The 230,686-nt window shown below is 70.3% G+C and carries 188 protein-coding genes and 12 pseudogenes (2 of these 200 only partly in view); 114 read left to right on the top strand and 86 right to left on the bottom strand.

Annotation, left to right across the window (positions count from 1 at the left end):
* On the top strand, positions 1-1,374 hold the 3' portion of the coding sequence (locus tag GFH48_RS06855) for a helix-turn-helix transcriptional regulator (RefSeq protein ID WP_322746981.1). Its footprint begins 1,311 nt before the window's first position; only the last 1,374 of its 2,685 coding nucleotides appear in the window; its start codon lies off the left edge, out of view; its stop codon occupies positions 1,372-1,374.
* 488 nt (positions 1,375-1,862) lie between these two features.
* Here GFH48_RS06855 and GFH48_RS06850 read toward each other — a convergent pair whose 3' ends face one another.
* On the bottom strand, positions 1,863-2,444 hold the full coding sequence (locus GFH48_RS06850) for a TetR/AcrR family transcriptional regulator (protein ID WP_153287396.1): 582 nt from the start codon (positions 2,442-2,444) through the stop codon (positions 1,863-1,865).
* 118 nt (positions 2,445-2,562) lie between these two features.
* On the bottom strand, positions 2,563-3,012 hold the full coding sequence (locus tag GFH48_RS06845) for a lipocalin-like domain-containing protein (protein ID WP_153287395.1): 450 nt from the start codon (positions 3,010-3,012) through the stop codon (positions 2,563-2,565).
* 217 nt (positions 3,013-3,229) lie between these two features.
* Here GFH48_RS06845 and GFH48_RS06840 point away from each other — a divergent pair, with 217 nt between their 5' ends.
* The 3 genes from GFH48_RS06840 to GFH48_RS06830 all read left to right on the top strand — a co-directional run bounded on the left by GFH48_RS06840 (position 3,230) and on the right by GFH48_RS06830 (position 6,951).
* Positions 3,230-3,859 carry an isochorismatase family cysteine hydrolase gene (locus tag GFH48_RS06840; protein ID WP_153287394.1) on the top strand — a complete coding sequence of 210 codons (630 nt, stop codon included), beginning with the start codon at positions 3,230-3,232 and terminating at the stop codon, positions 3,857-3,859.
* 1 nt (position 3,860) lies between these two features.
* Positions 3,861-5,438, top strand: coding sequence for an aldehyde dehydrogenase (NADP(+)) (locus GFH48_RS06835; RefSeq protein WP_153287393.1), 1,578 nt, complete (start codon positions 3,861-3,863; stop codon positions 5,436-5,438).
* A gap of 853 nt (positions 5,439-6,291) precedes the next feature.
* Positions 6,292-6,951: a hypothetical protein gene (locus GFH48_RS06830; protein WP_228120423.1), complete on the top strand. Its 660-nt coding sequence runs from the start codon at positions 6,292-6,294 to the stop codon at positions 6,949-6,951.
* Positions 6,952-7,198: 247 nt separating this feature from the next.
* Here the strand turns inward: GFH48_RS06830 and GFH48_RS06820 are convergent, their stop codons facing one another.
* The gene (locus tag GFH48_RS06820; protein WP_153287392.1) at positions 7,199-8,404 is read right to left on the bottom strand and encodes an MFS transporter; all 1,206 of its coding nucleotides are present in this window, start codon (positions 8,402-8,404) and stop codon (positions 7,199-7,201) included.
* Between the two features lie 106 nt (positions 8,405-8,510).
* Between GFH48_RS06820 and GFH48_RS06815 the strand changes: the two genes are divergently transcribed.
* Positions 8,511-9,083: a CGNR zinc finger domain-containing protein gene (locus tag GFH48_RS06815; RefSeq protein WP_153292757.1), complete on the top strand. Its 573-nt coding sequence runs from the start codon at positions 8,511-8,513 to the stop codon at positions 9,081-9,083.
* Between the two features lie 383 nt (positions 9,084-9,466).
* Here GFH48_RS06815 and helR read toward each other — a convergent pair whose 3' ends face one another.
* On the bottom strand, positions 9,467-11,620 hold the full coding sequence (helR, locus tag GFH48_RS06810) for an RNA polymerase recycling motor ATPase HelR (RefSeq protein WP_153287391.1): 2,154 nt from the start codon (positions 11,618-11,620) through the stop codon (positions 9,467-9,469).
* A gap of 975 nt (positions 11,621-12,595) precedes the next feature.
* On the opposite strand from helR, the gene GFH48_RS06805 reads away from it, so the two are divergent.
* A complete protein-coding gene (locus tag GFH48_RS06805; RefSeq protein ID WP_228120422.1) occupies positions 12,596-13,285 on the top strand; it encodes a hypothetical protein in 690 nt (229 codons plus the stop codon).
* A 137-nt stretch (positions 13,286-13,422) separates the two neighbouring features.
* Positions 13,423-13,929, top strand: coding sequence for a hypothetical protein (locus GFH48_RS06800; RefSeq protein ID WP_153287389.1), 507 nt, complete (start codon positions 13,423-13,425; stop codon positions 13,927-13,929).
* 12 nt (positions 13,930-13,941) lie between these two features.
* Here GFH48_RS06800 and GFH48_RS06795 read toward each other — a convergent pair whose 3' ends face one another.
* Positions 13,942-14,502 (bottom strand): NAD(P)H-dependent oxidoreductase, encoded by a 561-nt coding sequence (locus GFH48_RS06795; RefSeq protein WP_153287388.1) that lies wholly within the window; start codon positions 14,500-14,502, stop codon positions 13,942-13,944.
* 88 nt (positions 14,503-14,590) lie between these two features.
* Here GFH48_RS06795 and GFH48_RS06790 point away from each other — a divergent pair, with 88 nt between their 5' ends.
* Both GFH48_RS06790 and GFH48_RS06785 read left to right on the top strand, forming a co-directional pair.
* Positions 14,591-15,553: a GlxA family transcriptional regulator gene (locus GFH48_RS06790; RefSeq protein WP_153287387.1), complete on the top strand. Its 963-nt coding sequence runs from the start codon at positions 14,591-14,593 to the stop codon at positions 15,551-15,553.
* A gap of 517 nt (positions 15,554-16,070) precedes the next feature.
* Positions 16,071-16,913, top strand: a complete 843-nt coding sequence (locus GFH48_RS06785) for a phosphotriesterase family protein (RefSeq protein WP_265590170.1) — start codon at positions 16,071-16,073, stop codon at positions 16,911-16,913.
* 56 nt (positions 16,914-16,969) lie between these two features.
* On the opposite strand, the gene GFH48_RS39685 is transcribed toward GFH48_RS06785, so the two are convergent.
* On the bottom strand, positions 16,970-17,101 hold the full coding sequence (locus GFH48_RS39685; RefSeq protein WP_265590169.1) for a hypothetical protein: 132 nt from the start codon (positions 17,099-17,101) through the stop codon (positions 16,970-16,972).
* On the opposite strand from GFH48_RS39685, the gene GFH48_RS39680 reads away from it, so the two are divergent.
* The gene (locus GFH48_RS39680) at positions 17,100-17,222 is read left to right on the top strand and encodes a hypothetical protein (protein ID WP_265590168.1); all 123 of its coding nucleotides are present in this window, start codon (positions 17,100-17,102) and stop codon (positions 17,220-17,222) included. The two genes, GFH48_RS39685 and GFH48_RS39680, sit on opposite strands and share 2 nt — an antisense overlap.
* A gap of 24 nt (positions 17,223-17,246) precedes the next feature.
* Here GFH48_RS39680 and GFH48_RS06780 read toward each other — a convergent pair whose 3' ends face one another.
* Together GFH48_RS06780 and GFH48_RS06775 are read right to left on the bottom strand one after the other, a co-directional pair.
* Positions 17,247-19,334 carry an ATP-binding SpoIIE family protein phosphatase gene (locus GFH48_RS06780; RefSeq protein WP_194280518.1) on the bottom strand — a complete coding sequence of 696 codons (2,088 nt, stop codon included), beginning with the start codon at positions 19,332-19,334 and terminating at the stop codon, positions 17,247-17,249.
* A gap of 365 nt (positions 19,335-19,699) precedes the next feature.
* A complete protein-coding gene (locus GFH48_RS06775) occupies positions 19,700-20,275 on the bottom strand; it encodes a GNAT family N-acetyltransferase (protein WP_153287385.1) in 576 nt (191 codons plus the stop codon).
* A gap of 150 nt (positions 20,276-20,425) precedes the next feature.
* Between GFH48_RS06775 and GFH48_RS39895 the strand changes: the two genes are divergently transcribed.
* The 14 genes from GFH48_RS39895 (at position 20,426) to GFH48_RS06710 (ending at position 36,095) form a co-directional block, all read left to right on the top strand.
* Positions 20,426-20,800: a hypothetical protein gene (locus tag GFH48_RS39895; RefSeq protein ID WP_322746980.1), complete on the top strand. Its 375-nt coding sequence runs from the start codon at positions 20,426-20,428 to the stop codon at positions 20,798-20,800.
* Positions 20,787-21,653: a M48 family metallopeptidase gene (locus GFH48_RS06770; RefSeq protein ID WP_322746979.1), complete on the top strand. Its 867-nt coding sequence runs from the start codon at positions 20,787-20,789 to the stop codon at positions 21,651-21,653. Before GFH48_RS39895 ends, GFH48_RS06770 begins: the two co-directional genes overlap by 14 nt.
* Positions 21,654-22,564: 911 nt before the next feature.
* Positions 22,565-24,733 carry a glycoside hydrolase family 27 protein gene (locus GFH48_RS06765; protein ID WP_407698614.1) on the top strand — a complete coding sequence of 723 codons (2,169 nt, stop codon included), beginning with the start codon at positions 22,565-22,567 and terminating at the stop codon, positions 24,731-24,733.
* A gap of 35 nt (positions 24,734-24,768) precedes the next feature.
* Positions 24,769-26,052 (top strand): ABC transporter substrate-binding protein, encoded by a 1,284-nt coding sequence (locus GFH48_RS06760; protein ID WP_153287384.1) that lies wholly within the window; start codon positions 24,769-24,771, stop codon positions 26,050-26,052.
* Between the two features lies 1 nt (position 26,053).
* A complete protein-coding gene (locus GFH48_RS06755) occupies positions 26,054-26,992 on the top strand; it encodes a carbohydrate ABC transporter permease (protein WP_153287383.1) in 939 nt (312 codons plus the stop codon).
* Positions 26,992-27,849: a carbohydrate ABC transporter permease gene (locus GFH48_RS06750; RefSeq protein WP_153287382.1), complete on the top strand. Its 858-nt coding sequence runs from the start codon at positions 26,992-26,994 to the stop codon at positions 27,847-27,849. Before GFH48_RS06755 ends, GFH48_RS06750 begins: the two co-directional genes overlap by 1 nt.
* Positions 27,846-29,951: an alpha-galactosidase gene (locus GFH48_RS06745; RefSeq protein ID WP_153287381.1), complete on the top strand. Its 2,106-nt coding sequence runs from the start codon at positions 27,846-27,848 to the stop codon at positions 29,949-29,951. The genes GFH48_RS06750 and GFH48_RS06745 overlap by 4 nt, the downstream gene beginning before the upstream one ends.
* 65 nt (positions 29,952-30,016) lie before the next feature.
* Positions 30,017-30,790 carry an SDR family NAD(P)-dependent oxidoreductase gene (locus GFH48_RS06740; RefSeq protein WP_153287380.1) on the top strand — a complete coding sequence of 258 codons (774 nt, stop codon included), beginning with the start codon at positions 30,017-30,019 and terminating at the stop codon, positions 30,788-30,790.
* Between the two features lie 31 nt (positions 30,791-30,821).
* Entirely contained in the window at positions 30,822-31,559 is a 738-nt protein-coding gene (locus GFH48_RS06735) for a FadR/GntR family transcriptional regulator (RefSeq protein ID WP_153287379.1), read from the top strand.
* Positions 31,556-32,701: a galactonate dehydratase gene (dgoD, locus tag GFH48_RS06730; RefSeq protein WP_153287378.1), complete on the top strand. Its 1,146-nt coding sequence runs from the start codon at positions 31,556-31,558 to the stop codon at positions 32,699-32,701. Before GFH48_RS06735 ends, dgoD begins: the two co-directional genes overlap by 4 nt.
* A 2-nt stretch (positions 32,702-32,703) precedes the next feature.
* A complete protein-coding gene (locus GFH48_RS06725; protein WP_153287377.1) occupies positions 32,704-33,516 on the top strand; it encodes a hypothetical protein in 813 nt (270 codons plus the stop codon).
* Positions 33,517-33,547: 31 nt separating this feature from the next.
* On the top strand, positions 33,548-34,180 hold the full coding sequence (locus GFH48_RS06720; protein WP_153287376.1) for a bifunctional 4-hydroxy-2-oxoglutarate aldolase/2-dehydro-3-deoxy-phosphogluconate aldolase: 633 nt from the start codon (positions 33,548-33,550) through the stop codon (positions 34,178-34,180).
* The gene (locus GFH48_RS06715; protein WP_153287375.1) at positions 34,177-35,076 is read left to right on the top strand and encodes an SMP-30/gluconolactonase/LRE family protein; all 900 of its coding nucleotides are present in this window, start codon (positions 34,177-34,179) and stop codon (positions 35,074-35,076) included. The genes GFH48_RS06720 and GFH48_RS06715 overlap by 4 nt, the downstream gene beginning before the upstream one ends.
* A gap of 50 nt (positions 35,077-35,126) precedes the next feature.
* The gene (locus GFH48_RS06710; RefSeq protein WP_407698613.1) at positions 35,127-36,095 is read left to right on the top strand and encodes a sugar kinase; all 969 of its coding nucleotides are present in this window, start codon (positions 35,127-35,129) and stop codon (positions 36,093-36,095) included.
* A gap of 92 nt (positions 36,096-36,187) precedes the next feature.
* Here the strand turns inward: GFH48_RS06710 and GFH48_RS06705 are convergent, their stop codons facing one another.
* The 3 genes from GFH48_RS06705 to GFH48_RS06695 form a co-directional block, all read right to left on the bottom strand.
* Positions 36,188-37,243: an MBL fold metallo-hydrolase gene (locus tag GFH48_RS06705; protein ID WP_153287373.1), complete on the bottom strand. Its 1,056-nt coding sequence runs from the start codon at positions 37,241-37,243 to the stop codon at positions 36,188-36,190.
* Positions 37,244-37,485: 242 nt separating this feature from the next.
* A complete protein-coding gene (locus GFH48_RS06700; protein WP_153287372.1) occupies positions 37,486-38,040 on the bottom strand; it encodes a carbonic anhydrase in 555 nt (184 codons plus the stop codon).
* A gap of 109 nt (positions 38,041-38,149) precedes the next feature.
* A complete protein-coding gene (locus GFH48_RS06695; protein ID WP_153287371.1) occupies positions 38,150-38,665 on the bottom strand; it encodes a carbonic anhydrase in 516 nt (171 codons plus the stop codon).
* A gap of 99 nt (positions 38,666-38,764) precedes the next feature.
* Here GFH48_RS06695 and GFH48_RS06690 point away from each other — a divergent pair, with 99 nt between their 5' ends.
* The 13 genes from GFH48_RS06690 (at position 38,765) to GFH48_RS06630 (ending at position 56,082) form a co-directional block, all read left to right on the top strand.
* Positions 38,765-39,187: a winged helix-turn-helix transcriptional regulator gene (locus GFH48_RS06690; protein WP_153287370.1), complete on the top strand. Its 423-nt coding sequence runs from the start codon at positions 38,765-38,767 to the stop codon at positions 39,185-39,187.
* A gap of 143 nt (positions 39,188-39,330) precedes the next feature.
* Positions 39,331-40,035: a DUF2470 domain-containing protein gene (locus GFH48_RS06685; RefSeq protein ID WP_153287369.1), complete on the top strand. Its 705-nt coding sequence runs from the start codon at positions 39,331-39,333 to the stop codon at positions 40,033-40,035.
* A gap of 87 nt (positions 40,036-40,122) precedes the next feature.
* Complete coding sequence (locus tag GFH48_RS06680) at positions 40,123-40,557, top strand: VOC family protein (protein ID WP_153287368.1); 435 nt, start codon at positions 40,123-40,125, stop codon at positions 40,555-40,557.
* Between the two features lie 173 nt (positions 40,558-40,730).
* On the top strand, positions 40,731-42,182 hold the full coding sequence (locus GFH48_RS06675) for a WGR domain-containing protein (RefSeq protein ID WP_153287367.1): 1,452 nt from the start codon (positions 40,731-40,733) through the stop codon (positions 42,180-42,182).
* Positions 42,183-42,246: 64 nt separating this feature from the next.
* Positions 42,247-42,522, top strand: a complete 276-nt coding sequence (locus GFH48_RS06670; protein ID WP_153287366.1) for a hypothetical protein — start codon at positions 42,247-42,249, stop codon at positions 42,520-42,522.
* A gap of 365 nt (positions 42,523-42,887) precedes the next feature.
* Positions 42,888-43,469 carry a TMEM165/GDT1 family protein gene (locus GFH48_RS06665; protein ID WP_153287365.1) on the top strand — a complete coding sequence of 194 codons (582 nt, stop codon included), beginning with the start codon at positions 42,888-42,890 and terminating at the stop codon, positions 43,467-43,469.
* 523 nt (positions 43,470-43,992) lie between these two features.
* Positions 43,993-45,000 (top strand): LacI family DNA-binding transcriptional regulator, encoded by a 1,008-nt coding sequence (locus GFH48_RS06660; protein WP_153287364.1) that lies wholly within the window; start codon positions 43,993-43,995, stop codon positions 44,998-45,000.
* Positions 45,001-45,275: 275 nt separating this feature from the next.
* Positions 45,276-46,610 carry an ABC transporter substrate-binding protein gene (locus GFH48_RS06655; protein WP_153287363.1) on the top strand — a complete coding sequence of 445 codons (1,335 nt, stop codon included), beginning with the start codon at positions 45,276-45,278 and terminating at the stop codon, positions 46,608-46,610.
* Between the two features lie 7 nt (positions 46,611-46,617).
* Positions 46,618-47,565, top strand: coding sequence for a carbohydrate ABC transporter permease (locus GFH48_RS06650; protein WP_153287362.1), 948 nt, complete (start codon positions 46,618-46,620; stop codon positions 47,563-47,565).
* A 47-nt stretch (positions 47,566-47,612) separates the two neighbouring features.
* The gene (locus GFH48_RS06645) at positions 47,613-48,419 is read left to right on the top strand and encodes a carbohydrate ABC transporter permease (protein WP_194280830.1); all 807 of its coding nucleotides are present in this window, start codon (positions 47,613-47,615) and stop codon (positions 48,417-48,419) included.
* Positions 48,420-48,479: 60 nt separating this feature from the next.
* Positions 48,480-51,218 carry a glycoside hydrolase family 38 N-terminal domain-containing protein gene (locus GFH48_RS06640; RefSeq protein ID WP_153287360.1) on the top strand — a complete coding sequence of 913 codons (2,739 nt, stop codon included), beginning with the start codon at positions 48,480-48,482 and terminating at the stop codon, positions 51,216-51,218.
* A 108-nt stretch (positions 51,219-51,326) separates the two neighbouring features.
* The gene (locus GFH48_RS06635) at positions 51,327-54,308 is read left to right on the top strand and encodes a glycoside hydrolase family 2 TIM barrel-domain containing protein (RefSeq protein ID WP_153287359.1); all 2,982 of its coding nucleotides are present in this window, start codon (positions 51,327-51,329) and stop codon (positions 54,306-54,308) included.
* A gap of 367 nt (positions 54,309-54,675) precedes the next feature.
* A complete protein-coding gene (locus GFH48_RS06630) occupies positions 54,676-56,082 on the top strand; it encodes an FG-GAP-like repeat-containing protein (protein WP_153287358.1) in 1,407 nt (468 codons plus the stop codon).
* 133 nt (positions 56,083-56,215) lie between these two features.
* Here GFH48_RS06630 and GFH48_RS06625 read toward each other — a convergent pair whose 3' ends face one another.
* Together GFH48_RS06625 and GFH48_RS06620 are read right to left on the bottom strand one after the other, a co-directional pair.
* Positions 56,216-56,389, bottom strand: a complete 174-nt coding sequence (locus GFH48_RS06625) for a hypothetical protein (RefSeq protein WP_153287357.1) — start codon at positions 56,387-56,389, stop codon at positions 56,216-56,218.
* Between the two features lie 170 nt (positions 56,390-56,559).
* Complete coding sequence (locus GFH48_RS06620; RefSeq protein ID WP_153287356.1) at positions 56,560-57,717, bottom strand: alpha/beta hydrolase; 1,158 nt, start codon at positions 57,715-57,717, stop codon at positions 56,560-56,562.
* A gap of 452 nt (positions 57,718-58,169) precedes the next feature.
* On the opposite strand from GFH48_RS06620, the gene GFH48_RS06615 reads away from it, so the two are divergent.
* The 5 genes from GFH48_RS06615 (at position 58,170) to GFH48_RS06595 (ending at position 66,587) form a co-directional block, all read left to right on the top strand.
* Positions 58,170-58,856, top strand: coding sequence for a FadR/GntR family transcriptional regulator (locus tag GFH48_RS06615; protein WP_153287355.1), 687 nt, complete (start codon positions 58,170-58,172; stop codon positions 58,854-58,856).
* On the top strand, positions 58,853-60,235 hold the full coding sequence (locus GFH48_RS06610) for a hypothetical protein (RefSeq protein ID WP_153287354.1): 1,383 nt from the start codon (positions 58,853-58,855) through the stop codon (positions 60,233-60,235). The genes GFH48_RS06615 and GFH48_RS06610 overlap by 4 nt, the downstream gene beginning before the upstream one ends.
* The gene (locus GFH48_RS06605; RefSeq protein WP_153287353.1) at positions 60,232-62,067 is read left to right on the top strand and encodes a GMC family oxidoreductase; all 1,836 of its coding nucleotides are present in this window, start codon (positions 60,232-60,234) and stop codon (positions 62,065-62,067) included. The genes GFH48_RS06610 and GFH48_RS06605 overlap by 4 nt, the downstream gene beginning before the upstream one ends.
* A gap of 204 nt (positions 62,068-62,271) precedes the next feature.
* Positions 62,272-64,629 carry a GH92 family glycosyl hydrolase gene (locus GFH48_RS06600; RefSeq protein ID WP_153287352.1) on the top strand — a complete coding sequence of 786 codons (2,358 nt, stop codon included), beginning with the start codon at positions 62,272-62,274 and terminating at the stop codon, positions 64,627-64,629.
* Positions 64,630-64,955: 326 nt separating this feature from the next.
* Positions 64,956-66,587, top strand: coding sequence for a CehA/McbA family metallohydrolase (locus GFH48_RS06595; RefSeq protein WP_194280516.1), 1,632 nt, complete (start codon positions 64,956-64,958; stop codon positions 66,585-66,587).
* Positions 66,588-66,772: 185 nt separating this feature from the next.
* Here the strand turns inward: GFH48_RS06595 and GFH48_RS06590 are convergent, their stop codons facing one another.
* Positions 66,773-67,930: a DUF3103 family protein gene (locus tag GFH48_RS06590; protein ID WP_153287351.1), complete on the bottom strand. Its 1,158-nt coding sequence runs from the start codon at positions 67,928-67,930 to the stop codon at positions 66,773-66,775.
* A gap of 561 nt (positions 67,931-68,491) precedes the next feature.
* Here GFH48_RS06590 and GFH48_RS06585 point away from each other — a divergent pair.
* From GFH48_RS06585 to GFH48_RS06570, 4 genes are all read left to right on the top strand, one after another.
* Complete coding sequence (locus GFH48_RS06585) at positions 68,492-70,411, top strand: glycoside hydrolase family 5 protein (protein ID WP_153287350.1); 1,920 nt, start codon at positions 68,492-68,494, stop codon at positions 70,409-70,411.
* A 234-nt stretch (positions 70,412-70,645) separates the two neighbouring features.
* Entirely contained in the window at positions 70,646-71,197 is a 552-nt protein-coding gene (locus GFH48_RS06580; protein WP_153292754.1) for a YciI family protein, read from the top strand.
* Between the two features lie 453 nt (positions 71,198-71,650).
* On the top strand, positions 71,651-72,181 hold the full coding sequence (locus GFH48_RS06575) for a hypothetical protein (RefSeq protein ID WP_153287349.1): 531 nt from the start codon (positions 71,651-71,653) through the stop codon (positions 72,179-72,181).
* Between the two features lie 364 nt (positions 72,182-72,545).
* Positions 72,546-73,334: a hypothetical protein gene (locus tag GFH48_RS06570; protein ID WP_153287348.1), complete on the top strand. Its 789-nt coding sequence runs from the start codon at positions 72,546-72,548 to the stop codon at positions 73,332-73,334.
* 275 nt (positions 73,335-73,609) lie between these two features.
* Here GFH48_RS06570 and GFH48_RS06565 read toward each other — a convergent pair whose 3' ends face one another.
* Positions 73,610-74,281: a type 1 periplasmic-binding domain-containing protein gene (locus GFH48_RS06565; protein WP_153287347.1), complete on the bottom strand. Its 672-nt coding sequence runs from the start codon at positions 74,279-74,281 to the stop codon at positions 73,610-73,612.
* A 173-nt stretch (positions 74,282-74,454) separates the two neighbouring features.
* On the opposite strand from GFH48_RS06565, the gene GFH48_RS06560 reads away from it, so the two are divergent.
* From GFH48_RS06560 to GFH48_RS06550, 3 genes are all read left to right on the top strand, one after another.
* Entirely contained in the window at positions 74,455-75,663 is a 1,209-nt protein-coding gene (locus tag GFH48_RS06560; RefSeq protein ID WP_153287346.1) for a HupE/UreJ family protein, read from the top strand.
* Between the two features lie 127 nt (positions 75,664-75,790).
* On the top strand, positions 75,791-77,770 hold the full coding sequence (locus tag GFH48_RS06555) for a purple acid phosphatase family protein (protein ID WP_153287345.1): 1,980 nt from the start codon (positions 75,791-75,793) through the stop codon (positions 77,768-77,770).
* A gap of 38 nt (positions 77,771-77,808) precedes the next feature.
* Positions 77,809-78,924, top strand: a complete 1,116-nt coding sequence (locus GFH48_RS06550; RefSeq protein WP_322746978.1) for a WxL protein peptidoglycan domain-containing protein — start codon at positions 77,809-77,811, stop codon at positions 78,922-78,924.
* Between the two features lie 113 nt (positions 78,925-79,037).
* Here the strand turns inward: GFH48_RS06550 and GFH48_RS06545 are convergent, their stop codons facing one another.
* A complete protein-coding gene (locus GFH48_RS06545; RefSeq protein ID WP_153287344.1) occupies positions 79,038-80,279 on the bottom strand; it encodes a glycoside hydrolase family 3 N-terminal domain-containing protein in 1,242 nt (413 codons plus the stop codon).
* Between the two features lie 661 nt (positions 80,280-80,940).
* Between GFH48_RS06545 and GFH48_RS06540 the strand changes: the two genes are divergently transcribed.
* Together GFH48_RS06540 and GFH48_RS06535 are read left to right on the top strand one after the other, a co-directional pair.
* The gene (locus GFH48_RS06540; protein WP_153287343.1) at positions 80,941-81,426 is read left to right on the top strand and encodes a hypothetical protein; all 486 of its coding nucleotides are present in this window, start codon (positions 80,941-80,943) and stop codon (positions 81,424-81,426) included.
* A gap of 537 nt (positions 81,427-81,963) precedes the next feature.
* Complete coding sequence (locus GFH48_RS06535; protein ID WP_153287342.1) at positions 81,964-82,749, top strand: polysaccharide lyase family 7 protein; 786 nt, start codon at positions 81,964-81,966, stop codon at positions 82,747-82,749.
* A 267-nt stretch (positions 82,750-83,016) separates the two neighbouring features.
* Here GFH48_RS06535 and GFH48_RS06530 read toward each other — a convergent pair whose 3' ends face one another.
* Positions 83,017-85,170, bottom strand: coding sequence for a SpoIIE family protein phosphatase (locus tag GFH48_RS06530; RefSeq protein ID WP_153287341.1), 2,154 nt, complete (start codon positions 85,168-85,170; stop codon positions 83,017-83,019).
* 513 nt (positions 85,171-85,683) lie between these two features.
* On the opposite strand from GFH48_RS06530, the gene GFH48_RS06525 reads away from it, so the two are divergent.
* On the top strand, positions 85,684-86,958 hold the full coding sequence (locus GFH48_RS06525; RefSeq protein ID WP_228120415.1) for an MFS transporter: 1,275 nt from the start codon (positions 85,684-85,686) through the stop codon (positions 86,956-86,958).
* 175 nt (positions 86,959-87,133) lie between these two features.
* A pseudogene (locus GFH48_RS06520) lies at positions 87,134-87,476 on the top strand (IS5/IS1182 family transposase); the annotation flags it as partial.
* A gap of 153 nt (positions 87,477-87,629) precedes the next feature.
* Here the strand turns inward: GFH48_RS06520 and GFH48_RS06515 are convergent.
* The 8 genes from GFH48_RS06515 to GFH48_RS06485 all read right to left on the bottom strand — a co-directional run bounded on the left by GFH48_RS06515 (position 87,630) and on the right by GFH48_RS06485 (position 95,988).
* Positions 87,630-88,379: an SDR family oxidoreductase gene (locus tag GFH48_RS06515; protein ID WP_153287339.1), complete on the bottom strand. Its 750-nt coding sequence runs from the start codon at positions 88,377-88,379 to the stop codon at positions 87,630-87,632.
* 174 nt (positions 88,380-88,553) lie between these two features.
* On the bottom strand, positions 88,554-89,639 hold the full coding sequence (locus GFH48_RS38480; protein ID WP_194280515.1) for a sigma-70 family RNA polymerase sigma factor: 1,086 nt from the start codon (positions 89,637-89,639) through the stop codon (positions 88,554-88,556).
* Between the two features lie 59 nt (positions 89,640-89,698).
* A complete protein-coding gene (locus GFH48_RS38475) occupies positions 89,699-90,916 on the bottom strand; it encodes an ABC transporter permease (protein WP_194280514.1) in 1,218 nt (405 codons plus the stop codon).
* Positions 90,917-91,138: 222 nt separating this feature from the next.
* A complete protein-coding gene (locus GFH48_RS06505) occupies positions 91,139-92,308 on the bottom strand; it encodes a lysylphosphatidylglycerol synthase transmembrane domain-containing protein (protein WP_153287338.1) in 1,170 nt (389 codons plus the stop codon).
* Positions 92,305-92,883, bottom strand: coding sequence for a hypothetical protein (locus GFH48_RS06500; protein WP_153287337.1), 579 nt, complete (start codon positions 92,881-92,883; stop codon positions 92,305-92,307). The genes GFH48_RS06505 and GFH48_RS06500 overlap by 4 nt, the downstream gene beginning before the upstream one ends.
* Positions 92,884-92,964: 81 nt before the next feature.
* Entirely contained in the window at positions 92,965-93,801 is an 837-nt protein-coding gene (locus tag GFH48_RS06495) for a phosphatase PAP2 family protein (protein WP_153287336.1), read from the bottom strand.
* Positions 93,802-93,810: 9 nt separating this feature from the next.
* Positions 93,811-94,806, bottom strand: coding sequence for a patatin-like phospholipase family protein (locus tag GFH48_RS06490; RefSeq protein WP_194280513.1), 996 nt, complete (start codon positions 94,804-94,806; stop codon positions 93,811-93,813).
* A 579-nt stretch (positions 94,807-95,385) separates the two neighbouring features.
* Positions 95,386-95,988 (bottom strand): TetR/AcrR family transcriptional regulator, encoded by a 603-nt coding sequence (locus GFH48_RS06485; protein WP_153287334.1) that lies wholly within the window; start codon positions 95,986-95,988, stop codon positions 95,386-95,388.
* A gap of 561 nt (positions 95,989-96,549) precedes the next feature.
* Here GFH48_RS06485 and GFH48_RS06480 point away from each other — a divergent pair.
* Together GFH48_RS06480 and GFH48_RS06475 are read left to right on the top strand one after the other, a co-directional pair.
* Positions 96,550-97,212: a nitroreductase gene (locus GFH48_RS06480; RefSeq protein WP_153287333.1), complete on the top strand. Its 663-nt coding sequence runs from the start codon at positions 96,550-96,552 to the stop codon at positions 97,210-97,212.
* A 723-nt stretch (positions 97,213-97,935) separates the two neighbouring features.
* A complete protein-coding gene (locus GFH48_RS06475) occupies positions 97,936-100,392 on the top strand; it encodes a SpoIIE family protein phosphatase (protein ID WP_153287332.1) in 2,457 nt (818 codons plus the stop codon).
* Between the two features lie 691 nt (positions 100,393-101,083).
* Here GFH48_RS06475 and GFH48_RS06470 read toward each other — a convergent pair.
* From GFH48_RS06470 to GFH48_RS06450, 5 genes are all read right to left on the bottom strand, one after another.
* The gene (locus GFH48_RS06470; RefSeq protein ID WP_407698700.1) at positions 101,084-101,587 is read right to left on the bottom strand and encodes a YfbM family protein; all 504 of its coding nucleotides are present in this window, start codon (positions 101,585-101,587) and stop codon (positions 101,084-101,086) included.
* A 557-nt stretch (positions 101,588-102,144) separates the two neighbouring features.
* On the bottom strand, positions 102,145-103,719 hold the full coding sequence (locus tag GFH48_RS06465) for a hypothetical protein (RefSeq protein ID WP_153287330.1): 1,575 nt from the start codon (positions 103,717-103,719) through the stop codon (positions 102,145-102,147).
* A 312-nt stretch (positions 103,720-104,031) separates the two neighbouring features.
* The gene (locus GFH48_RS06460; RefSeq protein WP_153287329.1) at positions 104,032-104,577 is read right to left on the bottom strand and encodes an MOSC domain-containing protein; all 546 of its coding nucleotides are present in this window, start codon (positions 104,575-104,577) and stop codon (positions 104,032-104,034) included.
* Between the two features lie 527 nt (positions 104,578-105,104).
* Positions 105,105-105,590, bottom strand: coding sequence for a P-loop NTPase family protein (locus tag GFH48_RS06455; protein WP_153287328.1), 486 nt, complete (start codon positions 105,588-105,590; stop codon positions 105,105-105,107).
* Between the two features lie 13 nt (positions 105,591-105,603).
* Positions 105,604-106,374: an ATP-dependent DNA ligase gene (locus tag GFH48_RS06450; protein ID WP_228121281.1), complete on the bottom strand. Its 771-nt coding sequence runs from the start codon at positions 106,372-106,374 to the stop codon at positions 105,604-105,606.
* Between the two features lie 426 nt (positions 106,375-106,800).
* Between GFH48_RS06450 and GFH48_RS06445 the strand changes: the two genes are divergently transcribed.
* From GFH48_RS06445 to GFH48_RS06435, 3 genes are all read left to right on the top strand, one after another.
* Complete coding sequence (locus tag GFH48_RS06445; protein ID WP_153287326.1) at positions 106,801-107,067, top strand: hypothetical protein; 267 nt, start codon at positions 106,801-106,803, stop codon at positions 107,065-107,067.
* A gap of 337 nt (positions 107,068-107,404) precedes the next feature.
* Positions 107,405-107,737: a hypothetical protein gene (locus tag GFH48_RS06440; protein WP_153287325.1), complete on the top strand. Its 333-nt coding sequence runs from the start codon at positions 107,405-107,407 to the stop codon at positions 107,735-107,737.
* A 186-nt stretch (positions 107,738-107,923) separates the two neighbouring features.
* On the top strand, positions 107,924-109,027 hold the full coding sequence (locus GFH48_RS06435; RefSeq protein WP_153287324.1) for a hypothetical protein: 1,104 nt from the start codon (positions 107,924-107,926) through the stop codon (positions 109,025-109,027).
* Between the two features lie 208 nt (positions 109,028-109,235).
* Here the strand turns inward: GFH48_RS06435 and GFH48_RS06430 are convergent, their stop codons facing one another.
* Together GFH48_RS06430 and GFH48_RS06425 are read right to left on the bottom strand one after the other, a co-directional pair.
* Complete coding sequence (locus GFH48_RS06430; protein ID WP_153287323.1) at positions 109,236-110,102, bottom strand: hypothetical protein; 867 nt, start codon at positions 110,100-110,102, stop codon at positions 109,236-109,238.
* Between the two features lie 9 nt (positions 110,103-110,111).
* A complete protein-coding gene (locus GFH48_RS06425; RefSeq protein ID WP_153287322.1) occupies positions 110,112-110,645 on the bottom strand; it encodes a SigE family RNA polymerase sigma factor in 534 nt (177 codons plus the stop codon).
* Between the two features lie 322 nt (positions 110,646-110,967).
* Between GFH48_RS06425 and GFH48_RS06420 the strand changes: the two are divergent.
* The 7 genes and pseudogenes from GFH48_RS06420 to GFH48_RS06395 all read left to right on the top strand — a co-directional run.
* A pseudogene (locus GFH48_RS06420) lies at positions 110,968-111,692 on the top strand (IS110 family transposase); the annotation flags it as partial.
* A gap of 226 nt (positions 111,693-111,918) precedes the next feature.
* A complete protein-coding gene (locus tag GFH48_RS06415) occupies positions 111,919-112,443 on the top strand; it encodes an FG-GAP repeat protein (RefSeq protein WP_153287321.1) in 525 nt (174 codons plus the stop codon).
* Positions 112,343-112,609: a hypothetical protein gene (locus GFH48_RS38470; protein WP_194280923.1), complete on the top strand. Its 267-nt coding sequence runs from the start codon at positions 112,343-112,345 to the stop codon at positions 112,607-112,609. Before GFH48_RS06415 ends, GFH48_RS38470 begins: the two co-directional genes overlap by 101 nt.
* A gap of 191 nt (positions 112,610-112,800) precedes the next feature.
* Positions 112,801-113,220 (top strand): hypothetical protein, encoded by a 420-nt coding sequence (locus tag GFH48_RS06410; protein ID WP_228120413.1) that lies wholly within the window; start codon positions 112,801-112,803, stop codon positions 113,218-113,220.
* A 6-nt stretch (positions 113,221-113,226) separates the two neighbouring features.
* Complete coding sequence (locus tag GFH48_RS06405) at positions 113,227-113,799, top strand: hypothetical protein (RefSeq protein ID WP_153287320.1); 573 nt, start codon at positions 113,227-113,229, stop codon at positions 113,797-113,799.
* On the top strand, positions 113,793-114,242 hold the full coding sequence (locus tag GFH48_RS06400) for a GIY-YIG nuclease family protein (RefSeq protein WP_228120411.1): 450 nt from the start codon (positions 113,793-113,795) through the stop codon (positions 114,240-114,242). The genes GFH48_RS06405 and GFH48_RS06400 overlap by 7 nt, the downstream gene beginning before the upstream one ends.
* Positions 114,243-115,004: 762 nt before the next feature.
* Positions 115,005-115,577, top strand: coding sequence for a hypothetical protein (locus GFH48_RS06395; protein WP_153287319.1), 573 nt, complete (start codon positions 115,005-115,007; stop codon positions 115,575-115,577).
* Between the two features lie 8 nt (positions 115,578-115,585).
* Here GFH48_RS06395 and GFH48_RS06390 read toward each other — a convergent pair whose 3' ends face one another.
* Positions 115,586-115,915, bottom strand: a complete 330-nt coding sequence (locus tag GFH48_RS06390) for a hypothetical protein (protein WP_153287318.1) — start codon at positions 115,913-115,915, stop codon at positions 115,586-115,588.
* A 1,979-nt stretch (positions 115,916-117,894) separates the two neighbouring features.
* Positions 117,895-118,888, bottom strand: a pseudogene (locus GFH48_RS06380) (NAD(P)H-dependent glycerol-3-phosphate dehydrogenase).
* Between the two features lie 271 nt (positions 118,889-119,159).
* Between GFH48_RS06380 and GFH48_RS06375 the strand changes: the two are divergent.
* Positions 119,160-119,696: a 2'-5' RNA ligase family protein gene (locus GFH48_RS06375; RefSeq protein ID WP_153287316.1), complete on the top strand. Its 537-nt coding sequence runs from the start codon at positions 119,160-119,162 to the stop codon at positions 119,694-119,696.
* Between the two features lie 189 nt (positions 119,697-119,885).
* Positions 119,886-120,970, top strand: a protein-coding gene (locus GFH48_RS40280) for an IS630 family transposase (RefSeq protein ID WP_456114882.1) whose coding sequence is annotated in 2 segments (ribosomal slippage) — positions 119,886-120,411 and positions 120,411-120,970 — 1,086 coding nt in all. Because the reading frame shifts where the segments join, the coding sequence is not laid out codon by codon here.
* A 20-nt stretch (positions 120,971-120,990) separates the two neighbouring features.
* Here GFH48_RS40280 and GFH48_RS06360 read toward each other — a convergent pair.
* Positions 120,991-121,545, bottom strand: a complete 555-nt coding sequence (locus GFH48_RS06360; protein WP_153287313.1) for an SMI1/KNR4 family protein — start codon at positions 121,543-121,545, stop codon at positions 120,991-120,993.
* A gap of 142 nt (positions 121,546-121,687) precedes the next feature.
* Here GFH48_RS06360 and GFH48_RS06355 point away from each other — a divergent pair, with 142 nt between their 5' ends.
* The 4 genes from GFH48_RS06355 to GFH48_RS39015 all read left to right on the top strand — a co-directional run bounded on the left by GFH48_RS06355 (position 121,688) and on the right by GFH48_RS39015 (position 125,835).
* Positions 121,688-121,993: an RRQRL motif-containing zinc-binding protein gene (locus GFH48_RS06355; protein ID WP_194280829.1), complete on the top strand. Its 306-nt coding sequence runs from the start codon at positions 121,688-121,690 to the stop codon at positions 121,991-121,993.
* Positions 121,994-122,144: 151 nt separating this feature from the next.
* Positions 122,145-123,257 carry a tyrosine-type recombinase/integrase gene (locus GFH48_RS06350; protein WP_228120405.1) on the top strand — a complete coding sequence of 371 codons (1,113 nt, stop codon included), beginning with the start codon at positions 122,145-122,147 and terminating at the stop codon, positions 123,255-123,257.
* On the top strand, positions 123,254-123,577 hold the full coding sequence (locus tag GFH48_RS06345) for a helix-turn-helix domain-containing protein (RefSeq protein WP_153287311.1): 324 nt from the start codon (positions 123,254-123,256) through the stop codon (positions 123,575-123,577). The genes GFH48_RS06350 and GFH48_RS06345 overlap by 4 nt, the downstream gene beginning before the upstream one ends.
* Before the next feature lie 1,181 nt (positions 123,578-124,758).
* The gene (locus GFH48_RS39015; protein ID WP_228120403.1) at positions 124,759-125,835 is read left to right on the top strand and encodes a hypothetical protein; all 1,077 of its coding nucleotides are present in this window, start codon (positions 124,759-124,761) and stop codon (positions 125,833-125,835) included.
* Between the two features lie 29 nt (positions 125,836-125,864).
* Here the strand turns inward: GFH48_RS39015 and murJ are convergent, their stop codons facing one another.
* The 4 genes from murJ to GFH48_RS06320 form a co-directional block, all read right to left on the bottom strand.
* Positions 125,865-127,547 carry a murein biosynthesis integral membrane protein MurJ gene (murJ, locus tag GFH48_RS06335; RefSeq protein WP_153287309.1) on the bottom strand — a complete coding sequence of 561 codons (1,683 nt, stop codon included), beginning with the start codon at positions 127,545-127,547 and terminating at the stop codon, positions 125,865-125,867.
* Positions 127,548-127,899: 352 nt separating this feature from the next.
* Entirely contained in the window at positions 127,900-128,331 is a 432-nt protein-coding gene (locus tag GFH48_RS06330) for a DUF5958 family protein (RefSeq protein WP_153287308.1), read from the bottom strand.
* 155 nt (positions 128,332-128,486) lie between these two features.
* On the bottom strand, positions 128,487-128,669 hold the full coding sequence (locus GFH48_RS06325) for a hypothetical protein (RefSeq protein WP_153287307.1): 183 nt from the start codon (positions 128,667-128,669) through the stop codon (positions 128,487-128,489).
* Positions 128,670-128,832: 163 nt separating this feature from the next.
* Positions 128,833-129,672 carry an IS5 family transposase gene (locus tag GFH48_RS06320; protein ID WP_153287306.1) on the bottom strand — a complete coding sequence of 280 codons (840 nt, stop codon included), beginning with the start codon at positions 129,670-129,672 and terminating at the stop codon, positions 128,833-128,835.
* A gap of 395 nt (positions 129,673-130,067) precedes the next feature.
* Here GFH48_RS06320 and GFH48_RS39010 point away from each other — a divergent pair, with 395 nt between their 5' ends.
* On the top strand, positions 130,068-130,835 hold the full coding sequence (locus GFH48_RS39010; RefSeq protein ID WP_228120402.1) for a pentapeptide repeat-containing protein: 768 nt from the start codon (positions 130,068-130,070) through the stop codon (positions 130,833-130,835).
* 24 nt (positions 130,836-130,859) lie between these two features.
* Here the strand turns inward: GFH48_RS39010 and GFH48_RS40065 are convergent.
* The 4 genes and pseudogenes from GFH48_RS40065 to GFH48_RS06290 form a co-directional block, all read right to left on the bottom strand.
* Positions 130,860-130,961 (bottom strand): annotated as a pseudogene (locus GFH48_RS40065) (transposase); the annotation flags it as partial.
* Between the two features lie 60 nt (positions 130,962-131,021).
* Positions 131,022-131,654 (bottom strand): FG-GAP repeat domain-containing protein, encoded by a 633-nt coding sequence (locus GFH48_RS06305; protein ID WP_153287305.1) that lies wholly within the window; start codon positions 131,652-131,654, stop codon positions 131,022-131,024.
* A gap of 184 nt (positions 131,655-131,838) precedes the next feature.
* Positions 131,839-132,426 (bottom strand): annotated as a pseudogene (locus GFH48_RS39890) (IS630 family transposase); the annotation flags it as partial.
* A gap of 494 nt (positions 132,427-132,920) precedes the next feature.
* Positions 132,921-133,487, bottom strand: coding sequence for a hypothetical protein (locus GFH48_RS06290; protein WP_153287304.1), 567 nt, complete (start codon positions 133,485-133,487; stop codon positions 132,921-132,923).
* 662 nt (positions 133,488-134,149) lie between these two features.
* Between GFH48_RS06290 and GFH48_RS39005 the strand changes: the two are divergent.
* Positions 134,150-134,359, top strand: a pseudogene (locus GFH48_RS39005) (site-specific integrase); the annotation flags it as partial.
* Positions 134,360-134,418: 59 nt separating this feature from the next.
* Here the strand turns inward: GFH48_RS39005 and GFH48_RS06280 are convergent.
* From GFH48_RS06280 to GFH48_RS06270, 3 genes and pseudogenes are all read right to left on the bottom strand, one after another.
* Positions 134,419-134,556: pseudogene (locus GFH48_RS06280) on the bottom strand (GlsB/YeaQ/YmgE family stress response membrane protein); the annotation flags it as partial.
* 16 nt (positions 134,557-134,572) lie between these two features.
* A complete protein-coding gene (locus tag GFH48_RS06275) occupies positions 134,573-134,893 on the bottom strand; it encodes a hypothetical protein (protein WP_194280511.1) in 321 nt (106 codons plus the stop codon).
* Positions 134,894-135,258: 365 nt separating this feature from the next.
* On the bottom strand, positions 135,259-135,627 hold the full coding sequence (locus GFH48_RS06270) for a PASTA domain-containing protein (protein WP_153287302.1): 369 nt from the start codon (positions 135,625-135,627) through the stop codon (positions 135,259-135,261).
* 67 nt (positions 135,628-135,694) lie between these two features.
* Here GFH48_RS06270 and GFH48_RS06265 point away from each other — a divergent pair, with 67 nt between their 5' ends.
* The gene (locus GFH48_RS06265; protein WP_153287301.1) at positions 135,695-135,955 is read left to right on the top strand and encodes a hypothetical protein; all 261 of its coding nucleotides are present in this window, start codon (positions 135,695-135,697) and stop codon (positions 135,953-135,955) included.
* A gap of 212 nt (positions 135,956-136,167) precedes the next feature.
* Here GFH48_RS06265 and GFH48_RS06260 read toward each other — a convergent pair whose 3' ends face one another.
* The 3 genes from GFH48_RS06260 to GFH48_RS06250 all read right to left on the bottom strand — a co-directional run bounded on the left by GFH48_RS06260 (position 136,168) and on the right by GFH48_RS06250 (position 139,844).
* A complete protein-coding gene (locus GFH48_RS06260; RefSeq protein WP_153287300.1) occupies positions 136,168-137,937 on the bottom strand; it encodes an LCP family protein in 1,770 nt (589 codons plus the stop codon).
* A gap of 435 nt (positions 137,938-138,372) precedes the next feature.
* Complete coding sequence (locus GFH48_RS06255) at positions 138,373-139,233, bottom strand: hypothetical protein (protein ID WP_153287299.1); 861 nt, start codon at positions 139,231-139,233, stop codon at positions 138,373-138,375.
* Positions 139,234-139,313: 80 nt separating this feature from the next.
* A complete protein-coding gene (locus GFH48_RS06250; RefSeq protein WP_153287298.1) occupies positions 139,314-139,844 on the bottom strand; it encodes a SigE family RNA polymerase sigma factor in 531 nt (176 codons plus the stop codon).
* Positions 139,845-140,339: 495 nt separating this feature from the next.
* Between GFH48_RS06250 and GFH48_RS06245 the strand changes: the two genes are divergently transcribed.
* Positions 140,340-141,107, top strand: coding sequence for a hypothetical protein (locus GFH48_RS06245; protein ID WP_153287297.1), 768 nt, complete (start codon positions 140,340-140,342; stop codon positions 141,105-141,107).
* A gap of 834 nt (positions 141,108-141,941) precedes the next feature.
* Here the strand turns inward: GFH48_RS06245 and GFH48_RS06240 are convergent.
* The gene (locus GFH48_RS06240; RefSeq protein ID WP_153287296.1) at positions 141,942-142,859 is read right to left on the bottom strand and encodes an NmrA/HSCARG family protein; all 918 of its coding nucleotides are present in this window, start codon (positions 142,857-142,859) and stop codon (positions 141,942-141,944) included.
* A 99-nt stretch (positions 142,860-142,958) separates the two neighbouring features.
* Here GFH48_RS06240 and GFH48_RS06235 point away from each other — a divergent pair, with 99 nt between their 5' ends.
* Entirely contained in the window at positions 142,959-143,519 is a 561-nt protein-coding gene (locus GFH48_RS06235; protein ID WP_153287295.1) for a TetR/AcrR family transcriptional regulator, read from the top strand.
* Between the two features lie 158 nt (positions 143,520-143,677).
* Here GFH48_RS06235 and GFH48_RS06230 read toward each other — a convergent pair whose 3' ends face one another.
* Entirely contained in the window at positions 143,678-144,640 is a 963-nt protein-coding gene (locus tag GFH48_RS06230) for a zinc-dependent alcohol dehydrogenase family protein (protein WP_153287294.1), read from the bottom strand.
* A gap of 160 nt (positions 144,641-144,800) precedes the next feature.
* Here GFH48_RS06230 and GFH48_RS06225 point away from each other — a divergent pair.
* The 3 genes and pseudogenes from GFH48_RS06225 to GFH48_RS06215 all read left to right on the top strand — a co-directional run bounded on the left by GFH48_RS06225 (position 144,801) and on the right by GFH48_RS06215 (position 147,215).
* Positions 144,801-145,444 (top strand): annotated as a pseudogene (locus GFH48_RS06225) (TetR/AcrR family transcriptional regulator).
* A 196-nt stretch (positions 145,445-145,640) separates the two neighbouring features.
* Positions 145,641-146,168, top strand: a complete 528-nt coding sequence (locus tag GFH48_RS06220; RefSeq protein ID WP_153287293.1) for a hypothetical protein — start codon at positions 145,641-145,643, stop codon at positions 146,166-146,168.
* Positions 146,169-146,645: 477 nt separating this feature from the next.
* Entirely contained in the window at positions 146,646-147,215 is a 570-nt protein-coding gene (locus GFH48_RS06215; protein ID WP_153287292.1) for a suppressor of fused domain protein, read from the top strand.
* A gap of 27 nt (positions 147,216-147,242) precedes the next feature.
* On the opposite strand, the gene GFH48_RS06210 is transcribed toward GFH48_RS06215, so the two are convergent.
* Positions 147,243-148,841 carry an ISL3 family transposase gene (locus GFH48_RS06210; protein WP_153287291.1) on the bottom strand — a complete coding sequence of 533 codons (1,599 nt, stop codon included), beginning with the start codon at positions 148,839-148,841 and terminating at the stop codon, positions 147,243-147,245.
* An 84-nt stretch (positions 148,842-148,925) separates the two neighbouring features.
* Entirely contained in the window at positions 148,926-149,249 is a 324-nt protein-coding gene (locus GFH48_RS06205) for a DUF4240 domain-containing protein (protein WP_153292749.1), read from the bottom strand.
* Between the two features lie 825 nt (positions 149,250-150,074).
* Between GFH48_RS06205 and GFH48_RS06200 the strand changes: the two genes are divergently transcribed.
* Both GFH48_RS06200 and GFH48_RS06195 read left to right on the top strand, forming a co-directional pair.
* Positions 150,075-150,479, top strand: a complete 405-nt coding sequence (locus GFH48_RS06200) for a hypothetical protein (RefSeq protein WP_153287290.1) — start codon at positions 150,075-150,077, stop codon at positions 150,477-150,479.
* Between the two features lie 36 nt (positions 150,480-150,515).
* Positions 150,516-150,902 (top strand): annotated as a pseudogene (locus GFH48_RS06195) (helix-turn-helix domain-containing protein); the annotation flags it as partial.
* A gap of 18 nt (positions 150,903-150,920) precedes the next feature.
* Here GFH48_RS06195 and GFH48_RS06190 read toward each other — a convergent pair.
* Positions 150,921-152,156: an IS110 family RNA-guided transposase gene (locus GFH48_RS06190; RefSeq protein WP_153287289.1), complete on the bottom strand. Its 1,236-nt coding sequence runs from the start codon at positions 152,154-152,156 to the stop codon at positions 150,921-150,923.
* A 54-nt stretch (positions 152,157-152,210) separates the two neighbouring features.
* Positions 152,211-153,214, bottom strand: a pseudogene (locus tag GFH48_RS40275) (IS630 family transposase); the annotation flags it as partial.
* Positions 153,215-153,284: 70 nt separating this feature from the next.
* On the opposite strand from GFH48_RS40275, the gene GFH48_RS06175 reads away from it, so the two are divergent.
* The 4 genes and pseudogenes from GFH48_RS06175 (at position 153,285) to GFH48_RS06155 (ending at position 157,412) form a co-directional block, all read left to right on the top strand.
* Positions 153,285-154,495 (top strand): IS3 family transposase gene (locus GFH48_RS06175; protein WP_153287286.1). Its coding sequence is split into 2 segments (ribosomal slippage): positions 153,285-153,576 and positions 153,576-154,495, totalling 1,212 coding nucleotides; the frame shifts between segments, so codons are not numbered across the junction.
* 559 nt (positions 154,496-155,054) lie between these two features.
* A pseudogene (locus GFH48_RS06165) lies at positions 155,055-155,450 on the top strand (transposase); the annotation flags it as partial.
* 843 nt (positions 155,451-156,293) lie between these two features.
* The gene (locus GFH48_RS06160; protein ID WP_228120398.1) at positions 156,294-156,746 is read left to right on the top strand and encodes a hypothetical protein; all 453 of its coding nucleotides are present in this window, start codon (positions 156,294-156,296) and stop codon (positions 156,744-156,746) included.
* Positions 156,743-157,412: pseudogene (locus tag GFH48_RS06155) on the top strand (nucleotidyl transferase AbiEii/AbiGii toxin family protein). The gene GFH48_RS06160 and the pseudogene GFH48_RS06155 overlap by 4 nt, the downstream one beginning before the upstream one ends.
* A gap of 574 nt (positions 157,413-157,986) precedes the next feature.
* Here GFH48_RS06155 and GFH48_RS06150 read toward each other — a convergent pair.
* A complete protein-coding gene (locus GFH48_RS06150; protein ID WP_153287284.1) occupies positions 157,987-158,436 on the bottom strand; it encodes a hypothetical protein in 450 nt (149 codons plus the stop codon).
* Positions 158,437-158,499: 63 nt separating this feature from the next.
* The gene (locus tag GFH48_RS06145; RefSeq protein WP_194280510.1) at positions 158,500-160,515 is read right to left on the bottom strand and encodes an ATP-binding protein; all 2,016 of its coding nucleotides are present in this window, start codon (positions 160,513-160,515) and stop codon (positions 158,500-158,502) included.
* A gap of 546 nt (positions 160,516-161,061) precedes the next feature.
* On the opposite strand from GFH48_RS06145, the gene GFH48_RS06140 reads away from it, so the two are divergent.
* A complete protein-coding gene (locus tag GFH48_RS06140; protein ID WP_153287282.1) occupies positions 161,062-161,349 on the top strand; it encodes a hypothetical protein in 288 nt (95 codons plus the stop codon).
* A gap of 9 nt (positions 161,350-161,358) precedes the next feature.
* A complete protein-coding gene (locus GFH48_RS06135) occupies positions 161,359-161,748 on the top strand; it encodes a hypothetical protein (RefSeq protein ID WP_153287281.1) in 390 nt (129 codons plus the stop codon).
* An 872-nt stretch (positions 161,749-162,620) separates the two neighbouring features.
* Here GFH48_RS06135 and GFH48_RS06130 read toward each other — a convergent pair.
* Positions 162,621-163,145 carry a hypothetical protein gene (locus GFH48_RS06130; RefSeq protein ID WP_153287280.1) on the bottom strand — a complete coding sequence of 175 codons (525 nt, stop codon included), beginning with the start codon at positions 163,143-163,145 and terminating at the stop codon, positions 162,621-162,623.
* A 445-nt stretch (positions 163,146-163,590) separates the two neighbouring features.
* On the opposite strand from GFH48_RS06130, the gene GFH48_RS06125 reads away from it, so the two are divergent.
* Positions 163,591-164,439 carry an enoyl-CoA hydratase/isomerase family protein gene (locus GFH48_RS06125; RefSeq protein WP_153287279.1) on the top strand — a complete coding sequence of 283 codons (849 nt, stop codon included), beginning with the start codon at positions 163,591-163,593 and terminating at the stop codon, positions 164,437-164,439.
* Between the two features lie 184 nt (positions 164,440-164,623).
* On the top strand, positions 164,624-165,571 hold the full coding sequence (locus GFH48_RS06120) for an MIP/aquaporin family protein (protein WP_153287278.1): 948 nt from the start codon (positions 164,624-164,626) through the stop codon (positions 165,569-165,571).
* A gap of 106 nt (positions 165,572-165,677) precedes the next feature.
* Here GFH48_RS06120 and GFH48_RS06115 read toward each other — a convergent pair whose 3' ends face one another.
* Positions 165,678-166,247: a universal stress protein gene (locus tag GFH48_RS06115; protein ID WP_153287277.1), complete on the bottom strand. Its 570-nt coding sequence runs from the start codon at positions 166,245-166,247 to the stop codon at positions 165,678-165,680.
* A 321-nt stretch (positions 166,248-166,568) separates the two neighbouring features.
* Here GFH48_RS06115 and GFH48_RS06110 point away from each other — a divergent pair, with 321 nt between their 5' ends.
* Both GFH48_RS06110 and lysA read left to right on the top strand, forming a co-directional pair.
* Positions 166,569-167,027 (top strand): SAV_915 family protein, encoded by a 459-nt coding sequence (locus GFH48_RS06110; protein ID WP_153287276.1) that lies wholly within the window; start codon positions 166,569-166,571, stop codon positions 167,025-167,027.
* A gap of 13 nt (positions 167,028-167,040) precedes the next feature.
* Positions 167,041-168,375 (top strand): diaminopimelate decarboxylase, encoded by a 1,335-nt coding sequence (gene lysA, locus GFH48_RS06105; protein ID WP_153287275.1) that lies wholly within the window; start codon positions 167,041-167,043, stop codon positions 168,373-168,375.
* A gap of 173 nt (positions 168,376-168,548) precedes the next feature.
* Here the strand turns inward: lysA and GFH48_RS06100 are convergent, their stop codons facing one another.
* From GFH48_RS06100 to GFH48_RS06090, 3 genes are all read right to left on the bottom strand, one after another.
* Entirely contained in the window at positions 168,549-168,713 is a 165-nt protein-coding gene (locus tag GFH48_RS06100) for a hypothetical protein (RefSeq protein WP_153287274.1), read from the bottom strand.
* 626 nt (positions 168,714-169,339) lie between these two features.
* Positions 169,340-170,104 carry an SDR family NAD(P)-dependent oxidoreductase gene (locus tag GFH48_RS06095; protein WP_194280509.1) on the bottom strand — a complete coding sequence of 255 codons (765 nt, stop codon included), beginning with the start codon at positions 170,102-170,104 and terminating at the stop codon, positions 169,340-169,342.
* 316 nt (positions 170,105-170,420) lie between these two features.
* Positions 170,421-171,254: an IclR family transcriptional regulator gene (locus tag GFH48_RS06090; protein ID WP_153287273.1), complete on the bottom strand. Its 834-nt coding sequence runs from the start codon at positions 171,252-171,254 to the stop codon at positions 170,421-170,423.
* 175 nt (positions 171,255-171,429) lie between these two features.
* Here GFH48_RS06090 and GFH48_RS06085 point away from each other — a divergent pair, with 175 nt between their 5' ends.
* Entirely contained in the window at positions 171,430-172,620 is a 1,191-nt protein-coding gene (locus GFH48_RS06085) for an MFS transporter (protein ID WP_153287272.1), read from the top strand.
* Between the two features lie 259 nt (positions 172,621-172,879).
* Here the strand turns inward: GFH48_RS06085 and GFH48_RS06080 are convergent, their stop codons facing one another.
* The 5 genes from GFH48_RS06080 to GFH48_RS06060 all read right to left on the bottom strand — a co-directional run bounded on the left by GFH48_RS06080 (position 172,880) and on the right by GFH48_RS06060 (position 177,482).
* Entirely contained in the window at positions 172,880-173,554 is a 675-nt protein-coding gene (locus GFH48_RS06080; protein WP_153287271.1) for a response regulator, read from the bottom strand.
* The gene (locus GFH48_RS06075) at positions 173,551-174,843 is read right to left on the bottom strand and encodes a sensor histidine kinase (protein WP_228120396.1); all 1,293 of its coding nucleotides are present in this window, start codon (positions 174,841-174,843) and stop codon (positions 173,551-173,553) included. Before GFH48_RS06075 ends, GFH48_RS06080 begins: the two co-directional genes overlap by 4 nt.
* A gap of 90 nt (positions 174,844-174,933) precedes the next feature.
* Positions 174,934-175,782, bottom strand: coding sequence for an ABC transporter permease (locus GFH48_RS06070; RefSeq protein ID WP_153287270.1), 849 nt, complete (start codon positions 175,780-175,782; stop codon positions 174,934-174,936).
* Positions 175,779-176,723, bottom strand: coding sequence for an ABC transporter ATP-binding protein (locus GFH48_RS06065; protein ID WP_153287269.1), 945 nt, complete (start codon positions 176,721-176,723; stop codon positions 175,779-175,781). The genes GFH48_RS06070 and GFH48_RS06065 overlap by 4 nt, the downstream gene beginning before the upstream one ends.
* Before the next feature lie 285 nt (positions 176,724-177,008).
* The gene (locus GFH48_RS06060; RefSeq protein ID WP_153287268.1) at positions 177,009-177,482 is read right to left on the bottom strand and encodes a carboxymuconolactone decarboxylase family protein; all 474 of its coding nucleotides are present in this window, start codon (positions 177,480-177,482) and stop codon (positions 177,009-177,011) included.
* Positions 177,483-177,718: 236 nt separating this feature from the next.
* Here GFH48_RS06060 and GFH48_RS06055 point away from each other — a divergent pair, with 236 nt between their 5' ends.
* The 3 genes from GFH48_RS06055 to GFH48_RS06045 all read left to right on the top strand — a co-directional run bounded on the left by GFH48_RS06055 (position 177,719) and on the right by GFH48_RS06045 (position 180,358).
* Entirely contained in the window at positions 177,719-178,444 is a 726-nt protein-coding gene (locus GFH48_RS06055) for a DUF3159 domain-containing protein (protein ID WP_228120394.1), read from the top strand.
* 36 nt (positions 178,445-178,480) lie between these two features.
* On the top strand, positions 178,481-178,906 hold the full coding sequence (locus GFH48_RS06050) for a hypothetical protein (protein WP_153287267.1): 426 nt from the start codon (positions 178,481-178,483) through the stop codon (positions 178,904-178,906).
* Between the two features lie 243 nt (positions 178,907-179,149).
* Positions 179,150-180,358 carry a carbohydrate-binding protein gene (locus GFH48_RS06045; protein ID WP_194280508.1) on the top strand — a complete coding sequence of 403 codons (1,209 nt, stop codon included), beginning with the start codon at positions 179,150-179,152 and terminating at the stop codon, positions 180,356-180,358.
* Positions 180,359-180,511: 153 nt separating this feature from the next.
* Here the strand turns inward: GFH48_RS06045 and GFH48_RS06040 are convergent, their stop codons facing one another.
* Positions 180,512-181,726, bottom strand: coding sequence for an alpha/beta hydrolase family protein (locus tag GFH48_RS06040; protein WP_153287266.1), 1,215 nt, complete (start codon positions 181,724-181,726; stop codon positions 180,512-180,514).
* 301 nt (positions 181,727-182,027) lie between these two features.
* On the opposite strand from GFH48_RS06040, the gene GFH48_RS06035 reads away from it, so the two are divergent.
* On the top strand, positions 182,028-184,121 hold the full coding sequence (locus GFH48_RS06035; RefSeq protein WP_153287265.1) for an FUSC family protein: 2,094 nt from the start codon (positions 182,028-182,030) through the stop codon (positions 184,119-184,121).
* A 322-nt stretch (positions 184,122-184,443) separates the two neighbouring features.
* Here GFH48_RS06035 and GFH48_RS06030 read toward each other — a convergent pair whose 3' ends face one another.
* Both GFH48_RS06030 and GFH48_RS06025 read right to left on the bottom strand, forming a co-directional pair.
* Positions 184,444-186,342 (bottom strand): N-acetylmuramoyl-L-alanine amidase, encoded by a 1,899-nt coding sequence (locus tag GFH48_RS06030; protein WP_153287264.1) that lies wholly within the window; start codon positions 186,340-186,342, stop codon positions 184,444-184,446.
* A gap of 476 nt (positions 186,343-186,818) precedes the next feature.
* Positions 186,819-188,387, bottom strand: a complete 1,569-nt coding sequence (locus GFH48_RS06025) for a M1 family metallopeptidase (RefSeq protein WP_228120392.1) — start codon at positions 188,385-188,387, stop codon at positions 186,819-186,821.
* An 827-nt stretch (positions 188,388-189,214) separates the two neighbouring features.
* Here GFH48_RS06025 and GFH48_RS06020 point away from each other — a divergent pair.
* On the top strand, positions 189,215-191,938 hold the full coding sequence (locus GFH48_RS06020; RefSeq protein WP_153287263.1) for a SpoIIE family protein phosphatase/ATP-binding protein: 2,724 nt from the start codon (positions 189,215-189,217) through the stop codon (positions 191,936-191,938).
* Here the strand turns inward: GFH48_RS06020 and GFH48_RS06015 are convergent.
* Positions 191,935-193,050, bottom strand: a complete 1,116-nt coding sequence (locus GFH48_RS06015; protein ID WP_153287262.1) for a PP2C family protein-serine/threonine phosphatase — start codon at positions 193,048-193,050, stop codon at positions 191,935-191,937. The genes GFH48_RS06020 and GFH48_RS06015 overlap by 4 nt on opposite strands.
* A 632-nt stretch (positions 193,051-193,682) precedes the next feature.
* On the opposite strand from GFH48_RS06015, the gene GFH48_RS06010 reads away from it, so the two are divergent.
* Positions 193,683-196,166, top strand: coding sequence for a SpoIIE family protein phosphatase (locus GFH48_RS06010; RefSeq protein WP_153287261.1), 2,484 nt, complete (start codon positions 193,683-193,685; stop codon positions 196,164-196,166).
* Between the two features lie 56 nt (positions 196,167-196,222).
* Here the strand turns inward: GFH48_RS06010 and GFH48_RS06005 are convergent, their stop codons facing one another.
* Positions 196,223-196,957, bottom strand: a complete 735-nt coding sequence (locus GFH48_RS06005) for a DUF1345 domain-containing protein (RefSeq protein WP_153287260.1) — start codon at positions 196,955-196,957, stop codon at positions 196,223-196,225.
* Positions 196,958-197,232: 275 nt separating this feature from the next.
* Here GFH48_RS06005 and GFH48_RS06000 point away from each other — a divergent pair, with 275 nt between their 5' ends.
* A complete protein-coding gene (locus tag GFH48_RS06000; protein WP_228120390.1) occupies positions 197,233-198,612 on the top strand; it encodes an alpha/beta hydrolase family protein in 1,380 nt (459 codons plus the stop codon).
* A gap of 382 nt (positions 198,613-198,994) precedes the next feature.
* Here GFH48_RS06000 and GFH48_RS05995 read toward each other — a convergent pair whose 3' ends face one another.
* From GFH48_RS05995 to GFH48_RS05985, 3 genes are all read right to left on the bottom strand, one after another.
* Entirely contained in the window at positions 198,995-199,828 is an 834-nt protein-coding gene (locus GFH48_RS05995; protein WP_153287258.1) for a PIG-L family deacetylase, read from the bottom strand.
* Between the two features lie 332 nt (positions 199,829-200,160).
* Positions 200,161-200,469: a hypothetical protein gene (locus GFH48_RS05990; RefSeq protein ID WP_153287257.1), complete on the bottom strand. Its 309-nt coding sequence runs from the start codon at positions 200,467-200,469 to the stop codon at positions 200,161-200,163.
* Positions 200,470-200,948: 479 nt separating this feature from the next.
* Complete coding sequence (locus tag GFH48_RS05985) at positions 200,949-201,188, bottom strand: hypothetical protein (protein ID WP_407698612.1); 240 nt, start codon at positions 201,186-201,188, stop codon at positions 200,949-200,951.
* Positions 201,189-201,204: 16 nt separating this feature from the next.
* Between GFH48_RS05985 and GFH48_RS05980 the strand changes: the two genes are divergently transcribed.
* The 4 genes from GFH48_RS05980 to GFH48_RS05965 all read left to right on the top strand — a co-directional run bounded on the left by GFH48_RS05980 (position 201,205) and on the right by GFH48_RS05965 (position 204,812).
* Complete coding sequence (locus tag GFH48_RS05980) at positions 201,205-201,432, top strand: hypothetical protein (RefSeq protein WP_153287256.1); 228 nt, start codon at positions 201,205-201,207, stop codon at positions 201,430-201,432.
* A gap of 139 nt (positions 201,433-201,571) precedes the next feature.
* Complete coding sequence (locus GFH48_RS05975) at positions 201,572-202,198, top strand: CGNR zinc finger domain-containing protein (protein WP_153287255.1); 627 nt, start codon at positions 201,572-201,574, stop codon at positions 202,196-202,198.
* Between the two features lie 936 nt (positions 202,199-203,134).
* A complete protein-coding gene (locus tag GFH48_RS05970) occupies positions 203,135-203,683 on the top strand; it encodes a carboxymuconolactone decarboxylase family protein (RefSeq protein ID WP_153287254.1) in 549 nt (182 codons plus the stop codon).
* A gap of 241 nt (positions 203,684-203,924) precedes the next feature.
* Positions 203,925-204,812 carry an MBL fold metallo-hydrolase gene (locus GFH48_RS05965; RefSeq protein WP_153287253.1) on the top strand — a complete coding sequence of 296 codons (888 nt, stop codon included), beginning with the start codon at positions 203,925-203,927 and terminating at the stop codon, positions 204,810-204,812.
* 696 nt (positions 204,813-205,508) lie between these two features.
* Here the strand turns inward: GFH48_RS05965 and GFH48_RS05960 are convergent.
* Positions 205,509-206,012, bottom strand: a complete 504-nt coding sequence (locus GFH48_RS05960) for a transcriptional regulator (RefSeq protein ID WP_228120388.1) — start codon at positions 206,010-206,012, stop codon at positions 205,509-205,511.
* 235 nt (positions 206,013-206,247) lie between these two features.
* On the opposite strand from GFH48_RS05960, the gene GFH48_RS05955 reads away from it, so the two are divergent.
* The 4 genes from GFH48_RS05955 (at position 206,248) to GFH48_RS05940 (ending at position 209,067) form a co-directional block, all read left to right on the top strand.
* A complete protein-coding gene (locus GFH48_RS05955) occupies positions 206,248-206,541 on the top strand; it encodes a helix-turn-helix domain-containing protein (RefSeq protein ID WP_194280507.1) in 294 nt (97 codons plus the stop codon).
* The gene (locus GFH48_RS05950) at positions 206,538-207,149 is read left to right on the top strand and encodes an RNA polymerase sigma factor (RefSeq protein WP_228120387.1); all 612 of its coding nucleotides are present in this window, start codon (positions 206,538-206,540) and stop codon (positions 207,147-207,149) included. The genes GFH48_RS05955 and GFH48_RS05950 overlap by 4 nt, the downstream gene beginning before the upstream one ends.
* Positions 207,146-208,159 (top strand): BN159_2729 family protein, encoded by a 1,014-nt coding sequence (locus GFH48_RS05945; protein WP_153287251.1) that lies wholly within the window; start codon positions 207,146-207,148, stop codon positions 208,157-208,159. The genes GFH48_RS05950 and GFH48_RS05945 overlap by 4 nt, the downstream gene beginning before the upstream one ends.
* A gap of 650 nt (positions 208,160-208,809) precedes the next feature.
* Positions 208,810-209,067, top strand: a complete 258-nt coding sequence (locus GFH48_RS05940; protein ID WP_153287250.1) for a hypothetical protein — start codon at positions 208,810-208,812, stop codon at positions 209,065-209,067.
* Positions 209,068-209,182: 115 nt separating this feature from the next.
* On the opposite strand, the gene GFH48_RS05935 is transcribed toward GFH48_RS05940, so the two are convergent.
* On the bottom strand, positions 209,183-209,611 hold the full coding sequence (locus GFH48_RS05935) for a hypothetical protein (protein WP_153287249.1): 429 nt from the start codon (positions 209,609-209,611) through the stop codon (positions 209,183-209,185).
* A 1,088-nt stretch (positions 209,612-210,699) separates the two neighbouring features.
* Here GFH48_RS05935 and GFH48_RS05930 point away from each other — a divergent pair.
* From GFH48_RS05930 to GFH48_RS05905, 6 genes are all read left to right on the top strand, one after another.
* Positions 210,700-210,912 (top strand): hypothetical protein, encoded by a 213-nt coding sequence (locus GFH48_RS05930; RefSeq protein ID WP_153287248.1) that lies wholly within the window; start codon positions 210,700-210,702, stop codon positions 210,910-210,912.
* Between the two features lie 183 nt (positions 210,913-211,095).
* A complete protein-coding gene (locus GFH48_RS05925; protein ID WP_228120385.1) occupies positions 211,096-213,012 on the top strand; it encodes an inorganic phosphate transporter in 1,917 nt (638 codons plus the stop codon).
* A gap of 32 nt (positions 213,013-213,044) precedes the next feature.
* Positions 213,045-213,725 carry a hypothetical protein gene (locus GFH48_RS05920; RefSeq protein ID WP_153287247.1) on the top strand — a complete coding sequence of 227 codons (681 nt, stop codon included), beginning with the start codon at positions 213,045-213,047 and terminating at the stop codon, positions 213,723-213,725.
* A gap of 118 nt (positions 213,726-213,843) precedes the next feature.
* Positions 213,844-214,101: a helix-turn-helix domain-containing protein gene (locus GFH48_RS40060; RefSeq protein ID WP_194280506.1), complete on the top strand. Its 258-nt coding sequence runs from the start codon at positions 213,844-213,846 to the stop codon at positions 214,099-214,101.
* A gap of 119 nt (positions 214,102-214,220) precedes the next feature.
* The gene (locus GFH48_RS05910; protein ID WP_194280505.1) at positions 214,221-214,868 is read left to right on the top strand and encodes an IS3 family transposase; all 648 of its coding nucleotides are present in this window, start codon (positions 214,221-214,223) and stop codon (positions 214,866-214,868) included.
* A 93-nt stretch (positions 214,869-214,961) separates the two neighbouring features.
* The gene (locus tag GFH48_RS05905; RefSeq protein ID WP_194280504.1) at positions 214,962-215,111 is read left to right on the top strand and encodes a hypothetical protein; all 150 of its coding nucleotides are present in this window, start codon (positions 214,962-214,964) and stop codon (positions 215,109-215,111) included.
* Positions 215,112-215,297: 186 nt separating this feature from the next.
* Here GFH48_RS05905 and GFH48_RS05900 read toward each other — a convergent pair whose 3' ends face one another.
* Positions 215,298-215,678 (bottom strand): helix-turn-helix domain-containing protein, encoded by a 381-nt coding sequence (locus GFH48_RS05900; RefSeq protein ID WP_228120380.1) that lies wholly within the window; start codon positions 215,676-215,678, stop codon positions 215,298-215,300.
* A gap of 393 nt (positions 215,679-216,071) precedes the next feature.
* Positions 216,072-217,472: a dihydrolipoyl dehydrogenase gene (gene lpdA, locus GFH48_RS05895; RefSeq protein ID WP_153287243.1), complete on the bottom strand. Its 1,401-nt coding sequence runs from the start codon at positions 217,470-217,472 to the stop codon at positions 216,072-216,074.
* 300 nt (positions 217,473-217,772) lie between these two features.
* Here lpdA and GFH48_RS05890 point away from each other — a divergent pair, with 300 nt between their 5' ends.
* Positions 217,773-218,465: a PASTA domain-containing protein gene (locus GFH48_RS05890; protein WP_153287242.1), complete on the top strand. Its 693-nt coding sequence runs from the start codon at positions 217,773-217,775 to the stop codon at positions 218,463-218,465.
* A 90-nt stretch (positions 218,466-218,555) separates the two neighbouring features.
* Here GFH48_RS05890 and GFH48_RS05885 read toward each other — a convergent pair whose 3' ends face one another.
* The 7 genes from GFH48_RS05885 to GFH48_RS05855 all read right to left on the bottom strand — a co-directional run.
* Complete coding sequence (locus tag GFH48_RS05885) at positions 218,556-219,902, bottom strand: protein phosphatase 2C domain-containing protein (RefSeq protein ID WP_153287241.1); 1,347 nt, start codon at positions 219,900-219,902, stop codon at positions 218,556-218,558.
* Positions 219,899-221,380, bottom strand: coding sequence for a serine/threonine-protein kinase (locus GFH48_RS05880; RefSeq protein ID WP_153287240.1), 1,482 nt, complete (start codon positions 221,378-221,380; stop codon positions 219,899-219,901). The genes GFH48_RS05885 and GFH48_RS05880 overlap by 4 nt, the downstream gene beginning before the upstream one ends.
* A gap of 3 nt (positions 221,381-221,383) precedes the next feature.
* A complete protein-coding gene (locus GFH48_RS05875; RefSeq protein ID WP_153287239.1) occupies positions 221,384-223,171 on the bottom strand; it encodes a hypothetical protein in 1,788 nt (595 codons plus the stop codon).
* On the bottom strand, positions 223,171-226,656 hold the full coding sequence (locus GFH48_RS05870) for a hypothetical protein (protein WP_153287238.1): 3,486 nt from the start codon (positions 226,654-226,656) through the stop codon (positions 223,171-223,173). The genes GFH48_RS05875 and GFH48_RS05870 overlap by 1 nt, the downstream gene beginning before the upstream one ends.
* 1 nt (position 226,657) lies before the next feature.
* Positions 226,658-229,306 (bottom strand): P-loop NTPase family protein, encoded by a 2,649-nt coding sequence (locus GFH48_RS05865; protein ID WP_153287237.1) that lies wholly within the window; start codon positions 229,304-229,306, stop codon positions 226,658-226,660.
* Positions 229,307-229,454: 148 nt separating this feature from the next.
* On the bottom strand, positions 229,455-230,030 hold the full coding sequence (locus tag GFH48_RS05860; RefSeq protein WP_153287236.1) for a hypothetical protein: 576 nt from the start codon (positions 230,028-230,030) through the stop codon (positions 229,455-229,457).
* On the bottom strand, positions 230,027-230,686 hold the end of the coding sequence (locus GFH48_RS05855) for a coiled-coil domain-containing protein (protein WP_194280503.1). The gene runs 1,380 nt beyond the window's last position; 660 of the gene's 2,040 nt are visible here — the last part of the coding sequence; the start codon falls outside the window, past its right edge; its stop codon occupies positions 230,027-230,029. The genes GFH48_RS05860 and GFH48_RS05855 overlap by 4 nt, the downstream gene beginning before the upstream one ends.

Here is a 230,686-nt window from a genome sequence, read left to right as displayed (position 1 = left end):
CTGCTGTGGAGCAACGCCCCGCTCACCGAGGCACTCGCGGTCAACGACGCCACCCTGGCCGGGATCACCGCCCCCGCGGACCGCCGCAAACTGGAGATCAACGAGGGCTTCATGCGGATCGCCGCCGGCGGCCCGGTTCGGGGGCTGGCCCTCCTGGAGGACCTGGAGACCGACGTGGGCGACGCCGCCGACGTCAACGTCTGGCTGCGAGGCGCCTGGATGAAGCCGTTCGGCCTGGCGCTGGTGGGCCGCACCGGCGAGGCCGCGGCCTGGGCGGAACGCGCCCACGCGGGACACCGGCGGGTCGACGAGCACGCCCTGGTGTCGCATCCCGCCGTTCAGCGCATCCCGCTCGTCCTCGCCCTCGGTGAAGCCGGCCGCCTGGCCGAAGCCCTCCGGGAGGGGGAGCGCGCCTACGCCGAACTGGTGGCCGCCGATTCCGTGGTGCGGGTCTGGATGGCGGTGTTCCTCGGCCGCGTCGAGTGGCTGGCCGGGCATCCCGTCACCGCCCGCGGCTGGTGGGCCGAGGCCGCCGCCCTGGCCCGCGGGATCGACCACGTCATGGCGCTGCGCCCGGTGCTCGGCGGGCTCGCCGCCTGCGCCGCCGTACTGGGGGACCTGGAGGCGGCCGAGACCACGCTCGCGGAGTACCGCGGCCTGCCACCACTGGCACCGGGCCTGCTGTCCGCCGGCGAGGAACACCTGGGCGAGGCATGGCTGCTGGCGACCCGCGGACACCTGGGGGAGGCACGGGCCCTGCTGACCGCCGCCGCGGGCACCGCCCGCGGCACCGGTCATCTCACCGGGGAGGCGCTGCTGCTGACCGACGTGGCCCGTCTCGGCGGAGCCAAGGACGCGGCGGACAGGCTGGCCGAACTCGCCCACAGGTGCGACGGGGCGCTCGCCCCGGCCCGGGCCCGGCTGGCGGCGGCGCTCGCCGACGACGACCCGGGCCGGCTCCTCCAGGCCGCGGACGCGTGCCAGGCGGTCGGCGCGGACCTGCTCGCCGCCGAGGCGGCCACGGCCGCCTCGGCCGCCTGGCGCCGGGCTCACGCGTCCCGCCGTGCCTCGGCGGTCGCCCACCGGGCCGGCGCGGCCCTGGCCCGCTGCGAGGGCGCCCGCACACCGCTGCTGACCATCGGCCAGGCCACGGAGCCGCTCACCGCCCGCGAACACGAGATCGCGCTGCTCGCCTCGGCCGGCAACGCCAGCAAGGACATCGCCGAGATCCTGGCCCTGTCGGTGCGCACCGTCGACAACCACCTCCAGCGCGCCTACGCCAAACTCGGCGTCACCACCCGACGCGAACTGGCCCGGACCTTCAGGACGGTGCCCCCGGGAGCGTCCCCGCATCACGCGCGCCGTCCGTCGTAGCCCACGCATCCACCGGGCCGGGCGACGGTGCGGCCGCCGGGCCGTGGCCACCCCTTCCCGTCGGGCGGCCGGCGCGGGTACGGCACCTCGTCGCGTCGCCGGATCGCCCGGGTGCGCCGGATGCCCCCCGGGTACGCCCTGTGCGCGCGAGATCCTCCGTACGAGCGAGATCCTCAGCCGGGCGACCCACCGCACCGGACACCGCCCGCCGATCCGGCGCGAGGGGGTGGACACGGCGATGGTCGTTGCCCTTCCCCGGCGGCGCGGGCCCGATCTGCCCGCGGGGGACCGGACGGGCGGCGACGGGCGACCGGGACGACAGGTGCCCGGGACGACGGGCGACCGGCGCGACAGGCGACCGGGACAACGGGCGACCGGGACAACGGGCGACCGGGACAACGGGCGACCGGTACGACAGGCGGCGGTCCTCGCGACAGGCGCCGGTCCTGCACGAACGGTGCCGGTCCTCCGGGGCCGGACGCGCGCGGTCAGGACGGTACGGGCGCGCCCTTGAGCCGTGCGGCGACCGTCCGCAGCAGCTGATCGGAGAGCTCGGGATCGGCGACCGCCCGCGACATCAGCAGCGCGCCGACCATCGCACTCAGCGTGAGCATGGCGTCCGCCCGCGCCTCGTCGGAGTCCTCGCCGTCCTCCGTCCCGCTGATGAGCTCCAGATAGCTGCGCACCTGCTTCTCGTACGCCTCCTTCATCTCGGCCTCGCCGCGGCCCGCCGCGGCACCGAGCGTCACCACCGCGCAGCCCGTCCCCGGGGCGTCGCGGTGGCGGGCGCTGAGGTAGGAGTCGATCAGTCCGGTACGGGGCTCTTCGCGGTTGCGGCGAGCGGCCCGCGCCATCTTGGTCTCCCCGTCGACCAGGGCGAGGGCGGCGGCCTGACGCATCAGGTCCTCACGCGAAGAGAAGTGCTTGTAGAACCCGCCGTGGGTCAGACCGGCCTCGTTCATCAGCTCGGCGACCCCCGGGCGGGTCAGCCCCTCCTCGCGGATGCGGCGGGCGGCGATCTTCAGGACCCGGTCACGCGACTCCGCCTTGGCTGCCTGGGAGTGACCCATTGCACGACCTCCCGGTCTACGACGGCAAGCTGCACCGATCAATTGTGGATGACGGACATCATATCCCCTGCGCGGACCGGCCTGCCGGGCCGCCGGGCCGGCCGCGGCCGGGCGAGGGTCACCGCGCGCGCTCCCAGACGAGGACGCCCGTGCGGCGGGCGCCCCAGATCAGGGCGGGCTCGGGCAGCGAGAGCGTGAGTCGGTCGCCGTCCCGGCCGGCGACCCTGGCCAGGGTGGTGCCCACCCAGTTGGGGAACAGGCTCAGCTCGACGTGGTGGAGCACGAGGTCGTCCTCGGGAATCTCGTAGGTCCCGGCATAGGCCAGGTAGCCGCCGGCCGCCGCGGTCAGCTCCTCGGGCAGTCCCTGCTCCAGGCGCCCGTGCCGGAAAAGGGGCCGCCGCGGACGCATGATCTGGGCCGACATGTGACCGCCGGGTGTGTAGGTGATGAGGCCCTGGGGCCGCGGGCCGAAGGGCTCGACGACCTCGCCGTCCTCCACGGCGGTGGCCCGGTACGACACCAGGCGCCAGGCGCCGACGAGGTCCTTGCGCAGTTCATCGGGGTTCATGGGGCTCCCAACCGGTTCTCGGTTCCCGACGGTCCCCGCCGCCCTCGTACGGGGTGGCGGGGAGGTCCGGTGCGGTGAAATGTGGATGATGGACATCATACAGACCGTCTCTGGTGCGGGGTAGCTCACCTTGACATTCAGGATGACGCTGGCCATCCTGAATGAGGATGATGCAAGTCATCCAGACTAGAGTGGGACACACCGAGAAGGGCGCACCATGACGGACATCTACGACCCCACCCGCACCGCGGTTCTGCTGGTCGACCCCTACAACGACTTCCTGTCGGAGGGCGGCAAGATCTGGCCCGCCGTCCAGCAGGTGGCCACCGACGTCGGTCTGCTGGACAACCTGCGCGCCGTCATCGCCGCCGGCCGCCGGGCGGAGCTGCGGATCGCCTTCGTCCCCCACCGCCGCTGGCAGGAGGGCGACTACGAGGGCTGGGACCACCCCAACCCCACCCAGCGACTCGTGGGGGAGCGCCACAGCTTCGCCCGGGGCACCTGGGGCGGCGAGTTCCACCCGGATCTCCAGCCCGCCGACGGTGACGTGATCGCGCAGGAGCACTGGGCGCAGAGCGGTTTCGCCAACACCGACCTGGACTTCCAGCTCAAGCAGCACGGCGTCACCCATGTGATCCTCGTCGGCCTGCTCGCCAACACGTGCATCGAGTCCACCGGCCGGTACGCGATGGAGCTCGGCTACCACGTGACCCTCGTCCGCGACGCCACCGCCGCGTTCAAGCCCGAGATGATGCACGCCGCCCACGAACTCAACGGACCCACCTACGCCCACAGCATCACCACCGCCGCGGAACTCCTGCGGACACTGGAGAACGGAGACCACTGAGATGACACTGACCGGACACCTGCTGATCGGTTCGTCGGACGTCCCGGCATCCGCCGGCACGATGAAGGCACTCGACCCCACGACGGGGCAGTACGTCGGACCGGAGTTCGCGTTCGGCGGCCCGGCCGAGGTCGACCGTGCCGCGCGCCTGGCCGACGAGGCCTTCGACAGCTACAACCGCACCGGACCGAAGGAACGCGCCGCGTTCCTCGACCTGATCGCGGACCGGCTGGACGGGGTCGACCGGGAACTGGCCGAGCGGGCGGCCCTGGAGACCGGCCTGCCCGTGGCGCAACTCCAGGGCGAGACGGCGAAGGCCGCGTCCCAGTTCCGGCAGTTCGCCGACGTGGTGCGCGCGGGCCGCTTCCGCGACGCCGCCGTCGACCCGGCCCAGCCCGAGCGGCAGCCGCGGCCGCGGATGGACCACCGGCTGCAGAAGATCGCCATCGGCCCGGTCGCCGTCTTCGGCGCGAGCAACTTCCCCATCTCGTACTCCGTCGCCGGCGGCGACACCGCCTCCGCGCTGGCGGCGGGCGCCCCGGTCGTCCTCAAGGCCCACAACGCGCACCCGGGTGCCTCGGAGCTCCAGGCGCGCGCCATCCGCGCCGCGGTCATCGACTCGGGGCTGCACGAGGGCGTGTTCTCCATGGTGCGGGGCGCGGGCAACGAGATCGGTGAGGCGCTGGTGGACCACCCGCTGATCAAAGCGGTGACCTTCACCGGCTCCGAGCGCGGTGGCATGGCGCTGTACCGGCGGGCTCAGTCGCGTCCGGACCCGATCCCGGTCTTCGCCGAGATGACCAGCGTCAACCCCACCTTCGTGCTGCCGGCGGCGCTCGCGGCGCGCGGCGCCGAGACCGGCGACGGGTTCGCCGAACGCATGCTCGTCAACGTCGGCCAGGCCTGCCTGAAACCCGCCGTCCTCCTCGCCGTCGACGGACCGGGCTACGCCGAGATGCGCGAGGCGGCCGCGGCACGGGTGAACGCCATGGGCGCGCGCACCATGCTGACCCCGGGCATCCACGACGCCTACGACCAGGGCGTGCGGCGACTGGGCGAGTCGGGTGCCGAGACCCTCACCGAGGGCCTGGAGCCCCAGGGTCCCTGGGAGGGGCGCTCGCGACTGCTGGAGGTCGACGGGGAGCGGTTCCTGGCGGATCCCGGCCTGGCCGAGGAGGTCTTCGGACCGGCGGCGCTGCTGGTGCGTCTGACCGACATGGCCCAACTCCTCGCGGTGGCCCGGACCTTCCGCGGCCAGTTGTCGGCGACGATGCACCTCGACGAGGCCGACCACGGTGACGCGGCACGACTGCTGCCGATCCTGGAACGGCGTACCGGCCGGATCGTGGTGAACGCGTTCGCCCACCCGCAGGAGGTCGGACACGCGACCATCCACGGTGGCCCCTTCCCGGCCACCACCGACAGCCGCTTCACCTCGGTCGGTATGACGTCCATCGACCGTTTCCTGAGGCCCGTCACCTATCAGGGCTTCCCCGACGCGCTGCTGCCGGACGCGCTGGCCGCGGACAACCCCCTGGGCCTGTGGCGCCTGGTCGACGGCCACCTCACCCAGGACTGACGCCCCCTGCCGTGCCGGTTGCTCCGCGGGCGACCGGCCGCAATGGGGCGCCACTCGACGACGGCGTCCGGGTCACGGGGACGTGGGCGCCCCGCCGCGTGCCCTTGCCTCCGGCGGCGGTTCCGCGGCCGGCGCCGCCCGCCCGGCGAGGACCGCGCCCGCCGAGGGCCGGCTCTCGCTCTCGCGCGCGGATCGCCTCGACGGCCACCCGGGCGGTGTCCACCGGCGGTTCCGCGTCCCCGTGCGATCCGTACGCCGACAGCGGCACGCGTACGTGGCGACTCCCCCGGTCACTGGTTCCGGCCCGGGGTCGGCGACGTGCTCCGGGTCCTGCCGTGAGGCCCTCGGTGCGGCGGGCGGCGGGCGGGGCCAGGTGCCGTGCGGATCCGGCACGTGGCCCCGCCCGCCGATCCGTCCCGTCCCGTCCCGTGCCGTCGACCCGGTCCCCGGCGCCGGGGTGAGCGACCTGGCGGTGTCCGACCCCGGCGGGCGCGCCCGACCTGGAGGTGTCCGACCCCGGCCGGTATGCCCGACCCGGAGGGGCCCGTGGTCCCCCAGAAGCCGTTGTCCTCCCCGTTCCGGGGTCCGGAGTGGTCGGTACGGACCCCCGGGCCGGTCCGAAGTGGGGCAGGACAGCGGCTTCTTCGCCGACGCGGCGCCCCCGCACGGGTCATGGGCCGCATTTCGCGTATGTCCGGCGCCTTCTGGGCACGCCGGACCGCTGTTCCGTACGCCAATCGGATTTCTGATGTCGAATCTACCGCGTGTCGAATACGGCAGATAAAGGGATTATCGGTAATTTCAACCACAGATCGGCTGCTTGGCCGACGTCTCAGAGATAGGGAAGAGTGACATGACCACGCGCAACATTGCCGTGACTGCCGCCGTTGCGGCCGCTACGGCCCTCGTCGCCACGGGCGTCACCTACGCCTCGGCCACTGCAGCCCCCACGGCTACGCCCACCGTCAACCAGATCGCCCCCTCGGGCGGCGACAACGGGCAGTCGAAGGGCACGGAAGGGAACAACCAGTCGAAGGGCAACGAAGGAGGAGGCGGCGGCGACCGTGGTGGCCGTCGTCACTACGAGGGCCGGATCGACTTCAACGAGCGTTCCTACTCCGCCCGCTCCTGGGGCTGCATCACCGTCGTGAGCGGTCTCGGCTCCAGGAGCTTCAACGTCCGTAACGACAGCCACCGGACCGTCGAGGTCTTCCGTGGCGCGACCTGCGACAACGGTTCGCCGATCGCCACGGTCGGCCCGTGGAGCTCCAGCAACGGTGTCGTGCCCTTCCGCGTCCACGGTGGCGTGAAGGTCAAGGACGGCGTCGTGGGCAGCTTCCGCGTCGTCGAGGACCACCACTTCGGCGGTGGCGACCGTGACCGCGGCGACGACCGCGGTGGCAACGGCGGCGGCGGCCGCGGCGGCGACCGCGGTGGCAACGGCGGCGGCGACCGCGGTGGCGACGATGGCGGCGACCGCGGTGGTGACGGCGGCGGCGACTACCGCGACTAGTCCTCTCGGACGGCGTCCGCACCGCATGGAGAACCCGGCCCGCTGCAATCGGGCCGGGTTCTCCGGCGTCTCCACCCGGGCGCCGGTGACCGCCGGAGGACGCATCGGGGATCGGTGGCGACGCGCGGCGTTGAGGACGGCCACACAGGAGAAGTCTCCGCCGATACGGGCCTGGGGTGCGGCGGCGAGATACGGGGTCGCGATCTCCGGATTCCTGACCGGTTCGGGAACCGCGCGCCCGTACGCGTCAGTGGGCCGGCCCGCTCGGCAACCCGGCTGCCCGCGAACGAAGTTCGCCGTGGGTGCGGGGGAGCGCGGCGGCCCGGACCAGGGCGGGTTGCAGTGCCGCGAGCAACAGGCACGCGAGCGCCATCACGCCCCACAGGCCCGCCGGCCCGGCGTGTTCGAGCAGTTGCGTCCCCACCAAGGGGGCGGCGACACCCGCGATGCCCCAACTGGTGCCGTAGACCGCCAGGTAGCGCCCCTTTCCGCCGGGCGGCGCCAGGCCCGCCACCACCGCGTGGGCGCGGCCGACGAGGAGCAGGTCACCCACGCTCCACACCACGGTCGAGGCCAGATGGGCGAGCAGGCCGTGGGCGAATCCGTACCCGGCGAGGCCCACCGCCAGCAGCAGGTGGCCGACGGCGAAGGCGACGGGCGCGGAGAGGGTGGACAGCCGCCTCCACCGCGTCAGCGGTTGCCCCGCGGCGATGGTGAGTGCGGAGGCGGTGAACAACAGGCCCGCGTCGGCGGGGCTCAGCCCTTCGTGGTCCAGGGCGAGCGGGAGCGTGAGCATGATCTGGAGGTAGACCGCGGCGAACAGCGTCCCGGCCGCGAGCATGCGGAGCAACGCGCGATCGCGCCACGGGGCGACGGAGGGCGCACGGGCGGCGGTCACCGTCGCGACGCGGCGGTCCGCGGGGAGGCACAGGCGCACGATGAGGGCACAGAGCAGACATGTGAAGGCGTCGACGACGAACAGTTGGCGCAGGTCCCAGCGGCCCAGGCCCGCTGCCAGAAGTCCCGCGCCCATGCCCGCCGCGGCCAGTGCCGCGTTCAGCAGGCCGTAGGCGCGGACCTGCTCGTCCGGCGCCACGACGTCGGCGATCATCGCCTGGCTCGGTGGTTCGTAGATCTCGAAGACGAGGCCCAGCAGCACGGCCCAGCAGGCGGCCGCCGCCAGGCTGCCGGCCGTGGCAAGTCCCAGTTGCGCCACCGCGCACCCGGTCAGGCCCAGCACGATCGTGCGGCGTCGGCCGATCCGGTCGGCCAGTCGCCCGCCGGCCAGCCGGGACGGGATCGTGGCGACACCGAAGGCGGCGCTCACCCACCCGGCGACGGCGGCGCCGGCCCCGAACCTCGTCGTGATGAGCACGGTGAGGAAGGACAGGGAGAACGCCCCCAGCCGGTTCACCGCGCGCGCCACGACCAGCAGTCGCACCGTTCGCGGCAACCGCGTTCCGCCCCGCACCAGATCCCACCCCGCCGCCGTAACCGACGAATCGACTATCGTCGGTGATGACATGGACGCTAGAAGGGAAGGAGTGACCAGTCAAGTGATGTTCGATGGTCACGTGGCGACGCTGCTGGATGTGGCCGTCTCACTCGTGAACGTTCTGACCGACGGCGCCCGCCAGGGCCGTCCCTACACCGCCCCGCAGGGCGACCGGCTCCCGCGGGCCGTCCACGACGCGCTACCGCCCGCTTCCGACCGCGTCGCGGTCGAGCCGGAGCACGCGATCCACCTCGCACGGACGGCCCGGCGGATGCGAGCGGTGTTCGACGCCGTCGACAGCGGCCGCACCGACCGGGCGGCCGAACTCGTGAACGGCCTGCTGCGCACCACCGGGGCCCGCCCCCAACTCGACCGCGTCGACGGCGAGCCCTGGCAGGTTCACTTCCACGGCGCGGACGACAGCCTCTCCGTGGGGTGGAGCGCCGGATGCGCCACCGCCCTCGCCCTCGCCCTCGGCAGCGACCTCGCCGGACGTCTCGGGGTCTGCACGGCACCGCGGTGTGACCGCGTCTACGTCGACAACTCCCGTAACGCCGTACGCCACTTCTGCTCGGACGCGTGCCGCGGCCGCGTCAAGGCGGCGGCCTTCCGCTCCCGGAAGGCCGCGCGGGGCTGAGACCTCCAGAAGGCGGGGCCGGGTCCGTCAGGGAGTCCAGGCCGGACGGCGTACCCCGGCAGCGCGTCGGCGTACGCCGCCTTCCCGCGAGGCCTCTACCGGCGCGGGGACCGGCTGAACGATCCTCAAGTCCTGGCACCGTCACGGCTGTCCAAGGACTGCCTCGTCAGGGCCGCCGCCCTGCCCGACGGTCCCCTCCGCCAAGTGGCCACCCTCTACGAGGGACTTGAGATGCCCGGTCTCCTGTCGCTCGTCGACGGCGAAGGAGCGGTGTTCCTGCTCCGTTCGGCGATCTTCAACTTCTGTGCCAGGGAACCGGGTTGGCCGTGCACTCGAAGGGGCGGGCCGTCCACCTGCCCGGCCGCGCCCTGTCCGGGGCGCCGTCAGGAGCCGGTGAGGACGACGAGTTGCCGGGTCGCCCGGGTCATCGCGACATAGCGGTCCACCGCTCCTCCCACCCCCTCGCCGAACGCCGCCGGGTCGACCAGCACCACCAGGTCGAACTCGAGTCCCTTCGCCAGCTCCGGAGTCAGCGACCGGACGCGGGGTGTCGCCCGGAACGCGGGATCGCCGATGACGCAGGCGATGCCCTCGGCATGCGCGTCGAGCCAGGCGCCGAGGACCGAGTCCAGATCCTCGACCGGTCCGTGCACGACGGGCAGGCCACTGCTGCGGACGGACGTCGGCACGTTGGCGTCCGGGAGCACGGCGCGCACGACCGGCTCGGCTTCCGCCATGACCTCCTCCGGCGTCCGGTAGTTGACGCCCAGGGTGGCCACGTCGATCCGGTCGAACCCGACCCGTTCGAGCCGTTCCCGCCACGACTCGGTGAACCCGCGTCTGGCCTGGGCCCGGTCCCCGACGATCGTGAAGCTCCGGGACGGGCAGCGGAGCAGCAGCATCCGCCACTCCGCGTCGGTCAGTTCCTGAGCCTCGTCCACGACGATGTGCGCGAACGGGCCCGCGAGGGGGTCCGGTTCGGTGCCGGGCGGTGCGGTCTCGTCGATCAGGGTGTCCTGGAGGTCGCGTCCGTGCAGCATCCCCAACGCGCCCTCGCTCTCGTCGATCACGACGTTCTGCAGCAGGCTGTCGATGACGTCGGCCCTGCGCGCGCGTTCGGCGGCGACGGACGCCTCGTGGCGGCGCTCGCGCAGGGACGCCTCCGGGTCGCCGAGCCGCTGCCGCGCCGCGTCCAGGAGCGGCAGGTCGGACACGGTCCAGTCCTGGGCGGGCGCGCGCCGCAGCTTCCGTACGTCCTCGGGGCCGAGCCAGGGAGCGCACATCCGGAGATAGGCGGGTACCGACCACAGGTCACCGACGACATCGGCCGCTTCGAGCAGCGGCCACGCGCGGTCGAGCGCCCCCACCAGCTCCTCGTCGTGCAGCAGAGCCCTCCGGAGCAGTCCGGTCGGGACCTCGGCGTCGTGCCTGTCCGTCAGGATCGTCAGCAGTTCCTCCCGGATCAGGTCCCGCGCCTCGTTGTGCGGAGTGCCGGGGCCCGGTGCCTCGAAGGCCTCGGCCCAGTCGTCGGCGCTCAGCCGGACGTCGGACCAGGGGGTGGTCACCGTCATCCCGTGGGCGGGCGGCGTCTCGTAGAACGCGACGGCCGTCTCGATCGCCTTCACCATGTCCGCCGACGACTTCAGCAGCGCCGCCTCCGGGTCCGCCTCGGCCTTCGCCCCGGCACCCTCGGCGACGAGGTCGCGCAGCGTGCAGGTCCGCACGCCCTCCTCTCCGAGGCTGGGGAGGACGTCGGCGACGTAGGCCAGGTAGGGCTGGTGCGGACCGACGAACAGCACCCCGCCGCGACGGTGACCGAGGCGGGGGTCGGAGTGGAGGAGGTAGGCGGAACGGTGCAGGGCGACGACGGTCTTCCCCGTACCGGGACCGCCGTCCACGACGAGGGCGCCCCGGGAACCCGCCCGGATGATGGCGTCCTGGTCGGCCTGGATGGTGGCGAGCACGTCCCGCATCCGGGGCGACCGGTCGCTGCCCAGGCCGGCGATGAAGGCGGACTGGTCGTCGAGGGCGGCATGCCGTTCGAGCCCGTCCGCGGTGAACACCTCGTCCCAGTAGTCGCTGATCCGCTCACGGGTCCAGCGGTACCTGCGGCGGCTCGCCAGTCCCATCGGACGGGCGTGGGTCGCCGCGAAGAACGGCTCGGCCGCGGGGGAGCGCCAGTCCACCAGCAGACGACGGCCCGCGTCGTCGGTGAGACCGAGCCGTCCGATGTACAGACGTTCTGCGTCGTCCGCGCCGACGACGTGTCCGAGGCACAGGTCCAGACCGAAACGGCGCAGCGCGCGCAGACGGCCGGTCAGCCGGTGGATCTCCATGTCCCGTTCCATCGCCTCCCGGCCGATACCTCCGGGTGCCCTGCGCTGGGCGTCGAGCCGGTCGGACAGATCGGAGATCGTCCGATCGAGGCTCTCCGCGAGGGCCGCGAAGTGCCGCTCGTCGTCGGCGATCAGCGCCGGGTCGGCCTTGAGGGAGAGGTGGTCGGGAAGGTCGAACGCGCTGGTGGCCGGGGAAGCCATCGCCGTCAGCTCCGATCCGAGGTCGCGCCCGCGGAGTCCGACGGCGCGCACACCCGCGCTTTGGCCGCTACGACGGCGAGCGCCCGCGGCCGTGACCCGCGTGCGCCTCGCGCCGCCGGTCCGGCACCCTCATGAGGCCCATAATCTGACGAAAAACCATGCACCTGATGAATCTCCCATTTCCGCAGCTTCCGGCTTCGGTCGGCGATTCTGCGTCATGAAGGGAACCTTGCCGCAAGCCCCCCGGTGCGCTATATCTTGAGAGTGGCAAGGGACGAGGATTCTCCCTTGCCTTTTCGTTTGTCGCGTACGGGCGGGCCCCTCACGAGAGGGTGACGTGCCACGTCGTACGGCGGTCTCGGCGGCCCCCGGCGGCGGCGAGGAAAAGTGTCCGGGCGGCGGGAGCCCCGCGTCCCGGGCCGCCGTCACCACCACCGCACCGCCACCTCGCGTACCACCGCACCGCCACCTCGCCTCCCGGTGTGGCACTCCGTCATCTCGTCGCTTCCCGTGGTGCCGCGTCACCTGTTCCGTTTCCCGTGGCGCCCCGTCACCTCCGCCGCATCCGGTGGCACCCGTCGCCTCTCCCGGTTGGCGTGGCGCCCCGTCAGCTCCCCTTTCGTGGGCGCCGCCGTCCCCCGCCGAAGGCCGTGAGGCGGGTGACCGGGACCCGGCCCGCCGGTTCGTGGCGTGTCGGCAAGGCCGGGTCGGGGGGTGTCCGAGGGGGGCCGAAGGGCCTCGGCCCGGTCCGATGCGGCGTCAAGTGCGTCCGTTCGAGGCGGCCTTGGATGTTCGGTGAGTCCGCTCTGAGCTGCGGAAACGGGGGTCGTACCCCCAATTGGCCGCCTTCTGCTGCGTCTCCGGCGTGCCTGATATTACATATAAAGAGATTATCGGTTCATTCAGCCACATATTGGCTGTTTGGTCGACGACTCAGAGATAGGGATGAGCCTCATGATCACGCGCAAAATTGCCATGACTGCCGGCGCAGCGGCCGCCGCGGCCCTCGTCGCCACGGGCGTCACGTACGCCTCGGCCCCCGAGGTCCCCTCGGCCGCCGCGGCCACCCCCACCGTCAACCAGGCCGCTCCCACGGGCGGTGACAGCGGGCAGGCGAAGGGCAACGGAGCCGCCGCGGGTGGCGGGGCCAACGGAGCTGTCGCCGGCAACGGCGGCGACAACGGCGGCCGTGGCGGCGACAACGGCGGCCGCGACGGTGGCGGCAACGGTGGCGACAACGGCGGCCGCGGCGGCGACAACGGCGGCCGCGGTGGCGACGACGGTGGCCGTGGCGGCGACGACGGTGGCCGCGACGGTGGCGGTCGCGGCGGCGACGACGACGGTGGCCGCGACGGTGGCGGTCGCGGTGGCCGCGGCTACGAAGGGCGGATCGACTTCAACGAGCGGTCCTACTCCGCCCAGAGCTGGGGCTGCATCACCGTGGTGAGCGGCCTCGGTTCGCGCAGCTTCAACGTCCGCAACGACAGCCGCCGGACCGTCGAGGTCTTCCGCGGCGCGACCTGCGACAACGGTTCGCCCGTCGCCACGGTCGGCCCGTGGAGCACCACCAACGGCGTCGTGTCCCACTACGTCCACGGTGGCGTGAAGGTCCGCGACGGCGTCGTGGGGAGCTTCCGGGTCGTCCGGGACCGCCACGGCTGGTAAACAGCACCACCCGCACATCACGGAGGACCCGGCCCGCTGCAATAGTGCCGGGTCCTCCGGCATGGCCGGTGCGAACACCGACCGCCGCCCCGGGCCCGGCCGTTGAGGCGGCGGACACGCTCGTGGATGCTGGCGGGATGGACGAGGCGAGCACATTCATGCGGGGACAGCTCCGGGCACTGCGACCCCCTGTGCGCGCCGATGTCCTGCGCGTCCTGGACCGCGTGGTCCGCGATCTGCCCGCCCGCTGGCGGCGTCGCAGGGGAGTGCCCCGGCTCATGGTGTTCCTCGACGGCCCGGCGACCGTACGCGTGGAGACGATCACCTTCGGGGAACTGTCCCGGCACGGATACCTCGACGAGTTCAGCCGCTGGGCCGCCACCGTCCCCGCGGCACGGGCCGAGGACCACGGGTGTGCCGCCCTGGTGTACGGGGACCGCATCCACGCGAGGATCAACCGGATCGGGCCCATCGGCTCGGCCTGGCACCTGCCGGACACCCGCGTCCACGTCCGCGTCGCGCACCGGGATCTGCGCGTGAGCCCCACCTTCTCGCTCCCCTTCGAGGTCGAGGGCCGGCTGATCCCGCGGCTCGTGTTCCCCGCGTGGGTGGGCGACACCCTCGCCCACGCACGGCGGATGTGACCGGACCGGAGGTCATGCGGCGGCGTCCTGGCAGGGGACGGGCCCGGTGATGAGCAGCCTTCGGTACCGCTCGGTGTGCGCGGCCAGTTCGGCGTCGCCGACGCCGCGCGCGTCGTGGAGGACGAGCGGCCGGGCGAAGGCCATGCCCATGCGGTGAGCGGTCTGCTCCAGCGGCCGCAGGAGTTCGGCCATGGTGAAGCGGTGGAACGCGCCGGGCCGGTAGGCGTCCGCGACCCCGCCGGTCGACGTGACGACCAGGAGCGTCCTGCCGGTGAGCAGCCCTCCGGTGTCGTAGGCGAAGCCGCGGGTCATGACCTCGTCCAGCCACTGCTTGAGGAAGCCGGGCACGGAGTACCAGTGCAAGGGGAACTGCAGCACGATCACCTCGTTCTCGCTGACCAGACGCTGTTCGGCGGGGATGTCGAGGCGCCGGTCGGGAGACGCGGCGTACAGGTCGTGCAGCGTGACGTGGGTCAGGCCGCGGGCGGCGCCGGCCATGACCCGGTTGATCCGCGACCGGGCGAGGTCGGGGTGGCCGAGCAGGACGAGGGTGCGGGGGGACGGGTCGGTCATGGTGTTCTCTCTCGGTTCGGTGCTTCGTCGGGTTGTCGCGCCGGGGCGCTTAGCCTGGGGTGGGATCGTCGTGGAGAGGCTGGAGCCGATGCCGCAGCAGGACGCGAAGCGCCGGGTCGCGATCTTGGCCTTCGAGGGCGTCACGTTGATCGACGTGGCGGGCCCCGCGGACGTCTTCAGCCATGCGGGCCGGTACGGGCCGGGCTACGAGGTGAGCGTGGTGTCGCCGGACGGCACGGACGTACGGACCTCGACCGGGCTGACGCTGCACGCCGAGGCCGCCGCCGCGGACGTCGGTCCCGCGCACACCGTGCTGGTGCCCGGGGCGTACGGGATGGTGGACCACCCCTTCGACGCCGGCCTGGTGGAAGCGGTCCGGCGGCTGACGGCCGGGGCGGAGCGGATCGCGTCGGTGTGCACGGGGGCGTTCCTGCTGGCCGAGGTGGGGCTGCTCGACGGACGCAGGGCCACGACGCACTGGCGGCAGGCGAAGGAGTTCGCACGCCGTTACGAGCGGGTCGCGGTGGAGCCGGACGCGCTCTATGTGCGCGACGGCGCCATCCTGACCTCGGCGGGAGTCAGCTCCGGCATCGACCTGGCCCTCGCGCTGGTGGAGGACGACCACGGTCCGCGGGTGGCACACGACGTGGCCGAGGCCATGGTGGTGTTCATGCGGCGCCCCGGCGGGCTGTCGCAGTTCTCGGCACCGTCGCGTCACCACGTCGCCCGCGACCACCCCCTGCGCGCGCTGCTGGACGCGATCGCGGCCGATCCGGGTCGCGACCACAGCGTCCCGGCCATGGCCGCCATGGCGTCGGTCAGTGTCCGGCAGCTGACGCGTCTGTTCCATGACGAGATCGGGACGACCCCGGCCCGCTACGTCGAGATGGTCCGCCTGGAGACCGCCCAGGCGCATCTCCAGGCCGGCCACACCGTCGCGGTGGCGGCGGCCCGGAGCGGGTTCGGCAGCGCCGAGACCCTCCGCCGCGTGTTCACCAGCCGCCTCGGCATTTCCCCCGCCGCCTACCGCGATCACCTCGGCGTCCCCTGACCGGCGTCCGGGCCACCCACCGGCAGCCCGCCGGCCTGCGGGTTCCCGCCGCCCCCCGACCGCGGGCAGGAATCCCTCGACGAGGTTCCCGGCGACGTACGGCATGACGTGTCTTCCTGGCTCACTGCCCCTGGCTCCCTGTCCCGATCCGCGTCGTCCGTGTGATCCGGCGGCACGTCCGAGCCTGCCCGCCGCACGCCTCCCGGTGAACGGATCTTTCTGCCGGGAGCTCCACACATTCGGCCGGGGACAGCTCTTGGGACCCGGTTCCCACCTGTGGGAGTCCAACACTCCGGGTGGAAAGGAATGTGCCGCTCACACATGGCCTGCCTTTCCGAATGCGCTTGGTTTTCCGGTGTCGTGTCACACGTATGTCCTCGTGACGTGGACATCGAATTGTTCTCGTACGGTGCACACGGAATGTCGCGGCCAGGACCGGAACACACCATCAGGAATCGAGAGAAGCGCAGTGACGGCGAACGTAGAGACAGTCCGAGGTCCGGTTCCCGCGGAGGACATGGGAACGGTCTTGATGCACGAGCACGTCTTCGTCGCCACGGAGGAGGTCCGGCAGAGTCTTCCGCAGACGTGGGACGAGGACCGACGGGTGGCGGACGCGATCGAGGGGCTGCGGACGCCGGCGGCCACGGGCGTGGACACGATCGTCGACCCCACGGTGATCGGGCTGGGGCGGAACATCGCCCGGGTGGCCCGTGTCAATGCCGAGGTCGACATCGATATCGTCGCGGCGACCGGGATCTGCACATTCAGGGACGTTCCCTGTTCCTTCCAGTACGTCGGTCCGGGAACCCTTCTCGGCGGTGCCGATCCCATGGCCGACCCCTTCGTCAGGGAAATCACCGAGGGCATCGCGGGTACGGAGATCAAGGCAGCGTTCCTGAAGTGCGCGATCGAGGACGAACTGACACCCGGTGTGGAGCGGGTGATGACGGCGGTCGCCGAAGCGCACAAACGCACGGGCGCGCCCATCACGGTCCACACCAGCGCTCCGCACCGTACGGGCCTCGTGGCACAGGAGGTGTTCCGGCGTGAGGGGGTCGACCTGGGAGCCGTGGTGATCGGGCACAGCGGGGACACCTCGGACCTGGACTACCCGCACGCACTGATCGACAACGGTTCGTACGTGGGCATGGACCGGTTCGGGCTGGACGTGCTGCTGCCGAACGACGAGCGGGTCGCCACGGTCGCCGGGCTCGCGCAGGAGGGCTTCGCGGACCGGATGGTGCTGGCGCACGACGCGTCGTGCCACATCGACTGGTTCCCGCCGGGTGCGCGCGAACAGCTCGCGCCGAACAGGCGCCACACGTACATCCACGAGGCGGTTCTTCCTGCCCTGTGACAGGCCGGGGTGACGGAGAGTCAGATCGCCACCATGCTCGTCGACAACCCGCGCCGCTACTTCACCCCGAGGCGCGCGAACTGACCGCGCTCGCGGCCGAGCAGCTCCTGGACCGTGCGGGTGGTGCGCGCGGAGTGGTCCATACGTCCCGCCGCCAGGCCGGGCGTCCACGAGAACACCGTACGCATGCGGCCGGCCTCCGGGGCCGAGACGCTCGGCCCCGACCACCTGGAGCGAAGGACCGAACTCCTCGTCGCGCTCGGGCTCTGCCGGGCCCTGGGCGCGTCCGGTCTCCGGCGCCCCACGTGAAGCCGGGGCGTCGCCCCGGGGTCGTCAGGCGGCCGGCAGCGACTGTTCGGCCCAGATGGTCTTGCCGCCGTCCTCGTACCGGGTGCCCCAGTGCCGGGTCATGGAAGCGACCAGGAACAGTCCCCGTCCGCCCTCGTCCTGCAATCGGGCGTGGCGCAGGTGCGGCGCGGTGTCGGCGTCGTCGCTGACCTCCACCGTCAGTGTGCGGTCGAGGATGAGACGCAGCCGGATGGCTCCCTCCGCGTGCCGGACCACATTGGTGGCGAGCTCGCTGACGACCAGGTCGGTGACGAACACGTGGTCCTCCAGGCCCCATTGCGCCAGCCTGTCGCGTGTCGCCCGCCGGGCCTCGCGGACCGAGACCGGCTCGGGCGGGAAGGTCCAGGTCGCCACGTGGTCCGGTGCCAGGCACCGGGTCCGGGCCACCAGCAGCGCGGCCCCGTCCTCCGGGGCCCTCCCGCGCAGCACCTTGCACGCGGCCGTGTCGCAGATCTCCGTGGGGTCCGCCGAGGCGTCGGCCACCACCTCGCGCAGCTGGTTGGCCCGCTCGTCCGCCTCGGCCGGATAGCGGTCCGCGCTGCCGTCCGAGTAGAGGGACAGCAGGCTGCCGGCCGACAGTTCGGTGGTGTGGAGCTCGTAGGGCACACCACGGCCCAGCGGCGCGCCGCGCGGTACGTCGAGTCCGCTGACCACGCCCTGGGGGCTGGTGACCAGGGGACTTTCATGGCCCGCCGAGGCCGCCGCGCACCGGCGGGAGATCGGGTCGTACGTGAGATACACGCACGAGGCGGTGAACGGGGGCCGCGCGTGCTGCAGGGCCAGCGGGTCGGAGTCCTGCTCGCGGGCGAGCCGCTGGGCCACGTCGTCGAGATGGACCAGCAACTCGTCGGGCGGCAGGTCCATGGCGGCCAGGGTGGAGACCGCGGTGCGCAGGCGCCCCATCACGACGGAGGCCAGCAGATCCTCGCCGGGCACGAATCCGATGACCAGGCCGATCCGGCAGCTGGAGAGGCGCAGGACGTCGAACCAGTGCGCGCCGTAACGTCCCGGCATGTAGCAGTGGGACGACTCCACCGCCGCCGTCAGGGGCGCGGTCCGCGGGAGCAGACTGCGCTGAAGGGTGGTCGCGACCGTGTGTTCACGGGTGAAGCGGCGGGCGTTGTCGACGCAGAGGGCGGTGCGGGCGGCGAGCTGTGTCGCCATCGACAGGTCCTCCTCGTCGAAGGGTTCGGGATGGGAACCGGCCCGGTAGAAGCTGGCCAGGCCGAGCACGAGCCCGTGCACCGTCAACGGGGTCACGATGAGCGAGTGGACGCCGGCCCGGCGGATGAACTCCGCGCGCAGCCGGTCGTTGGCCAGCCACTGGCGGGCCGAGACGACCGATGCGACCAGCCGCGGCCGGAGGTCGGCCAGTGCCTGGGTGTACGGCGTGGGGACCGCGAAGTGGCTGGTGCCGCCGATCGGGTAGGCGCCGTACTGCCCTTCGCGGGCCTTGAATCCGGCGCGTCTCATGGGCGGTTGGTCGGTGACCGGGCCGACGGGCGCGTCGCCCGCGAACACCGACTCCAGCAGATCGACGGCGGTCGCGTCCGCGAAGGAGGGGACCGCGATCTCGGTGAGTTCCTGCGCGGTGCGCACCGCGTCCAGGGAGGAACCGATCCTGGCGCGGGCGACGCTCAGGAGATCCAGTTCCTCCTGCCGCCGGACCTGGTCCGTGACGTCGTGGATCATGGAGGCGGCTCCGATGGGCCGGCCGCGCTCCTGCAGCGGATATCCGGTGACGGCGTAGTCGTGCCGGTTCCCCGGATCGGCCGGCGGGTACGTCGACACCGGGCGGTCGAACACCGGGCAGGCTCCGGCCATCACCTCGCGGATGATCGGCGACAGGGGGAGATGGGAGTCAAGGTCCGGGAGGCCGGCCCCGATCACCCGGCTCGCGGGCAGACCCCGCATGGCCAGCACGGCCGGATTGGCCCGGAGGACACGAAGGTCCGTGTCGTAGACCTCCAGCCCGGCCCTGGCCTGCTCGAACAAGGCCTTCTCGAAGCCTTCCGCTCCGTTCGACGCGGTGATGCCGGCATCCGCGTGGTCGTGTCGTTGTCCACGAGGCATGATCAACCCCATCTCTCACCGACAAGCCCAGTAAACCCATGTCTGCACCCGCGCCGCCACCGAGAGCGCCGCCCCGCGCGCGGCGGCGCTCTGAGGACGGCACCGCGCGGCGTCGCCGCCAGGACATGCCGGACCAGGCCATGGCCGTGTCGCGGCCGGGCCCCGGGGGAGAGCGATCAGCGTCCGTGGACGCGTACGAGCGGGTACCGGACGCGGGTCGTGCCGATGACGGCCGCCCTCAGGCCCGTACCGAACCGCGGCGGCGCGATGACGGTCGGGTGCGATCACGGTCGGGTGCGATCACGGCCAGGCGTCATCACGGTCCGGCGTCATCACAGTCCGGCCGGGAAGGCCGGCGGCGCGGGCTACGACGCCGGGCCGGAACGGGGGGTGGCGTCAGGAGTGTCACCGAGGTCAGGAGTGTCACCGAGGTCGTGAGGGTCATGAGGGTCATGAAGGTCACGGAGACTGCGGAGATATGTCAGACCGGGGTGGCCGGAGAGCCGGGTCTCGCCCACGACGGCGAATCCCGAGTGGGCCAGTACGGCCTGTGACGCCGCGTTGTCGAGGGTGGTCGCGGCCCGCAGGACGCTCAGCCCGTAGCCGCGGGCGGCAACTCCGCACAGCTCCCGCACGGCGCGGGTGGCCAGTCCCCGGCCCGCGGCGCGTTCCGCGATCCGGTACCCGAGATCGGCGCCCCCGTCCGCCACATCCACGAGATTGACCCGCCCCAGCACCTCGCCTCCGGCGCCGACCAGCACGTGGAAGAAACAGTCACCGGTCTCCTGCTCGGCGAGCAGGGCACGGTGCCGCTCGTCGAACCGGGTGAAGTAGTCATCGCCCCGATCGGGGATCGACGCGGCGAAGTAGGCCCGGTTCTCGAGCTCGAAGGCGAGCAGCGCGGGCGCGTGGTCCGGACGGAGCAACTGCATCTCGGGCATGGACAGGAATGGTAGACACACCGGCCGCAGTCCGGCCTGGAACCTTCCGTTCGGATCACGGAGGGCCTTCGTGCGAGGAAAGACCTTTACGTGAACGGGGTCGCGTGATCGGCTTCGACACTCATGGAGGGACGGCCCCGGTGAGGGGTCGTGGCGGAGGGGGAGAGCGCGATCGTGCGCACCGTCGAGGAGAAGTCGCAGGCGTGCCCGGAGTGCGGAGCCGTGATCCGCGCGGACAGCAGGTTCGTCGTCTGGTGCGGCGCCTGCGAGTGGAACGTGGATCCGGAAGGGCCGGAGCGGGACCGGGAGCGGGAGCGGGACAGGTTGGACCGGGCGCGTCGTGCCCTGGCGCGACGGCACGGCGAGAGGCTGCTGACGGAGGTGACGGAGGTGACGGAGGTGACGGCCGGCGGCAGCCCGCGGGCCCGGCGCGACCCGGCCTCACTGCTCGCCTTCGTGATCGCCCTCGCCGTCCACGGTGTCACCCTGGGCCTGGCCCTCGGCGGGACCGGTGCTGCTCCGTGAGGACGCGCCCGAGTTGTACGCGCTGGTCGACGAGGTCGCGGCGGTCGTGGGCACCCGCGGGGTCGACCAGGTCGTGGTCGACGCGTGCGTCAACGCGAGCGTCCTGGCACACGGTGTGCGCGGACGGAGACTGCTGACACTGGGTCTGCCTCTGTGGGAGATCCTCACGCCGCAGCAGCGGGTCGCCCTGCTGGGCCACGAACTCGCGCACTACAGCAACGGCGACACCCGCCATGGCCTGGTGGTGTCGACGGCGTACCGCTCACTGACCACCTGGCACTACTACTTCGTTCCGATCCCCCGTCCGTCCGCCGTCGAAATGGTCACCAACCTGCTCTACGTCGTGCCGCGTCTGCTTCTCCACGGCATGCTGACGGTGCTCGACCATCTGACACTGCGGGCCGCCCAACGAGCCGAGTACCTGGCCGACCGCGGGGCCGCCCGTGCCGCGTCCACGGAGGCGGCCGTGGGACTGATGGACCGGATCCTGGTGACCGAGTCGGCCGAGGTCACCCTGCGCCGCGAGGCCAACCGGGCCTCCCTCACCGGACCGCACGGCGCCCGAGCGGCCGAGGGCGGGGCGGAGGAGATCTGGGAGCGGCTCAGGGCCTACATGGCGTCGATCCCCGAGGACGAGTACGAGCGGCAGCGGCGCGTCGGCGCCCGGCGCGGGCACAGCGTCGACGCGACGCACCCGCCGACCCACCTCAGGCGTACGTGTCTCCTGGCCGGTCCGTCCGCACCGGCCGCGGTGGTGACGGGCGAGGACAGGGAACGGCGGATCGCCGCCGAACTCGCGGGAGCACGCGCCACGGTGGCCCGCCGCATCGTCCGCGACGGCTTCCGCGCCTGAGGGCTGTCCCGTGCTCCCCGGCGGCCGCGGCGAGAGCCACGGCCCCTCGCCGCGCTGCCGGGCCGACCGGACACACCCGGTACGAGGAGGGTTCGCCGCTTCGCGACATGCCGCGTCCGACGTCGCGCGCTGATCCACCGGGGTCACGGGACAGCCCTCGGGCGATCTCGTCCGGACCGTGAAGAGCCGCCCACCAGGCCGGCCCGCGAGGCCCACCGTCCGCCCGTACGAGTCGCTGTCGGTCCGGAAGACCAGCGGCACCCGATACCCGTGACCGAACCGGCGGATGCCGAACCGTGCGGTGCGCGGGTCCCGCTCCTCGCCGACGACGGGCGCGGCCGGGACCGGCCCGTGCGGCGCCGCCTCGCCGTACCGTTTTGCCACCACAACTCCAGTTCGGGCGAACGGAGCCGGAAGTGCTCCGCCGGGCCGCGCACGGCGTCGGCGCTCCGGCCGCCGGAGGTCACCCCGGCCGGAAACAGTGCCCCGCTGACCCGTCTCGACCGCCGCGGAGGTCGCCCGAGGTCGCCGAGGTCGCGGGCAGGGCCGCGCCGCTACCCGATCCCGCGAGCGGGGTGGGCTCCGCCGGGAGGACGGTACCCCGGCCGGGCGGGGAGGGCTGATGCGACGTGGACCTTGGCTCCGATCAGGGATGTCGAACGAACGAGGCGCGTGACTCGGTGCACGAGGACAACGTCGCCGACGCCCGTGGCGACGCTGCCGAACCCTGCCCCGGCGTCCGCGCCCTGTCAAGGTTTCGGGCAGATGACGATCACGGTTTCTATTAAATTAGGAATTAATATTGACAAGGTTTCGGCCTCACGCCAAAGTCGTCGCCGTGACGCCGGGGCCCACGGTCCGGTGCGGCCCGCGTCACGCCCCTACTGCTTCCCAACCCACGGGAGTGGCACGTGACTTCGCAAGCACCCGCACCGAGGCCCGGACTCCGGCGCCTCACCCGCCGTAGTGTCGCCACCGCCGCCATGGTGGTCGCCGCGGCGACCACGGCACCCACCGCCTCCGCCTCGACCTCCGCGTCCGCCCCGCAGGACCACGGTGCGGACCACGGCGCGTCCGCCTCGTACGACAGTGGACTCGCCCCGACCCCCTACATGGGCTGGAACACCTACTACGGCCTGGGCGCGCCCACCGAGAAGGAGGTCCGCTCCGTCGCCGACAAGCTGGTCAGCAGCGGTCTGCGGGACAGCGGTTACGACATCGTCTGGCTCGACGGCGGCTGGCAGGCCGACAATCCGCGTGACGCGCGGGGCCGGTTGGTCGCCAACCCCGAGCGATTCCCCTCCGGCATCCCCGCCCTCGTCTCGTACCTGCACCAGCGGGGCCTGCGCGCGGGCATCTACACCGACGCCGGCACGTACGACGGCGGGAAGAGCTGCGGCCTGGGCAGCCGAGGCCACTACGACGACGACGCACGGCAGTTCGCCGGGTGGAAGATCGACGCCATCAAGGTCGACTTCCTCTGCGGCATCGGCGCGAAGCTCGATCCGGGCCCCGCGTACAAGGAACTCAGCGACGCGGTCGCGAAGTCCGGCCGCCCGATGCTGCTGAACCTGTGCAACCCGCTCACCGACGACTGGGGCCTGCCGCACACCCCCGAGCAGGACGCCCACAACACCTTCGCCTACGCCCCGGCCATCGCCGACTCCTGGCGCACCGGCACGGACATCGCCTGGGGCACACCGACCCCGGGGGAGTGGCCCAACATCCTGCGCAACATGGACGCCAACGCCTGGCACCCCGAGGCACAGGGCCCCGGTCACTGGAACGACCCCGACTACCTCATCCCCATGCGCCCGATGTCCGACGGCACACCGGAGCTGACCGAGGAGGAGTCCACCAGCCAGTTCGTGATGTGGGCCGAGATGGCCTCCCCGCTGGTCCTCGGCTCCGACCCCCGCACCCTGAACTCCTCGATGCTGGCCACCCTCCGCAACCCGGAGATCATCGGTGTCGACCAGGACCGCCTGGGCGTCCAGGGCGTGCGGGTCGCCTCCGACGACACCGGCGACGTGTACAGCAAGGTCCTCTCGGGCCGCGGACAGCGGGCGGTCGTCCTGCTCAACCGCTCCGACGAGCCGGCCCAGCGCACCGTACGCTTCGCCGACACCGCCCTCGGCGGTCCCGTCGCCGTGCGCGATCTGCGCGCCCGCGCCGACCGCGGCGTCCACACCGACTCGTACACGGTCGAAGTGCCCGCCCACGGAACCGCGTTCCTCAAGCTCACCGGCGCGGACGCGCTGCCCGGCACCGGCCTGGGGGAGCGGACCACCTCCGACCCCGCGGTCGCGCGCTCCGGCGACACCGTGCACACCTTCCTGCGCGGGCCCCACGGCACGCTGGTCCAGCACACGGACACCGGAAGCGGCACGCCGCGCACCCGGGACCTCGGCGGACCGGTGAAGGGCGGCATCCTCGGCCAGCCCGCGGTGCACGCCTCCGCCGACGGCCGTATCGACGTCTTCGTGCGCGGCGCCGACTCCCGTGCCTACCGGCGCGTCTACGCGGGCGGCCACTGGGGCGACTGGCAGGGCCTGGGCGGACGACTCGTGGACGCGCCGTCGGTGGCGTTCACCGATCCCGGGCACTGGACGCTCGTCGCCCGTGACGGCGAAGGCCGGATCGTGCAGCGGGGCCCGTCCACCGGCTGGACCTCGCTCGGCACCCCCGACGACCGGGTGACGTACGGCAGGCCGTCCGCGGCGGTCGACTCCACCGGCCGGGTGCACGTCGCCGTACGGACCGCGTCGGACGACATCTGGACCCTCTCCCGGGACACCTCGGGCCAGTGGTCGCAGTGGAGCGCGCTCGGCGGCACGGTCAGCGGCAGCCCCACCCTCGTCACCGTCGGCGACCAGGTGCTCCTGTACGCGCGGGCCGGTGACTACACCCTCTGGCAGCAGCGGTACGAGGCGGGCTCCTGGCAGGGCTGGTCGAAGCGGCAGGAGTTCCCCAGCGCCGCGTTCGACGGAGCGCTCGGAGCCGCCGCCGGTGCGAACGGATCGGTCGACGCGGTCTACCGCGGAGTCGACGGCACCGTGCACCGCACCGCGTTCAAGTAGATCATCCAACCGTCCTGACCTGGCAGGAGCCTTCCATGACCCACTCACAGACCAGCCGCCGACGCTTCATCGCCGGAGCCGGCGCGGCCGGAACCGCGGCATTGCTCAGCGGTTGCGTGACCTCCACCTCGTCCTCGTCCAAGACCTCCTCCAAGGGCCCGGTCTCCCTGCAGTCGAACCTCTCCGCGCCGCAGGCCAAGGCCGCGATGCAGGACCTGGTCGCCGCCTACAAGAAGAAGGGCGCCGTCGACCTCAACACGGTCGCCGCCGAGACGTTCCGGACCCAGCTGCCGACGTACCTCACCTCCGCCAACCCGCCGGACGTCTACACCTGGTACCCCGGCTCGGTCGCGGACGCCTACGCCCGCAAGAACCTCCTGCTCGGACTCGACGAGGTCTGGACCTCGCCCGACCTGCAGCGCTACTCCAAGGCCCTGCACACGCTGTGCACCTCAAGCAGCGGCAAGAAGGTCTTCGTGCCGACCACCTACTACTGGTGGGGCATGTTCTACCGCAAGTCCAACTTCGCGAAGTGGGGCGTGACTCCGCCCACCGACTGGGACGGCTTCCTCGACCTGTGCGACAAGCTCAAGTCCAAGGGCGTCGCACCGATCGGTCTCGGCGCGGGCGGCAACACCGCCTGGGTCGCCTCCGCCTGGTTCGACTACCTCGACATCCGTATCAACGGCGCCCAGTACCACCGCGAACTCCTCGCCGGCAAGCACCGCTTCGACGACCCCGAGGTCCACAAGGTCTTCGACCGCTGGAAGGAGGTCCTTCCGTTCTTCGACCCCAGCGGCACCGCCGTCGCCTTCCAGGACGCCACCACCGCCCTGCTCAACGGCCGTTCGGCAATGATGCTGATCGGCACGTTCTTCGCCGACGCGGCACCGAAGGACGCCCTGGACGACATCGACTTCTTCCGCTTCCCCGTCATCGACCCCAAGGTCCCGCTCGCCGAAGAGGCGCCCACCGACGGATACTTCGCCAGCGCACGCTCCGGCCACCGCGACCAGGTCTTCGACCTGCTGCGGTTCCTGGCCGGCGCCGAGGCCCAGGAGATCTACCTCAAGGGCTCCTCGGGCACCGCGCTTCCGTGCCACCCCGACGCCAAGGACACCGGCACCCCGCTGGTGGTCAAGGGCCGCAAGCACGTCGCGGAGGCCGCCGAGATCACCCAGTTCTTCAACCGAGACTCCAGCGACGCCCTCCAGCCCACCGCGGACGCCGCCCTGACCAAGTTCATCGCCAAGCCCAAGGAGATCAACAGCATCCTGACGGACTGGCAGCGCGACGCCCAGAAGATCTGGGGAGCGTGACGTGGCCGTCCTCACCACGGCCGCCCGCAAGACGACCCCGGTCCCGACGCCGCCCCGCGGCCGAAGGGCCGGGGGCCCGCGACGCACCCCTCCGCTGGTCCTGGCGTTCGTCCTCGTCCCGCTGCTCGCCGAGGCCGTCTGGGTCTTCTGGCCGGCGCTCCAGGGCTTCTACCTGGCGCTCACCAGCTGGGACGGGGTCTCCGCCCCACGCTTCGTCGGCCTCGCCAACTTCCGGGAGATGCTGCACGACGACATCTTCCGCACCGCCGCCCTCGACACCGTGCTGTGGCTGGTCCTGTTCGGCGGACTGTCCGCGCTGCTCGGCCTCGCCACCGCCCTGCTGCTCCAGCAGGAACGCCGCGGCGTCGGCTTCTACCGCGCGGCCCTGTTCCTGCCGGTGGTGTTCTCCCTGGTCGCCACCGCCCTCGTCTGGCAGGCGATCTACCAGCCCGACGGCGTCCTCAACCAACTCCTCCAGGCGGTCGGCCTCGGCAGCCTGCGACACGCCTGGCTCGCCGACCAGGACACCGCCCTGTACGCCGTCATCGTGCCCGCCCTGTGGCGCCAGATCGGCTACGTCATGGTGCTGTACCTGGCCGGCCTCAAGGGCATCGACCCCGCCCTGTACGAAGCCGCCAAGGTCGACGGCGCCGGACGCTGGCAGTCGTTCCGCCATGTGACGCTGCCCCAGCTGCGCGGTGTCAACGCGGTCGTCCTGTCCGTCATCGTCATCGACTCGCTGCGCTCCTTCGACGTGGTGTGGTCCCTCACCCGCGGCGGCCCCTACCACTCCTCGGAACTCCTGAGCACCTACATGTACTCCACCGCCTTCCAGTCCCTGCGGCTCGGCTACGGCTCGGCCCTGGCCGTCGTCATCTTCCTGCTGGCCTTCGGGGTCATCGCCTCCTACCTCGTACGCGCCTTCCGGGAGGCGGACTGATGACGACTCGGCAGACCTCCGCCGCCGCCCTGCGCCGACGCCGCCTGTCCACGGCCGGATTCCACGCCGGCGCCGGCGCCCTGTCCCTGTTGTGGCTGCTGCCGATCGCCCTGGTACTCGTCACCAGCCTGCGGTCCTTCGACGACATCGCCGCGCACGGGCTGGGCAGTTGGCCCCGGTCCTTCACCCTCGGCAACTTCCGGCAGGCCTGGGTCGACGGCGGCCAGCAGCGCGCCCTCGTCAACAGCCTGCTCGTGACGGTCCCCTGCGTCCTGGTGACCCTCGCACTGGCCGCGATGGCCGCGTTCGGGCTCAGCCGCTACGAGATGCCCCTGCGCCGCACGCTGCTCCTGCTCATGCTCGGCGGCAACCTGCTGCCCCCGCAGATCCTGCTGATCCCGGTCTCCAAACTCAGCGAACTCATGGGCGTGTACGACACCCTGCCCGCGCTGATCGGCGTGCAGATCGGCTTCGGCGTCGGCTTTTACGTCTTCGTGCTGCACGGCTTCATGCGGTCCATCCCCGTCGAGATCCAGCAGGCGGCGGTCGTCGACGGCGCCGGGCCCTGGCAGATCTTCTGGCGGATCATCCTGCCCCTCACCCGGCCCGCCCTCGCCGCGCTCAGCGCCCTGTCCTTCACCTGGATCTTCAACGACCTGCTGTGGGCGATCACCGTCCTGCGCACCGACACCAAGATGCCCATCACCGCGGCCCTCATCGGACTTCAGGGACAGTACGTGTCCATGTGGAACGTGATCGCGGCCGGCTCCGTCATCGCCGCCGCCCCGACGGTGGCCGTGTTCCTCCGTTTCCAGCGCCACTTCGTGGCCGGACTCAACCTCGGAGCAGTGAAGTGACGCCGTACGACCGCTGGACCCTGCGCACCGAGAACACCAGCTACACCGTGCGGCTCTCGCCGGACGGCCCCTGGGCCGAACTGGACGCGTGGGGCCCGCACGGGGCCGAGGACGGACCCTCGGCCCTCGACTGGTCGCACCGCACCCACTTCATCACCCCCGCCGACGCGGCCCCCGCCGAGTACCTGCCGCACGGGCAGCGGCCGTTCACCGGTGCCGACCTGATCGCCGGCCGCCCCGGACGGGAACGCGGCGTCCGGTGGGAGTTCACCGGAGCACAGGAGGGCCCCGGCACGCTCCGGCTCACCTTCACCGACGACCTCATCGGCCTGCGCACCACCCTCTGCTACGCCGTCGTACCGGGCACCGACGTCCTGCACCGCTGGACCGAACTCACCTGCACCGGCACGGAGGAGCTGCGCCTGGAGCGTTTCGACTCCGGCGCCGTCAACGTACCGGTCACCTCCGGCGCCCGGCTCACGTACCTCACCGGACAGTGGTCGCAGGAGTTCCAGCACACCCGACTCGCCCTCACCCGGGGCACCTTCACCATGGGCAGCACCCAGGGCACCCCCGGACACGCCTACGCGCCCTGGCTCGCCGTCCAGGACCTCGCCGCGGACGACGCGCCCGCCTACGGCCTCGCCCTGGAATGGGCCGGCAACTGGCACATCACCGCGGAGGCCGAACCCGGCGGCGCCGTCCGGATCCGCGCCGGACGCGTACCGCACGAGGGCGCCGTCCTCCTCGCCCCCGGCGCCACACTCACCACGCCCCGCCTCGCCTGCGCGTTCAGCGCGGACGGACTCGACGGCCTCTCCCGCGTCTGGCACCGCTACGAGCGCCACCTCACCGGAGAGCGGCTGCACCGTCCCCGCAAGGTCCTCTACAACTCCTGGGAGGCGACCGGCTTCGATGTCGACGCGGCCGGACAGCTCGAACTCGCCAAGTCCGCGGCCGACATGGGCGTGGAGCTGTTCGTCGTGGACGACGGCTGGTTCACCGGCCGCGCGGACGACACCGCGGGCCTCGGCGACTGGTACCCCGATCCGGCCGCCTTCCCGGACGGCTTCGACCGGTTCGTCGAGGACGTCCGCGCGCTCGGCATGGACTTCGGCCTGTGGATCGAACCCGAGGCGGTCAGCCCCGGCAGCAGGCTGCTGGCCGAACACCCGGACTGGGCCTACCGGATCGACGGCCGTCCCTCCCGACTGGTGCGCAACCAACTGCTGTTGGACCTCGGCCGCGAGGACGTGCAGGACTTCGTCCTCGCCACCCTGGACCGACTGCTCACCGAGCACCGGATCGACTACCTCAAGTGGGACATGAACCGGCCGCCCACCGAACGCGGCCGGCCCGGCCCCGTCCCCGCCGAACGCCTCGACCTCGACGCCGCACACGTCCACGGATACCTGCGCGTCCTCGACCACCTGCGCACCGCCCACCCCCATGTGACGGTCGAGGGCTGCGCGGGCGGCGGCGGCCGCGTCGACCACACCACCCTCGCCCGCACCGACGTCGTCTGGCCCAGCGACAACACCGCGCCCCTGGACCGGCTCGCCATCCAGTACGGCTTCCTGCACGCCCACGCCCCGCACGTGATGAGCTCCTGGGTCACCGACGCCCCCGGAATCTTCGACCCCCGCCCGCGCAGCCTCGCCTTCCGCTTCGTCACCGCGATGTGCGGCGTCCTCGGCATCGGCGCCGACCTGCGCACCTGGTCCCCGCGGCAACGCACCGAGGCCGCCGGGTGGATCGCCCGCTACAAGGACGTACGCGACGTGATCCACCACGGCGAGGCCCGCCTCCTCGGCAGCCCGGACGACGCCACCTGCGGAGTCCAGTACGACGGCGCGGACGGCCGGACCGTCGTCGCCGCCCTGAACACCGGACGCCTGGACGGCGCCCCCCTGGTACCGGGCCGCCCCGCCCGACTGCGCCCGCGCGGCCTCGATCCGGACGCCCGCTACCGCGACGAGGTCTCCGGCACGACCTACGGCGGCGCGCACCTCCTGCACTACGGGCTGCCGTTCGCCTGGTCCGCCGATCACGACGCCGAACTGGTCGTGCTGAGCCGCCATCCGGCCCGGCGACCGGCGTAGGTTCGACCCACCCCGCCCCATGGGCACGCATCCCGTGCCCGATCCCGAAGGAGCCGTAACCCACGATGGACCAGCCCGCACGAGGCGGCGGTGCCCGCTTCACCGGCCGCACGGCCGTGGTCACCGGGGCCGCCTCCGGCATCGGAGCCGCCACCGCCGCCCGCCTCGCCCAGGAGGGAGCCGCCGTCGTGCTCGCCGACATCGACGAGGAGCGGGGCCGCGCCGAGGCGGAACGGATCACCGAAGAGGGCGGCCGGGCCCGCTTCGTACGCACGGACGTCGCCGACGAGGACGACTGGCGCCGCGTCGTCGACGCCGCCCACTCCTTCGGACCGGTCGACCTCCTGGTCAGCAACGCCTACACCGTCGACGTCCGGCCCGCGCACGAACTCTCCCTCGCCTCCTGGCGCCGCCAGCTCGACGTCAACCTCACCGCCGGCTTCCTCGGGGTCCGCGCCGTCCTGCCCGACCTGCGCGACCGCGGCGGCGCGGTCGTCCTCACCTCGTCCGTCCACGCCCACAAGGGCATCCCCGGACATCCCGCCTACGCCGCGTCCAAGGGCGCTCTGCTCTCCCTGTGCGGACAACTCGCCGTCGAGTACGGGCCCGAGGTCCGGGTCAACGCCGTCCTGCCGGGACCGATCCTCACGGCCGCCTGGGACCGCGTGCCGCCCGAGGAGCGTGAACGCAGCGTCGCCGAGACGGCGGCCCGCCGCTTCGGCACCCCCGCGGAAGTGGCCGCGGCCATCGCGTTCCTCGGCTCCGACGAGGCCTCGTACATCACCGGGTCGCACCTGCTCGTCGACGGCGGCTGGAGCGTCCTGAAGGCCTCCGCATGACCGAGCCCCGACCACCGAAAGGCTGTACGACATGACGCCTTACGCCCGCCGCGGCGTGCACGGTCAGACCGTGGAGTTCCTCGCCCGCCGCATCCTCGGGGGCGAGATCCCCGAGGGGGCCACGCTCGACCTCGTGGCGCTGCAGCGTGAGCTGGACGTCAGCCTCACCGCGCTGCGCGAGTCCCTCAAGGTCCTCGCCGCGAAAGGCATGGTCGACGCCCGCCAGAAACGCGGCACGTTCGTGCGCTCCCGCTCCGACTGGAACCTCCTCGACGCCGACGTGCTGCGCTGGCAGATCCAGGGCGCCGGCTCCGCCGAGGCCGACCTCGGCCTGCTGCGCAACCTCGCCGAGGTACGCGCCATCGTCGAACCGGCCGCGGTCCGGCTGGCCGCCGAGCGCCGTACCGACGCCGACCTCGCCGCCCTGGAGGACGCCCTGACGGCGATGGGGGAGGACGGCACCGGCGCCGCCCACGCCGTCGAGTCCGACCTCGCCTTCCACCGCGCCCTGCTCGCCGCGACCCACAACGAACTCCTGGAACGCATGGAGGTGGTGATCGAGTCGGGCCTCGCCCACCGCGACAGCATCGTGCACAGCGCCCCGCACAGCGAGGACCCCGTACCCGCCCACCGCGCCGTCCTGGACGCCGTACGCGACCGGGACCCGCGGGCCGCCGAGGCGGCCATGCGCGCCCTGCTCGACCAGGCCGGCCGCGACCTGGACCGGATCGGCGAACCCGAAGACCCGAAAGGCACCGGTGGCCGGTGAAGATCACACGCGTCGAAACCTTCCTCGTACCGCCGCGCTGGCTGTTCTGCCGCGTGGAGACCGACGAGGGCGTGACCGGCTGGGGCGAACCCGTCGTCGAGGGCCGCGCCGAACTGGTGAGGACCGCCGTCGACGTCCTCGCCGAATACCTCCTCGGCCAGGACCCGCTCCGTATCCAGGACCACTGGCAGGTCCTCACCAAGGGCGGCTTCTACCGGGGCGGCCCGGTCCTGTCCAGCGCCGTCGCCGGACTCGACCAGGCACTGTGGGACATCGCGGGCAAGACCTACGGCGCCCCCGTGCACGCCCTGCTCGGCGGCCCCGTGCGCGACCGGGTCCGGGTCTACGCCTGGGTCGGCGGCGACGAACCCGCCGAACTCACCGACCAGATCGGCGAGCAGGTGGAGGCCGGATTCACCGCCGTGAAGATGAACGGCGCCGGACGGGTCGGGCCGGCCGCCACCATGGCCGAGACCGCGGCGGTCGTCGCCCGCGTGGCCGCGGCCCGCGACGTCCTCGGACCCGACCGGGACGTCGCCGTCGACTTCCACGGCCGCTTCACCGCCGCCAACGCCCGCCGCGTCCTGAACGAACTCGCCCCCCTGCACCCCCTGTTCGTCGAGGAACCGGTCCTCCCCGAGCAGAACCACCTGCTCGCCGGGCTCGTCGGCGCCAGCCCGGTACCGCTGGCCACCGGCGAACGCCTCTACTCCCGCGCCGAGTTCCTCGCGCCGCTCACCGCCGGCATCGCCGTCGCCCAGCCCGACCTCTCCCACGCCGGAGGCATCTCCGAGGTCCACCGCATCGCCTCCCTCGCCGAGACCTACGGCGCCCACCTCGCCCCGCACTGCCCCCTCGGCCCGATCGCCCTCGCCGCCAGCCTCCAAGTCGCGTTCGCCACACCGAACTTCCTCATCCAGGAACAGAGCAGGGGCATCCACTACAACAAGGACGCCGACCTGCTCTCCTACGTCGTCGACCCCGAGCCCTTCCGGTTCGTCGACGGGCACGCGTCACGCGGCACCGCGCCGGGCCTCGGCGTCAGCGTCGACGAGGCCGCCGTACGCGCCGCCGACCGTGCCGGGCACGCCTGGCGCAACCCCGTGTGGCGGCACCCCGACGGCTCCTTCGCGGAGTGGTGAGCATGCCGCTGGACATCGTCACCGACCCGCTCCACGGCGGCCGTTGGACCTCCCTCGCGACCCCCGGCCGCGAGTGGCTCTGGCACCGCCCCGACCCCGCGCGCCAACAGACCGTTCCCGGATCGGCGTTCGTCGACGCGGGCGGCCTGGAGGAATGTGTCCCCACCGTCCGCGGGACCCCGGACCACGGAGACGTCTGGTCCCGGCCCTGGACCCGGGAGGGTGCCGTCGAGGCCGTACGCGGTGCGGACTTCACCCTCCGCCGTACGATCCGGGCCACGGCCGACGGGGCCGAGGCCGACTACGTCCTCACCGCCGAGCCGGGATTCCGCTTCGTCTGGGCCGCGCACGCCCTGCTCGACCTGTCGGCCGCCGCCACCCTCCACCTGCCGGAAGGGGCGCCCACCCGGTTGTTCCCGGAGGCCGCCGCGCTCGTCGACTGCCCCTGGCCGGCCGGCGCACCCTGGATCACCGGCGCGTGGCCGTCCCCGTGCGGAGTCCCCCTGCACCGGCTCGGCCCCGACGACGGCACCGCCGTCGGGGCCGTCGTCGACGCCCGGCGGGCCTGCGTCCACGACGGCCCCGACCGCCTCGGCCTGGCCCTGCACGCCGAGGAGCAGCCGGTGTCGGTCGCCCTGTGGCGCAACCTCGGCGGCTTCCCCCAGCACGCCCCCTACCGCAGCATCGGCGTCGAACCGATGCTCGGCCGTGTCTTCGACCTCGCCGAGGCAGGACCCGACGACGCCGCCCGCGTCCCCGGCTCCGGCGAGGTGCGCTGGCGCCTCACCCTCAGCACCGTCTGCCGCTGCCCCTGAACACCGCTGTCCAGAAGGAGAGTTCCCTGCCGTGGATCTGCAAGCCGCCCTGGCCGCCCGTCGACTGCTCGCCATCGTCCGCGGAGGCGACGCGGACGCCGCGCTGCGCACGGTACTGGCCCTCGCCGAGGAGGGCGTCGGCCTCATAGAGGTGTCCCTGAGCGGAGCGGACGCCCTCACCGTCATCGAGCGGGCCCGGCACGCGCTCGGGCCCGACGCGCTCCTGGGCGCCGGGACGGTCCTGACCGCCGACGACGCCCGCGCCGCACACCGTGCGGGAGCCGGCTTCGTGGTGACACCCGGACTCGGCGACGGCGTCGGCGCGGCCCGGGACCTGGGCCTGCCGGTCCTCGCCGGGGTGCTGACCCCCACCGACGTCATCGCCGCCCGCGCGCTCGGCGCCGAGGCCCTGAAACTCTTCCCCGCCGCGCCCTTCGGCGGCGCCGACTACCTCAGGGCACTGCGCGGCCCCTTCCCCGACGCGCCGTTCGTCCCCGTCGGCGGGATCGACGAGGCCGCCGCCCACGCCTGTCTCACCGCCGGGGCCACGGCCGTCGGTGTCGGCTCGCCCCTGGTCGGCGACGCCGCGGACGGAGGCAGCCTCGCCGCGCTCCGCGACCGGGCCCGCGCCTTCCGCGTCGTGGCGGAGGAGGCCGGACGATGAACACCCCCGCGCTCGTCACCCGCCCCGACCGCCTGGAACTCGGCGAGGGCATCCGCTGGACGGGCGAGGAGGTCGTCCTCGTCGACCTCCTCGCCGGTCGCCTCCTCAGGGCGCCGAAGGACCCGGCCGGCCCCCTGGAGCCTCTGGCCCGACTCCCGTTCCCCGTAGGCGCGGTGGCCCCGGTGGCCGGGCACCCCGGCACCTGGATCGCCGCCGCGGACACCGGCGTCTGCCTGCTGGCGCCCGGCGGCGCGACCACCTGGCTGGCCCGGCCCGAGGACGGCGCGGCGGTCCGCACGCGCATGAACGACGCGGTCGCCGACCCCTCCGGCCGCTTCTGGGCGGGCAGCATGGGCTACGACGCCGACGAGAACGCCGGTTCGCTCTACCGGGTCGACCACGACGGCACCGTGGTCCGGGTCCTGGAGGGCATCACCATCGCGAACGGCCCCGCCTTCACCGCCGACGGCACGGTCATGTACCTCGCGGACAGCGCCAGGGGAGTGATCCGGCGCCACCCGGTCGACCCGGACACCGGCGTCCTCGGGACGGCCGAGGTCTTCGCCACGGTGGACGACGGCAGCCCCGACGGCATGACCGTCGACGCCGAGGGAGCCCTGTGGGTTGCCGTGTGGGGGACCGGTACCGTGCGCCGTCACCTCGCGGACGGCACGCCCGACCGCGTCCTGCGACTGCCCGCGAGCCAACCCGCCGGGGTGTGCCTGGAGCACGACGTCCTGCACGTCACCACCGCCCGGGTCGGGCTCACCGATCCGCGTCCCGAGGACGGCGCGGTCTTCTCCGTCCGTGTGGACGTGCCCGGCCCGCCGACGCCCGCGTTCCGCCTCCACGACGCCGCGCTCCCGCCGGTGTTGCCGGCCGGGGGACCCGCGTGACCGCGCCGTGGCGTCCCGCCCCCGGCCCCGTCGTGTGCGTCGGGGAGACCATGGCGGCCCTGGCTCCGGACCCGGTCGGTCCGCTGGAGGACGCCGAGCACCTGCGCCTGACGGTGGCGGGAGCCGAGTCCAACGTCGCGATGTACCTGGCCGACCACGGCATACCGGTGGCCTGGCTCTCCGCCCTGGGCGACGACGCGCCCGGCCGGCGCGTCCGGGCCTGCGTCGCCGCCGCGGGCGTCGACGTCACGCATGTCCGCACCGACCCCGACCGCCCCACCGGTCTGCTCCTCAAGTCCCCTCACCCGGACGGAACCCGCGTCCACTACTACCGTTCCGGGTCAGCGGCCTCCGCCCTCGGCCCCGGTCTGCTGGACACCCCACCCGTACGCGCAGCGTCCCTCCTGCACGTCAGCGGGATCACCCCGGCGCTGTCCCCGTCCTGCCGGGAACTGGTGAGCCGCGCGCTGGGCACCGCGCCCGCCGAACGGCCGTACGCCGTCAGCTTCGACGTCAACCACCGCCCCGCCCTGTGGCGCGACGACACGGCGGCCACCGTCCTGCGGGACCTGGCCGACCGTGCGGACGTCGTCTTCGTCGGTCTGGACGAGGCCCAGAACCTGTGGGGCGCCGACCTCACGGCCGACGGCGTACGGGAGTTGCTGCCGCGTCCGCGGATCGTCGTCGTCAAGGACGGCGCCGAATCCGCCACCGCCGCGGTCCTGGAAGGAGACGTCGTCGTGGTGCCGGCGCTGCGCACGCGGGTGGTCGAACCCGTCGGCGCGGGTGACGCCTTCGCCGCGGGATTCCTGGCCGGTCTGCTCCGCGGGGAGACCCTGGCGCGCGCCCTGCGCCTCGGCCACATCACGGCCGTCTCCGCCCTCGGGGTGACGGGCGACCACGGCTCGCTGCCCGACGCCGGGTCCGTACGCCGGCTCCTCGCGTTGTCCGCCGAGGAGTGGGCGCGGGTGGCGCGCGAGGAGGGATCGTCCGCCGGGGAGGAATCGTCCGGCCGGTGAGGGGAAGTGAGGGCTTCCCCGGGCCACAGGCGCGCTTGCGCCAAGGGGCGTCGAGGCGCGGTGTGACGGTGTCGGGGTGACGTGCGACGGCGTCAGGCGGCGACGAGATGGTGCGTGGTGCCGCTGCTGCTGGGAACCCACGCCGCCGGCAGGGCCGCGGCGAGGGTGTGCTGCGCGCGCCAGCCGGTGCAGTGCCCTGGAGCCAGCAGCTTCGGGGCCAGCGCGGTGAGCGCGGCGACCGTGGGGCCGATGACGGGTTCGAAGGCGGGCCCGCTCAGGTGAAGACCGCCGAGCAGGGCGTGCACCGTGGCGACGCCGGTGAGCCGTCGCGCGTGGCGCACGATGTTGACGGCACCGGCGTGTCCGCACCCGGTGAGCACGACCAGTCCCTGTCCCCTGAGGTGCACCACCAGCGCCTGGTCGTCGATGACGAGGGGGTCGTGACGCCAGTGCTCGTCCCGCCACGCCTGGTGGGAGACGGGCATGCCGTGCTCGAAACCGGTGGTGCGGTCGACCTCACCGGTGATCAGCACGCTCCCGTCGACGAGCAGGGAGGGGTGGCGCCGCTCGATGACCTCGAACCCCTCGGCGTCGAGGGCCGTCTTGCTGAGGGTGGGCATCTCGAAGACGTTCTGCGGCGTCATGACACGGCGCGGGGTCCACACGGCGGGGTGCACGACCATCGGCATCCGGCCGCTGCCCAGCTCGGCCGCCAGACCGCTCAGGCCACCGGCGTGGTCGAAGTGGCCGTGGCTCAGGACGACGCCCTGCAGAGCGGTCAGATCGACGCCGAGGCGCCTCGCGTTGTCCACCATCCCGTCGGGTGAGAGACCCGCGTCGAACAGCAGGGTCGTGTCACGTTCCGCGCGCCGAACGGTCACCAGGGCGGAGAAGCCGTGCTCGGCCAGCAGACCGACGGACGTCCGGCCGGACACGAACTGTCCGGCGGGAACGGTCGCGGGCCCGAAACCGGCTCTGCCCGTCCGGCTGTCACCGACCAGCAGCGCGTCGTAGGTGTTGTCCATCAGGACCGTGATCCTGATCTCGTCGACGGGAGCGAGGGCGATCGGGTCGGTCGCGGTGCCGGGCGCGGGACGCGGGGCGGTGCGCGCGGCATCGGGCACGGAGGCGTGAGTGGAATCGCACATGGCTGTCCGATCGTGGGTTCCGCGGCGTACGGTTTTTTCGCACCGCGCGCGGAGCGAAGGCTGACCAGGCGTCAGACACAGTCTCAGGTAATTCGGTTGACCGGACAGTCAGTGCGTCAGCCGGCCGAACCGGCCGAACCGGCCGAACCGGCCGAACCGACCGACCGGCCGAACCGACCAGCCGACCGAACCAGCCGACTCCCGGATTGCTGGTCGGGCCAAGCAGCCAACCGGGCGGTCCATCAGTCCGGCAGTCGGTCGGCCGGGACCGGTGTGGGCGGGACGGCGATCTCGACGGTTCCGGTGGAGACGTCGTAGACGAGCCCGGACACCAGGAAGTCGGGCCTGCGGATCTCCTGCCGGATGAGGTCGGTGTCCACCCGGACCGAACCGTACGGGTCGCTCACCGACTTGGCGGCGAGTTCGCTCTCCGGGATCTCGAAGTACTCGGCGAGGAGTTCGGGAAAGGAGGCCAGGTCGGTCATGCCGCAGTCGGTGTGATGCAGCAGGACGAGGTTCCAGTCGCCGCTCACCTTGCCGTCCGGGTTCGCCGCGCCGACCTTGCCGAGCATGTTCATGGTGCGCAGGGTCGCGGGGGTGATACGGCCGCCCACGTTGCGGATCACCGCCGCTTCGCCCAGTCCGAGTCCGAGAATCCGCGTGGGATCCACCCGGGGGTCGACGCAGCCGACGACCATCATGTTGCCCGTGGGGTTGATGGTGAGACCCGGTCGCGTGCGGAACTCCGCCGCGACGAAGTCCCCGTTGCGCCGGACCAGTTCGTCCGTGTCGGTCATGACAGCTCCTGTCGGCATGTGGCGTGCAAAGAGGGGTGAGCGGTGGCGCCGGCGCCTGCCCGCCCCTGTGATGTCGAGCGGGCGGCCGCGGTCCGGCGTTCCGCCCGGACTACGGCTCGACGACGGTCTCGACGCGGCCGGTCTCCACGTCGTAGACAAGGCCGGAGACCCGTACGCCTTCGAGCCGGGACTCCGCTCGCAGGGCGGCGACGTCGTGGGCGACGGCCGCGCGCGCGTCGCCGACCGCCTGGGCGGGCAGGCCGGCCGCGTCGGTCCCGAAGTAGTCGGCGAGCAGCTCCGGCTGGTCCGCCAGCAGGCCGATCCCGCACTGGGTGTGGTGCAGCACGACGAGCTCCCAGCCGGGGCCGAGGTCCGCCCCGGCGGCCTGGGTCACCTTGCGGAGCATGACCAGCTCCATCAGTGTGCGCGGGGTGACCCGGCCGCCCACGTTGCGGATGGCGGCGATCTCCCCCTGCTCCGCGCCGAGGACGGCCGCGGGGTCCACACGCGGGTCCACACAGCCGATGACGATGGTCTTGAGGGCGGGCATCATCCGCAGGCCCTCGGTGAAGCCGTTCTTCGCGAACTCGGCGTTACGGTCGGTAAGGGTTTCGACGACACCCATGATGCGCACCTGTTCCTAGTCAGTACATTTTCTGGACTCAGTCAGGTGTACTGTAGCAACGTGAGTCCAGAATCGATACCAAGTCCCCGGGAATGTTCGATGAGCGACGCGCTGGAGGTGCTCGGCGACCGTTACTCGCTGCCGGTGCTGCGCGAACTGCTCTACGGTTTCCACCGCTTCTCCGACCTGGCCCGACTCACCGGCGCGCCGCGGACCCTGCTGACCGGCCGGCTGCGCAGGCTGGAGGAGGCCGGAGTCATCGTGCGGCGCCAGTACTCGGAGCGCCCCGTGCGCCACGAGTACCACCTGACGGAAGCGGGCGCGGACCTGATTCCCGTGATCCTCACGCTCAAGGAATGGGGGGAGCGGCACACGGGTCATGCCGAACCCAAGGCCGTTTTCCGGCACACCTGCGGAGCGGTGCTGCATCCGGTGACCACCTGCGGTGAGTGTCATGAGGAGATCCGGCCGGGCGGGTTCGAGGTCGCCGGGGGCACGCATCCTCCGGTGATGCGTGGATAGGCCCCTTGGAGGCTGGGTGGCAGGGGCTCCGGAGTCGAGGGTGTGCGCGGATGTCCCCCTTCGCGTTGCGGTGAATTAGGTTGCCTTACCTAAGTAACTGACTCGGACCTCTTCAGCCTCTTCAGTCACCTTGGAGAACTCGCATGCGTTTCCACAGCGCCCGCGTCACGCGGCCGACCCCCGCCGAACGTGTGCAGTCGATCCTGTACGCGGCCCAGTCCATGACCGTGGTGAGCGACGGGAGCCACACCGAGGTGAACCGTCTCGACGGCGCCGGCGCGTTGGGCCGCCTCCACCTCCACGCTCCGGCGGAAGGCGGTCCCGCCGAGCCCGGCGCGCGCGTCCCGGTCCGGCTCGAGTTCACCGACATCGCGCCCACGGCCGTACGCGACCGGTTGCGTGCCCGTGTCACCCTCACCGGGCTGCTCGCGGCTCCCTACGGCGACGAGTCGTCCCGAAGTGCCTGCATGGAGTTCGGGCAGGCGGTCATCGAGGACGGCGGGGGCCGACGGTTCGTCACGTTGGACGAACTCCAGGCCGTCGGCCCTGACCCGATGGCCACGAGCGAGGCGGGCATGCTGACTCACCTCGTGGACAGCCACGAGGAACTCGTCCCGCTGCTCCTGCGGCTCGTGCGGCCACAGCCGGTGCGGGGCGTGATCCGTGCGGTTCCCCTGGCCGTGGACCGTTACGGCGTGACCCTGCGCCTGGAGTACCCCACCACGCACCGCGACGTCCGGCTGCCGTTCGCCACGCCTGTCGACGACATCGACCAGGCCGGCCCCCGGATCCGTGGCCTCCTGGCCACGGCCCGACGCGCCTCCCACCCCAGCCGCCTCTTCGCCTGACCGGGGGCCGGCGGGGGCCGTTCTCCCGGCAACCCGCCGATCCCCGCCGGGACATGGGCGTCGTAGCCGCCTTGGTAGGGTGCGCCGATGTCAACGATCAGGCAGGTCCAAGTCACCTTCGACTGCGCGGAACCCGAGCGTCTCGCCCGCTTCTGGTGCGAGGTGCTGGGATACGTCGCACCACCGCCGCCGGAGGAATTCGCCACGTGGGACGACTTCAACCGCTCCCAGTCTCCCGAGGACCGAGACTCGTGGTTCGCCTGCAGTGATCCCTCAGGTGTGGGCCCGCGCCTGTACTTTCAGCGCGTGCCCGAGGGCAAGGTCGTCAAGAACCGGGTGCATCTCGACGTGAGGGCCGGCACCGGGCTGGTGGGCGAGGAGCGCCTGGCCACGCTCGAGGCCGAATGCGTACGACTGGTCCAGCTCGGCGCGGCACGTGTGCGGGTACTGCTGGCCGATGGGGACAACGAGTCGTGCATCGTGATGCAGGACATCGAGGGCAACGAGTTCTGTCTCGACTGAGTGTCCCGCGGGACGGCGGGGTCGCCCATCGGGCGATGCCGGACATCCCGGCGTGCGCGCGCCCGTGAGCCACCCCGCCGGTTCCCCGGCACTCATGTCAGTGGTGCCCTCTACGGTTCGGGAAGTGGGACCGGCGGGACAGGCCGTGGGTCCGTCCTGGGGAGGGGTCTGCCATGGCTGCCGGGTCCGCGGTGCCGACGACGTATCTGGAGCTTTCACAGGACAGCGACGGTGCGCACAAGTTCTACGAAGTGGGCGTCGACGGCCCGGTGGTGACCGTGCGGTACGGGCGGATCGGTGGCGCGGGGCAGACCCAGACGACGTCGTTCGCCACGCCGGAGAAGGCGCGGTCCGCCGCCGCGAAGAAGGTCGGGGAGAAGGTCCGCAAGGGTTATGCCCCGGCCGTCGCCGGGCAGCGCGCCCCGCGCGCGGTGACCCGGCGTCAGGTCGCCTCGGCGCCGTCCACCGCACGCGCGGTGGCCCCCGTGCTGTGGCGGTTCCGCACCGGCTCCTCGGCGTTCGGCATTCATGTCGACGACGACCGCTGCTGGGTCGGCAACCAGGCGGGCGACGTCTACACCCTGGACCACGAAGGCGGCGTCCTCGCCCACTTCAGCCTGCCGGACGGCGTGAAGTGCCTGGTGGCCGACGACTTCTGGATCTACGCGGGCTGCGACGACGGCAGCGTCTACGACCTGTCCTCGAAGGTGCCGTTCGCGGCGTACGACGTCGCGGCGGACGTGGACATCTTCTGGCTGGACATCCACGAGGGCGTACTGAACGTCTCGGACCGCGGCGGCCGGCTCACCGTCATCGATCACGAGGACGAGCATCAGTGGGCCCGACGCAGCCAGGGCGAACACGCCTGGATGGTCCGTGCCGACGACCGGGCCGTGTACCACGGTCACCAGCGGGGCGTCACCGCCTACGCACCGGACGGCGGCGGCGAGTTGTGGCACACGACCACACGCGGCGGCGTCCTGTTCGGCTGGCAGGAGCACGACGCCGTGTACGCGGGAACCGCGCACCGTGTGGTCCAGCGGCTGTCGAAGGAGACGGGCACGATCGAGGCCACCTACACCTGCGACAACGCGGTCTACTCGTGCGCGACCTCGCCGGGCGGACGGTTCGTCTTCGCCGGTGACGCGTCGTCGTCCGTCTACTGCTTCGACCGGGACGGGACCCGCCTGTGGAAGCTCGGCACCGGCGGTGGCTCGGCGCTGTCGATGCAGTACCGCGACGAGCGCCTGTACCTGGTGACCACGGACGGCTCGCTGGTCTGCCTGGACGCGAGCGAGGCGGCGGTCGCCGCGGCACAGCGGGGGACGGTGCCGGTGGCGCGGGACGTCAAGCTCGCCGCGGCCCTGCCGGCCCGCGCTCCGGTCACGGCCGTGGACGCGGTGACCACCGTGGCGCGAGCCCCGGGCGGGGCGATCGTCGTCGAGTGTGTACGGACGAACGGCCGGCTGCGCGTACAGGTGGTGTCCGAGGGCTACGACACGTCCTGGAACGTCCAGTTCCCGCGGACCATACGGCAGCCCGGCGCGCGCTACGTCGTGGACGCCCTGCACCCGGCGGCCGGCGGCTTCTACCGTGTCCGCGGCGACATCCGGCGACTGCTGTGACCGGGGCCCGTCGAGCGCCTCGCGCGACCCGGCGTTGTCAGTGGTGACTGGAATCCTGGGACGTATGGACAGGGACGAGGAGTTGCTGCGCGGCCGGGTCTACGGCGCGGACCACGACGATCCCCGGCGGGGTCCACAGCCGGGACATGTCTACGGCGAGCTGGTCGGCGGTCCGCTGGACGGCCTGCTGCTCGACATCACCGGCTGGACACCGGACGAGACCGGCACCGGCGTCGCCCTCGAGACGGAACTGGGGCGGTTCGGTGCCGGCGGCCGGGCGATGTACGACCCGCGCCCGGGCGGCGGGGCCTGCTGGGACTGGTCGGGTGACACCCCCTGACCGCGATCGCGGTCCTCCCCGGGCCGAGAGGTGTCCCCGACCGCGCGGGCACGCCCCCGGGTGAGTAGGACGGGCCGCGGCCGGGGCGGCCCGCGAGCGGGGCGGGCCGCGAGGATCGCCTGTTAGGGTGAAGGGCAGCGAAGGGGAGTAGTCCCGAGAACCGCTGGTCGACACACTGGGCACCCGAGGGAGCCCCGGCCACCGGGCCACCGCACACAGTGCGGGGCGGACGAGACCTTCGGCCAGGCATGACCGGACCCGCATTTCCGTGCGGGTCGCCCCGTCGTGCCGGGCCGAGTGGTTCCTCCCGTCGCCCCGTGGGTGCCGTACGAGCCGTCGGCCCGGCCCCAGCAGAAAGCAAGGGAATGACCTTCGACCCCCTGGCGCTCATCACCGCCTTCGGGCTGATCTTCCTCGCAGAGCTCCCCGACAAGACCATGTTCGCCTCACTGGCCATGGGCACCCGGATGCGGCCCCTGTACGTGTGGTTCGGCACCTCCACCGCCTTCATCGTGCACGTGGCCATCGCCGTCGGCGCAGGCAGCCTGCTCGGCATGCTTCCCGGCATGGCCGTCAAGCTCGTCTCCGCCGCCTTGTTCGCGTTCGGCGCCTTCGTCCTGCTGCGCGGGGGAGACGACGAGGACGAGGACGGCGGCCCGAAGACCGTGACCGGCTTCTGGCCCGTCTACACCACGGCCTTCATGGCCGTCTTCATCAGCGAATGGGGCGACCTCACCCAGATCACCACGGCCAACCTCGCCGCCACCAACGGCTGGCTGCCCACCGCCATCGGCTCGGCCCTGGCCCTGATGTCGGTCTCCGCGCTCGCCCTGCTGGTGGGCCGTTTCATCGCCCAGCGCGTTCCCCTGAAGAACGTCCAGCGCGTCGGCGCCCTGTGCATGGGCGGACTCGCCGTCTGGACCCTGGTCGAAGCCTTCACCGGCTGAGACACCCGCGCCGTCACGGGACACCGGCCGTGGTCCGGTCGGCCGGTCGTCCGTCGCGGTGGTGCGGAAGGGGGTGCCGCCGGAACTCGGTCCGGGCTTCACCACCCGACCGGCCTCGCGACCGGTCCCACCCGGCCGACCGGACCCGGCCGACCGGCCCCGACCGGTCGGCGGCGACCTCACGGAGGCCGGTCGACGCCGACGGCGACCCGGCCCCCACCTCTGACCGGGAAAGGGGCCGGCGGGGAGCGGCGGCGGACGCCGGGACACGCGCGCCGTCGGAGAGCGGCGGAATTCCCTCCGCGCCCGGACGGCCCGTTCCCCGGGACGTCGGTGGGCTCCCGCACCGCCGCCGCCGTACGGGCCCGCGATCCCGGTGGGCGGAACGCGGAGACCCGCCCGGACCTGGCGATACCGTGGTCGTCGGCCGCGAGGAGACCTGACGTCGCGCTTTCGTGCCGGGCACAGGCATACTCGGGGCCCTGCGGGCGCATCGGCGCCCGCTGGCAGCAGGAGGTGGGCGATGGTGTCGTCGTCGGTGTCGGGGGAACCCCGAAAAGTCACGATCCATGACGTCGCCCGGTCCGCCGGGGTGTCCCGGCAGACCGTGTCGAGGGCACTGAACGACAAGGACGAGATCGACGGCTCCACCAAACAGCGCGTCCTCGACGCCGCCCGCGCGCTCGGATACCGGCCGTCCCGGTTCGCCCGCGGTCTGGTCCGCCAGGACACCACCACCATCGGGCTGGTCATACCCGACCTGCTGAACCCCTTCTTCACGGAGGTCGCGGCGGCCGCGCTGGAGGCGGCCCGGGCGCGCGGCTGGCACGTGGTCGTGTACGACACCGCGGACCGGGCCGAAGAGGAACGCGGCACCCTCCAGGTGATCAGCTCGCAGGTGGACGCGGTCGTCGGATACTTCAGCTGCCCCGAGGACGAACTCCAGCTGTTCACCCGTGGCATGCCGGTCGTGCTCATCGGCCGTGAACACCACACCGCGCGGTTCAGCTCGATCCGGATCGACGGTGAGGAGGGCGTCCACGCGGCGGTCGCGCACCTGGTGGCCGCGGGGCACACGCGGATCGGCATGCTCGACCACCACGGTCGCGTCGACCCCAGCATCCGGCGCGAATGGTTCACGACCGCCGCGGTGTCGCACGGGATCGACGCCGACGTGGTGGTCGGCGCGGACCAGTCGGCCGACGGCGGCGGAGCGGCGCTCAGGGCCCTGCTCTACGCCCATCCCGACGTCACCGCGGTCTTCACCTTCAACGACATCATCGCGATCGGCGTCCTGCGCGAGGCGCGTCGGCTCGGCAGGAGCGTCCCGCAGGATCTGGCCGTGATCGGCTTCGACGGCCTGCAGTTGGGCGCGCTCGTCGAGCCCCCGCTCGCCAGCGTCGCCCTGGACACGCGCAAGCTCGGCGCACTCGCCATCGAGCAGGTCGCACGGCTGCTGACCGGCGCGGACCCGCTCGCGGAGGACGATCTCGTCGTCCGTGCCGAGCTGCGGCTGGCCGGGTCCGCGTAACCTGCCGGACTCGTGCACGACTCGAAAGTCTTGACACTCGAACGCGCCGGAGCGCACACTTCCGATCACTTCACCACGTTCCCGTGAGCGCTCCCGTGAACGTTCACGGGAACGCTCACGGGAAGTGCTCCAAGGTTGCTGAGTTCCACCACGGCGCCCGGCGTCCGAGCCGAGACACCGTGATGTCCCGCCATTCCAACCAGAAGGCTTCACGCCTGAGGTGTCAACGTCGACCCGCCTAGCGCCGTCGCTAGTCGTTCTCTGGAACGGAAGATATGAGCAACACAGTCACGCGTATCAGCCTCGCCGCCGTCGCTGCGGCAGCCAGCGTCGCCGTACTCGCCGGGTGCTCGTCGCCCGCTCCGTCGAGTGACGCGTCCGCGTCCTCCTGCGAGCCGGCGAAGGGCAAGGTCACCCTCCAGTACTGGAACACCGTTCCGGGCATGGACAAGGTCGTCGCCCTGTGGAACAAGAAGAACCCTGACATCCAGGTTCAGATGAAGAACATCTCCAACGACCAGTACGGCACCATCGGCAACGCCCTCAAGGCGGGCAAGGCGCCGGAGCTCGCCCAGGTCGGTTACGACGAACTGCCCTTCCTGCGCACCCAGAACGCCTTCGTGGACGCCTCGGCCTGTTCGGCGGCCACCGCGGCCAAGTCGAAGTTCGTGCCGTGGACCTGGTCCCAGTCCAGCTTCGGCGGAACCGGCGTCTTCGCCTTCCCGCAGGACACCGGCCCGATGGCGCTCTACGTGCGCAGCGACATCTTCAAGAAGCACGGTCTGGACATCCCCAAGACCTGGGACGACTACGCGGCGGACGCGCGGAAGCTGCACAAGGACGACCCCGGACTCAGCATCACGTTCTTCGACCCGAACAACGCCGAGGCGTTCAACGGGCTGCTCTGGCAGAACAGCGCCGAGATGTACAAGTACTCCGGCGACAAGTGGCACGTCTCGGTCGCGTCCGACCAGAGCAAGCAGGTCGCCGACTACTGGCAGAAGATGATCGACGCCAAGCTCGTGCGCACCGACCTGGCCCACGGTTCGACCCAGATGTACACCGCGTACCAGAAGAACCAGATCGCCAGCTACGTCGGCGCCGCCTGGGGCTACAGCATGTTCCGCGACAACCTGCCCGACCAGGCCGGCAAGTGGTCCATCGTCCCGATGCCGACCTGGGGTTCGAGCGCCGCGTCCGGTGACTGGGGCGGTTCCACCGTCGCGTTCATGAAGGGCAACAAGCACCTGTACGAGTCGGTCAAGTTCAACTCCTGGCTGAACACCGACCCGGAGGCGCTCGCGCTGGAGAACAAGCTGGGCGGCCTCTACCCGGCGGCGACCGCCGGTTCGGAGCTTCCCGCGCTCTCGCAGGGTGTTCCGTACTACAACAACGAGAAGATCTTCGACGTCTTCGCGGACTCGTCCAAGAACATCGACACCAACTTCTCCTGGGGCCCCACCCAGAAGACGGTGAACCTGTCGCTTCAGGACGCGATGGCCAAGGCGACGGCGGGCAGCGGCACGCTCAGTGACGCGCTCTCGGCGGCCCAGGCGACCGCGCTGAAGTCGATGAAGGACCAGGCGATCCCGGCGACCGCGGGCAAGTGACCACGGCATGACTGACATCGCACCGCGCGCGACCCGCGTCGTGACGTCCACGGGGGGCCGCCGCCGTCACCGCGGCGGCGGCCCCCGGGCCGGCACCATCGTCGCGTTCGTGACCCCGTTCTTCCTCCCGTTCGTCCTCTTCTACCTGGTCCCCGTCGGCTACGCGATCTGGCAGAGCTTCCTCGTCGTGCGCCGTACCGGAGGCCAGTACGGCACGTCGTACACGACCTTCGGAGGCTTCGAGCAGTACACGAAGGTGTTCCAGAACGACGAGTTCTGGTCCAGCATCGGACGCATCGGACTGTTCGGGGTCGTCCAGGTCCCGGTCATGCTGTTCGTCGCGCTGGTCATGGCGCTGCTGCTCGACACCCCGTTGCTGAAGCTCAAGGCGTTCTTCCGCATCACGGCGTTCATGCCGTACGCCGTGCCCGGTGTCATCGCGGCGATCATGTGGTCCTACCTGTACTCGCCGCAGATCAGCCCCCTGGTCGACGGGCTGAAGAGCGTCGGGCTCCACCCCGACTTCCTCGGTCCTGGCGCCGTGCTGTGGTCGGCGGCGAACGTCTCCACCTGGCTGTGGACCGGCTACAACATGCTGATCATGTTCTCGGCGCTGCAGTCGATCCCGCAGGAGCTGTACGAAGCCGCCAAGCTCGACGGCGCGAGCAACTGGACGATCGCGTGGCAGATCAAGGTCCCGATCATCGCCCCTTCGATCATCCTCACCACGGTGTTCTCGATCATCGGCACCCTGCAGCTCTACGCGGAGCCGGCCGTGCTGCGGCAGATCTCCTCGAACATCTCCAGCACGTACACACCGAACATGCTCGCGTATGCGGTGGCCTCCGGAAACAACTACCAGCAGGCAGCAGCGATCTCCGTGGTCATCGCCGTCATCACCTTCGTCCTGAGCTTCGGTTTCATGCGACTGACCTCGAAGAAGGCCGGACTGTGAGCAACCAGAACCTGATCCGCGAAAGCCGCGCCAGCCGCACCGCCGTCATGGCGCTGATGCTCCTCCTGGCGATCTACTTCCTGCTGCCGGTCTACTTCCTCATCGTCGCGGCGACGAAGCCGCAGAGCGACCTCGCCTCCACCAACGGTCTCGCGTTCTCGCACTTCGACCTGTTCAGCAACCTGAGCACGCTGTTCAGCCGCAGCGACGGCATCTTCCTGAAGTGGGCGCTGAACAGCGTGATCTACGCGGTGCTGGGGGCCGCCGTCGGAACCCTGATCTCCGCGCTGTGCGGCTACGCGCTCGCCAAGTTCACGTTCCGGGGCCGCGAGTTCCTGTTCTCCGTCATCCTCGGCGGCGTCCTCGTACCCACCACCGCGCTCGCGCTCCCGCTCTTCCTGCTGTTCTCCGCGACCGGGATCGTCAACACGTACTTCGCGGTCTTCCTGCCCAGCATCGTCAGCCCGTTCGGCGTCTACCTCGCCCGCATCTTCGCCTCCGCCGCCGTACCCGAGGAGATCCTCGAATCGGCGCGGCTGGACGGGGCCGGTGAGTTCCGCACCTTCTTCTCGGTGGCGATCAGGCTGATGGCGCCCTCGCTGGTGACCATCTTCCTGTTCCAGTTCGTCGCGATCTGGAACAACTTCTTCCTCCCGATGGTGATGCTGCAGAAGGAGTCGCTCTTCCCGATCACACTCGGCCTCTTCGAGTGGAACGGCCAGACCGCCCGCGCCCCTCTCCTGCAGGAATCCGTGATCACCGGCTCACTGGTCTCGATCGTGCCCGTGATCATCCTCTTCCTCCTCCTCCAGCGGTTCTGGCGCACCGGACTCGCCTCCGGCGCCCTCAAGTAACCGCACCCCCCACTCGACTCCCCCCTCCGCGTCACCCGCAAAGAGAAGGTCGCTCGCGCTATGCAGAACTCCGCCGACTCTGCCGTTTTCGTGCCCCATTTCCACTGGGACCGGGAATGGTACGAGCCTTTCCAGGTGTTCCGGCACCGTCTCGTCACCGCGGTCGACACCGTGCTGGAGACGGCCGAGGCGAACCCGGACTTCCGGTTCACCGTCGACGGCCAGATGGCCGCGATCGAGGACTACCTGGAGATGCGCCCGGAGAACCGCGACCGTGTCGTGGCCCTGGTCACGAACGGGCAGCTCGCCATCGGACCGTGGCTCATCCTGCTCGACGAGTTCCTCTGCTCCGGCGAGACCATCGTGCGCAACCTGCAGATGGGCTGGGCGGCCGCGGCGGACCTCGGCGGCTCGATGCCCATCGGCTATCTGCCCGACATGTTCGGCCACGTCGCGCAGATGCCGCAGATCCTGGCCCGCGCCGGGATCGAGCACGCGGCGCTGTGGCGCGGTGTCCCCGGCTCCGTCGACGGCCACGCCTTCCGCTGGCGCGCGCCCGACGGCTCCGAGGTACGCACCGAGTTCCTCTTCGACGGCTACGACAACGGCCTCGACGTCCTCCTGGTGCCCGACCAGATCGGGCGCGCCCTCGGCGAGTACGCGGAGATGACGGCCGGGCGATGGGGCAACGACCCGCTGCTCGCGATGGCCGGCACCGACCACAACGCGCCCGACCCGCAGCTCGCGGCCTGGCTGCGGCGCGCGTCGAGCGACGAGCGCGCCATCACCATCGCGACGCTCGACGAGTACATCCGCGAGCACGTACGCGACGAGGTCTCCGCCGTCGTCACCGGCGAGCTGCGCAGCCACGTGCGCGGCAACATCCTCCCCGGCGTGCTCTCCGTGCGGCTCGCGCTCAAGCAGCGGATGGCCGTCGCCGAACGCACCGTCGACCACGCCGAGCGGATGAACGCCCTCTGGTCCCGGCGCGACGACTCGCCCTTCCTGGCACTCGCCTGGCACAAGATCATCGAGTCGTCCGCCCACGACTCGGTCGTCGGCTCCGGCACCGACGAGACCTCCGACCAGGTCGAGGCACGTCTCGCCGAGGCCGCGCAGACCGCCCGGGCGGTCCGGGACGCCGCCCTCGCCGAGCCCGCCGCCCGGGTGCCGAGCGACGGCTACCTGGTCGCCAACCCGCTGCCCTTCCCCCGTACGGCCCTGGCCGAAGTGGATGTCGTCGCCCCGCCCGAGGGAACCGTTCTCGTCGCGACCGCCGACGACGGCTCCGCCCACCCCGTGCAGCTCGTCTCCCAGGCCCCGACCGTGCTCGCCGACGAGCGCATGGGCGCCTCGCAGCTCGAACGCGTGCTGCGCCGCATCCACCGTCGCGAGCTCTTCGGCCGTCTCATCGACCACTACGAACTCACGCCGGGGTCGCTGGTCTTCCACCTCGCCGAAGTACCGAGCAGCGGACCGTTCGACCTGCTGATCCTGCGCCGCGAGGTCGCCGCCGCGGCCGCCGCGCATCCGGGGGAGTGGCGGGTGCTGACGCTGGAGGAGGCCCGCGCGACCGCTCTGGTGCCCGTGGACGTCCCCGCCTCCGGGCTCACGAGTTTCCGGGTCGCGCCGAGCGACAGCGCCGCCGCGCGCCCGGTGGCGTTCACACCCGCGACGGCGACCACCCGCACGCTGGCCAACGGACTGGTCGAGGTCACCGTCGCCGCCGACGGCACCCTGGACGTGACCGGCGCCGACGGCACCGTGCTGTACGGAGTCGGCCGCCTCGTCGACGGCGGTGACCGCGGCGACAGCTACAACTACGCCCCTCCGGCACGGGACGTCCTCGTGTCGGAGCCGTCCGAGGTCACCACCGAACTCCTGGAGGACGGCCCACTGCGCTCCCGGATCCGGGTCACCCGGGTCTACGAGTGGCCCGCGGCGCTCTCCTCCGAGCGGGACGTACGCGACACCCGCACCGTGCCGACCCCCGTGGAGACGCTCGTGGAGGTGCGCGCGGGAGAGCCGTTCGTGCGCGTCTCGACGTCGTTCCTGAACCAGTCCGCCGACCACCGGCTGCGCTTCCATGTGCCGCTGCCCGAGCGGGCGGCCCGGTCCGCGTCCGCCGGACAGTTCGCCGTCACCGAGCGCGGGCTCACCGCCGAGGGCGGCTGGGGCGAGTACCCGATCCCGACGTTCCCCGCGAGCGGGTTCGTGTCGGCCGGCGCCGCCAACGTCCTGCTCGACCACGCCACCGAGTACGAACTCGTGGGCGACGGCTCCGAACTCGCCATCACGCTGCTGCGCGCGATCGGCTCGATCAGCGTCAACATCCATCCCCTGCGCGACGAACCCGCGGCGAGCGAGATCCCCGCACCGGGCGCGCAGGATCTCGGTGTGCGCGTCGAGAACCGATTCGCCGTCGTGCCTTCGGCGACCGGATGGCAGGGCGCGAACGCGGTCGCCCTCGCCGAGGACTTCCGCAACGACGTGCTGGTCACCCGCGGAACCGCACCCGCGAACGGCCAACTCCCGCCCGCCGCCAACGGTGTTCGGGTCGAGGGCGCGGACGTCCTCGTGTCGGGCGTCCGCCGTGTCACCGACGCCGACCGCGGCGCCGGCACGGAGGTGCGGCTGGTGGCCATGAACGACACGGGGACGGCCGTCCGCGTGACCGGCGCGTTCACCGAAGCCACCACGGTCGACCTGCTGGGCCGTCCACTGTCCACCACGCAGGCCGCGGACGGACTCGAACTCGCCCTCGGCCCGTGGGAGATCCGCACGGTCGTGGTCCGGTAGCGCGCGGAGCCCGCGTGCGAAGAGGGCGGCCGAGCCCCTATCGGCCGAGCCGGCCCACGCAGCCGGCGTTCGGATCCCCATCTGTCAGCAAGAAAGAGTTGTGACCTCGTGCCCTCCCAGAACTCCGCATACGTTTCGGACACCGCCCCCGGGCGTGGCGCGCTGCGTGCGGCGCGCTCGTGGCTGCACTCCGACGCCCCCAGCCGCTCGCTGGACGGGCACTGGCGGTTCCGGCTGTCGCCGACGGTGCCGGCGGCGGCGGACTTCGCGGCCGAAGGCTTCGACGACGGCGACTGGGACAGCATCCCGGTCCCGTCCCACTGGGTGCTCCAGGGCGACGGAGCCTACGGCCGGCCGATCTACACGAACGTGCAGTACCCGTTCCCGATCGACCCGCCCCACGTCCCGGACGAGAACCCCACGGGTGACTACCGCCGCCACTTCGACATGCCCGCCGACTGGTCGGGCGCCGAGCGCGTCGTGCTGCGCTTCGACGGCGTGGAGTCGCTCTTCCGGCTGTGGGTCAACGGCGAGGAGATAGGCGGCGCGAGCGGCAGCCGGCTCGCCCACGAATTCGACGTCACGTCGGCCGTGCGCCCGGGCGACAACGTCGTCGCCGTGCGTGTGCACCAGTGGTCCGCGGCCAGCTATCTCGAGGACCAGGACCAGTGGTGGCTGCCGGGCATCTTCCGCGACGTCACCTTGATCGCACGGCCGGCCGGCGGCATCGAGGACGTCTGGCTGCGGGCCGGGTACGAGGACGGGCAGGGCCGGATCGAGGCGGAGATCACCGCCGACGCGGCGGCGTTCCCGGTCACCCTCCGCGTCCCCGAACTCGGCGTCGAGCGCGTCTGGGCCGCGCCGGACGACGTGGTCCCGTTCGACGTCGGCGCGGTGGACCCCTGGTCGGCCGAGCGGCCCCGCCTGTACGACGTCACCGTGTCGAGCGCCGCGGAGAGCATCGCCCTGCGGGTGGGGTTCCGGACCGTCGAGATCCGCGGCGACCGGTTCCTGGTCAACGGCCGGCGCGTGGTCTTCCACGGGATGAACCGCCACGAGACCCACCCCGAGCGCGGCCGGGTCTTCGACGAGGAGCACGCCCGCGAGGACCTGGCCCGTATGAAGCGGTTCAACGTGAACGCGATCCGCACGAGCCACTACCCCCCGCATCCCCGGCTGCTCGACCTCGCCGACGAACTCGGCTTCTGGGTCGTCCTCGAATGCGACCTGGAGACGCACGGCTTCGACAAGGTCGGCTGGACCGGCAATCCGAGCGACGACCCGGCATGGCGCGAGGCCTACCTCGACCGTATGCGGCGCACCCTCGAACGGGACAAGAACCACCCCAGCGTCGTGATGTGGTCCCTCGGCAACGAAGCGGGCACCGGCGGCAACCTCGCCGCGATGGCGGCATGGGTGCACGCCCGTGACACCGGGCGACCCGTGCACTACGAGGGCGACCACACCGGCGAGTACACCGACGTCTACTCGCGGATGTACGCGTCGGTACCGGAGACCGAGCGGATCGGAAGCGACGGGTCACGTTCGCCGCTGATGAACTGCACTCCCGCGCAGAGCGCCCGGCAGCGCACCAAGCCGTTCCTGCTCTGCGAGTACGCCCACGCGATGGGCAACGGGCCCGGAGCGCTCGACCAGTACGAGGCACTGGTGCACGAGTACCCCCGGTTGCACGGCGGCTTCGTCTGGGAATGGCGCGACCACGGCATCCTGACGACCACGCCGGACGGGACGCCCTACTACGCGTACGGCGGCGACTTCGGTGAAACCGTGCACGACGGCAACTTCGTGATGGACGGCATGCTGCTCAGCGACGACGTCCCGACCCCGAGCCTGCACGAGTACAAGGCGGTCGCGCAGCCGGTCCGCCTCACCTTCGACAGCGGAGCCGGCGAGGTCGCCGTCACCAGCCTGCGGCACTCGGCCGACACGTCCGACCTGCGCTTTCGCTGGCGTGTCGAGCACGACGGGAGACTGGTGGACTCCGGGGACCTGGAGGTCCCGGTCGTCGCGGCGGGAGAGTCGGGACGTGTGCCGCTTCCACCGGTCGCGGTGGCGCACGACGCGGAGACATGGTTGACCGTCGACGCCGTCCTGGCGGCCGACACCGCCTGGGCGAGCGCCGGGCATGTGATCGCCACCGCCCAGCAGGACCGTTCGGCCCGTCGTCCCTCGCCGGGCGTCCGGTCCCGTACCGACTGGCGGGACACCGACGGAACACTGACCCTGGGCATCGCCGAATTCGTCGAGGGTTCCCTCGTACGGCTCGCCGGCCGGCCTGTGACCGGCCCGCGCCTGGAACTGTTCCGTGCCCCGACCGACAACGACGAGTCCGCGTCCGAAGAGGTCGAGGAGAGCGACGCCGCCGTCGCCGGAGTCTCCCAGGCCACCCTCTGGCGTGAGGACGGCCTCGACCGGCTGACCGTGCGGCGGATGTCCGTGGAGCGCACCGCCGACGCCCTGCGCACGCTCTCCAAGGTGTCCGCGGCGAACTCCGGATCGTGGGTGACGGTGGAGACCGTCTGGTCGATCGAGGGCGGCGAACTCGAACTGCGGGTGGAGATCGAGCCCTCGCGCGGCTGGCGGACGGTGTGGCCACGGATCGGGATCCGCTTCGACCTGCCCGACGGCACGGCCCCCGTCGACGCCGCCGAGTGGTTCGGCCTCGGACCGCTGGAGTCCTACCCCGACAGTCTGCGCGCGGCACGCACCGGGCGGTTCTCCTCCACCCTCCGCGACCTCTCCGTCGACTACGCGCGCCCCCAGGAGACCGGACACCGCTCCCAGGTGCGACAACTGACGCTGACGAGCGCCGGTGCCGAGGTGCTGCGCCTCTCGGCCGTGCCGGACACGCGCGGGCGCCGCCCCGGGTTCACCCTCGGCCGCCACACTCCGCAGCAGATCGCGCGAGCCGCACACCCCTTCGAACTGCCGGACTCGACGACGAGTCACCTGATCGTCGACGCGGCCCAGCACGGACTCGGCTCGCGCGCGTGCGGACCGGACGTGTGGCCCGAGTTCGCGCTGCGCCCCGAATCCCGCACGATCAGGCTGCGCCTCTCGGCGGGCTGACCAGGGGCGCCGGGCGAGCGCGGGGTGCGGAGCGGGGGCATCGCCGTCCTCTGCGGCTGCCGTGCCGTGCGCTGCCGTGCCGTGCGCTGCCGCGCCGTGCGCTGCCGCGCTCCGGCGGCAGCGGAAGGGCTGGCCGGGGTGGAGGCGAGCGTGTCCCACCGCCGGCCGCTCCGGCGTCGGTGTCGCTGTCGGCATCGGCATCGGCATCGGCATCGGCATCGGCGGTACGGTGGCCAGACCTCCGGTCGTGCCTGGTGAACCCGGGGTGAAGGGAAGGCGTACAACCCTTCACGCCCCGTGCGGGTCAAGGTGGTTGCCGAGCGCGCGCGAAGCGCGGCCCACCGCTGTCCAGCCCAAGGGGTTCACCTTGTCCTCTCGAAGATTCCAACGGTCCGCCGCGGCCGTGGCCGCCGCCGTCGTCGTCGCCGTGACCGGGGCGACCCCCGCGCTGTCCTACGGCGCAGAAGCCCCCGCGGGTGCCTCCGCCGCCGGTGCCGCGGGCTCCGTACGGGCCGACTTCGACGGTGACGGATACACCGATTTCGCGATCGGTGCCCCGGGCGGCACCGTGAACGGCAAGTCCGGAGCCGGGTACTTCTCCGTCGTCTACGGCATGGCCGACGGCCCCAGAGGCGTCAAGCGCCAGGTGATCAGCCAGGACCGCTACGGGATACCCGGCACGTCCGAGACGGGTGACCACTTCGGCGGCGACCTCACGGCGGCCGACCTGGACGGCGACGGCTTCACCGATCTCGTCGTCGGAGCCCCGGGCGAGGACATCGGCAGCGTGCGGGACGCCGGGCGGCACACCGTCCTGTGGGGAAGCGTGGGCGGGCTCATCGACGCCTCCGTCATCGGCGAGGGGCGGTCGGAGACCCGGGCCGGTGACTTCGACGGGGACGGACACCTCGATCTGGCGACGGCCGACCGAATGCGCTACGGGCCGTTCAGCCGGACCGGCGCGGCCGCTCGCAGCGGTCCGCTCGTCGACCTGGACGTCCGGCTCTACGCGATGGAAGCGGGCGACGTGGACGGCGACGGCAGGACGGACCTCGTCGTCAGCAGCGGTTCGTGGGACTCGGACGGCGGGACGGTTCCGCCGCCGCATCTGCAACTGTTCAGGGGCACCGCGAAGGGGCTGGTGGCGGGACCGTTCATCGCCCACCCCGACACCGTCTCCGCGGACAGCGTCGCTCTCGGCGACGTCAACGGCGACGGCCGCCAGGATGTCGTCTTCGGCCGCAGCACGGCGGCGGGCGGCGGCCTCGTGGGTGTGGTGCGGGGCACGGCGAGCGGACTCGCGTCGCGGGCCACGCTGATCGGCCAGAACACCGCCGGCGTCCCCGGGACGGGGGAGAGCGGCGACGGTTTCGGCAGCGGTGTCTCAGTGGGCGACGTCAACGGTGACGGGTTCGCGGACGTCGTCGCGGGCATCCCCGGCGAAGACCTCGCGGGCCGGACCGACGGGGGCACCTTCGCCGTCCTCAAGGGGAGCGCGGCGGGACTCACCGGGGCCGGCGCCCAGGTCTTCAGCCAGAACACGGCCGGGGTGCCCGGTACCGTCGAGAACGGCGACCGGTTCGGCAGCCGCACCACCGTCGTCGGCCGGTACGTCGCCGTCTCGGCGCCGCGGGAGAACAGCGGGTCCGGAGCGGTGTGGGTCTTCCCCACCGACACGTCGGGCGTCACCGCGACGGGCTCGGTGAGTTTCGGTCCGGGCACACTCGCCGCCCCGGTGCCCGGCGCGCTCCTCGGCTCGGCCTTCCACCACTGACGGACGCGACGAGACCTCCGGCAGTCACCCGCAACCGGCAGGAGCCTGTCCCGGGAGAAGATCCCCCCTCCCGGGAAGGGGGAGTTCCCTCGGCCCGGGACGAGGGAACGGCGGCCTGATCGCTCCGCGCCGATCAGGCCGCCTTCGTCACGTCCTCACGGGAGAGCACCGACCACAGGGAGAGCAGCCGCCGGTACTCCTCGGCGCGTGCGGTGCCGGCCGGCTCGGTCATCAGGTGCCGGATGCGGTCGTTGACCTCGTCGAGGGCGTGCGGCACCAGGCCGTCAGGCCCGGGGGAGTGCGACATGCCCACACCGTACGGGCGGGGTCTGACATCGATGCCGACACCCAGGGTCCGCTGGCCGTGGCTCGGGGCCCGACTGACGCCCTGCCGGGCTGTCCTCCGGTCGTTCCGTCCGGCCGCCGGGACCTGTTCGACCGGGACGCGTGTCCTCTCCCCGGACTACGCGGGTTCGGTCACTTGCCCGTGCCGGTGCCGCCAGGCCCGTACAGCGCGTCGTGCAGCGCAGCGGTGGCCTGGGCGACGGCCTCCTTGGCGGCCCGCGTGTCCGCCAGCGCGTTGAGCATCATGAAGTCGTGGGTGACACCTGCGTGGTGGGACGAGGTGACCGGAACCCCTGCCGAACGCAACTTGGCCGCGTACGCGTCGGCCGCGTCGAGCAGCACGTCGGAGTCGGTGATCACCAGGGCGGGCGGCAGGCCGCGCAGCTGGTCGACGGTGGCCCGCAGGGGTGAGGCCAGCGGGTTGCTCCGATCCGCCGCGCGCGGCGCGTAGGCGTCCCAGAACCACTTCATGGCCGGCCGGCTGAGCCAGCAGTTCTCGGCGAAGCGGTGGTAGGAGGCCGTGTCGAAGTCGGCGTCCGTGACGGGGTAGAGCATGACCTGCTGCCGGAAGTGCGGGCCGCCGCGCTGTTTGGCCATCAGCGTGACGGCCGCGGTCATGTCGCCGCCCACCGAGTCGCCGGCGACCGCCAGCCGGCCGCTGTCGACGCCGATCTCCCGGCCGTGGGCGGCCACCCACTGGGCGACCGTGTAGGCCTGCTCGACCGGTACCGGGAACTGGGCCTCGGGGGAGGGGGTGTAGTCGACGAAGACGACGGCGGCATGGGCACCGTCGGCCAGCTGCCGGACCAGACGTTCGTGGGTCGCGAAGTTGCCGAGGACCCATCCGCCACCATGGATGTAGACGATGCCGGGCAGGTCGCCCTCGACCCCGTTCGGCCGGACGACGTGAACGGACACGGGGCCGGTCGGGCCACCGGGCACGGTCCGTTCGGAGACCTGCGCGGGCAGCATGTCCACGGGCCCCGCCTGCAACTTGTTCAGCACCTCCCGGGCGGCGTTGTACGACATCTCGTACAGGGGCGGCCCGCCCGCCGCCGCGAGCCCGTCGAGGAAGTCCTGGTCGATCGTTTCGAGCTTCACCGGCGGTGTGCCACAGGCGACGTACTTCGCCTTCGCCGCGTCGCCCACGGCGGCCGTCAGCGACGTGCTCCGGTCGGCGGCGCGGTCGCCGCCGCAGGCGCTGAGGGCGGCACCGGCGGTGGCCAGGAGCGCGGCCAGGAGGCGGTAGCGGGTCCTGCGGGATATCGGCCGTCGTCGCGAGGCTGTCATGTGTGTGCGTTCCCAACGTGATCGTAGGTTCCCCCGGGCCAGCCTGTTCGCATCGCGGGTCACCGACCAGCCGGGTTAGGCCGCCGGAGTGTCCCGTGGCGATGGGCGCGGCGGACGCCTCAGCCGGGCGGGCCGGCCCCGGCGTCGCCCGGCCCGCCCCGACAGCCCGCGAGCGGAGGCGACCGGGCGACGCGCTCGCCCCGGGCACCGGCACGAAGGAGCGCGCGGTGCCGCGTGACGCACCGGTCCCGACCGGCCCGGACCTCACCCCCGTCGCGCTTTCCACCGGCGGGCGGACCCCGCCAACTCCACCGCACAGGAGCACACCTGACCTGATACTCCAGGGGAGGAGGTCAACGGCAGCGGTTCGGACGGGGGTTGACCCGAAGCGTCCACCACTGGTTCAGTGGCTGAGCCACTCAACGATTCGGGAACTCATCGGAGGAGGAACCGTGGAGGCGCTGCCCCGCGAGACCATCGTGGACGTCCTGGAGGGTCGCCTGCGCACGGACATACTCGACGGCCGTCATCCGGCCGGGAGTTACCTGCCACCGGAGCGCCAACTCGCCGACGGCTACGGAGTCACCCGCACCACCCTCAAGCACGCCTTCGGACGACTCGTCCAGGCCGGCCTGCTCGAAACGCGCCACGGTGTCGGGACCCGGGTACGGGACTACGCCCGGCTGGGCGGAGCGGATCTGCTGCCCATGCTGGTCCGGCACGACGCGAAGTGGGTCCGCGAGATCTTCGAAGTCCGGCGCAGCGTCGGCGCGTTGATCGCCGAGCGGGCCGCCGTGCGCGCCACTCGCGCCCAGCGGGCCGAACTTCGCGCGCTCCTGGAGGCCGTACGGGAGTGCGAGGGCGCCGACGCGGTGCAGCTCGCCGACCTCGAAGTCCACCGGGCTCTCGCCAGGGCGACCGGAAACCGCGTCTACGTCCTGCTGACGAACACGCTGTTCAACGCCTACCTGCCCATCCGTTCCCTGCTCAGGGCCCCCTTCACCGACGCCGCCGCGGCCCACGAACGGCTCTCCCCCGTCGTGGAGGCGGTACTGGCCGCGGACGCCCCGCGGGCCCACGCGGCGGCCGACGCCTACCTCGGGGACACCGAGCGCATCATGCTGGACGACCTCGCATGAGGGGCACCGTGTTCACCGAGACGATGCTCGGCACGGTCCGGCTCGACGACGACACCCGGGACCGCCGCATCCGCCTCGACCTGCGCGCCGAGACCGAAGAGGTGTTGCGCCCGCACCGCACGACCCGGGCGCGCCTGACCGGCCGGGTGCGGATCGCCGGGATCGCCGACGCGCCGTGCGAGGAGGGCGAGCTGGAGATCTCACCGCTCGCCCGGCGGCGCATCCGCTACCGGCTCACGTTCACCTCCGGCGGCCGCACCCTCGTGCTCGACGGCTGGAAGTCCGTCACGGCACGCCGCCCGGTCGCGTCGATGACCGTCCTGCCGGTCACGCTGTACGAAGGCGGCACACGGGTCGGCGAAGGCGTCCTGCGGTTCCCCCTCGCGACCGGACTGGCGCCGTTCCTCCTCAGTTTCCGCTTTCCCCGCCGCGAGGACCACGCCGAGCACTTCGCGCCGCGCTGGGACGGCACTCCGGGTCGCACCGAGGTCTGGTACACCACGCTGACCGACCCGGCGACCGGCACCGGCGTATGGCTGCACCACGAGGTGACCGCGCCCGCCGACGGCTCCGAGGCGTTCGCCCACGGCTGGGTCGCGGCGTTCCCCCGCGAGGGAGAGGTGCGACACGCCCGCTTCGGACCGGTTCCCTGGACCCGGCCGGCGAACGGGTTCGACGCCGACCAGGTCATCGCCGCCCCCGGACAACTGGCGGGCAGCGCCGACGACTTCCAATGGAAGATCAGTGAACGCCCGCAGGGAGAGAGTCTGTTCACCTTCCCGCGCTGGTCGTGGCGCCGGCCGCTGCTCCCCGCCGCCCAGATGCTGCCGGCCGCGCGGGCCACGTACGACGGCGTGTTCTCGTACGGGCAGGACGCCTTGACCCTGCGCGGCGCACCCGGCGCCTCGGCCCGTATCTACGGGCACGGCAACGCACACCGGTGGACCTGGCTCCACGCGGATCTGGGCGGCGGCGACGTCCTGGAGATCGTCGCGGCCGTGTCCACCAGGCCCGGTCTGCGACGGCTTCCTCCGCTGGTCTTCCTGCGTCTGCGCCGTGGGGACCGGACCTGGCCGCGGCGGGCGGAGCGGTCCGCGGTCGGCTGGCTCGGCCTCGGACGGTTCCGCGCCGTATTCGGGCTGCCACGCTGGACGGTGGCGGGCCGCACCCTGCTGCGCCGCATCCGCGTCGAGGTCGAACAGCCCCCCGGACGGACCCTCACCCTGGAGTACCGCGACCCGGACGGCGCCCGCGCGGTGTGCCGCAACAGCGAGTCCGCCGACGCCCGCGTCGTGCTGGAACGCTGGTGGGGCCGCTGGCGCCCGGAGGAGACCTGGGTACTGGACGGCACCGCGCACGCGGAGGCGGGCGAGCGATGACCGCCGAGGGACTCGTCGCCGCGCTCCTCGCCGACGACGGCCGGCAGGACTGGCCGGCCCGTGTGCCGCGCCGCCTCGACACGCTGCTCGCCGCACTGCCCCGGCCGGCCAGGGCCGGGGTGCACACCGCCGTCGCGGCCCTGGAGGCGTACACCCTGCTGCGCACCGGCAGGCGGCTGGCCGTCCTCGGCACCGACGAACGCGAGAGCGTGTTGCGTTCGCTCGCCGCGCACCCGCGTCTGGTGCCCCTCCTCGACGTCCTCAAGGTGCCGGTGTTGCTGGCGGCCGGCACCGAACGCACGCCGGCCCCGCAGGCACCCGTGCCCCCGCCCGAGGATCCGCCCCTCGACTGCACTCCGGCGCACGCGTGGCCCGCCCGCTCCACCGCCGACGTGGTGGTGATCGGCTCAGGGGCGGGCGGCGCCATGGCCGCGCGGACGTTCGCCCGCGCCGGGATGAGCGTCGTCGTCCTTGAGGAGGGTGAGCACCACTCGACGGCATCCTTCGGACGCCGGGCGCCGCTCGACCGCTTCGCGGAGCTGTACCGGGACGGCGGGGCCACCGCGGCACTGGGCAACCCGCCCCTGCTGCTGCCGGTCGGCCGCGCGGTCGGCGGCACCACCGTGGTCAACTCCGGTACCTGCTACCGGACTCCGCAGCATGTGCTGACGCGGTGGAGCGGTGCGTACGGATTCGGTCTCGCGGACGGCCTCGGAGCGCGTCTCCACGAGGTCGAGCGCACCCTCCGCGTCGCCACCCAACCCCTCGACGTACTCGGGAACAACGGCCTGCTGGCGCTCTCCGGCGCGGAGCGGCTCGGCTGGCGGGCCGCTCCGCTGCGGCGCAACGCCCCCGGCTGCAAGGGGTCGTGCCAATGCGTGGTCGGCTGTCCCACCGGTGCCAAGCAGAGCGTGCAGCTGTCCGTGCTGCCCGCCGCGTGCGCCGCCGGAGCCCGTATCGTCACGGGCGCCCGGGTCCGCCGCATCCTCCTCGACCCCGACGGGCCGGGAGCCCCGCGCGCGGCAGGCGTACGGGCGCGACGCCCGGACGGCAGCGAACTGGAGATCCTCACCCCACTCGTCGTGACAGCGGCCGGCGCGCTGGAGACACCGCCTCTGCTGCGCCGCTCCGGGCTCGGCGGGCACCCGAGGCTCGGCCGCAACCTCAGCGTCCACCCGGCCACCAGCGTGGCGGGACGCTTCGCCGAGCCGGTCACCGCCTGGCGGGGTGTACTGCAGAGTGCCGGAATCGAGGAGCTGCACGACCGGGGCGTCCTCATCGAGGCGACCGCGAGCCCGCCGGGCATGGGAAGTTTCGTCCTCCCCGGTCTCGGACGCGAGCTGCGGCGCGAACTGGAGGACGCGGAGCGCCTCGCGACCCTCGGTGCCATGATCGCGGACCGTCCCTCCGGGCGGGTCCAGGGCCGGAACCGTACCCTCGTCCGCTACGACCTGGACCCCCGTGACGGGGCACGGCTGATGACGGCCGTACGCGCCATGGGCCGGGTACTGTTCGCGGCCGGCGCCGAGGAGGTCCTCACCGGCGTCCCCGCCGCCCCGCGCGCCCGCTCACTGGACGAACTCGACGAACTGCTCACCCGGGTGACCGCGCGGAATCTGCACCTCTCGGCGTTCCATCCGACCGGCACGGCCGCCGCGGGCGGTGACCCGCAGCGCGCTCCCGTCGACCCCGAGGGCCGACTCCGAGGCGCCCGGGGGGTCCTCGTCGTGGACGGCTCGGTGCTGCCCGGCTGCCCCGAGGTCAATCCCCAACTGACCATCATGGCAGTGGCCCTGGCGATGTCGGAGACCTGGCTGGAGGGAGAGGGCTGACCGCTGCCGCACCATGACCGGTCGACGCGGTGCGTGGACGACGGAACCGGCGGGCGACGGCCCCGGGGGAGACCTCGCCCGAACGCGTGGCAGACGAACCGCCCGCCGGAGCCACGCACTTGACGTTTACGTGTACACGACGAAGAATGATCGCGCTCCATGCTGTGACAACGTTGTCCAGGCTTTGAGGAGGCGTTCCCGCCCATGAGATGGACCCAACGGCTGCGCGGTGCGGGGATGGCGGTGGCGACCGCCATGCTCCTCGGCAGCTCCCTGGCGGTTCCGGCGGCGCGGGCGGCTGCCCCGCCGGGCTCCGCGCTCACCGATCTGGTCAATCCGTTCATCGGAACGGAGAACGAGGGCAACACCTACCCGGGCGCCGCCGTGCCCTTCGGCATGGTGCAGTTCTCGCCGGACACCGGCCACAACACCGGCTACGACCATTCCCAGAACCACATCCGGGGCTTCTCCCTCGTCCACCTCTCGGGCGTCGGCTGCGGTCTGGGCGGCGACCTGCCCGTGCTGCCGACCACGGGGGACGTCACCGAGACGGACTACGCCCAGTACGAGGCGGAGTTCAGCCATGACAACGAGCAGGCCGGCCCCGGCTCCTACCGGGTCGGTTTGAAGACGGGCATCGAGGCCGAGCTCACCGCGACCGCCCGGACCGGTGTGCAGCGCTACACCTTCCCGGCCACGGACAAGGCCAACGTCCTGCTCAACGCGGGGCAGTCGCTGCACAGGACGGTCTCCACCAAGGTCGAGATCCTCGACAACCGCACGGTGCGCACCGCCATCACCGGCAGCGGCTTCTGCCAGGACACCAAGCCGTACACCGTCTACACGGTCACGCGCTTCGACCGTCCGTTCATCACCTCGGGCACCTGGAACGGCGACACCGTCACCGAGGGTTCGAAGGAGTCCGTGAGCACGGGACGGGGTGGCGCCTTCGTCCGCTTCGACACGACCAAGGACCGGACCGTCGAGGCGACGACCGCCCTCTCGTACGTGGACGCCCGCGGCGCCGCCCTCAACCTCCGCTCCGAAGGCGGCCGTTCGTTCGACTCCGTCCGGCGCGCGGCACACCGTGCCTGGGAGGACCGGCTCGGCGCCGTACGCGCCCAGGGCGGCGGCGACACCCTGCGCCGCACGTTCTACTCGTCGCTCTACCGGTCCTTCCTCGCACCCAACATCGGCAGTGACGCGGACGGCCGGTACACCGGCTGGGACCAGCGGATCCACCGCGCACAGGGGTTCACCTACTACCAGAACTGGTCCCTGTGGGACACCTATCGGACCCAGTCGCAGCTCCTCGCCCTGCTCGCGCCGCGTGAGGCCCGGGACATGGCGATCTCCGTCATCAAGATCGACGAGGACAGCGGCTGGCTGCCCAAGTGGGGTTACGGCACGGTCGAGACGAACATCATGACGGGCGACCCCGTCACCCCGTTCCTGACCAACGCCTACCAACAGGGCCTGCTCAAGGGGCCCGAGGGATACGCCGAGCGGGCCTACCGCGCGCTGAAGAAGAACGCCGACGGGGTACCGCCCGCCGACTCGCCCGCGGTGGGACGTGAGGCCGGCAAGGAGTACATCGCGAACGGCTTCGCGCCCTACGTCAAGGACCGCCCGCACGCGAAGCCCGGTGACTCGGACTACGACCACGGAGCCTCCGCGACCCTGGAGTACGCGCTCTCCGACGCCATGCTCGGCGCGATGGCACGGGATCTGGGCCATGAGGCCGACGCGGCGCGCTACACGGCCCGGTCCCAGAACTACCGCAAGCTCTACGACAGTTCGACCGGCTTCTTCCGCGCGAGGGACGCCTCCGGGGCCTTCGCGGGACCGGCGGACCCGGCCCTGAGCGAGGGCTTCCACGAGGGTACGGCCTGGCAGTACCAGTGGCTCGTGCCGCAGGACCTGCCCGGCATGGTCGACCTGATCGGCGGGACACAGGCGGCCAACGACCGTCTCGACTCGTTCTTCGCGTACGACCGGTTGCTGAAGGACCCGGCGAAGACCGCCCGCGAGGTGTGGGTCAACGGCCCGTACGCCTATTACAACGCGGACAAGTACAACCCGCAGAACGAGCCCGACCTCATCGCTCCGTACACCTATCTGTCGACCGGGCAGCCCTGGAAGACGACCGACGTGGTGCACGCCGCGCTGACGCTGTTCACGGACGCGCCGACCGGCATGACCGGCAACGACGACCTCGGCACGATGTCCGCGTGGAACGTGCTCTCGTCCATCGGGATCTTCCCGGTGCAGCCCGGCTACGACACCTGGGGCCTGTCGACACCCGTCTTCGAGCGGGTCGACCTGAAGCTCGACCGGCGCTACTACCCGCGCGGCGCCCTGACCGTCAGCGCGCCGGGCAGCTCGGACCACGACCGCTACATCCGGTCGGCACGGGTGGACGGTTCCTCCTACGGCCGTACGTATCTGACGACCGAGTCGCTGCGGCACGCGCGGTCGCTCTCCTTCACGGTCGGCGCCGAACCGTCCGCGTGGGGGACATCGGCCGACGCGGCCCCGCCCGCTCTGCGGCCCGCGGGGTGAGCCGGTACACGGCTCACGCCTGACGGACGGTCGCGGCATCCTCCCACGCGCTGCTCGACGGACGCGCGGGGCGGGTGCCGCGGCCGTGTCCCCCGGACCGGGAAGGGGTCCCGGCCGTGACGGGGGCGTCGGGCCGGATGCGTGCTCCGTCTGCCGCGCTGTCCCCGGACACGTTCTCCGCCATTGGTCCTGACCTGCGGCAACGCGGAGGAGTACGCCATGGGCAGTTGCCGACCGGGCCATCCGGGACTCATGCGTCGTTCACCGGGGCGTATGAGAGTCCAGGACATCCCATGTACCCACCACGAAGACATTGCTGAGGACACATGTGCCTTGACGGACACTGCGAGAGCCACGTGAACATCTTCGAGCCCGAGGCGGGAGGCGAAGGCGAGGCGAGTGGCGCGCTGGGCCGTCGTCGGCTGCTGGCCGCGGGTGTCGCGGGCGCCGCGGCCCTCACGCTCGCCCCGGTCTCGTTCGCGGAGGCGGCCGACGGCACGACCGCGGGCGCGCCGCCGCAGACCGGTGAGGAGACCCGTGTCATCACCGGTCTGTTGCCCACCGGTGTCGCCGACTTCGTGTACCTCCCGGTCGAGGTCCCGCGCGGCGTGCAGAAGATCGCCGTGTCGTACTCCTACGACAAGCCGGGCGTCCCGTCCGGCACGCCCGGAAACTCCTGTGACATCGGTGTCTTCGACGAGCGTGGCATCGAGCTGGGCGGCCGCGGCTTCCGCGGCTGGTCCGGCGGCTTCCGCACCTCTTTCGAGATCAGCAACAGCGAGGCGACCCCGGGTTACCTCCCCGGCCCCGTCGGCCGCGGCACCTGGCACATCGTCCTCGGCCCGTACCAGGTCGCGCCCCAGGGTCTGAACTACCGCGTCCAGGTGACCCTGACCTACGGCGAGCCCGGCCCGGCCGCCGTCAGGAACTTCCCGCCGCGGCGCGCCAAGGGCCGTGGTCGCGCCTGGTACCGGGGCGACTGCCACCTGCACACCGTGCACTCCGACGGAAAGCGCCAGCCCGCCGAGGTGGCCGCCGGCGCGCGCGCCGCGGGGCTCGACTTCATGGTCTCCACCGACCACAACACCTCGTCCTCGCACGGTGTCTGGGGCGAGTACGCCGACTCCGAACTGCTCATCGTCACCGGCGAGGAGGTCACCACCCGCAACGGCCACTGGCTGGCGCTCGGTGTGGAGCCCGGCGAGTGGATCGACTGGCGTTACCGCAACCGTGACGACGCGTTCCCGCGCTTCGCCCGCCAGGTGCGCCGCAGCGGCGGCATCGTGGTGCCCGCCCACATGTACTGCGCGTATGTCGCGAGCCAGTGGAAGTTCGGCTTCGAGGACACGGACGCCACCGAGGTGTGGACCGGCCCGTGGACGTACGACGACGAGCACGCCATCAGCACCTGGGACCAGAAGATCGGTGAGGCGGTCCGCGGCGGTGGACGCTGGGTCCCGGCGATGGGCAACAGCGACGCGCACAGCGCGCCGCAGGTCATCGGTATGCCGCACAACGTGGTCCTGGCCGACGACCTGGCCACCGACGCGATCATGGACGGTATCCGTGCCGGTCGCAGCTACATCGCGGAGACCTCCGCGGTGGAACTGACCTTCACCGCCTCCGGTGAGGCGAAGCAGGCCGGCATCGGCGAGACCCTCAAGGCGTCCGCCGACGCGCCCGTGGACATCCGACTCGACGTGAAGGGCGTGCCCAACGGCACGGTTCGTTTCATCACCGACGAGGGTCAGATGCACCAGGAGTCGGTGGGCGCCTCCGGCGAGGGCACCGTCACCTGGCGGACGACCACGTCGCTCGCCGCCTACGTCCGCGCCGAGGTCCGCCACCCCATGGCGGACGGCACGCCCGGTCAGGGCAACACCATGGGCGCCGCGCTCATGTTCGGCCCGATGGCCGCCCTCACCAACCCCGTCTTCCTGAAGAAGACCGGCCGGTGATCCCCGCCGCGGTCCGCCGTCCGCCCACCGCGGGCTGAGGGACGGCGTATCACGGCCGAGCCGTGCCCGGGGCGTCCCCCGGGCACGGCTCCTTGCCTTCGTGGCCGACTGCGGCCCGGCCGGGCCCCACCACACCGCATGTCGTGCGGGGGAGCGTGGTGGGGTGACCGGGAGAGCGTGCCGGCTCAGAACTCCTGGACGAAGTACGGCTCCACGGTCATCCAGCCGTTGGCGCGCGCGCCGTAGCGGGTGCCGTTGTCGCTCTGGGCGAGGGTGTACCAGGAGTCGACGTAGTCGGGGTCGTCGGTCCACCAGTCGTTCGGGATGGCGTCCAGCACCGCGTTCACCAAGGGGATGTAGGTGCCTTGGTCCGTGATGGTCAGCAGGGCCGTGGCGATGGCCTTGGCGAGGTCGCGGTAGTTGGTGCTGCCGTCCTCCTCCATCATGACGGCGTCGGCCAGGTTGTACTTGTAGTTGGACCAGTTGACGAGGATCTGGTTGGGCCGGTACACGGTGCCGTCGTTGTCGAGGTACGGCATGTCGACGGGGTCGACCCGTACCTGGCCGTCGTGTCCGAAGCCGGTGACGAGCGTGTAGATCTCGGCGTCGCCCTTCACCCAGGGTTCCTCGTCGTCCGAGAGCTCCACCGCGGTGATACGGCTGGTCCAGAAGCCCCCGCCGGCCGCCTGCGCCCGCTTGGACGCGTCCGCCTGCGGTTTCGCCGCCGAGGCACCGGAGGCGAGGCCGTACCGGCGGAACTGTTCGTCGAGGACGTCCAGACCGGCGGCCAGTGCCTTGGAGCCGTCGATGTCGACGACGTACACGGGGTGGGCCGGGGTGTGCCGGGCGTCGAGGGTGTGCGCCCGGCCGCGGCTGTCGTAGGCGACCACGGTGGTGGCGTCGTCGTCGGAGGTGGCCGGGGCGACCCACGGCGCGGTGCCGGAGGTCAGCGCGCCGCGCATGCTGTCGGACCCGAGGCGCAGCCGCAGCAGCGGGCCGACCTTCGCGTCGAGTCCCTTGGCGGTGGCGATGCGCCGGTCGGCCGCGGCCAGGGTGGCCTTGAGGCCGCCGCCCGCCCGTCCCGCGAGGGCGGTGACGGGAACCTCGTCGGAGGTCAGGGCGGCGTGCCGGACGCGGGTGCGCCAGGCGGAGTCGGTGAGGGAGCGGGCGATCGCGCGGGCGGCCTGGTCCTGTGTCGCGTCGACCGAGGCGGCGGTGGTGGTGGGAGCGGGGGTGGCCGCGGTCGCCTGCAGAGCGCCGGCGGTCTGGCCGGCGGACAGGGCCAGCAGGGATCCCACGAGGGCGGCGACGGTGCCGCGACGACGGGATTGACGGGGTCTCACTGGGGCGATCCTCCAGATGGCGGGGGACGGGTGGTCGCTGTCAGCGGAGCAGAGGGAGCTGATGGAGCGTGCGAAGCCGGTGAAGCAGGAAAAAAAGGGGGAGAAGCGGGTGTCTATGCGAGTAGATACCCGGCGGTAATGATGACGTGCGCATGCCTAGCCGGGCAAGGGTTGCGGAGGGCTCCGTCACATGAACAACCAGCGGACGTGGATGGGGTGTTCGTACTCGCGGGAGCCCGAACTCCGTCCCGGTGGATGACTTGTGGCGCTTTCGGATGCCGTCGCCGATCTCCCGCGAGGGCGGACGCCCACCCGTGGGTCACTTCCTTCCGCGCCCGCCGTCACGGGTGGTCCGAACCGCCCTCCGCGGCATCGTCCTCCCGCTAGGCTCAGCCCGTTCCTGCGATCGGCCTGAAGAGTGAAGTCCCGTCGTGGCAAACGGCGTTGGGGTTGTCGCTCCCGGTCCAGGAGCGCGCTGCCGCGACTCCCGCCCCCAAGGTGAGGTCCGGCGCGCCCGCACGCCCCCACCGTCCGTGCACCGACTCCACTCGCGGAGGCCCCATGACGACGCGCAGACTTGGCAAGTACCTGACATTCGCGGCCACGGCCCTCCTCCTGCTGGCCACGGCGCCCGGTGCCGTCGCCGCCACCGCGGAGCCTCCGGGCGGACCGACGGTCCCCGCCGCCGCGCCCGCGGCCGAGACATGGCAACCCCCCTTGTCCACCCGCGGGCGGTACATCGTCGACGCGGCGGGCAACCGCTTCCGGCTCAAGTCGGCCAACTGGGACGGCGCGCAGGGCTCCTGGACCGGCAGCGGCAGCACCGCCGACCCGGCCGCCCACCACGCCGGCCAGAACTCGTACGGCATCCCCCTGGGGCTGGACCGTGTCCCGCTGACCCAGCTTCTCGGCGACTTCCACCGGCTCGGCATCAACAGCATCCGGCTGCCCTTCTCCAACGAGATGATCCATGGGACGGCGCCCGTGCCGGACGCCGCCGTCACGGCCAACCCGCAACTGCGCGGCAGGACACCCCTCCAGGTCTACGACGCCGTCGTCGCCGCCCTCACCCGGGACGGGTTCGCCGTCATCCTGAACAACCACACGAACACCTCCCGCTGGTGCTGCGGCATCGACGGCAACGAACGGTGGAACAGCGGCCAGTCCACCCAGCAGTGGGCGGACGACTGGGTCTTCATGGCCCGCCGTTACGCCGGCGACCCCGGCGTGGTGGGCGCCGACCTCTACAACGAGGTACGCCGCGACGTGCTGGACGATCCCAACTGGGGTCAGGGCGACGCCCACGACTGGTACGCGGCGGCCCAACTCGCCGCGGACCGCATCCTGACCGAGGCCGATCCCGACCTCCTCATCGTCATCGAGGGGATCAACTGGACCGGCCTGCCGGTCGACGGACTGCCGCACGGCCGCCCCACCCTCACCCCGGCGCGCACGCTCTCGCACACCCTCGTCGCCGCTCACAAGCTCGTGTACTCCGCCCACTTCTACGGATACACCGGCCCCCACCACAGCGGCGCCACCGGGATCGGCGAGACCCATGACGCCCGCTACCAGGACCTCACCCGGGACCAGCTCTACCAAACCCTCGACGACGAGGCGCTGTTCGTCGCGGAGGAGGGGAACCAGCACTTCACCGCACCCGTCTGGATCAGCGAGTTCGGCATCGGAGCGGGTGAGACGGGCACCGCCGCTCGTACCTGGTTCGGCAACATCACCGACTACTTCGCCGACCATGACGTGGACTTCGCCTACTGGCCGCTCGTCGGCTGGGAGGGACACGACGACTGGTCCCTGCTGCGTTACGACACCGCCGGCAACCGGTACGGCATCCTCGACCAGGCCGACTGGCGAGGCACCGCCTGGAACCGGCTCATGACCTCCCCGACGCGCACCGGACCCGTCGCCGCGGTCCCCGGCTGGCGCATGCTCGCCACCGACCACGGCGACTACGTCCAGTCCCTCCGGGTGCGCGCCCGCGGTGACTGGGACCCGGGTGCCTACAAGGCCGCCTGCCCCGACGGCCAGCGGCTGATCGGGCTCGGCCACAGCGGCGGCCGCGGACTGTGCACCGATGCCACCGCCGGCGACCTGCGCGCGGGGGGCGACGCCCAGACGGTCGTCACCGACGAGCGCCATGTACCCGCCGGCGGCGACTGGGCCTCCGGCTACACCAAGTTCCAGTGTCCCGGCGGGAACTACCTCATCGGCTACAGCCGGCGCGGCGGCCGGACCTCGGCGGCCCTGTGCGTGCCCGCCCGCGACTCGCTGGGCGGCACCGGGCGGACGGTGTGGTTCGACCGCTCCGACAACCGGCCCGCCAACGCAGCCGGCGGGGACTTCGCCTACGGCGACTACAAGGGCCAGTGCGCCGACGACGAGTACGCGGCCGGGATCGCCTTCACCACGCGGCTGGGCGCCAACCCGGGCCCCGCCGCCCTGCTCTGCCGCACCCTGAACTGACCCACCCACCCGACAGCGCCGCACCGGCGCACCTGTGCGTGTCGCGTCGCCGGACGCCCGCACAGGTGCGCCGTGCGGAGGCCCTTCAACGCCGTGTCAGGGGGCGGAGGGGCGGCGCCTTCACGTCGGTGTCCCGGGCCGAGGGGCGCAGGCGGGGGATCGGCGCCGGAGCGTACGGCCGGCGTCGCCGAATCCCGTTGAGATGCGGCCGTGAAGCGGGAAGAGTCCATGGACATGGAGTTTCTCTGCTATCACCAGGACCGCCCCGGTTCGCTCGCGTTGCGCGGCCGGCTGCTGGAAGAGCACTGGTCCTACATGGACCGCTACGCGAAGGAGATGATCGCCCGCGGACCGACCTTCGCAGGCGACGACGACACACCCACGGGCAGTGTGCACATCGTCGATCTGCCGGATCCCGCCGCCGCCCGTGCGTTCGCCTTCGACGAGCCCGGCTACCAGGCCGGTGTGTACCGGGACGTGCTGCTGCGCCGGTGGCGCAACACGCTGGGGCGCACCATGTGGGACTTCCCCGGTGGCCGTACCGGTGGCAAGAGGTACCTGGTGCTCGGCCTCGGCGCGGAGGAGGCCGCCGATCTCGCGGTGCCGCCCGGCCGGGAGGAGCTGATCGCGTACGGGCCGCTGCTGTCCGACGACGGCACCGCCTGGCTGGGTACGGCCGCGCTGGTCCGAGCGCCGGACGCGGACGCGGCGCGCGCGGTGCTGACGGCGGACCGCTACTCCCGCGTCGAGGTCCATGACTGGCAGTTCGGCGGCCGGCCGTCATAACCGGCGGCGCACCCCGCCGTCGGTCCTGGGTAGCCCGGTCGGGTGAAGGACCGGCGGCGGAGCGGGCCGCCGCCGGACCCGTGGCACGGCGCCCGTCGGTCCGGCGGCAGGGGAACCCCGGTCTCCTTTCCGGGGTGGTGTGCCGGATGCCCCGACACCGCAGGTGGTGACGGCACGGCACGGCGTGTCGGTCGAGGACGGCGGACGGCCCGTCGCGACGGGCGATTCAAGGCACCGCCGGTCAGCGACGTGAGCCCACAACTGCCCTTATCGCAGGCCGAGTTGGGAACGCGTCAGGAGCACCCCCGGTATCGCGCGCCGGGCCGCGTGCGTCCATTCGGGTGTCTGTCGTCAGACTTCCGCGTGTCCGATATTGCAGATAAAGGGATTATCGGTACGTTCTCTCACAGATCGGCCGGTGCGGCCGACGTCTCAGAGATAGGGAAAAGCGACATGACCACGCGCAACATTGCGGTGACTGCCACCGTTGCGGCCGCTGCGGCCCTCGTCGCCACGGGCGTCACCTACGCCTCGGCCGCCGCGGCTCCTGAGGCCGCCCCCGCCGTTCAGCAGGTTGCTCCCATGGGTGGCGACAGCGGCCAGTCGAAGGGTAACGAAGGAGGAGGAGGCGGCGGCGACCGTGGTGGCCGTCGTCACTACGAGGGCCGGATCGACTTCAACGAGCGCTCGTACTCCGCTCACTCCTGGGGCTGCATCACCGTGGTCAGCGGTCTTGGTTCCCGGAGCTTCAACGTGCGCAACGACAGCCACAAGACCGTCGAGGTCTTCCGTGGCGCCACCTGTGACAACGGTTCGCCCATTGCCACGGTCGGCCCGTGGAGCACCAGCAATGGCGTCATGCCCTTCCGTGTCCACGGTGGCGTGAAGGTCAAGGACGGCGTCGTGGGCAGCTTCCGCGTCGTCGAGGACCACCACCGCGGCGGTGGCGACCGCGGTGGCGACGGTGGCGGCTACCGCGACTAGTCCTCACGGGAGCGTCCGCACCACATGGAGACTCCGGCCCGCTGCAATCGGGCCGGAGTCTCCGGCATGTGGTGGGGCTTCCGGGTCGGGCCCCGGTGCGGAGGCCTGAACCGGCGGGGAGCCCCGGGCCCGGTAACACCCGTTACGCCATACTAAGTGTTCTTCGGCCGTTCCGCGTGTCGCTCCGCCCGAACGCGGGCATCCGGACTCTCAGGGCCTTCGCCGGTCTCGACCGCATCCTCATTCGTCAGCGTGGAATCGCCGAAGAGGATGATTATTTAGCAGACCATATGCGCGTCGAAGTCTCGGGTCACGATCCGGTGCTATCACTGTCGACCCAGTGTCCATCAATCGTGAGAGTGCTATGAAACTGATCTCCAAGGTATTCAGGCAGCCGAAGAGCTCGGCCGACGAAGTGATGCTGCGGCTCCTCGAGGAAAGCGCGGAGGACGCGGGGTACTGGGCCGGCCGCATGCCGCGGGAAGCCGCCGGGCTGGTGCGGAAAGTGCGGATGTACACCCTGGCCTCGGCGGGGCTCAGCCTCACGGCGGGACTGCTGGTCTGGCCCGCGATCGCCGAATCCTCGCAGTTCGGCGCACAGGTGGTCGTCTCCGCGCTGTCGGGATTCGCCGCACTGGTGATCGTCGCTCCCCACGCCAGCGGCCTGAGCGACCGCGCCGACGAAGCCATCAAACTGTGCAGCGCCTACAGCGCCGTCTACGGCGATCTCCTGGCCGCGAAGGGCCGTCTCGATTCGGGATCCACGGCCGACTTCTCCCACGCGGCGGAAATCTTCCGGCGGTTCCAGCACATCCAGGAGCGTAAGGACGCCCTCGGGCTCCCGGCCGGGAACGGGCGATTGGCGGGCACGATCGCCCGGGTCAAGGGGACCGGGCGACCGGAACGGATCATCGCCGGCACGGTGCGGAGGGCCGAACTCCCGTTCATGCCGTACGCCCTGGAGAACAGGTCGGCGGGGGACCGGGAGGGCAGGGTGATTCCCGCCGCGATCGAGGGCGCGCCGGCGGGCGGGCGGACGGACGCTCCGGCGCCGCCCGAGCCCGACGCGTCGACACCCAATCCCAACATCCCCTCCCCGCCTCAGGTCCGCAGCCGCGGAGCGGCACTGGTGGCGAGCCTGCACAGGAGATGACTCGTGGTGTGAGACCGCTTCCACCCCCGCGGTGACCCCGCGCCGTCCTCGACCTTCCGGCGTACGGGAACCATCGCCGCGCCGCATGTCCGACCGCGTACCGAACCGCTCGCGAAGGCCCCCGTTCCCGGAACGGGGGCCTTGGTCATGGAACCACCGGTTGCCCCGCGCGGCCGCCGGGCGCAGGCGCCGGTCCGGACGTGGGGCGGGGCCGTCCGCGCCCCACGCGAAGAGCCCGGCCACCGGCACGCCGGGGCAGGCTCGTGGGCCGGCCGCTACGACCGGTCGAGCCAGAGCACGATCCCCGTCAGGTCGTGGAGCACCGCCGCCACACCCGCCCTGACGGCGGCCGAGCAGCGCCGCTCCGTGAACGAACCCGCGTCGTAGGTCGACGACATGCCGAGGCCCTCGCCCCGGAAGGACGCCCCCGACCAGTCGACGGCGGTCACGTTCGCGGTGGGCTCGGCCAACTCCGCGCCCACGACGAGGAACTGCTGCGCGAGATGGTTCGGGGTGACCATCGCGAGGGGGTCGATCAGATCGTTGCCCGCGCTGATCACGAGGTCCGGTCGCATGGCGAGGGCCCTGGTGGCGCTGGGGACGAGGTCGGAGGGACCCGAGGCGGTGATGGTGCGCAGCGAGACGTGTTCGGCTCGGGCCCAGGACCTGACCGCGGTGACGAGAGTCCGAGTGGGACGGTCGTGACCGGAAGTGAGCAGGACGACCCGGTAGTCCTTCGGCGGGTGGACGCCGTTCCAGGAACCGGGCCGTGGCGTGGTGGTCGCCTCGGGCTGGGGCCGTCGGGCGGCGTCGACGAATCCGGCGCCCAGGGCACCCACGGCGGTGGGCCTGGGGTGCGGACGTGACCAGTCGTCGCCGGCACCGCATCCGGTGACCAGCGCGGCGACCGCGGCCAGTGCGGCCAGGGCGCTGAGCGGGGGGCGCAAGGTGATCGTCCTTCGGGTGGTGGCGGGCGGTACACCCCCATCCTGCTGTGCCGGCGCGTGGGTTCCCGCCCTCGAAGGCCCCTTCCGCACGCTTGTTCTTGTGGGGTTCGCCGATGTGGCGGCGCGAGTTCACCGATGACATGGACGGTGCACGGGCAACCCGAAGGAGCACCATGTCACGACTGTTCCGCCGCGCCCTCCTCGCCCTCGCCGCAGCGGTGATCACCCTTCTGTGCGTCGGCGGCCCGGCCGCGGCGCACGGATTCAGCTCGACCGTGTACGTCCATGTCACCGAAGGGGACGGAGGCCGCCTGCGGACGGCCGTGGACGTCGAGTACGACCTCTTCGTCGTGTCCGCCGCCGACTCCGGGCACGACGATCCGCTGTTCCGTTCAGGCACCGCCGCGTTCGACGCGGGCGACTCCGCCCGGCAGGCCGAGGCGCTCGACGCCCACGCGGGCTCGGCCGTGAAGTACGTGACCGACCGGTTCTCGGTCACCTCGGGTGGGACGGCCTGCCGGGCCACGCGCACGGGTGACTTCACGATCGGCCGCCGTGAGGACGTGCCCTACGCGGGACTGGTGCTCGACTGGTCCTGCCCGGCGGAGGGCGACGACCACGTCGTACGCAGCGCACTGTTCCCGGACGGCGAGCACTACGTCCGCGACGCGAAGACGATCGTCACCTACGAGGTCGGCGACCGTTCGGGCAGCGCGGCGCTCGACGGGGAGCATCCCTCCTTCTCGATCTCGCAGTCGTGGTACGAGCGGTTCTGGGAGTTCTTCCGCCTGGGCGCGGAGCACCTGTTGACCGGCATCGACCACATCCTGTTCCTGCTGGCGCTGATCGCCGGTTCGCGGCGCCCCCGCGAAGTCGTCCTCGCCGCCACGAGTTTCACCCTGGCGCACTCGGTGACGTTCCTGCTCGCCGCCCTCGGAGTGGTGGACGTGCCTCCGGCGGTGGTGGAGCCGGTGATCGCCCTGTCCATCGCGGTGGTCGCGGGCTGGTACCTGTGGCGCGTGTGGCGGCGTGGTGTCGAAGCGGCCGACCTCGGGACAGCGGGGGAGGGCCACTTCGGCCTGGACCGCGCGGGCTGGACCCGGTTGGGTGTCGTGTTCTGCTTCGGTCTGGTGCACGGGCTGGGATTCGCGGGCGCGCTGGGCATCCACGACGCGTGGTCGTGGACGCTGCTGTGGTCGCTGCTGGTGTTCAACGTGGGTATCGAGGCCGTGCAGTTGGCCATCATCGGCCTGGCGTTCCCGGTGCTCGTCCTGATCCGCCGTCAGGCGCCGTGGGCCGGCCTGTGGACCACCGGGACGATCTCCGCGGGTGTCGCGGCGATGGGCCTGGTGTGGTTCGTGCAACGTGTGTCCGCTGTGTGAGACCAGCCCAGACATCCTGCGCTGTTCAGACAACCCGGAGATCGCATTTAACTTTTCTTTACCCGGGACCGCGAGCTTGACGATCTCCACACCATGCACATCTCCGGTGCACAGAAGGAACACAGCAATGAGATCGAACCACTCCGCGCGGACCTCCGAGCCCGCGCAGCGCCGGGTGGCCCGAGGGGCCGCCGCGGCATTCCTGGGTCTGACCGTGGCCCTCGGCTCCGGCCTGGCGGCAGCCCCGGCCGAGGCCGCCGGCACCGACGCGGTCACCGGCATCGTGCTGGGCGTCGGCGCCAACGAGTCGCAGCGCACGGTCACCTGGTACACCTCCGCCGACACCGCGCAGAAGGTCCAGATGGTCCCGACCGCGCAGCTCGCCGGTGGCGAGTTCCCGGCGAACGCGGCGACCTTCGACGCGACCGGCGCCGCGAACATCGCGACGAGCGGTGGCTTCAACCGGCACGCGACGATCACCGGCCTCAAGGAGAACACCGCCTACTCCTACCGGGTCGGCACCGAGGGAAACTGGTCCTCGGCGTACTCCTTCAAGACGCAGGACTTCGAAGGCAACTACGACTTCCTGTTCTACGGCGACCCCCAGATCGGCTCGTCCGGCGACCTCGCCAAGGACCAGGCCGGCTGGCAGGACACCCTGGACGTCTCGCTGGCCGCCAACCCGAACGCCGAACTGCTGGTGTCCGGCGGCGACCAGGTCGAGACGGCGAACACCGAGTCCAACTGGAACTCGTTCCTCGCTCCCGACAAGCTGCGCCAGTACCCGTGGGCCGCCACCATCGGCAACCATGACGTCGGCGGCAAGGCGTACGAGCAGCACTTCACCACGCCGAACACCGACCGCTCGGGGTCGTACTACTCCAACGGCAACCCGACGTCGAACACTTCGGGCGGTGACTACTGGTACATCTACAAGGATGTGCTGTTCATCGACCTCAACAGCAACAGCTACAACCCCGCCACGGGCGGCGGCGGCGACGCGGCGCACATCAACTACGTCTCCGACGTCATCAACAAGCACGGCTCCGAGGCCAAGTGGAAGGTGCTCGTCTACCACCACTCGATCTACTCGCCGGCGTCCCACGCCAAGGACGGCGACAACAAGACGCGTCGTACGGACTTCCCGACCACCTTCTCCAAGCTCGGCGTCGACCTGGTGCTCCAGGGTCACGACCACAGCTACTCCCGCAGCTACCTGATCAAGAACGGTGAGAAGGCGAACCCGGCCGAGCAGCCCGGTGCCGCCGACGTGTACCCCGGCCCCGGTGGCGTCCTCTACGTGACGGCCAACTCCGCCTCGGGCTCGAAGTACTACGACATCACCGCTCCGGACAACAGCGGCACCAGCGGCGCGGGCAACGGACCCGACCCGCTGAACCCGAAGAGCTACTGGTACAACTCGGTCCAGAACCAGGAGCACGTCCGCAGCTACGTCAAGGTCCAGGTGCGCAACGACAAGCTCGTCGTCGAGAACCTGCGCAGCGGCACGTGCGCGGCCCCGAACTCCGAGGTCGAGCACGGCCTGTCGTGCAGCAACACCACCGCCGATCAGCCGGTCGGCTCGACGGTCGACAAGGTCACCGTGCACCCGTTCCACGGAGACAAGCAGGACCTCCAGGTCAACGTGCCCAACCCGGCCCCGGGCGAGTTCGGCTGGACGATCGACGGGTACAACGGTCTGGTCGACCTCGGCACCGCCAAGGAGCAGGACGGCGACCACTTCACGGCGACCGGCAAGATCAACCCGCTTCTCGTCTCCGACAGCCGCCGTTCGCTCGCGCCCTGGTCCATCTCGGCCAACGTGAGCGAATTCCGGGACGCCGACAAGACGTTCTCAGGCTCCAACCTCGGCTGGACGCCGTTCGTCCTCGACGGCGGCGCGGGTGCCAAGGCCGGTGACCCGGTGGTCTCCGGCTACGACGACCACGGCCAGGGTCTGGCCCTCTCACGTCCGCTCGGTTCCGCCGAGCAGGGCCACCCGCGCGGCGAGGCCCGCCTCGGCGCCGACCTGGATCTGAAGATCCCGGACAGCGTCGAGAAGGGCGGCTACCGCGCCACCCTGACGATCACCGCGCTCAGCAGCTGATCCGACCCGTTCCACCGGGCGGGGTGGACACCTCACGGGTGTCCACCCCGCCCCCCTTCCAGGAGATCCCCGACATGCACCCGCCCGTATCGCGCCGTACGACCACGGTCACGGCACTCGTCCGCGCCGTCACCCTGACCCTGCTCATGGCCTGCGCGCTCGTCGGCCTGCGGGCCGACCCCGCCGCGGCGGCCGACGGCGACGTCACCTGGACGGTCAGGACGGCCGCGAACGGGTACGGCGACGACCGCTCCAGCTTCAGCTACGCGGTCAACCCCGGTGGCCGGATCAAGGACGCCATGGTCGTCGCCAACCACGGCAAGAAGCCACTCACCCTCGCCGTCTACGCCGCCGACGGGTTCACCACCGGCACGGGCCAACTCGACCTGGTGACCAAGGACAAGAAGTCGGTCGCCGTCGGCAGCTGGGTCCGGGCCGACCACGCCACCGTGGTGGTCCGCCCCGGCCGGTCCGCCGAAGTACCGTTCCAGATCGCCGTTCCCGGCAACGCCTCTCCCGGTGACTACGTGGGCGGCGTCCTCACCTCGCTGCGGCAGTCGGACGACGCGCAGGGCATCAACGTGGACCGGCGTCTCGGCATCCGGGTCAAGCTCCGCGTCAGCGGCGAACTGAAGCCCCGTCTCGCGGTCGAGGACCTGCGCGTGGACTACACCGGGACGGCCAACCCGTTCGGCACCGGCGACGCCACCGTCACGTACACGATCCACAACACCGGCAACGCCATTCTGTCGGCCCGTCAGACCGTCTTCACCACAGGGCCCTTCGGATGGTGGCGGACCGACGCGGGCACGGTCCCCGCGCCCCCGGAACTGCTGCCGGGCGAACACTGGAAGGTCAAGGTGCCCGTGCACGGGGTGACGCCGGGCATCCGGATGACGGCGACCGTGAACCTTGTCCCGCTGCTCACCGACGCCTCGGGCTCCACCACCTCGCTCAAGCCGGTCCTGGTCACGGCCGGCACCTGGACGGTTCCCTGGTCGCTGCTGCTGCTCGTCGTGCTGCTGGTCACCGCGGCGGTCGGCGGCGTCCTCCTCGTGCGCCGCGGCCGGGCGCGGCGCACGCTGCGCGAGGACGCCCGCGTCCGCGACGCCGTCGCACAGGCACTGAACTCGAAGAAGCGAGAGGTCGGGTGAACGCGTCCAGGTCCGCCCCCCCGTATCGGTCGGGGAGCGGACCTGGACGTTTCGTCATCTGCCGGGCCCGTGGCGGTGGCCGGGACGGTCACCGCGATCAGCCGGTCAACCGGTCAACCGCAGGTCAGCAGACCCACCTTCTGCTTGGCGGCCAGGACGCGATGAACGCTCTGGTCCACCTGGGCGCGGAAGGCCGCGCTCTGCGCCATCCGGGCCGTGACGGCCTTGGTCATGGCCGGAACCTGGTTCGGTTCGCCGGCCAGGACCAGATCTCCGCCCGCGGACAGGAAGTTCAGGGCGCGGTCGGCCGGTGCCACGGTCTTCACCGCCACCGCGTTCCCGAGGTCGTCCGAGACGACAACGCCCTGGAAGCCCATCGTCTTGCGCAACAGCCCCTGGATCACTGTGGAGGAGAACACGGCCCGATGTTTCGGGTCGATCTTGTTGTACGTGGCCAGAGAGATCATGACGAACGGGGCGCCCGCCTTGATGCCCGAGCTGAACGGGGTGAGGCTCGAACTCTTGGTCGTCGTCACCGTGTCCACCACATTGGCCGTGGTGTCGGTGTTGCCGCGAACGTTGCCGAGTCCCGGGAAGTGCTTCAGCGTGGCCAGCACGTTGGACTGGGCGAACCCCGCGGCGAACGCGTTGCTGTGGGGTGTCACCGCCGCGGCCGTGTGACCGTACTCGCGGTCGTACCGGCCGATCGGCGCGTTGTTCTTGCCGAGGCTCAGCGGGACGACGTCGGCGACGGGCGCGAGGTTCAGGTTCACACCGGCGGCCTTGAGCTGCTTCGCCCAAGTGGCGGCCTCGGCGCGAAGCTTCGAGGTCGACCAGCTTCCCTGCACCAGTCCGCTCGGGATGGTCGAGAACCCGGGGCCGGACAGCACCTGTACCTGGCCGCCTTCCTGGTCCGTGGACACCAGCAGGCCCACCCGGTGCTTCGACACCGTGTCGGCCTTCGCCTGGAGGCTGTCGACCAGGGTCTTGGTCGCCTTCGTACCGGCCTTGCTGCGCCCGGCGAGGAAGACCGACCCGACGTGGTACTGCCGCAGAACCTGGATCCGCTTCTGGTCGGGGGTCGAAGCGGTGATGCTGCCCATGAACAACTGGCCGACCCGCTGTGGCCCGGTCATCGCCGAGTAGACCTGGTCGACGCAACTCGCGGCCTGGCCGGCGGCTGACGCGTCCGGCGCGTGCGACGCGGCCGAAGGGTGCGAGGGATACGTCGCGCCCAGGCTCGCCGTCGCCAGTGACAGCGCCAGCAGCGGGATGGGCCACAGGAGCTTCCTGCCCCTCGAAGGGCGGGACGGCGCTCGCCGTGATCTATGGGTCGGCGCCTGCTGCGATGTCATGCGGAGCCCCTTCCGGTATGCCGGACCGCGGACACGGGCGCGCCAGTGCCCGGCCGTCGACGGCGGTCACGCGGCCGGCACGACTGAACCAGCACCACCAAACGTACATCGATCCGATCGCGTTCGCCTCTGCGGTGGTGTATCGGGCGGGTGAGGTGCGAGGACGTCCTGAGGAACCGGCCGGTGCGGAGCCCGATATGAGTGGTTTTGGTCAAGTCGGCCGGGAGGAAACGGAATTGAGTCCGTGCCCGACTCGATCGTGGGCGGCTGCCGTGATCGAGGTGGCCACGGTGGCTGTCACGGCCGTGATGACCCTGGTGACCGGGGTGGCTGTGACGGCCGCGGTGACCGTCATGGCCATGGCGGCCGTGGTGGTATCGGCGCCCGTGCCGGGTGTTCCGGGTCCCGTGGGTTTCGATGTTCCGTCTTGCCCGACTCGCCGCTCTCGGCCGTGCGAACGCGGGGCCACAACTGGGCGCGTGAGCAAGAGTTTTGGCTGAGCGTCAGATCGTCGTCCCGGTGGGGTGACCGGGGTGTGTGCGTCCGAACGGGTGCCTGCCGCGAGACTCCTGCGTGTCCGATATTCCGGATAAAGGGATTATCGGTACGTTCTCTCGCAGATCGGCTGCTTGGCCGACGTCTCAGAGATTGGGAAAGTGACATGACCACGCGCAACATTGCCGTGACTGCCGCTGTCGCGGCTGCTACGGCCCTCGTCGCCACGGGCGTCACGTACGCCTCGGCCGCCTCGGCTCCTGAGGCCGCCCCCATCGTCAAGCAGGTTGCTCCCATGGGTGGCGACAGCGGGCAGTCGAAGGGCAACGAAGGAGGCGACCGCGACCGCGGCGGCCGGGACCACTACGAGGGTCACATCGACTTCAACGAGCGTACCTACTCCGCCCAGAGCTGGGGCTGCATCACCGTCGTCAGCGGCCTCGGCTCGCGCAGCTTCAACGTCCGCAACGACAGCCACAAGACCGTCGAGGTCTTCCGCGGCGCGACCTGCGACAACGGTTCGCCCGTCGCGACGGTCGGCCCGTGGAGCTCCAGCAACGGTGTCATGCCGTTCCGTGTCCACGGTGGCGTGAAGGTCAAGAACGGCGTCGTGGGCAGCTTCCGCGTCGTCGAGGACCACCACCGCTGGTAGGGGCGACGTCGCCGCACCGTCCGCACCGCATGGAGAACCCGGCCCGCTGCAATCGGGCCGGGTTCTCCGGCTGCGGGCCTGCTGCGGACGTGGGTGAAGCGTCGAAGTGGCCACCGATGTGCTCAAGCGCCGAAGCGCCCGCCGCGGTACCGCAGTGCCGAAGCGCCCGCCGCGGTACCGCAGTGCCGAAGCGTCGAAGCGTCGAAGGGTCTGCCGGAGTTCGGGGTCGATGCCGCGTTCGAGCGGTTCGCCGTCCGGACTCCGCGTGAACCGGCCGTGGCCCGTCCTCCCCGGGGAGGACGGGCCACGCTGCGTCACCCCGGACCTACCGCCGGCGTCCCCGGCGTCCTGCCGGCGGGGTCCCATGGCGGCCGGACGCCACGCGGAGCGTGAACTGTTCCTGATTCAGGGGCCGTTGACGCCCGGGTCGGACCGTGTTACTCAAGGGTGACGCCCTATTGGACTAGACCTAGTTCGATCGGTCCGTCGTGCATCGGTCCACCCCTTCACCGCTTCGATCGCCGAAGGACCCCCCACATGATCCGTTCCAAGCTTCTCGCGACAACCGCCGCCGCGGGCATGGCCGGCATGCTCGCCCTGCTGGGCACCGGCAACGCCACGGCCGGAGTCCTCGCGGACCCGTCCGTGGCACCGGGCGGCAATTTCGACCTGTCCGTGTGGCAGCTCCAGGAGCCGGTGGGTTCGCCCGGTTCACCCACCACGATCCCGTCGTCCCGGCTCCAGGGGGCGAACGGCTTCCAGGACTCGTACTTCTACACGGACACCCGTGACGGCGCCATGACGTTCTGGGCGCCGGAGAAGGGCGTCACCACGCCGAACTCCGACTACGCCCGCTCCGAGCTGCGGGAGATGAACCGCGGCGGCAGTGCGGCGAACTGGTCGCTGAGCGGTACCCACCGGATGAGCGCGACCCTGCGCGTGGTGTCGGTGACCCAGAACGTCTGCGTCGGGCAGATCCACCTCGGCACCGGCGGCAGTTCGACCAAGCCGCTGCTGGAGCTGTACTACCGCGCGAACGGGGACATCGTCCTCGGCACGGAGAACTCGCCGTCCGGCGGCCAGACGGCACACCCGGTCGGGCATGTGCCGATCGGCAAGACGTGGAGCTACACGATCGGCGTCTCCGGCGGTCACACCATAGACCTGACGGTCAACGGCACCACCACGCACTACACCATTCCGTCGTCCTTCGACCCGTACAAGCAGTACTTCAAGGCCGGCTCGTACAACCAGTCGTCCTCGGACAGCACCACGAAGGGCGCGCGTGTCGCCTTCTACGGGCTGACCGTCTCCCACGCCTGAGCCGTCCGGGACGCACGCCGAAAGGCCGGGCGCGCCCGGTTCACGATGACGCTCGGCCGGGATGCCCGGCCGAGCGTCCTCTGTGTGCGGCGGTGTGCGCAGCCGTCACGCCCCGGCCCTGCCCGCCGAGAGGTCGCCCGACGCGCCCAGGGTCCGCCGCGAGGCGTACGACCCACCCCGCGGGGGCGCTGGTCCTGACGGTGGTCCGGGACTTCGGGGACTCCAGGGGCGGGGGAGGCGCCGGCTCGGACCCGCCGGTGCCGGGGGTCAGTCCGGTCGCGGACTGATGAGGAGCAGGGCGATGTCGTCGTTCTGCCGCGAGGGCTGCTGGGCGTGATGGACGAGCGTGTCGGCCAGGGCGTCCATGGTGTGGTGTCGGGCTTCCGAGAGCCGGACGGCGAGTTGTGCGGTCGTCTCGTCGATGTCTGCTCCTGGTGCTTCGACCAGTCCGTCGGTGTAGAGGGCGAGCACGGCGCCGGGCGGGAGCTGGATCTCGGTGGTCGGGTAGTCGGAGGTGGAGTCGATGCCGAGGAGGAGACCGGGTGACAGGCTCAGCACCTCGGTCAGTCCGTCGGGGTGGCGCAGGAGCGGCGGCGGGTGGCCGGCGGTGGCCATCCGGACGCGGTGGTGTGTCAGGTCGAGGTGGGCGTAGAGGCAGCTGGTGAAGAGCCCGGGGTCGAGGTCGGTGAGGAGGCGGTTGACGCGGGCGAGGACGTCCCCGGGGGGTGCGCCGGCGGCGGCGTGGACGGCGGTGCGGACCTGGCCCATGAGTGCGGCCGCGTCGGCGTTGTGGCCTTGGACGTCGCCGATCGTCGCGGCGACGGTGGTGGGGCCGAGGCGGATGAGGTCGTAGAAGTCGCCGCCGATGTCGATGCCGCGCGTGGAGGGCAGATAGCGGGCGGCCACGTCGAGCCCGGCGATGTCGGGCAGGGCCCGCGGCAGGAGGGCGGTCTGCAGACGGTGGACGAGGTGATGCTCGTCGTCGTAGACGCCGGCGCGGTCCAGGGCCTGCGCGAGCAGCCCGGCGGTGGAGGTGAGGATGGCGCGCTCCTCGGGCGGGAAGGGGTGGGGCCGGTCGTAGGAGAGCGTCCAGCAGCCGACCGGACGGCCGGAGGCGATCAGGGGCAGAAAGGCCCAGGCCGCCTTGTCCGTGAGCCGGAATGTCTCCGGGTAGGCCCGCCGCATCTCGTCGCGGGAGCCGAAGAAGCTCGGCACGCCCGCGGTCAGGGCCAGCGCGGGCGGGGTCGGTGGTACCGGCGCGGAGGAGGTCGGCGGGCCCGAGAGGGGGGCTCCGTCGACGCGGTCGATGGCCTCGGCGGCGTAGCCGCGATGGCCGATGACCCGCAGCCGGTCGTTCGCCGCGACGAAGAGGACCAGGCCCTGGGCGTTGAAGGCGTCCAGGAGCTGGTCCGCGGCCTGGTCGACCACGTCCTGCACGCCGACGGCTTCGGTGAGGGCGGCGGCCAGGTGCAGCAGATGGTAGAGACCGGCGGTCCGGCCCGGTGTGACGGACGCGGACGGGTGCGGCTCCGGGAACTCGCTGCCGTGGGGCGAGGGGGCCGGGGTGATGCGGATGCTGAGACCGGAGGCGTCCGGGTAGAGATGGAAGGACAGCTGCCGGTCCGGTGGGCACAGGGCGGTGAACGACGTCGGCCGGCCGCTGACCACCGCGGCACGGTAGCGGTCCTCGAAGACCAGTTTGTCGAGCCAGGGCAGTGCGTCGCACGGTCTGGCTCCCAGCAGGGCGGAACGTTCCGCCCCGACAAGGCAGGCGGCGGCGGTGGTGAGGTAGGCGATGTGTCCCGTCATGTTCAGTCCGCAGCAGCCGTCGGGGAGCCGCTCGGTGAAATCGGCCGCGGCCTGGGCCTCGGCCGCTCCGGTGGTACGGGTGGAGGACCCGGGCAGCATCCGTGGCTCAGGGCCGGGCAGGACCGGGTGCCCGCGGTCGGACGCCTGTTGCAGGAGAAGACCGAGGCGGTCGCTCCAGGTCTGGACCGCGTCGCGTTCCCGCAGGGCCAGCCGCGGGGGATGGGAGCCGGGCCACAGGAGCACCAGCCCGCCCCACGTGGTCGTGCCGGTGGCGATGGGAGCGGCGACCACCGCGAAGGGGTAGGGGAGCACGAGCGCGGCCCTCGGGTATCGGAGGGCCATCTCCTCCTGGCCGCCGATCCACACCAGGCGGCGTTCGCGGACGGCGTCCGAGACGGGGATCGGGTGGTCAAGACCCACCCGCGCCCAAGGGGCGATGATCTCTCGCGAGATCCCGCTCATCACCGACAGTCGCAGCTCGGTCTCGTTCGCGGTCAGCAGGTACACATGGCCGATGGAGGCTCCGGTCTCCAGAACGATCTGGGAGAGATAGGGGTCCAGCAGCTCCAGGCCGGATCCGGCCGCTGGGGGTATATCGCCGGAATTGTGCACATCCCCATCTTCCCTCAGAAGGATTCGGTGTCTCGGCCCGTCCACTGAGCGGCCCCGCCCCGCCCCCGCCCCGCCCCGTTCTCGGACGGGCGGGAGGCCGGCTCCAGGGCGTGAACGGCCCCGATGGCCGCGGGGCGGGCCGGGGCGGGGCCGGGCGGGCCGGGGCGGGGTCGCGCGCCGGCTTAGCGGTGGTCCGCCGGTCGGCGGCGCCGGGCGGAGACGATCCCGGACGGGCGCGGTGCGGTGCGGTGCGGTGCCGGACGGAAACGATCCCGCGCCGGTGTGCGGCGCCGGTGTGCCCGCGCGAGCCGACGTGACGTAGGTCATGGGATGACCCGTCCGATCTTGGAATGTGCGGGTGCCCGCCGCTGTTTCCGCGTTGAGGGCCCTGCCCTGTGCCGAGGGGGTGGCGGGCAATGGTGCCCGCCGGGTGACGGGAGCTGGACATGATCCAGGCCCTTTCTGCTGCTCCCCGGTTCCTGGATCGCTGTCTTCGAAGGGTTCTTCTTCGTCATGCCACTTGCCCTGCTGGCCCTGGCTGTCGTCGCGTTCGGTATCGGTACGACCGAGTTCGCCACGATGGGGCTGCTGCCCCAGATCGCCGACGGCGTCGGTGTGTCGGTGCCGCACGCCGGCAACCTCGTGTCGGCCTACGCGCTCGGTGTCGTCGTGGGTGCGCCCGTACTGACGGGCATCGGTGCGCGCGTCCCCCACAAGCGGCTGCTGCTGCTCCTGTCCGGCCTGTTCGTGGTCGGCAACCTCGCGTCCGCGTTCGCCCCCGGCTTCGGTCTTCTGTTCGCCGCGCGCTTTCTGGCGGGTCTGCCGCACGGCGCGCTCTTCGGCGTGGGCGCTGTCGTGGCCTCACGGCTGGTGGCGCCCGAACGGGCCGCGCGCGCGGTGTCGAAGATGTTCCTCGGTCTCACCGTCGCGAACATCGTCGGTGTCCCGGCCGGCACCGCCCTCGGACAGCAGTTCGGCTGGCGGTCCGCCTACGGCGCCGTCGCCGTCATCGGCCTCGTCGCGCTCGCGTCGCTGGCCAAGTTCGTTCCCCATCAGCCGCGCGGCCGGCAGGCGGGCATCGGGCACGAACTGCGGGCGATGGGCAACAGGCAGGTCGCGATCGGGCTGGCCACGGCGGTGGTCGGGTTCGGCGGATTCTTCGCCGTCTACAGCTATCTGGTGCCCATGCTGACGAACCTGACGGGCATCTCCAACTCCTCGACCACTCTGGTCCTCGCGCTCTACGGCGTCGGCATGACGCTGGGCACGCTGGTCGCGGGTCCCCTCACGGACCGCGCCCTGCGTCCCACGCTGTACGCGGGACTCGCGCTGCTCGCCGCGGCACTGGTGACGTTCTACTTCACCGTCCACAGCACCGTGCCCGCCCTGCTGACGATCACCTTCATCGGCGCGGTGGGATCCCTCATCACCACACCCGTCCAGATGCTGCTCATGGCCAAGGCGAAGGACGCTCCCACCATGGCCGCGGCCTCCAACCACTCCGCCTTCAACCTGGCCAACGCGGGCGGCGCCTGGCTCGGCGGCCTGGCCATCTCGGCGGGCTGGGGGTGGGCCTCGCCCAGTCTGGTCGGCGCGGCTCTCGCGGTGGCGGGCCTCGGCCTGGCGTTCACCGGCGGCTTCATGGACCGGGGCAGCCCCCGCTCCGTGGTGATCACCTCGTCCGGCGGGGAAGCGCCGAAGACCGCCGGACAGGGCGCGGCGGCCCGGGGCGGGGGCGAGCCTTCTCGCTCCCCGCAGCCGGCGGAGGCCCCAGGAGACCTGGACTAAGGGTGGGCCAAGAGCCGTCCCGCTGATCCCCGGCGGGCGCACGACGACGGCCACGGCACCTCGCCGCGTCGTCGGGGTCGGGGTCGCCCGAGCACACCCGGTACGAGGACGCCCCTCCGCCTCTGCTGTGCCCCGTCGAGCATCACCCCGGACACCGGGCGCAAATGGCCCTCCGAGGCTGTCCGTGCCCCGCATCGGAGTCGGCCGGCCCCGCACCCGACCAATTCCTGGCCGACAAGGCCTACACGTCCATCGCAAACCGCCGCTACCTGCGACAACGCGAAACATCGCACACCATCCCCGAACGGCTCGACCAGCGCAGACACCGCCATGCCCGCGGTTCTCACGGAGGCCGACCCGCCGGGTTCGACCGCGAGGGCTACAAGAAACGCAACACCGTCGAGCGTGCCATCAACCGCCTGAAAGGCTTCCGCACCGTCGCCACACGCTACGAGAAACGGGCCTACACCTACCTCGGCACCGTCACCCCCGCCCTCATCATCTGGCTTCGCACATGATCCGAGAAACAGAGTCGCTCCCGGCGGACGACTTGATCGCGTAGATCAGCCGGGGCAGCTGGCAGAGCCCTCCTTGACGGGTCGAAATCGAGCGGGCGCGGTTTGCGCCAGGGTCCGGGCCCGCTCGTGAGGTGGCGACTGGTTCGACCGCTCTCAGTGTCGTGTGCCGGTGGTCTTTTGCTCGCTCAGCCAGTCGGTGAAGTTCTGGGTGCCGCGGGGTCCCGCGCTGGTCGGCAGCAGGCCACCGCTGTTCATCCCGCCGGGGAGGTACAAGGGCAGGACGGGGCGTCTGCGTACGCCTCCTGCGGCGATCCGGCGCCGGGCCATGTCGACCAGCGACTCCACCCGGGGGCCGGCGATCTCGGGTGCCATGCCGTGCGGTGTCGTGACGACGAGGTCGGCGAGGGCTTCGGCCACCTCCCGGACGGCGACGGGCTGGACGCGCCCCATGGGCACCGTTGCGATCGGTCCGGGCAGGGTGTCCAGCATTTGCTCCGCGAATTCGTGGAACTGCGTGGCCCGCAGCACGGTCCACGGCACCGTTCCGCTGCGGACGATCTCCTCTTGGCGGAGTTTCCCCGCGTAATACGGGTTCTTGACCCTGTCGATCCCCACGATCGACAGCGTCACGAGATGGCGCACACCCGCCCGCTCCGCCGCGCCGATGAGATGCCGGCCCGCCCTGTCGAAGAAGTCCACGGCGACGGACTTGCGCATCGTTGTCACGTTGCTGACGTCGACGACCGCCTCGGCACCGGCCAGTGCCGCATCCAGTCCGGACCCGCTGAGCAGGTCGACACCCTGCCTGCGGGACAACACCACCGGCGCGTGCCCGCGATTCCGTAGCACTTCCACGACGTACTGTCCGGCGGTTCCCGTACCGCCGGCCACTGCGATCTTCATGACTGCTCCTGTCCCAGGTAAGCGCTGTTCAAGTACACGACAGCGCAGCCCTGTTGAATGTGACGTGACCGCTCGTGAGCGCGCTCACTACGTACCTTGTCGGAGAAGCGCCGCTGCCGGTGGTTCCTTCTTTTCCGTGCGCGCGGCCGTGGCGCTTGGGCCGATCAAGCTTGGTTATTCCGGCCTTCGTTGAGTCCGCAATACCGGGGAGGCATTGGCCAGGTCACGGGGTGCGTCCTTTCGGCCGGTGGCCTGCGTGGCAGCCGGGGCATCGCACATGTGATCACCTTGCGACGTCTGTCCGGCAGGCGTCGCGGTGCAGGGTGTCGTGTTTAGGGCTGACCCGCAGATGCGGCTGACTTGCGGCATCGCGGCTTCGGCCGGCCTGCGGAGGATGGACATGCGGGGTTCGACCGTGGCCCGCGGCGCCTCCAGAAGCTGATCGCTGTCGCCGTGCTCTGGCACCTGGTATGCGGTCCTGCACCCCCCGCTCCCGGTGGTTCGCTTGCCGCGGCTGGATCGTGGCGAAGCTTGGTGCTGTCCACTGCTTGGACCGGTTGCACCGTAGGGACTTTCGTCGGCAGGGAACTGCGCTGCGCGCGCGACGTCCTCACTGCCGGAGGGCGAGCTGATCTGTTCCACGAACAGTTCTTCGAGGTCGTTGACGTCTCCCGTGTGGGCGGCTTCAACGAACGCCGTCAAGAACGGCTGGTGGTTCGTGGCCGCGGCAGTGGATTCTTTTTCCCTGGCCAGGTTCTTGCGGGCCCGACTGACCAGTTGGCGTGCCCCGGCTGGCGACCAGCCGAGGATCGAGGCGATCTGCTCGTATGGGTAGTCGAACGCCTCCCGGAGCACGTACGCCGCGCGCTGGGCCGGTGTGAGTTTGTCCATGAGTATCAGTACGGCTGCTTCGACGGCTTCGTGGTGGACCGACGCTAGCGCGGGGTCGCTCAGGTTGTCCGCCTGGTCCAGCAGCCACAGACCGGCGGAAGCCTCCCGGCGGGCCTTGGCGGATTGCCGTACGTTGATCGCGAGTCTTGTGGCCATCGTGGTGAGGAAGGCCTGCGAGTTCTTTACCGTGGACCGGTCGTGGTTCTGCCAACGAATCCAGGCCTCCTGGAGGACGTCATCCGCTTCACCTGCGCTGCCGAGTATCCGGAGGGCGACCCCGTGCATCTGGCCACGTGCCTCGTAAAATGCCGCTTCCGCTTCACCCAGGGCTTCACAGTGCGCCGCGGACTTCGACGGCATGGTGCTCATTCCTTGCTCTTCGCTGTAGTCACTTGCTGACGCGGTCTCACGCGTGAACGGGCGTCTGTTTAGCCGTGTGCTGCGTGCTGGGCGTGCGAGTGCGGACGGCCGAGCGGAGAAGGCGACAGCGCTGTCGCGGATTCGTCCACGGCCGAGGGGGCTTCTTTCGTGCCGTCGGCACTGGCAAGCGCTTCCGCGCGCGACTCGTTCGCGACGGCGGGGGTGCGGCGGCGGCCGAGAGCGATGGCTGCCAGCCCTAGCAGACTCCACAGAATGAGGACAGCGATGTGGCCTGCCGATCCGTTGCCGTCGAAGTAGGCCGTGCTGCGCAGGAGGTTCGCGCCGGCGCCAGGCGGCAGCCACTGGCCGATGTCGTTGACTGCTTTGGGGAGCAACTCGGGTGCGGAGGTGCTGCCGGAGAACGGGTTTCCTACGAAGACCATGAGTGCGGCGCTGATCCCCAGCCCTGCGGAACCGACCAGAGTGATCAGGCCAACGGCGGTTGCGCTGATGGCAAACATCATCAGTGCCAGGGATCCCCAGGTGGCCACATGCTCGTGGGGCAGGGCCCCGAGGACGCCTTGGGCAACGAAGTAGGCGGCCAGGCTCACTGCCACGCATGCGATGGCGAGGTCGGCGATCCGACGGTACACAGGCATCCGCGCACCGGACATTGCGATGAACGCTGCGAGAAGGATGCTGCACATGGTGAGGGGGAGGAGCGCCGAGTTGAAGACCACGCCCCGTGGGTCGTCGGCAGAGGTGGGTACGACGTCCACCGTCCGGACACGGGCCTTGGGGGCTGGGGTGGCCAGGTTTTTGCCGGGAGTGGACCGGTGGGACGTGCCAGCGGCTGGCGTGGGCGATGTGCCTGCGTGGGAGCCGAGTTGCTGGCCGGCTGTGGTGAGTATCTGAGCCACGGTCGCACTTGCGGCACTGGCCTCCAGCACTGTGACGTTGCGCGCGGTGATGGCGAAGGCACCGTAGATCTCCCGGTTTTTGATCGCGGAACGTGCGGATGCCTGGTCGGGGTAGAGGTGGAAGTCGAATCCGCCCGGCCTGCTGTGTGTCAGGCCTTCGATCGCGTTCTGGCTGGCCGTGCTCGTACCGACGATGCCTACCGGCAGGTCGCGCGGTTCGATGCGTGATGCGGGCCATGCGTACGCCATCACGGCCAGCGAGATAACCAGCGGCAAGGCCACTGTGACGATGACAGTCCGGCGCAAGGAGAGCCGTCCCCTCGACAAGGATTTCATGATCTTACTCCACAAAATACGAACGATCATTTTATTTCAGTTCCAGTCTGCTGTCGCCGCGCACGCGGGTCAAGCCGAATATTCGTTTTCTTTACATCAGGGCCGGATCCGTGCTCACCACCGTGTGGGCGGCCGGTGCCTTGGCTGCGGTCGAGGTTGCTGTACGGCAGTGATGCGACCGCTGGGACACCGGACGTGACATGCCTCGTGAGGTCCGGCGATGCCTCCCCGAGGCCGGCTGTGGCGCCGCGGCTATGTCTTGCAGGTATCTGTGGCGGGTTCGGCTGTTGCACCCGGGCTTGCCGGCGGGGTTTCGTCTCGGGCTCCGGACCCTTGTGTGGACAGGGGGTGAGCTGGCCGCCGGCGCTGCTGAACGAGCAGGGCCCATCCGGCCATGCTGACCAGTCCAGGGGTGATCATCCGATAGAGGAGGTTCGCGGCCGCGGCGGCGCTGACTGGCATCCCACCGTGGTGCAGCGTGAGAACCAGAGCCGCGTCGAGAACGCCGATCCCTGCGGGCAGCAGCGGAATCGCTGACGCGGCAGTGATCCCTGCGACGTACGCGAAGAGTGCCGTGCTCAGGTCAGGCGGTGCTCCGACGGCATGGCACACCGCGAGCAGGCACAGGAAATCGCCACCCCAGTTGAAAAGGGCCAGGCCGAGGCCATGTATCCAAAACCGGGCCGAAGGAGCTATGGCGGCCAGCTCGTTGAGCAACCGGTCGGCCGACGTCTGCACGGCTGCGCTGCGGCGCGATCGGTGGAGCAGCCGCAGGAGGGCACGCGCAGGCCGCCGCAGCACCACGGGGTGGTGGACCAAGGCGAGCGCGGCGCTCGTGAGTATGCAGATCGCCCCTATCTGGATGGCGATGGAGAGGAGCTGAGAGCTGTCGCCGCTGAGGATGTGACCGGTGCCGGCCAGCAGGGCGAGCGCGATTGTGCTCAGCACACCGGTCGCGGCGTGCACGAAACCGATCTGGGGGACGCTTGCGCCCCAGGAACGCATGCGGCGTGTGCGGTAGGTGAGCGAGAGCAGGCTTCCGCCGGGCAGGGTCGCGCCCACCGCGTTACCGGCGAACACGGTGGCGACGGCCGAACCGAGCCCAACGCGTAGGCCGCCGACTTTGAGTGTGTACCGCTGCAGGCGGGCGAACATCATCATGGAAACTGTTTCACTGGCGATGGCCACCAGAAGCCACGTCATCTGGGCATGGACCAGCGAATCCGCCGCCCGGCGCGCATAGGGTGCGGCCACCACCAACTCGGCGCTCACCACCGCCACGAGGCTGCCTGCGATCACCGCACGGCGCCGCCGCAAAGGCGGCAGGTGCACGAAGCCGCTGACCCGGTGAGCCCGCTCAGACCGGCCCATCGCGTCCGGATCAGGTGCGGGGCCCGCCTCAACTTCGTAGGGCGTACTCATGGCTGGGACGGCCAGTGAGGCAGGACGGAGAATGAACCTTCCAGGTGGAGCTGGCAGCGCGTGCGCTCCGCGACGGCCAGATCCCACAGGCGTCCCAAGAAGTGGACGTCAAGGTCGGCGGCTGCGGCACGTCCTCGTTCCGAGCCCACAGAGACGAGGAATGGGTTGGCGATGCTGAGGCGCGCCAGGGGCGTGACGTCGGTGATGCCGTTGAGCGTGAGGACGGCAAGGGGCAACCGGGGGGCCCTGCTGTGAGCAATGCGGTGGCGGACCAGCCGAAGTTCCCCCGCGGATCCGGCGAGCTGGCTCCCAGGCTCTGTCCGTCGTGACCAGGAGCGGCGTCTTTCGATGCTCTCCGCTATCTGAAACCGCACCAGCCCCTCGACCGGTTTTCTGCCGTCGCGGCTGATGAGGAAGGATTCCACCAGGCGCAAGGGCAGTCGCACGGATGCCTGGCCGCGACGCCGAGTGCACAACCAGCTGTCGGCCTCTTCGCCGACGCTGTCCGGCGACTGTTGGCCGGTGCACAGGTGCTTGCCGTCGCCCGGAGGCGGGGGGAGGGGAAGAGAGGTCATGGTGGACTACCTAGGGGGAGCTTGGGCGGGGACGTGGACGGTCTGCTCAGGTTGAAGATTCGACAGTGGTCCCGGCGATCGTCAGCCGGGACGTGGCCGGGCCGCCTTCTTTGAAGCGACGGCATGTCGTGAAGCGACGGCATGTCGGCCGATCCCGCGGGCGAGGCCGGTGAGGCTGCCGAACAGCATGGTGAGGAGGACTCCGGCCAGGGCATCGGCAAGAAAGTGGTTGCCGGTCGCAACGACGACCAGGGTGGTCAGCACGGGGTAGGCGAGGCCGAGGCCCCCCACGCTCCAGTGGCGGGCGTGCCGGAAGAGGAGCCACCCAGACCACAGCGCCCATCCGACGTGGAGTGAGGGCATGGCGGCATACTCGTTGATAAGCCCCCCCAGTCCCTGCGGCGCGCTGGTCTGCCCGCTCCACCACCCCCACTGCTCGACATCCGCGACGGTGTCGTGGATGCCTGCGTGGGGAAGCAGGCGAGGCGGCGTGGTCGGGAAGCGCCAATACCCGATGAGTGCGGTCAGTGTCATGCCGGCCAGCCAGGTGCGTGCACTTCGGTAGTGCCCGGGATGCGCCCGGTACAGCCAGACCAGGACAACCGGCGTGACGATGTAGTGCAGGGTGGCGTAGAAGTACGCTGCGAGCACGGCCAGGACCGGAAGGCGATCCAGCAGCTCGTTGAGTGACTGCTCCGGAGCCAGGTGCACGACGTTCTCCCAGCGCTGGATGCTCTGCCCGTTGCGGTCCGCACGCGCATCCCAACCCCGCTGCAGCCCACGACTGGTCTCGTAGACGCCGTACACCATTCCCACCAGCAGCAATTCCGCCCACCACCGCGGCAGCGCGCGGCGTGCGATCGATGGCATTGAGGGGCGAGGAAGCAGACGTCGCACAGAAGCAGGCAGGATCACCATCGGGCATCCTCACGCCATGGCCGCGGCGTGCTGCGCGAGCCAGTTCCAGGTGAGCGAGTGGCCGACCTGTATCAGGCGGCGGGTGTCCCGGAAATCGATGAGACTGCCCACAGGGGTAACGGGGGACGGCAGCCGTACAACTGTCCCGCGGACTGTCGCGACGTCGCGCCGCTCGCGCTCATCCAGGATGTGGCCCACGGCGCGGCAGGCGGCGAGGAGAACAGCATGAGTGTGGCGGTCCGTCGGCTGCGTGATCGCTGCGGGTAGAACATAGATGGTGCTCGCGCCGAGTGCTTCCGCCTGGCGCACGGGCGTGTCCGCCGACACGCCGCCGTCGATGAGGCGGTGCTTCCCGATTCGTACCGGAGGGTAGAGGCCGGGGAAGGCGGCTGAGGCGAGCAGTGCCGAAACCGCGTCGCCCTGAGAGAGAACGACCGCAGCGCCGGTCTTTATATCCGTCGCCACGACGTGCACCGGTATGACGCCGCTCTCGAGCCGCTTGACGCCCATCCGATGCCGAAGAAACTGCCGCAGTCCCGCGTTCGAGACCGCCGCCTCCTCCCGGCCCACCAAGGCTTTGACCAGGGTCGGGACGAAAATCGGCGCGACGTGCCGGCGCTTGATGCCCAGCCACAGAGCTTCCATTCGGTCGGTTCCCTGGATGCTCGGATCGGCGGCGAACGCGACGCTGTTGAGCGCGCCTGCTGAGGACCCCACGACAAGGTCGGGTGTGATTCCCGCTTGCGTCAGCGCCCGCAACGCACCGACCTGCGACGCACACAGACTGCCACCGCCCTGCAGCACGAACGCCACGGTGTCGCGCGGTATGGACTCAGCCGGCACAGGCGAATGCGGGGTCCGGTCCACGCGGGCAGCCTGTGACGGAGCGATCGCCGATCTATCGGTGTGGAGGGTATCCATGTCGCCCCCTTCCTTCCGGGAACAATCGTTCTTTTTCGCGGTTTCATCCTGAAGCATGAGTAAGGCATACGTCAAGACGAACATTCGTTTTCCTATAGTGGCGGGCCGCGTCATGCCTGTGGGCACACCTGATCGCCTTGGAGCGCGTCGGTGGCGGCCTGTGCCTGGCGGTCATGCGGCAAGCGGGTGCAGAGCGCCGGCAGGTTCGACGGTGATGGGGCGGGGCCGGACAGGCAGCGGCCAGTTCGTTCTGTGCGCGGAAGGCTGAAGTCGGGACGGCGGCCAGGCTGCTCGATGCTTCCTCGCCTCGGCCGTCGGCATTACGCGGTCGCCGAAGGCGCGGGACGCCCGCGACTGGCGTGGCTGACTGTGTACCGACTGTCCGTCGCGTCGAGCGGGGGCGATGCATGATGCTGTCGTCGAGCGGAAAGGCATCCCGCCGAAGGATGACCCACGGTCTCCCCGACAGATGGAGGGGCCAGGCGAGGCGTGGCCGGCAGGGCGTGGAAAGAGCAGTCGTGGACGGCTACCTCGCCCGCGCCTATCGCGAGTGGCTTCACGCGGACTGACTGCTCGACGCGGGCACTGCACTCATCGACACGGTCGACCTGAAACGCTCCGGTCGGGAAGCTTCACGGGGCGGGCGTGCCGAGCGCCGCCGGTTCAGGCTGTCGCCGGATCCGGCCAGAGGGCGCGCAAGGCGTCCGGAACACCTTCCAAGGCATTGGAGTCGCCCATGGCCAGCTGAAGGATGTAGCCAGGCAGCATGCACATCAGGGTGGCGGCTACGGCTTCCGGCGGCGCTGTGGCCGTGAGACTGCCGCTTTGCTGGTGCTCCCGCACGACATCGGTCAGGGCGGAGCGCATCTGCGTCATCAAGTCATCGAACTGCGCAGCCAGAGAGGGGTTCCGTAGCGATTCGGACCATGCCAGCACGGACAGGCCGGCGATGTTCTGCTCTTCGGTCTTCGTCTTCACGATGTCGAGGACGGCGGCGATGAGGTCCCCGATCGAACTGCCGGGACGATTCCTGGCCACGCTGCTGACCATTGCGAGGACGTCGCGCATGTTCTCCTCGACGATCGCCGTGATCATCTCGTTCTTGCTGGCGAAGTGCCGGTAGACCGCGCCGGCCGAGAGGCCCGACTCTGCGAAAAGATCCTGCATGGATGTCGAATGGAATCCGTCGTGCAGGAAGCAGCGCCGGGCCGCGTCCAGGATCTGCGCACGCCGGGCGTCCATGTACTCCTGCGAGACCTTGGGCATAGATCCATCCTTGGTATAAAAAAACGAACCCTCATGTTATCTTAGCGTGCGGAAGGTGCTCCAGCCGGTTCCCATGGTTCGCAGCACACACAACGCTGACATCCGGCACCCTGAGGTGACCACGCATGGTGTTCCGCGTCGCGCGAGGCCGCGAGGTAAACCCTGAGACTCTGCGCCGCGCGCCCGATTTTCCGTCTCCGAGAGGAGCCAGCTCGTGAGCCGTCATGGAAACAATCCCCATGAGGCCGGGCAACGGCACTGCCGAATCCGATCACAACCAATGACCTCGCAACCCAGGCCAAATGGACGACACACAATTCGAGCTTGGCACCGAAGCCGAACGATGCCACCGGGAGTCAGGCCTACTGCATGACCTGCGTGCCGACGAGCGCGACGTGTCGAGCGCGTGCGGGGTCGGCACATTCGGCAGAACCTCTCAGGCATTCTGCTTCTCGTGGCGCCCGGTGTTGGCGGCACCGTCGCGCGGAAAGAAGCGGTGGTCTACGGCATTTCACGGTCCTTCACGGTCGATGAAATGAGAGCAGTTGGAGGCGGAAAGCCTTGGACGTCTACGAGGCAGTCACGAGCCGCAAGGCAACGCGCGCATTCACCGACCGGCACGTGCCCAGAGAAATGCTGGAACGCGTGCTGCTGGCCGCGGCTTGGGCGCCGTCCGGATCGAATCTCCAACCCTGGCACCTCTACGTACTGACCGGCAGGCCGCTGGCCGACCTCAAGAAGCGCGCCGGCGAACGTGTGGCCTCGGGCGAACCCTGGGACGAACCGGAGTACGAGCAATACCCGCCGACGCTGGGGTCCCCCTACCGCGAGCGCCGATCCGCTTTCGGCGAGCAGCGCTACGGCGCACTGGGCATCCCCCGCGAGGACCTCGAAGCACGACAGAGAGCTGCGTCCGCCAACTGGCAGTGCTTCGGCGCGCCCGTCGCCCTGTTCTGCTACATCGACCGAGACATGGGCCGGCCCCAGTGGTCCGACCTCGGTATGTATCTGCAGACCGTCATGCTGCTGCTCCGCGCTGAAGGACTGCACAGCTGTGCCCAGATGGCATGGGCGAAATGCCGTAGGACTGTTGCTTCCGTTCTCTCGCCCCCAGACGAACTCGTCCTCTTCTGTGGGATGTCGGTCGGCTACGAGGACGTCACGACACACTCCCCGCGTACGGGCCGTGCACCGCTCGCGGAGACGGTGACGTACGTCGGTTGAGGGGCGAGCGGGCGGCGCTGTTCCTCAGGTCCGGCGGGGCAGATCTGGGAGTGCCGACTGGCGAAGGATGGTCGGCGGGTGCCCCGAGAATCAAACGACTTGCGTAATGGGCGACAGATATTCTCGGCCTCGTCCGTTGATGCCGTCAGCGCCGGTCGTTGGCCTGCCTTCGTGCTGCCGTCCGGGAAGTCCTCGCCCACGGCCGGCGAGACCACACCTGGTCAGGAAGGTCGCTGGAGGCCGCCGCTAGCCCGCGGAAGCCGTCACGCCTATGACAAGGGCGAAGTTCCTGGCGCCCATGTCTTGAGGAAGCTCGCCCCGGAGCTCTTCGTCACCGGAACGGAACTCAAAATTCCATGTTCGCGCGGATCACGTACCTCGCGTGACTGCGCATACTGCGCACCACGCCTCGCAACAATGGTTGTCCATAGAACCAGTTGCGAGGGCTGCAGCAGCACGTGCGACGGATACACCCTGCTCTTTACCGTTGAACGAAGCCGCGTGAACGAGGCCAGTGACCTGAGATCTCCTGCACAACGCCCTCAGGCGCGGCGCACTGTCACAAATTGAGGCCCTATCAGGTCAGAAGATGTGTATCAATCGCATTTCCGTGATCCCGGCAGACGGCGAAAGCTAACTCCACCCAGCAGCACCCCGACCGCAGGGGCGCCCACTTCTGCCTACCTCCACAGCCAGCACAGAAACACAGCATGGAGTGAGTATATGGACACATGTGAGATAACAGATTCCGCAGCCGCGATGCTGGACGAAAACGGAACCGTCGTCGGATGGACTCAGGCCGCCGAAAACCTCGTCGGATACTCCCCACAGGACATCGTCGGCCGCTCCGCTGCACTTGTTGTACAACCTTCCCAAGAGGCACCCAACATGACGGCCTACGTCGAGCGTTGCCGTGACCGGGAAGGATGCACGGACACGGCAGAGGTGCGTAACCGAGACGGCCGGATTCTCAACATCAGCCGCCGGATTTCGATGCTGCGAGGGGACGATGGATCAGTCCGATGGCTCGTGTCCCTCACCGACATTGGCAGACTCACCAAAGACGTCCGGAGCGGACCAATACGAGACTCACTCCTCGCCCGAGCGTCCATCGGAATCGTAGTACGAGACCGGGACCTTCGTTGCAGGTGGGTGAACGACACAATGGAGCACCTCGACGGCATCTCCCGCGAGCGACGACTCGGGCGCGGTCCCATCGACGCGCAGCCCGGATTTGAAGCCGAAGTGGTCGAGGCCCTGATGCAGGAGGTGCTGCAGAGCGACACCACCAGAGTCCACGAGTACCGGGCATGGCTGCCCGCGAGCCCCCGCCGCGAGCGAGTGCTCGCAGTCTCGTTCTTCTGCCTCAAAAACGCTGACGGCCAGCCATCGGGACTGTGCACGATCAGCGTTGACGTTTCGGAGAGCCGGCAGGCGCGCGAGCGCCTCGCCATCTTGAGCGAGGCCAGCACCCGACTGGGCAGCACCCTGGATGTCATGCAGACCAGCCAGGAACTGGCCGACCTCGCCGTGCCCCTGCTTGCGGACTACGTTGCCGTGGACCTGGAGCAATCTGTTCCGTTCGGCGAGGGTCCGCCGGTCCGGGTCGGCTGGAGGGGTGGGCCCCTGCCTCAATTGCGACGTGCCGGCATAGCCTCGGTCCGCCGGGGGGTCCCCGAATCCCCCTGGTTGAGGGGGGACGCGGTCCCCCTGACAGGCGCCTCGCCGTTTGCCCATCTTCTGCGCACGGGAAAAGCCCACCTCGAGCCTCACCTTGATCCCGCGCCGGGTGGATGGATCGACGACGAGCCGGCCCGGGCGCAGAAGATCCACCAATACGGCATGCATTCTTTGATGGCCGTTCCCATCTGCGCGCGAGACACCCTGCTGGGCATGGCGCTGTTCGTCCGCACGAAGGACCCGGTTCCTTTTCAAGAGAGTGACTTGCTTCTGGCCGAGGAACTCGTCAGCCGCGCGGCGCTCTCGCTGGACAACGCCCGCCAGTACGCCCGCCAGCACACCGCGGCCCTCGCACTGCAGCGAAAGCTTCTTCCCCGCGCACTGTGGGGCGGCTTGGCAGTCGAAACCGCCTCACGCTACCTGCCTGCCGACATGGAACACGGAGTGGGAGGCGACTGGTTTGACGTGATCCCGCTGTCCGGTGCCCGCGTCGCCCTGGTCGTCGGCGACGTGGTCGGACACGGAATCAACGCCGCGGCAAGCATGGGCCGACTACGCACCGCCGTACGCACCCTCGCCGACATGGAACTGCCCCCCGCCGAGTTGCTCGCTCACCTCGACGACACCGTCCAGCGACTGGCCAACGAAGACACCGACACAGCGGACCAGACCCCCATCGAAGGCGCTACCTGCCTGTACACCGTCTACGACCCCGTCACCCGCCGGTGCACGATGGCAGCAGCAGGACACCCTCCGCCTGCGACCGTCGACCCGCACGGGCGAGTTACCTTTCCCGACCTTCCTCCCGGAGCCCCGCTGGGTGTCGGATTGGGAGATCCCTTCGAGTCCATCGACATGGAACTGGCCGATGGAAGTCTGCTCGCCCTCTACACCGACGGCCTGGTCGAGACACGAGACCAAGACATCGAGGAAGGCATGCGTCGGCTCGGCGCCGTCCTGGCGCAACCTCGACGATCCCTAGAAGAGCTCTGCCGCCTCGCGACCGACTCATGCCCTGGCCACCTACCATCAGACGACGCCACCCTGCTCCTTGTTCGCACTCGGTCACTCAAGCCCACATACGTCGCCTCCTGGACACTGACCAATGACCAGGCTGCCGCCCGCGGCGCCCGCGACTTGGTGGCCCGTCAACTGAACCAATGGGGACTGGAACGACTTCAGGACCCGACAAGGCTGATCGTCAGTGAATTGGTCACGAATGCTGTACGCCACAGCACCGGCGCCATCGGTCTGCGACTGATCCGACATGAACTCCTGACCTGTGAAGTATTCGACAACGACGCATTTTCCCCGCACCTACGCCGAGCCCGCACCACCGATGAGAACGGACGCGGCCTCGCCCTGGTCGCCCAGTTGTCTCGTAGGTGGGGCTACCGCCTGACGCTGGAGGGAAAGGTCGTGTGGGCCGAACAAGCCATGCCTGCTGGTCTCAGTGGGCGGTTCGCGAGTGATCGTCCGTTTCAAGGCAGAGTTGGGTGAGGTTGGCTGGTGGCGGGCGCGTCGGAAGGGTGAGCACGGCCGCCTGTCCGTCGGGCCACTTCCGCTCGTGCGGAGTCGACGTCCGGCTCTGCTCACGAGCATGCGCAGGAGGGGGGGCATTTCAAGTCCCCGGCTGCAAAGCCGACCTGGACGCCGACGGGATACCTCCGCCGGTGCGGAGCCGGCTGGTTCATGGGCATCAGCCTGCACGGCTTCGACGTGTGTCCTTCGCTCGCGTGGAGTGTGACGTACTGCCGTAAGGAGGTGCGGATTTGCGGATTGGGACTCTTCTCTTCGTGCGGCGCCGACGGGCGTCGCGGTGTTCGGCGAGCCTGTGGACGCTGACGGGTCGTCGGCCGGCGCCGGTCCGCACGTGGCCGCGGTTTCCTGGCCACCCTGGGGGTCGTGTCGGGTCCGGGTCCTTGTGTGGTGCGCGCGCCGGGTAGGGGCGCCCGGTCGACCATGCGATAGCCGGGATCCGCCGTCCGGGTACATCACCGCCCAAGGAGCCTGCCCAGGGCACTGTCCGCTGGTCGGTGCTGCGGCGCATCACCACAGCCAACCGTGCGTTCACCGACACGCACGAATTGACCACCGCAGTCCGGCGGGGCACGCCAACTCCACTACCGCTCCGGCGTGCTCGACGGCTGTCTCACCGGGACGGACCTGGTACTCGACCTCGAGTGACGGATCAGTCCAGCCAAATGACTATGGCATCGCCTGCGGCGGCTGCCGCTTGGAAGAACGGCATGAGAGCCTCGTACTGGTGGGTCACGTACTTGAGCCATTGCAGACCCTCGCCTGCGATGTTGGGATACAGGTCGGCCTGGGCCGGCTCTTCCTCGGTGACACCGCGGACCAGGGCATCGGTTGGCACCTCGCCCAGAGCGGCTGCAGCAGCATGGACTCGCTCCGGTGGAAGGTACCGGGGCGGTCCGTAGCCCCAGTCCTCAGCTCCGGGAATCTCCTCTTCGCCATGCACGATGTCTACGGGGAACTCGATCCGTCGCAGCAGAAAGCCCAGGGTGTCCCATGCTTTGTCGATGTCGAGGCAGCGCGACTGACTCGCACCACCGGTCTCGTCAGCACCGGCCTCGATCAGTTCGTGGATGAATTCCAGGGCCCAGTCCGGGTCACGGACCGCGCGATCGAGTTCGGCGGGCGTCAGGCGTACGTACTCTCCGATCATGCTTATGGACCGGATGCTAGAGGCCAGGACTGACACCCCGCGAGCAGCAGCGGCGTGCTGTCCCATGGACCGCGGCTGCGCATGACGCGACAGCACCATGGTTCAGCCCACGACATCGCGCGTTCAATCATCCTGACCGACCGACTCAATGACGGCTTCCGCCACCAACTCACGGGCTGGGACGTATAGAGGCGGTAGCCGCCTGCCAGCCGACAGCCGGAGACTCGGGTGTCCCTGCACAGCGGTCTGCCCGCCGCCTTCCTGCGCCCGGCACCCAAGAACCACGGCACGTGGCAGCAGATCGAGGGCGCCGACCTGGGAGGCCGGCGGACCGTCCTACTGGACGACACCGCTCGCAGCGGCACCAGCCTCCAGCGCAGCGCCCGCCTGTTGCGCATCGGCGGCGCGCTGGTCGGCACGGCCGCGTGCGTCCTGGACCGGGACGCGGGCGCCACCGCTCTGCTCGCCGACCACCACCTGGTCCGAAGGGACGTGGGAGACCGTCGCCCGCCGGAGCGGCCCTGCTCGCCCGCCACCCGGAGACCGCGACGGCGCTGGAAGGGCTACTCGCCGTCGGCTGACCTGGCGCAGGTGCTCACCAGAGCGCGGATAGCCGGTGCGGGCAACGCCGTGTTGGCGGCCGCGTGGTGGACCAGCTCCTCGTCGTCGAGGAGGTCCGCCAGCCGGGACGACGGAAGGTTCGGGTGGCGTGCGAACGCGGCCCGGACGGCGGGGTCGGGGTCCCGGGTGAGCCGCTCCACGACGGCCTGGGGGACCTTGGGGTCGCGGGCGGCCAGCGCCCGGACGGCGGGATCCTCGTCGTCGGCGTGGACGGCCAGTGCGTCAATGGGGAAGCGCCGGCGGGTGAGGAGGCGGTCGCGCTGATGGCCGGTGTACTCGAGGAAGCTGCGCAGGAGCAGGGCCGCCGGGGCGTCCGGGTGGTTCTGGGCCAGCAGGACGCGCACGCCCAGGTCGTCGTCGACGGCCAGCCGGGCCACCAGGTCGGCCGGCAGGGTGTGCACTCGCGCAGCGTTTCTGCGCAGCATCGGATGACCGGACAGCGCGTCCCGGCGGACGACCTTGGGGTCCGGGGGCGTCAACGGCTCGGGACGGAACAGGAAGAGCCCGTCCAAGGGGACTGCGTAGTCGATTCCGGCCCGCTCCTCCTCGCTCCACGCGGGGTGCACGGAAACCGCCAGCCGCACGCCTGGGTCGGGATCCGTGGCAAGGGCTTGCCGCTCCGCAGGATTGAGGTCCGGGTGGCGAGCGATCGCCCTGCGCACGTCCGGCACGGGATCGGCGGCGAGGGTGCGGCGCTCGACGGGGCCGAGGTCGGTGCGGCCGGCGATCTCCGCACGGATCTCCGGGTCCGGATCGGAGGCCAGGAGCCTCACCACGTCGGGCGGCAGGGTTGGGTTCCCGGCGATCATCGATCGGTCCTGCGGGCCGGCCGGCGCGGTGAGGACCGCGTCCACGACCGCCCTGCTGAGTGCCCGGTGCATCAGGATGTCGGTGCGGCCGTGACACGGTCTGTCGGGCAGGACGCTCTCGACCCACACCGGGTCCTCGTCGCGCAGATGCCGCTGAGCCCTCGACCGGACCTCGTCGTCGGGGTCCGTCAGCAGCGCGGCCCGTGTCTCGGCGGGCAGCCACGTCCACATGCCGACGCCCCAGGCGCGGACCTTCGGATCCGGGTGCGTGGGCATTGACCGGCGCAGCCCGGGCGAGAACTGCCGGTAGAGGGAACCGCCGAGGTGTTCCTGCTCGTAGCTGTTGATCATGTGCACGACGGCGTCGTCGGGCAACGGCGGCCCGTCGTACCCCGGCCCGGGTCCCTCGGCGAGGTGGGCGCGGACGAACCAGTGCGGATCATCCAGGAGCTGTGCCCGCTGGGCCGGATCGACATGGGGGTTGCGGGCGAAGAAGCTGCGGGTGCGATGGTCGGGGTGCGCGATCACGGCGTCGACGACCGCCGACGGCAGGACCCGGTCCCGGCACAACACCATCCGTACGGCGAGAGGGGCCTCGGCCAGCAGGTGCAGCAGGACCTCCAGCGGAGCAGCGGGATTCAGCGCCAGCCCGGCGAGCCGCCGGGTGGGCAGGTCGGCGTCCTGCCAGATTTCGTCAGCTGTCGGCACGCCTCGAACTCCCAAGGAAAGACCACGTGATGGGCCCCTGCCACAGGGCAGGGGCCCATCACCCTAACCGCTCACTACTGCCCCACCGGTGTGAGTGGGCGCGTTGGCGGCATTGGGTGGGTGTCAGCAGGATGGGATGCTCGGTGCCTGGTTATGGGGGTAGTTGCGGGCAGGTCCGCTGTCATGGGGTGACCAGGTGGCTGTTGTGGCGGCCTGGTCATGTGAACGGACAAGCTCGCCATCGCCTACCAGGACGCACTCCACCGCGCCGCCATCCTCATCTGGGCACACCGATGACCACGGAACAAGAACCTAGACCCGTTCCAGCGGGCGGTGAGGGGGTGGCGGGGGCTCGACCTGGATGGAATCGTCGGGGCGGACGGTCCCTCCACGGCGGACCACAGCCATGACGCCGCACTTGAACGTGAACTCGCCGGACAAGGGGTCCATGGCGAAGACCTCGCCGAGCAGCCCCTTGCGGAAGTCGTTGATCTTCGAGCATGGGTTGCGCAGTCCGGTCACCTCAAGTACCGCCTGCTCCCCGAGATGGAGCAGGGCGCCGGTAGGCAGGCCCAACAGGTCCATCCCGCGCGTGGTGATGTTTTCGCCGAGCTGACCCGCAGAGACCCTATAGCCCTTGAGTGCGAGTTCGTCGAAGAGTTCCTCGTGCATCAGGTGGACCTGGCGCAGGTTGGGCAGGTTCGGCTCGTAGGTCATGCGGAACTGGTGGCGGATCGTCTCACCCGCGTGAACGTCTCCTTCCACTCCGAGCCCCGTGAGCAGCCTGATGGAATCGCGATTGGGCTTGCTGAACGAGTACCCCTCGTTACGGCTCACTGCGGTCACCCGACCAGGCATCACGCCCTCCACCTGTCGTCGTTCTGCGGCCGGTCGATCATAGAGGCGGTGCAAGCAGCCTTGTGAGGGAAGCATGCAGTGAGCGGACCTCATCGGGCGGACGGGTCATGTCCGGCTCCTGATCGGCACCGTCCCGTTGACGAACACCAAAGAGACAGCTCCGAGCGGCCTGGGGCGAGTCGAGGGCCCGAAGCCAGAGTGCAGCCCGGGCCCTCGCCCCCGTCCACGGGCTGTAGGGGACCCGTGTGCGGTGCCGGTTCAACGACAGCCGTTGCGGGCAGACACGCCGCGCATCCTCGAAGTCCGGCCGGCAGTGGCCACCGGTATGAGGGGCTTCCTGGTGGCTGGCGCCGGACCCATGTCATCGGACTGCCGTTTCTGCAGGTGCCAGGAGCGTGTGATGCGTCCTGTTTCGCTGATCAGCCCGGAACTGTTCGGCAGCGGTCCGTTCCTGCGGCTGCGTGAGGCTGGGGGTCGCGGTGCACCCGTTCGCGGTCTTCCGGGCAATTGTCAAAAGCTGTGGATGGTCATGACCTGTTCGGCTCCTGGCGCGCCTTGATCTGGGTGATGAAGGCGGCTGTTGCGCCCGGGTTCCGGAGCACGTGCAGGGTCGCGTCACCAGCCTGATCTGTGACCGCTTTCAGGAGTAGCGGCCGACTCCGATGCCGCCATGTCCACAACCACAGCCAGAAGTCGAGCCGCTCCCGGGAGCGGCGCACGGCTCGCCAGGCACAAGGCCAGAAGGAGTAGTCGAGCAGGATGACGGTGTCTGCTCGGCGGAGGCGGACGTCGAGGACGTCGTAGGGGCCGAGATCGCCGTCCATGATCCACTGGTCCGCTTGTGCGAGCTCGCGTTGGAGGTTGGCCCACTTCTCGGGTGGAGTCGCTTCAAGGCCTGGTCCCCAGAAGTGCTTGTCGAGTTCGATGACGGGAAGACCGGTGGCGTTGCCGAGGGTGGCTGCCAGGGTTGACTTCCCTGAGCCGCCACGGCCGAGGATGACGACACGCTCCATGGTCGCCATGCTGTCAGACCGGTTGCGCCGGATCACGCACGAGCGCGTACCGGGGGCATGTCCGGAACCAGGGCGCCGCGCGTGCGGGGCGTCGGCCGGCGCCGCTGGTGCGCAGTGTCGCTGCGCAACGTGCCGGGACTGCGCAGTGTCCTGGCACCACGGCCGGCTCCGAGTGGGCGATGTCGGTGCCTACTTCTACGATCAGGTCGGGTTCGACGAGGGTGACGTTGAGGGTTTCGCGTCTACCCCAGCCGGAGGTGAACGACCAGCCCGTCCAAGGGTGTTCGCGCTGTGCTGCGGTGAGGTGTTCGGAGACTGCGGCGCCGGCGGTGCGGGGGAGGGTGGTGGTGCGGACGATGTACTGGAGTTGTCCGTGGTCGTCGTATCTGCCGAGCGGGAGGCTGCGGGGAGTGGCTGGGGGACCGGTGACGGCGCCGACGACGGCTTCGGTGGACTCGCGGACCATGTACTTCAACCAGCCTGTCTCCGCGGGCCGGTAGGGGGCATCGAGTCTTTTGAAGACGACGCCTTCGAAGCCCGCTGAGGTCCAGGTCAGCCATTCGCGCACGGTGTCGGGGTTGGTGGTCGACGGGGGCAGCGTCCACGATGCGGCCAGTCGGCGGGCGGCGAACATCGACTCGAGTGCGGCCCGGCGGCGCCGGTAGGGCCAGCCGGTGGTGTCTGTCCCGGGCAGGCGGAGCAGGTCGAACGCGATGAAGTATGCCGGCCACTCATCGGTGGCGCGGGCGGCTGTGGCACCGCGGCGCTGGAGCCGGTTCTGCAGATGAAGCGGTGTGCAAGAAGCTCGGAATCGGCCTGCGCGGCAAGCAGGCGGCGGTATGCCTGACGCGCGGTGAAACGCAGAGGTTCTCTTGCTACTGCGCTCTCAGCGCGTCACTGCCACCAATCCCACGATCACCAACCCGACTCCCAGGAATCCGAACTGCAGCCTCATGCGTTCAAGGCTCGTCCAGGGCGTCCCCCATCGCGTCCTGTAACGTGACGAAAAGGTCACGTCTGCCCAGTCCCACACCCAAATGTCCACGCTGCGACAGCCGCAGGCCACCACGATGAAAGCGCAGCCCGCGATCAGAGCGAGCACCCCCTGGAGAATCAAACCGTTCCCACCTCACCAGTATCATCACTGCCGCGGCATTGTCGCAGGTGGCGCCAGTTGACGCGCTCCGGGCAACCCACCAGGATGCGCGTCATGGTGCAGATCAGCGCGCAAGCCACCCACGGCGGCCAGGTGTTCCTACTGACCTGGGGGGTGGGCGCACTGGTCATGGGGTCGGCATTCGCCTCGAAGAAGGGGTCCGACTGGTTTCGCGAAGTGATCGTGTCCAGACTTCAGGGAAATCCCGTACAGCAGGCCCGTGCGCAGAACTTCGGTCGTCTGCGAGTGGTAGCCACTGTGCTTGCCGTTGCAGGCCTGATCGGAATCATGGCAGCCGGCGCCTCACTGACACGAGGCTAGAACGCAATCGTGCCCCGGCTGCGCTTGTCAAGAGTGCCCGGATTTCCGACACCAGCGACTGACACCAACGAGCGCGAACGGCGACGGACAACGCCGAACTTCCGCGCCCAGCCAACCGAAGCCATGCCCGGCCCGACCCGTGTCGACGACTGCTCTCCATCGACCTGATAAGGATGAGGCCGGATCTCAAACTCTGTGTCAGCGCGGGGCCGTAGCGATGGCCGCGGCCCCGCGCCTCAGCACGTGAAGGGCACACCGGGCCCTGGTCGAGTACTCACCCAAGTTCCTTCGGGACGAGGAGGCGTACCCGCGACGCTCGCTCTGAGACGCTGGGCAGATGCTGACTGAAGATGAAGCACGAGGACTCGTTTTGAAGGAGCTCGCACAGCCCGCGAGAGAGATGAACCTGGATCATGCGATCTCCAGGGTTGAAACGGTCTCTTTCGGCTGGGTCTTCTACTGGTGCGCGCGACAGGACATCGGCCGTCCCGCTGGCCGGCGTCCAACACTCGGCGGCAACGGCCCGTTCTTGGTGGATCGGGAGAACGGGCGGCTCATCCGAACCGCGACCAGCAAGCCCGTGGCCCAACAGATCACCGACTATGAGCGTCGGCTGAGGCATGAGGCTCACGCCCGGAACGCAGCAGCGAAGCACGCTGTACAGCAGTGAAGTTACAGCAACCCCAACGACCTCCGTCCCACACCGCCCCTCTGCAGCCTTGATGCCTGCCTGGACCTGTCCAAGCACGGACTGACCCTGTCGGAGGGCCACGCCCGGGACGGGCAGAAACTCTGGGGCCTGACGACGCTCGGCATCACGGCCGCAGCCGAAGCGCTCGGACGCCCGGCCGCGGAGATGGGCGGCAACGCGCGCGGCGCGGCCCGCTCGGGTGCCCCGCACGCGATGGCGGTCAACGAGACCGTCATCGCCCTCACCGGCACCCAGGCCGTCTCCACCCGGCCCATCGCACGCACCACTCCAGCCCCCGCTCCCGGAGCACCCGCAGAGAGCACGGCAGCCGCCGCGGCGTCGGCGGGCGCGGGGCGGGAGCTTCCTCAGGTTCCGGCGGGGTTCGGGTCGGTGGCGTCCTGGACGACGGAGGTCGTGCACCCCCTGCCCGGAGTGAGCCGCACCCGGCCTCGGTGCGTACGGACGCGGTCCTGCGGGCCCCGGAGACCGGCCTGCCGGTGCTCCTGGTGGAGGTCGACCGGTGCACGGAGGCCGCCCGACGTCCTGGCGGCGAAGTTCGCCCGCTACCGCGAGTTCTTCCGCGTGCAGGTGAAGGACCACACCCTCCCCGCGGGCCACCACCAGGTGCAGGGCGTCCCGCTGTGGCAGACCCACTATTCGCCGACCGGCCGGCCGGGATATCCGCCGATTCTCGTGGTGTTCGACCCCGGCACCCGACTGGGGGAGCAGGCGCTGAAGAACCGCATGAACCGCGTCCTGGACCTCACCCGGGACCACCGGACAGGCACGTACAAAGGGTTTGCCACCTACGGCAGCGAACAGCCGGACGGCTACGACGAGTACGACGACGCCCTCCCGATCCTGTTCACCACTCTCGAGCGCATCCAGCGGTCGGGCCCGCTCGCTGAGGTGTGGTGGCGCTGCGGCCACCGCCGCTGGGAAACCCTCACCGACGCCCTGGACAACCCCAGGGACCACAGAGCCTGGCGCCGCCGTGACGAGGAACGCCGCATAGCCCTGGAAGCCCGGATAGCGAAGGAGAGAGCGGAACGGACGGCCGCCGCCGACTGGTCCGCGCCCGCGCAGGAACCCGTACCCCCGCCGCCTCCCGCCTGCGACACCTGCGGCGAACCGCTCAGCGGAATGGGGCGGAACGATCAGTCCGCGCCGCCGCCGGACGGACGCACCTGCGAGGCCTGCCGCGCCATCCGTGCTGCGGGGCAGCCCACCGGACTGTTCAAAGCCCTCTTCGGCCGCCCCGACAAGTAGCCCCGGAGCGACAAAGCTTGGTAAGCCGAGCCCCGGGGCGGTCGGATCCGGGGCCCGGCTCGCGCGCCGTCCGGCGGGAGGTGGTCCGGCGCTGGCGTGTACAACCCGGCGATCGGACTTCGAGTCACGGCCCGGCCAGGCCGTCATCCGGTCGCCGTGTTCACCACGGCACGACCCGTCGGACGGCTCCTCGCGGTCGGACGGCCTCTCAGCTGCCCTTGTTGGTGGGTTTCTTTGTTTCCAGCGGGAGCTTGATGGCGTCCCGCACCAGGTCGAGGAAGCGTGGGTCGCTGACAATGGTCTGGAGTTCCCTGCCGGATACCGGGGAATCGACCTCGGCTTCCGGGTCCGACTCGACACGGAATGTGACGTGATGGTGTCGGTAGGAGAACTCGATCTGGGTGTGTATGAGCGGGACCACCGGATGGTCGGTCAGGCGGACCACCATTGCCTTAATGCCATTGGACAGCGTGACGTGCTCGCAGCCGCCTCGCGTGTTGTTGATGTACTTCAGGCAGGGACCCGGGCCGGGACCGCTTCGTGAGTAGTACGTGCTGAATACGAGTGGGAAGACTTTGCCGTCTGCCGTCTCGCCCCGATAGCTCCCCGCACTGGCGTAGGACGGCCGGACCAGGCCGACGCTGTCCGGCAAGAGCTCGTCAAGGACCCTTGCCGCCTTCTGCTGGAAATCCGCGCGCTGCGTCCGCTCGCGCGCCGTGAGTCCCTCCAACTGCAGGTCTTCCAGGGGCGGAATGCCGTGGAACGGTGAGCGGTAGCCCTCCGGCCGGACCGGGCCTGACGACTCGTGCGGCACAGGTGTCCCGCTCGCCGCGGGACGGGCCGAACGGGCATCGTGCCCACCGGCGAGTGCCAACGACGCGGCCACCACCGCCCCGGCCACGCAGACACTCCCGGCCGCAATGGCGAGACGGGCCCGCGCTCTGCGCCGCCGGCCCTGCGTCACGGCGGCGGGCACCAGGTCGTGCACCGCGGGCAGCTGTGCCACCGTGCTCTCCATGGCGTCCCGGACCAGCAGGACGCTGTGACGATCTTCTTCGCTGATGTTGTCCTTCATGGCGGTTCCTCAACTCCCCGTGGCGTAGGTGTGGGCTTCGCCCAGCTGTGCGCGCAGCCGGGCCAGCGAACGAGAGCACTGACTCTTGACCGTGGACTCGCTGCACTTCAACAGCTCGGCGACGGACTCGACACTCAGGTCCTCCCAGTACCGCAGCACGACCATGGCCCGTGCGCGGGGAGGCAGTTCGGCCAGCGCCGATATCAGCGTCACGCGCAGGTCGGAGTGGTCCGAGGCGGACCGGGGGTCGGGACGTGAGTGTGCCAGCAGGTCTCTCAGCCGGCGCCGCCGCTCGGCCAGGTAGGTACGGGTCAGCACGGTCCTGGCGTAGGCCTCGACATGGTCGGCGGCGCTCGCCCGCTGCCAGTGCTGGAACAGCTTGGCCAGGGTCGTCTGCGTCAGGTCCCGTGCCGTGTCCGGGTCCCCGCACAGCAGGTACGCGGTCCGGTACAACCGTCTCTGACTCGCCTGCGCGAAGACCTCGAAGCTCTCGGGATCCTGGGATTCCCGCGGTGCTTCGGAGCCTCGGCCGTTGTCCGGCATCTGCTCTCCTTCTTGGGCCCTGTCAACGGGCTGTGTCCTGTCACCCCTCTGTAGAGCGGCGCCGCAGGCTAAAGGTTGAAAGCGAATTTCTGCCCGGCCTCCGCGCGTCGCCGTCCCTCCGCACCCCGGCCACGTCGCTGCCGGCCGTGGCACGGATGCCGTCCGGAGCGTGACCGAAGGCAGGTGGTCAGCGGGATTTTGTGGGCGATGTCCCTGACACCTCCCATGCCCCCAGGGCCCGGCTCGCGCGCCGTCCATAAGAACCCTGCTCGGGTGGGAGAGGGCCCACGCTTGCGCATGCCGCGATGACGGTGGCGGCGGAGAGCCTTACGCGCGTGCTCTGGTGGCGAAGTTCGGCACCGTCCTGGTGATCGTGGACCAGGTCGCCAACATCGGCGCGCTGCCCTGACCGTAGCCCGCGCGGCGGGCTGCCGGGTGGCCTACCTGCCCGGGCTGTCGATGCGGCGGGCCGCCGACCTGCACCCGGGCGAGGCCAAGACCGACGCCCGCGACGCGTTCGTGATCGCCGAGACCGCCCGGACCATGCCGCACACCCTGCGCGCGGTGGACCGCGACGACGAGGTACTGGCCGAGCTGACGATGCTCACCGGCTACGACAACGACCTGGCCGGCGAGGTCAACCGTGCCGCCAACCGGCTGCGCGGCCTGCTCTCCCAGATCCACCCTTCCCTTGAGCGGGTGCTCGGCCCGCGTCCGGCCTACCTTTACATCCAGGCCCTCCTGCGACGGCACGGCTCCCCGGCGAGGCTGAGGAAACTGGGCCGTGCCCGCTGCGAGGCCCTGCTCAGGGCACACGGCTCGCGCAAGGCCCAGCACCTCACCACCGAGATCTTCGACGCGCTCGCCGAGCAGATCCTCGTCGTTCCCGGCACCGAAGAATCCGCGCTGATCGTGCCCGGCCTGGCCGCCCAGCTCGCCGCCGCCCACACCCGACGCCGGGCCGCTGAGCAGGAGATCGCCGCCCTGCTGGAGGCCCTCCCTCTTTTCCGCCTCCTGACGTCTCTGCCCGGCATGGGCGTCAGGACCTGCGGTTTCAGGATGAAAGTCCTCAGTGCGGTACGTCCTTCTGCTTCGGTAGCTTCCGCAGCAGTAACCGGTAATGGTGGTCGTTGTGGTCGAAGGGCATGGGGGAACCCTGGCACAGGGCCGTCCTGGCGGCGCCGGAAGCATGCGCCTGTGACCGCGTACTACCAATGTGCGCGCCGGGCGGTCTCGTGCGGTGACCATGTCACCGTAATGGGAAGGTGTCCTGATGTTTTCCCCACATTCGTACATCCGTTGGGCAGGACCGCTCACAGTGGGCCTGATCGCTCTGGGAGTCGGACCGCCGGGCGCGACGGGCGTCGCGGCGGCCGCGCCCACTGCGCCTGTAGGCGACGACTTCAATGGCGACGGCTACCAGGACGTTGCCGTCGCCGCGAGCCACGCCACCGTCGACGGGAAGAGCGGGGCCGGCTATGTGACGGTGATGTACGGCGGTCCGCACGGCCTGTCCGCGAGCGGACGGACCGTCATCAGCCGTGCCACCAAGGGCATCCCGGGCAGCCCGGCCAAGAACGAGAACTTCGGAACGCCGTCGGCCAAGGGTGACGACAGTGAACGCGTTGGGGCGGGTATCGCGAGGCCGCATCCCGCCCTAACGACGTCACGCGAAAAATCAGGAAGTCGGGCACGATATGAACGAGATGGACCTTCTTGTCGGCGAGCTGAAGGCGGCACACGCCGATGGGAAGGACGCGATAGAACTCGCTTTGCTCGCGAGGGAGAAGCTAGGTGAAGGGTTCCGCGCGGTCCCCTTCATTGCCTCTTTCCGGCTTGCTTTTGGCATCCCACTTCCCGTGTTGACGCGGGCACAGGCATGGGAGAGGTTCGGCTTGGGGAGCGTCCACATCTCTGACGAGGAGTTCACAAGTCTCCTCTCACCATGGCTCACCCATACGTGAGGAATCCACTGACGTCGTGCCGCATGGGCGGGCAAACCGCCCATGCGGCACGACGGGCCTGTTCCAGCTGCGGCGGCGCGTAGAGCGGGTAGACGGTCGCCGAGGCGACGTTGACGGGAGTCAACAGGCCGATCTTGTCGCAAAGACACAGTGTCTCTGGCGACAGCCGAGATGCCTTTGCGTACGCCCCGGTGACCATCCACGACTCGTGGACAGGAAAGTCCAACGAATCCCTCTCCAAGCCCTTCTGCACGGCGGCCCGTGAGGCCGGCACCGAACTCGTCCAGGCCGGCGGCCAGCCCTACAAGGACTACAAGACCCGCCTGTCGATCGCGTTGCGGCTGCTGTGGCCCAAACGGCCCGAGTCACGCTCCCCGTTCTGGCGCCCGGACTGGCGCATGAGCACGGTCGCCGAAGCCTCCGTGCGCAACTGGCTCACCGCGTTCAAGGCCGTCCAGGAAGGCCAGACCCTCATCTCCCTGGGCAACGTCGACGCCACGATCTTCTGGCCCCCCCGACGAGACCCCGCCCGCCACCTACCGGGTCGGGACCGGCTTCGGCGAGGTGAAGGCCAACTTCATCAAGCCCAGCGCGTTCATCCCGGAAGGTGACGACTGATGGCCGGCCCCACCGGACGCGGCACCTCCCTGGATGCTGGCCTGAACGACCTCCTGCGCGCCCAGGTCACCCCCCGCCACCGCCTCGCCTTCTACAGCGCCAAGCACTGGCACGCCCAGCTCAGCCAGCTCACCGGCACCCGCCGCGGCTACGAAGCCCTCGACGCCGCCGGCCTCGACGTCCGGCCGGACACCCTCATCAAGTGGCTGTCGGATTCCGAGTACAACGTCCGCCGCGGCTACCGCGACCTCATCCACACCGCCTACGAGAACGTCGCCATCGCCCCCGCCGACCCCCTCCCCGACACCGTCAAGGACGGCCAGTTCGATATCAGCGGCTTCGTCAAGACCGGCGCCGACGAACGCGAACGCGGCACCCGCCGCGCCGCCCCCCTGCGCATCGACGCGAGCCGAGGGGACTGGAGCGACATCGAGGCGCTGTGGTTGGCGGGCGACCTGCGGGACGACGACTTCGAGGACCGGTTCATCGACGACGTCATCGTCGCCGACATCGGAGAAGGCACCGACGGCTGGGAATTCTCCGGCAGCTCCTACACCGTCGAGCTGTGGTGAGCAGTCAGGAGGTCGGGAATCTGGCGGCGTGGACGGACTGGGTGCCGCTGCTCAGCGCTGATCCACCACTGTCTCCGGGTGTGTACCTCGCCAGGCAGGGCGCGAACGGCCCCCTGGTGTACGTGGGAGTCGGCGCGGGAGAACGCAAGGCCGGAGGGCTGCGCGGGCGCTTGCGGCGCTACACCAGCGGTAAGGCACTGGCCTCCGGGCTCGGCGAGGCGGTGTTCGACCGGGCGTTGGCCGACCCGCAGTGGTTGCGCGAGCGTGTCGCGGAGGTGGAGTGCGGTCGGGCGACGCGAGCGACGGGGTGGGGCAAGGCAGCGCTGCTCTGGGCGGACCTCCACGTGTGCTGGTCGGTGACGAACAGCCGCGAGGATGCCGTTGCGCTGGAGAAGAGGGTGTTGGCGATTGAGGGTGTCGACTGGTGGAACCGAGCACGCTGATCGGCGTTCGCACGAGGGCGGAGGGCGAACCTTGCTTGCTGCGCGAAGCCGCGCGGTCTCAGGCCGACATCGCTGGATCAGTGGTTCCGGCAATCCTGGACCAGGTGAGGAGGACAGCGTGTCGCGCAGTTCGGAAGGCGCCGTCGTCCCAGCCGACGTGCGGGTAGAACCTGTCGAGCATGGACAGACAGGCCATCGGTGCTCCCGCCGTACGCAGAGCAGCCTGCTGAACGGTCGGGGAGAGTGACCCGAAGGAGACCCCCGGCGTTCCCGGAGCTGCAGGTGGATCCGCTTTGGTGAAGGACTGCACCAGGCCGTGCTGTTGTCCGTGCGCCGTGGAAGAGAGCACTCGCCAATACAGAGCCCCGAGGTGCGGGACGGTTTCGGAAATACACGGGTCGGCCAACATGCTGGTCGACTTGAGTCCCTTGCCGATGGCAGGCGGGCGGCGCCTGTTCTGGCGCCCCCGTGCCTCGAGCTTGTGCGCCGCACGCGACGTATCCACCGGCCGAGTGGGACGCCTGCTGCGAGCAGCGTTGACGGGCACCCGGAAACGCTAGCCGGCGCAGGGCGCCCGAGGTGCGCTCCCATGACTGCACACGGCCACCGCATGCGCCCGGCGGTACCTGTCCTGTCAGCCGGCCGAAGGACAGGCCGTCCGATGACTGCGCGCAGGTGCTGAGGCGGCGAGTCCATGGAGCGAGGGTGGCGGTGAGGCGGTTTCCCGGCAGACTGACGGCCGCGGCCACTACCGTTCCAGGGATGACCACCGTTGCTCCCAGCATCGACAAGATCCCAGCCGATCCTTCGCTGATCACTCTCGTCTACCAGCACGAACACCCCGTCCAGCCTTTTGAGTTCGAGGACACGCTGGAAGTGTGGTCGGTGACGGCGCGGATCGACGCGGACGTTCTCGCGGAGGAACTGGCCGCGTCCACGGACATGGACCAGGAAGCGCTGGACGCGGTGGAGGACGTCGCGGTGGGCCGGATGTCGTTCGTCCGGGTGCGGATGTTCGGTCCCGACCATCCCTTCGAGGCGATGGACTCCTACACCGGGGATGTGGCGGGGATCGGCGAGGTGGTCCTGGACGTGGCCGCCGGTGAGTGGAGCGAAGCCTTCGAAGCGGCGATCGAGCACCCGGTCGGTGACCTGCTCATCATGGACCGCGTCGTCCTGGAGCCGGCGTGGCGCGGGTTCGGGCTGGGCCCGGTCCTTGCGGGTTCGGCGATCTGCCGGCTTTCCGAGGGCTGTGTGGCAGTGGCCTGCGAGCCAGGCTCCGCGGACGGCCGGGAACTGGCAGGTTGGCCAGGCGCCCTGATCCCGTCCTTCTGATGCCTGATCTACCGCTCAAGCGGGGCGGCCGTCACTTCCGTGACCGCGACGGCTGGCGCTGGGACGACTTCGGCAGCCGCCGCTTCCGTGACGGCCGGCACCTGGGCGACCTCGGCGGCCGCCACCACCGTGACCACAACGGAGCGCACCACGGCGGCCACGGCGGAGCGCCCCGAACCGGCGGCCACCAGGGCCACCAGGGCCAGGGCGGCCACCAAGGCCAGGCCGGTCAGGGCCAGGCCGGTCAGGGTGGCGGTCAGCACCAGGGCGGCCAGGGGCAGAGTGGTCAGGGCGGCCACCACTGATCCCGAGTTCCGGGTGACCGTGGAACCGGTCACCCGCTCTGTTTCGCGGCGCGCAGCGGCTTGTCCGGCTTCTGCGCGCCGCTGCGCGTGATCGGCGTCCGCATGGTCCTCGCCAGTTCGACGCTCCGTCAGCCCATAGCGGCCTGGAGTGCGCGGAGGGCCCGAAGCCAGAGATCAACCCGGGCCCTCACCCCCGTCCACGGGCTGTAGGGGACCCGTGTGCGGTGCCCGTTCAACGACAGCCGCTTCAGTCAGACACGCCGCGCCGCCTCGAAGGCCGGCCGCCAGGGGCCACCGGTATGAGGAGCTTCCTCGTGGCTGACGCCGGACCTGTGTCATCAGGCTGCCGTTTCTCCAGGTGCCAGGAGCGCGTGACGAGTCCTGTTTCACTGATCAGCCCGGAACCGTTCGGCAGCGATCCGTCCCTGCGGCTGCGTGAGGCCGGGAGCCGCTGAGCACCCGTTCGCGCTCTTCCCGCCCGGGGTCTTGAACGGGAGGCTGGTGGGGTGTCGAGGAAGTCCAGGCGGCGGTGTGCGCAGTGCCGGGAGGCGCTGCCCGCGGGTGCTAGCGCTAGCCGGAGGTACTGCGATTCCGCGTGCCGCAGCCGTCATTGGCGGCGGGTGCGGCGGCCCGACGAGATCTACCGACGTGCTGTCGAGCAGAACTGTGGTGTCGTCAGGGGCGAGTTCCTACGGGGACAGGGCCGCTGCCCGGTGTGTAAGGTGCCGGTCCCGCTGCGCAAGCGGACGGATTCGGTGTACTGCTCGCCGAAGTGCCGCACCAGAGCGTGGCGCAGGCGCCGGGACACAACCGAAGGCGCGTGACGCATCCGCAGGGCCGTCGCAGTACGCGTCACCGCGTGACGGCTGGCCATCACGCTGAAGGGCCCCTGGAGCGTCCGGTGCACCCAGCGGCCTGGCTTTCGGAAACAGGCGCGACGCGTCGTGGGCTGGCGCGCCCGGTTGTGCAGCGGCACTGTGCCGGGACTGCGCAGTGTCCCGCTGCCGCGACGTGCGCAGAACGCGCCGAACGAGGAGGAGAGCACCCTCCGTTTGTGGTAACGGCACCGGTGTAGCCACACCCGATGCGCCGATGCCCAGGGGCCGGAGCCGTTCTTCGAGCTGCGGTTCGCCGAGCTGCTGTCCTGGTCGACCTTCGGCCACCGGCCCCGGCTCGCTCTCACAGGCGCAGCTCTGCCCACAACCGGACGAAGGCAGCCGTGCCGATCAACCGCAGTCTAGGCAAGCCAACGGGCGCTGTGCCGGTGGCGCCCAGGCTCGATCTCGATGTCCGGCACCAGTCCCGTTCGGAACAGACTCAGCTGACGTCGCGTCATTTGACGAGCGCGCCGCTCCTCAATGTAGGCGAGAGCGGCCACCGCCCGTCCTCGTGTATCGCTGCGGGCGAAGGAGTACACGGCAACAGACCGCCGTACCTCTTGTGGCAACGGGCGTCGCCCCTCCAGCGTGGCTGAGCGCAAGCGCTCGGAGCTGTAGCGGAGCTCGCGCTCCAGGACGGCCCTCCAGGGGCTCCCGGGACGCCAGGCTGTCTGCCCGGAGCGGGCAGCGTTGCGGCGAATGTGGTGGGCGCTTCTGGCCATGTCCCCACTCCTACCGCAGGGCGCCACCGCGACGCCATCGGTTTTGGGTGCGGATCCTCTGGAGTAAAGGCCAGCGGCCGTCGTTGAAGTGGGCAGCGGCGAGGAGGCCGCGCGTGCTTCTGCCGCTCAGCAAGAGCTCGCTTGCGATGAGCACTGAGCTTGCCATGCAGCAGATGGCCCAAGTCTTTGACGATCTTGCCGCCGGCTGCACGTCCGGCGTCGAGGTCGAACCGCGCCGTAGCGGCGCCGAGATGACCCTGCACCTCGGGATCCCCGCGCCCGGACGGCGGCTGGCGACGGCCCCGCGCGGGGGTGCGGCCGGTGGTCGTGGGCAGCCAGGTGACAGGGGTGGCGGGAATGGGTCTTGGGGCAGCAGACGGCGCCGGGTCCGAGGGGAGACGTCGAAGTCCTATCAGGCGCCGTAGAGTTCGGGCTTGGGGCTTCGTGACATCAGGGCTGCGGCTGCGTCCTTCACTGTTGTCATGCCGTCGATCACCGCGGTGACGACTTCGGTGATCGGCATCTCGACCCCGTGTTCCCGGGCCAGGTGCCGGATCGCCCGGCAGGACTTCACGCCCTCTGCGGTCTGGTTCGTCGCCCGCGCGGCCTGGCCGAGGGTCATGCCCTGCCCGAGGCGCTCGCCGAAGGTCCGGTTGCGGGACAGGGGCGATGAGGTCGCCGGCGCCGGCGAGGCCGGAGGAGGTCAGTGGGTCGGCGCCGAGCGCGGCGCCGAGCCGGGCGGTCTCTGCGAGGCCGCGGGTGATGAGCAGGGCGCGGGCGTTGTCGCCCAGGCCGAGGCCGGTCGCGAGTCCGACGGCGAGGGCGATGACGTTTTTGGTGGCGCCGCCGAGCTCGCAGCCCGTCATATCCGCCGTCGTGTACGGGCGGAAGTAGGGGGTGTGGCAGGCGGTTTGCAGCGCGGCGGCCGCGGTCTCGTCGGGGCAGGCGATGACGGATGCGGCCGGCTGCCCGCCGGCGACTTCCCCCGCGAGGTTGGGCCCGGACAGGACGGCGATCCGCTCGAACGGGATGCCCGTCACCTCATGGATCACCTCCGACATACGCAGCCCGGTGTCCGTCTCGATGCCCTTCATCAGGCTGACGACGAGCGTGTCCGGCCCGATGTATCGAGCCCAGTGGGTGAGGTTGTCCCGCAGTGTCTGCGCCGGGACAGACAGCACCAGGTACTGCGCGCCGGAGAGGGCGAACGTCGTGTCTTTTGTCGCCCGCACACGGGACGGCAGGAGGACACCGGGGAAGTAGCGGGGGTTTTGATGCCGGGTGTTGATGGCGTCGACGACTTCGTCCCGACGGGCGTGGGCCATGACGTTGTTCCCGGCGTCGGCGAAGACCTTCGCCATGGCCGTTCCCCACGATCCCGCGGAGAACACCGCGACCCGAGCCATCCGGCACACTCCTGACTTGTTGCAAGGTTCCGCCAGAACCCTACTGGTGACTGCCCGGCACTTCTCGAAACGCCGTCCGGCCTCCGTGACCCACGGGCTTCGTCGCAGGCCTCAGCGGTGGCGCCAGTGGCGGTGGACCTGGGGCGCTCGTCGTGAACGAGTCGATTGGCCCCACCTGAGCGAGGATCGCGTTGGGTGTCGGCAGCCGGTTCAACCGCCCGCGATCTTAATCGGGTCGCTGTCGTTCTGGGCTCGCTGGTACATATGTGCGATGGCAGGCGACCACTCAGGTGAGTTCCAGGCAGGGCAGTCGGGACTCATCGTGAGGGTCCCCGAGGCAGAACCTGCTGTTCGAGCGTGGCGTGACCGACTGGACCCTTCAGCCCGTGCGGGTGTTCCGGCGCATGTCACCGTCCTCTTTCCGTTTCTCGACGAGAGCCGCATCGACGACGGTGCTCGTGCTGCCATCGGAGAAGTGATCGGGCGTCACCGGCCCTTCGAGGCCCGGTTCGAGCACTGCGGGCGATTCCCGGGAATCTTGTATCTCGTTCCCGAACCGGACCTACCGCTCCGTCGGCTCACCGAGGCGATCGCGCAACGGTGGCCGGAGGCCCCGCCGTTCGGTGGGCAGTTCGACGAGGTCGTCCCGCATCTGACCATCGCCCAAGGGCAAGACGATGCCGTGCTGGAGGAAGCCGAGTCCGACGTTCGCGGCCGACTTCCCGTCACTGCCCGCGTGTCGTCGGTCGATCTGATGGTCCACGACGGAACGAGCTGGCAGCAGCGGGCGTCGTTCGCGCTCCGGTGATTCCTCTGCTGGCCGTCGGTCGGCAGAGGTGTGGCCGTCGCGGTGCCGGAGCCGGACGGGACCACTCCACGGCCGGTCGGTCCGGCACCCCCTATGTCATGGAGGACGTCGCCTTCCGCCGTTACTGACCTTTGCGGCGTGATGTCGTTGGGGGCTGACGAGGTGTGATCGTCGCGGTATGCCGGTTGTGTGAGATATCCGCAGGGTGGTGGGCTGACGCCTGAACGGCAGGCGTTTCGCGAGCGGATCCGGCTGGAGGCCGCGGAGCGATTCGCTGCGGGTGCGTCCAACGTCCAGGTCGCCAACGACTTACGGGTGAGTGTGCGCTCGGTGCAGCGCTGGCGCCGGTCCTGGCACGACACCGGCTCCGAGGGGCTGCGGTCTGCCGGTCCCGTGTCACGGCCCAAGCTGAGTGAGGCCCTGTTCGCCGTGCTCGAGCAGGAGCTGGCGAAGGGACCGGTCGCACATGGCCGGCCGGACCAGACGTGGACGCTGTCGCGGATCAGAACGCTGATCGGGCGCCGGTTCCACAAGAGCATGACACTGTCGGCGATCGCGCGGATGCCGCACCGGCATGGCTTCAGCCACCAGGTGCCGGTCCGTCGAGCGATCGAGCGTGACGAGGAGGCCGTGGCGGGCTGGGTGAAGGAGACCTGGCCGCAGGTGGAAGGTCCGTGGCGGCGCTCGATGCCTGGCTGTGCTTCGAAGACGAGGCCGGCTTCTCGATGACGCCGCCCACCGCACGGACCTGGGCCCGGCGCGGACACACGCCCGTCATCCGGGTGCGAGGGCGCTCTCAACGCCGCTTCTCCCTCGCCGCTCTGGCCTGCTACAAGCAGGGTGAACGCTCGCGGCTGATCTACCGGCCCAAACGACACGTCGATCACAAGCGGGGCGGCAGACGCAGTTTCACCTGGACCGACTACCGCGACCTGCTCATCGCCGCACACCGGCGGCTCGACGCACCCATTGTGCTCGTGTGGGACAACCTCAACGTCCACAAAGACCGCCGACTACGGGAGTTCATCGACACCCACGACTGGATCACCTGCTACTTCCTCCCGGCCTACGCACCAGACCTCAACCCCGTCGAGGGCATCTGGTCACTCCTGCGCCGCAGTAGCCAGGTCAACACCGCCTTCACCGATCCAGACGACCTCATCAGCACGCTCCGCCACGGTCTCCGCCAGATCCAATACCGCAGCAACCTCATCGACGGATGCCTCGCCGAAACCTGCCTCACCACGACGACAACGTCAGTAACACCTCACTGAGCGACGGACCTGCCGCCTCGTCACACCCCTTGATGCGGTCCGGGGCTGCCGCCGGTTTCGCGCTCAAGCGTGACCGCTACGTCTTGGAGCATCGCGCTGATAGACGCCCACAGCGGCTCGCGGAGTCCCCACTGTTCGTGGTCCCAGACGAATACCGCGCCATACGACGTGCCGGGTCGCAGGTCGATGATGAGCCCGTCTCCGCCGGGGCTCTGCGCGAACGGCAGGTACTGCGGTTGAAACCGGGGTTCGGCCTCACCGTTCTCGTCGACCGCTGGCTGTCCCTCTTCGTCGGCGACCTGCAGCCAGATCTTCCACGTCTCGACGGCCTCGTCCAGATCCACCGGAGCGAACTCGTCACCGCCCCCGGGGATCCAGAAGTCGGCGCTCACATCGGCGAGGGACCACCAATCGTGCAGGTCCGCAGGCATCGACACCTCCAACAGGGCCTCGACCACGCCTCGCCGGCTCGCGTTCGCACTTGCCCGCCGGACGAGAGACTGGCCGGCGGGCAAGTTCAGACGGGTTTTGACGCGCTCCCACAGCGTCCGCACGTCAAGATCGTTGTTTGTCATGTCCGGCAGTCTCCCAGGCCATGCCCACACGCTCTGACTCACGGATATAGATAGGCGCTGCGAACCCGCGTGTCACGCCTGTGCGTATGACCGGTTCGGCAGCAGGTTCAGAGCCAGACAGCTCCCAGAATCCGCGAACTCGCTGGTTTCGGCCTACGACTGGGAGACCGCCCCCGAAGGCTTGGCCACGCGCCGCCAGTTACGTGTGCTCGGGCTGCGGCCCGCGGGCCAGGAACCGGTCGTGCTGCGCTGCCGTCCGTGCGCGATCTGGCCCGGCCGCATCTGCACCCGGCCGACATACCTGTACCGGATCGACCAAGCACTGCCGGTCCGGCCGATGACCCTCGCGCAGGAGCGGGCCCTGGACCGGGCGATGGAGGCACGCCAGCGGTGCGGGAAGTGCGGCCGCCGCTACCACCACTGCATCCAGGCTGCCGTATTGCATTGAATGCAACACACGTCGCGCTGGGCCAAGTCGCTGAGCTGCAGTTGGTGCCCAGGCTAGCGCCGAGTCGGTGGCTGATTGGGATGCGCTGACCAGGCACCCGTTACCGACTCAACGATGATGCGTTAGATGCATCGTGAGTGCTGTCGTTGATATGCCAGGAGCCGCGCACCTGGTCCTCGCCGACGGAGTCGTGCACCTGGACCCCGAACCCGCCGTCCTGGAAGCGATGCTCGAGGGCTGGGCACTGCAACAGCGGACGCGCTTCTTGAACTGGGAGTCGACGATCCGCCCCCGGATCGCGCTGGTCCGTCGGCTGACCCGCTTCACCAACGAATACCCGTGGCAATGGGACCCCGCCGAGGTAGAGGCCTTCTTCGACCACCTCCGTACCCGGCGCCCTGGAAGGCCGCTGGCGGTGTCGACCGCACGGAACTACCAGAACGACCTACGGCTGTTCTTCGACTACATCACCGACACCCGCTACGGCTGGCCGTCCATGTGCAACGAGCGATTCGGGCGGGCACCGGTCCAGCTTCTGCACGAGTGGAACACGATCACCCACACCAGCGAGTACGAAGGAGCCGCCGAACGCCGTCCGCTCGCCTACGACGAAGTCCAGACCCTTTTCGACGCCGCCGACGGCCGTGTCGGAGAGATCCGCGCACGACGACGCAAGGGCTCGCTCGCGGCCCTTCGCGACGCCATCGTCTTGAAGACGGTCTACGCCTTCGGCCTGCGGCGCCAGGAAGCTTGCGGCCTGGATCTGTGCGACCTGCGCCGGAATCCCAGGGTCGCCGACTACGGCCGTTTCGGTGCGATCTTTGTCCGTTACGGCAAGGCCTCCAAGGGTGGACCTCCCAAGCGCCGCAGCGTTCTGACCGTCCCGGAAATGGACTGGATCGTCGGCGTTCTCGACCAGTACGTCAGCGAGGTCCGCCCCGCCTTCATGCCTGGCAAGCACCCGGCGTTCTGGATCACCGAGCGGCGCGACCGGATGTCCCTGCGACGATTGAACGAGGCCTTCGAGACGGCGCGCCAGGCCGCCGACCTGCCCCCGGAGCTGGACCTGCACTCGCTGCGGCACAGCTACGTGACCCATCTGATCGAGTTCGGTTATCCAGAGAAGTTCGTCCAGGACCAGGTCGGCCACGCCTACGCCAGCACCACGGCCATCTACAGCCACGTCTCGGATGAGTACCGAAACCGGCTGCTGCGACGCTCACTGCAAGCCCGGCACGGCGATCTATGGGGGCAGGAAACGTGATCAGGAAGATGGGCATCGACTGGCAGCTACGGATCCGGATGGCGGAGAAGGGCATGTTCCAGACCACGGAACTGGTGCCGCTGCTGGCCGAACGCGGCGTGCATCTGTCACGTGAGCAGGTCTTTCGTCTCGTGACCCAGACACCGCAACGACTGTCCATGGACACGCTCGCCGCGCTGTGCGACATCCTCGCGTGTGAGCCCAACGACCTGATCCGGGTGGAGGTCACCAACGCTGAGGTGCGCAAGACCGCCGGCGAGCAGCCTGTGTCCCGGCCGCAGGCGCGTCGCACGACGATCCGGCGCCCTGGCGCGCAATGACCGCTCCCCTCCGCCTCGGCGAGGCACATCGACAGGTCGTCGCCCACCTGGCCACCCGGCTCACAGGGGTGACCGGCGAGCAGGCCGCGGAGGCGCTGGAGCGCGGGAAGATCACAGCACGTTCCTGCGTCGGCCTTGCCCGCCACTTCCAGCAGCACCAAGACGCCCTGACGAATCCAGGCCCGACGCCTCCGCAGAATCTGGTGAGGCTCGCCCATGCTCTCGCGGCTGCCGGGCACGGCCCGGTCACCCTGTCAACATGCGCCGGCTGCGGAAAGATCTCGCGCGAGCTCACGCATCGACTCCCGGCCGGACACTGCTGTTCGAGCTGCGCCTACCGAGTGCGGCCCCCGAAGACCTGCTCAGACTGCGGCCGCCAGATGAGGATCAACGGTAACGGCCCGAACGGCCCGCTCTGCGGCACCTGCTACGGCAAGCAGGTTGCCACCGCATGCGGGCAGTGCGGGCGCGTACGCCGCGCGACCTACCGCATGCCCGACGGCAGTGTCCGCTGTCAGGGATGCCACCCACGCCCCGAGCGGACCTGCGTCGGGTGCGGAGTTCAAGCTCCAGTCCAAGCGATCTCGGCGGACGGTCCGGTCTGCCGGCGCTGCTACCGACAACCTGAGCGCCGCTGCGGCAGCTGCGGAGAAGTACGCACGGTCGACCGGCGCGGTGGCGACGACAGACCCGATCTGTGCTCCCGCTGCTATCACGCTCCGCCGGTCGCCTGCGCCTCCTGCGGCCGACTCCGGACCTGCGCGCGCAGGGTGGCGGGCAAGCCGTTCTGTCAGAGTTGCTGTCCCCGCCCCACGGGCCCATGCGCACGCTGTCTCCACGACCGTCCTGTCCATGCCTACTGGCCGATGGGCCCGGTCTGCAAGCACTGCTACACGGCAGTGCGCGCACGCCCCGGCACCTGCGCGCAGTGCGAAAAACGACGTCCACTCATCGGTTCCACCGAAGCAGGAGCCGGCATCTGCGGACCCTGCGCCGGAGTCGATCTCACCTACGCGTGCCAGCGCTGCGGCACGAGCGACAGGATCCTCCGCGAGCAGTTGTGCACACGTTGCTTCGCCACGAAACAGCTTACCGAAGCTCTCGGTGGAAAAGACGCAACGGTCCCCGCACAGCGGCAGAACTTCCACTCGGCTCTCGCCGCCGCAGGACGCCCCCGCCGAGTGGCGCACTGGCTGACCCGCGCCGGAGTACCCGCCCTCCTGTCTCAACTGGCCACCTCGGATGAAGAGATCACCCACCAACAGCTAGACGACCTCCCCAATACACCGACCACCCGCTACATCCGCGACGTCCTCGTCGTCGCCGCAGTGCTGCCGCCGCGAGACGAACGATTGGAGGCCCTGCCCCGTTGGGCGGACGCCCTCTTGGCCCAGACACCGCTCCCCCAGCGGCAGCTCGTCACCCCCTTCACCCATTGGTATCTGCTCCACCGCATCCGCCGGGCCCACCGGCACCGCCCGCTACGCGCCAGCACACAACACCAGATGCGATCGCGACTGCGCCGCGCCCTGGAGCTGCTCGACTGGCTTGACGAGCACGGCACCACTCTCGGTGAACTCACACAGCCAGAACTAGAGATGTGGCTGGAGGAAGGGTCGGTAGAACGTCGTGAGGTGCGTGCCTTCGTCACCTGGGCGCGAGGGCGGGGCCTTGCCGGCGAGCTCGTGGTTCCCCGGGCCCGCATCGCTGCACCCAGCGTCTTCATGACGGACGAGGAGCAGACCGAGCAACTGCACCGGTGTCTCGGCGACGATGCTCTGCCTCTTGATGTTCGTACGGCTGGCGCCCTGACGCTCCTCTTCGGGCTACAGCACACCAAACTGCTCGAACTCACCGTGAAGGACGTCATCGACGACAACGCAATGGTGGCACTCAATCTCGCAGGCCACCGTCTTCCTCTGCCGCCCGAAGTCGCCCAGTTGGTCCGTGCACTACGCGCCCAATGCCAGGCACGCTGGCAGCTCGATCAGACAGCCAGCACAACACCGTGGCTGTTCCCCGGCCAGGAGCCCGCCCGCCCCCTTGGAGCCGCCTACCTCAACTTGAAGCTCCGCCGACACGGCATCGCGCCCCTCGCCAGCCGCAACAATGCCCGTCGCGCACTGGCCACCGACCTGCCGGCTTCTGTCCTCGCCGACTTCACCGGCACCAGCATCAGCAACGCCACGCGCTGGACCGGATACGCCAGACGCGACTGGCTCGACTACATCGCCAGCCGCACGCAGGACCGTCCATGAAGCACGCCTCCTCGCACTGTCCGCTGGACTCAGCGCATCCCGGGCAGGCGACGCAACTCGTTGACCTTCATCATCCGGGCGAGAAGGAGGTACCCCACGGCTGTCGCCAGCGCCCCGGTAGCCAGCGCGACGGCCGTAGGCCACGTTCCACTTCCCAGGCCCGCACACGCATGCGCTGCAGCCCAGCCCAGCCCAGCAGCAGGGCCCGCAGCGCAGAACAGCTTCACATAGGTGCGGCGCAGGCCGCCGTCGTCGATGCGACCCCCAAGCCTCCTGCGCAGCAAACGCGCGGTGAGTGCGAGACCGGCCACGTAGGAGAGGGTGTAGGCGCCAGCCATGCCGACGACCGCCCACCGGGCGGGCAGGAGCACATGACACGCGGTGGCCAGGGCGATGTTCACGCCCGCGATCCAAGCCGCCATGAAGAACGGCGTGCGCGTGTCCTCGAACGCGTAGAAGCCGCGCAACAGCAGGTACTGAGCGGAGAACGGAATGAGCCCGAGCCCGAACGCCTGCAGCATGTACCCCAGCGGTCGGACCGAGTCGGCGTCCGCCGCCCCGTGGGCGAACAGCAGCGAGGAGATCTGCGGACCCAGAGCGAGGAAGAGGAACGCGGCGGGCACAATGACCACGCCACTGATCCGCAGCACCCGGGACAGGTCCGCGCGCAGATCCGGGATGCGCCCGTCAGCGACGGCCCGGCTCATACGCGGCAGCAACGCCGTTACCAGGGATACCGTCACGATCGACTGCGGCAGCATCCAGATGGTCTGCGCGTAGGTGTAGGCCGAGTAGCCGGCGCCGGCCTGTGGCAGTTCCTGGTCGGCGGCGTTGGCGTAGTTCGTGACCACCGTCAGGGCGACCTGGTTGGCCAGGACGAACATCAGCGTCCACTTTGCCGCGTGGACGCTCTTGCCCAAGCCGGTGCCCCGCCAGTCGAACCGCGGTCGGAAACGAAAACCCGCCGCTCGCGCGAACGGGATCAGCGCCAGGGCCTGCACGGCGATGCCCGACGTCGTCCCGATCCCCAGCAACTGCACCTGGTCGGCGGTGATGTCCTCCACCCGGTCGGGCACCGTCATCAGCCCTAGATAGGAGGCAAACATGCCGACCAGCACGACGTTGTTCAGCACTGGGGTCCACATCATCGCGCCGAACTTCTCGCGAGCGTTCAACACCTGCCCGTAGATGCTGAAGAGCCCGTAGAAAAAGATCTGCGGCAACAGGAACCGCGCAAACGTCACCGTCAGTTCGAACGACTCGTGACTGTCCGGGGTGTCCCGCATGTACAGGCCCACGATCTGCGGCGCCGCCCACACCGCCAGCGCCGTCCCCACACCCAGCACACAGACCACGAGCGTGACCAGACGCTGCTCGTAAGCGCGTCCGCCATCGGGCTGCGTTGCCCTGGCGCGGACCAGCTGCGGGACCAGCACGGCGTTGAGCGCGCCACCGATCAGCAGCGTGTACAGGCTCGTCGGCACAGTGTTCGCCGTGTTGTAGGTACTGGCCAGCAAGCCCGTTCCCAGCGCTGCGGCCTGCAGCACTTGGCGGATCAATCCCGTCGCCCGTGACACCACCGTGCCAACAGCCATCAACAAGGACGAACGAGCCAGCCCACCCTTGTCCTTCTTCCTCCGCGCGGCATGCCGCCCCCGATTCGCCTGCTCCTGCGGCATGGTCTGCGCCGCGGAGTTCGCCCCCTCCACCATGCCGTCAACCTATGCCCAAAGGTCTCAGGGACCCAATTCGCCCCAGCACAAATAGCAGTTCAGCGAGCCATCGCCGGGACCGCAGCCACAGGAATACGACAGCAACGGAACAGGTGCTCTGCGCCAGTACCGCTGCGCACCCTCGGCAGCTGCCTTCTCCGAACTACCAGGGGTGACCCGTACTCGGGCGACGGGGAGACGATGAGGCTCGTTGAATTTCCCCACCCGATGCTCAGAGGTTTCCCAGGCCTGCTCACACTTCTCCCCACCCGCAGCGCGTTGACCTACGAACGGATGTCACTCAGGAGGGGCCGCTCGATTACCAGCCCAGCCCGAGCTGGAACGGTCGATGCTACGGCTGCTCGGTCGCCGCCGGCAGGTTGTGCCATGCATGTCCGCAGGCGCCTTTGCAGTACCTCTCGCGGCGGCGAGTGTCCGCAACGGCGAACACGGAAACGAGGACGCGGAACGCCTTGACGTGTTCGGCGGAGGGCAGGCCCGCGAACCCGTAGCGGGGCGGGTCCATGCAGATCATGACCGAGGGGTTAGCCGTGGGCTTCACACCAGACCGCGCCACCCCCGCACGGCCGTCCGCAGCTGTAACGTGCGCCTGCATCGCATAGCCAGCGACTTCCTGTAGAACCATCTGCTGGCGTGTCGGGGCGAGGCCGGAGAACCAGCTCACACCAGCGTCCAACGTGCGGAGCCCCTGGGCGATCTCGTTGACGACCCGCTCGGTCTCGCGTCGGAGAGTGCGGCCGTCGTCGCTGCTCGGCTCAGTCATCGCTGGATGATTTCACGACGCTGTTTCCGGGCGAGGGCCGCCACCAGCACCCGACACAGCACGGGCGACCCCGGCCACCGTTGCCTCCGGCAATCAAGCAGGGAGCGAAGAGCAGCACTGGCCGATTCCACAGACCCTGTTGGGCTCGAGCCGTATCAGTCTTTGACGACGCCGCCCTGAACAGCGATGAGAAAGCCTTCGCCGAAGCCCAGAACAGCGCCCAAGAAGCTCATGAAGGCAAGGGGCACGAGGATGATCAACAAGATCAGCATGAGATTCCGCGCGAGGCGGCCACCAGCATCGTGGAGCCTGTTCCCCGCCGGGCCTTCGTCAGTCACGATCCCCTCCCCTACCCGGACTGTACAACGCGAGCTGTGTCGTGATGTTGGTCAGGAACTGCTGAGCGGCGGGTGAGCGTGGTTCGTAATTCCTTGGCCTTGGCGGCCTGCGGGGGCTTCCTTAAAGAGCGTTTTGTCCCGGCGAGGTTGTTTGGTTCGAGGTTCAGGTGTCGCGCCAGTTGGGGGTGGATTCGCGGGTGAGTCTGCGGCTTATGAGGTCGATCATCGCGACGTGGATTATGGCTTCGGAGCGGTGAGGGTGGGTTTCGTAGTCGCGGGCCAGGCGGCGGTGATGCATGAGCCGGCCGAAGGTCCGTTCGACGACCCAGTGCCGCGGAATCACCTTGAAGCCTTTGACGCCCGGCTCGCGGTGGACGACTTCGACGTCGATGCCCAGACGGGCGCCGTGGTCGATGGCTTTGGTGCGGTAGCCGGTGTCGGCCCATGCCTTGGTCACGCGAGGGTGAGCGGCGGCGATGTGGGACATCAGGTGTATGCCACCGACGTTGTCGGAGACACTCGCCGCGGTGACCCAGACGGCCAGGAGCAGGCCGAGGGTGTCAACCCCGATGTGGCGCTTGCGGCCTGCGATTTTCTTGCCGGCATCGATGCCCTGGCCGGCCGCGGGCACGTTCGCGGAGGTCTTCACACTCTGCGCGTCCAGCACGCAGGCGGTCGGCTCGCCGTCGCGACCTTCGGCTTCCCGGAGCAGGCGGCGCGGGAGAGTGTTGAGCTGGTCGAAGATGCCCTCTTTTTGCCAGGCGGCGAAGTAGCCGTAGACCGTTTCCCATGGCGGGAAGTCGTGCGGCAGGTAACGCCAGGGGATGCCGGTGCGGTCGACGTAGAGGATGGCGTCCATGATGCGGCGCAGGTCGTGCTCGGGCGGTCGGCCGATGTCCAGGCCCTTGCCTCTGCGGTCGGCCCGCCAGGTGGTGAGGGTGGGCCCGATCAGTTCCCAGCGCGCATCGGAGAGGTCGCTGGGGTACGGGCGTTGTCGCGTCATGTTTCGGTAGTACCGGCGGGCAGCCCGTCCCTGCAGGGCGCAAACAGAGCCAAGCGGGGGCGCTCTGGGATCAGACAGGAGCGAACCGACGGAAACGGGCGGACGAAGAGCGGCAGTTGCCCCATCCATCACAGGGAACGCCTTCGCCTCAGCAGCCTTCTCAACTCGTCCCGGTGAAGCGCCACCAAACAACCTCGCCGGGACAAAACGCTCTTTTAGTTCGGAGAAGGCATGAGGGTTTGGTGCGCCTCAGCGCGCCGTGCCTGACAGACATCTACGGGTTGTTCCGGCATGTACGGCATGTTGGCGACGTGGGTCCCGATCTCCGACAAGGCCCGTCAACTTCGAGCCTGAACCGTTCCGGTCCCCAGGGCGTTTATACGGGCACTGACACCGTGGAGCTGCCGCACACGAGCACACCCCTGACAGCGCCGTCCTGGCCGCACTGCGCGCACGGCGCGGACCCGGCCACCGATCCCGTCGGCTGCCGCGGCATCCACGTCGCCGGCCACACCGCGTGCCTCGCCCACCTGGGCGACGCTGATCGCGACACCTACCTGGCTGGCCTGACTCCCGGCGCCAGCATCGACCACCGGGGCACCACGTTCACCGACTCCCTCCTCAACGCCTTACTCAACCGCCTGCGTGACCCCTCAACCGACATCGCCCGCTTAGGCGAAACCCAGTTCGTGTCGGCGACCTTCGAGGGCGCCGGGTTCAGGTCAGCGACCTTCAAGGGCGACGTCGGATTCGAGGCGGCGAACTTCAAGGGCGCCGATCAGTTGGGGCCTTTGAAGTGTGCTGGGCATGTTGTGCTGTCCGGTGCGGTGTTAAGCGGCCCGGTGACCCTCTCGTTCGCTGCGCGCCGTCTGGAGTGCCGCCGGCCTCGCTGGTCATCGACAGTGGAGATCCGTCTGCGCTATGTCACGGTGGACTTCGCTCAGAACAGGCCCTGCACCACCTGCAGGAGACAATCCAGTCCGCCAGGCCCTGACAGCTGCGGCCGTCAGTCTGGGGCAAGCGGATCAAAGATGCTGCGGCGGCTCGGGCTCGGAGTTGACCTTCACTACGCGGACTACCTCAGGCAGGATGAAGTGGTACTGCAAGCGGACTTCGCTTGGGAGTGGTACGTCCGTCCTGTCGACCCGGGCTCCGCAGGCTGATCCGGCGAAGCACGTGGTCGCAGCTCAGGCGACGTTTGCCCGGGATATCACCTCGCGTAGGCGCTCGTCCTGGGCGTGCTTGTTCCACCAGATGATGTAGCGGCGGATCATGCTGCCCTGCTCTCTGAACCGCCCCGGGTTCGATGGAGAGATCGTCGGCCGGGTGCGGGGCCACACGCGTCGCCGTCAGCCTTTGCCTTTCTCCTCGCACGGCGGGTAGAAATTCCGCAGGCTGGGGGCCGGCATGGAGTCCGGGGTGGGCACAGCGCCTTGCTGGGCCCCGCTCGTGTACGGCAGGTCGGAGGCGGTCTGCTTGCCTTCGAGGCCCTTGGGACCACCGAGGCGGGCCCTCACGGAATGCTGCCCGTCTCCGTCGTACTCGTAGGCGGCGAGATCCGGGTACCGGTCGTGGTTGTAGTCGGCGACGCCTGCGGCGCGCGGTTCGCTCAGGTCGACGTGATGGTCGCTCTGTCCACGTCCGCGGGACGAGAACGGGCCGAGGCGCAGTTCGGAGACGGCTGGATCTATCGGGTCGTCGCCCCATGTCTTCCCGGTGGCGGCGATGAACAGGTCCAGCCAGCCGTCCCGGTCGAAGTCCGCCACCGCCGCCGACACGGTCACCGGGTGGTCACCCCGGTCGCCGACCAGTTGCTCGGGAGTCACCGAGGTGTCGGGTCCGTGAGTCGCGCCGAAGGTGATGCGGAGCCCGGAGTCGGTCCCGGCGCGGGGGGCGGAGGCGGGCGAGACCTCGTCGGCCGTACCGTCACCGTTCAGGTCGGCCCGCAGACCGCCCGACGAGGTCACACAGGTGCGGATCACGGGCCCCGCCTTCGGCCTCGGGGGCGGATCGCCGCGGCCGTCGCCGCAACCTGTCAGGAGCACGGCCGCAGACACCAGCATCAGTGCGCCACCGGCTCGGCCAGCCCTCTGTATCCCCGTCGCTGCCACGTAGACCCCCTCAGGATGGTGATCAAGAGTACGCCCGCGCCAACCCAGCGCCGCATCAGGCAACGTTCGCCCTGTCGACGACGGCGCGTAGGCGTCGGTCGTCGGCGTGGCGGTTTCGCCAGATGATGCAGCGCCGGATCATGCTGCCCTGTTCCTTGTGGTCGGCATGGTCCGTGCCGTCGAGAGTGAAGTAACGCAGGGCCGTGAACTGGGTCTCGATGCGGTTGAGCCACGATGAGTTCGTCCTTGGCCAGGTCGAGTGCGGCGAACAGGTGCCGCACCCCGCCGTAGCGGTTGTAGGTCGCCCGCCGCCGTCGGCGTGGCTCACGGTCGAGGTTCTTATGCTTGCCGCTGTGTTCGGCCCATTGCCGGCCTGGGTGGGGCATCAGGTTGAGCGGCTCGAACTCATCCATGCAGAAGATGACTTCGGGTTCATCGTCCTCGGGCAGGACCTCGCCGTCGGCGATCGCGTAGAGGTGTTCGACACGGGCCTTCTTGGTCGCGTAGTCGGGGTCGCGGGAGGTCTTCCAGGTCTTCAGGCGTTGAAGGAGACGCCTTCCTCACGGAGCGGAATGCGCAGGCCCTCGTGGCTGATGTCGTCGACCACCCCCTCGGCGACCAGGAAATCCGCCAGCTTGGTCAGGCCCGGACCAGGACAGCGACGCCGCCGAGAAGCTCCAACTGCTGACCTCCCTCGCCCCTGCCGGCGGGCTGCCCCCCGCGGACAGGCAGTGACACCGACGCCCGCCCCCGGTCGCAGGACGGCGAGAGCCGGCGTAGACCGTGACGTCCTGTTCGCTCCGACCCGGGCTGTGGCGGTCACCGGGAGACTCGTGGCGTGCAGGTCCGCCGCCTGTGGGGGTCCTCAGCCGCCGGCACCGCGATTCTCGCCGCGGTGTGTCCTCACCGCGTACGGCGGATCGGCTCCGGCGTCCGCCGGGCCGTGCACGTCCTGATCGGCCTCGGGGGGTGACCGGGCCGGTGGTGCGATGCGCCGGTTTGGTGTCAGAGGGCGGGTGTCGGTGACGGCTTGTCAGGCAGGGTTGTTGTCGCTGATGGGCCGTTGAGCGGGGGTGCGGTCGCTGTCGTGAGGCGGGATCGCGTCCCGTGAAGTGGTGTAGCCGGGCAGGGCCCCTCTCACGCCGGCGCGATATGGGCACCCGGAGGCCGGCGGAGCCGGTGCAAGCAGATGACCGAGGCGACGACGGTCCGCCGTTCGGAGACGTCCAGGCGAGGGTCCATTTCGACAACGTACTGCTGCAACCCCATCCACGAGTCGATGGTGCTCACCGTGACCCGGCCGAGAATCTCCGGCGCTGGGCCCCTTTCCGGATCGGTCTCCGTGAGATGCCATTCGGCGAACAGGAGACCCGGCCGTGTGAGGAGTAGTTGGCGTCCCTGTTCCGTCTGGAGGCCCAGCTGCCGGGTCTTGATGAGTCCAGAGGCACCGGCGGTGCCGACCTCCCGGTCCGCGGCGTCGGTGAAGCGGAACTCCACCGGCCCGAACTGCTCGATACCGACAAGGAACTCACCGGAAGTTTTCGTGAGGACGGAGTACGTGTCGTCGGGGTACGTGACCCAGGCGAGCGGAGTCCCCTTCACGGTGGACACGGCCAAGGCGGGGCCCGCATATCTACGCCACCGTGAACGCTTCGGCTGCCCCACCACAACGGCTTCCAGCTCGAACAGACCGGGTTCCGGCATCGGTCCTCCTTCCCCCGCCACGGCTTCCCCTCGACCGAGTACGTTCACTGTGACTGAGAACCTGCCCGACTCCCATCCCTCGGGCGGACATCGACGCCAACGGTTATGGCGCAGTCGACCTGGGGACTTACACACACTCTTCCCTGCCTGGGGCAGGTTGTTGCCCTGGGCTTGTGCCACCCGTCGTTGTACGGTCGGAAGGGCTGCGCACGGCTCGGGGCGAAGCCGTCCGTCATCCGGCCGCTCTGTTCAGCGCGGCGCGCTCACATGGCCGGTGTCACGATGCTGGTGGGTGTCCCGGTACGCACCGGACCGGGACACCCGACGGGGGGCGCGGCCTTCCCGCTCGAGCGCAAGCCCGCGCCCGCCCGCCCGACGCAGACCCCGCCAGCGTCACGGATTGGGTCATCATCCCAACGACCAGCTCCCCGCCGGAACCCCTAATTCAGGCGGGCATGGTTTCTTGAAGACCGCCGACCGAGTACCCGGCTGGCGATCAGCGAGTGAGCCGGCCGGGACGGGGGCCAACTGCGGAAGCCACCAGACTGTGAACGGTGCGCTCGCAGCCCTCGTACAGCTCACGGACCTCCGGGTTGAGAAATGTCGTACGCAAGACATTGGTGCCGACGTGGTAACAGGGGAAAGCGCCTCTGCCAGAGAATTCGCAGAAATCTCGCCGCGGCCAGGCGCGCGGGGACTACGTGCTGGAGACCGTGTACTGGGACGCTGGCACCGCCCGGCTCCTGACCCGGTTACTCAAGGGCCACGCCCGCGGACCGGTGTTCGTCACCCACCGCCGTCCGAGGCCAGGCAAGGTCGTCAGTCCCCGCGACGTCTGCCCGGACACCGGGCTGGCCAGGCTGTCATATGGGTAGACCGAGCGCTGCCTCTCTCGCCTCCGTGGTCGAACACGCCAAGTCCTCGCTCTACTTCAGCGCTCCCATCGTCGCTGATGACCCGCGCACCTTTGCTGGGGTGGACGGTTGCCGGTGACGAGGCGGTAGACAGCGAGCAGGATGAGGGAGCCCACGATAGCGGCGATCCACGTCGAGAGGTCGAAGAACCCGTCAGGCGGGCACGCCGCTTCACTTGGCGATGGTGCCCTCGAACTCGGGGAACGTCGTATCGAGGTCGTCACTGGAGCGCTGCACGGTGACAACGATCGCCTTCCCGTACCGCGTCTCCAGCTCGGCGTCCTCGGTCTTCGTCACCGTCCGGCCCATGGCAAGCCGACCCTCCAGCGGCGACGAACCGTTCTCGAAGACCGTCGACGCCGCCTCGCCGCCATCCGTCGCCCCCTCGATGATGGTCGAAAGAGAGCTGAGGTCCACCGACACCTTGCCCGCGTTCTCGACCTTCAGGGTGATCCGGAAGTCCGTCTTGCCAGGCGACGCGGACTCCAGCAAATCCTTGTTGTAGCCGGTGAACACCTTCGCGTTGACGACGCTGACCTTCAGCCCGTCAGGCCAGGTGTAGGCCGTACCGAACTTGAGGACCGTCGACTTCGAGTCCTTCCCATCGCCGCCCGTCCCGGCCGCATCCTTCGAGCAGTAGTCGATCCAGTCGGCCTGGCTCAGATTCTCGTCAGTGCAGTCAACGTTCTTCTTCTTGTCAGGCTTCGACGAGACAGCCTTGGTGGCCCCTCCAGCCTGACTGTCGCCGCCACCCCCGCCGCATGCGGTCAGAGCGGCCAGAAGCAGGGAGGCCGTAGCCGCAGTCGTGCGAACGCGCCTGATTCCCCCCAGGGTTGGGCTTGAGATGTGGCTCGCCGTTACGGGCAGGTCTCCTCGAACTTGACAGCGCCGAGCGTCACAGGCTGCCCCTTGAGAGCAGTACCGGCGGCCGGCGACTGCGCGCGCACCTTCCAGTTGCTCTCGACCAGGATCCAACGCCTCGCGTCGGAAGCGTCCTTGACCGTGAAGGACGTGCCCGGGTCGAGCGCGGCCCGCGCCGCCTTCACGGACTTCCCCGTGAAGTCCGGAATCTTCCCGCCCGCCGTGGACGGGGCCTTCACGTTCTGCGAGCAGACCTTCCAGTCACGGTCGAGGATCTGCATACGGTCCCGGCCGAGCGAGTCGTGCGACTTCAGCGAGTAGAAGCCCTGCTCCTGCGCCGCATCCTGCGCGGACTGCAGTCCCATGCCAACGAAGGTGGGCACCGCCTTACGCCCGGCCGCAGGGAGCTTGTCGTCCTTTGACGCTGACGTGGTGACGCCTGACGCCGGGGTGCTGGTGGCCTTGCCGCCTGCGGCGGTCGCGGTGACGGTGACGCGCGGAGCCGGCTTCGAAGCCGCGGTGTTCTTCTGGTCGTTGCCCGAGGAGCCGATACCGACCCCGATGAACAGGATGACCAGGGCGGCCGGGATGACGATCCGCTTCCGCGCCCACTTCGGGCCGCTGGCCGGCTGCGGCGGCACCGGAGGCGGCGGCGGTACCTGGCCCCAGGCGGGCCCGGAAGGCGGCGGCTGATTCTGCGACATGTGTCCCCCGAGGGATGATCCGTGAGGGATGAACGTAACGGTGCAGGTGAGAATTTTGTAAGAGCTGTGGAGGTGCCCGAACCGCATCGGCGACATCGCCCGGGCTGCCCTCGTCCTCAACGGCATCTCGAAATGACCACGGTTGAGAAAACCTCACTGCTTCAGTCAATTGATGCGCCGCTCGACGGTATGCCGCTGCTGTCAGCCTGTGTAATTTGGATTCACCGGCATACATTTGCCGCTGTCAGCGCCGTTGAGGGCGTCCGCTGTGTCGGGGAGCCGGTTGTCCTCCTTCTGCGCCTTGTATGCGGTGCCCGAGCGCCAGTCCGCTCCCACAACGAGTGTGACACCCGTAACGTCTGGGGATTGCGTGACCGAACTCGCGGGAATTCCCAGGACTTTGGCCAGACGCTGCGCATCGCCCTCCAGATCGGTGTGGGGATAGCGGACCATCGTTGTGTCCTGGGCAACTGCCGCAGAGGTGTCAGCTGTCGCCTTGGGGAAGCCCCTGTCGGCCAGTAGGTGGGCTACCTCGTTCGCTCGCCCCTCGACCGGGGCCAGGGTGTGGGAGCGGGTACCGTTGCGTACCAGCACGGTGATCTGGCTGTCGTCGGCAGATGGGTCGTGGGACGCCACGGTTTTGGTTGTCCTCACTTTCCCGCTCTTGCCGGTGAGTGAGATGTCCTCGCGCACGAGCCGGAACAACGTGAAGGCGTCCGGGGTGGGTTTCACCCGGACACCGGCGTACTGGTTGGGCATTGTCGTCATCGTGATGCTCCGGGTCGGCACTCTGCGCAGCTCGACGGCGAGGTCGTAGAGCCTCTTGACTGTGCCGAGGCCGTCGTCGACGGTCAGCGCCTTGGTGGCGGTCTCGGCGAGTGAGCGCAGCTTTCTCGGGTTGGTGAGTGTGGCGTTCTCGCGCAGCTGGCGGACCATCGAGTTCATGTACATGTGCTGGGCCCGGGCGCGCATCAGGTCACTGCCGTCTCCGAAGCCGTAACGGGTGCGCAGCCACTGCAGGGCCTGCTTGCCCTTGACCGGGTGGGTGCCTTTGGTGAGCTTCAGCCCTGAACCGTGACCCTGGCTGTCCCGGGAGTGGATGTCAGCGTCTACGCAGACCGGCACGCCACCGATCGCGTCCGCCATGGAGACCACACCGGAGAAGTCGATCTGCATGAAGTGGTCTATGTGGATGCCGGTGAGCTTCTCCCATGTCGCCACCGTGCAGCCGGGGCCACCGCGGCCAAGGGACTCGTTCGCCGGCGTGGGCAGAACGGTGGCCTCATAGACCTTGCCGTCGTGGGGGTCCGTGCACCGCGGGATCTGCAGCAGCGTGTCGCGGGGCATGCTGACGACCGACAGGTTGGAACGGTCGGCAGAGACATGCAACAGCATCTGCACGTCCGCGAGGGGCACTCCGTTGAAGGTGTTCCGGGCGCCGCCGAGCTTCTGGTTCTCCTTGGTGTCTCGGGCGTCCGAGCCGATCAGCAGGATGTTGAGCGGTGTCTGGCCCACCTCGTTGGCCTCGGCTTTGGCGGCCTTGTCCTTCTCGTCCCCCAGGTTCAGCGCGTCCTTCCTGATATTGCCGTTGAGGTGGCGGTAGTAGAGATAGCCGGCGCCCGCACTGCCGACTATCAGGATCGCCAGCACGGTCGCGGACCAGCGAAGGGCCCAATGCAGGCGCCGCGACCGGGAAATGCCCCGGGCGCGTTTGGACCGACCGCCCTGCGATGCACGACTGCCGGACGGGCTGCGGTGGCGACGCCTTGTCGCTGTTCCTGCCGGCGCACCGTCCGTTCCGTCTCCCCGGTCAGAGGGCTCGTAGTCGGCTGCAGGCGCGCCCGCGAGCCGGACAGGATTGCCGTCCCTGCCGTCCCTGCCGTCCCTGCTGTACGGGCTGGCGTCCCGCCCGGCTCCGCCGGGGTGGTGGCCGCGCGGTCGTGCCTGCTTCCCGCGTGCTCTCGTTCCCATCCTGTACGCCTCCTGGCCGTGCGCGGGACCGGTCCGCCCGGATCGTGCGCGTCGCACGCGGGGACCCGCCTGGTTGGCGCACCGAATGGTGTCCTGTGTGTTCTGTGCGTCTGTCGCGTCGTCGACGGTGGGGCCAGCGCTGCGCTCACCGCGGCCAACCGCTGGTCCTGGTCGAGAGCCAGTGGCAGGGCACGCAGACTCCGTCGTTCCTCGCGATCGTTTTCCGCGCACCGTGGTTCAGGAGAGTTCCGTGGGCTGAATTGGGGCCGACTGTGCTGTGGCGGTCCCGGCGGACGAGGTCGCGCGCAATCAGCTTCTGGTGCAGACCAGGGTGAGGAGAGCAGGGCGGCCTCGCGAGCAGTCCACCGTGTACGCCAGTATCTCGGCGGGCCGAGACACCAACCCTTGTACGGTGCCTCGGCCGGGCGGGTTTCGTCATGGCAGTGTCCGGGCCCAGGATTCGTCCTGGTCGGAGTCGTAGAGGAGTTTCCCCGCAGCGCCGTACCCCTTGATGCGGGGTGCAGTCGTGGCCTGCTGGTGCAGGAGGCCGGAGGCGACGAACCAGCCGTGGTCCAGTACGGCCCGGCGGGTGGCACCGCCGTAGGAGACGGACACTTTGGTCACCGAGGGTTCGACTGTTCCGATGACCGCCCAGCGGAAGGGGAGTTTCCAGCTACCCATGGAGGAGGCCGATGGCTGGAACAGTTCGGCGGCGTTGACATCGGGTACGACCGGGCCTGCGTCGGGGGAATCATCGGCACTGGTGCCGGTGCTGATACCGGAAGCCTCGCCATTCTCGATGTCGCAGACGACCCTCGTACCTGCGGGGTGCTCCCGCACACCGACGACGTGGAAGCTGCCACCGGCCGCCGAACCGCCGGAGCTCCTTGCCGCAAGGATGATCTGGTAGTCGCCGGCTTCCCCCAAGGCGTTGCGGCGGGCGGACGGCGCAACGCGCTCCGCGGTCAGGCACTTCTTCAGCCCGGCGGATGCCTGGGCGTGGGTGATCCCGTCGAGGAACTGCCCCGGGGCAAACTGCGTGGGACCGGACGACGTGGCGGCGGAGGCCTTCGGGCTGGTGTCCGAGGGCGTCCGGACCGCCGGGTGCGCGACCCGTTCCCCGTCGCCACCGACGAAGGAGTAGGCCCCCGCCGACACAGCGACCAGCGACACCAGTACGAGCGCGGCCATCGCACCATGCCGCCTTCGCTCGACCTGGCCCTGCTGCCGGATCGCCTCGTAGGGAATCGGCGAAGGCCGGATGGCGTACGCGTCCTCAGCAAGTAGCTCACGCATACGTGTCTCGAAGCCGGACGCCTCTTGGTCTTCTGACCGCTGTGTCTGAGAACCGGCCTGCCGGTCGTTGTTTGCCCTGCTCACCTGCTGCCTCCCTGTGTTCCGGACACCGTGCGGTCGGCGGCCAATCCCGGATACCTGCGCAGCTTCGCCAGCCCCTTGGACGCCTGGCTCTTGACCGTGCCGGTCGAGCAGCCGAGCACTTCGGCCACCTCCGCCTCCGACAGGTCCTCCCAGTACCGCAGCACCACCACCGCACGCTGCCGCGCGGGAAGTTGAGCCAGTCCGGCCAGCAGAGAGCCACGCTCCTCCACCCGGTCCGCGCCCTCGTCACGTCCCGCCGTGTCGGGGACCGCCGCGGTCAGCGACTCGGCCACCCGCCGCTTGCGAAACCGGTCACTGTTGCAGCTCACCAGCATCCGTCGGACGTATGCCTCCGGGTTGTCAGCGCGGGAGATCCGGCGCCATGACCGAAAAGCCTTGGCGAGTGCAGTCTGTGTGAGGTCCTCCGCATGGTGGACGTCCCCCGTCAGCAGATACGCGGTCCGCACCAGTTGCGGCCACCGTGCTCTGACGAAGTCCTGGAACCTGTCGTCTTGTTCGGCCTGCATCGACCACCCTCCCTCGACCTCCAGACCACCGGTCCGGCGAATTCGGTTGCCCGATACCCGGAGGAGATGCAGACGGGCCGTGGCAGCCGTGGAGAAGGGAAACGAAAAGGGCACAACCGGACATCGCTGAGGTACGGCCGCCGGACTCGCGTTGAGGTCTGACCCGCGGCGACGCGTAGGCCGCCACCGCCTGCAGAAGTACGCCGAGTGTCCGTCGCAGCGTTGCCTTGAATCGGCCCGGACAGACGCTACGACATAGCCGACCAACCCGCTCCGGCGACGTCCGACCTCCACCGTTCGAGCCGTGCCGGGAACTCCTCGGGGCGGGCGCGAGCCGCAGGCTGTCCAGCGCCGTCAGAAGAGCCCCGGCGAAGGGGGCATGCCGCTGTTCCCAACGGAGGCTGAGCAGCGCAGGTGACATATCCTCAGCGCACCTGCCATGCCTGCGGCCGGGGGGATACACGGCTGCGGAAGGCCCGAACCAATTGGGGATCCATGCTCATAAGATCTATAGGTGCCGTCTTCACCGGCGCCCTGGCGCTTTCCGCCTCCGCAGTCTCCGCTCCGGTCGCCCATGCGACGGAGACCGGCGTCATCATTCAGAAGCTGTCCGTGAACGGTGGCAAGCCCATCGTTCTTGGCACGTCCCAGACCGAGTCGTTCACCATCTCGGTGACTGCCTCGGACGATTCGGGGATCAGTAAGGATCTCGCATTCCTCGGGATCGACCGGGAGGTCGGCAACGACTACTGGTCGTACCACGGGACCCCGAAGTGCACCGCGGTCAACGCCACCACCTCCACCTGCACGCTCACCTTCAAGCTCGACTCCGGCTGGGGTGTGCCCCGCAACACCCTCGCCGGCAAGTGGGATGTGACCGTTCAACTGCAGTCCAAGGACGGCGACTTCTACAACAACGGCGGCGCCACCAAGCACTCGGTCCTGCGGCGCTCCACGCTCAGCGTCAACGCCGCGCCGGAGCCAGTCGCCAAGGGTAAGCCGATCACCGTCACGGGCAAGCTGGCCCGCGCCAACTGGGACAAGCGCGTCTACGCCGGTTACACCAACCAGCCTGTGAAGCTGCAGTTCCGCAAGGCGGGTACCACGACCTACAAGACCGTCAAGACGGTCAACACCAACTCGACAGGCAACCTGTCGACGAAGGTCACGGCAGCGGCTGACGGCTACTGGCGCTGGTCCTTCGCGGGCACGTCCACCACACCGGCGGTCAACGCCGCAGGCGACTACGTCGACATGCGCTGACAGCCGAACACCGCCAGGCGGGCCCGCCGGGAACAGATCTGCTACGGGCCAGGCCGCTTCCAGGCTGGCCACCTGGCGGAAGCAGCCACAATGCGCCAAGAGGTCGGGAAATGGGTGCGCACCCAAATTCCGCAGCAGAAGTCGGCGAGCGGCTTGACCCCCAGCGAGCTCACCAGCGCGACCCCGAATTCAGCCGCACAAGGACCCTGGCCAGCGTAGCCCGCACGACATAGCCGGCATCGGGAAAATCTTCGGTGAGCTTGTGGGGCTGAGGTGTTGCCGACCAGCGAGTGCCTAACACAGAATCCTACGGGTTCCGACGCATTGGACCCTGGGCGGCGGAGCGCGCCCTCCTGCCAGGGTGGTCGTGGGCGGATGAAGTGCTCGATGAACTGGCCGACGCCTTCTGAGCTTCTTGCTCGGGCGCCCTGGCCCCGGGGGTTCGACGGGACCGGACTCGGGGGCCCAAGGCGGCAGGCCGTGTACCGCCGTGCACGGCCTGCCGCGCTATGCAGCGGCAGCACCATACCTGCGTCAACGGCAACGGGAAGACGGCCACTGTGTCTTCGAGGTCCAGCGGCGGCCACGGAGCAACTCGCGCGGCGTTGTCATCGTATGAGCAGACCCGGCCCAGGAGCAGTAGCGGCGTGCGGGCGTGCGGCCCGTCACGTGGTGAGCGGCGGCGACAGTCGCCGCCGCGTCCGGCCGCAGCCGGTCCAGGCCCCGACTGCGCCCCGGCGCTCGCGGCGACTACGGCGGTTCGGACCGCACTCCTTTCGACGCGGGCCGAGCCGGCGTACCGGCCGGGGTCAGGTCTCCATCCAGGAGCCAGCGTCACCCGGTGTCTCCAAAGCGGTCCAGGTGGTCTCGTGCCCAGGTCTCGAAGGTGGTGAGGGGCAGCCCCAGATGCCGTGCGAACTCGGGACGGGCGGGCTGAGGTTCCTCGTTGATGCGGGCCTGTGCGAAGCCCATGTTGGGCATCCCGGCGGCGGTCGCCTCTTCGGCGGTCATGTCGGGTGCGGTCAGCTCGGTGCCGAGGGTCTGGGAGAGGACCGCGGCGATATCCGTCATGGTCAGGAAGTCACCGGCCAGTTCCAGCTCGATCCCCTCGAAACGCTCCGGCGCGGCGATGGCCGCGGCGGCAGCCACGCCGATGTCGTCGACGGCGATCAGGGACAGCCGGGTCGCGGGCTTCAGCAGGCTCACAAGGCCCCCCTCGACGCCACGGGGGAACATGATCTGAGCGCAGGGGCGGAAGTTCTCCATGAAGAACCCCGGCTTGATGAGCGTCCAGTGTGGGAAGCGTGCCTCACGGACTCGGTCCTGGATCCCGGCCTTGGCGGAGTAGTACGGCTCCATCCAAGCCCACCGGTCCTTGACCCAGCTGACATGCTGACCCGCACCGGAGACCGAGGTGTGCACGAACTGCGGGACTCCGGCGGCCCGCGCACCGTCGATCAAGTTGCCGGCCTGCGTGACCTCCCCTTCGAACCCGCGGCCATCCATGTCGGGCATCTGGACGGAGAAGACGGCGCGCGCTCCCGCGGCGGCCCGGCTCACGGAGCCGCGGTCGTCGAGGTCGCCGGTGACCAGCTCGGCGCCCAGTGCCTCGACGGCCTTGGCCCGGGCGGTCGAAGGGTTGCGGACCAGCGCCCGAACGGGAATCCCCGCCCTGAGCAGGGCGCGAGCGGTGGCGCCCCCTTGCTGACCGGTGGCGCCGACGACCAGAACGGGGGCGGAGGGTGTGCTCATGCTGCTCCTCGGATCACATCGGGAGGTAAACGGCGGGGTCCGCCATTTACCTCGAGTACGATACGGAGGGCCCCGCCACTTAGCAAGCACGGAGACGCCATGACAGTCCAGCGCGCGGATGCCCGGCGCAACTACGCACTGATCCTCGCCGTTGCGGAGGGGGAGGTCGCCGCGCACGGCGCCGACGCCTCCCTGGAGCAGATCGCCCGCACCGCCGGAGTCGGATCGGCCACCGTGCGCCGCCACTTCCCCAGCCGCCGGGTCCTGCTGGAGGCCGTGTTCAGCCACCGGATCGACGCACTCTGTGCCCGTGCCGTCGAGCTCGCCGACGCGGACGACCCACGGGCCGCGCTGTTGGAGTGGCTGAGCGCGCTCACCACGTACGCAACTACCGCGCGCGGGATGGCCGATGCGCTGATCCAGGACGGGACGGACGAGGCGGACCACGTCAATGCCTGCGCGGTGCGCCTCGGCGACGCGGTCGATCCACTACTGCACCGCGCCTCACGGGCCGGCGCGGTGGCCCCGGAGGTGACCACCGCCGATCTGGTCTCGCTGGTCACCGGCCTCGCACTCGCCACGGAGCGTCATCCAGACCCTGCTGCCGAAGCGAACCGACTGCTCGCCCTGGCGGTACAGGGGATCAGCCCGCAAAAGTGAGAGACCGGCGGGCCGGCGGTGTGACACGCCCTGGCACAGGGTTGCGGCGGCCCGTCGCACAACCCACGGAGCGTGCTCCAGACGATACGGCGGACCTCCCGTGCGCTCGAGTGGCCTCTTTCCGTCGCGCTGTGCGGCGAGGGCCGTCTCTGCCCCGCTCACGGCGCCAGCACTACCCTCCCGAAGACCTCTCCCGCGTCCATCTTGCGGTGGGCCAGAGCCGCCTGGTCCAGCGGCAGCACCTCGTGGACCCTCGTGCGCAGGTCCCCGAGCGCGGCATCGGCGAACTGGGACGACCGCACGGCATTCCGGTCGGAGCCGGGCACGGTGTCCGAGCTGAAGGTGGCGAACGACAGCGATCTGCGGAAGGCATCCATCAGCCGCGTGCCGAAGTCCGCCGGCGGCTGCCCACCGACCACACCCACGGCCACGTACCGCCCGTTGGAGTTCAACCTGTCCAGGAAGAGGGGAAGCTGGGGTCCCCCCACGACATCGATCACCACGTCGAAGCCCGCCGGCGCGTCCTGGCCACCCTCACCGGAGCGGTTCAGGACGTGCGTGGCGCCCAGTTCCCTCAGGCGGGCGCCTCGCTCGGCCGACGAGGTGGTGACCGCCACCGAGCCCGCGCCGTTCCTGGCTGCGAGCTGGACCGCCGTGATCCCGATGCTGCCCGCCGCACCGCGCACGAGCACCGCCTCCCCGGGTGCGAAACGGGCCCGCTCCAAGGCGAAGTGGGCGACCACGCCGGAGGCGCCGAGAGCGACCGCGTCGGTGCTGGTCAAGCCGTGGGGCAGCGGCAGCACATCATCAACCGAGGCGACGGCCTGCTCGGCATACCCACCGGACAGGCCGGTGAACGCCCATACCCGCCGACCGATCCACGAGGCGTCCACACCCTCTCCCACCGCGGTGACGCTTCCCGCGACCTCGCTGCCGAGGAGATGGCCCGCCCGGAAGCCGTAGGCAGCGAGCGTTCCCCGGCGGATCACGGCGTCCACACCGCCCACCCCGATCGCCTCCGTGGCGATCCGCACCTGCCCCGGAGCGGGAACGGGTACGGGCACATCGATGACCTCCAGACCCTCAGGGTTTCCGAACTCCCTGATGACGACGGCTTTCATCTCTGCTCCTCGGCTGTGGACGGACGGACACAACTGCTGCGACCGTGGGTGTCGAATCGGCCCCACCGTCGGGGTCACCGGCGGATTGCCCGGGCGGGGCGGCGGCACCGCCATCGGACCGTAACGGGCGCCTCCGTCCGTCTGGCTGAAGTGAGAGACGATGACTGGCCAGTTGCCTCAGACCGTGCGCTCGGATGCCCGCGACAACCGGGCCCATATCCTGGACGCCGCCCGCGCGGTGTTCGGCGAGGCGGGCCTGAGCGCACCCATGCGCGACATCGCCCGGCACGCAGACCTCGCCCCCGCCACGCTGTACCGGCATTTCCCGACCAAGCAGGCACTGATCGCGCAGACCTTCACCGAGCAGCGCCGCGCCTGTCACGCCGCCGTCCGCGACGCTCTCACGGATGCGGACCCGTGGCACGGATTCCAGAACCTGATCCAGCGGATCTGTGAACTGCACGCGCGCAGCAGGGGATTCGCCGACGCTTTCATGACGGCCTTCCCCGAGGCCATGGACTTCGCCGCCGACCGGGAGCGGACCCTGCGCGCGGTCGCCGAACTGGCCCGCCGTGCCCAGGAGGCCGGCGAGCTCCGCCCCGGCTTCGTCGTCGACGACCTGGTCCTCATGCTCACGGCCCACCAGGGCCTCCAGCACGCGCCTCTCCCGGTCCGGCTCACGGCCTCCCGCCGGTTCGCCGCCTACGTGATCGAGGCGTTCCGCGCCGCACCGGACACAGGTGCGCCCACCCCCTGCCGTCGGCACCACGCCTGCGGCACGCGCGCTCACCCACGACACTGTGAATCCGACAACCCTGCTGCCGGCGGACCTGATCGCCCGTAAGTGAGCGTTTGATTCTCTGATGTCGGGAGTCGGCTTCTTTGGGTTGGATATCAATAACCATAGCGGTCACTTCCAACCGTCGAGTGAGAGTCTGCAAATTGGTAGGGACGCATTTGCTGCGGCGGGAGTTCACTTCTGATGGATAGATTGGATGAGTTGGCATCGCTCGACCTGCGATCGCTTTCTGAACTCCTGGCTGCACACACTCCGACCATCTCTGAGCTTGGGCGTGGTCAGTGGCTTGGCGTCGTTGAGCTGATGATGATGCGCCTGACTGACGAGTGCGGCTCCCTGTCCGCGGAGTCCTGGGCTACCTGTTCGTTGGCGCTCACCTACGCTCTCGAAGCCGCGGTGGCCTCGGGCTCCATTGATGAGACCGAGAGCATAATTCGCCGCCTAAATCTCTCTGCAGCCTTGTTGCAGCGGATTCCGTCGAATTCTGTGGTTGACATCCTGAATCCGAACCATTTAATCGACCTCCTATTTCAAGAGCTCCAGATGTCCGTAGAAGAGGCTCGGGAGCGGGCTATCCATTGGCGTGCTCTCGGCATTGTCCAGATTCGACTTCTGCGGACTGTCAAGAATCTCGTTTCGCCCGCTCTGAGTCTCGCGAGAGTGGCGTCCAGAGAAGAGGTCGATGGGCGATTGAAAGCGTGGGAGGAAGTAGTTCCTTTGCTTCCGTGAGTAGCTAACCAAGAGGCCTCGCCAGTACGACTTCTGGCGGGGCTTCTTGCGTCTTGACGGTAACGTCAGCGCACTGGTTCCGCACAAAGCGGCGTGCCTGGGCGTCTGCCTTCGGAGTGAGCCGTGGCGCCAGGTTGTCCGTTCACCGCTTGAGCCAGTCGTCGGTAAACGGTGCGGACAGGACGTGTGTGGAGCGCATGCGGGTGATGGCTTTGGCGTCAGTGGGGGTTGCCGCGCGGACCGGTGGCAGCCTATCGGTGGGAGGGCGGCACGGTGTTGGGCGTGCAGGCATGCCCGGGTCCGCAGGTCGCGTTCGACCGGCTCGGGGTCATCGTGGGCGTCGCCGTAGGCGATCCCGCTCACGTGGCTCTGTTCACGAGAACGGGTTCTGGCTCAGCTTCTGTGGACCTGTTGCGGAGCGTTACTGGTGACGGCCCCGGTGGCGTGCACCGGTGAGCGATCGTGCAGGCTGGACACATGGCCAGCCGCGTTGAGAAGTACCTCGCCCATCTTGATCGACTTTCCGGAGGAAGGGAGCCCCGCTTCTTCCCTGTCGACTCGACCAAGCAGGGGCTGCGGGGCGTGACGGAGATCGTCTACGACAACCTGCCGGACGGGCTTCTCACGGCGCTCACCTATGGCTTGTCGCTGGCAGAACACCCGGACTGGCGGCACGGCTCGCCGGAACTCTGCCTCAGTGTGAACTCGACCAACGTGATCTGGGCTCATGCGGTGGGTTTCCTCGCCGAGCAGCTCCGTGGAACCTGCCCATTCAGTTACGGCAGCACGATCAACTTCGGTGAGCGCATCGTGCCCGAGTCAGAGATGACGGCATTCTGCGTGTTCGCGCCGCTGGTCCTCGACAGAGACGACTACCTGGGCATCGACGTCGGCATTTCGGGACACGAGGGCCACGACGTGATCAACATCCAAGGGATGTACCCCATCCACGAGGTCGAGCGGCAGTTCATCAACGAGCAGGGGCTTGAAACCTTCTGGAAGAGCGACTGGGAGCCCACCAACGTGCTCCGGCGCCCCGCGATCTGATCTGGGGAGGGCAGCTGGTGGACAGCATCAGGCGAGCAGGACTCGCTTGCGCAAGAGCGCGAAGCCGGCTCGGCCGAACATCTGGCGCTTGAGCATCTTGATCCGGTTGGCATGCCCTTCGACCGCGCCCGAGCTCCAGGGCAGCGTCAATCCCGCGGTGACGGCGTCGAGATCGCGGTCGATGCCGCCGGCGAGGGTGTGGAGGCTGGGCAGGTCGTCCTGCCGGACAGCGTCGAGCCAGGCTGGCAGGTGTTCACCTTGGCGCTGCGTGAGCATGACCGCGAAGGAGCGGACATGCCGGGTGAGGGCGTCGAGCTCGGGACAGTGCGTGCGGAGAGTCTTGAGCTGGAGCTGTTCGGGCTCGGTGAGGGTTTCCGGGCGGCTCAGGATCCACCCGGAGACGGTCCGGGGCGACGGTGGCCGGGCGGTCACCAGCCGCGGCGAGGTCCGATTCTTGTGCAGGTAGGCACGGACGCGCTGGTAGCTGCCCTTGTAGCCGAGCGGCACGATCTCCTCCCACAGCTTCCAGGCGTTGGTGAAACCCTCGTTCCACCGGTCGTCCAGATAGGGCTTGTAGTCATCGAGGACCGAGGGCCGGTTCTGCCACTGGTCGGTGAACAGTTCCTCCGGGACCGCAGCGTCGGCGAGCTGCTTGACGGTCCGCCAGGTCATGCCGAGCTGACGCTGGATCGAGCGACGGCTGTGCCCGGCCTCCAGCAGCGCGTGGACGGCAGCGTGCCGGGCCCGGGTGCGGTCAGCGAACCGATGCCCGGTCGGCCAGGGTGAACCGGGCGGTTCCTCTTCCGGGGCGGGCTCCGGCTCGGGTCCGTGGGCGGCCGGGACAAGGGCGCGGAGGCAGCTGCGGTGCTGGGCGACGGCCCGTTCGGCGGCTTCGCTCAGGTTGTGCCACAGGTGCCACCGGTCTGCGACCTGGATGGCCTGCGGGGCGCCGGTGGAGGCGCCTTCGGCGAAGAACGGTGCACGGTCGCGGCAGACGACTTCGATACCCGGCCGGTCGGCGAGCCAGGCCGCCAGGCTGGACGCCTCCCGGTCCGGCAGCAGGTCGATGGGACGGCGGGTTTCGATGTCGACGAGGACGGTGCCGTAGTGGCGGCCCTTGCGGGTGGCGTACTCGTCGACACCGACCACACGCGGTGCGGCCACCTCGGGATCGGGTAGAGCGTCGACCAGCCGGAGCACGGTACTGCGGCTGACGGACACCCCGAGAACGCGGGCGATGCGGGCCCCAGCCCGGCCCGCGAGGGCCAGACCGACCGCGGCCAGGGTGGAGCGCAGCCTCTCGGTCCGCTGACCGTGCCGGCGTGTCAGGCCGGGTATCTGCTCGACGAAAGCACGGCGAGTGCATCCCGGGTTCCCGCAGGCGAACCGACGGACCCTCAACTGGAGAACAACGCTTCGGCCACCGCTCGGCACATCAGCGGGAAACCGCAGGTAGGAACCATGAATCCGGTTCGACCAGACCCGACAGACTGGGCACACGGCGCCGTCCGCGATGCATTGCGCATCAACGCGCACTATCTCGATGTTGGCGTCCACCGACAGCACCGCGACGTCCGCGATCGACGGGAACAGCAACTCCTTCAGCCGGAGCGCAACGTCTTCCACGGCCCCGAACTTCAGCCCGACCGCCTTGCCCACGGATCATTTTCGGGCGACTTCACGTACGGCTCGAAGGAGCTCGGATCTCACTCATAGTGGCCGCGTCACAGAAGCTGAGCCAGAACCCGTTCTCGTGAACAAAGCCACCGCGGCGACGACAGCGCAACGGGCGTACAGGAAACCGTCGGCAGACTGCGGGAAGGGCTCGCCGTTCCGGTCCGTCATGTCGGCGACCGGAAGCGTCCCGAACTTCTCTTGGTCCATGCGGTGGAGAGCCTCGGCATGACGTTCCGCGAAGCCGACGGTGTCGGAGACGGAACGGCGGCTCAACTCCTCGGCCAGGCGCAGGCAGCTCGCCTCCGTGGCTTCGCCTTTCAGGGTGGCTATCAGTGTCCAGAAGGCGGCCCATGTCATTGTCACTGGCGCAGGATGCCAGAGCCGTCTGACATCCAGGGCTGACATCAACGCAGTCAGACGGCGGCATACGGCAGCACCCCCGAACGACTGCCGGACCAGCCGTCGGCGGTCCCCGAGGCGGGTGCGGATCGAACTCCCAAAGCGGTTGTCGCAGGACCATCCCCGCGTGCGCGGGAGTAGACACCCTCGGGCAGCCAGTAGAACTCTGCGTCGGGACCATCCCCGTACGCGCGAGGATGGTCCCGGACCCCAGAAAACGCCCTATGCGGAGCTCGACTGCTCCCCGCACCCGCGAGGATGGTCCCCCCCACGAGGCTGCTCTTCGCCTTTCCCGGGTGTCACGAGGAGGGTGCGTCGGGCGGGTTCTCGAGGTCGTGCCACTCCCGCTCCATCTGCCAGCGCCCCTCTTTGCGTAAAGGCGCAGGCAGAGCGTCGCCGCGCCTTTAGGCCGAGAGGATTTAGATCACGTGCTCTGTGGCGGACCGGCTCCCGAAGGCGGAGGTACTTTCCTCGTGGCTCTCGACGGTCACAGTAATAGTGACGACGTCCAGAGCGTCCCGAATGCGTACGCACGGGTGTGTCAATCCCGAGTCCTGCACCGTCCTCAATGCCACCTGTCTGGCCACGCTGCGGATGCGGTTTCGCGCCGGATTTGGTAACCGGCTGCTTTTCTTGGCTGGTTGTGCGGTGAAAATCTGAAGCTAAGACTTGTCCCGTAACTGATGGGCGAGCCAGGTAGGGCATGACCGGCAGCCCGGAGTCCGCGGCAGCGAAGGTGCAGTGGCAGGATGACGGCTTCGACCATCTTGAGAGGCCATCCTCGTGCCCACGCCTGCCGACTACCTCGCACTGGCGCATGCCGAGAAGGACAGCTTTGTCCTGCAGCAGCTCGCGCAACGTCCGTACCCTTTCGTCTGGCAAGCGCTGGCGGCCAATCCCCACACCCCGCCCGAAGCCCTCCAAGAACTGAGCACGTCCCGAGACAGCGTCTGGAACGACAACAAGCTTCTTCTCCTGCTGGCAGAGCACCCCGGCGCGAACCCCGTCGTTCTTCGAGCTGTCCTCGAAGCCGTTGCAGCGAAGCTCGAGGAGGGCGAACGCCCCTACGCCGCCGTACTCGCTCTCGCCGAACGGCTGGAACTCGAGGTGAGGAGGCTCGGAACCCTTCGTGGTGCCTCTGCTCGCCTACGCCACCTGCTGAACATGCGGCTGAGCGTCCGCATCTGAGTCACCCCTCTGGATCACGGGTGAGATGATCTTGATGTGGCTGGTGTGATCACGGCGTCGGAGCCGTCCTGGATAGCCCCGTTCACCGGGCTGAGCCCGCGGCAGCTCGGCAAGCTGGTGACGGTTCTGCGGCGCGAGGGTGCGGACGCGGTCCGCAAGGGCCGGCCGTGGAGCCTGCCGCTGGAGGACCGGGCACTGCTGGTTGCGGCCTACTGGCGGACAAACCTGACCATGCGCCAACTGGCCCCGCTGTTCGGGGTTTCCAAGTCGGCGGCGGACCGAATCATCGATCACCTCGGGCCGATGCTCGCTCTCCAGCCCCGCAAGCGGTTCGCGAAGGACACCGTGCTGATCGTGGACGGCACCCTGGTACCCACTCGCGATCACACCGTCGCCGAGCGGTCCAAGACATCTCATGTCTCTGGCGGGTCAAGTAGGCGCTTAGGCAGCAAGATCGGTGGGTGGTACGAAGGCACGGTCGGGGTCGAACAGCGTGCGGTGCTGTAGGCAGTGGAAGAGGCAGCCGAGCAGCTTGTTGAACAGGTTCCTGAGAGCCGCGGTATGCCGTTCTCCACCAGCACGCCGTCGGTCATAGTGGGCACGTGGAGCCTGCGTGCGCAGGGCTGCGAAGGCCCACATGTGCCCGGTTGATGCCAGTCGCTGGTTCTTGACGGTCCGGGCCACAACCACGTGGCTGCGGCCGGAAGCCCGTGTGACAGGAGCCGCACCGGCGTATGCCTTCATGGCTCTGGCATCCGCGAAGCGTTCGCGGTCGTCTCCAATCTCGGCGAGAACGCGTGCTCCAGAGAGCACCGAGAGCCCTGGGAAACTGGTGATGATCTCGGCATCCGGGTGCGCGAGGAATGCCTCTTCCGTCGCCACCGCCAACTGGGCCACGCTGACGCAGGCGGCGTCGACCTGCCGGATGAGTGCCACTGCCTGCTGTCCCAGAGCCTGTTCGACCTGCGGCAGCTGCCGCAGGGAGTCCGCGCGGAAGTTTGCCCGAAGTCGCTCGACCTCGGCTTCGATCCCACAACGTGGACGCTCACCGCGCTTGAGCAACGCGCGCAGCTGGCTACGGGTGAGCTTGGCGGCGTCGGCCGGCGTGGGTGCGGCAGTCAAGATCACGCGGGCGCGCGGCGAGTCGAGTCCGGGTTTTCCAGCGCCGTGAAAGGCAGTGAGGGCGGCTGGATAGTACTCGCGAAGGTGTGATCGAAGCCGGTTGATCATCTGTTGCCGGTCCCAGATGGCGTCCTGGTGAGCGCGGGCCAGGACGGCGACGGACTGCCCCGCTTCGCTGTCGTCGGGCAGAGGCCGGTGAGCATGCCGGTCAGTCCGGAGGATGTTGGCCAGAACCCGGGCGTCCGCTGCGTCGGACTTGGCTCGGGAGACGCTGGCGCGGTCGCGATATCGGGCTGCGGCCAATGGATTGATTGCGTAGATCTGGCGGCCGGTGGCCCGCAAGGCGGCGACGAGAAGCCCGCGGGGCGTCTCGATGGCGACCGGGATCGGTTCTGCTGCGCTGTCACGGTGCTGAGCCAGAAGTTCCATCAATGCGTGGAAGCCGGAGCTATCGTCGCTGATCCGTAGCTTTGCAACTTGGGTTCCGTCCTGGTCAACCAGGGCTATGTCGTGATGCCCTTCCGCCCAGTCAATGCCGCAGAAGATCTTGTTCAACCCCGTGCCTCCGTATGAATCTGCAGGTTGGACCTGTGCGGAGCACGCGGCGCTCTACTGAGATTGCAGGCGTGATGTCGTCCGTGTGAGACCGGTCCCGGTGAGGCATCCGTCGATGATGTGGCTGCGGTATTGGATTTGGCGGAGGCCGTGCCGTAGCCGGCGGATGAGGTCGTCGGGGTCGGTGAAGGCAGTGTTGGCCTGGGTGGTCCGGCGGAGTACTGACCAGATGCCTTCGACGGGGTTGAGGTCGGGTGCGTAAGGCGGCAGGTGGTAGGCGGTGATCCAGTCCTGTGCGTCGATGAAGGCCCTCATGCGGCGGTCTTTGTGGACGTTGAGGTTGTCCCATATGAGGACGATGGGTCCGTCGAGCTGCTGGTGGGCGGCGATGAGGAGGTCGCGGTACTCGGTCCAGGCGAAGCTCTTGCGGCCGCCGCTCTTATGGTCGGTATGCCGTTTGGGCCGGTAGATCAGGCGGGAGCGTTCGCCGGGCCGGTAGCAACACAGGGCTGCCACGGAGAAACGACGCTGGGAACGGCCCCTCACCCGGATAACCGGGGTGGATCCGTGTCTGCCCCACGTGCGTGAGGTCGGCGGCGTCATCGAGAATCCGGCCTCGTCTTCGAAGACGATCCAGGCACCGAGCGCCGCCGCGGTGGTTCCAGATGCGGCCACGCATCCTTCACCCAGCCGGCAACGGCTGCCTCGTCGCGCTCGACCGCACGACGGCCCGGAACCTGATGGCTCCAGCCATGCCGCCGCAGCATCTGGGAGACCCCGGACAACGTCATGGACTTGTGGAACCGTCGGCCGATCAGCGTCTTGATCCGATCGAGCGTCCATCGCTGGTCCGGCCAGCCGTGCGCGACCGGGCCCTTGACCAACTCCTCCTCGAGCATCGCGAAGAGCCGGTCATTCAGCTTCGGGCGGGACACCGGACCGCGGGAACGGAGCGCCTCCCGGCCGGCCTCCCGCCAGGAATGCCTCCACCGCTGAACCGACCGAACGCTGACCCGTAACTCCTTCGCGATCTCCGTACTGCCCCGCCCGTCGGCGAACGGGCCCTAACCCCGGATTTTGGACACCGGAGACACTTGGATCTTGATGGTCCAGGAGAACGGAGTCCCTGTGGGGATGAAGCACTACCCCGCCGAGTTCAAGGCGGACGCGGTCACGTTGTACAGGTCGAAGCCGGGAGCGACGATCAAGTCTGTGGCCGGTGATCTCGGGGTGAACACCGAGACGCTGCGGAACTGGATCCGGGCCGCCGACGGACGTCGTTCCGGAGCCCATTCCTCGCAGACAGCCTTCGTCCCGGCTGGTGGTGACGCCGTCGAGGCGGAGCTGGCCGCTGCCCGCAAGAGGATCCGTGAGCTGGAGGAAGAGCGCGACATCCTTCGCAAGGCGGCCCGGTATTTCGCGACGGAGACGCGCTGGTGAACCGCTGCCAGTTCGTTGAGGATCACCAGCGCCGTCACGGCGTGAAGCGGCTCTGCGACATCCTCGGCCTGGCCCGCTCCAGCTTCTACTACTGGCGCCGCACCGTGGCCGCCAGGGCGGCCCGGCAAGCCGCCGAGGCCGAGCTCGCCGCCCGGATAGACAAGATCCACCAGGACTCCGACGGCACCTACGGAGCCCCCAGAATCACCGCCGAACTCCGCGACGAAGGCGGCCCTATGGTCAACCACAAGCGCGTCGCGAGAATCATGCGGACCATCGGGATCGAGGGGGTCCGCCTGCGCCGCCGACACCGCACCACGCTCGCCGACCCGGCCACGGCGAAGGCACCGGACCTGATCCAACGTGACTTCACCGCTGCCGCGGTGAACACGAAGTACGTCGGTGACATCACGTATCTGCCGGTCAACGGCGCGAAGCCGCTCTACCTGGCCACCGTCATCGATCTCGCCTCACGCCGCCTGGCCGGGTGGGCGATTGCCGATCACATGCGAGCCGAGCTCGTTATCGACGCCCTGGCGGCCGCTGAGCAGACTCGCGGCAGTCTCGAGGGGGCGATCATGCACACGGACCACGGCTCGCAATATGCGAGTAGAGCCTTCGCTGAAATGTGCAGGTCAGCTGGGGTCCGGCGAAGCATGGGAGCGGTCGGGTCCAGCGCGGACAATGCCGCTGCCGAGAGCTTCAACGCCGCCTTCAAGAGAGCGACACTCAAGGGCCGCAAAGGCTGGCCGGACAAGCGCCAGGCCCGGCTCGACGCCTTCCGCTGGCTGACCCGATACAACACCCGCCGCCGGCACTCCCGCCTCGGCCAGCGGTCCCCGATCGCCTACGAGGACGACTTCCAACCAACAGCAACTACCCTGGCCCAAGCCGCATAGACGTGTTCAAAATCCGGGGTCAAGGCCCAACATCGCGACCGCTTCCATCCGGACCCGCTCGCGGAACGCTTGCCTCTCCGCGGTCAGACCCCCACCCTGCGGATACCTCATACCTCATACCTCATACCTCATACCTCATACCTCATACCTCATACCTCCGGCCTACCGCGACGATCACCAACCGTCAGCCCCTACGACAAGACGACTTCAAGGTCAGTAATAGAAGTGCTCAAGGCACGCCATCTCATGAGCCGTTCGTGTCTCCAGCGACCGACAGGGACCTCGGTCTGCTGGAGAGCTCATGGCTCGCGAACTGCTGAGAGGTGGCCCCTGTCGGCGGGCTGAGGACATGAAACCTGGATCCGAGCTCCTGCCGGGCAGGACCGGTCTTTGACGAGAGATCAAGGTCCCGGAACTACCGAAGGTCTCCGCCCGGCAGGGCCTGAGCGAGGCAGAGCCGGTCTGAACACAGGGATCAAAGCCTCAGAACGGCGGCAGACTTCCACCTCGCACCGGGGCCCTTGCACTGCCGTGCTCGGGCTCACCGATGAGCTATTAGAACTACCGGTACTCGACAAACCACCAGGTCGTCATCGACGCCGACACCCGCCTCGTCGTGGTGGTTGGCCGCCCCCTGCCCGGCAACCGCAACGACTGCAAGGCATGGGAGGAGTCCGGCGCGAAGGCCGCCGTCGGCACGACCATGACCATCGCCGACGGCGGCTATCCGGGCACCGGGCTCGTGATGCCCCACCGACGACGCAAGGGCAAGGAACTGCCCGGCTAGAAGCAGGCCCACAACAAGTCCCACAAGCAAGTCCGCGCCCGCGTCGAGCACGTCTTCGCCCGCATGAAAACCTGGAAGATCCTCCGCGACTGCCGCCTCAAAGGCGACGGCGTCCACCACGCCATGCTCGGCATCGCACGAATGCACAACGTCGCCCTCGCCGGATAGACCACCCGCCGCACAGCAGCCCCCCATGCCCGAAGCCACTCAGAGAACATTTACGGGACAGCCCCTTCTCCGCGCAGACACGTACCGCGACGGTGCCGGCAGCGAAGACTGGTAGGGGCCATCCCCGCATGCACGGGGAGCGGCCGAGCCCACCTGATCACCGGCGGCGCGTCGGGGCCATCCCCGCACGCGCGGAGAGCAGTTCACCGGCACCACGAACATCATCGACGAGGCGGGGCCATCCCTGCATGCGCGGGGAGCAGTTCACCGGCGCACACGACTCCCCGGTGCCCCCCGCGGGGCTGCTCCTGCGACCGCGAGGATGCTCCCACGGAGACGATGAAGCCGACGCGAGCGGGATCCGCTCCACACGTCCGCAGGGATGTCCCGACATGAGTAGCGGGGGCCTGTGGGCGCTCTGGCCCGGAGCTCTTCGTGGTCATGCGGGCTGGCCGGACCGGAGCGGGGGCGGCGTGCAGCCCCTGGCGCTTCGGGCACCCCCGCAACGTGGTCCGGTGTTGCCTCTGCGGAGCCGGACACCGTGCTGAGCGGGCTTTGCCGGTCGCCATCGGGTCCCACTGGTGCACCGGGGCCAACTGCGCGACCGGCCTCCTCCTGACCATGCCGCCTATGAGCTCAGCCTGGGCGTGGTGGCCAGCGTCTGGAACCGGACCGCGCGGGTCTGGCATGCCGGATCCTGGAGGCTGATGGCACCGACAGCTGGTGCCGACGCTACGTGTGTGCAGGAAGACCCCGGTGCGCCTCGGCGGGAGCGGAAGGCGCCAAGGAGCAGAAGATGGTGTTGCCCTACGGCACCGGACGGTAGCCGTCATAATTGGGGGTATGGCAGCCGCACCGCAGCAGTACCCGATCCCCGTGTCGTCCCCTGCAGGCGGGGCCGGTGCGTTCGAGGGCTCTGGCGGCACGGATCTGGAGTTGTACCGGGAAAAGTTTCGGCGGCGGTTGCCGGATTCGCTGGATGATCTTCAGGGGCCGACAGAGGGATGCGTGGAGCCGCCTGCCACCGTGGTCTGGTCCGGGCTGCGAGTCTTCGATCTTGCCAAGGAACGTCAGCGGATGAGTTTGTATCGCATTGTCCTGGCGGAAGGCATGCGGGGCGATCTGTCCGCTCTCCTGAACCGCGGCATCCTCCTGCACTCGTGGCCCACGCTGCGAACCCTGGTCTCGACCACCATTCGCAGCGTGTGGGAGGAACAGTTTTCGGAGCTGCGGGCGCTGGCCGAGGTGCCTCCGGCCCGGCGACCGCGTACCCGCCAGGGCCCGGCGGCAGCGTGAGACTCCCCGACCTGCACGCCCGCCTCCTGGCAGACGTCCTGGCCATCGGCTCCCCTACCCCTGGTGATCACCGGCGGCTACGCCGTTCAAGCCCACGCACTGATCACACGCCCAAGCCAGGACCTCGACGTCGCCACCGAAAACCCTGCCCCGATGGACGAGATCGTCCGCACTCTCACCGAAGGGCTCACCGAACGCGGCTGGCAGCCTCAGGTGATCGAAATCGCCCCACTGTCCGCGCGCCTCAACGTCACCGACACCCGCGCCGGAACCCAGGAGACGTGCGAGGTGGACGTCCTGAAAGAAGTATTCACCCGGCCGGCCGCCTCCTCCGCCTACGGGCCCGTGCTCGCTGAGGAAGACGTGATCGGCACCAAGGTCCGAGCACTGGCCGAACGGGGCGTGGCCCGTGACGCTTTGGACGTTTTCGCCGCCTCACGCCGATGGCCAACGACCGACCTCGAGGAATTCGGCCGCCGCCACGCCCGCGAGCGATTCGACCTGGAATCTCTCCAGACCCGGCTGACCGCTATCGCCTGGATCGATGACGCGGAACTCGAGGCATACGGCGCGACTCCCGAACTGATCGACGATCTGATGGCCTGGGCCCAGGAGTGGGCCGACGACCTCGGCCGCCGACTACTCCGCGACCAGGACCTGGATTAGACGCAGCACCCGCGTGCCGGGGCCACGCCGGCCGTGGAGTCAGTCGCCGACGCTCCACGAAGGCGCTCTCTCGACGACCCCCAGCCGCCTGTCATCGTGTCCAACCCCAGCACTGCTCTCGGGCGCTGACCCGGCCCGGCCGGTCGAAGCCCGACCATCCCCGCGTGCGCGGGGAGCAGGAATTCTGGGACCAGCGCGCGAACTGCGCGTCGGGACCATCTCCGTGCGCGGAGCCGATGGCCTGACGGCCTGGTTAATCCCCCACATCATCGGGACACCTCCGCTCGCGCGGGGATGGTCCCGGCGCCGACTACTCGGCCGCCGGAGCGGCAGGGGTGACCGAGGAGGTGCGGGAGGGGAGAGAGAAAGAAAGCGAGGGGGTGGGCTGGCGGAGAGCCGGTGCGTTCGACGTCCAGCCGCGTACGACGGTGAAAGCGGGCGCCAAAATGGGCGACCCCGAGGCCGCCCGTGGCGGCCACAAGCGCTCCCTGGCTGCGGGCGACCACGTGGAAGCAGATCCCGCCGGTGAACCGGTCCTTGGCCGCGTCGCACATACCGGTTTCGCTCGTTGCGGTCATTGCTCGGGCTCGGCCGCATCGGCGGCGGGCAAATCAAGTCGGACGGGCGGAGAGGTGAAGGTCAGATTGGTGAAGTCCCGACCTTGCACGACGGGCCCGTGCTGGGCGCCGCCGCTGACGTTGTTGGTCACCGTCCCGTCTCCGGTGCGCACCAGGCGGGCCTGCTCCTGCCAGGCCAAAAGTCCGCTCCGGAAATCCTCGTCCAACGCGGCCCGAACCGCCAGCACCGTACTCAGCGCCTGAGCCCGGCCCTGGTCTGCCGGATTTTCGGCCAGGCGCACCAGTTCGCCCTCCCCGGAACTGGATGCCGCCGGGATCCGGCCGCCGCCATCTCGGCGGACCGGACGACGCACCAGCGCGCTTAGCCCTGCCCATGCCTGCCTGCCGACCTCCCCGCCGGCCCCGCCCGCCAGTGCTGCCAGCAGTCCCACTGAAACCGGGTCCATCCCGAACCTCCTGTACCCGCGACAATTCCGCTTCCGGTCAACGAGCAACGAGCGACGGATTCTTCACCCTGTCCCGGACAGTCTCGGGCCGTCCTCCGTCAAGCTCGCACGGAGCTTCGCGGAGACCTCTTCCCCCTCCGAGTGCCCCATGTCGTGCAGAACGCGTCTTGCTTCACGCCATGCCGTACGAGCCTCTTCCGAATTCCCATATTCTTGAAGCGTGTCACCGAGATGATGCAGCGTGGCTGCGTAGTAGTACTGATCTTCGAGTTCGCGATAGAACTCTATTGCGGTACGGAAGCAAGAGATGGCCTGCTCGAAGCTTCCCGTGTGATGATACGCGTATCCCAGACTGTCAAGCGTGTGCGCCTCATAGGTGGGATCGTCTAGAGTTCGCAAAATAACAAGTGCCTGCTCGCAGTTGTAAACCGTCGCTTCATAATTCTGGAGCATCGCGTGGTACCAGCCCATCGCGTTCAGGGACCGTGCTTCTCCTGCCCGGTCGTCACAGGCTTGGTAGAGGGCGAGAGCACGTTTCCCATGCTCCAGCGCGGCTGCGTAATCTCCCCTCTTCTCGGAAAGATATCCGAGCGCATGATGAACCCGAGCCTGGCCTCGCTCGTCACCCAACTCCACAAATAGAGCCAGCGCCTTTCGGTGATTCTCAGACGCCTCATCGTAGCTCTGCAGCTGGGCCAGCGCGTTGCCCAGATTGCGATGAGTGATGGCCTGAGCCTTCTTTTCGCCGGTTCGCAGCGCGGACAGCAGCGCAACGCGCTGGATCTCCCGGTAGTCGTACCAGTGGCCGCCTCGGTGAAGGAAAGTTGTCGCTGACCACGCCAGCCATACAACCTGTTCGTCCAGATCGTTCTCTGCCGCATAGCGTGCGGCGGACAGCAAGTTGTCGTGCTCGGCCGCAAACCAGTCCTGAGCTTGTTTTCTGTCGACGAGTGAAAAACTTGAGTGCCGGTCACCTTCCTCGATCTCTATCGACTCCCTCAGAGGATCAAGGATCCGGTCACCGGAGTGGCTGATATGTAGATAGAAGTCGAGCAACCGTTGCATGGCCGGCTTCAGATCCAGCTCGTCGTCGGAGCGGGCAACTTTCACGGCATACGCCCGCAACAAGTCGTGAAGACGGTAGCGCTTGGGCGAGTACTCCTCGACGAGGTGAGCCTGGGTGAGCTCGGTGAGCAACGTGCTCACCGCGGTGGGCGGCATGTCCGCCAGAACGGCTGATGCGTGGACTCCCACGTCCGACCCCGGCGCCACACCCAGGAGCTCGAACAAGCGAGCTCCCTGGGGCGTGAGGAGGCGCGAGGACCACGAGAACACAGCCTCAACACTGAGGTCCGTCTCGTGAAGGTTCAGGGCGTCGAGACGCGTACGCTCATCCAGTAGATCCTCGGCGAGGGAGCTGATCGGGAACTGTGACAGGGCCGCGGCTCTGGCGGCCACGATACTCAGCGCGAGAGGGAGCCGGCCGCACAGCTGGATCACGTCATCGACCGCAGCTGGCTCGGAGTCGACCCGCTCGCGCCCTATGCGCTTCGCAAGGAGAGCTCTCGCATCGTTGTGAGACATCAGATTCAGGATGACGCGGTGCACCCCCTCTCTGACCACGAGACTGTCCACTCGATTACGGCTCGTTATCACCGCTAGGCACGACGGACTGGCCGGCAACAGCGGCCGTACATGCTGCGCATCGCGTGCGTTGTCAAGAACGATCAGTACGCGCCGACCGTCCACCGTGCTGCGGAACAGGGCGGCCTGGGCGGCCAGATCAAGGGGAATCCGGCCGGCTTCGACACCGAGAGCGGAGAGAAAAGCGTGCAGTGCCTGCTCGGGCTCGACCGGAGATCGTGTGTCGAATCCTCTCAGATTGATGTACAGCTGCCCGTCGGGGAAATGACGGGCTATCTGGTGCGCCCAGTGAATGGCCAACGCGGTCTTTCCGATTCCGGCTGTGCCACTGATCGCCGTGATCGCGACCACACCTGATTCGTGATGGACATCATCAAGAGCCTGCCCCAGTTCGGTCAAATCAGCAGAGCGGCCGACAAAATGACGAGTGTCCACGGGAAGCTGCCGAGGTATTGGCCATTCTGGAGGAGAGTGGTGCAGATGGATCCCGCCGTGGATAGTACGAGCCTGGACAAGAGGACCCATCACGGTTCCGGAAACCTCGTTGTGAGTACCAGTCGAGATCCCATCCGCGTGGCGTTTTCCGCTGCCCTCGTCTGGCACGAAAATCCCCTTCCTTGCTCGCAGGGCACAGAACCGGGATGATGGGCTCATCGACGGGGACGGCCGCGAACCCGCCCGACAGTGGGGCGCGCTCACTACAACTTGCCCATTGATTCCCCTCGCTGGGCGATTGCACACATGGTCTTGGCCCAAGGAAGATCACCTCGCCGCCGACGAGGAAAAGTCGCGGCATGGCGTTGAGTGACTCGGATCTCCACCGGCTCAGGAAGTACATGGCAGCACATGGCCATCCCCATGACGCACAAAGCGCATCCTATTTCTTCGACCCCAGCAGAAACAGCGGCAAGCTGCGGGAGAGTCACAGCTCTGCTGGCCCCAGCTGGAGGTCGAGGTCGAGAAGCCGGCGAAGTCCCGCGGATGGAGGCGATCCGCGCCGCGCGGCGTCTGGAGGTCCTCGCGGCACAGACCGCGTACTGGCCCGCCCGCGACGCCCGCAGGGACGCCAACCTCGTCCAGGCCGCCGCGGCGCTGGGCCTGGACGAGCGCGGGGCCCCCTACGCTGATGGCCCGCTTCGGGCGCTGAACCGCGTCACGGCGGGCAGTGAACTCCCTGCAGAAGAGAGCGAGTTGTGCCATCGTGGGATTGGTCTACTCCATCGCTCCTCCGTGGTGATGGAGCAGGCGCCCATGTACGGACGGCACTAGGGAGAAGCCATGATGCACCGCAACTTGTCCCTGCTGATCGCGGCGGGAACTGCTGCAACGACCATCGCGCTGGCCGGACCTGCCTCGGCAGCACCCGCTGGAGGAGTACTGGGACCCATCGGTTATTCCGCCGTTCCGGCGCCGGGCTGCTCGATTCTTGAAGAGGTTCAGGTGCAAACGGACGGACATGAGTGGATGAGGTGGGAGACCAACCCCACCTCCCCGTACTGCGAAGTCGATTTGGTGGACAACGGCGTCACGAAGGCCACCTGGACCATCAAGAACAACGTCCACTACACGAGCGCCTGGTATTACGACGGCCCGGGCCACTCCGAAAAGATCTGTGCGATCTCGACTATCCGTACTCGGCCCGTCTCGGGTTGCGGCCCGCTCAACTGAAGCGCACGGCCATCCAGTGGTGCTTGACCGGTGCCGTGGGCAGCACCCTGGTAGCGCTGCTCGCGGCGCGTCACCTGTCCCCATTGTCCTCCGGCCGCCAGTCGCGGTAGTCGCTGGTGCTGTGGCGGGTTCGGGCGCGTCGCCGTCCGGGATGTCGCGGTGAGGCGGTGGCCGTTCTCGACGGTCCGTAGGCCGACTACGTCGACGTGAATTCGGGCAGCTGTCGCCAAGCCCGGGCCGGATGTGAGGAGACTCGTCCCTCAAAGGTGACGAGACCTCTACGACGGGTGACACCTATGTGGGAACGCGAAGGGGCCCCCATGGAGCCGGACACCGGGCCTGGGGCCATCAAGCCGCGCCCCGACTACCCGCCAAAGACGCCGCCGTCACCTCCGCCCCCGCAGACGCTGGCGGCGTCATCCGCGCTGCCGATGCCTCAGCGGTCCGGTCGCGGAGGCCTACCGGTGATGAGGAACCGTCAAGGCGCCTCCTGGTCGCTGGAGACGCAGCCCTGGGCGCCGGGGAAGGCGTTCGCCGAGGTGACGGATCGGCTCGGCACATGGGGGCTGAAGAGGCCGGACGGCCTGGAGGCGTTGGTCCGGCATCTCGTGGCCACGGTCGTGGCCGACGGGGCCGCATGTCAGCCTCCATCTCGCCGAACAGAACGACCAGGTGCTCCTGCTGGCCTTCAGCCACCACGCCCGTCCGGCACAACCGCGGGACGATGACGTCCTAGACGCCTGCGGGAACTCGGGGCAGCGATTCGCGGGACGGAGATGACCGTCGACGGCCGCCAGGTGTGGACTGTCGTCGACCTGGAGGCGTAGGCATCCCAGGGTTACAGACAGCGCCGGGCGGGCGTCCAAGTCGCGTCAGGCGTCGTACAGCTCGGGTTTCGGGCTCCGGGACATTAGGGCTGCGGCCGCGTCCTTCACGGTTGCCGTGCCGCCGATGACCGCGGTGACGACCTCGGTGATCGGCATCTCGACACCGTGTTTCCGAGCCAGGTGCACGATGGCCCGGCAAGACTTCACGCCCTCCGCGGTCTGGTTCGTCGCCCGGGCCGATTGTCGACGGTCATCTGTCCCTTCAGCTCTGCAAACACCGTCAGAGCCATCCTTGCGAAAACCGTTGGTGCCCGGCTTGCTCCGCTGATGGACTGACGTCCTACCGTGAGTCTGCCGTGCTCTGACCGGAGTTTCGTGATGCCACCCGTCTCCGACGAGAACGGCACCGTCATAGAAGAGCGATGCCGCATGCGTCTGGTGGCAGTGCTCAGTTGGCGAGAAGGGGCGCGCCGGTGCCGGTAGTCGATCAGTGGTGAGGAGGCGAGTTCTGCGCCGATCGCGTCCGCGGCTCGTTCGTATGCCTCCGCGGTGCCCTGCCGGCGGGCCCATTTGGTGATGGGGGTGCCCAGGCCCTTTCCGTCGATGCCGAGGCCGAGGAATTCGGCGGCGTCGACGATGGTCTTTCCGAGGGCTCGTCGGACGAGGAAGGCTGAGGTTGTGCGCTGCAGGACCGGCATGCTGAAGGCGCCGGTGAAGTCGCCGAGGTGGCGTTCGGCCCACTCCAGGGGGAGGAACGGCCTCGCCCGCCCAGGGAGCCACCACCCTCACGCGACCTGTCCGACGCACCGCGTCCGACGCCGCGCGCCGATCCACCGGGGGTCACGGACAGCCCTCGGGGCCGAAACGGTGCCGGGCCCGCCACCGGCACGGAGCCTCGCGCGCCACCGCGGCGGAACCCGCCGGGACAGCCGGGACAGCCGGTGCGGGCGGCCGGGGGTACTCGATCGGACGGGGCCGGGTTGCCGTTCGGCCCTGCTTCACTAGCGTCGGCTCCATGGACTCACCGACGACGTTCGCCCTCACGGAGCACTCGCCCGCCTTGTGGCGGGTGACCTTCGACAATCCTCCGGTCAATCTCGTCGACGCGGCCATGACCAGGGAACTGGGCGCGCTGCTCACGCGTGCCGAGGAGAGCGACACGCTGGCGGTCATCGTCTTCGACAGCGCCGACCCCGACTTCTACCTGGCCCACTTCGACCTGTCCGACGAGAACGAGTCCAAGCGTGCCCTGGCCCACCCGGAGGAGATCCATCCCTGGACGAGGGTGCTCACCCGTCTCATGACCCTGCCCGTGGTCACCATCGCCTCGGTCCGGGGCAGGGCACGCGGTGCGGGCAGCGAGTTCCTCCTCGCCACCGACATCCGGTTCGCGAGCCGCGAGAAGGCGGTCATCGGCCAGTTCGAGATCGGTATGAGCGCCGTTCCGGGGGGTGGGCCCGCCACTCTTCTGCCCGGGTTGGTCGGGCGCGGCCGGACGTTCGAGATCCTCTTCGGCGGCCTCGACTACGACGGGGCGCTCGCCGAACGGTACGGATACATGAACCGGGCCTTCCCCGACGCCGAACTCGACGCCTTCGTCGATGACTTCGCGTCGCGCGTCGCCCAGTTCGACCTGCACACGATCAGGGACATCAAGCACTTCGTCAACCTCGCCACGAAGCGACCGGACAGCGAGTTGAAGGACCAGATGGACGCCTTCTGGGCCGCGACGAACCGCCCCGCCCAGCAGCATGTCGCCAAGCACCTCTTCGAAGCGGGCCTCCAGCAGCGGAGCGACCTCGAACGCGATCTCCCGCAGTGGGTGACGCGGTTCCAGTGCCGCCCCGGCGCCGACGGGGAATAGACGTTTCCTCGGTCCGGCGGATCAGCCGGACCCACCCGGGAACGGTCGGAGGCCAAGGCGCGCCGACATCGGCCACGTGCTCTCCGCGCCCCGTCGCGCGCGACGCCGGGTTCCCGGTCATCGGTGGACATCTCGACGGCGCGAGAAGTCCCCGCCGCCCGGCCCAGGCCCCTAGGGAGCCATGATGACGGTTCACGTTCCACTCCTGGTGCGACCCTCCCGGCTCCGGCGCAGGGGCGGCCTGCTCGGCGAGTGCCTGGCGGAGTTCCTGGGGATGTTCGTCCTCATCTCGTTCGGGTGCGGCGTCGCGGCCATGGCCGTGGCCGCCCTTCCCGGTTCGGGCCGTACTGCGGGAGCGACGACCATGTTCCTCGGCGCCGGCGACTGGGTCATGCCGGTGGCGGGCTGGGGACTGGCCGTCACCTTCGGCGTCTACGTGGCGGGCGGAGTCAGCGGCGCGCACCTCAATCCGGCCGTCACCCTCGCCTTCGCGCTGCGCCGCAAATTCCCCTGGGCCAAGGTCGTGCCGTACGTGGTCGCACAGGTCGTCGGCGCGTTCGCCGGTGCCGCGCTGGTGTACGCGGTCTACCACGACGCCATCAGCGCCTTGGACCAGGCGATGAAGGGGCCGAAGACCAACGGGCACACCCTCGCCACCTTCTCGATCTTCGGCACCTTTCCCGCCCAGTACTTCCACGGCGGCGTCTGGGGCCCGCTCGTCGACCAGATCGTCGGGGCGGCGTTCATGCTCGTCTTCATCATGGCGGTCATCGACATGCGCAACCCGGCCGTACGGATCTTCCTCGGACCGCTGGTGATCGGGCTCGCGGTCGCCGCCATCGGACTTTCGTACGGTGCGAACGCCGGCTACGCGATCAACCCGGCCAGGGACCTCGGCCCGCGCCTGTTCGCCTGGCTCGCGGGCTGGCGCGAGCTGGCCCTGCCGGGCACCTCGCCGGGTGCCTTCAGCGACTACTTCTGGATTCCCCTCGTCGGCCCCCTGATCGGCGGCGTGATCGGAGTCCTGGTCTACGACCTCTTCATCGGCGACGCCCTGCACCTGCGCGCACAGATGTCCAAGCCGCCGGAGGTCGGTTGCACACGTCCGGTGACGGCGACGAACGAGGAGTGACCGGCGGCGCGGACAGCCGCGGAAGCGGACCCGTGCGCGCCATCGGCGGTACGGACCGTACGGGCCGTGGCGGCTCGGTCCACGGGGGACCGTGCCCGCCCGGCCGTCAGGCGTCGGGCGCAGCGGTCTTCTCGGCCGCCTCCGCCAGACGCCGGGTGTCGAGCCGCAGGTGCCACAGGTTGCGCCGGTGCGCGGTGGTCAGTTCGGCCTCCAGCGGGGACGGCGGCACCGCGAGGACCGGGCAGACGGCATGGGTGAGGCAGTAACGGCTCACCGAGCACGAACAGAGCCGGTGCCAGCCGCTTCGCCGCCCGGCGCCGACGACCAGCAGATCGCTCTCGCGGTCGGCGCTCTCCACCAGCGCCCGGCCCGCGGTGCCACGCGCGACGAGGGCGCGCATCGGCACCCCGGGACCGGTGTCCCCGAAAGCGTCGTCGAGCGCGGTGAGCAGATTCCCCCGCGCCAGCCGTTGCCACTCGTCGAGCAGCACGTACGAGGCCGGCGTACGGCGGGCGGCGAGTTCACCGCCGGGCGGCTCCCAGGCCAGCACGGGCCACAGCTCGGCGCCCCGCCGCCGGGCCTCGTCGGCGGCCCGGCACAGAGCGGTGAGGCTGCCGAGGGAGCCGCTGACTCCCACCAGGACACGGGCGGCCGCGGGGGCGCCGGAATCAGACATGAGTCGACCGTTCTTCGCACACGTCCACGGGTCCCTCCCGCGGGCGGTCCACGAGGGACCGCGTCCCATTGCACTCCTGGGCAGGGGCGCTTCGGCACCCCACAGGCCCCTTTTTGGCGCGCTCCTGACGCCGTCCCGCCAGCCGGTCGTGGCCCGCGTCAGCATCCCGTCAGCGTCGGCACGATCACCGTCAGCGTCGCGTCATGAGGTGTCGGAGAACCGGTGGGCACGGGAATAGCTTCTGCTGTGAGCGCCGGCCTCCTCGCGTCGGAGGCGTCGAGTCGCTCACCGAACCGTCCCGGATCCTCCAGGAGGCATCCCATGCAACAACTCTCGTGCGGTGAAGACCCGGAACCCTCCGAACGATTCCCGGCCGGAGCGCTGTTCGTTCCGGTCCGGCCGGGGTCGGCAGGGTGTGCCGTCCGGCTCTTCCGTACGCCGCTCGGCGAGCGTACGGCCGTCGGCTTCACCTCGGAGCGCGGACTGACCACGACACTCGGCCCCGAGCAGGCGTGGATCAGGCTCGCCGAGCCCGCTCTGCGCACGATGGCGGAGCCGCTGGGAGTCACCACGGTCACGGTGGACCCCTCCTTCTCCGCACCGGCTCCGACCCGGACCACGCCGGTCGCCACGGAGCCCGTCCGGGCCGCCGCCCCCGCCCCGCGGGAGCGGCCCGCACCCCGTACCCGCACGAGCACATGGGATCCGCAGGCCGTCGGGGTGCTGCGGGTGACCGGCGCCGCCGCACTCGTCTCGGCTCTGGCACTGTGGATCGGTTGAGAGGGAACGCACGATGACCACTGTTCACGAATCCGCTGTCAGCACCACCGGCGGCGACCTGTCGGTGTGGCCCGCCTCGGCCACCGAGCCCCGTCAGGGAGACCTGGCCGTGGGCGGCGTCCCGCTCGCCGAGATCGCCGACCGCTTCGGCACCCCCGCCTACGTACTCGACGAGGGCGAGGTGCGGGAGCGCTGCCGTACCTACCGGCACGCCTTCCCCGACGCCGACGTCCTCTACGCGGCCAAGGCGTTCCTGTGCAGGGGCATGGCCCACTGGGTGGACGAGGAGGGCCTCGGCCTCGACGTCTGCTCCGCCGGTGAACTGGAACTCGCGGTCACCACCGGGTTCCCGCCCGAGCGGATCGTGCTGCACGGCAACGCCAAGTCCCCGCAGGACCTGGAATCCGCGCTGCGTCTGGGGGTCGGGCGCATCGTGATCGACAGTTCCTCCGAGATCGCCCGGCTGGCCGCCGCCGTCGGGCCCGGCGGACACCAGAAGGTCATGGTGCGGGTGGTGCCGGCCATCAGCGCGGGCGGCCACGAGAAGATCCGCACCGGCACCGACGACCAGAAGTTCGGCCTGTCCATGGCCGACGGGTACGCCCAGCACGCCATCAGCCGGATCCTCGACCAACCGCAGCTCGAACTCACGGGCCTGCACTGCCACTTGGGCTCTCAGATCACCAGCGTCGAGCCGTATCTGACGGCCGTGCGGCGCATGGTGGGGCTGATGGCGCGGCTGCGTGAGGAGCACGGCCTCGTCCTGCCCGAGCTCGACCTCGGCGGCGGCCACGGCATCGCCTACCGGCCGGGTGAACAGGCCCTGGACCTCACGGCCTTGGCACGCCGGGTCCGGAGCGAACTCGTCGAGGCGTGTGCGGCCGCCGGGCTGACCGTACCCCGTCTGATGATCGAGCCCGGCCGCGCCGTCGTGGGGCCGGCGGGGGTCGCCCTCTACCACGTCCTGGCCGTCAAGCGGACCGGCGACCACGTCTTCGTCGCCGTCGACGGCGGGATGAGCGACAACCCGCGGCCCGCGCTGTACGGCGTGCGGTACGCGCCTCGTCTGATCGGCCGTCACGGTGCGGCGGAGCGGGCCGCGGTGACCGTCGTGGGCCGCCACTGCGAGGCCGGTGACGTGCTCGCCACCGACGTCGAACTCCCCGCCGACGTACACCCGGGCGACCTGCTGGCCGTCCCCGTCGCGGGTGCCTACCACCTCTCCATGGCGTCCGGGTACAACATGGTCGGCCGCCCGCCGGTGGTCGCCGTGCACGGTGGCCACGCCCGCCTTCTCGTCCGCCGCGAGTCACTGGACGACATCCGCAGCCGCGACGTGGGGCTGTAGAGGCGGCGTCCTCCCCTACGGCCTCCGGGCGGGTGACGGCCCGGCCCCGCCCGGAGGCACCCCTGGCCTCGACCCCGTCGTCCACCACCGGCACACACCCGGGGAGCGGTGCGGCGGGCGACGCCGTGACGGCTGCCCGCCCTCACCCGCTCGCGCACGGGCACGGGCACCGCTCAGTCGGAGCGGTCGCGTGTGGTGGCGCGCCACTCCTGGTACACGCGCCACAGCCGCTCGGCGCGCGGGCAGCGGCCCGACTCCCGTTTGCAGACTCGGCAGTTGCCGACATGACTGACGTACACGGCCTCGGGACTGTGATGCCCCGGTTGCGGATTCGGCATGGCCCCCGGCACCCTTCGGCGTGATCTCCACGCGCGCGTTGTCGCTTCTGGTGCCGTACTTCCGGGGCGGGGACGGTTTCGGATGCGGCGGACAGGAACCAATTCCCTTGCCCCGTGGGCCGGTACGGCCAGGGAGCGTGCGGCACGGTCACGGGCACGCCCGGCGCCCGGCCGGGGGACGGCGGGTCGGATGCCCATGAAGGCACGCCCGATCGCGGAGCGGTGGTACGCCGCCGCGGACACCGGGCAGGCAAGGTAGGACCGGTCGTCCCTCACGACGGAGCGGTCCGGCGAGGGTCCGCCAGGCGCGGCCGGCGACCGGTCCTTGACGGCGCCGGCGGCGGACCGTGCCGGTGGTGGTGCGTCGCAGGCGAGTTGACCCTTCACCTGGTCAACTCGCCTGCGCTGGAACGGACATGACCGGAGCGGTGGCGGGTCGGCACGGTCACGCGCCGACACCGTTCCCCGGCGCGGCGCGTGGCGGACCCGCCACGGGCCGCGCCGGCAGGCGGCCGGTGGTTTCGCGACGGCTGGGGCCGTGGTGCGTGGTGCGGGAGGGCGTGAGTCGCCGTGCCGCCGCCCGACGGCGGGGACGGCGTGCCCGGATCCCCGGCCCGTGGTGCGTGTCAGGCGGCGATGACGGCGGCGGTGGTGCGGCCGCCGTCGACGTCGAGCACGATGCCGTGCACGAACGAGGACTCGTCGCCCGCCAGGTACACGGCGGCGTGCGCGATGGCGTCGGGAGTGCCCATCCGGCCCGCCGGGGTGCCCTTCATCATGATCGCGGAGGGGCGCTCCTCGCCTTGCGTGGGCGGCAGCACCACGCCGGGGGAGATCGCGTTCACGCGCACGCCCTGCGGTCCGAACTCCGCCGCCCAGGCCCGGGTCAGCGTCTCCACGGCTCCCTTGGTGGAGCTGTAGAGGGCGCCGACCGGAATGCCCAGACGGGCGATCCAGGAGCCCAGGTTGATGATCGCCCCGCCGCCGGCCTCCACCATCGCGGGGGCGACGGCCGCGGTCAGGAAGAACGGGGCCTTCACGTTCACGGCGTAGACCAGGTCGAAGGTCTTCTCGTCGGTGGCCGTCGTGGTGTCGCCGGGGTAGATGCCGGCGTTGTTGACGAGGACGTCGATCCGGCCGCCGAGGACCCGTGTCGCCTCCTGGGCCAGTGCCCGCGAGGCGGCGGCGCTGCCGTCCAGGTCGGCCCGTACGAAGTCGGCACGACCGCCGCGTACGCGGATTCCGTCGACGACCTCCCGGCCCCGTTCGGCGCTGCGGCCGGAGACGACGACGTGCGCGCCCTCGGCGGCGAAGGCCTCCGCGATCGCCCGCCCGATGTTGCTCGTCGCACCGGTCACCAGGGCGGTCCTACCCTCAAGACGCATCGACATGATCTACTCCGCTGCTCGGTCCTGCATCGTGAATCCGCCCGGCCGAACCGCACACGGCCGCCGGCTGGACGGGGCCCTGGACGGCCAGGGCGCGAGGTCCACTGTGCGAGGTAAAAAATGGACCCGCAAGTCCAAAATCCGGGGTCCCGATCAGGTCCCGATCAGGACCCGACGGGGTCCCCACAGGCAGGGACGGTCCCGCAGGCGCGGGGGCCCACAGACGAAGGCACGGGTCCCGTGGGCATGGGCCCCGCAGCTACGGGCCCCGCTCGCACGGAGCCCGCGCCCGCGCGAAGCCCTTCACCGAGTCACCGAGTCACCGAGTCATCGGGGCAGGGCCGGTGAACGACGAAGGACGGACCCGGGACGGGGTCACCCCCGGCCGCCGCTGCCGCAGACGGGCCGTGATCGCCTCGCCGGCCCGCTGGGCGATGTCCGCGAGCGGTTCCAGACGCTCGGAGACCGTGGTCAGGACGCACAGCGCCCCGACGGCGGCACCGCCCGCACCCAGCAGCGGCACCGCCGCGCAGCAGACCCCCTCCACGACCTCTCCGCGGTCGAAGGCCACGCCGCGTTCCCGGATGGCCGCCGCCTCGCGCGGCCAGGAGGCGGGGGCGTCCGGGCCCGGGTCCGGACGCCCGGCGGCCTGGACCTTGCCCGCCGCCGTGAACCACGGCCAGGAGGCCACGTCCAGCAGCGGCGTGAGCGCGGTGTCCTGGCCGGCCGCCCAGTCCAGCACGAGCGTCCGGCCCTCCCTCAACACGCTGACTCCCACGGTCGCCCCGGTGGCCGCGACCAGCCGCCGCACCGGTTCCCGGGCCGCCGTGCGCAGCCCCGGATACGGCTGCCACCCCTGCCCGAGGCGGAACATCCGCGGCCCCAACCGGTAGACGTCCGCCTGCCGTTCCACCGCGCCCAGTTCGGCCAGCTGCCCCAGGAGCCGGTACACCGTCGACTTCGGCAGTCCGCTCCGCGCCGCGAGACTGGTCAACCCGGCCTGGCCCGCCTGGTCCAGCACCGCCATCACCTGGAACGCGCCCTCCAGCACTCCCCGTCCGCCCTGCCACGGGGCCGGTACGCGCGACTCCGCCCGAAGCGTCTCGTACGGCCCGGGTAACTGCCCGAACCCCTGCCCGAATCCCTGTCCCATGAGCCATCCCCCCGTTGTCGCCACACGAGCACTGTGGCCAAGTACGGCGGGCTGCGGATCAGTAGCCATTACTCAACCGGCCCGCGACCCTCCCCGCGCACCGCACGCACGGCACGCGGGGCACGCCGGGCCGCCCAACCGGTCAGCGGCCGAGCACGGGGTTACTGTCGGCGGCATGGACGGTGTTCGCCGAGGGTGGCGCCAGTGTTTGCTCGGCGGGGCCGTGTTCGCGGTGTGCATGGCCGGCACCACACTGCCGACCCCTCTCTACAACCTCTACCAGCAGAAGTTCGGGTTCTCCGAGCTGATGGTCACGGTCGTGTACGCCGTGTACGCCTTCGGGGTCATCGGCGTGCTGCTGCTGGCGGGCAACGCCTCCGACGCCGTGGGCAGGCGACCGGTGCTGTTGTGGGGCCTGGGGTTCGCGGCGGCCAGTGCCGTCTGCTTCCTGTGTTCCACCGGACTGGGCTGGCTCTACGCGGGACGTCTGCTGTCCGGGCTGTCCGCCGGTCTGTTCACCGGCGCCGCCACGGCCTACGTGATCGATCTGGCACCCCGCGGCAGCGGTTCGCGGGCCACGCTCGTGGCGACGGCCGCCAACATGGGCGGGCTGGGCTGCGGTCCGCTGCTCGCCGGGCTGCTGGCGCAGTACGCCCCCTGGCCGCTGTACCTGCCCTTCGCCGTACATCTCGGTCTGGTGGCCTGCTCGGCCGCCGTCCTGCTCCGGCTGCCGGAGACCGTGGGGGAGCGGCGGCCGCCGCGCACGGTACGGCCGCAACGGCCCCGTCTGCCCGCACAGGTGCGGGCGGTCTTCGGACCGGCGGCGATCGCCGCGTTCGTGGGGTTCGCGCTGTTCGGTGTGTTCACGGCGGTCAGTCCGGCGTTCCTCGAACACTCCCTGGGTGTGCACAGCCGCGCCGTGAGCGGGCTGGTCGTCGCGCTGGCCTTCTTCGCCTCGACCGCCGGACAACTGGCCGTCGGCGTCATCGGGCCGGGGCGTTCGCTGCCGGTGGGCTGCGCCGCACTCCTCGCGGGGCTGGCACTCCTCGCGGGCGCGCTGCGGTGGGACCTGCTGGCGCTGGTGGTGCTGAGCGCGCTCGTCGGCGGTGCCGGGCAGGGGATCGCGTTCCGCGGTGCGCTGTCCGAGGTGGCCCAGGCGTCCCCCGACGACCAGCGTGCGGCGGTCATCTCCCTGCTGTTCGTGGTCGCGTACGTGGGCATCTCGCTGCCGGTGATCGGCGCGGGGGTGCTGGCGGACCGGATCGGTCTGGAGGGCGCCGGGCTGGTGTTCATCGCGTGCATGGCCGTCCTGGTCTCCGTCGCGGTCCTCTACCTGCTCCGGCGGCCGGCACCGGCCAGGACGTAGGCGCCCGGGGCCGTGGTGACGTACGACGTCAAGAAGCCTGTCGCGCACCGCAGTTGGGACGTGTCCGTGCGGACCGTGCCCGATCACCCCGTCGTGGGCGCCCGTTTTCCCGGGGTGCGCGTCCGCCAGGACCCGTCGCGGCGCCACGCGGGTGCCCCGGAAGCCGGCCCGTTCCGGCGGGGGCGGGCCCACCGGGTGGCCCGGTACGGTGACGAACCGGCGGACGCACGGCCCTGGAGCGGGCCGTCGGCCGGGCCGGTCACGTGGTGCTGTTGGGGCGGGCGAGGCCCAGGTCGTAGGCGAAGATGACCGCTTGGACCCGGTCGCGCGCGCCGATCTTCGCGAGGACCCGGCCGACGTGCGTCTTGACGGTGGACTCCGACAGGACGAGACGCGCGGCGATCTCCCCGTTGCTCCAGCCCCTGCCGATGGCCACCAGGATCTCGCGTTCACGGTCGGTGAGTGAGCGCAGCCTCGGGTCGGCGTCCGCGTCCGGTACGCCCTGACGCGGCAGGTGCTGGGCGTACGCGTCGAGCAGACGCCGGGTCAGGGCGGGGGCGATGACGGCGTCCCCCGCGGCGACGGCGCGGATGCCCGCCAGGAGCTCCTCCGGACGGGCGTCCTTGAGGAGGAAACCGCTCGCCCCGGCGCGCAGGGCCGCGTGGGCGTACTCGTCCAGGTCGAAGGTCGTCAGGACGAGAATCCGGGAGCGACCGCCCGTGGCGATGATCCGGCGGGTGGCCTCGATGCCGTCCATGCCGGGCATCCGGACGTCCATGAGGACCACGTCGGGGCGCAGTTCCGCCGCCCCGCGCACGGCCTCGGCACCGTGCGCGGCCTCTCCCACGACCTCGGTGTCGGGGACGGACTCCAGCAGCATGCGGAACCCGAAGCGCTGCAGCGGCTGGTCGTCCACGATGAGCACGGTGGTCAAGGGGTACCGCCTTCGGAGCCGGGGAGCGGGGTCAGGTCGAGGGTCGCCCGTACGGTCCATCCGGCGCCGGGCGGAGGCACCGGCCCCGCGTCCACCGTGCCGCCGTACAGCGCCGCCCGTTCGCGCATGCCGGCGAGCCCGTGCCCCTCCTCGTTCGGGGGACCGGCGGACCGCGAGCCGCCATGCGGCCCGGTGTCCTGGACCCGGATGCGCAATCGTGTGCCCTCCACACCGATCGTGAGGTGGACCCGCGTGCCGGCTCCGGCGTGCTTGAGGCTGTTGGTCAGCGCTTCCTGCACTATCCGGTAGACCGTCACCTGCACCCCGCCGTCCAGCGCGTCCGTGTCACCGGCCGTCCGGTAGGTGATCAGAGGGCCGGCGGAGCGGATACGCGCGCAGAGCGCGTCGATGTCGGCGATGCCCGGCTGCGGACTGAGCGCGGGAGCCTCGGCCTCCTCGCGCAGCACGCCGAGCATACGGCGCAGCTCACCCAGGGCCTGGCGGCCGGTGTCGCCGATGAGGAGCAGGGCCTGCTTGCCCCGTTCGGGGGTGACGTCGGAGGCGTAGACACCGGCGTCGGCGAGAGTGATCATGACGGCGAGGTTGTGGCCGACGATGTCGTGCATCTCGCGGGCCACCCGGGTGCGTTCGGTGGCCGCCGCCAGCCTGCTGCGCTGGTCCCGTTCGATCTCCAGCCGGGCCGCGCGCTCCCGCAGCCCGGCGAGCTGGGCCCGTCGGATGCGCACCGCCATCCCCACGGCGACGGCCGCGATCGCGGTGCTGAACAGGAAGAACAGCGCGTCCCAGACGGACACCACGGCGGAGACCCGCACGGCGACCAGGACCAGGCCGAGGGCCGTGACGGCACAGGCCCACGCCAGATGCCGCAGCGGTCCGTGCAACGTCAGGCTGTACAGGGCGATCAGCAGGGCCACGTCGGCGCGCAGCAGCACACCGAGCGACCACTGCAGGAGGAAGACCGCCGTGATCACCGCGAAGGCCGCGGACGGATTCCTGCGCCGCCACAGCAGCGGCAGCACCAGTCCGGCCTGCAGCGCCAGCATCCCGGCGAGGGGCGGGCGGGTGAACCTCGCGGCCAGTTCGCGGCGGCCGTCGTGCGCGTGCACCAGGTCGGCCAGACAGAACATCACGAAGACCAGGACGACCACGGACGTGTCCAGCATCCACGGACGCGCCCGGTCCGCCTGCCGCAGCCACTGTCCGGCGCGGGTCAGCCGGGCGAACAGGGGGCTCATACCGGCGGTGTCGTCGGCGGTCACGGGTGTCACCTGTCCATCGTGGGCGAGGCACGGCGGCGCGGCACCCGGATGGACCGGGCACCGCACCGACAGCGGACGATACGCGTGGAGCGCGGGCCGTCAGGCGTCGCTGCGCACCAGCCGGTAGGCGGCTCCCGCCAGCGCGAGCACGGTCCAGCCGAGGAAGACGACGAGCCCGGCGGCGGGCGCGAGGGTGGTGCTGTCGTGGGTGAGGGCGAACATCGACTCGCCCGCGTTGCTGGGCAGGTACGGGCTGATGTCGTCCTGCCAGGAACTCGGCAGCAGCGAGATCAGGCCGGGCACCAGCATCAGGGCGCCGACCAGCACCGAGATGCCGCCCGCCACCGAACGCAGCAGCGCGCCCAGAGCGGCGCCGATGACACCGACCAGGCCGAGGTAGAGGCCGGCGCCCAGCAGACTGCGCACCACACCCGGGTGCGAGAGAGTCATGGCCGCGCCCGTACCGGACACGATGCCGCTCGCGAACACGAAGGCGACGAACACGCCGACCGTGCTCACGGCGAGTGAGACCAGGCCGAAGACGGCCGACTTGGACCAGAGCACCGGCAGCCGGCGCGGGACCGCGGCCAGCGTGGAACGGATCATGCCTGTGGAGTACTCGCCCGCCGTGACGAGCACGCCCAGCACACCCAGCGCCAGCTGCGCGAAGTTCGTACCGAACAGCGACAGGCTGACGGCGGTGGAACGGGCGAAGTCCGGGTCCATGTGGTGGCCGGAATCGATTCTCGACTTGTACTGGGCCGCGGCGATGAGACCGAAGGCCACCAGGAAGACCAGCCCCAGGCCGAGCGTGATCCAGGTCGAGCGCAGGGACCACAGTTTGGCCCACTCCGAGCGCAGCACCCGGCGTCCGGTCACCCGGTAGTCGGGGCGCGTGGCGGGCGCGGGCAGGGGAGCGGAGGTCTCGGTCGCGGTGATGGTGCTCATGCGGCCCTCCCGGGGGTCTCGGCGCCGGTCGCGGTGGTGGAGCCGTGGTATTCGACGGCATCCCTGGTCAGGTCCATGAACGCCTCCTCCAGTGACACGGACTTCGCACTGAGTTCGAACAGCGCGATGCCGTGCTCGGCCGCCGTCAGTCCGATCTGGCGTGCCGTCACACCTGTCACGTGCAGTTCCTCCGAGCCCGCGTGGCCGGTGATGTCGACGCCGGGACCGGCCAGCACCTCCCGCAGCCGGGCCGGGTCGGCGGTGGCCACCTTCACGGTGTCGCCGCCCACCTCACGGATCAGGTCGTGCACGGTGGTGTCGGCCAGCAGCCGGCCCCGTCCCACGATGATCAGGTGGTCCGCCACCAGCGCGACCTCGGTCATGAGGTGCGAGGAGACGAAGACGGTGCGGCCCTCGGCGGCGAGCTCGGTGAGGAGGTTGCGGATCCAGAGCACGCCCTCGGGGTCGAGCCCGTTGACCGGCTCGTCCAGCATGACCGTCTGCGGATCACCCAGCAGCGCCGCCGCGATCCCGAGGCGCTGGCCCATGCCGAGCGAGAACGCGCCGGCCCGCTTCCTGGCCACGCTGCCGAGCCCGGCCAGCTCGATGACCTCGTCGACCCGGCGGCGCGGGATGCCGTGAGTGAGCGCGAGCGCGTGGAGGTGGTTGTACGCCGAACGGCCGGGGTGGATCGACCTGGCCTCCAGGAGCGCGCCGACCTCCTGCAAGGGGGCGGCGTGCTGGGCGTAGCGGCGGCCGCCGACCCGAACGGAGCCACCGCTCGGGGCGTCCAGTCCGACGATCAGGCGCATCGTGGTCGACTTCCCCGCGCCGTTGGGTCCCAGGAAGCCGGTGACGGTACCGGGCCGGACGACGAAGTCGAGATGGTCGACCGCCGTCTTCTCCCCGTACCGCTTGGTCAGCTGCTGCGCCTCGATCATCGCTCATCCCTCGCGTCCGGGCGCCACACCGGTTCTGGAGCGCCTCACCTGCGACGTTAGACTCCACAGCCCCCGCGAGCCGTGGTACCGGGGGGTGAACTACGGCCATCGGGTGGTACCGCGGTACCACCCGGCACGCTCCGAACGTGATCGAGGGCGGTGAGCCGGCGCCGGCCGTGGCCGGCCGGCGCCGGTGGATCGGGGCGGTGGATCGGGCCGGTGAATGAGGCCGGTGGCGCCGGCCCCGGCGCCACCGGGCACTGACGCGAGGTCAGTCCGCCGCGGTCATCCGAACTGGCCGGGCTGGTAGTCGCCCGCGGGCTGCCGGACGATGACGTTCATGCGGTTGTAGGCGTTGATCAGCGCGATCAGGGACACCAGCGCGATGAGCTGCTCCTCGTCGAAGTGCTTGGCGGCGTTCGCCCAGACCTCGTCGGACACGCCCCCGGCGGCGTCGGCGATCCGGGTGCCCTCCTCGGTCAGCTCCAGCGCGGCTCGCTCGGCGTCGGTGAAGACCGTGGCCTCCCGCCAGACCGCGACCAGGTTGAGACGGAGGGTGGACTCACCGGCGTGCGCGGCTTCCTTGGTGTGCATGTCCGTGCAGAAGCCGCACCCGTTGATCTGGCTCGCACGGAGCTTCACCAGTTCCTGCGTCGTGCGGGGCAGCGACGAGTCCGACACGACCTTGCCCGCCGAGTTGATGTGCCGCGCGAGCTTGGCCGCGAGGGGGTTGCTGTAGAAGTTCAGACGAGCGTCCATGGTGGTCTCCTCGTTGCGTCGGTCGGTACACAGCCTTGACGGACCGGCGCGGCGGGATGTGACACGGCGGCAGGGCCCTCGGATGTGACCTGCGTCTCCCGGCCGGACGCACGCAGCGGATGCGGCGGGGGCGGGGCGGTCGCAGCATGAGAGGCAGAGGTCTCGCCTCAGCGCCGAGCCGGGGGACACCTCGTGCCCTCGGCCCGATACGGCGGCTCAGGCCGCGGAGGTGTCCGATGGCTCCATCCGATGCGACGCGCGGCCCCGGCGGAACCGGGACCGGCAGGACCCCGCCGTCCGGCGCGTCCGTCCGTGAACCGCCGCACTCCCGCGGTGTCTTCCTCGGGTTCGCCCCCTGGATCGTCTTCGACGTCGTGGCGAGTCCCAGTACGTGGAAGTACGCCGCCCTGGCCGCGCTCGTCACCGCGCTGGTGCTCAACGTCCCCGAACTGCGGCACGGGACCCTCAAGATCCTGGAAGCGGCGGGTGTGGTCTTCTTCGCCGTCGTCTGTGTGCTGGGACTCGTGCTGGACCGTCAGGAACTGCTCTGGCTGGAGACCTACGCGCAGACCCTGTCCAACGGGGTGATCGCCGCCGTGGCGCTCGGGTCCCTCGCCTTCACGCCGTTCACCGAGCAGTACGCGCGCGAGTCGGTGCCCCGTGAGTACTGGGACTCGCCGGTGTTCCGGCGCACGAACCGTGTCCTGACGGCGATGTGGGGCGGGGTCTTCCTGGTCACGGCCCTGCTGGGGCTGCTCGCCCTGCGGGTGGCGTCGGGGGTGGACTGGCTCAACTGGGTCATCCCGATCGCGATGCTGGTCGCGGCGGTCCGCTTCACGAAGTGGTACCCGGAACGCGTCCGGGCGAGGGCGCGGAACCGGACCCGGACCCCGTCCCGGGAAGGTCCCGCGGGCCGAGGGGGTGACCGCGTTCCGGGAGAGGGGCCTCGCACGCTAGGGTGAGCGGCCATTCGTGCAGGTGAGGGGCAGGGGAGTCGGATGCTGGATCACTCGGAGGACAGGCTTCTGGAGGAGGCCCTCGGCGCGATCGCCGGACAGGGGCGGCTCGGCGCGAAGTTCGCGGCCAGGTTCCTCAAGCACGACGTCCACGAGATCGAACTGCGGCTGCCGCTGAGCTTCGACCTCGCCCTCGAACGCGTCCGCGGGAGCCTGGTCGAGTCCACGGGCGGCACGGACCCGTCACTGCTCCAGTCCGGGACGGACCGGGTGGCGCTGCGCGTGATGTCGGGGGCGGGCTTCGCCGCGATGAACCCGGTCGTGGTCACGGTCACCGTGACCCGGGTCGAGGAGGAGAGCACCGGGATACGGGTGCGGGCGGCGGCCAAGGAAGGCCTCATCAAGCAGCACGCGGGCGAGAAGACCGCGCGGCTCGTGGCGTCGGCGCTGGAGGACCGACGCGGGTGACCCCGGCCGGACCGGCCGCCGTCGCGCGCGCCTGAGCCCGCGTCCATGTCTGCGCCCTTGCCGGTGCCGGCGCGCGTCCGTGCCCGGGCCGGCGCGCGTCCGTGCCCGGGCCGGCGCCCGCGAAGGAGTAAAGAATCCGCATGGTCCGGTCCAAGGGGGAATCTGGTCTAGGCCAATCCATTGACATGAGCGCAACAGCATCACGAAGCTGGGGCGAACCCCCCTCTCCCCTGGAGGCACGCAGTGAGACCTCTTCGCGCATGTCTGGGCGCGGTCGCGGCCGTCGGACTCGCCGCGGCGGGCACGACCGCACTGGTCGCCGGCAGCGCTTCCGGTGCGACCTCCGCACTCGCCGACCGCTGGTACGCCGCGGCTCCCTATCTGATGCCGCTCGACAACGACCCGCCGGACGCGGCCGCCATCATGGACGCCACCGGTCTGAAGGCGTTCCAGCTCGCCTTCGTGCTCGCCCCCAACGGCGGTGGTTGCAGCCCCACATGGGGCGGCACAGCCGCGGTCTCCTCGGACACCGCCGTCCAGTCGGTCGTCAACACCATCCGTGCCAGGGGCGGCGACGTCTCCGTCTCCATCGGCGGGTACGGCGGCACGAAGCTCGGCCAGGCGTGCTCGGACCCGACCGCCACGGCGGCGGCGTACCAGCAGGTCATCACCAAGTACGGACTGCACGCCATCGACTTCGACCTGGAGGAGCCGGAGTACGAGAACACCGCGGCCATCAGGAACGAGATCGGCGCCGCCAAGATCCTCCAGCAGAACAACCCCGGCCTGTACGTCTCCGTCACCACCGCGGGCACGGCGGACGGTACCGGCTGGTTCGGCAAGCAGATGCTGCTGGAGGCCAAGTCGCAGGGGTTCACCCCGAACAACTTCTCCATCATGCCGTTCGACGGCGGGTTCAACGGCGCGGCCTCGCAGACCGGCGCGCTCACCAACTTCAACCAGATCCTGCAGTCCACCTTCGGCTGGGACCAGGCGACCGCCTACGCCCACGAGGGCTTCTCCGGGATGAACGGGCGCAGCGACACCGGCGAGTACTTCAGCCAGGCCGACTTCCAGACCGTGCTCGACTACGCCACCGGGCACCACATGGACCGCTTCACGTTCTGGTCCCTCAACCGCGACCGGCAGTGCACCCCGGCCGACAACGGCGGCCGCACCTCGGGTACTTGCTCCAGTGTCGCGCAGAACTCCTGGGACTTCGCCAGGTATTCGGTGCGGTTCGCCGGCGTGACACCGCCCACCTCGACTCCCACGCCGACTCCGACGCCCCCGGGGACGGGGTGCAAGACGGCCTGGAGCTCGACCGCCGTCTACACGGCCGGCAACGAGGTGTCGTACAACAAGCACAACTGGAAGGCCAAGTGGTGGACCCAGAACGAGACTCCGGTCGCGTCCGACTGGGGCGTCTGGCAGGACGAGGGCGCCTGCTGAGGTTCTGACGGAAACGGTGGTGCGGGGTTCCCGGAGGCAGCTCCCGGGAACCCCGCCCCGCCCCGCTGCGCGCTGCGCGCTGCGCCGTACGTCCGTCGGCGGCGGCCGTTGGTCCCCGCGTCCCCGGCCCGAGTCCGCGGCCCGCGGGACGGATCAGTCCGCCGGTCCGGGTGCCAGGTGCGCGTCCAGCCAGTCGAAGACACGCTGTTCGAACAGCGCGCGGCCCATCGGCTCGCAGTGCAGATGGGCGCCCTCGGCCTCGGTGAAGCAGACCAGCGCCTTCGGGCCCGGCAGCGCGTCGTAGAGCCGCCGCGACGCGCCGGGCCAGAGGTGCTCCCCGTCCGGGACGGTGATCAGCAGCGGGGTGGTGATCCGTCCGGCCACCGGGGTCACGTCGTACCGGGCGACCTCGGCCAGCAGGTCGTACGGCGAGTCGACCGCGTACGGCCGGGCCCGCCGGCGCCACGTCGCGGCGAGCGCCGGGTCCGCGTCCAGAGCCTCGCGCACGACGCGGTCGAACGTGTCGCGGTCCCCGGAGTCCCACAAGGCGCGCAACTCCGGGCCGAGGTGGTGCCACCAGCTCTCCGAGACGTCGACGACACCCGGATCGGCGACCGCGGCGGCGATCCGGTGCTCGAACGCGAGCGCGCGCGGAACCCAGTATCCGGCCTGGCCGACGCCGGCGAGCGCGATGCGATCGGTGTCGACGTCGGACCGCGCGGACAGGTGGTCGACGATCGGCGTGACGACCTTCTCCCAGTCCGGACGGAACGTCACCCCGTGGTCGAACAGCATGGACTGCTGACCGGGCCCGTCGAACAACAGCGCGCGGTGCCCCCGGGCCACCGCGGGTGCGCCGAGATGCGTCCAGGCGGTGCTGATCGTGCCGTCGCCGCCGTTGTTGACGATGACCGTCGGCAGCGGGTCCGGACGGTCGGCCGGGCTCACCAGGTAGCCCGGCAGCGTCCTCCCCTCGTACGGGATCGCGACCCGCTCGGCCGGAGGGTCCCATGCCCGCGCGAACCGGTCGAAGCAGTCGCGGTGCTCCCCGAACACCTCGCGCAGCCGTGTCCGAGGGTCGTCGCACGCCTCGACACCCACGAGCGCCAGGCCGAAGTATCCGGCGGCCCGCAGGAACGCGTCCCGGGCGGTGGCCGAGCGCCCACGGGCCGCGCTCCTCTCGCCCTGCTCCCGGACCCGGCGGCCGAGCGCGGCCCAGGTCCAGAACCAGGTCTCCCCACTGGCGTCCGTCACGCCGGCCGCGGTCGCCAGCACCTCGCCCACGTCCGCACCGTGCCGCCAGGCGGAGCCCAGCGCGGTGAGGATCTCGTAGTCGAACTGGTCGTTCTCGTTGAACCGGTACGCCATGGCGACTCCCGTTGCCCCGCCGTCGGACGCCCCGAGGCCCGTGACCGCACGGCTTCAGGCTACGAGTCCCCCCGTCGCCCTGCATCCGGCGACGACCGCCACCACGTGCGCGGGGCCACCGCCGGGTCGAAAATGAGCAGAGGCCCGGCCGCCGAGCCGCCACGGCGCCTGCCGAGAGGACCGTCCCCATGAGCCCCATGTGCCCCATGTGCCCCATGAGCCGCAGGAGCCGCAGGAGCGCGCCGCCATCCCCGTCCCGGGCGGACCGGGCCGCGCGGGCCGGTGCGGGCGGCGAGCGGGTATGAGGGCCGGGGCCGCCGGTTCCGCGGTCGTACGGCGGTCCGTACAGGTCACCTGCTCGGCGAGCGTCGGCTTCTACGCGTTCCTCTACGGTCTCCACCAACCCGTGGCGGCGCTGTACGCGCTGTTCACACCCATCGCGCTCGGCCTGCTGTCCAGCATTCCCGGGACCGGCCGGCGCCAGGCGTGGATCACGCTGCGGACCCTGCCGTTCGGACTGGCACTCGTCGCTCTGGGCACGGCACTGGCGCAGTCCACGGCGGCCGCCGTGGCGGGCATGCTGGTCGTCGGATTCCTGCTGGGTTTCAGCGTGGTGGCCGGACCTCGCGCGGCGGGACCCGCGCCCGGACTGCAACTCCTCTACATCCTGGCCTGCTTCCCGCCCTACGCTCCGCAGACGCTGGCCGGCCGGCTGACGGGAGCCGGCGTGGGCGTCGTCCTCCTCGCACTGTGTCAGGCGTACCTTCTACGGGGTCCGCCGGCCAGGAGCTTTCGCGCCCTGCTCGCCGACGCGCTGGAGACGGGCGCGATCGCGACGGCCGATCCGGACCGCGTCCCCGTCGCGAGGCTGCGTGAACTCAGCCAGGGGATGAGGCTGTCGCGGGTCGCGCCCGGTGAGCGCCCCGCCGGCCCGGGCCGCGGTGACCGGGCGCTGGGACAGGCGGGCGGCGCGGCCCGCCGCGTCCTGGACCAACTGGCCTCGCAGTCCGAGCTGAGCGCGTCCGAGGGAGTGCCGCCGGGCACGGACCGGACGTCCGCGGCGCTGCGGGCCCGTGTCGCGGGCACGTGCGCCGACACGGCCGCGGCCCTGCGGGCCGGCCGGCCGCCGCCGTCGGCCGAACCGCTGCGGAAGGAGATCCAGGACTTCCAGGCGGACCGGATCCGTCGCGCGGCCGACCCCGGGGAGCGGGGCGTGGACAGCCGTGTGCTGCGGCGGCAGGCCGCGGTGCTGACACTCGCGGAGTCGGCGTGGATCGCGGTGGCCGCCGTGGGCGTCGCCGCCGCCGGACACCGCGGCGCACCGCTCGCACCCCGTGAACTCTTCTGGTACGTGGATCTGTCAACGGCGCGGTTGTGGGCCCGCCGGATCGCGGGCAACGCGACGCACCGCTCGGTGTGGTTCCAGAACGCCGTACGAGTCGCGTGCGGACTCGCCGTGGCCCGGCTCGTCGCCGGCACCCTCGACCTCGCCCACGGATTCTGGGTCCTGCTGACGGTCCTCACCCTCGCGCGCACCACGGTCGGCGCGACCTGGCGCGCGGTGCGCGAGGCGGTGGCGGGCAATCTGGTGGGAGCCGTCGTGGCGGGTGCCCTGCTCATCGCCGTCGGACGGCACCTGGACGCCTGCGCCGTCCTCCTCGTACCGGGCATGTTCATCGCCTTCGCCCTGGGCCCGCGGCTCGGAGTCGCCTACGCGCAGGGGCTGTTCACCCTGGTCGTCTCCCTCGCCTTCGCCCAGATCACCCCGACCACCTGGCGGCTGTCGGAGGCACGCCTCGTCGATGTCGTCACCGGCAGCGTCATCGGCCTGCTGTGCGGGCTGCTGGCCTGGCCGGCGGGGGCACGGAAGGAGGTCCGCCGGACCATGGCGAGTCTGCTGCGCTCCTGCGGGGCGCTGGTACCCGCCACGGTCGAGGCGCTGCTCGATGCGCCGGGGGCCGACCCCTGCGCGCCCTCGACCTGGCGCACCCTGCATCACCTGCGGCTGGCGGAGGCGGCGTACGCGCAGTTCCACAGTGAGCCGCCCGCCGCCTGGGAGGAGGTGCAGGCCGACTGGCACGGGGTGCTCGTGGTGGCGTACCACACCGTGCTGGGCGCCCAGCGGCTTCCCTGTTTCGAGGTACCGCGGGCCGATGTGCCGCCGGACGCGTGCGCGTGGGCGCGCCGAACGGCGGCCGAGCTGACGACCGACGTGGACCGCATCGCCCTGCACTTCACCACGGAGAAGCGTCCCGGACCCGGCCGGCGTCCCTGCGCTCCACCGCTGCCCCGGCACCATCCGGGGCTGCCCACCCTCGTGGATCTCGAAGTGTGGCTGACGGCGATGGACCATCAACTCCGCCGCATCGAGGCTTCTCTCACGGTGAAGCCATGAAGCCACGGATCCATGAGTCTGTGACGCGATGAGTGTGGGGCGCCGTAGATCCGAGACGCGGTGGATCCGACGCCATGAGCCGTCGCGCCATGCAGCCATGCAGCCATGCAGCCGTGGCGCCGTCAGCCGTCAGCCGTCAGCCGTCAGCCGTCAGCCGTCAGCCGTCAGCCGTCAGCCGTGGCGCCGTCAGCCGTCAGCCGTCAGCCGTCAGCCGTCAGCCGTCAGCCGTGGCGCCATGGAGCCGTGGAGCTGTGGCGCCATGGAGCCGTGATGTCCTGGCGCCGCGACGGTCACCGGAGAGGCGGACCCCCGCCCGTTCCGTTCACTGGCGGCGTGGGGGCGCCGCGTTTCCCGCCGGGGATCCGGACCCCTGAGACTCGACCACGTCCACGTCGCTCGCCCGGACGAAGGCGATCCGGTGGCCGAGCTGGATCTCGTACCACTCCTCGTGGCCCCTCACGACCGGGCTCGGCGCGGCACGGAACTCCGACCTGTCGATGTGGGACCCGACGAGGCGGGCCTGCGTCGCGTACCGCTGCCCCGCGAGGAAGTGGTACGGCAGCGGCGACTCGGGCTGCTCCGGCACGCCGTCCGGGTAGGCGTCCTTCTCCGGGAGAGCACGTCCGTAGACCGGGACCTCGTCCAGGCCCGCCTTGGGAGTCACCATCCGGCCGCTCGCGCCGACGGCGGTGGGGTGGTTCCGCGAGTTCCTGAACCACGCCCGCTGCCCCTGGTACCAGATCGCCGTCCAGACGCCCTCGCGCCCGGCGACCGCGAAGGTCTGGCCCGCCGAGACCCGCGCCCCCAGGTCGTCGACGTCCTCCGTGGAGGCCTCGCCTCCCGGATGCCGGCCCGGGTCCTGGACGAGCGGGGCGTTCTCGTCCGGCTCGGTGCGGAGGCGCACCGCGCTGGAGCCGTGCGGCGCACACGGCACGCCGACCTTCGCGCAGCCCGTGAACTCCGGCTTGTGGGTGGCGTAGTCCGGCAGCACGGTCACCATGTCGCTGTCGGCCGCGGCGGTGGCACGCAGGGGTGCGCCGAGGAGGTCGAAATAGTGCCGCCAGTCCCAGAAGGGTCCCGGGTCGTCGTGCATGCCGGGAATGGAGGAGGCGGTCGGAGCCGGTACGTTGTCATGGCCGAGGATGTGCTGCCGGTCGAGCGGGATGTCGTACTTCTTCGCCAGGTAGCGCACCAGACGGGCCGAGGTCCGGTACATCTGTTCCGTGTACCAGGTGTCGGGCTGTTTGAGGAATCCCTCGTGCTCGATGCCGATCGAACGGGCGTTCACCATCTGGTTGCCGGAGTGCCAGGCCATGTCCCTGACCCTGACGTGCTGGATCACACTGCCGTTGCTGGAGCGGATCGAGTAGTGCCACGACGGCTCCTTCGGATTCTGCACGGTCCGCAGCATCGACGGCAGGTAGGCCTCCGTGTCGTGGATGACGATGTAGTCGATCTTCTGGTCCCGGGGCCGGTCGGCCAGGTCGTGGTTGCCGTAACTGCCGTCGTCCGTCCGCACGTACGGTGCGCCCAGCCAGTCGCAGGCCAGCTCCGGCGGGCATTCGACCTCCTTCGGACGGTGCGCCTTCTGCGTGTCGGTGCCGCGGAGGCGCACGCGCGGGCTGGCGGGAAGGGTGACCTGCTCACCGGCGTCGGTGGTGCGGTGCGCGCCCTGGCGGATCAGCGAGAAGACGTCGTTCGCGTACGTCGCGGCCGACGCGGCGTCACTCGTGCCCGAGAAGCGCGCCACCGCGTCCCACCACTCCTGCGGGTCGGCGCTGAGCGGCTTGCCGAGCTGTCGCTGCGCCGCGGCCAGGAGCGCCGCGCCGCCGCGCACGTTGGCGGCGGTGTCCGTCCGCAGCTGCCCCGCCGGGGCCCCGATCAGGAGGGCGGCGCGGCGCAGGTCCGCCGGCTGCTCGGAGCGGCTGCCCGGGGTGTTCCGCGCGGGGGCGCCGGACGGCCCCGCCGCGATCGCGGGCGAACCGGCCCGTCGGGTGTCCACCAGATGCATCGGACCGTAGCCGCCGGCGACACTCGGGGTGCCCGGCCGGGAGTCCCACCGCGACTGCAGGTACGAGACGCCCATGAGCACGCTCCGCGGCACGTGGTACTCGTCCGCGGCATCAGTGAAGACGTTCTGCAGCTTCCGGTCGGACGCCGGGCCGGCGCAGGCCGGGGCACCGGTCAGCAGCGGCACCAGGAGAGCGGCGGACGCGGTCATGCGGACGGTCCGGCGGCGCCCTCGTCCGGCGCTGGGGATTCGGCGGGCGGCACGTCTGTTCATCGCGGGGGGATCTCCAACCATGCTCGGCGCGGCCAGGACAAGGAGTTGCCTCGTGCACCACCCCCTGTACGTTTCCGTGCCCGACACGCGACGGCGCGGCGAGCGTCACCGGTGTGGACCAGCGGCACGGCAGAGGCCACCCGGTCGGCGGCAGATCCGTTCGATCTGATGGATGGTCAGCAAGAGACCCCCTCCGCTCGCGCGCGGGCGAGGGGAACGGGGGGTACGACGGCACGGCATGACGGGTGAGGTGACGGACTGTTATGGCGGGCCGAATGGCTGAATGGCTGACGGATCGAAGTGATCGAAGGGGTCGGCAGGCTGGCGAATTGACGGGTCGACGGGCTGACGGGTCGACGGGCTGACGAGCTGACGGGTCGACGGGCTGACGGGTCGACGGACGGACCGCCGGCTCAGTCCTGGACCGGGTCCGGGCGCCAGTCGGGGTGGCCCGGCATGGGCGGCGTGCGTGCCCCGTACAGCCACGGGGTCAGGAAAGCGCTCAGGTCCTGGCCGGCGACCCCTGACGCGAGCGCGACGAAGTCCTGGGTGCCGACGGCGCGCCCCTGATACGTCGTCACCCAGGACCGTTCGATCCGGTCGAAGGTTTGTTCACCGACCTTCTCCCGCAGGGCGTAGAGGACGAGTGCCGAACCGTCGTACCGCATCTGCTTGAACAGATGTGCGTCCGACGAGGGTTCGGCGGGCGCCCCGTCGTCATGACGCCACTGGTCGTGCCGTTCGTACGCCGTCCGCATCGCGCTCTCGAAGCCGTCCCCGCCATGGGTGCCGGAGTACAGGCGTTCGTAGAAGCGGGCGTGACCCTCACTCAGCCACAGGTCGGACCACCGCCGGACGGCGACGCTGTCGCCGGTCCACTGGTGGACCAGCTCGTGGACGAGGTTGCGCTCGGCGTCGATCCGGTCGCCCAGCAGGTCGGCTCTCGGCAGCACGGACAGGGACTGCGTCTCCAGGGCCACCGGCAGGTCGGTGTCCGCGACCAGGACGCCGTAGCGGCGGAAGGGGTACGGGCCGAGCCGCCGTTCCAGCCAGGTCAGGTGCTCGGACGTGAGCGCGCGGTACGCCTTGGTGCCGGGGACCAGGCCGTCCGGGACCACGTCCTGGAGGGGCAGCCCGTGCGGGCCCGTGCCCGCGACGAACGCGAACTTCCCGATCGCCATCTGGATCAGCTGGGCCGCGACCGGATGCTCGGAGTCGTACGTCCAGCGGACGTGTCCGTCGGGTCGCCGGACGCGCTCGACGAGCTTGCCGTTGGCCACCGCGCCGAGGCCCGGTGGGGTGGTGATATGGAAGGTGACCGGCGCTCGCAGGCTCGGGTGGTCGTTCACCGGGAAGATCATCTTGGCGCCGTCGGGCTGCGGGTAGAGCACGGTGCCGTCGGGTGTCGGCACCCAGCCGTACTCCGCGATGGCGTCGCCACGGTGCCGTTGCAGGGTCGGATCGGCGGTGTAGTCGACCCGTACGGTGAAGGCGCCGCCGTGCGGGATGGGCCGCGCCGGTGTGACGACGAGTTCGTCACCGTCGCGCACGGCGCGCGCCGGCGTGCCGTCGACGGTGACCTCGCGCAGCGCGTTGCCCGCGAAATCGAGGTCGAAGCGGGAGAGGGCCTGCGTGGCGGTGGCGTCGATGGTGGTGCTCGCGGCGAACGGTGTTCTGGGGGCCGTCCAGTCGAAGTCGAGGGTGTAGCGCCGGACCGTGTAGCCGCCGTTGCCGTCGAGCGGCATGAGCGGGTCGCCGATGCCCGGGGCGCCGGGGGAGGGGACGGTACCGGGCGAGGCGGGGGGCGCGGGCGAGGGGCCGGGGGCGTGGGTGCCGGGTCCGGCGGAGGTGGGGTGGTCCCGGGAGGGGAGGACGCCGGCCAGACAGACCGCGGCGGCGATGCCGACGGCACCGGTGAGGGTGAGGGCGACGACCGTACGGCGGGAGCGGGGGTCCCGGTGGGCGCGTGCCGGCGGTTCCACCTCCCGCGGGGGTGGTGTGAGCGGCGCGTTCACCGGAGGGACCGGCCGGTGTCGCCGCACGCACGGACCGGCGCGCACGCGGCGTGCGCCGGGTCGGGGGACGCGGGCGGGCGTGGACACGCGGCGGCCGGGCGCGGGCGTGTGGCCGCGGGCGTACACGGGCAGGCGCGGGTGCCCACCGGTCGGCTGACGGGGGTGGCACCGGGCCGGTGGATCGGTGGGGGCGCCGGCCGGTGGGCCGGCGCGGTCGTCGGCCGCTGGACACGGCCGCCGGTCCACGGACGCACATGGCTCACGGTCCCGCGTGGGACGTGGCCGGCGGCGGTCGCGATCTTCATGGCCGCACTATGACACCAAGAAGTGACAAGAGTGGCTTACCTCCTCATATCATCCGCTCGCATGGACTATCCGGGTGCCGGGTGCCGGGTGCCGGGTGCCGGGTGCCGGGTGCCGGGTGCCGGGCGTGAGGCGTCGGGCGTCGGGCGTCGGGCGTGAGGCGTGAGGGTGGCCGCGGTGGACCAAAGGGTCCGCTCGTCCGTGGAACGGCGGCGAGCTCGCGGATGAACAGCCGGCCCCGCGATCCTTCGTGCCGTGGCGCCGTGGCGCCGTGGCGCCGTGTTGCCGTGCGTCCGCGCCGTGGTGCCGTGCGCCGTCGCGACCGCCGTGTGCCGGGGCTCGCCGTGGAGCGGGTGGCGCCCCTCGGACACCGGGGCCTGCGGCGGGCGGCCGGCCGGGAGGTGAGCCGGAGGGGTGAAGTGCCGGGTCGGGCGGAGCCGCCCCGTGGGTGGCCCATGGCCGCCCGGGATCACCAGTGCTAGAAAGGTCACATGGCGAATCGTTTCGCCGGATTTGGACGGTTTTCGCTCAGGCCACTGGTCAGCAAGAGCCCGCGCAGCGTAGCCGGGCAGGTGTTGGTTCTCCAGGTGGCACTGGTCGTGCTGCTCGTGGCCTTCGGCGTCCTCGGACTCGCCCTGCAGTCGAAGCGCGACACCGACGCCGAGGCCAGACGGCGATCCCTGGCGGTCGCGGAGACCTTCGCGCACTCTCCCGGTGTCGTGGCGGCGCTCGACAGCCCCCAGCCGAGCAAGATCCTCCAGCCGCTCACCGAAGCCGCGCGCAAGGCGGCCGGTGTCGACTTCATCGTGGTCCTGAACACCAAGGGGATCCGCTACACCCACCCCTTGCCCAGCCTGATCGGGAAGCGGTTCGTGGGCAACATCGCGCCCTCGCTGGCCGGGAAGATCTACACGGAGAGCGTCAACGGCCCGCTCGGCCGTGAGGTGCAGGCCACCGTTCCGGTCAAGAACGACGACGACAAGGTGGTCGGTCTCGTCTCCGCCGGGATGAAGGTCAAGAACGTGAGCAACCAGGTGGCCCGGCAACTGCCGATCATCCTGGGCGCCGGGGCAGGCGCGCTCCTCGTGGCCACCGGCGGCACGGCGCTGGTGGGCAGACGGCTGCGACGGCAGACCCACAGCCTGGCCCCGGCGGAGATGACCCGCATGTACGACCACCACGACACGGTGCTGCACTCCGTGCGTGAGGGTGTGCTGATCATCGGCGGCGACGGGCGGCTGCTGCTGGCGAACGACGAGGCCAGACGGCTGCTGGCGCTGCCCTCGGACGCCGAGGGACAGTTCGTGTCGGAGCTGTCGAGCCTCGACGAGGAGACGGTCGAACTGCTCGTCTCGGGACGCCTGGCCACCGACGAGGTGCACTTCGCGGGGGACCGACTGCTGGCGGTCAACCAGCGTCCCACGGACCGCGGCGGTGGCCCCAAGGGCACGGTGGTGACGCTGCGGGACTCGACCGAACTCCAGGCGGTGACCGGCAGGGCGGAGACCGCGCGTGAGCGGCTCAAGCTCCTGTACGACGCGGGAGTCCGCATCGGCACCACCCTGGACGTGCTGCGCACGGCCGACGAACTGGCGAGGGTCGCGGTGCCCCGCTTCGCCGACTTCGTCACCGTGGACCTGGCCGACGCGGTGCTGCGCGGCGAGGAGCCCGCCCTCACGGCCACCGGCATGCGGCGCACGGCCGTGTGCGGGATCCGCAAGGACCACCCGCTCTACGAGAAGGGCCGGCTGATCGACTTCGTGCCCTCCACACCCCAGGCGCGCGGCTACGGCACCGGCCACTCCGAGCTGGTGACCGATCTGTCCACCGCCACGGGCTGGCACGCGCAGGACCCGGCGCGCACCAGGCGGATCATGGACTACGGCATCCACTCCCTCATCGCGGCTCCGATCCAGGCCCGCGGCGTCGTGCTGGGCATGGCCAACTTCTGGCGCTGCGAGCAGCACGAGCCCTTCGACGACGAGGAGCTGTCCCTCGCGGAGGAGCTGGTGGCCAGGGCCGCGGTCAGCATCGACAACGCCCGCCGCTACACCCGCGAACACGCCCTGGCGGTCACCCTCCAGCGCAGTCTGCTGCCGCGGGCCCTGCCCGAGCTGAGCGCGCTGGAAGTCGGCTACCGCTATCTCCCCGCCCAGTCGGGCGTCAGCGGAGACTGGTTCGACGTGATTCCGCTGCCGGGGAGCCGGGTGGCGCTGGCCGTCGGTGACGTCGTCGGTCACGGTCTGCACGCGGCCGCCACGATGGGGCGGCTGCGGACCGCGGTGCACAACTTCTCCACCCTCGATCTGCCCCCCGACGAGCTGCTGAGCCATGTGGACGACCTGGTCGGCCTCATCGACCAGGACGAGGCGGGTACGGAGAGCGCCGTGGGGGTCGTGGGCGCCACCTGCCTCTACGCGATCTACGACCCGGTGACGCGGCGCTGTGTCATGGCGAGCGCGGGTCACCTGGCCCCCGCGCTCGTTCACCCCGACGGGACCGTCACCTTCCCGGACCTGCCCGCCGGCCCCCCTCTCGGTCTCGGCGGCATGCCCTTCCTGACCACCGAGCTGGAGCTCGCGGAGGGAACCCAGCTGGTCCTGTACACCGACGGTCTCATCGAGGACCGCCGGCGCGATCTGGACGTGGGGATGGACCTGCTCGGCGCCGCCCTCGCGGGTCATCCCGACCGGACGCCCGAGGAGAGCTGCGGGGCCGTGCTGGAGGAGCTGCTGCCCGGGCGTCCCAAGGACGACGTGGCCCTGCTCATCGCCCGCACCCGGGGTCTGCCGCGCGACCGGATCGCCGACTGGGACGTGCCGCTCGACCCGGCCGCCGTCGCCGGAATGCGGGACGCCCTGTCGCAGAAGCTCGACGAGTGGGGCCTGTCCGAGCTGGGCTTCGGGATGGAGCTGGTGCTGAGCGAACTCATCACCAACGCCATCCGCTACGGCTCCGAGCCGATCCACGTACGGCTGATCCACGACCGTACGCTGATCTGCGAGGTGGCCGACGGCAGCAGCACCTCTCCGCACCTGCGGTACGCGGCGACGATGGACGAGGGCGGCCGCGGTCTGTTCCTGGTGTCGCAGGTGACCGAGCGCTGGGGCACCCGGTACACCCCCCAGGGAAAGGTGATCTGGGCCGAACAGGCGCTGCCGGCGAACCTCGGGGAACCGGCCCAGGAGCCCGCCGGGCAGGAAGACCCGGTCTAGCGTTCCTGCCCGTGGCTCCCGCAGTCCCGGTCCCGGTCGGGGGCGTCGCCGGGGATGCGGTACGCGGCCAGGGCGGCGGTGTCGTCGTCGAGGTTCCCCCCGGTGTGCGCCAGCAGGTCCTGGTGGAGGCTGTCGAGGAGTTCGCGGGGCGGGAAGCGGCACCAGGACCGGACGCGTTCCGCGAGGGGGTAGAAGTCCCCTGCGCGGTCCCGTGCCTCGGTGACCCCGTCGGTGTACAGCAGCAGCTGGTTGCCGGGGTGGAAGGGCACGACCTCCACGTGGTAGTCGTCCCCGGCCAGAACGCCGAGGTTGAGGGGGAGCGAGGGGTCGGCCGAGTCCAGCTCGGTGACGCTGTCGCGGGCGATGAGCAGCGGCGGCGGGTGGCCGCAGTTCACGATGCGGACGACGGGTTCGGCGTCGGGAATCTCGGCGAACACCGCGGTGACGAAGCGTTCCGCGCCCTCGCTGCCCGGCAGCTGAGCGGCTCTGCGGTTCATGCTCTTCTCGACCCGGCGTGCCACCCCGGCCAGATCGGGTTCGTCGTGGGCGGCCTCGCGGAAGGCGCCGAGCATCGCCGCCGCCGTCTCCACCGCGACCAGGCCCTTGCCGCGTACGTCGCCGATGAGCAGACGGACCCCGTACGCGGTGGGCACCGCCTCGTACAGATCGCCCCCGATGCGTGCCTCCGCGGCGGCGGACAGGTAGAGGGTCTCCACGCAGATCTGGCCGAGTCGGCGGGGCACCGGGCGCAGCAGCACGCGCTGCGCGGTCTCGGCGACGGAGCGCACGGTGGCGAGGGTCCGTTCCCGGCGGATCCGGTGGGCGGCCAGGATCGTGCCGAGGACACCGACCAGGGCGGTGGAGATGTACGAGGCCACGTAGTGGCGCTCCCACAGATAGCCCACCGAGCGGCCCGCGCAGCACGGGGTTCCGGCCAGGACACCCTCGAACACCACGGCGAACACCGTGACGGCGGCGACGACGGCGGGGCCGTGGGCGTAGGCGGCGACCAGCGGGAGGGCGATGAGCAGGAAGCTGACCGGCCACTGCACCGGGGTGACGGGTTCGAGCAGCAGGAGAAAGGCGACGTAGAGGGCGGGCAGCCAGCGCATCCACAGAGGCGTCGCGGGCCCCTCCAGACCTGTGGCACTCGACCGCTCGGCGCGGCGCCGTCGCGCACCGCGGGTCCCGGGCCACCTCACTGCCCGCTCCGGCGGGGGACCGGCGCCGACAGGAGCGGCCGGCGAGCCCCGGCCGGGTACGCGGAGGCGGAGTCCGGGCCCGGACGGAGGCCCTGGCGGATCCACTCAAGCGGCCTGTGCACGAGAACTCCTGGCGGGCTTGTTCAAGACAACCGCCCTGATGCGGCTCAACAGCTCGACCCGATCATGGCTCCGGCACGGGCATGTCAGGATCTTTGGGGCAATCCTACGACGCGGAGATCCCCCCGAGGGGGCCGAACCGCATACGACGGGAGGAATCGCCCCACGGTCGCGGGCCCGTCGGCCACACCGGACCGGCTCCTCCCCTCGCAGGTCCCGGCGTTTCGGCAACGCGGAAGATGCCCACCGCCCACCGCCCACCGCCCACCGCCCACCGCCCACCGCCCTCAGGGCCCCGGGCCCCGGGCCCCGTGGGCGGTCGGTCCCGTGGGCGGTCGGTCCCGGGCCCCGGGCCGCCGCCCCGGCACCGTGCGCATCGGGCGACCAGGCAGGAACATGTGGAGGTAGCGAGGATGGGAGCCATGGCTGCTGGTCGAGACGATTCGGACGCGCCGCCGTCCGCGGGACCGCGCGCCGCCTTCGACGCGTCCAACGACGCGGTGGCGGTGGTCTCCGGCACCGGCGTCGTGGTCGGCTGGACCCGGGGCGCGGAGGCGCTCCTCGGCTACTCCGGTCCCGAAGTCGTCGGCCGCTCCGCCGCCCCCCTGCTGGCGATGCCCGGGGACCCGGCCCGGGTGGCCGGCGTCGCGGACCGGTGCCGGGCGGGCGTGGGCTGGAACGGGCTGATCCCCCTGCGGCACCGCGACGGCACCCGTATCGAGGTCGACCTGCGGGTGTCCGCGTCCTTTCCGCTCGGTACGGACGAGTGCTTCCTGATCTCGGCCCGGGAACAGCGGCTCCGCTGGACGATGGGCCAGTCCGTCCTCGACAGCCTCCTGACCCGCTCACCGGTCGGCATGGCCGTGATGGACCTCGACCTGCGCTACACCTGGCTGAACGACACCCTGGAGAGCCTCGGCGGCGTCCCCCGCGACCAGCGGCTGGGCCGTCGTCCGAGCGACGTGTTGCCGGGAATGCATGCGGACACCATCGAGGCCCTGATGCGCGACGTGCTGATGACCGGGGTCCCGATCACCGACCACGAGTACGCCGGATGGAGTTGGTCCGACCCCCACCGCCAACACGCCTACTCCACCTCCTTCTTCCCCCTGGTGGACGCGGACAACTCCGTCACCGGCGTCTGCTACATGGTCCTCGACGTCACCGAACGATGGAACGCCCGCCGGCTCCTGGCGCTGATCAACGAGGCCGGAACCAGCATCGGCAGGACCCTGGACGTGCTGCGGACGGCCCAGGAACTCGCCGACTTCGCCGTTCCCCGCTTCGCGGACTTCGTCGTCGTCGATCTCCTGGAGCCCGTCCTCAGCGCCGAGGGACAGGGCACATGGCTGTCCGACGCCGGACCCGCCCTCGCCAAGCCGGTGATGCGCCGGGCCGGCATGAGCTCGGCGCGGGAGGGCTGCCCGGAGGCCGTCGCCCGGATCGGCGACAAGGTGGAGTTCGCCCCTCCGCCGCACAGCCTGGCCCTGCTCGTCAGCGGCGAACCGGTCTTCATCCCGGTCCTCGACCCCGACGGCCACCGCTGGGGCGGCGAACAGCCCGCCAGGGCCGCGCGCCTCCGCGAGTTCGGCATGCACTCCCTCATCTCCGTGCCGATGCGGGCGCGCAACACCACCCTGGGCCTCACCACGTTCGTACGGTCGCTGAACCCCGCCCCGTTCCACCAGGACGACGTGCTGCTCGCCCGGGAGTTGGTGGCGCGGGCGGCGCTGTGCGTGGACAACGCCCGGCGCTACACCCGCGAACACACGGCGGCGGTCACCCTCCAGCGCAGCCTGCTGCCCCACGCCCTGACGGGCGGGACCGCGCTGGAGGTGGCCTCGTACTATCTGCCGGCCGACGCGACCGGCGGGGTCGGCGGCGACTGGTTCGACGTGATCCCGCTGTCCGGCGCGCGGGTGGGTCTGGTCGTCGGCGACGTGGTCGGTCACGGCATCTCCGCGGCCGCGACCATGGGGCGCCTGCGCACCGCGGTCCAGACCCTCGCCGACATGGAGATGCCGCCCGACGAACTGCTGGCCCATCTCGACGACCTCGTGCTCCGGTTGAGCGAGGAGGAGACGGACGAGGGCACGGGCGAGGGGGCAGAGCACCGGGCCGTCACGACCTTTCTCGGAGCCACCTGCCTGTACGCCGTCTACGATCCGGTGACGAGGCGGTGCAGCATGGCACGAGCCGGTCACCCGCCCCCGGTCGTCGTCTCCCCCGACGGTCAGGTCCGTTTCCCTGAGCTTCCCGCCGGACCTCCGCTGGGGCTCGGCGGGATGGCGTTCGAGGCCACGGAGATCGAGATCGCCGAGAACAGCCTGCTGGGCCTCTTCACGGACGGCCTCATCGAGGGTTCCGACCAGGACATCGACCGGGGCATGGCCCGTCTCGGACAGGTGCTGTCCCGCTCCGGCACCGACCTCGGGACACTCTGCGAGACCGCGGTGCGAGAACTGGTCCCGGTGCCCCAGCCCGACGACATCGCCCTGCTCCTCGCCCGCACCCACACCCTCGACCCCGACCACGTCGTCTCGTGGGAGGTGCCCCTGGACCCGGCCGCCGTCGGAGAACTCCGCGCCCGGGCGACCCGCCAGATGACAGCCTGGGGCCTCACCGATCTGGCCATGACGACCGAACTCATCGTCAGCGAGCTGGTCACCAACGCGATCCGCTACGCCACTCCGCCCATCCGGCTGCGGCTGCTCCGCGACGCACGCCTGACCTGTGAGGTCTCCGACGCCAGCAGCACCGCCCCGAGGCTGCGGCACGCCCGCAGCACCGACGAGGGCGGCCGCGGCCTCTTCCTCGTGGCCCAACTCGCCCACCGCTGGGGCTCCCGGTACACATCCCAGGGAAAAATCATCTGGGCCGAACAGGAGATCCGGTCACATCGGTGACACCGGTGCCGGACGGGGCACTGGCGAGGAGCGGAAACGTGAGGCCGACCCCCCTGTCACCGAAGGATGTTGACCGCCCGCGCGACCACCAGGACCACGGTCACCAAGGAGATGGAGGACTGCAGCATCATCAGCATCTTGGCCCAGCGCGAGAGCGGCATCACGTCGGTCGGGCTGAAGGCCGTGGAGTTGGTGAACGACAGGTACAGGTAGTCCAGGAACGCCGGTTCCCAGTCGGGCGGCGCGGTCTCCGGGCTCTGCATCTGGACGAAGAGGAAGTCGGCGAACTGGTGATGACCGCGGGCCCGAGCCATCGGACCGCCGCGGTCCCACTCCCAGTACCACAGGGCGAACACGATGACGTTCGTGAGCCAGATCCCGCCGCCGGTCAGCAGCAGCGGCCCCGCGTCCTCGCCCTCGGTGCCGTTCACCAGGCCCGCGACCAGCCTGACCGCCGCCCAGCCGTTGGCCAGGCTGATCACGGAGATCAGGGCCAGGCCGAGCCACCGCAGCCAACGGCTCCGGGGTTCCACCCGCCGGGGGTTCGCCACGATCAGGCCGGCCAGCAGCACCGACTCCAGGGCGGGCAGCACCCAGTACGGCTGGAGGGTGAGCCCGTGCGGCACCGACAACTGGAGGACGACCGCCACCAGGATCACCGCGGTCACCGCCCAGCGCGGCTCACCACGCGTCACCCGGCGCCAGGCAGGCGCGACCTCGCGCTCCCGGCTCTCGAGGAGCCGCTCGATCCTGGCCAGGCGGCTCTCGGCGTCGTTCGTCCCGTCGGTCATGGCGAGAATTGTCCCGGGTCGGCCGCAGCTCGAGAGGCCGGCCTGCCGACCGACGACACCTCCGCCCGGAGCCCGGTGTCGTGTTCCGCACGTCGAACACTATGAACACAACGCCAGAAGCATGGTTCTGGTGCCGTCGCGCTCCCTAGCATCGCCGCCGACGGCGCGGAGAAGCGCCGACGACGACAGGGAGCCGCCCCTTGGACAGGTCGAGAACGCCCGCACCCGCCCGCCGGACGAGCCGCCGCCGGCGTGCCGGAACACTTGTCTCACTGATGGCGGCCGTCACCGCCGCCGTCACCACCGCCCCGCCCGCACACGCGGACGCCCCGCCGCCGACAGCCGTCTCCTGCCCGGCCGGACTCGACGGCCGGGCCACCTGCTACACCGGCACGGACGCCCACGGCGCCGCCTACGCGATCGCCGTCCCCGAACACTGGAACGGCTCACTGGTCGTGCACGCCCACGGTGGCCCCGACCTCGGTGCCGGCTCGGACCCGCAGCGCAGCGTCGACGACCTGGCCCGCTGGTCGGTGATGGTGGACCAGGGATACGCCTGGGCGGGTTCGTCGTACCGCAGGGGTGGCTACGGCACCCGCATGGCCGCCGAGGACACCGAGAACGTGCGCCGCGTCTTCGTCGCCGGCTTCGGCAAACCCAGGCGTACCTACGTGCACGGTCAGTCCTGGGGCGGGAACGTCGCCGCCAAGGTCGCGGAGGTGTACGGCACCCGCGGCGGACCGTACGACGGGGCGCTGCTCACCAGCGGTGTCCTCGGCGGTGGGTCCCGGGGTTACGACTACCGCGTCGACCTCCGGGTGGTCTACCAGTACTACTGCCGCAACCTGCCCCGGCCGACCGAGCCGCAGTACCCGTTGTGGCAGGGGCTGCGCGCGGACTCCACGCTGACGGCGGCCGGGCTGCGCGCCCGGCTTCAGGAGTGCACGGGCAACGCCTCGCCGCCGCAGGAGCGCACCGCCCTCCAACAGCGCAACCTCGACGACATCCTGGCCGTCACCGGTGTCCCGGAGCGCACCCTGGAGTCGCATCTGCGGTTCTCGGTCTTCACGTTCCGGGACATCGTGCGCGACCGGCTCGGCGGCCGCAATCCGTTCACCGACCGGGGCGTGCGGTACTCGGGTTCGCACGACGACAGGGCGCTCAACGCCGGTGTCGAGCGGTTCACCGCCGATCCGACCGCGCTGCGCGACCTCTCGTACGACAGCGACCTCACCGGCAAGGTGGCGATCCCGGTGCTCACCCTGCACGCGATCGACGATCCGACGGCGTTCGTGGAGCACGAGTCGGCCTACCGGGCCACCCTCCGGGGGGCGGGGCGGGACTCCCGTCTCGTGCAGACGTTCACCCACGAGTCCGAACACAGCGAGCTGAGCGACGCCGAGTACGCCAACTCGATCACCGCGCTGGACGGTTGGGTGCGGACGGGCCGGAAACCCACACCGCGGACCATCGCGGCCTCGTGCGCCGCGTTCGACCGGACGTACGTCACGGGCTGCTTCTACGACCCGGACTTCCAGCCGGCCTCCTACGCCTCCAGGGTCCGCGCGCGGCCGGGCGGCTGGCACTGGCCCGCGATGACGGCGGCGCAGGAGAAGCGGTGGAGCAGGATCGACGGAGTCGGCATCGCGCCCTGAGCGATCCGGCCGCACGACCCCCGGCCCCGGCTTCCGGCGACTCCCCGGGGATCCTCGCCGGGCCCGGCGGTCCGGCGCGTACCGGGTTCCCCCTGCCGACACGGTCGATGCCGGTACGTCCGTTCGCACACGGCGGCCTCGGGTTCTCGATGGCGCACAGGTCACCGCGCCGGGGCCGTCAGGGCCGTCGGCCACGGCCCGCTCGATGGGCCTGCCCGGGCGGGGACCGGCGTCGTCGTACAGGCCGCGCGGCAGGGCAGGACCGCCCTTGACGAGCGAGGGCCGCCGGAGGGGAGCAGCCACGTGGACAAGCCTCCGGGGTGCGAGCACGTCCGATCGAGCCGTACGGACCATGGGCTCCGGCCCCCGGTGGGCGACCGGATCAGCGCAGTCCGGCGAACAGGTCGTTCTCGGGCACGGCCGCTCCGGTGGTGTCCTGGACACGTACGAAGGTCTCGACGCCCATCAGGTCGGTGAACTTCTCCTGGCCCATCTTGAGGAAGAAGATGTTCTCGCCCTGGCTGGCGTGCGCGGCCAGCGCGTCGAACTTCTGGCCGCCGAACGCGCCGGTGTCCACCCAGGTGGTGATCTCGTCGTCGGGGAGTCCGATCTCGGCCAGCGCGGCGGCCTCGGCGGGATCCGGCTCCTGCTCGTCCGCACCGAACTCACGCATGGCCTCCCCGAACCGCTGCATCATCGAGCGGGGCGCCGTCGTCCAGTACACCTTCGGTGTCGGCGCGGTCATCGCCAGCGCCGCCATCGTGATGCGGTGGGCCTGGATGTGGTCGGGGTGGCCGTAGAAGCCGTTCTCGTCGTAGGTGACGACCACATCGGGCTGGTAGCGACGCAGGAGTTCCGCGAGCCGGGCGGCGCCCTCCTCCACGGGTGTCTGCCAGAAGGAGCCGGGGGCCTCGTTGGCCGGCCAGCCCATCATCCCGGAGTCGGCGTAGTCCAGCATCTCCAGATGACCGACCTTCAGGACTTCGCAGCTGGCCTCGAGTTCCTGACGTCGCATCAAGGCGACGGCCGCCGGATCATGTCCGGGATCGCCCGGTTTGACACCCCCTGGTCCGTCACCGCAACCGCCGTCGGTGCATGTCACGAGGACCGTGCGAATGCCCTCCGCCGCGTACCGCGCGAGGACCCCTCCTGTTCCGGTGGCCTCGTCGTCGGGGTGGGCGTGTACGGCCATGAGAGTCAAGGGCCGGTCGTTCATGAAACAGTCCTCCTGTGTGAAAGGCCTCGGTCCGAGTCCGCGCGGGCGCACGGGCGGTCGCCCCTCGATAGTGGATGTCGGACGACCGGGCGTACCGCGGCGCCGAGGGCCCCGGATCACATCGGGACGGCCCGTCGCTTCCTGTGCTCCCTGCCCGCGTGCCGCCGGTCTCCTGGCCGGTGCAACAGTACCGACCGGTCCGGCTGTTCCCGCCGCGCACCGGAACATCCCCGGGGCCGGGCCGTCATGGGAGCGTCGGCCCGCTCCGTCGGCCGGGGACGCGGCGGGCCGCCGAGGAAACCGGGAGACCGACCGGCGCTCCGGTCGCTCGTTCAGCGGTAGTCGTCGGGGTGCGACTGCATCCACGTGTTGACCTTGTCCCGGGTGCCGGTCAGCAGGGACTTGTGCTGCTTGAGGTTGGTGTAGGAATGGTCGCCGTGCAGAGTGGTCCGCATGCGCGCGATCCACGTGATCGGGTCGCTGAAGTGGGAGGGGCCCTTCGGGCTGGCCTTCATGGAGTCGTAGAGGTCGTCGAGGTTGCCGGCGACGCGGTCGAGGAAGTACGCGCAGTTGCCCGGGGTGTCGCAGCCGTCGTTGTAGGTCGCCTGGAGCACGGCGAAGGAATCCCTGACTTCCGTCACCGGGGTCCCTGTGGTCGCGTCGGCCGCCGTCGGGGTCGGACTCGTCTCCGAGGGCGTGGTGCGGGGCGCGCCGCTTCGCGTGGCAGGGGTGGCGAGGCTGCTCCCGGCATCGGCCTTGCTGCCGTCATGCCCTGTCGAACAGGCCGTGAGCGAGCTCGTCGCGAGCAGGGCTCCAACTCCGCAGAGTATGAGTGCCGTTCCGCGCATGAGAGGTCTCCGTTGATCGTTGATCGTCTGGTTGATCACGCCTGTACCTTGTCACCGGACACGGCTTTCACGCTCGGTCTTCGGGCACTGCCGGGCCCTCGGCCGGTTGCGGGACCGTCCCGGCGTGGGTCGCACGGCCGGACGCCGGTACCAGCGCATGGACCGGTGGCGCCGGCTTCCGTTTCCCGGGACGGACGTCGAGCGACTCGTCACCCGTTGTTCGGGCACTGCCGGGCCGGCCACGAGAGGCGGGGACCCGGCGCACGGACGGTTCAGGACCCGGCCACCCACGCTCGGCCCGTGTGGACGCCGCCTTCGGCGCGGGAGGTGTTCTCGGTCGCCGTCTTGCCCTGCGTGCCGATGACGCGGAGCGGTTCGAGCCGGGTGGCACCGGCGGTACCGGGCGGAGCCATGAACCAGGGCAGCAGCTGACGGCCGTCCTCGCTGAACAGACTGTGGCAGTCCACCTCGATGACGCCCAGGGGCGTCGACTTGAATACGAAATCGAACACGTGAGCTAATAGGGAAATGGAGCAGACACCCTTCCCTCGTGACCTGGTCCGGTTCCAGGTCGACTGGAACCGCACGTACGACGCCCTCGCCGCACCCTGCCCTGTGACGTACGCCGCGCACCGGCGCCGCCTGCTGCGGCTGTCGGCCCTCCTGTGGCGGCATCCGTTCTGGTCGCGGCCGGGCGGGACGGCGGCCCGCGCGGACCTGCGCCGCGAGGCGCGCCTCCTGGAGCGGCAGTCGTGATCCGTCCCGGCCACCTGAGTCCGGCCGTCGCCCCTTGGCCGATGCTTGAGTCGGCCGTAGGACGTCTGGGCTTCTGACGTAGACTTCACTTACGGATACGTGCGGACTTTTCCATTAGGAGAGGTGGGTGGGAGCCATCATGGCCGAAAAGGTGGCCACCGGCGCCACGCTGCTGTGGGAGCCGCTGCCGGTCGAGCTGATGAACGCCGTCTTCGTCGAGCGCGGCCGTGTCCAGGAGGCTCTCGACAGTGACGTTGCCGCCACGGCCTGGCTGCGCGCGATCGCCGGCCGCCTCGGAGCCGATGCCGCGATCAAGGTCGAGCAGCTGGACGAAGACACGGTTCGTCCAGTCGCCGGGGATCTTCGGGCGTTGCGTGACGCGCTGCGCAGGCTGGCGGCGGAGGTGACCGAGGATCCGCGCCCGCCGGACACCACTCCTGGGCTGACGCGGCCGGAGGCGATCGCCACGCTGAATGCCTCGGCCCGAGCGTGGACGGAGTTGGTCTGGCCTGTCGACGGGCGACCGGCGGGTGTCTTCCGGGGCTCCGGGACGGCTGCCGAGTGCGCCTTGCGGCTCATCGCCCACCAGGCCGTGGAACTCTTCGCGGGACCCGACTGCGCCCGTCTGCGTCCGTGTCTCGCGCCGAACTGCGCGCTCTTCTTCGTCAAGAACCACGCACGACGGGAATGGTGCTCTCCGGCCTGCGGCAACAGGGTGCGTGTCGCCCGGCATTACCGGCGCCACCAGGAAGCGCAACAGAAGTAGGGGGCGCTACGCGTCCGGCCTGGCGCTCGGTGACTGCGCGCGAGGTCGCTTCGCGTCGCGCTCGGGGCGGCGCGGTGGTTCTCGAGACGCGAAGCCGCCTCCCCGGGATCGCTGTTCTCTTCAGCCTCCTCCGCTGCGACTGTTCAGGGCCGAGGGTTGATCGACGGCCCGCGCTCGCCGAGGTTCCCGGGCCGGGCCCACGGAACTCCCTCGTCCCTGAGTCGGCCCCTGGCGGGGCGCATCAGGAGCCTGCCCCGCCCGACTCCGCTCGCCGGTAGCCGACGTATGCGTGTCACCGCGAGCTTCCCGGAACCCCGGTCGCCCCGAAGCCGACGCCTCCGCCAGTGAGGTCGAGCCGGTCAGTCGGTCGGACCGTCGGTCGGTCAGCCGGACGGTGGGCTCGGGCGGTGTTTCTCCTTGAGGCGTCGATCCGGTGGGAGCGGCGCGACTGGATTCGAGAGCGCCGCGGGCCGGAGCCTCGACTGATTCGGCCCGGTCGGCGGGTGCGCCGCAGGTGTCTTCCCGGTCCACTGTCAGGGTCCTCGGGGGCTTCGGACGGTTCGCCGCGTTGCTGGTGGCGGCCCATGCGGCACCCGGTCGCCAGTCGCCGTTCCGCGGCCGTGCGCAAGAAATGGCCACGAGGTGACGGTGCGGGTTCCCGAGTCCGGCAACGCGGTGCGGAGTGGTGCGCCCGAAGCCGAACCGGCGGCGCGCGGCCGTCGCTGACGCCCAGGTCCGGGCCGCGCACGGCCCACGCCGACGCCCCGGTGCCGGCCGCACACGGCTCACGCTGACGGCTTCACACGCCCGGCGAGCCGGTACCTAATGGCAAAGAATCTACTTTCCCGTTTGACGCACGGCGAAGGGCGTGACACCATTTCTAATGGTTGAGGCAGTCGACAACCATTAGTCTTTCGTTGCGAGAGAGGAATCCTCATGTCTACGCTTCCGCAGATCGAACCCACAGGTGCCACCGGCGAGGTGGCGGAGCTGCTCGCAGAGGTGAAGAAGAACATGGGAGCCGTGCCGAACCTGGTCAAGGTCATGGCGGGCAGCCCTGCTCTTCTCAAGGGCTGGCTGGCCCTGTCCGGTGCCCTGTCCGACGGAGTGCTGGCGCCGGCGATCCGCGAGCGGCTGGCCATCGCGACAGCGGAGTTCAACAGCTGTGAGTACTGCCTGTCGGCCCACACCTACGTGGCGGCCAAGGTCGCCAAGGTCGAGGCCACCGAACTCGAAGCGGCGCGCGACGCCAAGTCGGCCGACCCTCGCGCCGCGGCCCTGCTGGCCTTGTCCGACGCGATCATTCGCGGCCACGGGAAGGTCGACCGGACGGTTCTGGCCGACGCCCGTACCGCAGGTGTCACTGACGGCGAAATCATCGAGATCGTGGGTAATCTCGCCCTCAACATCCTGACGAACTACCTCAACAATGTCGCCGACACCGACAACGAGTGGCCGCTGGTCAAGCCCCGCACCCACTCCTGAGCCCCCGGATCACCACCGCGGGCCCACGGCCGCCCGCCGGGGCGGCCCTGGCCCGGGACCCCACCGTCCATCCCCAGAGCCTGACAGTAGCCGCCCCCCACTTGCTCGTACCCGAGCTCTCGCCCGCGCACAACGGAGACCCGAACCAGGTCGCGGACCGCTCGGTGCGGCACTCCCGCGTCGCGTGGCGGATCGACGCCGGCCACCAGGCGTACCGCGGGGCACCAGAGGAGAGAGAAAGATGCAGCAGAAGAACAGGCCCTTCGAACTCTCCGAAGTCCAGATGCGCACGCGGCAACTCGCCGACGGCGTGTACGCGGTGATGTCGACGGACGTCGACGAAACCGACCACACGGCGACCAACGCCGGCTTCGTCGTCGGTGCTTCTGGAGTGCTGGTGGTCGAGTCGCTGAGCAACGGCCGACTCGCGTCCCAGGTCATCGGCGAGGTCCGCAAGGTGACCCCGCTGCCCATCCGGTTCCTGGTGAACACCAGTTTCCACGGAGACCACTGCTTCGGGAATTTCGCGTTCCCTTCGCAGACCGTTGTCCTCCAGCACGAGGCGACCAAGCGTGTGTTGGACACCCGCTTCGAGCAGGACCGCTCTTTCATGATCGGACTGCTCGGCGCGAACGCCGGCATCGAAGAGGCGGTAGCGCGCTCGGCAGACGTCACCGTCACCGGAGCGACCTCCCTCGACCTGGGAGGGAAGCACGTGGACATCGATCACATCGGCTTCGCCCAGACGGACGGCGACCTGATCGTCCGCGTCCGCGAAGACGACGTCGTCTTCGTCGGGAACATGCTCCAGGCACCGCCCCCGGCCTTCCCGTGGCTCCTGGAGGGACGGGCCGAAGAGGCGCTCGCCACTTACCGGCGTCTCTACGACATCCTCGACGAGAACACCCTGATCGTGCCGGGACACGGCCGCACCATGGGGCGCGCCGACATCCTGCACTCGGTCGGCTACATCGAGAAGCTGAACGGCCTGGCACGCGAAGCCAGGGAAAAGGGGCTGTCGGTCGAACAGGCCCGCGAGGCGCTCGCGATGGAGGAATACCGTCACTACAGCATGTATGACTTCATCCACCTCCAGGTCAACATCCCCGCGGTACTGACCGGCGAATGACCGACAGGACTGGCGGACCACCGGTGGACGGGCGGTGCTTGCCCGGCCCCGGTGATCAGGAGCAGCTGCTCACGGATGCAGAGGTGGGAGCCTTCGACGTGTCCCGCGCCGGCTCTTCCTGACTGCTTCGCCGGTCCGCGCCACCAGCACGGCTCTCCCCGGCGCGTTCCTCCGCCTCGGACGTCCCGTCGCCGCCGGTACCCCGCGCCCGCTGAAGGGCGAGTTCACCGACAACGCCGTTACGTGCCACCGGCGTTCACATCCGTCGAGGCCCGCTGGGGGTCGTCGCGGGCATCACCCCGTCCGCCCCGGCGTGTTCTGACCGCTCCCCGCCCTCGCACTCTCTTCAGCGACTGCTCGACCACCGATGTCGCCGACGCCCGCAGCGCACAAGGGGTTGCCGTCGCCGCGGGCAGCGGCAATCCCCGTCTCCAGCAGCGTCGTCGGAGACCACGGCGGCCACGCTCAGCTTCATGGCGGGCGGTTGACGAGTTCACCGAGGCCGAACCACTGCGCGCCACCGCAATGAGAGGCCGTCCATCGCGGGGCCGCGGGCGTGGGGCAGGCCGCGACACGGCAAGCGGTACGCCGCCCCACTCCGCCGGGCCACACCTGTCCCACCCCGGCGAGCGCCGTTCTCGGGACGGTCGCTTCAACCAGCGTCACAGGCAACGGCCCCGCGCCCACGCCGTGTCGTCACCCACCTCCGACGACGGCCCGCAGGCCGTCGGCCGAATCGAGTTCCTCCTGGAGCCGGATCGCCTGGACGATGCTCCCGCTCAGTGTCTTGCGGATGATCGGATCCGTGATCCCCCACATGTCCATGGCCTCGTCGGGGGAGAGCGGCTCCGAGGCCGCCTCACGGCTCACGTCCTGGGTCCCTCTCTGCTCGGGAATGTGACCGGTCTCCACCAGCATTCTGCGGTGATCGAGATTGAGGACCGTCGCCCACATCATCAGCTGTGACGGCAGTGGGAGAGTCTTTCCGTCCAGCGTCCGGCTGATGGTGGTGAGGCTCAGACCGGTCAGGGCCGCCAACTGCGCCCGGCCGCCCTGCCGCGGGCGTACGTCGTAGCCGGCCTCGGTCGCAACCGCCGTGAGATACGCGCCGGCCCGCCGTGCCTGCGCCTGCCGCCCGGACAGACTCGGAGGGGGAGGTGTAGCCCGACTCCCGTAGGTGGGATCTTCCATGCTCCGCATGTTTGGAGGGTAGCGCGCATGCATGTCACGGCATGCCGGTTGCACGCGTGCACCTTTGCAGGTCAAAGCCTAGATCGATATTCCCGCAGGCCATCCCGTTGATCTCGCCTTTGTGTGCGAATCAAAATGCCCTTGCGTCACTCTCGTCTGGGAACTTGCATATGTTGCGTGCGTGTGGGTTAGCCACATGCGCGCACGTCCCTGAGGGGGTTCCCTGACCATGCTCCGCCTCCACATGGCCAAGCTCCTGGTAAAGGCCAGGGAGTTCGGCGACGAAAGCGTCATCGACGTGGCGCAGCGTACCGGCATCAGCAGATCGACGCTTCACCGGCTCGCGGCCGGCACGAAACAACCAAGCCTGGCCACGCTCTGGACCCTGCGCGACGCCTACGGAGTCCGCCTCGACACCCTCGTGTACGACGATCCGCGCACCATGCGGTCCACCCCCGTCCGACTGGCCCGGGCAGCCACCGCCCACCTCGAGGCCACCACCATCCACCCACTCCACGATCCGGGAGCAGACCATTGATTACGGAGACACATGGCGTAACCGGCCCCCGCACCAGCAAAGTTCCGGTTCCGGGGGAACCGACGCTGATCACCCGTGCACGGCACCGCGACCCTGACGCGTTCGGCGAGCTGTACCGGCTGCACCGCGAGGTGATCGCCGCGTTCATCAGACAGCGCGTCACATCCAACGCCGCACTGGCCGAAGACCTCACCGCGGACGTCTTCGTCAAAGCATGGGACAACATCTCCACCTTCCGGTGGACCGGGACGCCCATCCGCGCCTGGCTGTGCACCATCGCCCGCAACGTGGTCGCCGACCATTTCAGAGTCGCCGCGACCCGACGTCTCACCTTCGTCGACCAGATCTCTCCCATCGGCGACGTGTGGACAACTCCCGTCAACACCGCAGAGGAAACGGTCCTGTCCACGCTGGACGTCGCCGACCTCCACGACGTCCTCTCGGGTATCACGCCACGCCAGCAAGCCGTCATCCGGCTTCGCTTCCTGGGGGAGATGTCCATCCTCGAAACCGCCCGCACCATGGGCACCACCACCGGAGCCGTCAAAACCCTCCAATGGCGCGCGCTGAACTCGTTGCGCAAAGCCTGCACGGGAGCCGCAGCATGACCACCAGCCCCGACAACCACACCGACATCGAACAGGAACTGGCCGAACGCCTCGGCCGGCTGGCCCACACCTTCATCGCCGAACTCGACGCCCAGGGCCGCCTTGTGGAAACCGGCGGTGCCCAAACCCTCCAATCCCTCAGACAGCAACACCAGAGACACCCCGCCTTCGTCCGTGCCTCCACAGCCCAGCCTTCTCCATCCTTCCCCCCCACGCCGGACCAGGCACTCACCGGCCTTCTCGAAGAACAGCCACGCCCACCCGCGCCACGCCGAGCCCCCACCGACGCCGCCGACACGCCTGCCACCGACGCGGCTTGGATCGATCGCTCGCCCGCCCCCGTGCTCCGGGGCACGAGGGTCCTGCCTCGCGCCGGCCGCCTCATGTCCGTCACCACCGGCACCGCTCCCCCGCGCGAGGCGTCGGACGGCACCCCCCAACCGTCCCCCGACGAGCAGCCGTCCACGGACTCACGGAACGGCACCAGCAGCGCGACGGCACCCCACGAACACGCTGACCGCTGGGAGAACGCCCACCGGACGGCCGCCACGGCGGACAGACTCAGAGCCGCGAACGCCCATCGCCTCGAGCTCACGCACGTCGCCTCGGACGACGAACGCGTCACCATCCACATCCGTGCCGTCACTCTCCACGACTGGGAGTACTGGCTCACCGCGATCGGCGTACCACTGGACGCCTCCACCCCACGCTGCGGACAGGCTCAGATCGCCATCGGACGGATCGACGAAGTCGACATCCACCTCACCGCACACCGCGTCCCTCACCTGCTTGAGCAAGCCGTCCAAGCCGCCGACACCCCCTACTGCCTCGGCGGCCGCTGCTACGACCTGGCCGTCGACCACAGCGACCGGCACGGGCAGACATGGCACTACCTGGGTCACCGCCAGGAAGACGAAACCCCGCTCCTGACTCTCCACGGCAGCGACGGCCCCCACTACCCCTTCCCAGCGGTCATCACCTCCAACGGCCCGCTCACGCCCACCGGGTGAACACACGGCAACCCCACGGGCGACACGGCCCGCAAGTTCGCGGCGGTCACGCGGCAGGCGGAGCCGTGCTCGACGCGCACAACCTCACCGGCCAGGGCGCGCGGTGACGTTCCGCCGACTGAGCAGGGTCCGGGTGGACGGACGACGGCGTCGCGGGTGACGCGGATCTTGCTGGGCAGGCGACCTCGGGAGTGTTCAGGCGCGAGGTCGCCGAGTCACCTTTCCGGGCAACGCGGCGTGCGGGAGTGTCTCGTGAACGGCCGGTCCGCCGACCATGGAGTTGCCGGGCGGGCGAGATGATGACCGAGCGGGAGGTCATGACCGAGCCGGTCGGTACGCCTACGTCGGACGACCGAGTGGTCGCGATGCCGGTCGACCTGGCACGGAACGAATGCCCGCGACTGACCGGTGGGGGCGGACTGCTGAAGCGGTTCTGATGCTCATGCGCGACGGGCTGAAGGGTCTCCCTGACGCCGTCGGCGCCGTACGGTCTCGAACGGTGGCCCGGACCCGCGTGCTTCCCATGTCGACCGTGTGTTCCCTCTTGGCTGTTGGTCGGACATGTCGAAAATGCGGGATGGGGAAGATATCCTCGTGCGCTACCGAGTAATGGCCGGTCACGAATTCCGCTCCGGCGAGAGGCGGTTCAAGTGCTGTTCGTGCAGGGAACTTCGGTGACTGCTGTTGTGCGCGGCAGCATCGGAGAACCGGTGATCTTACTTCCCGGAGAATCGCGTCTGGCGACGTTGGATCCAGGCTGGGCCGACGTACTCAAGGCGGCGAATGTCGTTCTGAACACGACGGAATTGCAGTGCTTGTGGAGTGCCATGCTCACCTTCAGTACACGGCGCCCCGATTCCTATGTGGTCGCGGAAAGCGGCATCCTCGCGGTCTACAGGTTCCGGTGACTTCCGGGGAGGCACCGAAAAACGCCCGTCATTCCTTCATGACGGGCTTTCTCTTTCCCCTGGAGCGGCGCCGCCCGTAGTCTCCATGACGACGGGCGGCGGCAGCGTGGTCCGGTCAGAGGCGCTCGTACAGGTAGCACTCCCGGGTGTGGTGGTGGCGGTCGTACCAGTACCGGTAGGTGTAGCGGTCCTGGTCGTAGTGCCGACGGCAGGAACGACCGCGGTCGTCGTCCCGCCAGTCGCCGCGGTAACGCCACTGGTCGTCCCGCCAGTCGCCGCGGTAACGCCACTGGTCGCCGAGCCAGTTGCCGCGATGGCGCCGGTGGTCGTCCCGGTCGAAGCCGCGGTGTCCCCGCGGATCGCCGTCGCCGCGGTACTCGCGGGGCGCGTGGTCCCGCACGGACGACGGGTTGCTCCCCGCGGCTGCCGCCGTTGTGGTGGCGGCGCCGAGAAGCGGTGCGGCGGACGCCTGCACGGCCAGCGGCGCCATTACGACGCCGACTGCCAGGAGCGCGCTCGACACTCCTTTGGCAATACTCTTCACTTAGTCTCCTTTCGGACACCAGGACCTTTTGTCCCGCTGCTCGATCTGACGGTACCTCACATTTCGCAATCGTCACGTAGGGGCTGAATCCGGCCGGTCGTGGTCGGTTCCGACGCGATGCGGTGAATGGCAGGTCAAGGGCGTGAATGCCTGCAACAGCGGAGATCGCGTCTCTCTTGTGGCGCTCGGGCGGATACATCGATCCGCTGTCACTGGAATGGAAATGAAGTGCCTGCCGGGGCCGTACTGCTCCTTGTTCATGCCCCGTGTTCCGTGGAGTGCGGTAATGGAAAAATGTGAGGTGGGCGGATGGTGCCGCTGTGAATCACCGGGTCTTTTCGCCCCGCCTTCCGTCGAGTGCGCGGGCCGATGGTGGAGGGTTCAGGGACCGCTTCGGGCCGGATGGCTCGCATCGTCGGCGTGTCAGGACGGAGCACGTCGTCCCTGCGTCGGCGCGCGGGGGTGTGCCGGGGGTGTGCGATGCCGGAGGGTCGGCAGCAGGTGTGGCCCCGGCCGGTCGGTGGCTGTTGTGGCGCGCACGCGGTTCGGCCGGCGTCCGTGGCCGGCCGGCCGGATCCTCGGGGACGGTCCGAGTCTCCGTCGAGCCGGGGGTCGGCCGGGGACCTGATGTTCCGTCAGAGACGCCTGGGTGACGAGGATTCGGGGTGACCGTCGCTTCGACCAGGCGTTTCGTCGGTCGTGCCGCGGTGTCGCCGCCTCGTGGCCTGAACAGACACGCGACTTTGAACGCATGTCGGATATGGAGGGTTTGCGTAAGGCGTTCCCTTTCCACTACCGTCCAGGTTCTCCGGACAGAACGTCCGGAGGCTCTGGACGGCGGAGTTGACGTACGCCTACGTGTTCCGTTTCTTACATCCGCTGTTCAGAGCCCCTGTGGCCGGGGCGCCCCACGCCTCGGCCACAGAGGACAGGCAACCAGTGCGAACCCAGGCACCGGAGCGAACCGGCGAGCTGCCGGCCGGTCGGACTCGTCGATGTGACCCGCGGGGAATCGACCCGCAGGGGTGACTCACGAGTCGACGGCCGCCTTCTGTGCCGCAATCACCAACACCTATGAAGGGTATCCAATGAACATCAGCCAGCTTGAGGCCGAGACCGCCGAACTGCTGCCCGGACGCGAGGCTCTGGCACGGTTCTCGTTCAACCTCACCAGGATGACGTCCATCTCGAAGAAGGTGGCCAACCTGGACGCCCACAACGAGTCCGCGGCGGTGAACCAGTTCTCGCCGCTCGCCGTCGCGCAGTCCCAGGCTTCGCAGGCCATCAGCGTCCACCAGTAGGGCGCTGAAGCTGCGGGGCGGGCATCTTCCACCCGCCCCGCAGTGCCGCGCGAGTCACCGCCGACGTCGGAGCAGCGATCGGACGTTCGGTGCCGAGGCTCTTGGCCGCCTCTCCCAGGCCCCAGGAGGGGCCGACAAAAGCCAGGTACGCGCCCAAGCGCCAGTCGCGCCGTGGAGAAGACGATGACGCCGCCCGCAGAACACAGCATCCCGCACGGCCGGAAGGAATTCCGCTCGGTCCCCGGCGATGCCCCGCCCGCCACAGCCACCGGGACCGCATGGCCGCCGGACTCGTCGACCGCCACGACACAGGTCAGGACGGCCGGCATCCCCACGTCGGTGCGCGACCCACGTGTTCCCCATCTCACCCACGGCCTGCAGACCCTCGGCGAATACCAGGGCTCCGGATTCACCGACCGCAGATACGTCGTCCGCCGAGGCGACGGCCAGGTGCTCCTGCTCTCCCGCCTGCTCTACCTCGTCGTCAGTTCCATCGACGGCACCCGCGACACGGAAACCATCTCCCACCGTGTCTGCGGCCGGTTCGGCGCGGAGGTCACCCCGGAGAACATCGCGTACCTCATCAACAAAAAACTCACCCCACTCGGAGTCACTGTCCTCCTGGGGGAGCTCGCCCAGGACTGCGACGACGCGCCCACGTCCGATCTCCTGCTGTCCCTGCGCGGTCACCGGGTGATCTTCCACGAGGCACGGGTGGCCCGTATCGCCTCGGCGCTGAGCTGGCTGCACCGGCCGCCGGTCGTGGCGCTGGCCCTCGCCGGGACCGCGGCCGTCGACATCTGGCTCTTCGCGATCCACGGCGCCATGACACCCCTGTTGCAGGTGCTGGAGCAACCGGTGTGGATGCTCGCGGTGTTCCTGCTCACCGTCGCCTCGCTCCTCTTCCACGAATTCGGTCACGCCTCCGCCTGCAGGTACAGCGGTGCCGTCCCGGGGAAGATCGGATGCGGCATCTACCTGATCTGGCCGGCCCTGTACACCGACGTCACCGACGTCTACCGCATCAACAGGGGAGGGCGGCTGCGCACCGGCCTGGGCGGCGTCTACTTCAACGCCGTCTTCATGCTGGCTCTCGCCGCCTGCTATCTGCTCACCGGCCAGGCATTCTTCCTGGCCTCCGTCTACCTCGCACACTTCGAGATCCTGGAACAGCTGATGCCGGCCCTGCGGCTCGACGGCTACTACATCCTCGGGGACCTGGCCGGTGTCCCCGACCTGTACGGCAAGGTCAAGCCGATCCTGCGGAGCCTGCTCCCGGGACGCGCGCACGCCGAGACGGTGGGACTCAAACGCTCCGCGCGCACCATCATCGCCACCTGGGTGCTGACGATGATTCCGCTGCTGATCGCCGAGGCCGCCTACGCACTGTGGAATCTCCCGCGACTGGTCACGACCGCTTTCCGCAGCCTCGTCGACCAGTTGCTCGGAACCGTCGAGGCTTTCGGCGCGGGACATCCGGCCGCGGGCACCGTCGGCGTCATCGGTGCCCTGATGCTCGCATGCCCGATGGCCGGCGGCGCCTACCTCATCGGCAGGGTGCTGGCACGACTGGTCCGGGCGGCCCGCCACACGACCCGGGGCAAGCCCGCGCTGCGGCTCGCCCTGGGGGCCGCGAGCTGCGTCGGGACCTGCGCTCTCGCCGCCGCCTGGTGGCAGGGCATGACACCCGAGCCGCTACCCCGCTCAGCTCCGGTGGCGCCTCTTCTGCAGCCGGGAGTCCCACGGACCGGGGCCACGGAAAGCAGCCCCGCACAGCTTCCTGCCAGCAGTCCGCCCGCCGCGCCGTCCCTCGGCCCGCAACCGACCAGGCGCCCCGGCACCGTCGTTCCCGACCGCAGTCCCCACGCCGTGGTGACGCCGCCGTCGCCCACCGCCCACCCCGCGACAGCGCCGCCGCCCGCCGCCCGCACCACGCTTCCGCCCTCCTCCTCCGCCCATGTCACACCATCGGGCGCCACCTCCACGGCCACGCCCTCGGGCAGTGCGACGGCCTCGGCGTCCCCGTCCTCCGCACCGCCCTCCGTGACCGCCTCCCCGTCCACCCCCGCACCCACGTTGTCGAGCCCCAACCCGTCCTGACCCAGGCCACCGCACCATCCCAGGAGAGGTAAATGAATCACCGCAAGCCGCGCAGCAGTACCGTCGCGAAGACGGCCGTGAGCATCAGCATGGCCGCCGGCGCAGGCATCGCCATGACCACCAGTACGGCGTCGGCCGCCACCGGATTCGGCATCTCCCATGACGTCGCGACCGCCGTGGATCTGGCACACAGCCGTGCCGACCGTACCCATGTGCGTCAGTTCGAAGAGAGTTTCAGGGTCCACGAGTTCGGTCCGTCCGTCGCTGTGACGGCCAACAACCGTGCCACGGCGGAATCGGTCGGGTGCTCTCCGCACGCCCCGTGCCGCTCGATCGCACTGTCCTTCCAGATCGTCACCACCTCCGGTCGCAACGCTCGCCTTGTCAACACCACCAACATCAGCCGCGCGCTCAACGAACACTGCGCCGGCTGTGAGACGTTCGCCGGCTCCTACCAGTTCGTGGTCGCCACTCCCCGGGCCTTCACACTGAGCGGACAGGCCCGCAGTGCACTCGCCCGTCTCGACCGCCGTGCCGCGGCGCTGCAATCGTCGAACCTGTCTGTCACCCGGATCCGGCAGTACGCCGACGATCTCGCCCACGAGGTCAAGGCCGTCCTCGACCGGGAGGCGGCACGTGCTCCCCGGGGCGGCGGCAGCGACCCCTTGGCCGATTTCGACCCCACGGTGACGATGCATCGCCACGTCCGCTAGTCCATCTCGGACGCCCGGGGCCGCGAACTCCCGCCGCAGTCCCGGGCTGTTGTCCGGGCGGCGCTCCCGCCGCCCGGGAAGCCGCGACGACATCGTCCGACCTGGAGGGCCTGAAACCGTGAACAGCCCACATCCCGCCACGCTGCGTACCAGGGCCCTGGAGCTCCTCTCCGAGGGGCACGCGGCAGGAGAGGTAGCACGGCAACTGGGCGTTCCCCCCACGACCGTCTACCGCTGGCGGCGTTCGGGGACCATCCCGTCCGGCCTGGCCCGGGCCCGTACGCGAATTCAGGAACTGGAGGAAGAAGTCCTTCTGTGCCGAAGAACCATCGACGCCCTGAGTGAAGTGATGCCCCCAAAAGGCGTTACGAGGTGATCGCCCGTATGGCGGCGCAGGGATTTCCGGCCCGCAGGGTCGCCGGTCTCCTCAATGTGTCGGAGTCCGGTTTCTATGCTTGGCGTGAACGTCCCGCGTCGGCGAGGCGACTTCGACACGTGTGGCTGACCCGACTGATCCTCGACATCCACAGAGAGTCCGGGTCGGCCTTCGGATACCGTCGCATCCGGCAGGTGCTGGAGCACCGCTTCGGCATCCGTGTCAGTCACGGGACGGTCGAACTCCTCATGCACCAGGCGGGTATCCGTGGCAGGCCGGGGGGCGTCCACGAGCGGACCGGCCTTGCGCGGCACGCCGTGCCGAGCGACTGTCGGACCACCGGCGTCCTCGCCCGCCACACGCGTGAGGGCCCCCTCTCCGCCATGCCGGCCCTCGACGCGAGGTACCGTCACCTGCTCGACGGGGGCGGCCAAGCCGCCGCGGGCCCCGAACCCGATCAGCACCCGCTGAAGGGTTCTCCCACCCAGAATTCGGCGGCCGCGGAGTCGCCCGGCGCGGTACGGGGCGGGTTTCTCACACGCGCCTTCGCAGACCGGGACAAGCAGACGAGTCGTGCCTCCGATCCCGCGGCCCGCGGTCACTGTCACGACCACGCGGTGGTCGAGGAATTCCGGGAGAACACCCCTCATGCGCTCGCGGCACCGGGGACCCAGCCCGCTTTCGCCCCGCTACGCACCGAGTTGTCGGAAATCCTGGGCGGCCTGGTCCACCTGGAATACGCTCTCGGAAGGAACCCTCCCTCCTAGAAACGGCACGGACGCATGGAGCCCACCCCGCCCCTCGCCGGTGAAGCCGTTCCCCGCACGGCCACCGGCCTCCCCGGCAGACAGGCGCACCGCATGCTTCTGTACGGTGCTCTCGACGCAGCCGGCGTCGCGCTGGAGGTCGGTGACGTACAGGCGGTCTTTGACGTCGCCGAACTCGACTACATCACGGTGCAGAGCATCATCACGTGGATCACCGCGGCGGGAAGGCCACGTTTCGGCTGAGGGCTGTCCCGTGATCCCCGGTGGATCGGAGCGTCGCGTCGGACGCGGTGCGTCGCGAAGGCGGAGGGGCGTCCTCGTACCGGGTGTGTCCGGGCGACCCCGGCAACGCGGCGAGGTGCCGGGGCTGTCGTCGTGCGCCCGCCGGGGATCACGGGACAGCCCTCAGGTCCTGCCGACTGCTCGCCGTCAACCGTCCGGGTCGCCCGCGCGCCCGTCCTCTTCCGGCTGCTCCTCCTGGAGCAACGATTCTATGAGCACCGCCACATGCCGACGGTCCTTCGGAGTCAGCTTGTGCACGCTCGCGATCAGGATTTCCACTTCCGGATCCGTGGTCTCGGGCGCGTTCTCGAAGTACAGGTTGACGCCCGCGGCCTCGGCGGCAGCCCGCTGCACCGGGGCCACGGGGATACCCAGCCCCTTGGCCAGGCCTTCCAGAGTCGTCTGCTGCGGCAACTGCGCCAGTCGCACCGAGGTGGCCAGATGGTGGACCGTCGAACGGGAGATGCCACCACGGCGTGCAACATCGTTGTAGGACCAGCCGTTCTGGTCCAACTTGCGTTTGATCATTTCCTGCAGTGTGTTGGGCACCGCCGATACTTCCTGTCGGGGGGAGTAACAGGCTGCCGACGAGTCTAACGGGCCCATGACCGGGTCGCTTCGCATGGTTCTCCGTTGTCTCCGCATGATCGCGGGGTCACCAGATGCGAACGTCGTCTTTCATGTGGGCGGAAGCGTGGGCTTCGGCCAGGGCCGTCGCCCGCCCGCCGGGCGCATCCGTTCGATTCCCGGTGCCGGTCCACCTCGCGACCGCGGAGGGGCCGGCCGGTCTCCGCGGTGTCTCCGGCCGGTGGCCCCTCACACACCCTTGAAACGCTCGGGCGACGTCGACGAATCCTCACCCCGCCCGCCCGGTACGTCGCAGGCGGCGCGGACGGCGGGGGGTGCGGCGGCGCTCCCGACTCACATGTTGATCATGTGGCCCGCCAGCCCGTGGATCGCCTCCTTGACCGCCTCGCCGAGCGTCGGGTGCCCGTGCACGTTGCGAGCGACCTCATGGACGGTCAGATCCCACTGCTGAGCGAGCGTCAGTTCCGGTAGCAGTTCGGTGACTTCGGGGCCGATCAGATGGGCGCCGAGGAGTTCACCGTGCCGCGCGTCGCTGAGGATCTTCACGAAGCCCGCGGTGTCGCCCAGACCGTGCGACTTGCCGTTCGCGGTGAACGGGAACTTCGCCACCCGCACGTCGAAGCCCCTCTCGCGGGCCTGCGCCTCGGTCCACCCGAAGCTGGCGATCTGCGGCTGACAGTAGGTCGCGCGCGGGATCATGACGTAGTCGAGTTCCATGGTCTCCGCGTCGGCGATGGTCTCGGCCGCCACGATGCCCATCGCCTCGGCCGCGTGAGCGAGCATCAGCTTCGACGTCACGTCCCCGATGGCGTAGATGTGCGGGACGCTCGTGCGGCACCGTCCGTCGATGTCGATCGCCCCGCGGTCGGTGAGCCGCACACCGGTGTTCTCCAGGCCGTAGCCCTGCACGCGCGGCTGGAAGCCGATCGCCTGCATCACCTTGTCGGCCTGGAGCGTCTGCCGCTGCCCGCCCGTGGTCACCATCACCTTGACCGAGTCGCCCGAGTCGTTGATCGCCTCGACACGGGTGGAGGTCAGCACATTGATGCCGAGCCGCTTGTAGCGGCGGGTCAGCTCCGCGGAGACCTCCTCGTCCTCCAGCGGGACGATACGGTCGAGGAACTCGACGAGGGTGACCTCGACGCCGTAGTTGTGCAGGACGTAGGCGAACTCGACGCCGATGGCACCGGCGCCCGCGATGATGATGCTCTCCGGGAGGGTGTCGGACAGGATCTGCTCCTCGTACGTCACCACCCGCTCGCTGAGTGAGGTGTTCGGCAGCAGCTTCGTGGTGGCGCCGGCGGCGACGATGCAGTTGTCGAAGGTGAGGGTCTCCGTGCCGCCGTCGGTGAGGGCGACACGCAGGGTGTGGTCGTCGGCGAAGGTGCCGCGCCCCGTGTACTGGGTGATCTTGTTCTTCTTCATCAGGTAGTGGACGCCCTTCACGCGCCCGTCCGCCACCTTGCGGCTGCGGGTGAAGGCCTCCCCGTAGTCGAAGGTCACTTCCCCGTTCACCCGGATGCCGAAGGTCTTGGCCTCCTGCGTGAAGATGTGGGCCAACTCCGCGTTGCGCAACAGCGCCTTCGACGGGATGCACCCCACGTTGAGGCACACTCCGCCCCAGTACTTCTCCTCGACGACCGCCGTGCTGAGCCCGAGCTGGGCGGCCCTGATCGCCGCGACATATCCACCCGGGCCGGCGCCCAGGACCACTACGTCAAAGTGTGCGCTCATGGCGGCCAGCCTAGTACTCCGGCCCGGAATGCCGATCTTGCTGGTCGGGGGTGGCGTCGGGAAGCGCCCGGACGGGGTGGGTGACGCAGGACGGGGCCCGCCGAGCGGCCGTCGCGCCGTCCGGCCGTTCCGAAGTACGTGCCCCGGGGCGACCGTGGCCGCTCCGGTCCGCTCAACGGACTGCGACGCGACAGGGCGATGCCGCCGCAGAAGGCTGTCCACCGGTCGAGGCCGACAGGAGACCGCGGTGATCACGCGGCCGGGAGCGGCACCCAGCGGAAGACTCTGGAGGCGGATCAGATGAAAGCACAACCAGCACTGCCGGGCCGCGAACGGCCCACAGGCCGGGCGTCCGTGCTGCGGACCGCCACCGCATGGCTGAGGCGCTCGCCCCAAGCGGTCCTGCTGACGGTGACCGCCGTCCTGGCGACCGCCTTCGCCGTGACACCCGCGTACGCCGACGACCCGGGCCTGCAGTGCGCGGTGAGCGCGACGGGCCAGATCTCCGTCGAGCCGTCACCCGTGGTCTACGGACAGAACGCCGTGGTGCGGTGGGGCGCCGACGGCATCGCCTGCGGGGCCGAGGACGCGCTCGTGATCAGCGGGCCCGGATTCGACCCGAGCACCACCGACTTCCCGGTCGGGGGCGGGTCGAGGTCCGTGTTCATCGGGTCGACCGGCAGCGTCACCTGGGACGTGACCGTGGTCGACCTGTCCTCGGACACCGGATTCAACCGGCACCTGGCCTCCGTCACCGCTTCGGTGACCGGAGTGACCGTCGTCCCGGACGTGCGGGGTGACACCCAGGCGCAGGCGAGCCAGGCCATCTCGGCGGCGGGGTACGTGCTCGGCTCCGTCAGCACCGCCGTGGACTGCGACAACGTCGGCGTGGTGCGGAGCCAGAACCCCAGCGCGGGCACCTCACGGCCGCTGGGATCCACGGTCGCGATCACGATCGGCAAGAAGCCGGCTCCGCCCCGCATCTGTGAGTGAGAGGGCCCCCGGGATTCCCCGCCCGGTGCCGGAGGGGTACGGCCGGCACCGGGCGGGACTCGTGCGGGGATCGTGCGGGACTCGTGCGGGTCAGGATTCCGCCGGGGGCGTCTCCCGGGCGTCACCGAAGTCCCAGAGACAGACGACGGTCCGGTCGCCCCCGGGGGACCGCACCGGCACGTTCACCTCGGAGAGGAACGACGTGAGGTAAGGCCGGCGTCCCGCCCAACGGGCGGCGAACCAGTCTCCCGCCTCGGGACGCACCAGCAACTCCGCCAGGGACGAACTGCACAGCGCCAGCAGGTCACCCGGACGGGTGGTCACACGGGCGCAGCGCACCTGCTGGGCGGCGCCGGGCAGCCGCAGCCCGCGCTCGGCCGTTGTCCCGCCGGGCGTGAACACATTGGTCCAGACTCCGTCGCGCAACACCAGCAGCGCGCCGTCACCGATCCCGAAGGCCACGTGCTCCCGCTGCCGGCTGTCGCCCAGACGCGAAAGCAGCCCGGTGAGCGCCACCCCGATCGCGGCGTCGTCCGGCTCGCCGCCCGGCCCCTCCCCGCGCGTCACCAGCCTCATGGAGTGCGCCACCCCCTGCAGCGCGGTCCGCAGCAGCGCGGTCAGGTCGTCGTCCGAGCCGGCCGGCCGGTAGAGCTGATGGTCCAGCGTGTCTCCGTAACGGGCCACCTGCGCGGCGAGGTTGCGGCAGGAGCGGTCGGCCGCGGACTGCGACCAGCGCCCGTGCGGAACCCCCGCCGCCACCGCGCTGAGCAGGGTGGGCGTCCGCATCTCCTCGACGAACCGCAGCAGGAACGCCTCGCGCCGGTGCTCTCCCTCACTCCGGGCCCGGTCGCCGCGCACCGACGCGGCGCGCACGACGAGCGGTCCGAGGTCCGCGCCGTCGACACTGCTGTCCGACGTCGCGTCCCGGCCCAGCGGCAGCCGCCGGGGGATCGCCGGGGACAGCGCGTCCGGACCGAGCGGCGTCCCGCCGTCGGCCTCCGCCTCGGCGAGGCGTCGTTTCAGACCGTCCGCGTCGGAACGCGCGTCGTCCCGTTCCCGTGCCAGCCCGCGCACCTCACCTTCGAGCGCCCGCAACCGCTGCCGGGCCGCGTGCAGTTCCTGTTGCAGACCCGCGGGCTGCATGGCGGCGGTCGCGGACGTCTCCTGCGCCTCCTTCAACAGTGCGCGCACCCGGGACAGTTCGAGGTCCCGCCCGCGCAGCAGTTCATGCGCCGCCGTGACCTCCCGTCGCACGTCCGCCAACCGGTCCCGCGCTGTCTCCTGTTCGGGATCGGGCCCTGATGACTCGGCCAACACGGTTGGAACGGGCGCCGACGGCAGCGCGACGCGGCCCGCCCGGACAAACCGGAGGGCGAGCGCGGCGTTCCCCGTCAGCGACAGGACGAGAAGGATGATCAGCCAGGTGGTGGAGGTCATGGTCCGATGTCTCCCCGTGAAGGTGCGTCGTGTGGTGGGCCGTCCGGTCCGGCGGCCGGGTACGGCCGTCGGGCGGCCCGTCGCGCCAGCGGTATCGCGGCGAACCGGTCCAGCTCGTCCCAGAGCTGCCGGGCGGGCACGTCCGGGGCGAGTACGGCGGTGGCCGGCGCCGGCGCGCGAGCCGCACCGGGCGGAACGTCGTACCCGTCGAGCCGGATGTCGTGCAGCGCCGCCCGGAAACGACGGACGCCGAGCCCGGCCGTGGACGCGCGCGGGTCCCGCAGCGCGGGCGCGAGCACCGACGCGCACAGGACGGGCAGACCACTCGCCGCCCACAGCTCCAGGGCCCGCGCCCGCACGGGCGCGGCCCGGTCCACCGGACGCAGCAGCACACGCAGGGCGTCCTCGGCCCGCCGCGGGGACACCGCGTGGACGGGCAGGCCGCGGGTGAACGGCCCGACGGTGTGCGGCAGGGCGCCGCGCAGCCATCCGACCAGCCCGGCGAGGAAGTCGGCCCCGCCGTGTTCCGCCACGCAGGACACCAGGGCCACAGGCGGTCGGCAGGGACCCCCCACCGACCCGGCGAGCAGCGCCCGGAATCCGGCGGACAGTGGTTCCCGGCCCGCGAGTTGCCGATGTGGTGCGGCGGCCAGCACCAGATGAGCCGAATCCAGGATCTCACGGGCGTACGGAGCGAGGGCGCCCTCCGCCGGTACGGGGACGTCCGTGACCGTCACGCGGACCCCTTCGCCCGCCGGTGGCCATGGCAGGGGACTGCCCGCGAAGGCGGTCGAGAGTGTCGCCGGTACGTCAGGTCCGTCCGTCGCGTCCGTCGCGTCCGGCGTGTCCGACGCGTCCGGCGTGGAGGCGACGGCGCGGATGGTGGGTTGCGTGCCCGCCGCCGTCACGTCCTGTATACGCCGCCAGGCCCGTGCGACGGCGTCCTCGCCCGTCCACCGGGTCGCGAAGAACCGGTCCCGCCCTTGTTCCGCGCGGATCCGCAGCCAGGTGACCGTCCCGTAGCGGTCCGTCCCCGCGGCACGGGCCGCGCCCGCCGTGACGCTGTCCCGCAGGAGCCGCCGGGCCAGCCGGTCGAGACTCCGCCGATGCCCCTCCGTGATCCTCAACTCCGGCTCGATGACTGGATGGTGGGCGTGGAGAAGCGGTACGACATCGGTGGCGGCGGGTGGTTCGGGCGGCCGGATCCCGGTGAGCAGGGGGACGAGACCTGCTGCGTCGGCACCCGCGCGCAGCACGACCACGCGGAGGACCGGAACGTCCCGCCGCGCAGGGTCCCCCGCCGGAGCGCACGACGCGGCGAGGTCCGCCACCAACTGCGGGGAGAGGCCGTTCGCGCGTCCGGCGGCGCAGGCGCCGAGCAGCCGGCCCAGCGACGCGGCGTCGAGGGAGCCGCCGGGCGGCCCCGGGGCCGGGGACCGTGCGGTGGACGTGTGCGGCGCGGCATGCCGAAAGGCCATCGCTCACCGCCGGGTGGGCTCGGCCGGACGTACGACGACCCGGCCCTTGTGTTTGTTGGGCCCGTAGTTCGAACCCTTCTTGCGCCGCAACGCCGTCCACACCACCCACTGCACCTCGGGTTCGCTGGAGCCGGCGACTCCCTTCACGGTCTCCGCGATCGTGTACTCCGCGGCGAAATCACGGCGCAGATCCTCCAACGGCCGGACGATCACCTCATAGTTGGCGTCCTCGGCGAGCGGGACCAGGATCCGCGACACCCTCGTGCGCCACTGGTACCACCAACTCTCGGGAGCGGCCGGGCGTTTGTGCACCAGACCGCCCAGAACCATGTCCAGGTGGTGGGCGGCGCCCAGCCGGTTCTCCCGCGTCCACGCCCTCTTCTCGTCCAGGCCCTGACCCGCCGTGCGCAGCAGCGAGGCCAGCCTGCGTTCGTACTTGTCCCGGTGCTCCCGCCCAGCGAGGCTGCCCGGCTGGTGGTCGTGAAGGAGTGCGATGTGCAGTTCGGGGTCGAGTGCGGCCAGCCGTTCGGCCTGCGCGGCGCGCACCGCCCAGGCGGGACGGGGATCGCCGGGCGGAAGGGCGCCGATCTCGGCCGGCGGGAGGCCGAGGTGCAGGAGGAACTTGGGATCCACCGCCACGGCGGCGGCGGGCAGGTCGGCGAAGTCCAGCGGCAGCCGCTCCGCGGGGCACAGGCCGTCCGGCAGCCCGAGGACGATCACGTCGAGGTCGGAGACGTCGTCCTCCGGTACCGGGAGGCCCGCGAGGGAGGCCTTGGCCGCCGCCGTCGTACGCCACTCCACGGCCACGTCACCGGGCAGCCGCAGCAGTGCCATGTGGACGCGCCGCCAGATCAGCCGCACGCGTTCGGCGGCGTCCGGGTCACCGTCGTCCCGGCGTGCGGGCGCCGGCTGAGGGAGGTAACGGACCTGTTCGCGCCGGAGATCCGACTCCAACCGTTCCAGGACGGCCGCGAAGTCCGCTAGTGAGTCGGCCGGTACGGCCGGGGACCCGGGCGAGGAGCCGTGCGCCGACCCCGACACCGGCTGGGCTCCGGTCAACTCAGCTGCGAGGAGGGGCGGTTCTGTCGGGGCCGGCCGCTGCAAGGAAACCGACGGCTTCGCGAGGCTCGCCGGATCCAGCGGCTCCCGCACGTCCGGTGTCCCTGGTGCTTCCTCAGTCTCCGATGCCTCCGATGCCTCCGCCGTCTCCGACGTCTCCGGGATCTCCGAGGCCTCCGGCGCGTTCGCGTCTTCGGGCCCCTCGGACGCGCGGGGCGGCGAGTCGGCCACCCGTTCCTCCTGGTCCAGGGCCGGTCCGACGTCCGCTTCGGTCCCCTCGACGGAGGTGGCCCGCCCGGTCCCGTCGACTCGTTCGCCCGCGCCCGCGCCCGCGCCCTCGTGCTTGTCTCGATCCTCGTCCTCGTCCTCGGCCCGGTTCTCGTCCCTGTCGTCCCTCCCGTACGGGTCCGCTGCCTCGTGCGGTTCGAGCGTGCCGCCTCGCTCCGGACGCCCACCGTGTGCGGCCCTCGCGAGCGCCGGCACCTCGCGCAACGCCCGCCCCAGTTGCGTACGCGCGTCCTCGAAGCGTTCGACGACCTCACGCGGATCGTCCCGGTACGGAGGCAGGTGGCCGGGGACGTTCTGGAGAGCCAGCCAGCACTCGTGCAACGCGTCGAACAGCGCCTCGCCACAACGGGAGGGCGAGTCCAGTACGGCGGTGGCGGCCTCGGCGAAGGCATCGAGCCGGAGCGCGTGCGGGTGCCTCGGCCCGTGGTCGTGGGCGTCGGTCATCAGTGCCTCCCGCTGTTGGGATCCCAGTGGTGGTTCAGCTTGTTGGTGGGCGGGTCCATGCGCAGGCGCAGCACCCGGCCGGGGACCTCCTCCACCTGACGCAGCTTCTCGGCGGGCAGGTAGGGCACCAGGCCTCGGTGCACGCGCAGTTGGCCGTGCGCGTCGAGCGTGGCGTGGTGCCGGCCGTCCTGGACCGCGGGGAGATGGCCGAGGAAGACCGGCGCCCCGTCGCCGCGGTCCAGGAAGAACTCGTAGGTGAACGTGCTGTTCACGTCGGTGGGCGGCACCGAGATCGGGGCGACGCGCCCCGGCACCGGCAGGTCGTGCAGGTCGAGGGTCGGATGGAAGGACTCCGGCAGGTAACCGTCGGCGGACACGACCGCCTCGCCGGTCAGATCGGGTGACGAGGGCGGGAACACCTCCACCAGGCGTCGTACGCCGTTGTCGTCCGTGCCCGCGTTGACGCAGATACGGCCGGGCACCGAGCAGCCCGGCAGTCCGGCGTCGAAGGCGAGCCCGGGCGCCGCACCGTCCAGCGGGACCGCGGGACCGTCGACGAGCAGATGGGCGGGGCCGTTGCAGAGCAGGATGTACGGCACGAGCCGGTTGTCCATCTCGATCTGGTAGCGCACCCCGCGCCGGCTGCCGCCGGGCGGCCGCCACACCGACGGCGTGGGCTTGAACCCCTCCGCGCTCGCCGCCAGGGCCAGATCGAAGGCACCCCACTGCAAGGAGTCGCCGGACCCCAGGTAGCGGTGGATCGACAGCGTGCGGCTGAGCGCGTTCCAGCCGGTGCGGACCCCGAGCCGCCCGGAGGTGTCGAGTTCGACATAGGCGTCGCCCGCCCGCAGCAGCGGGGTGACCCGGTCCATGTGACCGCGTGGACCGAAGTCGCACGGCAGACTGGAGAACAGCCCCTGGAGCCTGATGTCCAGATCACTCAGCCGGATGGTGGCCCCGGCACGTCCGCCCTCGTCGTCGCCGTGCCCGACCTGCCCGGCGACGTTGCGCACCGAGTGGGCCCAGGCCGCGCCGAGCGAGGTGACCTGCTTGGCGTACTTCACCTCGGCCGACAACTCCGTGTTCTTGTGCCAGCCGAGACCGTCGCCGCCGTCCGCGCCCTTCTGCCGCAGCACCGCCCGGACCTCGCCCTCCAGCTGGGCCATGCGGCTCGTACGCCCCGACAGGACCACCTGGTCGAGCAGCGGCTCCGGCAGCTCCGGCAGACCCTTCGCGCGCCGCTCCTCGTTCTCCTCGTCGGACCGCCGGAACGAGCCGCGCACGAGGTCGGCGCCGAGCGAGGCCGCCCGCCGCAGCACGGGCTGCACCAGCTTCGCGAACTGCCCGCCGTCCAGCGTGATCTGACCCTGCACCGTGCCCAGCCGGTGGTTCGGCCCCGCGTTCAGGATGTCGGCCACTCGCTCAGGCTCCAGCACGGCGTCCCCCGCGCCCCTGGCACTGAGCTCACGCTTCTTGAGCTCGGCGAGCCGCCACAACAGCTCGAACCGGGTCCTGCGCTCGTCCCGTTCGGCCGGGTCGCTGATCCCGGCCCAGTCCGTGGGCAGCGCCTCCGACAGGACGGCGCGGACCTCGGGGGAGACGATCGTGTCCAGCTCGTCGGCCGCACGCTCGGCCACCGTGTCGGCGTACGCGCGCCGCGGCACGGTACCTCGCCGGCCCGCGACGTCGTGTCCGACCCCCTCGCCGTCACCCTGCTCCTCGCCGAACGGGGCGTCCCGGACGCTCAGTTCGTCCACCAGCCGGGCTTTGATCCAGTAGAGGACCTGGAGCGTGAGGAGGTCGCCGCCGAGCCGTTCGTGCCCCGTGGACCCCAGGAGTTCGGGCTCCAGCCGGTAGTCCCGGCCCGCCACGAACTCCTGGTCGTCGCCGAGCGGCGGTGTCTGGTCGACGAGGGTCAGCCGCAGCAGCGCGATGTCGGTCGTGCCGCCGCCGATGTCGATCACCAGCATGATCCGCTGCCAGGTCGGCGGCTTGTCCCCGACGCGCCGGCAGCGGGCGCGCAGCGACTCCAGGCCCGCGTTGAGGTTGTCGGTCAGGTCGCCCATCAGGAAGTACAGCCCGGCCGCGAGACCTTCGTCGAAGTCCATGACGACGCGCGGACCGCCGAGCGCCGTACGGACCAGCTTCTCCAGCTTCTCCTTGACCTCCGGCAGGATCGTCGTCGGATAGGTGACCACGACCGTCGCCATCCGGCTGATCGTCCCCAGAGCCGGGTTGTACGTGGTCTGTTCGGCGCCGTCGACCAGCAACAGGTACATGTGCTGGGCGAGATGGTCCGCGGACATGTCGGAGTCCGCCACCGGCTCCGGAGTGAGCTGCAGCGCCGCCCTCTTGATGCCGGTCAGTCCCTTGACGCCGGGCAGCCCCTCGGGTCCGTTGCCGCACAGGGCGAAGCCGCGGTCGCGGGGGTGCTCGGGCACGGCGCCGTCGGCGTACTCCACCTCGCGCAGCGCGCTGGCCGGGGCGGAGGTCAGCCGGCCCGAGTCGTCCGGGTACTCGACGGCCCTGAGCGCGTGCCGGTTCAGTGGCGGAGTGCCGATGACCTCCGCGTACCCGGTGTGCAGCCGCCGGTTGAGCCAGCGCCGAAGTTCCGGACCCGCCTGCTCACGGACGGCCTCGACACGCAGCATCAGCGCGTCGGCGACGTCGGAGTCGCTCAGCCGGGCCAGCGCCTCGGTGCCCGTCACCTCGACGTTCCTGCGCGGCAGCGCGACCGGCCCGGCGAGCAGCGCGTCCACTTCCTTGCGCCATTCCGCGGGGGCGTCGGCGGGCGGCGCGAGCAGGTCCGTCAGCAGGCCGGTCAGCGAACGGGCCTGCGCCGGATCGACCAGCTGCGCCCTGATCCGCGTCGGGTCGTGCAGGGTGGCGGTGGAGGCCGTCGTCCCGAAGTCGACCACGATGAACTCGTGCTCGTGCGTGCTGCCCGTGAGGTCGCGGAGGGTCAGGAACTCGTCGTCGTCCTCCGGCCGCGGTGCCGCCGCGGGTTCCTCGCCCGGCGGCGCGAACTCCAGCATGACGCGGCCGTGCGCGGTTCCCGCGTGTTCGACCGACGCGTAGTCGACGCTCCAGTGGACGTCCAGCCGCAACGGCTCGTCGCCCGCGGTGGCCGCGGGAGCCGACGCGGGGTGCACCAGGGCCGTCGGCAGCAGGGTGTCCTGGGACAGGGTGCGCGGCCCCTCCACGGTGATCGACGTGTACTGCTGCGGAACCCAGCAGTCGGCCAGGGCCTGCGCCAGCTGCGCCGGTACGAGGCCGCCGCTGGGGGTGATGACCTCGATGCGGGCGGGCAGGTGCACGGTCACCATGCGGCTGCCGTCGGTGCCCTCCTGCTCCAGGACGACCTCGGGCAGCACTATGCCCCCCGGGCCCGTGTAGAGGCGGAACTGCCTGCGGCCCAGCGGGACGACACCGGAGGCGGGATCGGCGTGCGGGGCGCGGAAGGAGATGGTCAGCTCGGTGCTCATGTCAGTCGTCGCTCCAGGCTCGGATCAGGATGTCGATGGGCTCTTCGACCGGCACCTCCGCGGCACCGGCGCCGTCCCCGCCGGAGTGCGGCTCCGTCCCCAGGGGCTTGCGCGGCGCGCGCACCTCGTTCTCGCGGGGCAGGTACTCCGCGGTCTTCGAGTACAGGGCGACCAGGTCCTTCTCGATCAGGGCGAGGGTGCGGCCGAGATGCTCGGTGACGAGCCGGGCCGCGGCGTCCGCGGTGTGCTGGCGCAGCTGCACCACCAGCAGCGGGTGCCGTTCGCGTTCCTCGGAGCGCTGGTCCTCCAGCCGGGGCATGCGGTGGTCCCAGGGCAGCGCGTGCGGGGCCCGCATCGGGAATCGGTTCTCCTGGTCACCGGAGGTCGGGCCGGGCACGGACGCCAGTTCCTCCACCCGTTCTCGCGCGTGCACCGGGTTGAGAGCCGTCCACAGGTGGTTCAGCTGGCTGTCGGCCCGGTGCGCGCTGCCGCGCAGCCGGGTGAACAGCTCGTTGAGCAGGCTGTCGGTGGCCGGGTCCGCCATCCACTCGCGCAGCCGCCCGAACTCGTCCTGCCAGTAGGCCGCCCAGTGGTCGAACCAGACGCGCAGCTGGTCGTGCTCCTCGCCGGTGCGACGGTCGACGAGCGCCCGGAACCTGTCGAGGAAGGTCAGTGTGACGTCGGCCGACTCCTCGCTGGCGGGTGCCTGAGCCGCGACGGCGGCGGTCCGGCCCGGCCGTGGCAGGTTCTTGATGCCACCCTGCGCGGGCGGTTCACTGCGGGGGACGAGATGGTTGCGGTCCCGCTCGGCCCGGCCCAGCAGCTCCTGCCACTCCCGCCAGTCGAAGACGTCGTCGCGCACCGAGTCCGCGATCTCCTCCCGGCGGGGCGGCCGTCCGCCGAGTTCGGCGGCGTACGAGGCGCCGTCGGCCCCGCCCACGCGCGGCGCCGGGGTGGTGAGTTGGTACAGGGTGGGCAGCATCAGGCCGAGCAGATCCCGGAACTCACCCAGCCGCAGGGCGAGTTCGCGGTACTCCTCGGGCTGCTCGCCGCCCGCGGCCCGGTGCACCTGCCGTTGCAGCAGGCTCAGTTCGCGCCACAGCTTGCGGTGCGAGCCGCGCGCCCGCTCCAGTTTCTGATCGAGTCCGTGACGGCGTACGTGATGGTCGATCAGCAGGCGCAGCCGCTGGACCCCGCCGTCGTTGTCGTAGGCGCGCAGCCGGTCCGTCCAGGGGTTGGTCTCGTCGGCCCGGCGCAACCGGTCGGCGATCTTCTCCCACCGTTTCGCGCCCGGCGGGTCGAGGTCCGCCAGCGCCTTGTGGATGCGCTCCCGGGTCTCCGAGGAGGTCTCGGTGTACGGGAGTTGGTGCGCGCGGATGGCGGCGATCGAGGAGACGGCCACGATGCCGTCCTCGCGGTGGTGCACGAACTTGTTTCCGTACACGTGCACGCCGTTGACCTCGGCCGAGTGCGACAGCAGCTGCCGCAGCGGCAACGGACCCTCCGGTACGTCCATCAGCGTGGGCGGCTTGGCGAGGTCGAAGGCGTTCGCCGCGACGAGGGCCGCGCTCGCCAGCCCCTGCGGTTCCCGGCCGTCCTCGCAGAGCATGTCCCAGAACGTCGAGGCGCCCTTCGACTCGGGGCGTACGGCACTGATGACCAGCAGGATGGTGTGCACGGACACCAGCTCGCGGCGGCTGAGGTAGGTGTCGCGGCCGAAGGAACCGGCGGCGTTGATGCCCGGGAAGTCCAGCAGCCGTACCGCGGTGTCCTGGGAGATCAGCCCGGACAGGTCCCAGTGGTCGGGCGAGACCTCGACCCGCAGTGTCACCTTCTCGACCAGCGGGAACGCCCGGCGCAGCGCCTCCGCGGCCACCACGGTGTCGGAGTTCTTCAACTGCCCCGTGTCGAAGGGCTGCACGATCCGCTTCGGCGGGATCTCGGGCGTGCGCTGGGCGGCTCCGAGGACCAGCGCCGCGCCGACCGCCTTCCGCGACACACCCACGGAGGTGCCGAGCAGATCACGCTGGCTCAGGGCCGCGTCGCGGATCCGGCACAGCTCGGTGACGGCGTCCCGGTGCGCGGCGCCGATCGCCTCGTACGCGACCGGGCCGCCGGCGGCGGGCCACAGCCGGGGGTACCACGCCTCGAAGGGCGCCCAACCCCGCGCATCGGTGACGGGGTTGTAGTCGGCGAGCGCGACTCCGGCGCCGAGGTGGGGGTGCCGTTCGTCCAGCACCCGGACGAGGTCGTCGAGAACGGCGCCCACGCACGCGGCGAGCTGCTTCTCGGTGAGGAAGGCGACGTCCGTGTTCTCGTCGGCGGTCGTCGGCCGGCCCGGTTCGCCGCGTGACAGCTCCAGCACCGTGATGTTGCCGGTGCTGGGTCCCGCCTCCACCGGCAGCAGGTCGGGCTTGCCCAACAGGGTGCCGAGGAGCAGGGACTTGCCGACGGAGTACTCGCCGACCACCCCGATGGTGACCGGTGCGTTCAGCCGTGCGTCGAGTTCCGCCGCGAGCGACTCGATCCGGTCGCGGGACTCATGGGCCTCGGGTGTGTCGGGGATGTTCTGCTCGCTGAGCATGGTCAGGGTCTGGTGGGTGAACTCGCGCAGCTCCGCGAGGCTCGGGTCCTTCTTGAAGACGGTCACGATGCTCCACGCTCCGTTGGGCTGTGAGTGGGTGCGCTGTCCCCGCGCGCGCCTTGTACGAACGGCTGGGCGCGGGCCGGTCGGTCCGGGTTGTCGGTCGCGGCGTTCGATTCGTGGCGGAGGAGGGAACCGGGGCGGGCGAAGGACGTCACCGCAGCAGGAAGAAGAGCTCGATCCGGGCCGTTCCCGAGCTGATGTCGCCACTGCTGTCGTGATCGCCGCGGATGATCTTCTCCGAGTACGGCGGGAAGAAGGCGGGCTCGGCCCGCGGCAGCAACCGGGCCACGGCGGTGGCGTACGCGTCGCTGCGCCCGCTGTCGACGGCTCCTCCCGCGCCGTGGACGGTCCCGAAGACCATGACGAAGGCCGCGGTCCGTCCCCTGAACCGCTCGATCCCGTCGGTGACCTGGTGCTCCAGATCGGCCCTCGCGGCCTTCGAGCCCGCGACCAGGGCGTCGGCGTCGGTGTGCACGGTGATCGAGCGGGTGGCCGGGTCGAGCCCGCCCGGCCGGGTTCGTGGTGCCGGCGTCGCGGTCGGCTCCGGCGAGGGCGATCGCCGTGCGCTCGGCGTCGGCGTGGGGGTGGGTGACGGGCCGCGCGCGAACGCCCCCTCGTGCGGGGTCCGTTCGCCTCCCAGCACCACCAGCACGATCACCAGCAGCACGTCCGCGAACAGCCAGCCCGCGAGATACGGCACCGTCGCGCGTCTCGACTGCCGGTTCACCGCGTTCCCTCCCGCCGCTCGTCCCCGGGATCGGGGCGCACGGGCTTGCGCAGCCGGTGTGTCGACGGGCTCTCCAGGCTGTCGGCCTGTTCGGGGGCGGGCGCGGGCGCGGGAGCGGGAGCGGACATGGGCGAAGGCGTGGGGGTGGGCGTCCGTCCGGCTCCGTGGGCGCGGGCGGGGCCGGTCGTGACGGAAGTCGCGGGCCGGGGACGGGCGTCGGAAAGGCTCGGGGCAGCGGGGAACGGGTGAGTCCCGACGCTCGGGGGCGTGGAGTCTGCGGGCCGGTGATGGGGAGTCCCGGAGCCGGAGCCGGAGCCGGGCCTCAAGCCCGGTCCATGATCGGGCTCGGGATCGTGATCGGGCTCGGGAGGGGAGTCGTGACCGCTGTCGGAGGGGGAGTCGGGGCCGGACTCGGGCCTCGGACCCGGGTCGGGCCTCGGACCCGGGTCGGGCCTCGGACCCGGGTCGAGCCTCGGATTGAGGTCGGGCCTGGGTCCCGGATCGGGCCTCGGTTCGGGGTCGGGCCTGGGTCCCGGGTCGAGCCCGGCTCCCGGGTCGGACGGCGAAGGGGAGTGGGGGACCGTGTCGGCGGAGGGCTGGGAGCCGTCCGGCGCCCGGCGCAACTGCCGTGCGGCCGCGCTCAGTTCGGCCGAGCC

The sequence above is a fragment of the Streptomyces fagopyri genome (assembly GCF_009498275.1).
GTDB classification, from domain to species: domain Bacteria; phylum Actinomycetota; class Actinomycetes; order Streptomycetales; family Streptomycetaceae; genus Streptomyces; species Streptomyces fagopyri.
This window is presented reverse-complemented; position numbering and strand designations above follow the sequence as displayed.

What these genes read in the sequence shown, in the direction of transcription:
- GFH48_RS06850 (WP_153287396.1), bottom strand. Translation starts at nt 2,444, where the DNA reads ATGGGTCACTCCCAGGCAGCCAAGGCGGAGTCGCGTGACCGGGTCCTG.
- GFH48_RS06845 (WP_153287395.1), bottom strand. Translation starts at nt 3,012, where the DNA reads ATGAACCCCGATGAACTGCGCAAGGACCTCGTCGGCGCCTGGCGCCTG.
- GFH48_RS06840 (WP_153287394.1), top strand. Translation starts at nt 3,230, where the DNA reads ATGACGGACATCTACGACCCCACCCGCACCGCGGTTCTGCTGGTCGAC.
- GFH48_RS06835 (WP_153287393.1), top strand. Translation starts at nt 3,861, where the DNA reads ATGACACTGACCGGACACCTGCTGATCGGTTCGTCGGACGTCCCGGCA.
- GFH48_RS06830 (WP_228120423.1), top strand. Translation starts at nt 6,292, where the DNA reads ATGACCACGCGCAACATTGCCGTGACTGCCGCCGTTGCGGCCGCTACG.
- GFH48_RS06815 (WP_153292757.1), top strand. Translation starts at nt 8,511, where the DNA reads ATGTTCGATGGTCACGTGGCGACGCTGCTGGATGTGGCCGTCTCACTC.
- helR (WP_153287391.1), bottom strand. Translation starts at nt 11,620, where the DNA reads ATGGCTTCCCCGGCCACCAGCGCGTTCGACCTTCCCGACCACCTCTCC.
- GFH48_RS06805 (WP_228120422.1), top strand. Translation starts at nt 12,596, where the DNA reads ATGACTGCCGGCGCAGCGGCCGCCGCGGCCCTCGTCGCCACGGGCGTC.
- GFH48_RS06800 (WP_153287389.1), top strand. Translation starts at nt 13,423, where the DNA reads ATGGACGAGGCGAGCACATTCATGCGGGGACAGCTCCGGGCACTGCGA.
- GFH48_RS06795 (WP_153287388.1), bottom strand. Translation starts at nt 14,502, where the DNA reads ATGACCGACCCGTCCCCCCGCACCCTCGTCCTGCTCGGCCACCCCGAC.
- GFH48_RS06790 (WP_153287387.1), top strand. Translation starts at nt 14,591, where the DNA reads ATGCCGCAGCAGGACGCGAAGCGCCGGGTCGCGATCTTGGCCTTCGAG.
- GFH48_RS06785 (WP_265590170.1), top strand. Translation starts at nt 16,071, where the DNA reads ATGGGAACGGTCTTGATGCACGAGCACGTCTTCGTCGCCACGGAGGAG.
- GFH48_RS39680 (WP_265590168.1), top strand. Translation starts at nt 17,100, where the DNA reads ATGCGGCCGGCCTCCGGGGCCGAGACGCTCGGCCCCGACCACCTGGAG.
- GFH48_RS39685 (WP_265590169.1), bottom strand. Translation starts at nt 17,101, where the DNA reads ATGCGTACGGTGTTCTCGTGGACGCCCGGCCTGGCGGCGGGACGTATG.
- GFH48_RS06780 (WP_194280518.1), bottom strand. Translation starts at nt 19,334, where the DNA reads ATGCCTCGTGGACAACGACACGACCACGCGGATGCCGGCATCACCGCG.
- GFH48_RS06775 (WP_153287385.1), bottom strand. Translation starts at nt 20,275, where the DNA reads ATGCCCGAGATGCAGTTGCTCCGTCCGGACCACGCGCCCGCGCTGCTC.
- GFH48_RS06760 (WP_153287384.1), top strand. Translation starts at nt 24,769, where the DNA reads ATGACCCACTCACAGACCAGCCGCCGACGCTTCATCGCCGGAGCCGGC.
- GFH48_RS06750 (WP_153287382.1), top strand. Translation starts at nt 26,992, where the DNA reads ATGACGACTCGGCAGACCTCCGCCGCCGCCCTGCGCCGACGCCGCCTG.
- GFH48_RS06740 (WP_153287380.1), top strand. Translation starts at nt 30,017, where the DNA reads ATGGACCAGCCCGCACGAGGCGGCGGTGCCCGCTTCACCGGCCGCACG.
- GFH48_RS06735 (WP_153287379.1), top strand. Translation starts at nt 30,822, where the DNA reads ATGACGCCTTACGCCCGCCGCGGCGTGCACGGTCAGACCGTGGAGTTC.
- GFH48_RS06725 (WP_153287377.1), top strand. Translation starts at nt 32,704, where the DNA reads ATGCCGCTGGACATCGTCACCGACCCGCTCCACGGCGGCCGTTGGACC.
- GFH48_RS06715 (WP_153287375.1), top strand. Translation starts at nt 34,177, where the DNA reads ATGAACACCCCCGCGCTCGTCACCCGCCCCGACCGCCTGGAACTCGGC.
- GFH48_RS06710 (WP_407698613.1), top strand. Translation starts at nt 35,127, where the DNA reads ATGGCGGCCCTGGCTCCGGACCCGGTCGGTCCGCTGGAGGACGCCGAG.
- GFH48_RS06705 (WP_153287373.1), bottom strand. Translation starts at nt 37,243, where the DNA reads ATGTGCGATTCCACTCACGCCTCCGTGCCCGATGCCGCGCGCACCGCC.
- GFH48_RS06700 (WP_153287372.1), bottom strand. Translation starts at nt 38,040, where the DNA reads ATGACCGACACGGACGAACTGGTCCGGCGCAACGGGGACTTCGTCGCG.
- GFH48_RS06695 (WP_153287371.1), bottom strand. Translation starts at nt 38,665, where the DNA reads ATGGGTGTCGTCGAAACCCTTACCGACCGTAACGCCGAGTTCGCGAAG.
- GFH48_RS06690 (WP_153287370.1), top strand. Translation starts at nt 38,765, where the DNA reads ATGAGCGACGCGCTGGAGGTGCTCGGCGACCGTTACTCGCTGCCGGTG.
- GFH48_RS06685 (WP_153287369.1), top strand. Translation starts at nt 39,331, where the DNA reads ATGCGTTTCCACAGCGCCCGCGTCACGCGGCCGACCCCCGCCGAACGT.
- GFH48_RS06680 (WP_153287368.1), top strand. Translation starts at nt 40,123, where the DNA reads ATGTCAACGATCAGGCAGGTCCAAGTCACCTTCGACTGCGCGGAACCC.
- GFH48_RS06675 (WP_153287367.1), top strand. Translation starts at nt 40,731, where the DNA reads ATGGCTGCCGGGTCCGCGGTGCCGACGACGTATCTGGAGCTTTCACAG.
- GFH48_RS06670 (WP_153287366.1), top strand. Translation starts at nt 42,247, where the DNA reads ATGGACAGGGACGAGGAGTTGCTGCGCGGCCGGGTCTACGGCGCGGAC.
- GFH48_RS06665 (WP_153287365.1), top strand. Translation starts at nt 42,888, where the DNA reads ATGACCTTCGACCCCCTGGCGCTCATCACCGCCTTCGGGCTGATCTTC.
- GFH48_RS06660 (WP_153287364.1), top strand. Translation starts at nt 43,993, where the DNA reads ATGGTGTCGTCGTCGGTGTCGGGGGAACCCCGAAAAGTCACGATCCAT.
- GFH48_RS06655 (WP_153287363.1), top strand. Translation starts at nt 45,276, where the DNA reads ATGAGCAACACAGTCACGCGTATCAGCCTCGCCGCCGTCGCTGCGGCA.
- GFH48_RS06650 (WP_153287362.1), top strand. Translation starts at nt 46,618, where the DNA reads ATGACTGACATCGCACCGCGCGCGACCCGCGTCGTGACGTCCACGGGG.
- GFH48_RS06645 (WP_194280830.1), top strand. Translation starts at nt 47,613, where the DNA reads ATGGCGCTGATGCTCCTCCTGGCGATCTACTTCCTGCTGCCGGTCTAC.
- GFH48_RS06640 (WP_153287360.1), top strand. Translation starts at nt 48,480, where the DNA reads ATGCAGAACTCCGCCGACTCTGCCGTTTTCGTGCCCCATTTCCACTGG.
- GFH48_RS06625 (WP_153287357.1), bottom strand. Translation starts at nt 56,389, where the DNA reads ATGTCGCACTCCCCCGGGCCTGACGGCCTGGTGCCGCACGCCCTCGAC.
- GFH48_RS06620 (WP_153287356.1), bottom strand. Translation starts at nt 57,717, where the DNA reads ATGACAGCCTCGCGACGACGGCCGATATCCCGCAGGACCCGCTACCGC.
- GFH48_RS06610 (WP_153287354.1), top strand. Translation starts at nt 58,853, where the DNA reads ATGAGGGGCACCGTGTTCACCGAGACGATGCTCGGCACGGTCCGGCTC.
- GFH48_RS06605 (WP_153287353.1), top strand. Translation starts at nt 60,232, where the DNA reads ATGACCGCCGAGGGACTCGTCGCCGCGCTCCTCGCCGACGACGGCCGG.
- GFH48_RS06600 (WP_153287352.1), top strand. Translation starts at nt 62,272, where the DNA reads ATGAGATGGACCCAACGGCTGCGCGGTGCGGGGATGGCGGTGGCGACC.
- GFH48_RS06595 (WP_194280516.1), top strand. Translation starts at nt 64,956, where the DNA reads ATGTGCCTTGACGGACACTGCGAGAGCCACGTGAACATCTTCGAGCCC.
- GFH48_RS06585 (WP_153287350.1), top strand. Translation starts at nt 68,492, where the DNA reads ATGACGACGCGCAGACTTGGCAAGTACCTGACATTCGCGGCCACGGCC.
- GFH48_RS06580 (WP_153292754.1), top strand. Translation starts at nt 70,646, where the DNA reads ATGGAGTTTCTCTGCTATCACCAGGACCGCCCCGGTTCGCTCGCGTTG.
- GFH48_RS06575 (WP_153287349.1), top strand. Translation starts at nt 71,651, where the DNA reads ATGACCACGCGCAACATTGCGGTGACTGCCACCGTTGCGGCCGCTGCG.
- GFH48_RS06570 (WP_153287348.1), top strand. Translation starts at nt 72,546, where the DNA reads ATGAAACTGATCTCCAAGGTATTCAGGCAGCCGAAGAGCTCGGCCGAC.
- GFH48_RS06560 (WP_153287346.1), top strand. Translation starts at nt 74,455, where the DNA reads ATGTCACGACTGTTCCGCCGCGCCCTCCTCGCCCTCGCCGCAGCGGTG.
- GFH48_RS06555 (WP_153287345.1), top strand. Translation starts at nt 75,791, where the DNA reads ATGAGATCGAACCACTCCGCGCGGACCTCCGAGCCCGCGCAGCGCCGG.
- GFH48_RS06545 (WP_153287344.1), bottom strand. Translation starts at nt 80,279, where the DNA reads ATGACATCGCAGCAGGCGCCGACCCATAGATCACGGCGAGCGCCGTCC.
- GFH48_RS06540 (WP_153287343.1), top strand. Translation starts at nt 80,941, where the DNA reads ATGACCACGCGCAACATTGCCGTGACTGCCGCTGTCGCGGCTGCTACG.
- GFH48_RS06535 (WP_153287342.1), top strand. Translation starts at nt 81,964, where the DNA reads ATGATCCGTTCCAAGCTTCTCGCGACAACCGCCGCCGCGGGCATGGCC.
- GFH48_RS06525 (WP_228120415.1), top strand. Translation starts at nt 85,684, where the DNA reads ATGCCACTTGCCCTGCTGGCCCTGGCTGTCGTCGCGTTCGGTATCGGT.
- GFH48_RS06515 (WP_153287339.1), bottom strand. Translation starts at nt 88,379, where the DNA reads ATGAAGATCGCAGTGGCCGGCGGTACGGGAACCGCCGGACAGTACGTC.
- GFH48_RS38480 (WP_194280515.1), bottom strand. Translation starts at nt 89,639, where the DNA reads ATGAGCACCATGCCGTCGAAGTCCGCGGCGCACTGTGAAGCCCTGGGT.
- GFH48_RS38475 (WP_194280514.1), bottom strand. Translation starts at nt 90,916, where the DNA reads ATGATCGTTCGTATTTTGTGGAGTAAGATCATGAAATCCTTGTCGAGG.
- GFH48_RS06505 (WP_153287338.1), bottom strand. Translation starts at nt 92,308, where the DNA reads ATGAGTACGCCCTACGAAGTTGAGGCGGGCCCCGCACCTGATCCGGAC.
- GFH48_RS06500 (WP_153287337.1), bottom strand. Translation starts at nt 92,883, where the DNA reads ATGACCTCTCTTCCCCTCCCCCCGCCTCCGGGCGACGGCAAGCACCTG.
- GFH48_RS06495 (WP_153287336.1), bottom strand. Translation starts at nt 93,801, where the DNA reads ATGGTGATCCTGCCTGCTTCTGTGCGACGTCTGCTTCCTCGCCCCTCA.
- GFH48_RS06490 (WP_194280513.1), bottom strand. Translation starts at nt 94,806, where the DNA reads ATGTTCGTCTTGACGTATGCCTTACTCATGCTTCAGGATGAAACCGCG.
- GFH48_RS06485 (WP_153287334.1), bottom strand. Translation starts at nt 95,988, where the DNA reads ATGCCCAAGGTCTCGCAGGAGTACATGGACGCCCGGCGTGCGCAGATC.
- GFH48_RS06475 (WP_153287332.1), top strand. Translation starts at nt 97,936, where the DNA reads ATGGACACATGTGAGATAACAGATTCCGCAGCCGCGATGCTGGACGAA.
- GFH48_RS06460 (WP_153287329.1), bottom strand. Translation starts at nt 104,577, where the DNA reads ATGCCTGGTCGGGTGACCGCAGTGAGCCGTAACGAGGGGTACTCGTTC.
- GFH48_RS06455 (WP_153287328.1), bottom strand. Translation starts at nt 105,590, where the DNA reads ATGGAGCGTGTCGTCATCCTCGGCCGTGGCGGCTCAGGGAAGTCAACC.
- GFH48_RS06445 (WP_153287326.1), top strand. Translation starts at nt 106,801, where the DNA reads ATGGTGCAGATCAGCGCGCAAGCCACCCACGGCGGCCAGGTGTTCCTA.
- GFH48_RS06440 (WP_153287325.1), top strand. Translation starts at nt 107,405, where the DNA reads ATGCTGACTGAAGATGAAGCACGAGGACTCGTTTTGAAGGAGCTCGCA.
- GFH48_RS06435 (WP_153287324.1), top strand. Translation starts at nt 107,924, where the DNA reads ATGGGCGGCAACGCGCGCGGCGCGGCCCGCTCGGGTGCCCCGCACGCG.
- GFH48_RS06430 (WP_153287323.1), bottom strand. Translation starts at nt 110,102, where the DNA reads ATGAAGGACAACATCAGCGAAGAAGATCGTCACAGCGTCCTGCTGGTC.
- GFH48_RS06425 (WP_153287322.1), bottom strand. Translation starts at nt 110,645, where the DNA reads ATGCCGGACAACGGCCGAGGCTCCGAAGCACCGCGGGAATCCCAGGAT.
- GFH48_RS06415 (WP_153287321.1), top strand. Translation starts at nt 111,919, where the DNA reads ATGTTTTCCCCACATTCGTACATCCGTTGGGCAGGACCGCTCACAGTG.
- GFH48_RS38470 (WP_194280923.1), top strand. Translation starts at nt 112,343, where the DNA reads ATGAACGAGATGGACCTTCTTGTCGGCGAGCTGAAGGCGGCACACGCC.
- GFH48_RS06405 (WP_153287320.1), top strand. Translation starts at nt 113,227, where the DNA reads ATGGCCGGCCCCACCGGACGCGGCACCTCCCTGGATGCTGGCCTGAAC.
- GFH48_RS06395 (WP_153287319.1), top strand. Translation starts at nt 115,005, where the DNA reads ATGACCACCGTTGCTCCCAGCATCGACAAGATCCCAGCCGATCCTTCG.
- GFH48_RS06375 (WP_153287316.1), top strand. Translation starts at nt 119,160, where the DNA reads ATGGCAGGCGACCACTCAGGTGAGTTCCAGGCAGGGCAGTCGGGACTC.
- GFH48_RS06360 (WP_153287313.1), bottom strand. Translation starts at nt 121,545, where the DNA reads ATGACAAACAACGATCTTGACGTGCGGACGCTGTGGGAGCGCGTCAAA.
- GFH48_RS06350 (WP_228120405.1), top strand. Translation starts at nt 122,145, where the DNA reads ATGCCAGGAGCCGCGCACCTGGTCCTCGCCGACGGAGTCGTGCACCTG.
- murJ (WP_153287309.1), bottom strand. Translation starts at nt 127,547, where the DNA reads ATGGTGGAGGGGGCGAACTCCGCGGCGCAGACCATGCCGCAGGAGCAG.
- GFH48_RS06330 (WP_153287308.1), bottom strand. Translation starts at nt 128,331, where the DNA reads ATGACTGAGCCGAGCAGCGACGACGGCCGCACTCTCCGACGCGAGACC.
- GFH48_RS06320 (WP_153287306.1), bottom strand. Translation starts at nt 129,672, where the DNA reads ATGACGCGACAACGCCCGTACCCCAGCGACCTCTCCGATGCGCGCTGG.
- GFH48_RS06290 (WP_153287304.1), bottom strand. Translation starts at nt 133,487, where the DNA reads ATGCCGGAACCCGGTCTGTTCGAGCTGGAAGCCGTTGTGGTGGGGCAG.
- GFH48_RS06270 (WP_153287302.1), bottom strand. Translation starts at nt 135,627, where the DNA reads ATGGGACTGCAGTCCGCGCAGGATGCGGCGCAGGAGCAGGGCTTCTAC.
- GFH48_RS06260 (WP_153287300.1), bottom strand. Translation starts at nt 137,937, where the DNA reads ATGGGAACGAGAGCACGCGGGAAGCAGGCACGACCGCGCGGCCACCAC.
- GFH48_RS06255 (WP_153287299.1), bottom strand. Translation starts at nt 139,233, where the DNA reads ATGCGTGAGCTACTTGCTGAGGACGCGTACGCCATCCGGCCTTCGCCG.
- GFH48_RS06250 (WP_153287298.1), bottom strand. Translation starts at nt 139,844, where the DNA reads ATGCAGGCCGAACAAGACGACAGGTTCCAGGACTTCGTCAGAGCACGG.
- GFH48_RS06245 (WP_153287297.1), top strand. Translation starts at nt 140,340, where the DNA reads ATGCTCATAAGATCTATAGGTGCCGTCTTCACCGGCGCCCTGGCGCTT.
- GFH48_RS06240 (WP_153287296.1), bottom strand. Translation starts at nt 142,859, where the DNA reads ATGAGCACACCCTCCGCCCCCGTTCTGGTCGTCGGCGCCACCGGTCAG.
- GFH48_RS06235 (WP_153287295.1), top strand. Translation starts at nt 142,959, where the DNA reads ATGACAGTCCAGCGCGCGGATGCCCGGCGCAACTACGCACTGATCCTC.
- GFH48_RS06230 (WP_153287294.1), bottom strand. Translation starts at nt 144,640, where the DNA reads ATGAAAGCCGTCGTCATCAGGGAGTTCGGAAACCCTGAGGGTCTGGAG.
- GFH48_RS06215 (WP_153287292.1), top strand. Translation starts at nt 146,646, where the DNA reads ATGGCCAGCCGCGTTGAGAAGTACCTCGCCCATCTTGATCGACTTTCC.
- GFH48_RS06205 (WP_153292749.1), bottom strand. Translation starts at nt 149,249, where the DNA reads ATGACATGGGCCGCCTTCTGGACACTGATAGCCACCCTGAAAGGCGAA.
- GFH48_RS06160 (WP_228120398.1), top strand. Translation starts at nt 156,294, where the DNA reads ATGGCAGCCGCACCGCAGCAGTACCCGATCCCCGTGTCGTCCCCTGCA.
- GFH48_RS06150 (WP_153287284.1), bottom strand. Translation starts at nt 158,436, where the DNA reads ATGGACCCGGTTTCAGTGGGACTGCTGGCAGCACTGGCGGGCGGGGCC.
- GFH48_RS06140 (WP_153287282.1), top strand. Translation starts at nt 161,062, where the DNA reads ATGGAGGCGATCCGCGCCGCGCGGCGTCTGGAGGTCCTCGCGGCACAG.
- GFH48_RS06135 (WP_153287281.1), top strand. Translation starts at nt 161,359, where the DNA reads ATGATGCACCGCAACTTGTCCCTGCTGATCGCGGCGGGAACTGCTGCA.
- GFH48_RS06130 (WP_153287280.1), bottom strand. Translation starts at nt 163,145, where the DNA reads ATGGGCCCGCCGGCAGGGCACCGCGGAGGCATACGAACGAGCCGCGGA.
- GFH48_RS06125 (WP_153287279.1), top strand. Translation starts at nt 163,591, where the DNA reads ATGGACTCACCGACGACGTTCGCCCTCACGGAGCACTCGCCCGCCTTG.
- GFH48_RS06120 (WP_153287278.1), top strand. Translation starts at nt 164,624, where the DNA reads ATGACGGTTCACGTTCCACTCCTGGTGCGACCCTCCCGGCTCCGGCGC.
- GFH48_RS06115 (WP_153287277.1), bottom strand. Translation starts at nt 166,247, where the DNA reads ATGTCTGATTCCGGCGCCCCCGCGGCCGCCCGTGTCCTGGTGGGAGTC.
- GFH48_RS06110 (WP_153287276.1), top strand. Translation starts at nt 166,569, where the DNA reads ATGCAACAACTCTCGTGCGGTGAAGACCCGGAACCCTCCGAACGATTC.
- lysA (WP_153287275.1), top strand. Translation starts at nt 167,041, where the DNA reads ATGACCACTGTTCACGAATCCGCTGTCAGCACCACCGGCGGCGACCTG.
- GFH48_RS06100 (WP_153287274.1), bottom strand. Translation starts at nt 168,713, where the DNA reads ATGCCGAATCCGCAACCGGGGCATCACAGTCCCGAGGCCGTGTACGTC.
- GFH48_RS06095 (WP_194280509.1), bottom strand. Translation starts at nt 170,104, where the DNA reads ATGTCGATGCGTCTTGAGGGTAGGACCGCCCTGGTGACCGGTGCGACG.
- GFH48_RS06090 (WP_153287273.1), bottom strand. Translation starts at nt 171,254, where the DNA reads ATGGGACAGGGATTCGGGCAGGGGTTCGGGCAGTTACCCGGGCCGTAC.
- GFH48_RS06085 (WP_153287272.1), top strand. Translation starts at nt 171,430, where the DNA reads ATGGACGGTGTTCGCCGAGGGTGGCGCCAGTGTTTGCTCGGCGGGGCC.
- GFH48_RS06070 (WP_153287270.1), bottom strand. Translation starts at nt 175,782, where the DNA reads ATGAGCACCATCACCGCGACCGAGACCTCCGCTCCCCTGCCCGCGCCC.
- GFH48_RS06065 (WP_153287269.1), bottom strand. Translation starts at nt 176,723, where the DNA reads ATGATCGAGGCGCAGCAGCTGACCAAGCGGTACGGGGAGAAGACGGCG.
- GFH48_RS06060 (WP_153287268.1), bottom strand. Translation starts at nt 177,482, where the DNA reads ATGGACGCTCGTCTGAACTTCTACAGCAACCCCCTCGCGGCCAAGCTC.
- GFH48_RS06055 (WP_228120394.1), top strand. Translation starts at nt 177,719, where the DNA reads ATGGCTCCATCCGATGCGACGCGCGGCCCCGGCGGAACCGGGACCGGC.
- GFH48_RS06050 (WP_153287267.1), top strand. Translation starts at nt 178,481, where the DNA reads ATGCTGGATCACTCGGAGGACAGGCTTCTGGAGGAGGCCCTCGGCGCG.
- GFH48_RS06040 (WP_153287266.1), bottom strand. Translation starts at nt 181,726, where the DNA reads ATGGCGTACCGGTTCAACGAGAACGACCAGTTCGACTACGAGATCCTC.
- GFH48_RS06035 (WP_153287265.1), top strand. Translation starts at nt 182,028, where the DNA reads ATGAGGGCCGGGGCCGCCGGTTCCGCGGTCGTACGGCGGTCCGTACAG.
- GFH48_RS06030 (WP_153287264.1), bottom strand. Translation starts at nt 186,342, where the DNA reads ATGACCGCGTCCGCCGCTCTCCTGGTGCCGCTGCTGACCGGTGCCCCG.
- GFH48_RS06020 (WP_153287263.1), top strand. Translation starts at nt 189,215, where the DNA reads ATGGCGAATCGTTTCGCCGGATTTGGACGGTTTTCGCTCAGGCCACTG.
- GFH48_RS06015 (WP_153287262.1), bottom strand. Translation starts at nt 193,050, where the DNA reads ATGCGCTGGCTGCCCGCCCTCTACGTCGCCTTTCTCCTGCTGCTCGAA.
- GFH48_RS06010 (WP_153287261.1), top strand. Translation starts at nt 193,683, where the DNA reads ATGGCTGCTGGTCGAGACGATTCGGACGCGCCGCCGTCCGCGGGACCG.
- GFH48_RS06005 (WP_153287260.1), bottom strand. Translation starts at nt 196,957, where the DNA reads ATGACCGACGGGACGAACGACGCCGAGAGCCGCCTGGCCAGGATCGAG.
- GFH48_RS06000 (WP_228120390.1), top strand. Translation starts at nt 197,233, where the DNA reads ATGGCGGCCGTCACCGCCGCCGTCACCACCGCCCCGCCCGCACACGCG.
- GFH48_RS05995 (WP_153287258.1), bottom strand. Translation starts at nt 199,828, where the DNA reads ATGAACGACCGGCCCTTGACTCTCATGGCCGTACACGCCCACCCCGAC.
- GFH48_RS05980 (WP_153287256.1), top strand. Translation starts at nt 201,205, where the DNA reads ATGGAGCAGACACCCTTCCCTCGTGACCTGGTCCGGTTCCAGGTCGAC.
- GFH48_RS05975 (WP_153287255.1), top strand. Translation starts at nt 201,572, where the DNA reads ATGGCCGAAAAGGTGGCCACCGGCGCCACGCTGCTGTGGGAGCCGCTG.
- GFH48_RS05970 (WP_153287254.1), top strand. Translation starts at nt 203,135, where the DNA reads ATGTCTACGCTTCCGCAGATCGAACCCACAGGTGCCACCGGCGAGGTG.
- GFH48_RS05965 (WP_153287253.1), top strand. Translation starts at nt 203,925, where the DNA reads ATGCAGCAGAAGAACAGGCCCTTCGAACTCTCCGAAGTCCAGATGCGC.
- GFH48_RS05960 (WP_228120388.1), bottom strand. Translation starts at nt 206,012, where the DNA reads ATGCGGAGCATGGAAGATCCCACCTACGGGAGTCGGGCTACACCTCCC.
- GFH48_RS05955 (WP_194280507.1), top strand. Translation starts at nt 206,248, where the DNA reads ATGGCCAAGCTCCTGGTAAAGGCCAGGGAGTTCGGCGACGAAAGCGTC.
- GFH48_RS05945 (WP_153287251.1), top strand. Translation starts at nt 207,146, where the DNA reads ATGACCACCAGCCCCGACAACCACACCGACATCGAACAGGAACTGGCC.
- GFH48_RS05930 (WP_153287248.1), top strand. Translation starts at nt 210,700, where the DNA reads ATGAACATCAGCCAGCTTGAGGCCGAGACCGCCGAACTGCTGCCCGGA.
- GFH48_RS05925 (WP_228120385.1), top strand. Translation starts at nt 211,096, where the DNA reads ATGACGCCGCCCGCAGAACACAGCATCCCGCACGGCCGGAAGGAATTC.
- GFH48_RS05920 (WP_153287247.1), top strand. Translation starts at nt 213,045, where the DNA reads ATGAATCACCGCAAGCCGCGCAGCAGTACCGTCGCGAAGACGGCCGTG.
- GFH48_RS05905 (WP_194280504.1), top strand. Translation starts at nt 214,962, where the DNA reads ATGCTTCTGTACGGTGCTCTCGACGCAGCCGGCGTCGCGCTGGAGGTC.
- GFH48_RS05900 (WP_228120380.1), bottom strand. Translation starts at nt 215,678, where the DNA reads ATGATCAAACGCAAGTTGGACCAGAACGGCTGGTCCTACAACGATGTT.
- lpdA (WP_153287243.1), bottom strand. Translation starts at nt 217,472, where the DNA reads ATGAGCGCACACTTTGACGTAGTGGTCCTGGGCGCCGGCCCGGGTGGA.
- GFH48_RS05890 (WP_153287242.1), top strand. Translation starts at nt 217,773, where the DNA reads ATGAAAGCACAACCAGCACTGCCGGGCCGCGAACGGCCCACAGGCCGG.
- GFH48_RS05885 (WP_153287241.1), bottom strand. Translation starts at nt 219,902, where the DNA reads ATGACCTCCACCACCTGGCTGATCATCCTTCTCGTCCTGTCGCTGACG.
- GFH48_RS05880 (WP_153287240.1), bottom strand. Translation starts at nt 221,380, where the DNA reads ATGGCCTTTCGGCATGCCGCGCCGCACACGTCCACCGCACGGTCCCCG.
- GFH48_RS05875 (WP_153287239.1), bottom strand. Translation starts at nt 223,171, where the DNA reads ATGACCGACGCCCACGACCACGGGCCGAGGCACCCGCACGCGCTCCGG.
- GFH48_RS05870 (WP_153287238.1), bottom strand. Translation starts at nt 226,656, where the DNA reads ATGAGCACCGAGCTGACCATCTCCTTCCGCGCCCCGCACGCCGATCCC.